Here is a 230,686-nt window from a genome sequence, read left to right as displayed (position 1 = left end):
CGCCACTCGCCGCTGATGTCGGTCGTCAGCCGAAGGGATGCTGAACCGCACTCTTCATAGCCGGATAACTCCGCCGCCTCGAAAAAGAACAAACGTCTGACGGTCGGATAAAGCGCTTTGAACAGGCTTTCCTTGGCCGAAAAGATCAGCCCGGTCATGAAGGGATCGATGTCGTTTCCAAGACTGAGGCGTTCGTTTGCGGTCAGTACCTGCGGGGCAATATCGCAAGCTTCCTCCTCGCTCAGAAGCCTTTCGATATCGATGCCAATGCCGCAGAACCGCTCGGAAGAGCCGGCAAGCGCAATTGCCCGCTCGTGGCTGTGGGAAATCGCGCCGACCACGCCTTCGGGCCAGATAGGGGCGCGATCCTCTCCCACGCCGGGAAAGGCGGCGCGGCCGGTCAGACGGCGTATGGCTTCGGCAGCACATCTGCGCCCGGCTATAAATTCCGCCTTGCGTCTGGGCGCAGCGCGCAAAAGCTGCGGCGGCAAGGGAGGGACCTTGCCGCCGCGCCCTTCTTCGGCGCTGTAATGAAGGGTGACGCAATGACAATCGCATCTGTCGTCCGGCCAAGGCCAGATGGCCTGGGGTGGATCGCCGGAAACAGCTTCGCCGTGAAACGCCGGCGCGTTGGCCATATCTGTCATCCTCATCACGCGGACCGATGCTCAGGCGGCAAGCGTGGCGCCGCCATCGACCACGATCTGCTGCATCGTCACATGGCCTGCCTGATCGGAGGCAAGGAACAGCACCGTGTCGGCGATGTCGTCCGGCCGCGCGATCTTGCCCAGCGGAATGCCGAGCTTGAACTGCTCGGGAAGACCGGCGACCAGTCGCTGTTTGCCGCTGGGATCGTTCAGCATGCCGGCCAGCATCGGCGTATCGGTGGAGCCGGGTGACACCACATTGCAGCGCACGCCATAGGGCGCGAGTTCAAGTGCTGCACAATGGCTGAGGCTGACGAGTGCGGCCTTGGAAGCACAATAGGCGAGCATGCCGATGCGCGGCACAACGGCGGCGTTGGAGGCGATGTTGACGATTGCCCCGCGCCGCTGCCGCTTGAAGACGCCGCTCCATTGCCGCAGCAGGTAGAACGGCCCCGCAGCATTGACATCCATGCAGGCGTTCCAATCCTGCGGCGTCAGGCTTTCGCTGTCGCCGAGCCGGAGGATGCCGGCGGCGTTGACGAGAATGTCCAGCCCGCCCCATTCCTTCTCGATCGCCTTGCTCGCCGCCTCCACTGCCGCCGCGTCCGTGATGTCGAGCGTGATCTGGCGGAAGGTTGCATCGGTTGCATCGGCAATGAGGTCAAGGCCGATGACCTCGGCCCCTTCCTCGGTGAAACGCTCGGCGATGCGGCGGCCGATGCCCTGCGCGGCACCCGTCACCAGCACGCGCCGCCCGTTAAATCTGTTCTGCATCATCTTGTCCGTCCGCTCAGGCCGCGAGCCGCTTTTCTTCGATCAGCGCCCACCAGGCAGAAAGCGTCGGTACGCGGGCAAGCTCTTCGAAGCCCACGATGACGCCGCGTTCCTTCAGTTCGCCGGCAAGCTTCATCACCTGCAGCGAATCCAGCCCATAGAAGATCAGGTTCTCATCCGGGTCGATGTCGCTCTCGTCCTCCACCATTTGCAGGACGCGGGCCTTCAGCCATTCGCTGATATCGGTGGTCTCTCCCGCGCCGGCAAGGCTTTCAGTGTCGATCACCACGCCGCAGCGTGTTGCCACATATTGCAGCGCCATGCGGTGTTCGGCTTCGGAAAAATCGGCGACGGCATCACCCAGCATGAAGGGCTGAATATCCTTCATGAAGGCTTCAACAGCCGTCATCATGCAGCCGATATGGGCGTAGACGCCGCCGATGATGATCTGGTCGCGGCCCCACCCCTTCATGCGCTCGGCAAGGTCTGAACGCTGGAAGGCGCTGTAGCGCCATTTGGTCAGCACCACATCGTCGGGCGTCGGCGCAAGCTTGTCCACGACCTTCTGCAACTCCGGGTCGACCACGGTCAGGCCCGGTCCCCACATGTCGTTCAGAAGCGCGCGGTCGGCGGCAGGCTGGTCGTGCGGCTGGGCGGTGTATATGACCGGCACGCCGTTCTGAACCGCCCATGCCTTTACCTTTGCAAGATTGTCGATGAGGGTTGTCATCAACGTGCCGTCGGCCTCGTAGAACCGCAGGAAATAACGTTGCATGTCGTGGATGAGCAGCACGGCGCGCTTGGCGTCCGGCTGCCATTTGGTCTTGTTGGCCGGAAAGCTTGCTGCGACCGGCATCGGATAATCGGAAATGGTGGGGATCGTCATATTGACCTCGATGGTTTGGCGCATCGGCATGGGCGACACGCAATTTTCAAATGGTTGAGGCGTGCACGCTCAATTACGCCGGGATTGGCGCTGCGAGCATGTCGCGCAGACGTTTCTTGTCGATCTTGCCGACGGCAGTAAGCGGCATGGTGTCGATGAAACGCACCCGGTCCGGCAGCTTGTAATCCGCAACACCCAGAGCAGAGAGATGCTGGCGGATGGCCGGTGCCTTGAGAGCGGGATTGCGGGAAACGACGAAGACGCAGCTTTTTTCACCGAGGAGTTCGTCCTGCATCGCCACCAGTGCGGCATGCGTCACATCCGGATGCTGCAGGATCAGGTTTTCCACCTCTTCCGATGCGACCTTCTCGCCGCCGCGATTGATCTGGTCTTTCACCCGGCCAACCACCCGCAGGTAACCTTCGGGCGTGCGCTGAACGACATCGCCGGAATAATAAAAACCCTGGTTGTCGAAGACGCGCGCGCTGTGCTCGGCGGCGCGGTAATATCCGCGAAACGTATAGGGGCCGCGCGTCGCCAGCATGCCGGCTTCGCCTTCTGGGACGTCGTTGCCGTCCTCGTCAACGATGCGGATCTCGTCATCCGGGCTGATCGGCCGCCCTTGCGTGGTGAAGACAATATGGTCGGGATCACCGGCGCGGGTATAGTTCACCAGACCTTCCGCCATGCCGAAGACCTGCTGGAGGGTGCAACCCAGCACCTGCGGCACCTGACGGGCTAAAGCTTCAGCAAAGCTTGCGCCGCCGACCTGCAGCAGCTTGAGGGATTTCAGCCGTTCGCGATGGGCGGGCGCCACCTGTAACCACAGCGCCACGGCCGGCGGCACCAGAGGCACAATGTCGACGCCATGTTTTTCGATGAGGTCAAAGCAGGCAAGCGGCTCGGGATTGGCCGCCATTACCACGGTGCCGCCAGCGTGGAACACGCCAAGCGCACCCGGCGAACTCATGGGGTAATTATGCGCCACCGGAATGGCGCAGAGGAAACGGGTCTGCGGCGTCAGCTCGCAGATTTCCGCACTGGCCCGGGCGCTGTAGTCATAGTCGTTATGCGTGCGGGGGATCAGTTTCGGTGTTCCGGTGCTGCCGCCGGAAAGCTGGAACAACGCTACCTCATCGGCTGCCGAAGGGCCGTAATGCGGCGCATTTTCGGCGGGTGATGAGAGCCATTGTTCGAGGCTGCGCTGCGGTTCCGCCTCACCAAGCAGCAGCGTCACGGCAAGCTGCGGAGAGGTAAGCTTCAGCGCCTCCAGAAACGTGTCATTGGCAAAAAGCTCGTGGGAACGCGAGCCGATCACCAGATTTGGCGTAATCTGTTCCGCATAGGAGGTCATTTCCAGCCGGCGATGGCTGAAAAGCGCATTGACGGGTGCAGCGCCGATTTTCATCAGAGCGAAAAAGACGAGATAGAACTCCGCGATATTTGGTAATTGCACCAGTGCCGTATCGCCCCTGCCGATCCCGGCGGCAGCCAGATGCCCGGCAAGATTGGAAGATTGCCGGTCGAGATCGGCATAGGTGAAGCGGCGGTCGCCGCAGATCAGCGCGGTCGCGTCCGGCCGAAGTTCCACCTGCTGGGTGAGGATGTCGCTGAGCGGTCTGTCGATCCAGTAGCCGCGGTCGCGGTATCGGCGCGCCAGATCTTCGGGCCAGCGTTCAAATTCGATTGTCATGGTGTGTCCCTGGGAAAATTAGGCAGAAAGACCGCAGGCGTTCAGCATGGTCTTGAGCTTGGTCTGCACCTCGGCCCACTCGGATTCGGGTTCCGAGGCTTCAACGATGCCGGCGCCTGCGAACAGCCGCACGGTTTGCCGTTGCACGGTGCCGCAACGGATTGTCACCACCCATTCGCCGTTACCCTCGGCATCCGTCCAGCCGACCATGCCGGTGAACAGCCCACGCTCGAAAGGCTCGACGAAGCGAATAAGCCTGCGGGCACGCTCGGTGGGGAAACCGCAAACAGCAGGTGTGGGATGCAGCAGGCACGCGAGTTGCAGCGCATTGGTCTCGGGATCAGCAAGGCGACCCTCGATGCGCGTTGAAAGATGCCAGAGAGCGGCCGTGTTGATGAGGGAGGGCTTTTCGGGAACGTCGATTTCAGTGCAGCAAGGCGTAAGCAGCGAGCGTATATCCTCGATCACGAGGCTATGCTCGTAATGGTCTTTTTCCGAAGCCGAAAGCCGGTCTGCATTGGCCTTGTCCGCCACCGGGTCAGCCATGCGTTTTGCCGAGCCCGCGAGCGGGTTCGAGATGACTTTTTCACCCTGCTTGCGGATGAGGAGTTCGGGGCTCACGCCGATCAGATCGCCGCCATCGGGCAGCGGAATGCGAAACTGGTAACCCTCGCGGTTCTGTTTGGCGAGGCTGGCCAGCAATCTTTCGACATTGACCTCGGAGGCGAAGGTCAGTTCACGCATGACGGAAAGCACCGCCTTGCGGACATCGGAATGGCGGAAATTGACGATGGCATGCTCGACGGCGCGCTTGAAACCATTTTCATCGGGCAGGCTGTTCTGGCCGACAAGCGCTGGCATGGCCGAATCAGTCGAGATCGAAGCGGTATCCTTTGGATTCCACTCATGGTTGTTGGGGATGTATAAGCAGGATGGCTCGTTGACGTCGAAGGGGATGGCGCCAATGGCGATGGGATTGTCCTGTCCGGCCCTGCGCGCCCTCTCGAAAGCGGCCTTTATCGCCTTCTGCAAAGGGCTTCCCGCGTCTTCGGCGCCATGGGCAGGAATCGTTATCCTTTCGCGAATGCCTCTGGCACGCAGTTCGCCCGAGCCAGAAGTGAACAGAAATTCTCTATCAAAATCAGTAATTTCGTCGGAATCGACGTCATTCGTCCTGAGTGCTCCCGTTTTCATGGGATGCCTCCTGTGCGAGTGGTTGACGGTGGCTTATACTTGATTATGATAATCATGTTTTGTCAATCGGTGCAAATTCACATGCTAAATTTAACCCCCATGCAGGTTGCCTACTGGGTCGGCCGAGAGGCGGACGGGATACTCGGAAAAGTTACGCCGCATCTCTATCTCGAGTTCGAAGGCAGGGGGCTGGAGGCGGAAAGACTGGCCGTCGCGGTCGAAAGGCTTTGCCGGCGTCACCCCATGCTCAACCTCAGGATTGATGCGGAAGGGCGACAGACGGCGGACCCCGCCGGCCGGCCGCTCCGCCTCGACGTGGAGGACATGGCGGCTCTCAATGATGAGGCGCTTGCGCACCGTCTTGCCGCCAAACGTGAGGCGTGGAGCCATCGCCAGATCGATCTGCGTGTTGCCCCGCCGGCGGCAGTGTCGCTCAGCCTGCTGCCCGCAGGTCGCGCCAGGCTGCATTTGGATACCGACATGCTGGCCATCGATCCCGCCAGTATGCGTATCGTGCTGGAAGATCTCGCCCGCTTTTATGAAGCCGACGCGGACGAACTCGAGCCATTGGGGGATACACCACCATCGTTTTTCAGCTGGGCGGAACGTCTTGCATCCGATCCGGAACTCAAAGCCCAGCGTGAAAGGGACCGGCTGTGGTGGCGGCAACATATTGCCGATATTCCGGAGGCACCGCCATTGCCGTTTTTGCCCGAGGACCCGTCACGCGCCGTTCACACCGATCGCCTTGCAGCAAGACTTTCTCCGGCTGAACGCAGCAGTCTGGAACGGGTGGCGCGGCGCTGCGGCGTGACCACGTCGACCCTGTTGCTTGGTGTCTTTACAGTGGTGCTTTCGCAAGCGACGAATACGGAAAAGTTCCGGCTTTCCGTGCCGGCTTTCTGGCGCGCGCCGCTGGTGGAAGGGGTCGATGCCATCGTCGGCGAATTCTCCAATGTGCTCATGCTTGGCGTTGATATCCGGCCTGAGGAGAGCCTTGAGCGACTGCTTGGACGGCTGTTCGGAGAAATGAACGGGCTTCTGGCGCACCAGTCCTATCCCGGGGTCAGCGTCATGCGCGACCTTTCCCGCCTGCGCGGCGGTTTGCAGACCTCACCGGTTGTCTTTACCGCGGGTGTCGATTTGCCCGGGGGCGAGTTGTTTTCGGAAAATGTGGCGCGCGTGTTCGGCCCGATGATCCACACCGTTTCGCAGGGGCCTGGAGTTGCGCTGGATGCGCAGGTCGCAGCGCTCGATGGCGGGCTTTTGATCAACTGGGATGTGCGGCTCGATGCGCTGCCGGAAAGCTGGCTGCGAGCCCTGTTCGACGCCTATACCGCCCTTCTTCGCCACCTCGCCGCCAGCCCCGATCTCGTTTCCGAGACCGTGGAGCGATTAGGCTTGCAAGCGCCTGAAGCGATAGTGCAGACAAAAGGAAAATCCATGGAACGGCCACTCTCAGCCTTGCAAAAGGCCTATCTGCTCGGTCGCGGCACCCATCTGCCGCTGAGCGGCGTGGCGATGCAGGAGTTCCGCGAATATCGCGGCAATATCGATCCGGCATTGCTTCGCTCGCGCCTCACCGCAATGGTCGAGCGGCATGAAAGCCTGCGCACCCACATCGATGAGCGGCGTCTGGTGCAGGTGGTCTCGGATGAGCCGAAGCTAAACCTTGATATTGTTGATCTTTCGGACCTGTCCGCTGCCGAAGCCGAACAGCGGATCGGCACCGTGCGGCAGGATTTCTCCCATGCCCATTTCGAACTTGCCGCTCCTCCCTGGCAGGTCACGGTGTTTCGTCTGCCGGAGGTTGCGGTGGGGGACAGCGTGGCGGTCTTCCTGCGCTTCGACGCCCTTATTCTCGACGGACGGGGAATAGCCAGCCTTGCGGCGGAACTCTTCGATGATGTCGTGCCGCCCGCATCAGCCGTCGCAGCCACCGCCGCGCAGCAGGATATCGCAGCGGCCCGCGCCGAAGATGCCGCCTATTGGGCGGAGAAACTTGAGGGTGCGGAAGTGCCCTCGCAACTGCCGTGGAAAGCCCCGCTCGAAACCATTGCCGTTTCGCGTTACAGCCGCCGGAGCCTGACCGTGGAAAAACAACGCTTTACCGCCTTTTCACGGATCGGCGCGAAAGAGCGGCTGTTCAAGAATTCGGCGCTGACGGCGGTAATCCTCGATGTGCTGTCGCTTTGGCTGAACGAAGGTGCCCTCGTCGTCGGCATTCCCGTCGCCCCGCAGGTGGAAGGCGCCTTTGCCAATCGCTCGAGCTTCATCGCGGTCAAATGGGATGCGGCCAGGGGCGATTTTGCGGAGCGGGCCGCAGCTTTGCAAACCGATGTGCTTGAGGGCCTCAATCATCTGGCTTTTTCAGGGGTAGATCTCAATCGCATCCTTCTCAACGCCAATCCCGGCGGGCTCGCCCTGCCTGTCGTCATCACCAACGGCCTCTCATGGCCCACGCTTTCGCAAGCTTCCACGCTTCGTTGGACGGACGGGCTTACCCAGACGCCCCAAGTCGCGCTGGATTTCCGTTTTTCGCAAAACCCGGATGGCGATCTCGTCCTTGCTATCGACTATGCGGAGCAGGCGATCGATGCCGCAATGGTGGCGGACATTCTCGGCGCCATAGAGCGTGCGATTGCCGCGATCACCGCCAGCGGGACGTTCTCGATGAATTCCCGTGAGGTCGTCGACCTGTCGCACTACCGGCTGAATGGCGACGAGCGGAACTTCGTCTGCCCGCCATTACTGGAACGGATCGCCTCGCATCTTTTCGAAGGAGACGGATCGCGCACGGCCCTGATCAACGGCAAACGGCGCATCTCCTATCACGAACTTGGCGACGCGGTGGCGCGGGCGATGGCGGGCCTTAAGACGCGCGGCATTGGCCGGGGCGATGTCGTAGCGGTGTGCCTGCCGCGCAGCCCGGAGCACACGGCCGTCACGCTGGCCGCTGCACTTATCGGCGCCATTTGGGTGCCGATCGATGCGAGCTCGCCGGAAGATCGCCTGCACTATTTGCTGACCAATTGCCGCCCGGCCATGATCGTCGCCCGTTCCGTTCCGCAAGGATTCGACGCTGTCGGTCCCGAGGAGCTTCTCGCAGCGCCAGCCGCCTCCGGCGTGCCCGTTAACGCGGCGGAACTGGCGGTACTTTCAGCAAGCGAAGCACCCGCTTATTACCTCTACACTTCCGGCACGACAGGCAAACCGAAATGCGTCGTGCTCTCTAACAGGGCCACGGCCAATGTCATCGACAGTACGCTTTCGGAATGGACGGTGACGGAGAATGACGTCTTTATCTCCATTACGCCCTTGCACCACGACATGTCGGTCTTCGATGTATTCGGCGCGCTTGCCGCCGGTGCGACGCTGGTGCTGCCGGAACCCGGCGAGGAAAAGGATGCGGTCCGCTGGAACGAGTTGGTGGCCGAACACGGCGTTACGCTGTGGTGCTCGGTGCCGGCGATTCTTGAGATGCTATTGTCCTGCCATCGTGGCGACCAGCTCGGCTCGCTCCGGCTCGTCGCGCAGGGCGGTGATTACATCAAGCCCGTGGTCATCGAGGAGTTGCGCCGGCTGAAACCCGAGCTTCGGCTGATATCGCTGGGCGGGCCGACGGAAACGACCATCTGGAGCATCTGGCACGAGATCGTGACAGCCGATACCACGGCGATACCCTACGGGCATCCCTTGCCCGGCAATCGCTATTTCATCCTCAATGATCAGGGCGGCCATTGCCCGACGGGCGTTGTCGGGCGCATCCACACAGTGGGCGTGAATGTGGCGATCGGCTATCTGGAAGATGGCGCCATTACCCAGACGGATTTCGTGACGGTCAGCGATACGGATGGACATGCGGTGCGCGCTTTTCGCACCGGAGACAGGGGCCGTTACCGGCCGGATGGCAAGATCATGTTCGCAAGCCGGGTCAACGGTTACGTCAAGGTGCGCGGGGTGCGGGTCTCGCTGCCGGATGTGGAAAATGAACTCATCCGCCACCCCTCCATCCAGCGTGTACTGGTGGTGGATTACGGTGCCGAGCAAAAGGGGGAGGCCGCTATCGGCGTGCTTTATGTTCCGATGCCCGGCCTTGAGCTTTCCACCGCCGATCTGCGCAATTTCGCCCGCAGGCATCTGCCGGAATCGCATGTGCCCGGCCGCTTTCTCAATGTCGCCGATCTGCCGCTCTCGGCCAATGGCAAGCCGGATCGCCGCCGCGCCCGCGAATTGCTGACGGCAGCGGAACCGGCAAAGGCACCCGCGGCTGTAACAGTCGCCGATCAGGGTGATCGCCGGGTGCTGGATATCTATCTCGGCGTTCTGGGCAAAAACCCGGCAAATGTGGACACGAGCAGCGATCTGCTGGCGCTTGGCCTTTTGCCTTCGCATCTGAAAACCGTCTCGGCCGAAATTCGCAGCGCCTTCGGCGTGGAGCTTTCGCCGCAGCAACTCCTGCGTTGCCGAAACGCCAAACAGGTCAGTTCGCTTTTACCCGCTTCGGCGGCATGAGCCGCGTTATTGCGGCCCAAATCACGGAAATAATTCAAGGAAAAACAGATGGCGCATATCGATCCTGCCGGCGGCTGGCTTCCCCTGACCCAGCCGCAACTCGATTTTTGGGAGGAGTTTTCCTTCCATCCCGACGAGCCGGTCTCCACCGTCGCCCATTACATCGAGCTTTCCGGTGCCGTGAACGAGGGCGCTCTGCTTGAGGCAATCAGGCGCACCGTGCGCGAATCGGAAGTTCTGTCGATCCGTTTTCGCGTCGGTGAGGATGGCGAGACGCCACAGCAATGCTGCGATCCGCTCCACGCTCCGATGGTCGAGCTTGTCGATCTCCGTGCCCATACAGCGCCTTTCGAAGAAGCGCTGGGGCGCATGAACGCGGATGTCGAGGCAAGGCTTGATCTTCGAACCGACAAGCTCTCCGCCCAGGTGCTTTACCGCATCGCCGACGATCGCTACCTCTGGTATATCCGTGCCCATCATATCGTCGTCGACGGTTATGGTTTGACGCTGGTGGAGCAGCGCTGCGGGCAGCTTTACGGGCACTATTGCGGCAAGGGCGAGGCGGGTCCGGATTTCCATCCTTTCCCCAGTTTTCTTGCCGAAGAGGACGCCTACCGGCAAAGCCGCCGTTTCGAAAAGGACCGCGAGTTCTGGACGGCCTATCTCGCGCCGCCGGTGGATCTGCCCGTGCTGGACAAGGATTGCGAGGATTACGGTGGCGGCGGCCTGCATGCCGATGCGGGGTTGCCGGAAGGTTTCAGCACAAGACTGCAACAGATATCCAGCGCACTGGAGATAGGCTGGCCGGACCTGCTGGTGCTGCTTTCAGGCCTTTATCTTCACCGCGTATTGCCGCGCCCGGATCGCGATGTGCTGACGCTATGGCTGCCCTTCATGAGCCGCTGGGGCAGTGTCGGCGCGCATATGCCCGCCATGCTCGTCAATATCCTGCCTTTCCATCTGACGATAGAACCGCAGGAGAGCCTTGGTAGCTTCCTTGCGCGCAATGCCGCCAATCTGCGCCGGCAACGCCTGCATGGCCGCTACCGCATCGAACAGATCGCCGCCGATCGCAACATATCAAAGGGCCGGCGGTTTTTCTTCTCACCGCTTATCAACGTCCTGCCCTTCAGCGCGCCGGTATTTGCAGGGCTTGCCGTTATCAGGCACATTCTCGCCAATGGTCCGGGCGACGGGTTCAACCTGACCTTCCGTGGCGAGGATGACGGCAGTGATCTGAACCTGCATATCGACGCGGATTCCGCACTGACCGAAGCCGACGATTTCGCGCGTTACCGCGAGGAGTTGCCGCTGTTTCTGCATGCCGTGCTGCGCGACGAGGCGCTGGCGGCTCCGGCCGAAGAGGTTTCCGCGGCCTTCCGTCTGGCGGTTTGAGAAGCCGGGTACTCTGCAAGAAGGGGACGGAAATCTCTCTGCCGTCACTCTGCATTTGGTCGGGAGTGACTGGGTGCGGATGTGATAAACCCGGCTCCGTTATGCAAAACCCTGCCTGATGGGGTGACATGCACTCCTCCCACACACGTCATCCTTGGGTTTGTCCAAAGGATCCAATCACGCCCAATTAAATCCAGGCGTCGCAGATGCTCGGGACAGGCCCGAGCATGACGGAAGAGAGCTTTCCGGACATTTGTTAAAAAGCAAAACCCGGCGCCGCCATGCGGAGCCGGGTTTATTGGGAAGCCTGGCCAGCACTCAGGCTAGCGTGGTCAGCACACGGCCCGAAGCGCCTGCTTCGGCGAAACGGCTGAAGACGCCGCTGGTGGTCGTGCGCAGCCGGTCGACATCCTCGGGGCCGTAGCGGTCGGAGCGGTAGCTCATCAACACGCGGATGGAGCGTTCGCCGCCAATCGTTTCTTCCATTACCTCGAATTGCAGCCCCAGCATGGATTCGTGCTTGTCGGGATCGATCTGCCGGAACTCGACGGTTTTGCCGTCCGGCCCTGAAAGCGTGCCGTTCAGCTTGTTCTTGGCGTGGATCTGGATGAATACCTCGAACAGATGGTCGCGGCCGGGCGTCATGCCGAGCGCCTCTTCGACGAGATCGATTGGAATTTCGCTGTGTTCCAGAGAGCCATTGACCGTGTTCTTCACCGAGGAAATCAGTTCGCCGACCGTCATCTCCTCGCGGAAACGCACACGATGGGCAACGACCGTGGTGAAATAGCCGATCGTATCGAAATAGCCGCTGTCGGTGCGCCCGGACGCCGATGTGCCGACCACGAGATCGCTCAGCCCGCCCAGATGGCGCAGCGACGCGGCGATGGCGGCATAAACGACGTTGAACAGGGAGGCGCTGTTCTGCTTGGCGATGGCGTAAAGTCCGTCGCTGACGTGTTTTTCCAGCTTGAACTCGATCCAGCCGCCCGCCGGCGCCTCGTCGTGGGCAGCATCTGTCGGCGTGCTGTTCTGTCCGGTAAGGACCAGGCCCTTCGGTGCGTCCCGCAGCATATCGGTCCAGTAGGCAAGGTGGTCGCCGTTGACGCCGGATGCCACCTGTTTTCTGGCGAACTCATGGAAGGGTGCGGGCTTGTTCGCAAAGACGGGAGCCTTGCCGGTGGCTCTTGCCCTATAGGCCTCGGTCAACTCGTCCATCATCAGGTTTACCGACCATTCGTCCAGTACGATATGGTGGAAGAGGAAAGAGAGCACCTGGCCGCCGGTTTGCGGATTGCGCAGGAAACGCAGCCGCATCGGCAATTCGCGGGCAAGGTCGAACCGCCAGGAAGCCTCCGTATGCCGGTCTACGCCGTCGCTTTCTTCGCTGGTCCAGAACCATTTGTAGCCGGGCAGGTCGTGCATTGGCACGATCTTTTGCAGAACCGTGCCATCCTCGACATAGAAATGGGTTCGCAGGCCGGGATGACGCTCGATAATATCGAGGAATGCGCATTCGAAAGCGCTTTCATCCACCGGATCGAGGAAATCGAGCGCGAAGGGGATGTTGAAAATCTCGCCGAAACCGAAGGCGGCATAGGCTTTCCAGAGCGACATCTGCGCAAGAGAAAGCGGTGCCGTCAGCGAGCCGGTCGCGGTTGCTTCCGCCTGTGCAGGGGCGGCGGTTTCGAGACGCGTCGCCTGTTTTGCGAGCGATGCGGCGGTGGGATAGCTGAACAGGTCGTTGAAACGCAGCTCGATGCCGTGATTGCTCAAAAGGCGTCCGATGATGCGGGTCGCGATCAGCGAATGGCCGCCAAAATCGAAGAAATCGTCATCCGGTCCCATGTCTGGCGACGCAAGCGCTTCGCGGAATTCGGCAAGGATCGTTGCGGCAGTCTCGTCGTCGCTGGAGCGGGAGGCGGCGGGCAGGGATGCTGCAGCCTCCGGCCCTGCGGACGAGGTTTGATGCGTAACGCCGGAAAAATCCGCACCGCCTTCGAGATGGGCGATGAAACGCTCCAGCAGGAATGCCGTCGCATGCGGCGAGGCCTCCTTGCCGCCGGTCAGTTCCAGACGGATGTGGCCATCAACTGTGCTGCCGGCAGCGAGCGTCAGGCCAAGGCCGGACTGGAGAGAGGGGAGTGGCAGGCGCTCGAACCGGAGCCGCTCGACGGATGAGGTTTCAGCCGATGTTGGCAGCGTCTGAAGCGTGAAGGTGGCAACCTCGTCGTTGTGTTCGCCATGTCGGGCCAACCCAGCCAGCACGGCTTTTTCGGCCTCCTGCGGCGACTGGCCACGTGAGATCGAGACGCGGGCGACCGCATCTGCCGGAAGCGGCAGGCCGGCCTCGTTCCCGGGTTGCAGGGGCAGGCGCAGGGTAACAGTGTCGAGATCGCCACTGGCCGCCAGAAAAAGCGCGAAACGGGCACCGGTGCGTGCCAGAAGCGCGTCCGTTGCGGCCGAGCCGTTTGGGTCGAGAAGGGCAGCCGGAAGATCGACGCCGTGGCAGTGGCTCGCCGGCTTGGTCGCGTTATTACGCGGAGAGACGACGGGCGTGCTGGAGGCCGGTCCTTGCAGCCAGGGGAGCGGAACTGGATTGACGATGGCGTTTTCGGTGATGCGTGGCGAAAGCGGCTTTGGTGCCTCGCCAGCATTGGCTGCGGCAATGGCGCCCAGCAAAATCTGCGGCGAGAGGGATTCACCAAGCAGGCCATGCACCAGAAGCGCCAGCAGTACCTCTCCTTCGCTCAAGAGCACGATGGCCTGAAACGGCGGATCGATTTCCGCGTCGAACGGGCTTGCCTGAAGGTCGTGCAGAAGGGCTACCGCTTCGTCTTTCGATGGCGTCTGAAACAGCTGCACGAGAGATGCCGAAGGGGCCTCTACGCTCTTGGCAAGGGTGCCGTCTTCTCCAAAGGTAAACCGCACGCGCAGTTCGGGCCATGCCTCGCAAACCGTCTCCAGTGCCGATGTCAGGCGCAGAAGGTCGCTCTCGCCGCCGATGCGGTAGGTGAGAATATGCCGGAAGACCTGATCGGGGTCCTGAAACTGCTGGAACCAGACCCGCTCCTCATATTGGCTTGGCTGCGATCCGCTCCGTGGGGCTTCGTCCGCATTGTCGAAGGTTTGTTCGATGCGGCGCGCAAGCATGCGCGAATTATCTGCTGCCATGGTCCTCTCCTTGGAAGTATAATGTTGAGGTACGTCGCGCTTGGCGGGGAAAGTCCCCTCTTGCGGGGATCAGCAGCCCGCGCGCGACTGCTCGATCAGCGCCTGCCAGGCGGCAAGCGTGGGCTGACGGGCGAGATCGTCATAGTGAAGTCGCGTGCCGGCGAGCTGCGAAAGCGGCGGGATCAGGCGCATGAGAGCGAGGGAGTGAAGTCCGCAGCCGAACAGGTTGGCGTTCGGGCCGATATGCCCCACCTCATCGTCCAGAACCTTGGCGAGATGGGCTTTGAGTTCCGTCGTCATCATGTCCGCCTCCAGCTTGCCAGCCGCCGCGATTGCCGGTTCATTCATCGAAATGATCGTGAACGCCGCTTGCCCCGCGCCGCCAGTAGCCGGAAGCGCGCGTCCATTTGGGGTTCGCGCCGTACTCGCCGATCAGAATGGCGCGCAGGTCTTTCGCCGCTTTCGATTCGCAGGCGACCCAGTTGAAGAAATCGCCCTCAGGCAGTTCAAGCGTACGCAGCGCCTCCGTCAGGGCGTCGTGATCGGCGCCGCCCGCGGCCTCCTGCGTTACCCAGATGATCGACGCGTCAGCTTTCGTGGCGAGGTCCAGGCGATCAGCCTCCGTCTCAACTTCGATCAGGGCGACGACGCGGGTGCCCTCGGGCATTTCTTCCAGTCGCCGTGCAAGGGCGGGAAGGCCGGTATCGTCGGCAATCAGCAGATGCCAGTCGAAGGTGAAGGGAATGGTGAACGAGCCGCGCGGGCCTGCAATCCATGCCTTGTCGCCCACCCTGGCGGATTTTGCCCAGTTGCTGGCGGGGCCATCATGGTGCGTGGCGAAATCGATGGCGAGTTCGCCCTTCTCGGCATCGAAGCTGCGCGGCGTGTAATCGCGTGCGAGCGGGCGCGGCGCGCCTTCGGGAAATTCGAGGCCGTTCGGGCCGATCACCGGCAGGTTAGGTTCGGTTTCGCCGGGAAGCGGGAAGAACATCTTGACGTGGTCATCAAAACCGAGACTGGCAAAGCCTTCAAGCTCAGGCCCGGTCAATACGATGCGCACCATGGACCGGCTGAGTTTTTCCACGCGGGCCACGTCAAGGCAGCGTAGCTTGACGGCGTAACGATGGCGTTTGGGGGTCCGGTCCGGAACGCCGGTTTCGATGCTTTGTGCAATGCTCATGTTGCTGTCTTCCCTGGGATATCGCCGATGGGGATCGGCAGTTTCGCTGTCCCGGATCGGCATGCCGGACAATCGCGCACCGGAGTTTTCCGGCGGGAGATCCGACGTCGTTGTGTCAAGATGCGCGAACCATAACAGGCGGTTCCGGCGGTCGCAATATAAGTTTCTTCAAAAACTCAAGTTTATGTCCGGCGCATGGTTTGCGCCGGAATTGCGCTTGTCGAAAAGGCGTTTAACGGCGGCCTGCCCAGCTTTCCACCGCGTCCAGCGTGTGCAGCGCGCTTGGGATGGACGGCGTCGTGACCCGGCTGGAATCGAGAAAGATGATCCGGCCGTCACGCGCCGGTTTGACGAAGCGTTCCCAGCCGGGAATGATTTTTTCGAGTGCGGCGCGCGTTCCGGCTTCGCCTCGGGCGGGGCTGTTATAGCTGTTCATCACCACCAGCAGATCAGGGTTGAGCTTGCCAAAAGCCTCGGCACTGAGCGGCATCGTCAGGGTGGAACCCAGCCCACCCGACGAGGTGGCGTTGTCGATTTTCAGCCGTGCGTAACCCAGATCCTCGAGCGCCTGCACCGCACCGGACATATCGCCGACCGCGTTGATCTGGTCGGTCAGCAGAATTGCGAGATAGGTCTTGCCTTTTGCGTCTTCGCCGAGTGCTTTTTTGACGGTGGCGAGTTTCTCGTCATAGGTCTTCCGGCGCTCGGCAAAAGCGTCACTTCTGCCAACGAGACCCGAAAGATTCTCTTCGACGCTGAAGCCATAGGTGTGGCCAGTGCTTACCTTCTGCAGATAGACGGGCGCGACGGTGGAAAGCTGCTCGGCCTTGCCGCTGTCCATTTCCGTGGCGACGATCAGGTCAGGTTGCAGCGCTCTCAGCTTTTCCAGATCGATCTGACCCACCGCGCCGAAACCTTTCGGTTTCGTGCGGCCTTCACCGAGAACGGTGTCGATGAAATCAACGGCAGTGGCGAATTTGCCGTCGCTGTTGCGGCCATAGGCGCCTACCACGTTGGCGCCAAGATCCATCAGCGGCACGCCCAGCAGCGGTTCGTGCATGACGACAATGCGCTGCGGCTGCTCGGGGATGGAGACCGTGCGGCCGGCGGCATCGGTGACGGTTCGCTCTGCGGCAAGGCTGCTTCCGGCGGTCAGAAGTGCTGCTACGAGGATGGCAAATCGCATGGCATACCCTTTGTTCAATTTCTTCAGTGGCGGTTAGTTCTGCGCAGCGCCTGCAGGCGCAGCGTGAGGATGAAAAGCGGCACGCCGATCAGCGTCAGCGCAAGGCCTATCGGCATCGGCGTATCGGCCACCAGCCCACGCGAAAGCGTATCGGCGGTCACCACCAGAATGCCGCCCGTCAGCCCCGACAGGAAAAGCCTGGCGCGACCGACGGCGGGCGACAGGAAGGTGGCGAGATGCGGGGCGATGACGCCGAGAAAGGTCAAGGGGCCGACAGCGGTGACGGAAGCGGAGCTGAGGATGACCGCAAAAACGATGACGAGCGGGCGCGAACGTTTGACCGTTTCGCCGAGCGCCATGGCCATCTCGTTACCGAGATCAAATACTGCAAGCGCCCGGCCGATGAGGAAAATGCCCACAAGGCTGACCGCGAAAAGAGGCGCGAACACGAGGATGATCGGCCAGCTCGCCTGAAACAGCGAACCCGCCATCCAGTCTGCAAGCGACAGCGATGTTTCCGTTGGTGTGTAGAGCAAAAGCACTGATGAGACTGATGAAAGGGCGGATTCGATTGCGATGCCCATCAGCAGGATGGCGAGCCCGCTGGAACGTTCGCGCCCCACGAGCGCGATGAGCAGGAAAGCTACCGCAAGGCCGCCGCCGACGGCCGCAAGCGCCACCATGGTCTTGGGCGCCGCCGGCACCAGCACCAGAAGCAGCATTATGGTGGTCATTGATCCCTGGCTCAGACCGAACAGGCCGGGATCGGCAAGCGGATTGCGGGCGACCGATTGCAGCATGGCCCCGGCCAGCGCAACGCTCCATCCGGCCATGAAACCAAGCAGGATGCGCGGCAGCCGTACCGTCCACAGCGCATAGGCCTGATCGTCGCTCAAATGCCCGCCGGCAACGCCGTGCAGAAGGTCAATGAGACCGGTCTGTGTATTTCCGAGACTAATGGAAATGGCGGCCAGCACCAACGCCAGCAGGATCAGTGCAAGGCCGGCCTTTAGGTTGCCGATGCCGATCTGCATCCCGCTCGGCAGCCGCAGGACCGCTTTGCCATCGGTGGCCAATTGCCTTTTCATGACAGCCCTCTTCATGACAGTTTATTGGCCGAAGGTGAAAGATAGAAGCGCTTGACTATGACGATGAAGACGAGGCCGCCGAGCAGGTCCATGAACAGTCCGGTATTGACCACATACGGCCTGAACAGGGTTTGCGCGCCCAGATCGGCCAGCACGCACAGAATCGCCCCGACAAGGGCTGAAGCGGGCAAAGCGAGCGTGAAATTCACCCCGACCAGCGGCCGGACCATATGCGGAACGATGAGGCCGACGAAGCCGATGGGACCGCAGATGGCCACGGCCGAGCCGGACGCCAGCATTGTGGCGAAAAGTGCGATCCGGGAAACGCGCGTGACGTTGACGCCGGCGGAAGCGGCTTTTTCCGCACCCAGCAGTACCAGCGTCAGCGGGCGGGCAACCGACCAGAGCATCACCATCGCAATGGCGCCAATCCACCAGAAATCGGTGAGGCGCTCGGCATAGACGTGGTTGATATTGCCGCCGACCCAGCTCAGGAATTCGGCGCGACGTGTGGGGTTTGACAAAAGGAGGGCATTGGTGATGCCGATCAGCAGCATGGAGACAAGCGCACCGGACAGGATGAGCGACAGGCCGCGCGGATCGTTTGACCGCCCGGCCAGCCGGGCAACGAGGAAGCAGGCGCCAAAGCCGAAGCTGGCGCCGATAAGCGCGATGAGCCCCTGTATTTCGGGCGAGAAATCGAACACCAGCGCACCGGCGACCACAAAAAGCGTCGCACCGGCATTCAGGCCCAGGGTGGAGGGCGAGGCGAGAGGATTGCGGGCAAGCCCCTGCAGCACGCAGCCACTGACGGCCGTGGTGGCGCCGACATAGATCGCAATCAGTGAGCGCGGGATTTGCTGATAGAGGAGAACCGACTGTTCATAGGTTTCGGCCTCGCCGTGCACGAGCGTCGTCGCGATTTCGGCAAGTGGCAGGTCGCCAGTCATCAGCACGAAGTTGGTGACGAGAACAACGGCCAGCAAGATCGCGGCGGCAAAGATCAGCATTATTTTAGATGTCATGCCGGAATGGCCTGTTCCTGCCGCTCCAGCCGCGGCACGCAGATGAGCCGCCCCTGCCGGGAAAATATGTCGGCCTCGAGATCAAAGACGTCGGCCACATTGGCTGATGTGACGGTATTCGCAACAGGCCCGGAGGCGAGAACCCGTCCGGCTTTCAGCATGATGACGTCATCGGCGAAGGTTGAGGCGAGGTTGAGATCATGCAGCACGACGATAACAGTTTTGCCGTGCCTGTCCGTCAGTTCGCGCACGAGGCTGAGGACGGCATATTGATATTTCATGTCGAGATGGTTGACCGGCTCGTCCATCAGGATCACCTCCGTGTCCTGAGCGAGCACCATGGCGATGAAGGCGCGCTGGCGCTGGCCGCCGGACAGCGTGTTGACCTGCGCCCTGGCCTTGTCTTCCAGCCCGACGGTCTTCAGCGCTTCGGCAAAAAGCGCCCGGTCGCGTTCGGAGGGACCGCCGCCAAGCCCGTAACGTGCATAACCCGCAAGCTCGATCAATTCGCCAAGCGTCATATAGTCAGGGCAATGGCATTCCTGCGGCAGATAGGAGATGCGGCGGGCGAGTTCGCGGCGTCCGATCGCGCCGATCAGGCGGTCACCGAGGCTTATCCTGCCTGATGATAAAGGCACGAAGCCCATGATGGTCTTCAACAGCGTCGACTTGCCACAGCCGTTGGGTCCGACCAGCGCTGTGACGCGGCCGGTTTGAAAGCGGGCAGACAGGCCCTGCAATACGGCGATGTGTCCGTAACTCGCATGAAGGTCCGTGGCATCAAGCACCGGATTACAACTCCTGTTATTCATAGGGCCATGCGTCGACTCGACGCACGTCCTACCTAAGCTGTTGAATTCACATATCGAACTTGCGGAAATCGGGTTCTGTACCGGCAAGCGCGACAGGCTGGTCTTGAAGCGACACTAAACTATAGTAAAATTCTCCACAAATCGAAATTTGCCGATTCACATCGCGGATTTCGTGATGATTTTTTCATTCGAGGTGTTTCATGTCAGTCGCGCTCAAGCTTCACGTCGGCATGTCGCTGGCGCCAACCTGGCTCAGCGGCGAGGCATGGCGGCGTCAAGACAGCGGTATAGACGGGGTTTTCTCCAGCGATTATTTCGTCGATCTTGCAAAGCGCGCCGAGGCTGCGCATGTGGATTTTGTCTTCCGGCCCGACACGCTGTTTCTGCGCACTGAGGGGCTGGAGACCGGCGGCGGATTTGCGAGCATGGACCCGAACATGCTTCTGGCCGCCATCGCACGGGAGACCAGCCATGTCGGCCTGTTATCCACGGTTTCAACGACATTCCTGCCGCCTTATGTGATTGCCCGCCAACTGCAATCGCTGAACTGGCTGAGCAATGGCCGGGCGGGATGGAACATCGTCACGGCGCTGGACGGCCACGAAAATTTCGGCCTGAAAGAAATGCCATCGCCACAGGAGCGTTATGAACGCGCCGCCGAGTTCACGCAGGTAGTACAGCAGCTCTGGGCGAGCTTTCCCAACGAGGCGCTGAAGCTGGACAAAGAGAGCGGGCGTTTTGCAGATCCGTCGCTGGTCCAGCCAATCGCGCATGAAGGAAAGCACTTCAGCGTCAAAGGCCCGCTCAACCTGCCGGCCCATTCCAGCCGTATTCCACTGGTGCAGGCTGGAGCTTCCCCCGAAGGCCGCGATTTCGCAGCCTCCGTTGCGGATGCGGTCTTCGCCTCGACGCCGGATATGCAGGCGGCAATCGAGCTTCGGGCGGATTTACGGCAAAGAGCGGAGCGGCATGGGCGCTCACCGGATGTGGTGAAGCTGATGCCGGGTCTCAGTCTTTATCTGGCGGACACCAAGAAGGAGGCGCTGGAGCTATTTGCGGAGACCCACGCAAGGGCCAACCATGGCCGCATATTTGCATCCATTCAAAATCTGACGGGTCTTGACCTTTCCGACTGGTCGCTCACGCGGATCGTCACCCCTTCTGACTTGCCGCCGCCGCCCGAGACACCGAGAAGCCGCACCCATGCCAATCTGCTCCGCCGGTTGATCGAACGGGAAACGCTGAGCGTTGCCGAATTGTTGCGGCGACCGGAAGTGATGGGGTCGGGCCATTGGCAGATCATCGGCACGGTTGAGGATGCTTTTGAAAGCATCCGCGAATGGGTGGCGGCCGGCGCGATAGACGGCTTTGTCGCGGTGCCCGGCGGTTCGGTCGCGTCGATGCGGCTGGTGCTGGAGCGGCTGCTTCCGAGGCTCGGCGATGCCGGGCTGTTCCGCACCGCCTATTCCGGCAGCACCTTCGCCGACCACCTGGCCGGATAGGTTTACGAGCCGCCGGATTCTGCCGTCGCCTTTCCGGCCGCTTCAAGAAGCTGCGGAAAGTGCCGCTCGGTCTCGGCGGTCGCGAGGAAAGAAACGGTGGTGACGACGCAACAGATTTCGCCCTGTGCGTCGAAAACCGGGGCGGCCTTGCCGGTCAGGGCGGAGAACAGGTGTTCGTTGAGTTCCGCCCCGCCTGTCTCACGAATGGCGTGCAGGACTTTAGCGTCTGGGCGGGACCCGCGAAAGGCGGGCGGCTGCAGCTTGCGCACCGGCGCTGTCCTATCCGGTGGCAGATAAGCCTGAAAAAGCAGCCCGCAGGCGCTGTTATCCAGCGGTAGAACATCCCCCAGCGCCACGGTGCTGATGGAGAAGCTGGCACTCCTGTGCCACTGCACCACGGTCGGGCCGCGATCGGTCCAGATCGCCACGCCGCAACTGGCGCCGATCTGCGAGGCCAGTGCTTTCATCTGTCGACCGGCGGTTTCGACCGGATTGATTCGTCTGAGCGCGCTGACGCCTATCGAGAGCGCGGTTGGGCCGAGGTCGTAGCTGCCGGTTGCAGGGTCCTGTGCCACCAGTCCTTCCCGCACGAGGCTTTGCAGGTAACGATGAGCTGTGGAACGGCCTGTGCCGGCGCGTTTGGCGAGTTCGCCCAGTGCAAGCGCCCCGTCCGATTTTGCCAGAAGGTCGAGAAAACGGGCAGCAATAGAGACCGACTGAATGAGGGCAGAGCGCTTCTCTCCGTCGTTTTCAGGCAGATTGTCCGGCTCGTCATCCATGGCGTCCAAGTCGCTCCCCGATTTATGTCGTGAACATGCCTAGCGCATCCGACCGGAAATCGGAATCGATTTCTGAGTTATTTCAACGCCTTCCCCTTGAGGCGGGGAGTTACATGACAACGGCCAGTCGATAAACTTTGTTGTAAATATGGCACATCCCGTTACGGAACCCTATCCGTCCACAATACGGAACGCATTCTCTATTGCGAAACGGATAACGCTTCCGTTACTTGAATATGACTTTGATACTCATGTTTATTAGGGGTGTGTTATGGGGTTTCGTTCTAGCGGCCGTTTGATGGGCGGGGTCAGCGTTTTGACGCTGGCCGCCCTGTTTGTGACGCCGATTTTCGCCCAGGAGCAACAGGCCGAGGCCTCGGGAACGACCGTTCTCAAGCCGATTGTGGTGACCGGCGAAAAAGTCGCGCGCGACATGAAGAACACGGCGTCTTCCGTCTCGGTCAAATCCAGCGATGAACTGAAAAAGGAAAAGACCGGCGATCCAACCGTCTCAGACGCGATCAAGGACATTCCAAACGTTGTTTATACCGACAATGTCAGCGCCCCGATCATTCGCGGTCTCGACACGCAGGGACCGAACACCGGAGCAACGGCGTTCTTCGCCGGCACCGTGCCGCGCGCCACGATCAATGTCGATGGTCACTATCTCGGTTATAACGAGTTCATCTATGGCGCGACGTCCATCTGGGATGTCGAAAGCATCGAGGTCTTCCGTGGGCCGCAGACCACATCGCAGGGCGCTAACGCCATTGCCGGCGCCATTCTCGTCAATACCAAGGACCCGACGTTTACGCCGGAAGCAAGCTATCAGGCCGAAATCGGGAATTATCACCAGAAGCGGGCGTCCTTTGCGGTCTCAGGCCCGTTGATCGAAGACGAGCTGGCGGCGCGTCTGGCAATCGATTATTCGGGTCGCGATACCTTTATCGATTACATCAATTCCGGTTTTGCCCACGCAGGCACCAACCAGGATTTCAAGGAATTCAACGCGCGTTTCAAGCTTCTGTGGGAACCGCCGGAAATTCCGGGCCTGACGACCAAGCTGACTTATTCCTATAACGCCGCCAACCGGCCGAGTCAGGAAGCGGCGTCGCGTCCTTTCGAGGATCTCAACCACGTCACCACCACCATGCCGAGCTGGAGCCAGAATACCCACACCGGTATTCTCGACATCAATTACGACTTTGAAAACGGCGTAAAACTCTTCAACCAGACGCAATTTTCCGCCTCAGACGCGCGCCGCAGGGTGGGTGTGGTCAATAATGGCGACGCCAATATCGATCAGAAGAATGTGTCCCACGAGACCCGTGTGACCTTCGGTGACCAGGAAGACGTTCTGAGTGGCGTCGCGGGCATCTATTACGCCCATACGCAGGCCGATGAAATTCTCTATCTTCTGAACCCGGCAAACAGAAGAACCCTTTCGACATTTGACGATACCAAGGACAATCTCGGCATTTTCAGCGAGTTGAGCTACCGTCTGACCGACCAGTGGACGCTTACCGGCGGCCTGCGTTACCAGACCGATCGTATTCAGCGCGCGGGCCGCTCCGTCTATTCCAACGTCGCGGTTGATTTTGACGAGACCTTTTCCGAATTGCTTCCCAAGGCCTCGCTTGCCTATGCGATCAACGATGACTGGACCGTTGGCGGCATGATCAGCCGTGGTTACAATCCCGGCGGCATATCGCTGAACATCTCGTCGGGCCAATGGTTGCCCTTCGAGAAGGAAACCATCTGGAACTACGAACTCTACACCCGCGCGAAGTTGCTGGATGACAGGCTGACGCTCAACAGCAACCTGTTCTACATGGATTACAAGAACGCCCAGTACAATATTCCGGTCGTTATCTCGTCAGGCATTACTCAATCCTACACCATCAATGCGCAGAAAGCGCATGCCTATGGTCTGGAAGTCGGCGCCGACTATCAGGTTCTCGACAATGTGACGCTGAAGGCAAGTGCCGGCGTGCTGAAGACCGAAATCGACCAGATTTCCAGCAATGCCAGCTATGCAGGCAATGAATTCGCGAAATCGCCTGGTTACATGTTCAGCATCGGGGCAAGCTGGGATGTGACCGACAAGTTCACCGTCTCGGGTCAGGTGCGTCATATCGATGGTTATGATTCCGATACGGCCAACACGGCTGCCTATGCGATCGACCCCTACACCATCGCCGATGTGCGTGCGAGCTACAAGTTCCAGGAGGAGATGGAGGTCTACGCTTACGTGAAGAACGTCTTCGACGAGCGTGCGCCGACCTATATGCAGCAGAACCGCGGCATTGGCGGCATCGAGGCCAGCATGACCGAACCGCGCATGTTCGGCATTGGTGTCAGAGGCACGTTCTAAGCGATTGCCTGAACCGGAAAAGTAAAAAGGCCTTCGAAGTGATTTTCGATGGCCTTTTTTTCATGAAGGAAATGATGCGGAGAAGGTCTCAGAAAAACGCCTGAATGCCCGTCTGCGCCCGGCCGAGGATCAGCGCGTGAACGTCGTGCGTGCCCTCGTAGGTGTTGACCGTTTCGAGGTTCTGGGCGTGGCGCATCACGTGGTACTCGATCTGGATGCCGTTGCCGCCGTGCATGTCGCGGGCCTGGCGGGCGATATCCAGCGCCTTGCCGCAATTGTTGCGCTTGATGATGGAGATCATTTCCGGCGCCATTTTGTGCTCGTCCATCAGGCGGCCGACGCGCAGCGATGCCTGGAGGCCGAGAGCGATCTCGGTCTGCATGTCGGCGAGCTTTTTCTGGTAAAGCTGCATGCCGGCCAGCGGCTTGCCGAACTGCTTGCGGTCGAGACCATATTGCAGGGCGCGGAACCAGCAATCTTCCGCAGCGCCCATCACTCCCCAGGAAATGCCGTAGCGGGCGCGGTTGAGGCAGCCGAACGGGCCTTTCAGGCCGGAAACATTCGGAAGCAGCGCATCTTCGCCCACTTCCACGCCATCCATGACGATCTCGCCTGTTATGGAGGCGCGCAGCGAAAGCTTGCCGCCGATCTTCGGTGCAGACAGACCCTTCATGCCTTTTTCCAGCACGAAGCCGCGAATCTGGTTGTCGTGGGCTTCGGATTTCGCCCAGACGACGAAGACATCGGCGATGGGCGCATTGGAAATCCACATTTTCGAACCACGCAGGCGATATCCGCCGGCGATCTTTTCGGCGCGGGTCTTCATTCCGCCCGGATCGGAGCCGGCATCCGGTTCGGTCAGGCCGAAACAGCCGATCAGCTCGCCGGAGACGAGGCCGGGCAGGTATTTCTTCTTCTGTTCGTCCGAGCCATAAGCGAAGATCGGATGGATGACGAGTGAGGACTGCACGCTCATCATCGAGCGATAACCGCTGTCGATCCGCTCCACCTCGCGGGCCACGAGACCATAGGCCACGTAGCTGGCATTTGCGGCGCCATATTCTTCCGGCAGGGTGACGCCCAGAAGGCCGGTGCGGCCCATCAGGCGGAACAGTTCCGGTTCGGTGGTCTCAGAAAGATAGGCCTCGGACACACGCGGCATAAGTTCCGATTTGCCGAAGGCTGCGGCGGCGTCGCGGATCATCCGCTCGTCGTCGGTCAGTTGGTCTTCCAGCAGAAAAGGGTCCTGCCAATTGAATGCTGCGCGTTCGCTCACGTTATGCCTCCGGATTTGCTGGCCGGATTATTCGTGTTAGCCCCTGATGGCACAAGCCATGTTTACTCATTTTTGCATTACATATAGTAATGGCTCATGACGTCTCTCAGCCGCAAAATCCTGCCCTCCACCAGTGCGCTTGCCGCCTTTGATTCCGTTGCCCGGCTTGGCAGCTTTTCAGCCGCTGCGGATGAACTTGCCTTGACGCAAGGGGCGATCAGCCGTCAGGTTATGTCACTGGAAGAACAGCTTGGCGTGCGCCTGTTCGAGCGCGGCGCGCGTGGTGTGTCACTGACGACCGAGGGTGGTGCTTACGCGAAATCGATTGCCGCAGCCCTTGGCGAGATACGTGCCGCCTCGTTGCAGATCATGACCAAAACGCATGGCAACACGCTCAATCTAGCGATGCTGCCGACATTCGGCACCCGCTGGCTTCTGCCGCGCATTCCTGATTTCGTCTCCAGTCATCCGGAAATCACCATCAATTTCGCCACCCGCATCGGCCAGTTCGACTTCGAGCGTGAGCAACTGGATATGGCGATCCACATCGGGCAGGCGGATTGGCCGGGGGCGGAAAGCACCTTTCTGATGCATGAGATGGTTGCGCCGGTATGCAGCCCCGAATTCCTGAAGGCGCATCCGGTCGAAAAGGGTGAGGACATTGCCGGCCTGCCTCTGCTGCACATGGCCTCGCGGCCGGGTGCCTGGAGCCACTGGTTCGAGAGCCTCGGCCATTCGCTTGCCTTGCCGCAGGGCATGCGGTTCGAGCAGTTTTCCAGCGTGGCACAGGCCTGTATCGCCGGACTTGGCGTGGCTTTGATGCCGCTTTTCCTGATCGATAACGAACTGAAATCGCGGCAACTGGTGAAAGCCTACGATCATCAGGCCAAAAGCCCGAGTTCCTATTATGCGGTCGCGCCGCTATCCCGAGCCAACCACGTTCCAGTCGTGCTGTTTCGCGACTGGCTGGTACGGCAGGTCGAGGCCTATCGTGCGGCTGGCAATCTGCCACTGGAAAAATAAGCGCACTTTTTTCGGGCACTTAGGTTTCGTGCCTCGATTTTTGCCCGGTTTTGTCTCTGGCCGGACTCGACACGACGGTTTTGGTCGATTATCGTGATTAAACGTTTAATCAGCCCTTTCGGACCATCATGGCGTCTTCACGGCCTGCCACCAATCTGAGCGCGATAGCAGCGGCACTCGGCGTGTCGGTTGCAACCGTGTCCAATGCGCTGTCGGGCAAGGGCCGTGTTTCGCCGGAACTGGTGGAGCGCATCCGCAAGACCGCAAGCGAGCTTGGTTATGTGCCGAGTTCCGCGGGCAGGGCGCTGCGCACCGGCAGGTCAGGAGTTCTCGGGCTGGTGCTGCCGGATATCGCCAATCCACTCTTCCCACAGATCGCGCAGGCCATCGAAAAGGCAGCCGTCAATGCCGGTTATGGTGTTTTGATCGCCGACTCCCGCGGCGAGATCGCCATGCAGACGGACGCCATCAACCGGCTGATCGAGCGTGGAGTGGATGGCATGGTCGTCGTTCCCCGCCGCGGCACGCGTATCGCGGATGTCGATTGCCCGGTGGCGGTGATCGACAGCCCCTCGACGCCCGGAAACACCGTAGCCGCTGACCACTGGGATGGCGGCCGGCAGATCGGCGAATATCTGGCAGCCCTCGGACACGACAAGGTGGTGCTGATCGGCAAGAACCGCGACTCAAATGTGCAGAACGACCGCCTCGGCGGCATTCGCGATGGTCTGGGCAAGGCCTGCGTCACAGAGACGCTGTGGGTAGACGCCATTGAAAAGGTGGATGGTGCGGGTTGCCGTCTCGGCCTTACCGAAAAGGTGAGGGATGGTTTCACTGCCTTTGCTGCCGTATCCGACCTGCATGCGTTGCGCGCGCTCACTGAATTGCAGCGCGAGGGCATCGAGGTGCCGGAAGAGGCGAGTGTCACCGGCTTCGACGATCTGATTTTCTCCGCCGTGGTGACGCCGCCGCTGACGACGATGCGCATGGATATGCGCCGCATCGCCGATCTGGCCGTGGATGCGCTGTTGCGCGCGATCGATGGCGAGGCGGGCATCGAAAACGGCATAGCTGCCGAGGTCACGGCAGAAATCTCGAAAGTACCGATGGCGCTGATCATGCGCGGCTCCACCGGCGAAAAAAAGCATGATGCGATTGAAGCCAAAAACACGACAGCAGGAGAACTCACACCATGAAAAAAATCATTCTTGCATCGGGCACCGCCCTGATGCTGACGATGGGTGCCGCGCAGGCGCAGGACAAGACGCTGACGATCTCGGTCTACGCCTTCGCGCAGGACGAATTCAAGGAACTGGTCTATACACCGTTCGAAAAGCAATGCGGCTGCAAGCTGGTCGTCGAGACCGGCAACAGCGTTGAGCGCCTCGCCAAGATGGAGGCCAACAAGGCCAATCCGGTGGTCGATCTCGCCATTGTTTCCATGGCGGATGCGCTTTCCGCCACCCGCAAGGACCTGATCCAGAAGATCGATGCCGCCAAGGTGCCGAATATCGGCAAGCTCTATGACATCGCCAAGGATCCGAATGGCGACGGCATGAGCGTCGGCGTCAATTTCTACGCCACGTCAATCGTTTACCGCACAGACAAGATGAAGATCGATAGCTGGGCCGATCTTTTGAAGGACGGCATCGTCGACCACGTCGCTTTCCCGAATGTCACTACCAATCAGGGCCCGCCGGCGCTTTACATGCTGGGCAAGGCCATCGGCAAGGATACGCCTGATCTCTCCGGCGCTATCGAAGCCGTGGGCGAAAAGAAGGACGATATCGTCACGTTCTACGTGAAATCGTCGCAGCTGGTGCAGCTCATGCAGCAGGAAGAAATCTGGGCCGCCCCCATCGGCCGCTTCTCCTGGGCGCCCTTTACCAAGCTCGATCTGCCGCTTGCCTGGGCAACGCCCAAGGAAGGCCAGACCGGCGGCATGAACGTGCTCGTGGTGCCGAAGGGCACGAAGAACGAAGATCTGGCACTGCAGTTCATGGATTTCTGGCTCTCGACCGACGTTCAGAAGGCGCTGGCCGAAAAGCTCGTGGACAGCCCCACCAACAAGGAAGTCAAGGTGTCCGACGAGGTGGCGAACAATATCACCTATGGCGACGAAACCGCAAAAAGCCTGCAGCTCATTCCTTCCGCCGTGACGCTCGACAACCGTGACAAGTGGCTGTCGGAGTGGAACGCCAAGGTCGGCCAGTAAGTCCTTATCAAGGTTTGGAATGGGGCATTTAAAACGTCCGAAAGGGCGGCTCCATTCCCGGAAAAGCGGTTTGGTCGTCCCCTGACCGCTTTTCCACCTCTCAATTCCGCAAGCTGGCCATGACCGCTTGCAGTAACAATCGGCCGCAGGCCGTTCAGGGAATAAAGCGATGTTTCAGAACCGGGCCGAAGCGCTGGCGCTTGCATTGCCCGCCGCTATTTTCGCGGCGGCGGTCTTTCTTGTGCCGGTCTTCATGCTTCTGTCGGAGGGCTTTCACACCACTGACGGCTGGACATTGTCCGCTTACGCCGATTTCTTCTCCGATCCGCTGAACAGGGCGGTTTTCCTGCGCACCCTGAAGCTTGGCGCGCTCGTCACCATTGTATCTGCGGTGGTGGGTTATGCGGCGGCTTTCGCCATCGTCAATCTGTCGCAGGGCGCGAAAGGACATGTCGTCAATCTGGTCGTCTTGCCGCTGATGATCTCGCCGGTTGCCCGAACCTATGCCTGGATCGTCATTCTCGGCAGAACCGGCATCGTCAACCAGGCGCTTCAGGCGGTAGGACTGAGCGATGCGCCGATCCGTTTACTGTTTTCCGAAACGGCTGTTTTCATCGGCCTTCTGCAATTGTTCCTGCCATTGATGATCATTTCCCTCATCAGTGCGCTGGAGAATATGCCCAAGGATACGATCGCAGCCGCCCGCGTTCTCGGCGCAAACTGGCTGCAGGTGTTCTGGAAGGTCATCCTGCCGCTCACCAAGGAGGGGCTTGTTGTCGGCGGCACGCTGGTCTTCACCGGTTCGCTCACGGCCTATATCACGCCGGCCATTCTCGGCGGCTCCAAGGTGCTGATGCTGGAAACCCTGCTCTATCAGCAGGTGACGGTCTCCAACAATTTCGTCGCCGCCAGCGTCATCGCCTTCATCCTGATCGTCATGAGCTTTGCCGCCAATATCCTGCTGAAGCGCATCGCCACCGCAAGGAACAAGAAATGACCCGGCAGCTCTTCATTCCGCTCACGCTCCTGCTCGTTGTCGGCTTCCTGATCGGGCCGTTCCTCATCATCGTTGCGGCCTCGTTTTCGGCCGGCGACACGCTCGCCTTTCCGCCGCAGGGCTTTTCACTGAAATGGATCGCGAAGGTCTTCACCGTCGAAAGTTTCCGCGAAAGCTTCGCGATGTCGATGTTCCTTGCCATCGGCGGCACATTCACGGCGCTCGTCCTCGGTATTCCCGCTTCCTACGCCATGTCGCGCTACAAGCTGCCCTTTGCGGAAACCGTGCGCACGATCGTTTCGGCGCCGATCATCGTGCCGGGTATCATCGTCGGTCTGGCGCTGTTGCGCTATTTCGTCGTGCCCTTCGGCATCGGCATCACGCTTGCCCTGTTTCTCGCGCACACGGCGCTCATCCTGCCCTATGCGGTACGGGTGGTTTCGGCCAGCCTCAACAATCTGCGTTCGGATATCGAGGAGGCGGCGGTGCTGCTCGGCTCGTCGCGGTTTGGCGCATTTTTCCGTGTGGTGCTGCCCAATATTCGCGGTGGTATCCTGTCGGCCTTCATCCTCGGTTTCGTGACGAGTTTCAATCAGGTGCCCGTGTCGCTGTTCCTGTCGGGTCCGGGCGTGCGCACGTTGCCCATCGACATGCTGGGCTACATGGAAATCGTCTTCGATCCGTCTGTCGCTGCACTCTCATCGCTGCTCGCCTTCCTTTCCATCGGCATCGTCTTCCTGGCCGAACGTTTTCTGGGGTTCTCCCGTTATGTCTGACGCAAATTACCTTTCGCTTCAAAAAGTCTCGCTCGCCTACGGCAACAGCATCGCCGTCAAGGATCTCGACCTCGATATCCGCAAGGGTGAACTTCTCGCGCTGCTCGGTCCTTCCGGCTGTGGCAAGACCACCACGATGCGCGCCATTGCCGGGCTGATGCCGGTGGCGGGCGGGCGCATCGATCTCGACGGCGCCGATATCACCCGCGTCGCCGCCAACAAGCGCGCTGTCGGGCTGGTGTTTCAGTCCTATGCGCTGTTTCCGCACCTGACGGTTTACGAAAACGTGGCCTTCGGCCTCAAACTCAAGGGCATGAACGGCAAGGCGCTTGATGACAAGGTCGCCTCCGGCCTGAAGTCCGTGGGATTATCGAACTTCGCATCGCGCAAGCCGGCCGAGCTTTCCGGCGGCCAGCAGCAGCGCGTGGCGCTGGCGCGCTCCATGGTCATGGAGCCGAAGGTGCTGCTGCTCGATGAACCGCTCTCCAACCTTGATGCGCGCCTCAGGCTTGAAATGCGCACCGAATTGCAGCGCGTGCAGAAGGAAACCGGTGTGACGATGATCTTCGTCACCCATGACCAGATCGAGGCGCTCGCACTGGCCGACCGTATTGTCGTCATGAAGGGCGGCAAGATTGAGCAGATCGGTACGCCGGAAGAGATCTATAATGCGCCGGTTTCCGCCTTCGTGGCGGATTTCGTCGGCTTTGAAAATATCTTCGCGCTGGAAGGCGGCGCGTTGAAAACCGAAAACGGCACAACACCGCTTACCGGACCAGTCCCTTCAGCATCTGGACTGGCCTGGCGGCCGCGCATGGTCACCCTTGGTTCAGGTCCTTTCCAGGGAACCGTGCGCGGCACATCCTTTGCCGGAAATACCCGTGAGTACCTGCTGGATACGCTGCTTGGTCCCATCAAGGCGGAGACCGACGCTGCGCTGACCGCCCATACGATCGGTGATACGCTCGCCTTCGACCTTCCGGTCGAAAAGGCGGCAAGCCTCAAGGTGTTTGGCTGATCATGGGTGTGTGGATCGATACTGATATGGGCTTTGACGATATCGCCGCCATCATGGTGGTGCAATCGGCAGGCCTTGCCATAGACGGCATTTCGCTGGTCTTCGGCAATGCGACGCTGGATGTTGTCTGCAGCAACGCCGCAGGCGCGGTCGCCGCCTTCGGCTGGTCCATGCCGCTCCATCAGGGCCGTGCCAAACCCGTCCTTGGCGCGCTCGAAACCGCACAATGCATTCTGGGTGACAGCGGCATTCCGACCGTCGGCCGTAGCCTGCCGGATGCCCCCGCTTTGCCGCAAAGCGACGCTTTCACTGCGCTGTGCGGCTGGCTTGAGGGGGCAGGCGAAAAGCGTATCCTCGCGCTCGGCCCGCTTACCAATATCGCCGCCCTTTGCCTTGCCCGGCCCGATCTTGCCGCGAAAATTTCCGATCTGACCTGGATGGGTGGCGGCGTGACGAGCGGCAACCACACCGCATCTGCCGAATTCAACGCCTTTGCCGATCCGGAAGCGCTGGCCATCGTGCTTTCCCATGACCTGCCGCTGCGCATGGTCGATCTGGACGCCTGCCGCAAGGTCACCGCCTCGCCAGCCGATGTGCTGCCGATCCGAAATGCTGGCGGCAAAAACGCCGGCCTGATTGCCGACCTGTTGGAAGGTTTCATCGGCATCGCCACGAGACGCGGCAGACCGGCCATGGCGCTTTACGATCCCGTTGCCGCTGTCGGCTTCACCTCCGAGCTGCTTGGCTGGCGCCATACGCGGATCGATGTCGAGCTTCACGCGGCGCTAACGCGCGGGCGAACGGTGGTTGAGCCGCGTGCCGACAAGGTTGCCGCCTTCAACGCGCATTTCGCCGACACCGTGAATGCCGAAGCGGCAAAGGCTGCGGTTCTCGAGGCGTTGCGCCGCGAGGCTGCCCGATGAGTGCACAATCCCCGATACGCGAGCCGGTCGATCTTAACGACGATGCGCTGCGCGCCCGCGCGGTTGCCGCTGCGCGCGGCGATGCGGCTTTCGATGTTCTCATTACCGGCGGAACGCTGGTGGATGTGGTGACGGGGGAGATTCGCGCCGCTGATATCGGCATTGTCGGTCCGCTAATCGCCAGCGTTCACGAACCGGCAAGCCGCAGCGATGCTGCGCAGCTCGTCGACGCGTCGGGCGCCTTTGTCTCGCCCGGCCTGATCGACACGCATATGCACATCGAAAGCTCGATGATAACGCCCGCTGCCTATGCGGCAGCAGTGGTTGCCCGCGGCGTCACGACTATCGTCTGGGACCCGCATGAATTCGGCAATGTCCATGGTGTCGAAGGGGTGCGCTGGGCGGCGAAATCCATCGAAAACCTGCCGCTGCGCGCCATTCTGCTTGCACCCTCCTCAGTGCCATCAGCACCGGGGCTGGAGCGCGGCGGCGCTGATTTCGATGCCGGAATTCTCGCTGATATCCTGTCATGGCCGCAGATTGGCGGGGTTGCGGAAATCATGAACATGCGCGGCGTCATCGAACGCGATCCGCGCATGAGCGGCATCGTACAGGCCGGTCTTGTCTCGGAAAAGCTGATCTGTGGCCATGCGCGCGGCCTGAAGGACGCCGATCTCAACGCCTTCATGGTGGCAGGCGTTTCTTCCGATCACGAGCTGGTCTCGGCTGAAGACTTGATGGCGAAGCTTCGGGCGGGGTTGACCATCGAGCTGCGCGGCTCGCACGATCATCTGCTGCCGGAATTTGTGGAGGCGCTGAATGCGCTCGGCCACCTGCCGCAGACGCTGACGCTCTGCACTGACGATGTTTTCCCGGACGATCTGTTGCGGGGCGGCGGGCTGGATGATGTGGTGCGCCGCCTTGTCCGTTATGGCCTGAAGCCGGAATGGGCGCTGCGCGCCGCAACACTGAATGCTGCGCAAAGGCTTGGCCGTGCCGATCTCGGCCTCATCGCCGCCGGTCGCCGTGCCGATATCGTCGTTTTCGAGGATTTGAGTGGTTTTTCACCCCGTCATGTCTTGGCCGGTGGCAGGGCGGTTGCGGAAGCCGGGCATATGCTCGTCGACATTCCAGCCTGCGATGCGGCGGCGCTCGAAGGCTCGATGAAGCTGCCGCTGCGCGCAGCCGATGATTTCCGGGTTGCCTGCGAGGGCGCAAGGGTGCGCCTTGCCACCATCGACCGCCCACGCTTCACGCAATGGGGCGAGGTGGAAGCCGAGGTGAAGGATGGTTTCGTCGTTCCCCCCGAAGGCGCCACGATGATTTCCGTCACCCACCGCCACGGCAAAGCCGAGCCAGTTACCAGGACCGGCTTCCTTACCGGCTGGGGACGCTGGAACGGCGCCTTCGCCACCACCGTCTCGCATGACAGCCACAACCTCACTGTCTTCGGCGGTAATCCCGAAGACATGGCGCTGGCCGCCAATGCGGTGATTGCGACAGGCGGCGGCATGGCTGTCGCCTCTGAGGGTAAGGTGACCGCGCTTTTACCCCTGCCGCTCTCAGGCCTCGTTTCCGATGCGCCGCTTGAAGACGTGGCACAGGCTTTAGAGGAATTACGCACCGCTGTCGGCAAGGTGGTGGAGTGGCAGCCGCCCTATCTCGTCTTCAAGGCCTGCTTCGGCGCCACGCTCGCCTGCAATATCGGCCCGCACCAGACGGATATGGGCATTGCCGATGTGTTGACGGGACGGGTGATGGAAAGCCCGGTGATTGCGGTGGTGGGGTAAACCAGGGTCGAGCGTTGCCAAAAAGCCGGCATATTGCTAAATCCAACCCCTGTTTACCTGTCGCTCTATATGGATGTTGAACATGGGTGCCTCGAAGTCATCAGATAAGTAAGCCGCAACGACGATATTTCGTTGTTGCGGCGTTCTGTCGAACGATCCCTGTTTCTTCGGGCAGACGCCGCCAAATGTCCTCATTTGAGCGGATCAATTCTAATGTCTATTCCAACTCCCGTTTGGGGGAGATCGCTGTTGGCAGCAATGCTGCTCATGGCTCCCTTTGATATTCTCGCCTCGCTGGCCATGGATATTTACCTGCCGGTCGTCCCCATCATGCCGGAAGCCCTCGGCACGACACCGGTGGTGGTTCAACTCACGCTCACCGTTTACATGGTGATGCTCGGCCTTGGGCAAATCGTGTTTGGCCCCATCTCCGACCGCATCGGCCGCCGGCCCGTCTTGATCGGCGGTGCCCTGCTGTTCGTCGTGGCCTCGTTCTGCCTCGCAGCTGTGACAACGGCGAGCGCCTTTATCGTTTTCCGGTTCCTTCAGTCGGCTGGAGCGGCGGCGGCATTGGTCGCCACTTTCGCCACCGTTCGCGACGTCTATGCGGATCGTCCAGAAGCAACGACGATATACGGAACGTTCAGCTCCATTCTCGCATTCGTCCCGGCACTCGGTCCGATTGTCGGGGCGGTCATCGCCAATGAATTCGGCTGGCGTGCCATCTTCGTCACCCTGGGCGCGGCAGCTTTCATTGCGACGGTTGCCGCAGGGATGAACTGGAGCGAAACCCGACCGGCGACGGCAACGATGTCACGCCCATCGCCTTTGCGCATGTTGGGCAGTGGTCGCTTCTGGACCTATACGCTTGGGTTCAGCACTGCCATGGGAACGTTTTTCGTATTCTTCTCCACCGCTCCGCTCGTCATGATCGGCAGGGCAGGTCTCTCCGAGGTGGAGTTCAGCCTGGCTTTTGCAACCGTCGCAATCGCAATGATCGTTACCACCCGTTTTGCGAAGTTTTTCGTTGCCAGATGGGGTGTGCAGGGCAGTCTCGTGAGGGGCATGGCCCTGTTGTTGGTGGGGGCGTTTCTGTTCACTGCAGGTGAAGTCGGGGCGGTTCCGTCATTTTTGACGTTTATCGTACCGATGTGGGTCATGGCGGTCGGAATCGTTTTTACGGTTTCAGTCACCGCCAATGGCGCGCTGGAGGAGTTCGGGCACATGGCTGGAACAGCCGTCGCCTTCTATTTCTGCATTCAAAGTCTGTTTGTGGGAATAGCGGGCACCTTGGCTGTCGTCATTCTGCCGGGTGATGCGGCATGGCCGGTGATCGCCTATTCATCGATCATGGCCTGCCTTGTCCTGACGGCGCTATATTTGTTGAACCGCCGGAATATCTGAGCGAGAAAGCCGGGCAGCGCGTCTGCCGCTGCCCGGCTTTTCAGATTTGGGAATGCAAAAAGTGGCTTTCGGCCTTATTCCGCCGCCAGTTCCTGCTCCACCAGTGTTGCCCAGAAAGCGACGCCGGGAACGATTGCCGCGTCGTTGAAGTCGTAGGAGGTGTTGTGGTGCAGCGCGCCATCCACCGCCGGGCCGTTGCCGAGCCAGACGTAGCAGCCGGGGGCTTCGCCCGCGAAAAAGGCGAAGTCGTCGCCGGCGGTCGAGGGCGGGAAGGCGGTGCGGGATTTGTTGCCGAAGACGGTCTTGGCGGCTCGCAGCGCCCGTTTCGTCGCATCGGCATCGTTGATGACGGGCGGAATGCGGCGGATGAATTCATAGCTTGCCTCGATGCCGAACATCGCCGCCGTACCCTTGGCGAGCCTGCCGATTTCCGTTTCAAGCTGGCTGCGCACCTCAGGCGCGTAGGCGCGTGCGGTGCCGCCGATTTCGACGATATCGGGAATGACGTTGAGCGCCTTGGGGTCACCCGCCTGCACCGAGCAGGCGCTGACGACGGCAGGTTGCAGCGGATCGACGACGCGGCCGACGATGCTTTGCAGCGAAGCGAGGAAGGTGCCCGCCGCCGTTACCGGATCGCGGCCGAGATGCGGCTTGGCGCCGTGGGTGCCAATGCCCCTGAAGGTGACGCGCCAGCTATCGGAAGAGGCAAGCTGCGGTCCTTCCACCACGGCCATTTCGTCAATGCCAAGCCCCGGCATGTTGTGCAGGCCATAAACTGCATCGCAGGGAAACAGGTCGAAAAGCCCGTCCTCAACCATTTTCTTGGCGCCGCCACGGCCTTCCTCGGCCGGCTGGAAGATGAAATGGACGGTGCCGGAAAAATCGCGGGTACTGGCGAGATAACGCGCAGCGCCCAGCAGCATGGCGGTGTGGCCGTCATGGCCGCAGGCATGCATCTTGCCGGGGAACTTCGATTTATAGGGCCGGTCGGGAATTTCCGGCATGGCCAGCGCATCCATGTCGGCGCGAAGACCGATGCTGCGGGTGCCGTTGCCCACCTGCAGCGTGCCGACCACGCCGGTGCCGCCCAAGCCGCGATGCACCTTCACTCCCGCCCGTTCGAGAAGATCGGCGACGATGGCGCTGGTTCTCTCCTCTTCAAAGCCCAGTTCCGGATGGGCGTGGAGGTCGTGGCGAAGCTCCGTCAGGAATGGCAGGTCCTCGCCGATGCGGTCCAGCAGTCTCATGGGTAGCTTGTCCTTGAATATGGGGAAAACCCACGCCATAGGTGGGCTTGTCCGAATGCCTGTTGCTTTGTTTCCTTCTAGCTGAAAAACCCAATGAAATGAACCCGCCGCATGCCTGCGGTTGTCGAAATGCCTGATATGCCGAACGGGGATGGCGCGGATGAAAATCACTTCCGCTTTTGCCGTCCCGCTTCTGAAAGGAAAACCGATGCCGCAATCCGCATCGCCCGCCGCATCATCCCCCGCCGCGCCGCATGAGTTCTGGCAGGATGTTCTTCCGCCCCGTTCATTCGATACGACAGGCCCGCATTCGGCTTTCTTTCCGGCGGAGCTGGATGACGGGCGGCAGATCTGCCTGCCGATCCGGCCCTTGGCGGATGGCGAACATGCGCTCGCCTCGCTCATCGTCAATCAGGCCTCTTTTGACGTGCTGGAAGTGCTGGCCGCCGACCTGGCGGAAAAGCTTCGCCCCCTCAAGCCAGATGTCGTGATCGGCCTGCCGACTCTGGGGCTCACGCTTGCCGCAGCCGTTGCCCGTCACCTCGGCCATTCACGATATGTGCCGCTCGGCACTTCGCGCAAATTCTGGTATCTGGAGGAATTGTCGGTGCCGATGTCCTCCATCACCACCAAGCAGGAAAAACGGCTTTACATCGATCCGCGCATGTTGCCACTCATCGAGGGCAGGCGGGTGGCGCTGGTGGACGATGTCATCTCCAGCGGCAGTTCCATCATTTCAGGTCTTTCGCTTCTCGCCTCATCCGGCATCAAGCCGGTGGCAATCGGCGCTGCCATGCTGCAATCGGATCGCTGGGTGCAAAAAATCGCTGCTTTCGGGCCGGAATGGCCGGAGCGGGTGAGGGGTGTTTTCGCGACGCCGCTGCTGAAAAAAGCCGTAGGCGGCTGGCAGGCTTGACGTTGCGCAATTCCCGGCAAAAGGCAAGTGGTGATAATTTCATCGTTGCCTAATTTGCGTCTTGCGGAGCCGTGAGAGATCGTCCTAAGATCGTTTCTGACAGACTATAGCAGTCGGCGAAAAATGCGCCGGTTTGCTCTCGCGCGGTGTTATTCCGGCGTCTGCCCGCCCCCTTTGGTTTTGCCGCTTACTGGAATTTCTTGACATGCATGCAGTGTTCGACGGTCATAATGATGTGCTGCTTCGGTTGTGGCGCAACAGCAAGGCCGGTGGCGATCCGGTGGCTGAATTCAAGAACGGTACCCGCGAAGGCCATATCGACGGTCCGCGTGCACGTGCAGGCGGTCTCGGCGGCGGCATCTGCGCCATCTACATTCCCTCCGGCGATCTGGTCCTGCAGGAGCCGGACGCGCAGGGTCATTACGATACACCGCTTGCGGCGCCGCTCGAACGCCAGCCCTCGCTCGATATTGCGATGGAAAAGGCTGCGATCGCGCTCAGGCTTGACCGTGCCGGCGCCTGGCGCCTTTGCCGCTCGACGGCCGATATCCGCAAGGCCTTTGCCGAGGATATTTTCGCGGCCGTGCTGCACATGGAAGGCTGTGAGGCGATCGGTGCCGATCTCGATGCGCTTGAGGTTTTTTATGCCGCCGGCCTGCGTTCGCTCGGTCCGGTCTGGAGCCGGCACAATATTTTCGGTCACGGCGTTCCCTTCTCCTATCCAATGTCGCCCGATACCGCGCCCGGCCTTACCGATGCCGGTTTTGCGCTGGTCAAGGAGTGCAACCGGCTCGGCATTCTCATCGATCTCGCCCACATCACCGAAAAGGGCTTCTGGGATGTGGCGAAGACCACGAACCAGCCTTTGATCGCCAGCCATTCCAACGCACATGCGCTCACCCCCGTCGCCCGCAATCTTACTGACCGGCAGATGGATGCCATCAAGGAGAGCGGCGGTCTGGTGGGTCTCAACTACGCGGTCACCATGTTGCGGGCGGATGCGCGCGACATTGCCGACACGCCGCTTTCCGACATGGTGCGCCACATCGACTACATGGTTGAGCGTATGGGCGTCGATTGCGTGGCGCTCGGATCGGATTTCGACGGCGCGACGGTACCCGTTGGCGTTGCCGATGCCAGCGGCAACCACAATCTGGTTGCGGCGCTGAAATCGGCGGGCTACGGTGATGGAGAACTTGCTAAAATATGCCGGGAAAACTGGCTGCGCGTCCTATCCCAGGCCTGGCACGAGCCGGCCTGAAGGCAAATAAAAGCGAACTAAATCAATCTCATAACAAAAGGGGAGATCCTATGATCAAATCGCTCAACAAGTCCATGCGTATCCTCAGCACCAGCGCTGCTCTGTCGCTGATGATGCTGTCTGCGCCGCACGCTTTTGCCGCCACGCCGGCCGATACGCTGGTTGAAGGTTTCGCCATCGACGACATCATCACGCTCGATCCGGGTGAGGCATTCGAGCTTTCGGCAGCTGAAGTTACTGGCAACACCTACAGCAAGCTGGTTTCCATCGATCTCAACGACACCTCCAAGGTGATCGGCGATCTGGCCGAGAGCTGGACGACCTCTGAAGACGGTCTCACCTATACCTTCAAGCTGAAGACCGGCCTGAAATTCGCCTCCGGCAATCCGGTGACGGCAGATGATGTTGCCTTTTCCTTTGAACGTGCCATCAAGCTCGACAAGTCGCCAGCATTCCTTCTGACGCAGTTCGGTCTCAAGGGCGACAACGTCACTGAGAAGGCGAAAGCGACGGATGCCAACACCTTCGTACTGACGGTCGACAAGCCCTACGCACCGAGCTTCGTGCTGAACGTTCTGACCGCGACCGTTGCCGCAGTTGTCGACAAGAAGCTGGTGACCGAAAAGGCCAAGCCCGTCACGCCGAGCGCCGATTACAAATACGACACCGATTTCGGCAATGCGTTCCTGAAAACAGGTTATGCCGGTTCCGGCCCCTACAAGATCCTTGGCTGGAAGGCCAACGAAGCCGTCATTCTGGAGGCCAACCCCAACTATTACGGTGAGAAGCCGAAGTTGAAGCGCGTGGTCTATCGTCACATGAAGGAAAGCTCCGGCCAGCGCCTGGCGCTTGAAAACGGTGATATCGACGTTGCCCGCAACCTCGAGCCGGGTGATATGGAAGCCGTTTCCAAGAAGGAAGGCCTTGCCGTCACCTCCGCGCCCAAGGGCACCGTTTATTACTTCAGCCTCAACCAGAAGAACGAGAACCTGAAGAAGCCTGAGGTCGTTGAGGCCTTTAAATATCTCGTCGACTACGACGCGATCGGCGCGACGATCATCAAGGGCATCGGCGAAATCCACCAGACCTTCCTGCCAAAGGGCCAGCTCGGCGCGCTTGACGAGAACCCATACAAGCTCGACGTCGCCAAGGCCAAGGAACTGCTGGCGAAGGCTGGTCTGAAGGACGGCTTCACCGTGACCATGGATGTGCGCAACACGCAGCCGGTGACCGGCATTGCCGAAAGCGTACAGCAGACGCTGGCGCAGGCTGGCATCAAGCTGGAAATCATTCCCGGCGACGGCAAGCAGACGCTTACCAAGTATCGCGCCCGCACGCACGATATCTACATCGGCCAGTGGGGTTCGGACTATTTCGACCCGAACTCGAATGCCGAGACCTTCACGATCAACTACGACAACTCCGAAGAAGGCAAGAACAAGACGCTTGCCTGGCGTAACGCCTGGGACGTTCCGGAGTTGACGAAGGAAACGCAGTCGGCACTTCTGGAAAAGGATAATGCCAAGCGCGCCGCCATCTATCAGAACCTCCAGAAGGAAGTTCTCGAAAAAGGCCCGTTCGTCATCATCTTCCAGCAGACGGAAGTGGCGGGATACTCCGCGAAGCTCAAGGGCCTGAAGCTCGGACCGAGCTTCGACACCAACTATGTCTATACGATCTCCAAGGAATGATCCGGAAGGATCGGTCTCTTGAGCATCGTTGAAGCAAATAGCCGGGCGAGGCAGGGCAAACGCCGTGCCAACGCCCGCGCGAAGGCCATTCTCGGCTTCGCCGTCACCGTCATCACCACCTTTCTGGGGCTGATGGCGGTCACATTTTTCATTGGCCGCGTTGTGCCGATCGATCCCGCACTGGCGATCGTCGGCGACCGCGCGCCTGCGCATGTGGTCGAGCGCGTGCGTGAGCAGCTCGGCCTCAACCTGCCGCTCTGGCAGCAGTTCTTCATCTATCTGAAGCAGGCGCTGTCGGGTGATTTCGGCATCTCAGTCCTCACCACCAACCCGGTGATGGAGGATATCAAGCGGGTTTTCCCGGCAACCATAGAGCTTGCCACGCTCGGCACCATCATCGGCGCCGTTTTTGGCATTCCGCTCGGCGTGCTTGCCGCGGTCAAGCGCGGCAGCTTTGCCGACCAGGTCGTGCGCGTCATCGGCCTTATCGGCTATTCCGTGCCGATTTTCTGGCTTGGCCTCCTGGCGCTGCTGGTGTTTTACGCCCGGTTGCAATGGGTCGCCTATCCCGGCCGGATGGATATCGTCTACGAATTCACCTTTACGCCGGTCACGGGTTTCTTCCTGATCGACGCGATCTGGCAACGGCAATGGGACGTATTGTGGGATCTGTTCCGCCACATCATCCTGCCCGCCTCGCTGCTCGGCTATTTTTCGCTGGCCTATATCAGCCGCATGACGCGTTCGTTCATGCTGAATGAGCTCGCCCAGGAATATATCGTTGCGGCGCGCGCCAAGGGGCTTTCTGAAACGCGCATCATCTGGTTTCACGCTCTGCGCAACGCCGCCGTGCCGCTGGTGACCGTGATTGCGCTATCTTACGCCGGTCTGCTGGAGGGTTCGGTGCTGACCGAAACCATCTTCGCGTGGCCGGGGCTCGGCCTCTACATCACCAATTCCCTGCAGAATGCGGATATGAATGCCGTTCTTGGCGGCACGATCGTGATCGGCGCCATCTTCGTCGGCATCAATCTCTTCTCCGATCTGCTTTACCGGACGCTCGACCCAAGGACGCGCAGCCGATGACGATTTCGACCGATACACTCAAACCCTACAGCCGCGAATGGCTGCTCTCCGACCGGCCTGCCTCGCGCAGGCAGGCACGGCTAGGCCGTGCCTATGTCATCTGGCGGCGCTTTTCGGAAAACCGGCTGGCGCTGCTTGGCCTCGGCATCATCATTGCGCTGCTGCTTGTCGCACTGTTCGCCAATGTGCTTGCACCACACGATCCGGTGCAGGGCGATCTGCGCAATGCCCGGCTTCTGCCTCCGGGGACAGAAGGTTACCTGCTCGGCACTGACGATCAGGGGCGTGATATTCTCTCGCGCCTCATCCACGGTTCGCGGCTGACCCTGTTCGTCGTGCTTCTGGTGGCCATCATCGCCGCACCCATCGGACTCATCGTCGGCACCGTTTCGGGTTATGCCGGCGGCTGGGTGGATGCCGTTCTGATGCGCATCACCGATATCTTTCTGGCCTTTCCGAAGCTGGTTCTGGCGCTTGCGCTGGTGGCCGCACTTGGACCGGGCATTGAAAACGCGGTGCTCGCCATCGCGGTCACCTCATGGCCGCCTTATGCGCGCATCGCGCGCGCCGAAACCATGACCTTCCGCAATTCCGATTTCATCGCGGCGGTCAAGCTCATGGGCGCGTCGCCGTTCCGCATCGTTCTGAAACACGTCATGCCGCTTTGCATGTCGTCGCTCATCGTGCGTGTCACGCTCGATATGGCGGGCATCATCCTCACAGCAGCCGGTCTCGGCTTCCTTGGCCTCGGTGCACAGCCGCCGCTGCCGGAATGGGGCGCGATGATTGCTTCCGGACGCCGCTTCATTCTCGATCAATGGTGGGTTGCCGCCATGCCGGGTATTGCGATCCTGATCGTCAGCCTCGGTTTCAACCTTCTGGGCGATGGCCTGCGCGATGCGCTGGACCCCAAGGAGGCGAACCAATGAGCGCGCCGCTTCTGACCGTCGAGAACCTGCGCGTTTCCTTCCCCACCCGCACCGGGCTGGTGGAGGCGGTGCGTGGCGTCTCGTTCACACTGGGACGCGAACGCCTTGGCATCGTCGGCGAGTCCGGCTCCGGCAAATCGCAGACCGGCCGCGCCATTATGGGGCTGACCCCGAAAAGTGCGCGCATCGAGGCCGATGTGTTGCGCTTCGGAGATGTCGATCTTCTCGGTGCTTCGGCAAAGGAGCGGCGGCTCATGCGCGGCAAGCGCCTGGCCATGATCCTGCAGGACCCGAAATATTCGTTGAACCCGGTCATGCCCATCGGCCGCCAGATCATGGAAACGCTGCGTACCCATGAAAGCATCGGTTCCGGCGAGGCGCGCCAACGCACGCTCGCCATGCTGGAGGCGGTGCAGATCCGCGATCCCGAGCGCGTGTTCGATCTTTACCCGCACGAGGTTTCCGGCGGAATGGGCCAACGCGTCATGATTGCCATGATGCTGGTATGCGGCCCGGAACTTCTGATCGCCGATGAGCCGACTTCCGCGCTCGACGTGACGGTCCAGCTCGAAGTGCTCGATATTCTCGACAAGCTGGTTCGCGACCGCGGCATGGGGCTGATTTTCGTCAGCCACGATCTGAGGCTGGTGTCGTCTTTCTGCGACCGCGTTCTCGTCATGTATGCGGGCAAGGTCGTTGAGGAGCTGTCTTCTGCCAATCTTAAAGAGGCGAAGCATCCCTATACGCAGGGTCTTTTGAACTGCCTGCCGGAAATTGGCGGCCACCGGCATCCGCTGCCGGTTCTGGAACGCAAGGCGGAGTGGCGCGCATGAGCACGGTTCTTTCTATCAAAGACATGGTGGTCGATTTCGACGGATATATCGCGCTCGACAGCGTCAGCATCGATGTGGCCGAGGGTGAGTCCTTCGGTATCGTCGGCGAGTCCGGTTCCGGCAAGTCGACGCTGCTTCGGGCGATTGCCGGCCTCAACCATTTCGACGAAGGCTCGTTGATGGTGGCCGGTCGCTCCTATTCGAGCAAGCACCGCGACAAGAGCTTCTATAGCGATGTGCAGATGGTGTTTCAGGACCCTTACGGTTCCCTGCACCCCCGCCAGACAGTGGATGCGCTGCTGCTGGAACCACTCGTCATCCATGGTCTCGACAATCGCGAGCATCGGATCGCGCGCGCGCTTGATGAGGTGGGTCTCGGCACCGGTTTCCGCTTCCGCTATTCGCACCAGCTTTCCGGCGGTCAGCGGCAGCGTATCGCCATTGCCCGCGCGCTGATCGTCGAGCCGAAGATTCTGCTACTGGATGAGCCGACCTCGGCGCTCGACGCGTCCATCCAGGCGGAAATCCTCAATCTGCTGGAACAGGCCCGCAAGGACCGCAACCTCACCTTCGTTATGGTCAGCCACGATCTCGGCGTCATCAGCCACATGTGCGATCGCCTTGCGGTGATGAAAAGCGGCAAGGTGGTGGAAATGCTGGAGGCGGAAGCGCTGGAAAGCCGCGAGTTTACTGCGGATTATACCAGGCAGCTGCTGGTGGCGAGCGAGGGCTTCAAGCGCGCTTGAGCTGCCGCTATAGTCGGGTCAAGCCCGGCATGACGGACAGTGTCGGCCAAAACAGGGTATCCCGACCATGCAATTGCGCGCATTGATGTATTTCGACGAACTTGTCCGCACCAATTCCATGCGCGCCGCTGCCGAAAACCTGAATGTCGCGCCGACGGCAGTCAGCCGCCAGATCGAGAACCTCGAATATTATTTTGGCTCGCCTTTGGTGGAGCGTTCCAGCCGGGGCGTGAAGCTGACGGCGGCGGGGGAATTGCTGGCTGCCCGCGCCGGCAAGACGCTGCGCGAACTCGATCATGTGCACCAGCTGATCGATGACCTGAAGGGGCTTCAGCGCGGCCGGGTCACCGTTTATGCCAATGGCGCGACGGTTGCGAACCTTCTGGCGCCGGTGCTGGCGCAGTTCAGCCTCAAATATCCGCAGTTGCGCTTCGAGGTGCACATCACCAGCGCGCGCCAGGCGATGGAAGCACTGGGTGCAGCCGAAGCGGATCTGGTCGTCAGCCTTTTTGCGCCCAAGGTCTCCGGCGTGAAAGTGCGCTCGCGCACCCGTATCAGTTACGATGCTATCTTTCCGACCGGCCATGCGCTTGCCGCGCAGGCGGAAGTCTCGCTGAAGGAACTGGCCAGCCTGCCGCTTGCCCTGCCGGACAAGAGTTTCGCGGCGCGTCAGGCCTTCGATACGCTGTTTGCCGATGCCGGTATCGAGCTTGATCCCGTCTTTATCACCAGTTCGCTGGAAATGCTGAAGGAACTTGTTCTGGGCCATGCGGCGGCCACGCTGTTGCCTGCCTTGTCGGTAGCGCGTGAAATCCGCAGCGGCCAGATGGTTGCTGTTCCGCTTTCCGGCAAGAAGGGCATCCACACCCAGATCGATCTCTGCGTGGCGCCCGACCGGCAACTATCCTTCGCCGCCTCCAAGCTTGCCGATTTCATCGAGCGTTTCATGCGCGAGGCGACAGCGGGGTAGGGGAATTCGTCAGCCTGGAGAATTGTCCATCCCGGTTGATTTCCATCCGTATTTCCGTGTAGCCATTTCAGCTACACGGAGCACACAAAAATCACGATTGTGTGTGCGCCTGCAACATGACACTCTTTTTGCAACGGGCGGTCTTCGAAAGGCAAAAATGCCTCGGCCGCCAGACAGGGGACAATGATGCCACGCACTTATTTTTCGCAGCCGCTGAAAGTTACGCGGCGCGCCGCGCTTGCGCTTGCACTGGGGACGGCGCTCTGGATGCCGCTTTCGATGACGGACGCCGCGGCCGCGCCAAAGACCGCCTTGACGCTGGGCATGACAGTGGAGCCGACGGGTCTCGACCCGACAATTGCGGCACCCGTCGCCATCGGTCAGGTCAGCTGGCAGAACATATTCGAAGGTCTCGTCACCATCGACCACGACGGCAAGGTGAAACCGCAGCTTGCCGAAAGCTGGGAAATTTCAGCCGATGGCAAGACCTATACGTTCAAGCTGCGCCAGGGTGTTACTTTCCACGACGGCGAGGCCTTCGATTCCTCTGTTGCGAAATTTTCGCTCGACAGGGCGCGCGGTGAAACGTCGGTAAACCCACAAAAACGCTTCTTCACCGCCATCGAGAGCATAGAAACGCCGGATGCCGCGACGCTGGTACTGAAGCTGAAGCAGCCGGCGGGCAGCCTGATCTACTGGCTCGGCTGGCCGGCCTCCGTCATGGTTGCGCCGAAGAGCGCTGACAATAACCGTACCACGCCCATCGGCACCGGCCCGTTCAAGTTCGCAAACTGGGCCAAGGGCGACAAGGTGGAATTGGAGAAGAACGCGGCGTATTGGGACAAGGCGGTGGCGGTGAAACTTGAAAAGGCCACCTTCCGCTTCGTTTCCGATCCGCAGGCGCAGGCAGCGGCACTGAAATCCGGCGATATCGATGCCTTCCCGGAATTCGGCGCGCCGGAACTGATGACGTCCTTCGACGGCGATGCGCGTCTCGGTACCTTCGTCGGCAATACGGAACTCAAGGTCGTGGCTGGCATGAACAATGCCCGCAAACCCTTCAACGACAAGCGCGTGCGCCAGGCGCTGATGATGGCGGTGGACCGCGGCACGGTGATTGAAGGCGCATGGTCGGGTTACGGCACGGCCATCGGCAGCCACTACACGCCGAACGATCGCGGTTACATCGATACGACCGGTGTTCATTCTTACGATATAGACAAGGCAAAGGCGCTTCTTGCCGAAGCGGGTTACCCCGACGGTTTCAGCTTCACGATCAAGGCCCCGCAAATGGCCTATGCCCAGCGGACCTCGCAAATCCTCCAGGCGATGTTGGCCGAAATCGGTGTCACCATGACCATCGAGACCACGGAATTTCCGGCAAAATGGGTGGCGGATGTTTTGAAGGGCGCGGATTACGACATGACCATCGTCGCCCACGCTGAGCCGATGGATATCGATATCTACTCCCGTGATCCCTATTATTTCAACTATAAGAACCCTGCCTTCAACGAGGTCATCGCCAATGTCGAAAAGACGGCGGATGCGGCCGAGCAGGAAAAGCTTTACGGCGAAGCCCAGAAAATCCTCGCCGAAGATGTGCCGGCGCTGTTCTTGTTCGTGATGCCGAAACTCGGCGTCTGGGACAAGAAGTTGAAGGGGTTGTGGGAAAACGAACCCATTCCGTCCAATGTGCTGACGGATGTGCATTGGGAAGAGTGACGTTTGTTGTGAACGGCGAGGCGCATTCCTACCCACCACCTCATTCCCGTGCCTGTCACAGAAATCCAGCCAGCCCAAGTCGTTGGGCTGAAAGGAAACTTTCCGCCGCGCAGGCACGCTTCGGCTGGATCCCAGTGACAAGCACAGGGGTGAGGGAAGAGTGTGCGGGGATGACAATAAATCCATCCGCCACATCCCGAAACGAAACAACGCAAGGAAAGAATGCCAGATGTTAGCCGTTCTCGTCCGGCGCCTTGCAAGCCTCATCGTCACGCTGTTTGCGGTGTCGCTCATCATCTACATCATCATGGGGCTGTTGCCGGGTGATCCGGCGGCCATCATGCTCGGTACGTCGGCGAGCCCGGATACGCTTCTCGCGCTGCAAAAGCAGATGGGTCTCGATCAGCCCTTGCCATTGCGTTACATCCACTGGCTTGCAGGCGTATTCCGGGGTGATCTCGGACAATCCTACACCTACGGCGTGCCGGTAGCGGGGCTTATTGTCGAGCGGCTTGCCGTCACCCTGCCGCTTGCGCTGCTCGCGGTCTGCCTATCGGTCGCCATCGCCATTCCGCTCGGCGTCGCGGCAGCGAGAAGCCGAAACGGGCCGGTGGATTTCGCAGCCGGGCTGTTTTCCCATGTCGGCATTGCCGTTCCCGGTTTCTGGGTTGGGCTGCTGCTCATCATCGTCTTTTCCACCACGCTCGGCTGGATGCCATCAGGCGGTTTTCCCGGCTGGCGTCCGAGTTTTTCTGCCGGATTTATCGCGCTTGTGCTTCCAGCCATTGCACTTGCGCTGTCGCAGGCAGGCGTCCTCACCCGCGTCTGCCGCTCGGCAGTACTTGAGGTAATGAACGAGGATTTCGTGCGCACCGCCCGCGCCAAGGGGCTGAGCGAGCGGGTAGCGCTGTGGCGACATGCGGTGCCGAACGCCATGATCCCCGTTGTCACCATGATCGGCCTGCAATTCACCTTCCTGATTGCCGGGGCAGTGCTGGTGGAGAATGTCTTCAACCTGCCGGGCCTCGGGCGGCTTGCCTATCAGGCGTTGACCCAGCGGGATATCGTCGTCATGCAGTCCGTCGTGCTGTTCTTCTCGGCGCTTGTCATCGTCATGAATTTTCTGGTCGATATCGCCTATCTCTTTATCGATCCAAGACTGCGGGCAGGTGCACGATGATGCGACTGATCCGCCGCCGCCCCGCTTTCGTCCTTGGCATCGCCGTCACTCTCTTTCTTGTCGCGGTTGCCCTGCTTTCGCTGGTCTGGACGCCGGTTTCTCCGACGAAGATACAGATTGCCCAGAAGCTGAAATCGCCCTTTGCCTATGGCGGGCTTGGCACCGACCATTTTGGCCGCGATGTGCTGTCCATGCTGATGGCGGGGGCATGGAATTCGCTCTCCACCTCCATCGCCGCCGTTGCGATCGGCGCGCTCATTGGCACGGCGCTTGGCGTATCGGTCGCGGCACTGCGCGGTTTCACTGAAACCCTGGTGATGCGCGCCTGCGATATCATCTTCGCCGTACCGCCGATTTTGTCGGCCATGATGCTCGGCGCGTTCATCGGTACGGGGCGGTTCACCGCCATCATCGCCATTGCCACCTTCATGGTGCCGGTCTTTGCGCGGCTGACGCTGGGTGCGGCCTTGCAGATATGGTCGCGGGAATATGTCACCGCCGCCACCAGCATCGGCCAGAACCGCGCCAAGATCACGCTGTTTCATATCGTGCCGAATATTTCCAACCAGATCATCGTGCAGGTGACCATCCAGCTCGGCCTTGCCATCCTCACCGAAGCGGGACTCTCATTCCTCGGTCTCGGCATGCCTCCGCCGGCCGCCACCTGGGGGCGGATGCTGGCCGATGCGCAGACCTATCTAGGTGCTGCACCCTGGCTTGCCATCATGCCCGGCCTTGCCATTGCGCTCGCGGTCTTCGGCCTCAATCTGCTTGGCGATGGCCTGCGCGACCTGCTGGACCCACGCGATACCAGCTGACCGCTTCAAGCCGATATCGCCCATATTATCTGTTTTCTGACGAGACGAAGCTTATGACCGATCTCATACACCTCAACACGCTCGAAATCCTGGCGCTTTACGGGCAAAAGAAGCTGTCGCCATCGGAATATTGGCAGGCGGTAGAGGCCCGTATCGACGCATTCGAGCCCACGGTGAACGCGCTTTACGCCTATGATCCCGAGGATGCCCGCAAGCAGGCGCTGGCCTCGACGATGCGCTGGCAAAAAGGTGAAACGCTCGGGGCCCTCGATGGGATTCCGGTGTCGCTGAAGGAACTGATCGCCACCAAAGGCCAGCCAGTTCCGCTTGGCACCAAAGCGGTGGAACTGGTGCCGGCTCTGGAAGACGCGCCAGTTGCGGCCCGCTGCCGCGAGGACGGCGCCATCATTTACGCCAAAACCACCTGCCCGGATTACGGCATGTTGTCATCGGGTCTTTCCAGTTTCCACAAGCTCAGCCGCAACCCGTGGGACCCGACACAGAACCCCGGCGGCTCCAGTGCCGGTGCGGCTTCTGCCGGTGCTGCGGGTTACGGCACGCTGCATATCGGTACGGATATTGGCGGCTCGGTGCGGCTACCGGCGGGGTGGACGGGGCTGTTCGGCTTCAAGCCCAGCCAGGGCCGCATACCCGTCGATCCCTATTATACAGGCCGCTGCGCCGGGCCGATGACCCGCACCGTCGTTGACGCCGCCTATGCCATGGCCACGCTTTCCCGCCCGGACTGGCGTGACGGCACCGCGCTGCCGCCCAACGATATCAACTGGATGGACCTCGATATCGACGTAAAGGGCCTGAGGATCGGCCTGATGCTGGATGCCGGCTGCGGCTTGGCTCTGGACGATGAGGTGCGGGATGCTGTTTTGGCGTCCGCAAAGCTGTTCGAAGATGCAGGTGCCATCGTGGTCCCGGTCGAGCCGGTGCTGTCTCGGGACATGCTGGATGGGCTGGATGATTTCTGGCGGGCGAAATTCTGGGGCGATATGGCGGCGCTGAGTGACGAACGACGCGCGGCGATCCTTCCCTATATTCACGAATGGGCGCAGAAGGGCGCTGATGTTTCCGGCGCGCGTGCCGTTTTCGGTTTCAACCAGACCATGGAAATGCGCAAAGCCTGCGGGCGGTTGATGCAGTCAGTTGATGTGGTGATTTCACCCGTCAATCCCGTCGTCTCCTATCCGGCCGACTGGGCCTCGCCCACCAACGACCCCGAGCGACCCTTCGAACATATCGCCTTCACCGTCCCTTGGAACATGTCGGAACAGCCGGCATCCTCGATCAATTGCGGCTTCTCGAAATCCGGGATGCCCATCGGCTTGCAGATCGTCGGCCCGCGTTACGCGGATCTGCTCGTTCTCAAGCTTTCCAACGCCTTCGAGGATTGGGGCGGCGGTGTTCGTCGCTGGCCGGAGCCGCCCAAAGCGCGCTGATCCCGTCTTTATCGGCCCTGTAGTATAGCCATAATACCCGCTTCTCCACCCCTCCTGTTACGGTGCCCCGGGCATTCGAAATGGGAGGAGCAAGCATGCCGAAGAAGATTTTGATGATCACCGGCGATTTCGCCGAGGACTACGAGACCATGGTGCCGTTCCAGACGCTGCTTGCGGTTGGTCACACGGTGCATGCCGTCTGCCCCGGCAAGAAGGCTGGCCAGACGATCGCGACCGCGATCCATGATTTCGAGGGCGACCAGACCTATTCAGAAAAACGCGGCCATAATTTCGCGCTCAACGCAACTTTTGCCGATATCATGGTCGCGGATTACGACGCGCTGGTCATTCCGGGTGGTCGCGCGCCGGAATATCTGCGGCTGAATGCGGATGTGCTTGCCGCCGTGAAGCATTTCTTCGAGGCTGACAAGCCGGTCGCGGCTGTCTGCCACGGTGCCCAATTGCTGGCGGCTGCGGGTGTCCTCAAGGGCCGCACCTGCTCGGCCTATCCGGCCTGCCGCCCCGAGGTGGAACTGGCGGGCGGTACCTATGCCGATATCGCCATCGATGCGGCGGTTACCGACGGCAAGCTGGTGACGGCGCCCGCATGGCCGGCGCATCCGGCATGGCTTTCGCAATTCATGGTGGTGCTCGGCAGATAAGGCCGGCGGAATGGGGCTTTTACCGGTCCCGTTTCCCGTCTATCTTCTGCAGCTTGCTGAGGGAGGACACCATGTGCAAGCTTTTCATCAAGGCAGACCCGACGCTTTGGGAAAGCCATACCCGGTCTTTGCGGATCGATGGCATGGTCACCAGCGTCAGACTTGAAAACTTCTTCTGGACGACTCTGGACGAGATTTCACGCCGCGATGGCATGAACAGCGCGCAGCTCATTGCCAAGCTTTATAATGAATCGATCGATGCCGGGCATGATCTCGGCAACTTCACCTCGTTTTTACGAGTCTGCTGCGGGCGTTATCTGGCCTTGCAGCTTTCCGGCGATATTCCGGCGCGCAGCGACATTCCGATTGCTGCGCTGGATACAGACAGCATTCTCGACGCGGAAAAGATGAATTATCACTGAGATAAAGGGAAGGGCGCAGCCACCGCGCCCTTCGCCTCAGCTCTTAAGCGCCCTTGGATCAAGCGCATCACGCACGGCGTCGCCGATGTAGTTGACGCTCAGAACCGTCAGCGAGATTGCCAGTCCAGGCCACAGCACGCGCGAGGGCGTCAGCTGCAGGAAGTTGGCGCCATCGAACAACAGCCGTCCCCAGGTCGGAAAGTCGGACGGAAAACCGAGGCCGAGGAAGGACAGCGCCGATTCCGTGATGATGGCCGAGGCGATGCCGAGCGTGGCTGAGACCATGATCGAACTCAACACATTCGGCAGGATATGGCGCAGGATAATGCGGTATTCGCGCATGCCGCTCGATTTCGCCGCCATGATAAACTCCTGGCTTTTGATCGTCAGCACGTCGCCGCGCACGATGCGTGCGGTATGCATCCAGCTGGTTACCCCGATCACGAAGACGATGAGGATGAAGATACCGGTTTCCGGCCCGAAAGCGGCACGCAGCGTATCGCGGAACAGCATGAGAATGACGAGCAGCAGTGGCAGCAGCGGCAGGGCCAGAAAAAGGTCCGTCAGCCGCATAAGCGGCCCGTCAAGTCTTCGGAAATAGCCTGACAGCACCCCCACCAGCGTGCCGAGAAACAGCGCCAGCAGCATGGCGGTGATGCCGACGGCAAGCGAGATGCGCCCGCCCGCCAGCACCTGCGCCAGCATGTCCTTGCCCAGATTGTCGGTGCCGAAGGGATGCGCCAGCGACGGCCACTGGTTGCGTTCCTTCACATTGATGGCATTGGGCGCGACAGTGTGGATATAGGGGCCGACATAGACCGCAAGCAAAATAAAGATGAAAACGAACAGGCCTGCCACGCCGCCCTTGTGGACCCGGAACTGTTTCCAGATATCGGCAAGTGCCGATTGCACAGGCGTGGCGGCGACGGCTGGTGCTGCGAGGGTGGCGTCAGTCATAGCGGATCCTCGGGTCGAGAATGCCGTAAAGCACGTCGGCAATCAGGTTGAAGAGCACGATAAGCACCGCGAAAATGAAGGTCAGCGTCTGCACCAGCGGAATATCCGCACCCTGAACGGCGGTGATCAGCAATTGGCCAAGCCCGTTCACACGGAAAATCTGTTCGGTAATGATGGCGCCGGAAAAGATCGTCGGCACGCCGAGTGCGATGACGGTGACGACGGGTATAAGGCTGTTGCGCAGGACGTGAACGAGCAGAACGGATTTTTCCTTCACGCCCTTGGCACGCGCGGTGCGTACATAGTCCTGATGGAGATTGTCCAGCATCGAGGCGCGCACGAAACGGCTGATCTGCGAGACGTTGTAAAGGGTCAGCACCAGAACCGGCATGAACATCTGTTTGATCTGTGCCACGAGGCTTCCCCAGTCAGTCACCTGCAGATTGGTGTCGTAGACGGAAGGGAACCATTGCAGATAGGAGCTGAAGATGACGACCAGCAGCACGCCGGTGAAGAAGGTGGGAACCGAATAACCCACCATCGAGACGAAGGTGCCGATCTGATCGAAGATCGAATATTGCTTGTAGGCGGAAATGACGCCGATCGGGATCGCCAGAAGCGCGCCGAAGAGATAGGCAAGGCCGACGACCCAAAGCGTTTGCGGCATGCGCTGGATGACGAGATCGACCACCGGGCTGCGCGTTGCCCAGGACAGCACACGCATGCGGCTGCCGTCGCCGATCTGCCAGCCTGTCAGCTTCTCGAACAGGTTCAGCGGTTCATTGATGAAGAATTGCTGCAGCCACAGCATGTAACGGATGAAGAAGGGCTGGTCGAGACCGAGCGAGGCGCGGATCTGCTCGCGCACTTCGGGCGGAATGGTCAGCGGCAGGTCGCCGGTCGGATCATTCGGCGCCAGATCGAGCAGGGCGAAGATGACGAAGCTGATGACGAGCAACGTCGGTACGGCAAAGGCAAGCCGCCGGAGCGTAAAGGTAAACATCGGAAAGTCTCCAGACCGTCAGGGTCTCGCAAAATGAGCGCGGTCCCCCCGTCAGGGGCGACCGCGCATTTGCGGGTTACTTTTTGCGGGACCAATCCGCGACGTTCCAGAGTTCCGAATCCCAGGCGTTCATGCGAACGCCTTCGAGTGTCAGCGAATGCGAGGAGACGCTGCCGCGATGGATGAGCGGAATATGCGCGCCTTCTTCGGTCAGCATATCGTTCAGCTGCTTGGAAATCTCACCGCGCTTGGCAGGGTCTGCGGTCTTGGAGAGTTCGCCCACCAGCTTGTCGAATTCCGGGTTGCAATAACGCGGAATGTTCTGGCCCTGCCAGCCGTTAGCCGGAGCCGGGATCTTGTCGCATAGCCATTCCGCCAGATATTTTTCCGGGTCTGTACCGTCGAAATTGTTGGTGTACATTTCAACATCGGCGAAAAATTTCTGGAAGGTGTCGGGGCTTGCCGGATCGCCGCCGAAGAAGACGGAGGCGCTGACATTGCGCAGTTCGGAAGCAACGCCAATCTGCGACCACATGTCCTTCACCAGTTCCTGCGTGGCCTGGCGAACGGAGTTTGTGGAGGTCTGGTAGAGGAAGGACAGTTTCACACCGTTCTTGGCGCGGATGCCATCGGCGCCCTTTACCCAGCCCGCATCGTCCAGCAGCTTGTTTGCGCCTTCCAGATCCTGTTTCAGGCACCAGCTGTCATTCTTGGTCGAAGCGACGGCTTCCGGGGCCGGCACGATATTGCAGGTCGGCTTGCCTGCCTCGCCATAACCTGCCTCATCGATAATATCGCGGTCGATTGCAAGCGAGAGCGCGCGGCGCACGGCCGGGTCGGAAAGGGCCGGATGCGGGCCGCCTTCCTTGGTGGAGCGCTTGTCACCCAGCGCAGGATCGGCGTTGTACCAGTTGAGATTGATACGCTCGACCTGCGTGCCGAAGGCAGTTTCCAGCTTGCCCTTGCCGGCAGCTACCATGGTGGCCAGAATTTCCGGCTCCACCTGCATGTTCCAGGCGTAGTCGAATTCGCCGGTTTCAAGAACGGCGCGTGCAGCGGAAGCTGCATCGCCGCCGCCCTTCAGGGTAGCCGTGGCGAAGGCGGGCTTGGCCGGATCGCGATAATTGGGGTTGGCCACGAAGCTGATGACGTCGTTCGGCTTGAAATCCTTGACCACGAAGGGGCCGGTGCCGATGGGGCCGAAATTGGCGGATGTGCAGCCGGGAGCCGCAGCGCCGACGCATTTTTCAAACTGTTTCTTCTGGATGACAGGCGATTGTGCGCCAACAAATGCGGAGTAGGGGTAGGGCTTCGGTTCGTTGAAGCTGATCTTGATGGTGTGGGCGTCGATCGCCTCGACGTTCTTCACGCCTTCATATTGTGCCGCCTGCGCGCAGCCGCCGTCCGGTGCGATGCAATATTTCCAGGTGAAGATGACGTCGTCAGCGGTAAAGGGCGTGCCATCAGACCATTTGACGTCGCTCTTCAGTTTCCACGTCATGCTGAGCAGATCTTTCGCGATGCCGCCATTGTCGACCGTCGGAATTTCGCTCACCAGCATCGGCACCAGCTCGCCTTTTTCGTCGTAGCGCGCCAGCGGCTCGATCACCATGGACGAGCTGTAGACTTCCTTCGTGCCAGCGGAAAGATATGGGTTGAGTGTCGATACAGCCTGCCAGAAAAGGATTTTCAGTTCGCCGTCACTGCCACGCTCGGCATGGGCGGCAGAGCCTGCCATGGCCAAGGCCGCCACCGTGCTGGCAAAGAGAACGCTGCGCTTCTTCATTGTGATTTTCCCCTTTGAAGATTTTATCTGTTTGAATGTTTGACGCTTTTCCTCAACGTCATTTGCAAGTCTTTTGTTTTAAGTGTTTGACTTTGCTAACGAATATTCTTCCGTTCCTAATGATGCTATTGTCAGTTTTTTTGAAATGCAAGCCCCAAACTCTGATTGATGAACAAAATTTGAGCCGATTGGCTTCGGGCCTATTTTTCACTCATCTAGCGAAATTCATACTTGCAAAAGCAGAAATTCCAAACGCAATATGGTTCCCGACAACCCGGCGGGGAACAAAAAAAGGAAAAATGGGAATGCCGATATTGAACCGTGTGGCCGAGATGCAGGAAGAAGTAGCCGGTTGGAGGCGCCACCTGCACGAGACGCCGGAGCTGCTCTACGACGTCTTCGAAACCTCGAAATTCGTGGCGGAGAAACTCAAATCCTTCGGATGCGATATCGTCGAAACCGGCATTGGCAAGACCGGCGTGGTGGGCATCATCAAGGGGCGGCACGGGGACGGCCCGACCATCGGTTTCCGCTCCGACATGGATGCGCTGCCGATCCTCGAAACCAGCGGCAAGCCCTGGGCTTCCAAGGTTCCGGGCAAGGCCCATTCCTGCGGCCATGACGGGCACACAGCCATGCTTTTGGGCGCGGCGCAATATCTGGCCGAGACCCGTAATTTCAAAGGGTCCGTGGCCGTCATCTTCCAGCCGGCTGAAGAGGGTGGCGCAGGGGCACTTGCCATGCTGAACGACGGCATGATGGAGAAATTCGGCATTTCTCAGGTCTATGGCATGCATAACGAGCCGGGCATTCCGGTCGGCAATTTCGCCATCCGCAAGGGTTCGACGATGGCGGCGGCGGATAGTTTCGAGATCGTCATTACCGGTAAGGGCAGCCATGCGGCGGCCCCCCATCTGTCCATCGATCCGGTTCTGACTTCGGCCTATATCATCATCGCCCTGCAATCCATCGTCTCGCGGGAAACGGACCCGTTGAAATCGCTGGTCGTCACCGTCGCCACTACCCACGGCGGCACAGCGGGCAATGTCATTCCCGGTTCGGTAACGCTGACCGGCACGGTGCGCACCCTGCTGCCGGAAACACGCGATTTCGCCGAAAAACGGTTGAAGGAAGTGGCGACAGCCACCGCCATGGCGCATGGCGCGACGGCGGAGGTGAGATACGATCGCGGTTATCCAGTCACCTTCAACCACAATGACGAAACCGAATTCGCAACCAGCGTGGCGGCAGGTGTGGCAGGCGCAAACGCCGTCAACACCAATCCCAACCCGCATATGGGCGCGGAAGATTTTTCCTACATGCTGGAAGCACGCCCCGGCGCCTTCATCTTCATCGGTAACGGCGACACGGCCGGGCTGCACAATGCCGCCTATGACTTCAACGACGAGGCCCTGCCTTACGGCATCAGCTACTGGGTCTCGATGGCCGAAACCGCGCTTGCTGCGTAAGACATCCGGCGGCCTTCATGGCCGCCTTTCGCTTTTCAGGAGATCGGCATGCTTTTGGCGGCAACATCCATGGAACAGACCGGCGGTTCGGTAAGTCCGGTTCTTTCGGTTCAAAATCTGACCACGTCCTTCCGCGTTGATGGCGGCTGGAAATCGGTGGTCCGCAATATGAGTTTCGACATTGCGCCCCGCGAGACGGTGGCGATCGTTGGCGAAAGCGGCTCGGGTAAAAGCGTGACGTCGCTGTCGATCATGCGGCTTCTCGATAAGAAAACGAGCCGCATCGAGGGTAAGGTCATGCTCGGCGGGCGCGATTTGCTGGCACTTCCGGAAGAGGAGATGCGCAAGGTTCGCGGCAAGGACATTTCGATGATCTTCCAGGAGCCGATGACCAGCCTCAATCCGATCTTCCCGATCGGCAAGCAGATCGCCGAAGCGCTGACCGTGCACCAGGATATTTCCTCATCTGCTGCCAAGGCCGAGGTTGTCAGGCTTCTGGAAAAAGTCCGCATTCCCAATGCGAAGAACCGTTTCGACGACTATCCGCACCAGTTTTCCGGCGGCATGCGCCAGCGCGTGATGATTGCCATGGCGCTTGCCTCCAAGCCGAAGCTCCTGATTGCAGACGAGCCGACGACGGCGCTCGACGTGACCATTCAGGGCCAGATTCTCGACCTTATCAAGCAATTGCAGGAAGAGGAGGGCATGTCGGTCCTGTTCATCACCCATGATATGGGCGTGGTGGCGGAAGTGGCTGACCGCACCATCGTCATGTTCCGCGGCGACGTGGTGGAAACCGGCACGACGGACGATATCTTCCATCGCGGGAACCATCCCTATACGCGCGCCCTGCTTTCGGCGGTGCCGAAGCTCGGTTCGATGAAAGAGCGGGTGCTGCCCGCCCGTTTTCCGATCATCGATATCAAGACCGGCGAAAGCCAACCGGTCGAAGAGGTCAGGAACACGGTTTCCGGTGGTCGCACGCCCATTCTTTCGGTCCGGGACCTGACGACCCGCTTCGATATCCGCTCCGGTCTTCTCGGTCGCAAGTCCGGTGCCGTGCATGCGGTGGAGAAGGTCTCCTTCGATCTGGCTGAGGGCGAGACACTATCGCTGGTCGGTGAATCCGGCTGCGGCAAGTCCACCACGGGGCGGTCGATCACCCGGCTGATCGAGCCGACCTCCGGTAACGTGACTCTCGACGGTTACGAGGTGATGAAACTCGACAAGACGACGCTGCGCACCATGCGCCGCAGCGTGCAGATGATCTTTCAGGACCCCTTCGCCAGTCTCGATCCGCGCATGAGCATCGGCACGGCGATCATGGAGCCCTTCATCGAACACCGGCTTGGACCGAAGGCGCAGGCGCGTGAAAAGGCGGCGGACCTGATGGAGAAGGTTGGCCTCAGCCCGGATATGATGCGGCGCTTCCCGCATGAGTTTTCCGGCGGCCAGCGCCAGCGCATCGCCATTGCCCGTTCGCTGATGCTTGACCCCAAGGTCATCGTTGCCGATGAAGCGGTGTCGGCGCTTGATGTCTCCATCAAGGCGCAGGTCTGTAACCTGCTGCTCGATCTGCAACAGAGCCTCAACCTCGCCTTCCTGTTCATTTCCCACGATATGGCTGTTGTGGAGCGTGTCAGCCATCGTGTCGCGGTGATGTATCTCGGCGAGATCGTCGAAATCGGCCCACGCGCCGCCGTCTTCGATAATCCGCAGCACCCCTATACGAAAAAGCTGATGTCCGCCGTTCCGGTGCCGGATCCGGCCCGGCGCCAGATCAGGCGCAACATGGCAACGGACGAGATCAAAAGCCCGATCCGTCCTGTGAACTATGTTCCGCCGCAACGCCATTACCGCGAGGTTTCGGCAGGGCATCTGGTGCAGGAAGCGGCTTGATATAGAGGAAACTGCGCAGGGATTAGGTGCCTCTGTGTTCACGACGTCATCCTCGGTCTTGTGCCGAGGATCTGCCAATGTCTCGTAAATCGGTGCGTTGCAGATGCTCGCGACAGGCCCGAGCATGACGGAGGAAATGTTTTGCATCTTCTTTAGAGGTGCCCGGTGCCGCCAAACGCTTCGCTCAGTCGCTGTGCTGTTTGACAGGCGGCCTGAAAAAATGCCAGCAAATGCTCGAGCATAATTCTTAGAGGGCGGCGGCATGGCCAGACGGAACGACGCACATGGACGGCTGGATGATGCGGCGCGTGCTGGCTGGCTTTATTATGTCGCGGGCCGCACGCAGGACGAGATCGCCGCTGCCATGGGCATATCCCGGCAATCGGCGCAGCGGCTGGTATCGCTGGCCGTCGCCGAGCGGTTGATCAAGGTCCGGCTCGATCATCCCATCGCCGCCTGTCTCGAAAAAGCGGAGCGGCTGAAGCAGAAATTCGACCTTAGATATATCGAGGTGGTGCCGAGCGATCCCGCTGGCGTTTCCTCCACGGTCGGCATTGCCGAGGCCGGCGCGGCGGAAATCGAGCGCTGGCTAAAAAATGCCGATCCCATCGTGCTTGCCATCGGCACCGGCCGTACGCTGAAGGCGGCTGTGGACCAACTGCCGCCGATGGAATGTCCGCAGCACCGCATCGTGTCATTGACAGGCAATATCGGGCCGGATGGATCGGCCGCCTATTACAACGTCATCTTCAGTATGGCCGATGCCATCAAGGCGCGGCATTTCCCGATGCCGCTGCCGGTTCTCTGCTCGTCTGCGGAAGAGCGGGAACTGCTGCACGACCAGTCCATGGTGCGCTCCACGCTGGCGCTGGGTGCAGCCGCCAATGTCACCTTCGTCGGCGTCGGCGAACTGGGAGAAAATGCACCGCTCTGCGTTGATGGTTTTCTCGGTGTCGACGAGATGAAGGCCCTGATGGCAAGCGGTGCGATCGGCGAAATCTGCGGCTGGATGTATGATGCCAACGGCCGCATTCTCGACCATTCCGTCAACGAGCGCGTCGCCTCCGTTCCCATTCCGTCCAGAGAGACCTGCACGGTCATCGGCATGGCGCAGGGCGCGCGCAAGAATGCCTCGATTCTCGCGGCACTGAGGGGTGGTCTTTTGAACGGCCTCATCACCGACGAAGCGACAAGTGAATATTTGCTCACACACTGAGCAAAAATTAATCCATTAAAATCAATGACTTGATTTTTCCATGTGCGCCGCAGCACAGGATGTTGCTTGACTTTTTTTGGCCGCGGGTGAGTAAATGCCCCAGAGCAAAGCGAATGCTCATAAATTTCTTCTGGGAGGAAGATATGACATTGAAGACCATTTTGCTGGGCGCATGCTCGGCACTCGCCTTTTCGACCCTTGCTTCCGCCGAAACGCTGACCATCGCCACCGTCAACAACGGCGACATGATCCGCATGCAGGGTCTGACCTCCGACTTCACCACCAAGAACCCCGACATCAAGGTGGAATGGGTCACGCTTGAAGAAAACGTCCTGCGCGAGCGCGTGACGACCGATATCGCCACCAATGGCGGTCAGTACGACATCATGACCATCGGCAACTATGAAGTGCCGATCTGGGCTAAGCAGGGCTGGCTGCTGCCGCTCGAAAAGCTTGGCGACAAATACGACGTGGATGATATTCTGCCGGCGATCCGTGGTGGTCTTTCCAGCGAAGGCAAGCTTTATGCGGCGCCGTTCTACGGCGAATCCGCCATGATCATGTATCGCAAGGACCTGTTTGAAAAAGCCGGCCTGAAGATGCCTGAAAACCCGACCTGGGAATTCATCGGTGACGCTGCCCGCAAGATTACCGATCGCAAGACGGATATCAACGGCATGTGCCTGCGCGGCAAGGCTGGCTGGGGCGAGAACATGGCCTTCATCAGCGCGCTCACCAACTCCTTTGGCGGCCGCTGGTTCGATGAGAACTGGAAGCCGCAGTTCGATCAGCCGGAATGGAAGAGTGCTCTTCAGTTCTACGTCGATCTGATGAAGGATGCCGGTCCGTCGGGTGCTTCCTCCAACGGCTTCAACGAAAACCTGACGCTGTTCCAGCAGGGCAAATGCGGCATGTGGATCGATGCCACGGTGGCTGCTTCCTTCGTTTCAAACCCGAAGGATTCGACCGTTGCCGACAAGGTCGGTTATGCGCTCTTCCCGACGCATGGCGAACTGAAGAACCACGGCAACTGGTTGTGGTCATGGAACCTTGCTATCCCGAAGAGCTCGCAGAAGGCGGATGCCGCCGAGAAGTTCATCTCCTGGGCAACCAGCAAGGAATATACCCAACTCGTCGCTGCCAAGGAAGGCTGGGCAAACGTGCCTCCGGGCACCCGCACCTCGCTTTACAAGAATGCTGACTATGAAAAAGCAGCCGCCTTCGCCAAGCCGACGCTTGCTGCGATGGATGCCGCCGACATCACCAAACCGACCGTAAAGCCCGTGCCTTACACCGGCGGTCAGTTCGTGGCGATCCCTGAATTCCAGGCGCTCGGCACCACGGTCGGTCAGCTGTTCTCGGCGGTCGTTGCCGGCCAGTCCAGTGTTGACGATGCGCTTGCCAGCGCCCAGTCGACAGCGACGCGTGAAATGACCCGCGCCGGTTACATCAAGTAATCCTCCTGAAGATCGCTGTCCGGCGCCAATGCCGGGCAGCGAACCTTGGGGGCGCAAGCCGCGAGCTGCGCGGCGGCCTTTAAGCCTTTCAAATCAAAACTGGAATGAGCCGGTTCTTCCGGATATGCCGGGGGCATTTCGTGATGCCCGAGCCCATGGGGAGGTTAGTGCAATGGCAACACGAAACACGAGCGGTCTGGCGCGGGTTATGCTTGCGCCTTCGGTGCTGCTTTTGCTGGTGTGGATGATCGTGCCCCTGGCGATGACGCTGTGGTTTTCGTTCCAGAACTACAATCTGCTCAACCCTGTCAATGTCAGCTTCGCGGGCCTGTTCAATTACCAGTATTTCTACACCGATCCGGCCTTCTTCCAGTCGATCTTCAACACGCTTGCCATCGTCGGCGGCGTGCTTCTGATCACCGTCATCGGCGGTATTGCGATTGCGCTTCTGCTTGACCAGGACATCTTCGGTCAGGGCATCGTGCGCATCATGATCATCTCGCCCTTCTTCGTCATGCCGCCTGTCGCGGCGCTGGTGTGGAAGAACATGATCATGCATCCCGGTTACGGCGTGCTTGCCGATCTGTCGCGCTTCTTCGGCCTGCAGCCGGTCGACTGGTTCGCGCAGTTTCCGCTGCTCTCCATCATCATCATCGTCGCCTGGCAATGGCTGCCCTTTGCCACGCTGATCCTGCTCACCGCCCTCCAGTCGCTCGATGGCGAGCAGAAGGAAGCGGCCGAGATGGATGGCGCCAACTTCATCAACCGCTTCATCTACCTGACGCTGCCGCATCTTGCCCGCGCCATCACCGTCGTCATCCTCATCCAGACGATCTTCCTGCTCGGCGTTTACGCGGAAATCCTCGTCACCACCAATGGCGGCCCGGGTTATGCCTCGACCAACCTTGCCTTCCTCATCTATCGCACGGCGCTTCTGGGCTACGACGTCGGCGGCGCATCGGCCGGTGGCATCATCGCCGTCGTGCTCGCCAATATCGTCGCCATCTTCCTGATGCGCGCCGTCGGCAAGAACCTCGACCGTTAAGGAGAAGCGATCATGGCCCGCAAGACAACGACACGCGCAAAGATCGGCTTCACCATCGCGGCATGGGCCGTGGCGTTGCTGCTGTTCTTCCCGATCCTTTACGCCTTCCTCACCTCGATCAAGACCGAGCCGGAGGCGATTGCAGGCTTCAGCCTCATTCCCTCGGGCACGCTCGAAAACTACATCACCGTGCAGACCCAGCGCGATTACTTCAAGCCGTTCATGAACTCGGTCGTGCTGTCGCTCGGCTCGACGATCATCGCGCTCATGATCGCCATTCCCGCCGCCTGGGCCATGGCATTCTCGCCGACCAAACGCACCAAGGACATTTTGATGTGGATGCTCTCCACCAAGATGATGCCGGGGGTGGCGGTGCTGGTGCCGATCTACCTGATCTTCCGCAATGCCGGCCTGCTCGATACCCGCATTGGGCTGACCGTCATGCTCACCTTCATCAACCTGCCGATCGTGGTGTGGATGCTTTATACCTACTTCCGCGAAATTCCCGGCGAGATCCTGGAAGCAGCCCGCATGGATGGTGCCTCGCTCTGGAACGAGATCGTGCATGTACTGACCCCAATGGCGGTTCCGGGCATTGCCTCGACGCTGCTCCTGAACGTCATTCTTGCCTGGAACGAATCCTTCTGGACCATCCGGCTGACGACCACCAATGCGGCACCGCTGACGGCCTTCATCGCCTCCTTCTCCTCACCGCAGGGGCTGTTCTGGGCCAAGCTCTCGGCCGCCTCGATGATGGCGATCGCCCCCATTCTCGTCATCGGCTGGTTCTCGCAGAAACAACTCGTGCGTGGCCTCACCTTTGGCGCCGTGAAATAAGGAACGACAATAATGGGCAGCATTTCCCTTCAGAACGTGTCCAAGCTCTTCGGCGAGGCAAAAGTCATCCCGTCGATCGATCTCGATATCCATGACGGCGAGTTCGTCGTCTTCGTCGGCCCCTCCGGCTGCGGCAAGTCAACGCTGCTGCGCCTGATTGCCGGGCTGGAAGACGTCTCCGGCGGCAGAATAGTCATCGACGGCAACGACGCCACCGAAAAGGCCCCGGCCGAGCGCGGCCTTGCCATGGTGTTCCAGTCCTATGCGCTTTATCCGCATATGAGCGTCAGGAACAACATCGCCTTCCCGCTGAAGATGGCCAAGCTCGACAAGGCCGTCATCGACAAGAAGGTCGACGATGCCGCCCGTATCCTCAACCTCACCGATTATCTCGAACGCCGGCCCTCGCAACTGTCCGGCGGCCAGCGCCAGCGCGTCGCCATCGGCCGCGCCATCGTGCGCGAACCGAAGGCGTTCCTGTTTGACGAACCGCTCTCCAACCTCGATGCGGCGCTGCGCGGTACCATGCGGCTGGAAATCTCCGAGCTGCACAACACGCTGAAGACGACGATGATCTACGTCACCCACGACCAGGTGGAGGCCATGACCATGGCCGACAAGATCGTGGTCCTCAACCGCGGCAATATCGAGCAGGTCGGCTCGCCGATGGAGCTTTACCGCTCGCCCGCCAACCTCTTCGTCGCCGGCTTCATCGGCTCGCCGCGCATGAACCTGGTGACCGGCGACTACGCCCGGCAAAAGGGTGCGACCACCGCCGGCGTGCGGCCCGAGCACCTGACGCTGTCGAAAGAAACCGGCCTGTGGCAGGGCAAGGTCACGGTCGCCGAACATCTCGGCTCCGACACCTTCCTCCACCTCGACGTCCCCGGCATCGGCCCCATCACCGCCAGAACCGACGGTGAATTCGAATGCAAACACGGCGATACCGTCTTCATCACACCCGATGATGCCAAAATCCACAGGTTCGATGACAAGGGCATCGCGATATGACGCGAAGGCCGGAAGGCAAATCCGCGCTGCGTGCCGGGTATCTGTCATCCGGTCCTGGCACAAACAACGTTTCCCCTTCGAGGATCGTGACATGACATGCAAACTCTCCCTCGCCACGCTTGATGAAGCCAAAAAAACCGCGGCGATTCCGGCCTATTCCCGGGCCGATCTTTCCGCCGGAATCGTGCATTTCGGCATCGGCAATTTCCATCGCGCCCATCAGGCGGTCTACCTGGACGACCTGTTCAACACCGGCGCGGACCACGACTTCGCCATCATTGGTGCGGGTGTACTGCCATCGGACGCGGTAATGCGCGAAAAACTTGCCGCGCAGGATTTCCTGACCACGGTGGTGGAGCAGGACAATAATCGCACCGGTGCGCGCGTCACCGGGCCAATGATCGACATTCTGAAGGTTGGCGATACCCAAGGCATTATCGACACGCTCGCAGATCCGAAAATCCGAATTGTTTCGATGACGATTACCGAAGGCGGTTATTTCATCGATGCTTCCGGCTCCTTCAATCCGCAGCATCCCGCGATTGCCGAGGATGGCAGGAACCCGTCTTCCCCGAAAACCGTGTTCGGCCTTATCGTTGCCGGGCTGAAGGCGCGGCGCGACAAGGGGCTTTCACCCTTCACCGTCATGTCCTGCGACAACATTCCCCATAATGGCAAGGTCACTAAAAACGCGGTGGTCGGTCTCGCCGCCTTGTCCGATCCGGCCTTCGCCAACTGGATCGGCGATAACGTCGCTTTCCCCAATTCGATGGTCGACCGCATCACCCCCGCCACGGGAGAGCGCGAACGCAATATCGCCCGTGACGATTTCGGCATCGAGGACAATTGGCCGGTCTTCTGCGAAGAGTTCAAGCAATGGGTGATGGAGGATAATTTCCCGGCGGGCCGACCGGCGCTCGAAAAGGCGGGCGTTCAGTTCGTCAAGGATGTTGCGCCTTACGAGCACATGAAGATCCGCATCCTCAATGGCGGCCATGCGGCGATCGCCTATCCGGCAGCGCTGCTCGACATCCATTTCGTGCATGAGGCGATGGAGCATCCGCTGATCCGGGCGTTTCTGGCAAAGCTCGAAAAGGAAGAGATCATCCCGGTCATTCCGCCCGTGCCCGATACCGATCTTGGCGAATATTTCGGCCTGATCGAACGGCGTTTCCTCAACCCGAAAATCGGCGATACCATTCCGCGCCTCGCGCAGGATGGCTCCAACCGCCAGCCGAAATTCATCCTGCCCTCCACCGCCGACCGTCTGGCGCGCGGTGAAGATATTGTCGGTCTGTCGCTGGTTTCAGCACTGTGGTGCCGTTATTTCTACGGCACCTCCGACAGCGGCAGGCAAATCACCTTCAACGACGCCAGCGCCGAGAGGCTACAGGCGGCAGCCACAAAGGCCAAGGACGACCCGATGGCCTTCCTTTCACTTGACGATATCTTCGGGGAGGTTGCCGAATCGGAGCTTTTCCGTAAACGCTTCTCTCATGCATTGACGACACTGTGGCACGAAGGCACGGCGAAGACCTTGCAGCTTTATCTGGATGACAAGCTGGCTGAAAAGTGACGTGAGATGCGAGACGGAACCGGACCTCTTCTGATTTTCGACTGCGACGGCGTTCTGGTCGACAGCGAGCCGGTCTCCATCTCGGTTCTTCTCGACATGCTCTCCCATCTTGGCGTGGAGATGGGGGAGGAAGAGGCCTACAACCGCTTTCTCGGTCGCAGCGTTGCCAGCATGACGACGACTTTGTTTGAGGAATACGGTATCGAGACCGACATCGATTTTCTCGAGCATATGCGCGCGACGCTGTTTGAGCGTTTCCGCACCGAGTTGCGCCCCATCGACGGCATTGCCGAAACGCTGGACAGGCTGGTGGCCTTCAAACGCTGCGTTGCCTCCTCAAGTCAACCGGAACGCATCCGTTACTCGCTGGGGCTGACCGGCCTCATCGATAAATTTGAGCCGCATGTTTTCAGCGCCACCATGGTGAAGAACGGCAAGCCGGCACCCGACCTTTTCCTGCATGCGGCGAGGCAGATGGGCACTGATCCGCGTCAGTGCATCGTGATCGAGGACAGCCCGGCGGGCATTGCGGCGGCGAAGGCAGCCGGCATGGCGGTTTTTGCCTTCACCGGCGGCTCGCATGCGCGGTTTCCGGCATTTCGCGAAAAGATCGCGGAGCTCGGGGCCAATGCCACGTTTGACGCCATGGAAGATTTGGTTCAACTTGTCGGCGATTATATGGGGAAGGGCGGTTTTGACAGCCAGGTGGAACGTGACGCAGGCTGAAGGAAACCATGCCTGCCACCGCCCGGAGGTCGTTACGCAAGGGATGGAACTGAAGTCTTGATGCGTCAAAATCTCGTCGCTGTCGATGTCGGAACGGCGAGCGCCCGCGCCGGGATTTTCGACCCGACCGGCAGGCTTCTCGCCCGCTCAACCCATCCCATCCTGATGCAAAGGCCGCAGGAAAACCACGCCGAACACGATTCCACCGATATATGGAACGCCGTCTGCCTTGCGGTGAGAGCAGCGCTTGCCGACGCGGGTGTGTTAGCGGACAGCATAGCGGCCATTGGTTTTGATGCTACCTGCTCGCTCGTTATCCGTGATGAGCGTGGGGAACCGGTTTCTGTCTCCGTCACGGGCAAAGACCGGTTCGACACCATCGTCTGGCTGGACCATCGGGCAATCGGCGAGGCCGACCGGCTGACGGCATCCGGCCACCGCGTGCTGGATTTCGCCGGCAAAAGCGTGTCACCGGAAATGCAGATGCCGAAGCTGATGTGGCTGAAGGCGAATTTGCCGGCAAGCTGGGCGCGCATGTCTTTCGCCTTCGATCTGGCGGATTTCCTGACATGGAAGGCAACCGGTTCCACTAAGCGTTCAAATTGCACGCAGACGGCGAAGTGGAATTTTCTGGCGCAGGAAAATCCCGGCTGGCAGGCGGATTATCTCAATCTTGCCGGGCTTGGCGATCTGAAACAGCGGGCAGGCCTGCCCGAAACGACCGTGATGCCGGGCACAGCCATAGGCCCGCTTTCGCCCGAGGCTGCCGCCGAACTCGGCCTTGACACCGGCTGTCAGGTGGCGGCGGGCATGATCGATGCTTACGCCGGCACGCTGGGTGCGCTTGGCGGATGCCTTTCTGATGATGTGGGTAAACATGTGGCGCTGATCGCCGGCACCTCTAGCTGCCTTGTCGCCATGTCCGAGCGGCAGATGCCAGGCCACAGCCTGTGGGGTCCCTATTGGCAGGCGGTGCTGCCCGGCCACTGGCTGGTGGAGGGCGGGCAATCTGCCACCGGCGCGCTGCTCGATCATATCGTGCGCATGCACGCGGCGGGCGGAGAGCCGGATACGGCGCTGCACGCCCGCATCGTTGCGCGGGTTACCGAATTGCGCGCGCTCGAGGGCGCGGCCTTTGCCGAACGGCTACATGTACTGCCGGATTTCCACGGCAACCGCTCACCGCTCGCCGATCCGCATGCGGTGGGCGTCATCAGCGGGCTGACGCTCGATACATCCTTCGACAGTCTCTGCCGGCTCTACTGGCGCACTGCCGTGGCGATTGCGCTTGGCGCGCGCCATGTGCTCGATGCGATGGAGCGTTTCGGTTATGCCGTCGAAAGCCTGCACGTTACCGGCGGCCATGTGAAGAACCCGCTGTTGATGGAGCTTTACGCTGATGTGACCGGCAAGCGCATCGTCGTGCCTGCCACAGCCGACGCCGTTCTTCTCGGCACTGCAATGACGGCGGCAGCCGCCGGCGGTGTGCATGCGGGCCTTGCAGCGGCGGGTGCCGCCATGTATCCGGGCAATACGGAAATCCCAGGCAATCCGGCGCTCACACCGCTTTACGAGCGGGATTATCGCCGTTTTCTCGCCATGCACCGCCATCGCCAGGAGCTGGAAAGCCTCTGATCTTTGCCGACAACGGCAGGTAAGGTCGTGGCGGACGGGCGCGATCCGTTTCCTCCCGCCGAGGGTCAGATGCCAAGCGAGCGTTTCAGGCCGGTTAGGTTTTTCATGCGTGCCGTGCGCTGCTCGTCGGCTCCGGCAATCAGGCTGCAGAGGGTGAATTCCATCAGCGCAACGAGCTGCAGCAGGCCTTGTCCGCCGGTCTGGGTGTGCGGCATGGCAAGACAGATATCGGCGCTTTCCGGTCCCCATTCATAAAACCGGGTGGTGATCAACAGGGTTCTGTAGCCGCTCTTTCGCGCTGTCGCAGAAAGGCTCTGCAAGGGCGTGATGCTGCCGCCGCAATCCATGAGGATGAGAAGCGCTTCTGCGGGATCGAAGTCCCAAAGGGCGATATAGGCGGCGCTGTCGCTGCCGAGGAAGTGCACGCGTCTGCGATACTCCAGCAACCGCCCGTGAAAGTGCCTTCCAGTGCCAAGGCCTTCCGGTGACGTTGCCAGAAAAACATCTGCCGCCGAAGCGATCTCGCTCATGGCGACGCGCCATATCGGCTGGTCCGTCATTTCGAAAGCAGCCTGAATGGCCTGGATCTGTTGGGAAAGGAGTTGCGAAAACGGATTGGACTTCTGATCGCCGCTTTCAACAATAGCGGGCTGGTCCACGCCCGCGGTCTCTTCGGCGTGGCGCAGATCGATGCGAATATCGCTGAATTGCCGGTATCCGAGCGAGCGCAGAAAACGTCCAACCGTCATCGGACTGAGACTGAGCTTGGCAGCCAGCGTCTGCGCCGTCTCAAACGGCAATTCGTCCAGATGCTCGATCAGATATTTGGCGATCTTGCGCTCTGAAGGCGTACCGGCCTTCATGGCACGGGTCAGATTCAACAGTAGCTGTTCCACCAACGCCTCATTCTTTTATATTTATGAACGGTGATGCATCCGCGCGCCCGGGCGAGCGTGCGAACCGCGACTTGTCGGTGGGGGCGAGCTTTTCCGGCCTTGTCCTCCACCGGACCGGAATGCGAATTCTAATAGATAGATTATTATATTTTAGAGACGTCTTTTATTCAAGGGAAATTCCATCAGCGGTTTAATTCCCAACAGCGACGTCTTCATTCCTGTCTTGCGGAGCGGATGGGCGGCGCCTATCTCTCCTGAACGCCAGTTTAAAACGCGAGAGGCGTCACAGGAGTTCCGAATGATTTTTAATGCGGCGAGGCTTGCCTTCAGCAATCTTTTTGCCACCGAGACCCGGTCGGTGTTCTGGAAGGTTCTAGGGCTGACGCTTCTGGTGCTGGCAGCGCTGTGGTTCGCCATCCGCTCTGTCTTCATCTATTTCGCCTTGCCGTGGGTGGATACGCTGATCCCCAGCGTGCCTGACTGGGCGGGATGGCTGACTTTCGTTTTCGCCATTTTCGCCGGAATCGGGCTGGCTTTGGCGTTGGCCTTGCTGATCTCGCCCGTCACTGCCGTTATTGCCGGATTGTTTCTCGACGATGTCGCCGAAGTCGTGGAGAAAAAGACCTATCCCGATGATCCGCCGGGCAAGGCGATGCCCATCGGTGAGGCAGTGGTGTCATCGATCAAGTTCTTTGGCGTCGTCATTGCCGGCAACCTGATTGCGCTTTTGTTGCTGCTGGTGCCGGGCGTCAACCTCATCGCCTTTTTTCTGGTGAACGGTTATCTGCTGGGCCGGGAGTTCTTCGAATTTGCAGCCATGCGTTTCCGCTCGCCCGCTGACGCGCGGCTTTTCCGGCTGAAACACCGCACAACCGTGTTCATGGCCGGGCTGGTGATTGCAGCGTTCCTTGCAATCCCCTTCCTCAACCTTCTGACGCCGCTTTTTGCGGCTTCGATGATGGTGCATCTGCACAAGGCCGTCAGCCGGCGCGATCCGTCATTCGCCGCTGGCCGCACCGAACAATTGCGCGGGTAGTTCCACGAGCGGAGCTGGAATATCGAAGGTCTTTTCCGGTGACTTGCAGATATCGGCAATCACGCAGCGCTCGCATTCCGGTTTGCGCGCCTTGCAGCAATAACGCCCGTGCAGGATCAGCCAGTGATGGGCATGGAACAGATATTCTTCGGGAATGATGCGGACGAGCCGGTCTTCCACTTCATCCGGGGTTTTCCCCGGCGCAAGACAGAGCCGGTTGGCAATACGAAAAACATGGGTGTCCACGGCGAGTGTGGGCACACCGAAGGCCATCGACATCACCACATTGGCCGTCTTGCGGCCCACGCCGGGCAGGGTCACCAGCTCCTCGCGCGTCCTCGGCACCTCGCCGCCGAAATTGTCGATCAGCATCTGTGACAAAGCGATAACGTTCTTGGCCTTGTTGCGGTAAAGCCCGATGGTCTTGATATGGCCGATCAGCTCCTCCTCGCCAAGTGCCAGCATTTTTTCCGGCGTATCGGCCACCTTGAACAGCGCCCGCGTCGCCCGGTTTACGCCCACATCGGTCGCCTGCGCCGAAAGCGCCACGGCCACCAGCAGGGTAAAGGGGTTGGTATGTTCCAGCTCGCCTTTCGGCTCCGGCCGCTGAATGGAGAAACGGCGGAAGATCTCGTTCAACTCGTCCTTCGAATAGATCGTCTTCACACGCGCCGGTCTGCGGGCGGATGTCGCATTTGACTTTTTCAATGTTTGGGTGCTGGATCGTTTTTTGGCGACTGTCATGACCTATCTATAGCCAGCCCGCCCTGAGGAAATCAACGTGGATACGCTCAACGATCAGCCGATTTTTGCGGCGGAACTCGTTCCGCACCGTTCGCTCGGAAGAAGGGGTTTCCGGCTGCTTCTCGCCTTGTCCGGGCTTGCCTGCCTCCTCCATGGCGGCTTTTTCCTCACCACTGGCGCATGGCCCGTCGGCCTGTTCCTCGGGTTGGATTTTCTGCTGCTTTATGTCGCCTTTCGCGCCAATTACCGGGCAGCGAAGGCGCGGGAAGAGGTGAGCGTCTCGCGCACCAGCCTGTCTATCCGCAAATTCTCCCCGACTGGTCGCGTCGTCGAGCATCGTTTCAACCCATTCTGGGCCCGCTTCAGGGTTCAGCGGCACGAGGAAATCGGCATCGTCTCCATGCATGTAACGGGCGAAGGCAAGGCAACGGATATCGGCTCGTTTCTCAATCCGGATGACCGGGAAAGCTTCGCCAAGGCTTTCGGCGGTGCGTTGGCGACGGTGCGGCGGATGTGAGCGGATAATTCCGCTTAAAACCCGTCAATCGGCTCGAGGCCGGTATCTCGGCAGAAACTGAGTACGGCGCAAGAAACGGGTGGAGACCGACGCGCTTTGATGGTTTTCTGTGAGGCGTTAGGAGACATGCGATGAACGCCAATATCATGCTGAATGAAGACATCACCCCCATCGGTTCGGATTACGATACGGTGCGCGGGGTTATCGAGCTTTTGACGCTGGATTATCGCGACCAGCCCTCCCTTGAAGCCATTGCCGCAAGGCTCGGCCAGTCGCCGACGCAATTGCAGAAGACCTTCACCCGCTGGGCCGGTCTTTCCCCCAAGGCGTTTTTGCAGGCTGTAACGCTCGATCATGCCAAAAGGTTGTTGCGCGAAGAGGATCTGCCGCTGCTGGAAACCTCGATCGAGGTCGGTATGTCTGGGCCCGGCCGCCTGCACGATCTGTTCGTCACCCACGAGGCCATGTCTCCAGGCGAATGGAAGGCCAAGGGCGGTGGGTTGACGATCCGGTACGGTTTCCATGTTTCACCCTTCGGTCTTGCATTGGTCATGGTGACCGATCGCGGCCTTGCCGGCTGCGCTTTCGCCGATCCCGGCGAGGAAAGAGCCTGTTTCGAGGACATGGCAGGTCGCTGGCCGAATGCGGATTATGTCGAGGATCGTGAAGCCACCGCGCCCTATGCCGCACGTATTTTCGAACCGACGCTGTGGTCGGCGGACCGGCCATTGCGGGTCGTGCTGCTCGGCACGGATTTTCAGGTGCGGGTATGGGAAAGCCTTCTGAAAATTCCCATGGGCCGCGCCGTTACCTATTCGCACATCGCCTGCGATATCGGCCAGCCAACTGCCTCCCGTGCGGTCGGTGCAGCTGTTGGCGCGAACCCGGTCTCCTTCGTCGTTCCTTGCCATCGCGCTGTGGGAAAAAGCGGAGCGCTCACGGGTTATCACTGGGGCCTCACCCGCAAACGGGCGATGTTGGGATGGGAAACGGGGAAGGTGTGAGGCAGCTCTCCCTCATCCCTGTGACAAGCGCAGAAATGAGGAACAGCCTGGGTCGCCTGTCGAGGCCTAAACCAGTTCCATCAATGCTCTTGCCGCCGCCTCGTCTGTAATCAGCGTATTGCATCCGATGCGCTTGATGGTGGCGCGGATGGCGATGGCGCGGTGGGCGCCGCCGGAGGCGAGCACGATGTGTTTGGCCTTGCGCAGCGTGTCTAGATCGATCGCCATGGCGCGCTCGTTGATCGGGTGATCGACGGAGCGGCCTTCCGCGTCGATGAAGTTGAACATGGTGTCGCAGACGCAGCCGGCATCGATGAGTTCCTGAAGCGTTTCCTTCGAAATGAAACCTTCCGAAAGCGAAGTGGAATGCGGGCCGATATCGCCGCAGGATACGATGGCGAGGTCGAGCGTTTCGGCCAGATCATAAAGTGTGGCAAGTCCGCATTTCTCAATCAGCGCCCGTTTGGTCTCGACGGAGTCTACCAGCAGCGGTGCAAGGAACATGTAACATTCCGCCCCAAGCGCGCTTGCCAGCCGCCAGGTGTAATCAAGCGGGTTTGTCTGGTGCACGGCGACGATACCGCCGAGCAGCGAGACGACCTTGCAGTTTTCCCGGCGCGGCGGGCGAAAGCTGGATAGCGAGGCGGTCATGGTGCGCCCCCAGCCGACGCCGATGGTGGCGTCGTTCGGCACCGCTTCGGAAAGGAATTGCCCGAGCGCCAGGCCAACGGCCTTGGCCGTGCCTTCGGCATTCGCCTTGCCGGGGGATGGGCCGGGGGAGGGAATGATCACCGCCTCATCCAGCCCATAAGCTGCCTCCAGCCTGCCGGCCAGTTCGACGAAATCCTCGATGCCCTCGTTGATCCAGATCTGTACTTCGGAGCGCTTCATCGCCTCGTCCAGAAGGCGTATGACGGTGGAGCGGCTGATGCCGAGCTTCTCGGCGACATCTTTCTGCGTCAAACCCTGATTATAGTAGAGCCATGCGGCACGCAGCCTCAGCGAAGCCGCTTCCGAATAGGCCGTATGGGTTTCTCTTCTCAGTTTCGCCACGGTTTTTGTCACTCTCTTTATGGGGCGGAGTATCGCAGGCATGAAACTTATGTCAATTGCGATGCGCAAATGTCTTGACTTTCGACCTTGCCGCTTGCGATAGTCGGAGCCGGACAAAACCGTGATTTCGGCCTTGGGCGCACCATGGTGCGGGAACGAAAAGACGGCTGTGCAAGTTTACAAGAGATCATGAAGGATCATTCGCCATGACGTCCAAACTCGAACAACTTCGCGCTATCACCACGGTCGTTGCCGATACCGGCGACATCGAGGCGGTTGCGCGCCTGAAGCCGGTGGATTGCACCACCAACCCCACCATCGTTCTGAAGGCGCTCGGCACCCCCGCTTTTGCGGATGCGGTGAAGGAAGCCGTTGCCTGGGGCAAGAAACAGGGCGGCCAGTCTGACGCTGTCGTTGCGGCCGTTGCCGACCGTCTTGCCATTTCCGTTGGTGCAGCCCTTGCAGGTCTGGTTCCCGGCCGCGTATCGACGGAAGTCGATGCCGACCTGTCCTTCGACACACAGGCCTCCATCACCAAGGCACGCCACATCATCGCCTCCTACAAGGAGCGCGGTATCGAGCGTGAACGCATCCTCATCAAGCTGGCTTCCACATGGGAAGGCATCAAGGCTGCAGAAGTCCTGCAGTCCGAGGGTATCGACTGCAACCTGACGCTGCTGTTCTCGCAGGCACAGGCCATCGCCTGCGCGGAAGCCAAAGCTTTCCTCATCTCGCCCTTCGTCGGCCGCATCCTCGACTGGTACAAGAAGTCGACCGGCGAGACCTACACTGCCGAGACCGATCCGGGCGTCGTTTCGGTGCGCAGCATCTACAATTATTACAAGGCCAATGGCATCGGCACCGTCGTCATGGGCGCATCGTTCCGTAATGTCGGCGAGATCGAAGCGCTTGCCGGTTGCGATCGCCTGACGATCAGCCCGGCGCTGCTGGAAGAGCTGGACAAGGACACCGGCACGCTTGAGCGCAAGCTTTCGCCCGACAATGTGAAGGCCGAGCCGCTGCAGTCGCTCGATGAAAAGGCGTTCCGCTGGGCAATGAACGAAGACGCGATGGCAACCGAGAAGCTCTCGGAAGGCATCCGCCTGTTCGCCAAGGATCTGGTAACGCTGCGCGAAATGGTCCGCAAGGAACTGACGCTGGCTGCCGCCTGATAACAAAAAGGGGAACCATCCCGGTCCCCTTTGCGTTTAAGATACAGAAATCTCCAGTCACTCTAAACGCGATCGGTCCCTGCCGGTCGCGTTTTTTTGTGCGTCTCAGATGGTTCCCTGACCCGTCGCCACTTCGGAAATGCGCCTTGCCGCATCGCGGATCAGTACCTCGCAGGCCTCGCGCGTCGGGGCCTTGCCGCCAAGCGGGGTGATATAGGGGCAGGTGATGACGGCAAGTGCGGTACCATCAAGTGTAAGCACCGGGGCGGAAATATTGCGCACGCCTGCGGTCTGCATGCTGTCCATGGATTCGAAGCCATTCCTGCGAACTTCCGCCAGCCGCTCCTCAAGGTCTGAAGGCTCGGTTTCCCCGCCACCGCGCACCTGCTCGGTGATCATGATCTTGCGCTGTACCTCGTTCTGGAAGGCCAGCAGCACATGGCCGGAACCGGTCTGGAAGAGGCTCATCTGCGCGCCCACCCGCATGGACATCGCCCAATAGGTGGAGGACTCCTGTTGGGCGATGACGACAACACTGCCGCGGTCGTAAACGGCCAGATGACAGGCCTGCTCGGCGCTTGCGGAAAAATCGCGCATCACCGGGGCTGCGAAAGAGACCAGCCGGCGCACCGGCGCGTGAAAATGTGCGAGCCCGAACATTTTCAGCGTCAGCGAAAACCGGTCACCCTCCAGCCGCTGTACGTAACCACGGCGCACCAGGCGGTCCAGCATGCGGTAAAGCTCGTTCGGGGTTTTGCCTATGGCCTTGGCAATCTCGATCTGCGTCAGCCCGCCATCCGTGCGGGCGAGAAGCTCCAGAATGTCCAGGCCCTTGTCGAGGGCGGGGGCGCGATATCTTTCGCTGTCGTCTTCGGTCATCTTGCCTCGGTGGCGTTTTGCAGGATTGCCTGGCGGGAAATGCACTTTTTAAATACCGTTGCCGCACGCTGCCCTTTTGCGCAAGCCTGCTTGACGTTACATGAATACCGCGTTTACATATGAATTGTCGATCCATATTTGAGATCAATGAAATTCACTGGCGAAATTCAGCGGCTCGGCCCCAGCGGGCGGGTGCGCCGTAGCGGGAGGCTATTCATGGTGCAGGATTTTAACGGGCGGACAGTGGTGATCACCGCAGCCGGCCAGGGTATCGGCCGTGCGACGGCGGAGCGATTCATATCGCTCGGCGCGCGCGTCATCGCCACTGATATCAACGAGCAGGCGCTCTCGACCCTGAAAGGTGCGGAAACGCGGGTTCTGAACGTGCTGGATGGCGATGGTGTGAAGGCTTTTGCTGCGGATATCGGCCATGCGGATGTTCTGTTCAACTGTGCCGGTTTCGTTCATTCCGGCACCATTCTCGATTGCGAGGAAAAGGACTGGGATTTCTCCTTCGACCTCAATGCCAAGGCCATGTACCGCACCTGCCGCGCCTTTCTGCCAGGCATGCTGGAAAAGGGTAAGGGCGCAATCGTCAACATGTCCTCCGTCGCATCCAGCGTGAAGGGCGTGCCGAACCGTTTCGCCTACACCGCCTCCAAGGCGGCGGTTGTCGGTCTGACCAAGGCAATTGCTGCTGATTTCGTCACCAAGGGTATTCGCTGCAACGCCATTTGCCCAGGCACAGTGGATAGCCCGTCCTTGCACGACCGCCTGCGCGCCACCGGCAATTACGAACAGGCCCTGGCCGACTTCATTGCCCGCCAGCCTATGGGCCGCATTGCCACGCCGGAAGAAATCGCCGCACTCGTCACTTATCTCGCTTCGGATGAGGCAGGTTTCACCACTGGCCAGATCCATGTGATCGACGGTGGCTGGACAGGCTGATAATTCTATACGGGAGAGAGGAGAAGGCGACCGGCCCAAAAGCCGGTCGCCTTTTTTGTTACGCCACCACGCTTCCAGCGATCAGTGCAAGCACGAGGAAGACCAGGAAGATCACGACGGCGATGAAGAACAGGATACGGGCAATGCCCGACGCCGCTGCCGAAATGCCGGTAAAGCCGAATACGCCTGCGATCAACGAAATAACAAAGAAAATAAGAGCCCATTTCAGCATGGAGCTTCCCCTTTCGCTTAATATTCATGAGTTTGCCGCTTGAGGGCAAGCTCATGAAAATGACGCGCAAAAGGGGAAAATGTTCCACGCGCCCGCAAAAATCGTTCTTTTACACCACCGTTTCATTGGCGGCGTCGATCCGGCGGGCCTTGAAGCTGGTGCGAATGAATGTCGCGACGAATGCCAGGCTCATGAACAGTACAATGGTCGGGGCCGGCGCGCTGTCGATCAGGAAGCTTAGCCATATTCCTGCAAGCGAAGAGAGAGCCGCAACCGAGATGGCGACCAGGAGCATGGCGGAAAAGCGCCGCGCCAGCAGGAAGGCGATGGCGCCGGGGGTGACCAGCATTGCGACGGAGAGGATGATACCCACAGCCTTCAGCGCGCCGACCACGGCAAGCGACAAAACCATCAGCAGACCGTAATGCAGGATGCGAACGGGCAGGCCGATTGCCTTGGCATGCTGCGGATCGAAGGCATTGACCAGCAGGTCTTTGCGCAGCACCCCGAGAAACAGGGTGGCAAAAAGCGCGATCAGCCCGGTCTCCAGCATGTCTGAAGGCGCAATGCCCAGCATGTCGCCGAAGAGGATGTGATCCAGATGCATGTCGCTCTGCACCTTCACGTAAAGCACCAGCCCCAGCCCGAACATGCCGGAAAAGACGATGCCGAGCACAGTGTCTTCCTTGATGCGGCTGTTTTCCTTGATGAAACCGGTTCCGAGAGCGCAGATCATACCGGCGGTGAAGGCGCCGATGGAAAGGGGAATTCCGACAATGTAGGCAATCACCACGCCGGGCAGCACGGCGTGCGAAACCGCGTCCCCCATCAGCGACCAGCCCTTAAGCACCAGAAAACACGAGAGCATGGCCATCGGCACGGCAATCATCAGGGTGATGATGAAGGCATATTGCATGAAGGGCAGCTGAAACGGCAGGATGGCGAGTTCGAGATATTCGCTCATTGCGCTTCTCCCAGTGCCTTGCGCGCTTTGGCGCGCGAAGCGAGCAGCCCGTGTTTGGGTGCAAACACGAAAGCGGAAAGGAAGATCGCTGTTTGCAACACAACGATAACGCCGCCGGTGGCGCCGTCGAGGAAGTAGCTGAGATAAGCGCCGACGAAGCTGGTGGTCGCGCCGATCACAAGGCTCATCAGGATCAACCGCTCGAAACGGTCGGTCAGAAGATAGGCAGTCGCGCCTGGGGTCACCACCATGGCAACGACAAGGAAGGCGCCGACGGTTTGAAGGGCTGCAACCGTGGAGGCGGCAAGCAGGGTGAAGAAGATCACTTTCAGCACTTCCGGTTTCAGCCCCACTGTGCGCGCATGGTTCTCATCGAAGAACACCACCATGAAGTCGCGCCATTTCAGCGCCAGTACGATGAGGCTGATGTCGCCGATCAGGGCAAGCTGTATCGTGTCTTCGGTGGTAATTGCCAGAATATTGCCAAGCACGATGGTCTGGATATTGATCGAGGTGGGCGACAGCGACACCATGAACAGCCCCAGCCCGAAGAACGAGGTGAAGATCAGGCCGATGATTGCGTCTTCCTTGAGCCGGGTTTTCTGATTGAGGAACAGCATCGAGCCAGCCGCAAGCCCGCCGGAAAGAAAGGCGCCGAGCGAAAAGGGCAGCCCCAGCATATAAGCGCCCGCAACGCCGGGAACGATGGCGTGCGAGAGCGCGTCGCCGATCAGCGACCAGCCCTTTAGCATAAGATAAGCGGAAAGAAAGCCGCAGACGCCGCCCACAAGTGCGCTGACCCAGATGGCGTTCAGCATGTAGCCATAGGTGAAAGGCTCAAGAAGGCTGTTTATCATCGGCTTTTTCCTTCGGAGCCTGCGGATTTTGTCCGTTCTGGCCGTTCTTTCCGTAGATTACGAAAGGCCGCTCATCGTCGGTAATCACCTTCACCCGGCGCGGATCGGCATCATCATGCAGTTCGGCCCCGCCGAGAACGAAGTGGCGCAAGCTGCCGCCAAAGGCTTTTTGCAGGTTCTCTTCGTTAAACGTGTCCGCTGTTTTGCCCGACGCGAGAACAGTACCCTTGACGAAGACGGCGCGATCGCAGAATTCCGGTACGCTACCGAGATTATGGGTGGAAACCAGCATGACGCGGCCCTCGTCACGCAGTGCCTTCAACAGCGCGACGATCTGTTCTTCCGTCGTCACGTCGACGCCGGTGAAGGGTTCATCCAGCAGGATAACCTGACCTTCCTGCGCCAGCGCGCGGGCCAGAAACACCCGCTTCTTCTGTCCGCCGGAAAGCTCGCCGATCTGCCGCTTGCGATAATCAAGCATATTGACGCGCGTCAGCGCTCTCTCGACCATCTCGTGATCGTGTTTCGACGGAATACGGAAGAAGTTCATGTGGCCGTAACGGCCCATCATCACCACATCCTCAACCAGTACGGGAAAACTCCAGTCCACCTCTTCAGCTTGCGGCACATAGGCGACGAGGTTTTTTCTGAGTGCATCCTTCACGGGTAGGTCGAAAATAGAGACAGAACCGGTGGCCAACGGCACAAAACCCATGATTGCCTTGAAAATCGTGGACTTGCCGGCGCCGTTGACGCCGACAAGTGCAGTGATCGTACCGCGTGGAATGGAAAAGCTGGCATTTCTTAATGCGGTGTGGCCGTTGCGATAGGTCACTGTCGCATTTTGAACCGTCAGGCCGCCGCCGCTTTTTTTGCTGCCCATTCTCATGAAGACAGTCCTTTGGCGATGGTGCTGCTCGTCACGCGCAGCAGGTCGAGATAGGTCGGAACAGGGCCGTCGGCCTCGCTCAGCGAATCCACGTAGAGTATGCCGCCATAGGCCGCTCCGGTTTCCTTGGCCACCTGCCGGGCGGGATCGGCGGAAACCGTGCTTTCGCTGAAGATGACCTGAATATTATGTTCGCGCATGGCGTCGATCACGCCGCGCACCTGTTGCGGCGTACCTTGGCTGTCGGCATTGACCGGCCACAGGAACAGTTCCTTCAGCCCGAAATCCCGGGCGAGATAGGAGAACGCCCCTTCGCTCGTTACCAACCACCGCTTGTTCTCAGGAAGCGCGGAAAGCTCATCGCGGATGGGCTGCACAGTGGCACGGATCTTGTCGGAATAGGCCTTGGCATTGGCGGCGTAAATCTCGGCGTGGGCGGGATCTATTCCAGCGAGTCCCTTGCGGATATTTTCCACATAGATCAAGGCGTTATCGGGTGACATCCAGGCATGCGGGTTGGGTTTCCCCTGATATGCCCCGCCATTAATCGCCATCGGTTCGATGCCGTCGCTGACAGTCACATCAGGCACGCCTGAAAGATTGGCCAGAAACTTCTCGAACCACAATTCCAGATTGAGGCCGTTGCGCAGCACCAGATCGGCCTTGCGGGCCTTGAGAATGTCGCGAGGCGTCGGCTGGTAGTTGTGAATTTCAGCGCCTGGCTTGGTGATGCTCTCCACCTCTGCCGCATCGCCCGCCACATTGCGCGCCATATCGGCAATGATCGTGAAGGTGGTCACCACCTTCGGTTTTTCCTGCGCGACAGCCGCAGCAGGCAGGAAAAGCGAAAAAGCAAAAAGGGCATGGCGGATTTTATGAAGATTCACGTCTGTCACCGATTTTTGTTGCGATCAACTCGCAACACCATCCGTCATGGAAACACACTTGTCAACGCTATTGCAAATCATTCGCAATTTAGCGGATTTCAAAAATGTCTGAAAATGGTGCGCTTTTGCCCGCACGGCGCCGGGGGGATTAAACTTTTTTCAATGAGAAAGCGGCACTATCGCAAGGCTCGGACAACGAGGTCCCGAGCTTATCCCGCGTGTGTTCCTCATCCTTCGAGCCACGTTCCGGGGTGAGGGCGATAGGCGGGGTACTGAATGTCAGGATTTTGCGCGTGAAGGCTGTATTCGGACGAATGCGGTTTTCGCGCAAACTCGTTATGATCGGAGGCGGGATCCTGCTTTTGGCGGGTGCGACCGGTTCTGCTGCCGTGTTTATCGGCAGCGAGCGGCTGCTCGGGTCCACCTATGCCTCCGCGAACGGGCTTTCCTGCGACGCAGTCCAGACAGTCAACATCCGCAAGAACGGTTCCCTGTGGGTCCGCAAATTCATTCGTACTGACGGCGGCAACGGCACTGACCGGTTGAAAACGGCGCTGCGTGTCGCCAGGGCAGTTTACGACAAACAGAAGCCGGATCTGGTCCAGGTTTCCGTGCTGGATAAAAACGGCCCGCAATTGCGCTCGGAAATGCGTGGCCGCGCCATCGCGGCCCAGGTGGTCTTCATTGCCGACCCGGCGAAAATTCCCGAAGGCGCCGATGCCCAGCGTTATTCCGCCTTTTATTACGATGGTGCATCAAACGGCAGCGGCCAGTTTTACGGGCTGCGCATCGATCTGCCCCTGGAAGATGCCGAAGCAATGGCCGCAAGCCTGAGCGATGCCGCCGACTGCGCAACCCCCGCTTCGGACGCCACACCCGAAGGGCATGGCGGAAAAGCCGCAAAAGGCGCGGGCGGACACGGCGAAGGCGACGGCGGCCACGACGCTGCGCCGGCGCAAACGCATGAGGGCGGACCCGGTGCGGAAGCCCACGGCGAGCCCGTAGCCGACGAAGAACTTCTGACCTCGACCCCGGAAGCCGATGGCGGGAGCATCTTCAGCATCAGCTATCTGAAATCACTGATCTTCGGGAAAGGCACAACGACCGCGCAGGCGGCGGAAGAGAAGCTGGCTGAGGGTGAGGTTGCGCCTGCGGAAGAGCCGGGCGCGGCAAAGGCGAAGGCGGGGCATTAGGAGCGTTTGAGCTCTTGCTGACACCTCGGAATTAAAACCATCTGAAAAATTGATACGGCTGTGCCGACGTTTGTAAAATATCGTCGCAGCGCCTTCTTTCGTGATGACGGACCTGATCCGGCATCCAGCCGTTGCGCGTCTGCGCCATGAGACGATCTAGCAGGAAATTTTGCTATAGGGACGCAATGTTCGGTAGAGGCCGAGCGCATGAGGGCAAGGGCGGCCATGCGGCCGCCTTCGCTTGATTATCCTTAGTCCGCCTTGTTGCGGCGGGCCGGGAAGAGGATGACGTCGCGGATCGAGGGGGCGTTGGTCAGGAGCATGATCAGACGATCGACGCCGATGCCGAGGCCGCCGGCGGGTGGCATGCCCTGATCGATGGCGTCGAGGAATTCGTCGTCCAGCTGCTTGTCCTTTTCACCGCGGGCATGGGCCTGCTCAAGCTGCTCCACCATGCGGCGGCGCTGCTCTTCGGGATCGTTGAGTTCGGAGAAGGCATTGCCCACTTCCCAGGCATTGCAATAGCTCTCAAAACGCTCAACGAGGCGCGGTTCGCCCGGCACTTCTTTGGCGAAGGGCGAGATATCCTTCGGGAAATGCGTGACGTGGCTCGGCTGGATAAGCGTACCTTCAACCTTCTCTTCGAAGATGAAGGCAAGGCATTCGCCCCAGGTCCAGTCCTTCTCGACGGCAAAACCGGCAGCCTTGGCGGCGGCGCGGGCTTCCTCGTCAGTCTTGATCGCAAGGAAGTCGATGCCGGTCGCTTCCTTCACCGCATCAGGCATGGGCACGCGCTTGAACGGACCCTTGAAGGAAATTGTCTGGCCCTGGAATTCCACCTCGGTCGTGCCGTGCAGGGCAATCGCCAGCGTCTCGAACAGACGCTCTACGAGACCCATGATGTCTTCGTAGTCGGCATAGGCCCAATAGCACTCCATCATGGTGAATTCAGGATTGTGCCTTGTGGAAACGCCTTCGTTGCGGAAGTTGCGGTTGATTTCAAAGACCTTGTCGGAAAGGCCTGATACCAGCGTGCGCTTCAGGAACAGTTCCGGCGCGATGCGCAGATACATGTCCATCTTCAGCGTATTGTGGAAGGTCTTGAACGGATCAGCCGTCGCACCGCCATAAACTGTCTGCAGCATCGGCGTTTCCACTTCGAGGAAGCCTTCGGCCTCCATGAAGCGACGGATGCCGGACAGGATCTTGGAGCGCTGCAGGAAGCGCAGCTTGGAGTCCTCGTTCGCCAGAATATCGAGATGGCGCTTGCGGTAACGCAGCTCAATATCGGAGACACCGTGCCATTTTTCCGGCATCGGCAGCAGCGACTTGGTGAGCATGGTGATTTCTTCGGCGTTGATCGTCAGCTCGCCGCGCTTGGTGCGGCGCACCTTGCCGGTTACGCCGATGATGTCGCCAATGTCGATCATCGGCAGAAGATTGCGCGCTGTTTCCGGCGTCGTATCTTTGTGAGAGAAGATCTGCACCTTGCCCGAGGCGTCATGGATATCCATGAACATGCCGGAATTGCGCGACGAATAAACGCGGCCCGCCACCGTTACCGTGTCGCCGGTTTCCGTGTCCGGTTCGATATCGGCATATTTTTCCGCCAGCTCCGCATTGGTCAGCGTGCGATGGAAATGCGCCGGATAGACATCGCCGATCTGCTCGCGCAGCAGCGCAAGTTTCTGGCGGCGCACTTCGGTGGCGTCGGAGGAAAGGGCGGTGGTTTCGGTTGTCTTGTCGTTCATTGTTCAATCCTGTTGCGGCGTTGCCGCGGCGACAATTGCCTCCCGTATCCCTCATTCCTGTGCTTGTCACAGGAATCCAGTGCGCCCAAGTCCTTGGCGCGGGAGACCTCAATTCATTCTTTCACGGCGCCGACGCGCCGTGGCTGGATTCCTGTGACAAGCGCAGGAATGAGGGGTGGATTTAAAACCCGCCCCGGCAGGCATCAAGCACCGCTGCCAACCATCGTGGCCACAACGGCAATAGCGACCTTCAGGCGCTGGCGCACCACGGAGCGGCCGAGCAGCGCCATCGAGTCAAACAGCGGCAGCGAGCGCGAGGAACCGGAGACGGCGACGAAGAGCGGCGGCGTGACGACGCGCAGTTTCTTGCCCGTGCGTTCGGCAATGTCGCGCAGCTCGGCCTCGATGGCTTCAACGTTCCAATCAGGCATTTTTTCCAGATCGGTGGCAACCGTGGTGAGGATTTCGTGGATTTCCTCGGGCTTGCTTTTGAGACCGGCAAAGGAGGCGGGCGTCAGGCCAACGTCGCTCGAAAGCAGGAAGCCGGCAAGGTTTGGCAATTCGCCGAGCTTGGAAATGCGGCTCTGGGCAAGCTTCAGGCCTTCGGTCAGGCGGGAATTTTCCATCGCCCATTCCAGCGTGCGGGCAATGAAGTCCTCAGGCGTGAGCTTTTCGCGCAGCCAGCGGCCGTTCAGCCAGTCCAGCTTCTGGATATCGAAGATGGCGCCGGCCTTGGAAAGTGCTTCCGGATCGAACTTCGCGGCCAGCTCTTCCATGGTCAGCAGCTCTTCGCCTTCGGCGATTTGGATGAAGAACAGGCCGAGGAAGTTCATCAGCGCTTCCGGCAGGTAGCCGAGCGCGGAATAATAGGAGATCGACGTCGGGTTCTTGCGCTTGGAAAGCTTCGACTTGTCGGCGTTGCGCATCAGCGAAAGATGCATGAACGTCGGCTGGTCCCAGCCGAAATAACGGTAAAGCAGGATGTGCTTGGGCACTGAAGCCAGCCACTCTTCGCCGCGCGCCACATGGGTGATCTTCATCAGATGGTCGTCGATGACGTTTGCCATGTGATAGGTCGGCATGCCGTCGGCCTTGATCAGCACCTGCATGTCAACCGAATCCCAGGGTATCGAGACATCGCCGTAAACGCCGTCATGGAAATCGCACGAACCTTCGGTCGGGATTTTCATGCGCACGACGTTGGCTTCGCCGGCGGCGACGCGGGTGGTCACTTCTTCAGCCTTCAGGTGGAGGCAGAGACCGTCATATTTTGGCGGCTTGCCAGCGGCGCGCTGCGCTTCGCGCATCTGCTCAAGCCGCTCGGGCGTGCAGAAACAACGGAAGGCATGGCCTTTTTCCAGCAATTCTTCGGCATAGGGCCAGTACATCGGCTTGCGCTCGGACTGGCGGTAGGGACCGTAAGGGCCACCGACGTCAGGGCCTTCCGACCAGGTAAGGCCGGTCCAGCGCAGCGCCTCCAGAACCTTCTGCTCATATTCCAGCGTCGAGCGAGTGGCGTCGGTATCCTCGATGCGCAGGATGAACTCGCCGCCGTGTTTCTTGGCGAAGAGGTAGTTGAACAGCGCGATGTAAGCGGTGCCGACATGCGGCTCGCCGGTGGGGGAAGGTGCGATGCGGACGCGAACGCCGGAAGTGGTCATGAAATTCACTCGTCGTGACGGGGTGGTGACATCGGGGCGGCTTCACCCTTCTATCACGAAGTTTTCGTTTGAATGCGGCGGGAAAGGGTGCGGAAAGGCGTGTTGAACGCACTTTTGCATATTTCCGTTCGGCATCGGCTTAGGCCATATTATGCCGCAGGCGTCAAGGAAATATGGCGCTTGCGCTGTCTTCGCCCGGACGTAAACCGCCCCTAATTCACCGGCCAGACATAAAGCAGCATCGGAATGCTGGCAATGACGATCATGATCGACAGCGGCAGTCCAAGGCGCGGATAATCGCTGAACCGATAACCGCCCGGACCCATGACCAGCGTGTTGCACTGGTGGCCGATAGGCGTGAGGAAATCGCAGCCAGCGCCGATCGCCACCGCCATCAGAAAGGCCTCCGGCCGAAAGCCGAGCGTGGTGGCGAAACCGGCGGCGATGGGTGCCATGACGAGCACGGTTGCAGCATTGTTGAGGAAGGGCGTTACCGCCATGGCAGTCAACAGGATCATGCCGAGTGCTGCGAAGGGCGGCAGTCCTTGCGCGGCATGGCCGAGCCAGGCGGCGATCAGCTCGCTGGCGCCGCTGGTGCGCAGACTGTCGCTGACGGGAATGAGGGCGGCGAGCATGACGAGGATCGGCCCGTCGATCGATTTATAGACTTCGGTGAGCGGTATCGCGCCGACGACGATCATCAGGAAGGCGGCGGCGAAAAAGGCGACGGATACCGGCACCAGCCCGCTGCCGGCGGCAATCATGGCCGCGGCAAGCACGATGACGGGCAAAAGCGCGCGGCGCTGCACCCCAAGCAGGATTTCCCGCTGCGCCAGGGGCAGCAGCGAAAACTCCTGCAAGACCTGTGGCAGGTTCTTGCGGCTGCCCTGCAGGAGAATGACGTCGCCTGCCTGCAAGGTCAGGTCGGAGAGCCGCTGGTTGACGCGCTGGCCGCGACGGCTCACTGCAATCAGATTGACGCCGCGGGTGTAGGATAGCGCCAGTTCGCGCGCGGAAATCCCGTTGAGAACGGATTCGTTGCTGATAACCGCTTCCATGGAAATAAGGTCGGCGGTCTTCTGGCCGTTCTCGGTGAGCGGCTTGCCTGACAGCAGCAGCTTGGCCTGCGAGACGATGCGGTCGAGGCCCTCCGGGTTGCCTTCGAGAAGAATGGTGTCGCCCGGCTTCAGATTGACATCGGGGAAGGGGGAGATACGCCGGGGTCCGCGCAGGATCGTGCTGGCGATTACGTCGCCATCCGCCTGTTTCAACAGCTCCCGCAGCGGCTTGTCGGCGTATGTGCTGTCGGCGGGAAGCGTCGCCTCGGCGGTATAGGCCGACTGGTCCAGAATATCCTCCATCGATGCCTGCTGGCGGTTGCGCACCGGCAGCAACCGGTAACCGAAGGTCAGGAAGATGATGCCGATCACGGTCAGCCCGGCACCGACCGGGGTGAAATCGAACATCGAGAAGCTCTGCCCGGTCATTTCCTCACGCAGCCTGGAAACGACGATGTTGGGCGAGGTGCCGATCTGCGTCATAAGCCCGCCCAGAAGGGCGGCGAAGGCCATGGGCATCAGATAATAGGAAACAGGGCTGCCGGATTTGCGGGCGAACTGGAAAGCAACCGGCATCATGATGGCAAGCGCGCCGATGTTCTTGATGAAGGCCGACATGATGGCGACGACGATCATCAGAAAGGCCAGTTGCAGGGTTTTGGAGTGCATCTCCGGGAAATATTTCTTGATCGTCATATCGACGACCCCTGAACGCGCCACGGCCGAACTGACGATCAGCGCGCTGCCGACGATGATGACGATATCGTCCGAGAAACCGGAGAACGCCTTGTCGAAAGGCACGACCCCAACCGCCACCGCCACCAGCAACGCGCTGCACGCGACCACATCATAGCGGAACCTGTCCCATATGAACGCGACCATCATGCCGGCGATCACGGTAAAGGCGAGGATCTGGTCGGTCGTCATGCTTGCTTATGCTTTCGAAGGAGAGACGGCGGGACGGACTCTTCCGGTAGGGATGTCGAAGAACGCGAGGCGGGGCATGCGGTTCCGACTGGCCGGCGCGTTCCACACGTTCGCGTCATACCGGCCTTGAGCCGGTATCAGCCGCCGCGCGTCGGCGCGGCGGAAAGTGTCCCTTCAGCCCAAGGGCTTGGGCTGAAGGGATGCCGGATCAAGTCCGGCATGACGGGTCGGGGCAATCAGTGCGGTTTGGCCGCCTGTGCTTTCTTGCGCTGTCTGGCGTTACGCGCCAGCATGTTGAGCAGTTCCACCAGCGCCGAAAACGCCATGGCGGCATAGACGTAGCCCTTGGGAACATGGAAGCCCATGCCTTCGGCGATCAGGGTCGTGCCGATCATCATCAGGAAGGCGAGTGCCAGCATGACGATGGTGGGGTTGCGCTCGATGAAGTTGGCGAGCGGCGTTGCGGCGAGCAGCATCACGGCAACGGCAAAGATCACGGCCACGATCATGATCGGCAGATGCGGTGTCATGCCAACGGCGGTGATGATGCTGTCCACGGAGAACACGAGGTCGAGCAGCAGGATCTGGCCGATGGCGGCGCCGAAATTCATCGCAGCCGGGCCGCCCACCATGTCTTCCTTGTGATCTTCAGGATCGACATTGTGGTGGATTTCCTTGGTGGCCTTCCACATCAGGAAGAGACCGCCGGCGATGAGGATCATGTCCTTCCACGAGAAGGCGTGGCCGAAGATTTCGAAGACCGGCGTGGTGAGCTGCACGATCCAGGCCACAGTGCCGAGAAGGCCGAGACGCATGATCAAGGCAAGCCCGATGCCGATCTTGCGGGCTTTTTCGCGCTGTTCAGGCGGAAGCTTGTTGGTGAGGATCGAGATGAAGATCAGGTTGTCGATGCCAAGCACGACCTCCATGACGATCAGGGTGACCAGCGCCACCCAGGCAGCGGGGTCGGACAGAAGAGGGAGAACGGACTCCATCAGGGAATTTTTCCTTTCAGCAACAAGGCCACCCGAAACATTCGGTTCGTGGAATTTATAGCGCAATACGCGAGAAACAAGGAGACCGCGCCTGTGATAGGCAAGATTTCATCGAAATTTCGCGCAAACCGCGTATCAGGCCCCGTGCCGTTGCCGGTCCGGTCGCCCGTTGCTGAATGATTTCAGGCCTTGTCGGTTCCGTAGGCCGCCATGAACACCATGATGGCGCTGTCGATCACCCGGTCCAGCTCCTCTTCGGGAACCGGGCCTTCGAGTTCTCCGAACAGGCGCAGCTTGAAGAAAGTGCCCGTGGAAAGCTCGATATATTGCCGGGCGGCAAGTTCGACGTCATCGACCTTGAGATGGCCGAGCGAGACCTGATGCTCGATGAAATCCTGAAGAACGGTGCGCACGTTGTTGGGTGCTGCGATGAAGAAACGCTGCGCCAGCTTCGGCATGCGGTCGATGACGCCTATCACCGAGCGCATGGCCGGTATCATTTCGGAGCAGATCATCTTGTTGGCGAAGGCCTTGCCGAACTGTTTCAGGCCGTCGCGCACCTCTTCGGTGCCGGCCAGAATGTTGCGCATGGAGGTCGCGAATTCCTGGCGGTGATGATCGACAAGGGCGGCGAACAGGTCTTCCTTGTTGGAGAAATAGACATAGATCGTTCCCTTGGAAACGCCGGCTTCCCGCGTGATGTCGTTCATGCTGGCGGCATCGAAGCCCTTGCGCTTGAACACGCGCCAGGCGCCGGCAACAATCTGCTCACGCTTGGCCGGGTCTTCGCCCGCAGCAAAACGCCCGGCGGGGTTTCCCGGACAGCCCGTTTCGGTTTCCGTCTCCATATCCATGTCTTCACCTGCCATCGTTACCGGTTCCTAGCACTGCAATGGCGTAAAAAAAATTAACCGAACGTCGAACCAATCAGTTCGATTACACTTGATATGTGTCAGGAAAGGGATTATGTCAATCGAACCGAACGGTTCAGTTCGAAAAACTTTCTTCAATTTATCACGGTACAATCTCATGTCGGCCCAGAAGAATAGCGCGGTTCGCGCCGTCAACGATGCGGAAGAGGCGGACGTTTCCGCCAAGGCTGAGACCTCTCCGGCAAAGCCGGTGGAGGCCCCGCCGCAACAGCCGCCACAGACAATTGCCGCACCTAAGAAGAAGAAGCGTTCGCCGCTTCTGCCGATCTTTGCGATCGCCCTTCTCGCCGGCGCCGGCTGGTACGGTTATAACTGGTGGATCGACGGTCGCTTCATGGTTTCGACGGATGACGCCTATATACAGGGTGATATCGCGGTCATCGCGCCCAAGGTTTCGGGTTACATCGCCAAGGTGAACGTTGTCGAAAACCAGGAAGTCAAGGCGGGTGATCCGCTGGTTACTCTGGATGACGGCGACTATCGCATCGCGCTTGAACAGGCCGACGCGCAGATCCGCACCGAGGAACTGTCGCTGAAGCGCATCGATGCGCAGATCATCGGCGGCGAGGCAGCGCAGGAACAGGCCGTTGCCCAGAAGGGCGCTCTGGATGCGGCCCTTCGCGGCGCGGAAATCACCCAGAAGCGCGCCACCGAATTGCAGGCGAAGGATGTCGGCACCGTTGCCGCTTCCGACAGCGCGCAGGTCGCGCTCGATCAGGCCAGGGCGAATGTCGTAGCCGGCGAGGCGGCGATCTCGTCCGCGAAAGCCAATGTCGAGCTTCTTCGCGCCCAGCGCGAAGAAGCCGAAAGCACCATCCGTTCGCTGCAACTTTCCAAGGACAAGGCGGCCCGCGATCTGGCCTTCACCGTGCTGAAAGCGCCTTATGACGGCGTTATCGGCAATCTGGCGGTGCAGACGGGCGATCTCGTTTCGGTCGGCAAGCGCCTTGCTTCGCTGGTGCCGTTGAACGAGCTTTATATCGACGCCAATTTCAAGGAAACGCAGCTGGCCCGCGTGGTGCCCGGTTCGAAGGTCCGCGTCCATGTGGATGCTTTCGACGACGAGACCATTGAGGGCACGGTCCAGTCGATCTCGCCCGGTTCCGGTTCGGTCTTCTCGATGCTGCCGCCGGAAAACGCCACGGGTAACTTCACCAAGGTCATCCAGCGCGTACCGGTGCGTATCGTCTTCTCAAAGGAAGATCTCGCCAAGCACAATCTGCGTGCGGGCCTGAGCGTCGTCGTCGATGTGGATACCCGCACGGCGCCGGAAAACACGAAAACGGCGCACGTTAACCCATAGGCCAACCAGGGCGTCGTTGAGGGCAAGATCATGGCGGCTACGGTTGTCGGCACAGGCGGGGTATCTGTTCCCGTCGATCCACCCATGGACAAGCGCAGGCTCATCGCGTTCTTCGCGATGGTCTTCGGCATGTTCATGTCCATTCTCGATATTCAGATCGTCTCCGCCTCGCTTGCGGAAATCCAGGCAGGTCTCGGGGCGGGCTCCGACGAGATCGCCTGGGTGCAGACATCCTATCTGATCGCAGAAGTCATCATGATCCCTCTGTCGGGCACGCTGGCGCGCATACTGTCCACGCGCGTGCTGTTTGCCACCTGCGCAGCCGGCTTCACCCTGTCGAGCGCGCTCTGCGCCACCGCGACCAATATCGACCAGATGATCGTCTACCGGGCGATCCAGGGCTTTATCGGCGGCGGCATGATCCCGTCGGTCTTTGCGGCCGCCTTCACCATTTTCCCGCCCTCCAAGCGTTCGGTCGTCTCGCCGATCATCGGTCTCGTCGCCACGCTTGCGCCCACCATCGGTCCCACGGTCGGCGGTTATCTTTCCAACGCCTTCTCCTGGCACTGGCTGTTCCTCGTCAACATCATTCCCGGCATCATCGTCACCATCCTGACATGGAGCCTGATCGATTTCGACAAGCCTGAAACCTCGCTCTGGAAGAAGTTCGACTGGTGGGGGCTGATCTCCATGGCCGTCTTCCTCGGCTCTCTGGAATACGTGCTGGAAGAGGGCAACAACAAGGACTGGTTCAACGACGAGCATATCGTCATCGGTTCGGTGGCCATGGTCATCGGTGCGGTGGTGTTCTTCTGGCGTGCCTTCAAGGTGGACTTCCCCGTTGTGGACATCCGCGCCTTTGCGGACCGAAATTTCTCCATCGGCTCGCTGTTTTCCTTCGTGATGGGCATAGGGCTTTACGGGCTAACCTATCTCTACCCGCTCTATCTCGGTCGCGTGCGCGGTTACGATGCGCTGATGATCGGCGAGACCATGTTCGTTTCCGGTCTTGCCATGTTCTTCACCGCGCCGATTGCCGGCAAGGTGTCCACCAAGCTCGATCCGCGCATCATGATGGCCATCGGCTTCATCAGCTTCGGTTGCGGCACGTGGATCATGACGCATGTGACTACCGACTGGGATTTCTACGAGCTGCTGATCCCGCAGGTCCTGCGCGGTTTCGGACTGATGATGTGCATGGTGCCGATCAACAACATCGCGCTCGGCACGCTTCCGCCCGCGCGCATCCGCAATGCCTCGGGCCTGTTCAACCTCACCCGCAACCTCGGCGGCGCGGTTGGCCTTGCCGTCATCAACACCCTGCTGTCGCAGCGCACCGACGATCATTATGTGCGGCTGGCGGAACATGTCAGCTATTCCAATCCACAGGCGCTGGAGTGGCTGAACAATGTCGGCGCGAACTATGATTCCTACGGGCTGGACGGTGCTTCCGTCGCGATCAAGAAGCTGGTCGGCATGGTCTCGCAGCAGGCGTGGATACTCGCCTTTGCGGATGTGTTCTTCGCGCTGACTTTGCTGTTCGGCAGCCTGATCTTCATGACCGTGCTGATCCAGAAACCCAAGGTAGCGCCGCCACCAGACGCGGCGCACTGAACAAAATCCCCTCCCATCCACCGCAGAGCTGGGGCCGTCGGAAATGACGGCCCCTTTTTTGTGTGCTTCGCGATACTTTTCCCTCATGCCGTCCTTCCGCCGATATCCAGTACGCCCAAGTCCTTGGTCCAGGTAAAATGACGGAAGTTGTTGGTCAGCCCCGATATTCTGCAGCCTGTTGATTTTATTGACGTGTCTAAATCCTTGGGAAAAGCCGAGGGATGACGCCGGGCAAAGGCGCGCACCCGTAGTTCAAAGGTAGAAATAAAGTGAAATCATCGTCTTGCTGAAAATGTGAGGTACGTACATCATTTTTCGGTTTACGACGGCGGCAAAGCTGGATATTCAAATGGCACGGGAGGAAACATGAAGCCGACAGTTCACGATATCGCCGAGCGGGCGGGTGTCAGCCTTGCCACCATCGACCGGGTGCTGAACATGCGCCCCGGCGTTCACGCCGCTACTCGAGCGCGGGTAGAGGCGGCGATTGCCGAGCTTGGTTATGTGCGCGATATCGCTGCCGCCAATTTGGCCAAGGGTCGCAATTATTCACTGGTCTTCATCCTTCCCGGCAACGACAATTCCTTCATGGCGACGCTGCGAGCCGAAGTCCGTGCCGCAGCCGCCCGCGCCCATCTGGAGCGCACGGCGATCCGCGTTATCGAGGTGCCGCCTTTCAATGCCGCGGCACTGACGGAGGCGCTGGAAGTCGCGCGGCGGGAAAAGCCGTCGGGCGTCGCCTTCGTCGCCACCGATTCTGAGGATGTTGCCGAAGCCGCGGACCGGCTGGCTGAAGATGGCATCGCCACCGTCACGCTGGTTTCCGATCTCTCCGGTTCGCGCCGCGACCATTATGCCGGCGTCGACAACGTTGCGGCCGGGCGCACGGCGGCTAGCCTCATGGGGCGCTTCCTGTCCGGGCGCGGCGGCGATATTGCGGTCGTTGCCGGCTCCATGCTGGTGCGCGACCATCGCGAACGCCTAGACGGCTTCCGCTCCGTCATCGAAAGCGAATTTCCGGACCTGCGACTATTGCCGGTCCTCGAAGGCCGGGACGATCCCGTCACCGTCGAGGCGCTGGTCACCAAGGCGCTTGCGAGCGACGCGCTGTCCGGCATCTACAGTCTCGGCGCCGGTAATCGCGGCCTCATCCGGGCGCTCAGGGCGTCATCGGGCGAAAGGTCGCCATCCGTCATCGCCCATGAGCTCACCGAAAACACGGCCAATGCGCTGCGGGAAGGCGTGCTCGATGCCGTGCTCAACCAGGATGCAGGGCATGAGGTGCGCAGCGCCATTCGCGTGTTGAAAGCGCGCGCGGATGGTCTCGCTGTCATTGCCGCGCAGGAGCGTATCCGTATCGACATATTCCTCAGGGACAATCTGCCCTGAGGAGAGCATTTCCAGGAAAAGTGGCCGCCGGTTTTCCGTCCGGAAATGCGGTGACCCTTAAAACCGCTGAAGTGGCGCAAGGAGCGCCGGAATGGAGAATTACATGTATCTCGGTCTCGATCTTGGAACATCCGGTGTCAAAGCCCTGCTGATGGACGGCGATCAGAAGATCGTCGGCTCGGCCAACGGCTCGCTGGAGGTCTCGCGTCCGCATCACGGCTGGTCGGAACAGGACCCGGCGGACTGGATCGCCGCCACGAAAACCGCAGTCGAAGGTCTGAAGCAGAAGTTTGCGAAGGAACTCGCTGCCGTGAAAGGTATCGGCCTTTCCGGCCAGATGCATGGCGCGACGCTGATAGACGCGAGCGGCAATGTGCTGCGGCCGTGTATTCTGTGGAACGACACGCGCTCCTATGCCGAGGCTGCCGAACTCGATGCCGATCCGCGCTTCCGCAAGATCACCGGCAACATCGTATTCCCAGGCTTTACCGCACCGAAACTGGCTTGGGTCGCGAAGAACGAACCTGAAATCTTCGCGAAGGTGGCCAAGGTACTGCTGCCGAAGGATTACCTGCGACTGTGGCTGACCGGTGAATATATCTCGGAAATGTCGGATTCCGCCGGCACATCGTGGCTGGATACCGGTGCGCGCAAATGGTCTGCCGATCTTCTGGCGGCGACCGGCCTTGAAGAAAAACACATGCCGTCGCTGGTCGAAGGCACCGAGGAGGCAGGTGTGCTGCGTGCCGAGCTCGCCTCGCAATGGGGCATTGCGGGCAAGGCCGTGGTGGCCGGCGGTGCGGGTGACAATGCCGCTTCCGCCTGCGGCATGGGCACGGTGAAAGAGGGCCACGCGTTCGTTTCGCTCGGCACTTCCGGCGTGTTGTTTGCCGCCAACGCCTCCTATCTGCCGAAGCCGGAAAGCGCCGTACACGCGTTCTGCCACGCGCTTCCCAACACATGGCACCAGATGGGCGTCATCCTGTCCGCTACCGATGCACTCAACTGGTATTCGCGCCTCACCGGCAAGTCCGCAGCCGAACTGACGGGTGAACTGGGCGACGAGCTTCTGGCGCCGAGCGGCGTCACTTTCGCACCCTATCTTTCCGGCGAGCGCACGCCGCATAACGATGCCGCCATTCGCGGCTCTTTCATTGGCCTTTCGCATGAAAGTGACCGCAGGGCGCTGACGCAGGCCGTGCTGGAAGGCGTGACTTTCGCCATCCGTGACAATCTCGAAGCGCTGAAGTCGGCCGGCACCTCCATTTCCCGCGTCACCGCCATCGGCGGCGGTTCGCGCTCGGCCTATTGGCTGGCCTCGATCGCGACTTCGCTCGGTGTGCCCGTGGATATTCCGGCCGAGGGCGATTTCGGCGCCGCTTTCGGCGCCGCCCGCCTCGGTCTCATCGCTGCAACAGGTGCAGATCCGGTTGCAGTCTGCACGCAGCCGGAAACGGCGCGGACGATCGAGCCGGTGGTGGCGCTTGGCGATGCTTATGAGGAGGCTTACCAGCGGTATCACGCGCTTTATCCCGCCATTCGGCCGCTTTCGCATTGAGGTTTTGCGTGCGCCGTTCACCCCTCTCTGCCCTGCCGTGCATCTCCCCCGCAATGGGCGAGATCGACAAGCGGCTAGGTCACGTCCTCCTGTGAGGTCGCGATCGAAGCGGTTGAGCGCAACTTGCTGATCTCCCTCCTTGTGGGGGAGATGTCCGGCAGGACAGAGGGGGTAAGCGGCCCGAGCAGACCTCGAATTTTTGAACACCACCTAAACCCACCCCAGAGGAGGAACCATCCAATGAGCACAGGCTTCTTCGGCGATATCGCCAAGATCAAATATGAAGGCCCCGACAGCACCAACCCGCTCGCCTTCCGCCATTACAACCCCGACGAGATCGTTGCCGGAAAGCGTATGGAAGATCACCTGCGCTTTGCCGTGGCTTACTGGCACACCTTCACCTGGCCGGGCGGCGACCCATTCGGTGGGCAGACGTTCCAGCGTCCGTGGTTTGAAGACACCATGCAGGCCGCCAAGCTGAAGGCCGATGTCGCCTTTGAATTCTTCTCGCTGCTCGGTTCGCCGTTCTATTGCTTCCACGACGCCGATGTGCGCCCGGAAGGCAGGAACTTTGCCGAAAACACCAGGAACCTCAACGAGATCGTCGACTACTTCGCGCAGAAGCAGGCTGATACCGGCGTAAAGCTTCTGTGGGGCACGGCGAACCTGTTCTCCAACCGCCGCTTCATGTCGGGTGCCGCGACCAATCCGGACCCGGATGTCTTCGCATTCTCGGCTGCGACGGTGAAGACCTGCATGGATGCCACCAAGAAGCTCGGCGGCGCCAATTACGTTCTATGGGGCGGTCGTGAAGGTTACGAAACGCTGCTCAACACCGATCTTTCGCGCGAGCTGGACCAGCTCGGCCGCTTCCTCAATCTGGTTGTGGAATACAAATACAAGATCGGTTTCGAAGGCACGATCCTGATCGAGCCAAAGCCGCAGGAGCCGACCAAACACCAATACGACTACGACGTCGCAACCGTTTATGCGTTCCTGCAGAAGAACGGTCTCGAAAAGGAAGTGAAGGTCAATATCGAGCAGGGTCACGCCATCCTCGCCGGCCATTCCTTCGAACACGAACTGGCCATGGCCAATGCCTTCGGCATTTTCGGCTCCATCGACATGAACCGCAACGATTACCAGTCTGGCTGGGATACCGACCAGTTCCCCAACAACGTACCTGAAATGGCGCTGGCCTATTACCACGTGCTGGCGGGCGGCGGCTTCACCAATGGCGGCACCAACTTCGATTCCAAGCTGCGTCGCCAGTCGCTCGATCCGCAGGACCTGCTGATCGGCCATATCGGCGGCATGGATTGCTGCGCCCGCGGCCTTAAGGCGGCGGCGAAGATGATCGAGGACGGCGCGCTGTCGAAGCCGCTTTCGGAGCGTTACGCGAAGTGGGACGCACCTGAAGCCCAGAAGATGTTGCGCGGCGAGCTGAAGCTCGAAGAAATCGCAGCGCTGGTCGAGCGCCAGGATATCAACCCCGAGCCGAAGTCCGGTCGTCAGGAATATCTGGAGAACGTCGTCAATCGTTACGTTTGACGGGCTGGTACGTTCATAAACAAAGGACGGGGGAGCATCCCCCGTCTATAGGCTGGTTAAAGCCGCAAAACCTCTCCTCCGTCATCCTCGCGACACGCCCGAGGATGACGTCGTATCTGCGGTGTACGGCCCCCGTGCGGTCTCAGGGCCCTATGCTGCAGATAACATTCCATAAAATGAGACTAAGAAGGCTGCGATAGCCGGATTAAGGGGGCATGCTCGCCGTCTGCTGCCAAAGGCGAGAACATTTCCGCGCCACCCCTCCTTTCTTTCCAGTCACTTACCGCAAAACCTTTCCCCGCATGTCCCCACCCGTCCATTTTGCTGCATCATTCCCCTGCAACCGGAACGGAAGGGCGATACGCGCGGCGCCTTTCGCGGACCGGCTGCCGGCATCGACAAGCGTGGTTCTGGCAAACCGCGTTCCGGAAAGGCGTCCCGCAATTGCCAGCAGCGGGAAGGGCCGATCCGGTAGGTGTCGTGAAAAGTCTGTCACCGATGGACCGGCATTCCGGTCAAACAAGGCGCGGCCCGGCAGATGCAAGACTTTCCACCACACTCAACTCCCATCCGCATTTGCCGGGCTGTCATTCTCCCGCCGCCGGGCAACCGTTGCGGCGACTTTCGTGTACCTAAAGCGCTTTGGATATCTTAACCGCGCTGCTGAAACGTTGCAGATTTTGCGTGCCTGCGGCTGTACCTCATTGCTGACTTGGTCTAAACCGCTCTCCATCTTTTGACGCTCGATGGATGACGAAAGGGCCTATCCGATGACCGATCACAAAGCGCTTGCAGCCCGTTTCCCCGGCGATTTCCTGTTCGGCGTGGCGACCGCCTCCTTCCAGATCGAGGGTGCCACCAAGGTTGACGGCCGCAAGCCATCCATCTGGGATGCCTTCTGCAACATGCCGGGACATGTCTTCGGGCGCCACAATGGCGACGTTGCCTGCGATCACTATAATCGCTGGGAGGATGATCTCGATCTCATCAAGGAAATGGGTGTCGAGGCCTATCGTTTCTCCATTGCCTGGCCGCGCATCATTCCCGATGGATTCGGCCCGATCAACGAGAAGGGGCTGGATTTCTACGACCGCCTCGTCGATGGCTGCAAGGCGCGCGGCATCAAGACCTATGCGACGCTTTACCATTGGGACCTGCCGCTGACACTGATGGGCGACGGCGGCTGGGCCTCGCGTTCCACCGCCCATGCCTTCCAGCGTTACGCCAAGACCGTCATGGCACGGCTGGGCGACCGGCTGGATGCGGTGGCGACCTTCAATGAGCCCTGGTGTGCGGTCTGGCTCAGCCATCTCTATGGCATCCATGCGCCGGGCGAGCGCAACATGGAAGCAGCCCTTGCGGCCATGCACCACATCAACCTTGCCCATGGTTTCGGCGTCGAGGCGTCCCGCCATGTTGCGCCCAAGGTGCCGGTCGGACTGGTGCTGAACGCCCATTCCGTCATCCCGGCCTCCGATAGCGACGCCGACCTGAAGGCAGCTGAACGGGCATTCCAGTTCCACAACGGTGCCTTCTTCGATCCGGTCTTCAAGGGCGAATATCCGGCCGAAATGATGGAGGCCCTAGGCAGCCGCATGCCGGTGGTGGAGGCGGAAGACCTGTCCATCATCAGCCAGAAGCTCGACTGGTGGGGCCTGAATTATTATACACCGATGCGCGTTGCCGACGACGCCACCGAAGGTGCGGAATTCCCTGCCACCAAACCAGCCCCGGCCGTCAGCGATGTCAAGACCGATATCGGCTGGGAAGTCTATGCGCCGGCGCTGCACTCGCTGGTGGAGACGCTTTACGAGCGCTACGAGCTGCCCGATTGCTACATCACCGAAAATGGCGCCTGCTACAATATGGGCGTCGAAAACGGCGAGGTGGATGATCAACCCCGTCTTGACTATTACGCCGAACATCTTGGTATCGTTGCTGATCTGGTGAAGGACGGTTACCCCATGCGGGGTTACTTCGCCTGGAGCCTGATGGACAATTTCGAATGGGCGGAAGGGTACCGCATGCGCTTTGGCCTCGTTCACGTGGATTACGAAACGCAGGTTCGTACGCTGAAGAACAGCGGCAAATGGTACAGCGCGCTGGCATCGGGTTTTCCGAAGGGGAACCACGGTGTGATGAAGGGGTGAGGCTTTCTCCCTCATTCCTGTGACAAGCACAGGGATGAGGGTGGAAAGGCTGGCTCGTGTGTGAACTTTACCTGCCGTATTCCTCACCAGGAAAGCACACGATCGCTCTCCCCAATAAAGTTCTTCCACCTTACTATCAGTTTTCCAAACTTTTTTGCCAGTTACCCGGCGGTGCCTGCTTGCGCCTGCCATCCTGTCTCCTATGTCAGGCAGGCTACGCAGACGTAGCGCCTGCTGCTGCCTCATCCGGAGCGGTGCGGGCTGGTCCTCCCAGGGAAAACGAACATGCTTATCGAAAAACTCAACTGGCGTTATGCCACCAAGAAAATGGATCCTTCCAAGACTGTTGCGGAAGACAAGGTCGAGCGCATCGTCGAAGCCGCCCGGCTGGCGCCGACTTCCAGCGGGTTGCAGCCGTTCGAAGTCATCGTCGTTACCGATCCGGAAGTGCGCGCAAAGATCCGCGAGATCGCCTGGAACCAGGCGCAGGTGACTGAAGGCTCGCATCTTCTGGTGTTTGCGGCGTGGGATAACTACACGCAAGAGCGGATCAACCATATGTTCGATCTGGTCAACGAAGAGCGTGGCGTCAAGAACGAGGGCTGGGAAGCGTATCGTCAGAAGCTTCTCTCCTCCTATCCGCAGCGTGATGAGCAGGTGAATTTCGAACACGCAGCCCGTCAGGCCTATATTGGTTTCGGCATGGCGGTGGCGCAGGCTGCTTTCGAGGGTGTGGATTCCACACCGATGGAAGGTTTCGATCCGGCCAAGCTGGATGAAATCCTCGGCCTGCGTGAAAAGGGCCTGCGCTCCGTCACCATCCTGCCGCTCGGATACCGCGAGCCGGAAGGCGACTGGCTGGTGAACCTGAAGAAGGTCCGCCGCCCGCTTGAGGAATTCGTCAGCCGCGTCTGATTTTCACGCTCTCGCGAAGTCTTGACTGCCGCAGGGCCGCACAGACGGCTTTGCGGTAGATTTTTTCTCTGATTTCAGATAATTGAAAAATCATCCCTGTTAAAAGATGGCGCCTGCGGGCAAGTATGCGCCATCGAATTGCCGATCCCCGGCATTTCTGAGTGAAAGCCTGACGAAATGACCCGGAAAATCAGCTGTCATCGAATGTGCCGGAAGGCTGCATGAAGAGAGCGGTTCAGCACCGCAACAGGATTTTTTGAGACCCGATCCGTCAAGAGTTTTCGCAGAGTTCCCAATGAGTTTTTCATCCAACGCGACATCGCTCGCGCGCGCACCGCAGACTGCCAAGGACGCGATGGTCACGTTTGAAGGCGTGACCAAGACCTTTGGCGGCAGCGATGGCAAGCCGGGCTTCGCAGCCCTCGCCGGCATTGATTATGTCGTGCCGAAGGGTTCCATCACCGGCATCATCGGCCGCTCTGGTGCCGGCAAATCCACCCTCATCCGCCTCGCCAACGGCCTTGAAAAACCGTCGTCCGGCCGGGTGGTCGTCGACGGCGTCGATGTTGCCGCCCTTGATGAGAAGAGTCTGAGGACCCTTCGCCGTTCCGTCGGCATGATCTTCCAGCACTTCAATCTCCTGTCGTCGCGCACCGCTTTCGACAATGTGGCGCTGCCGCTAGAAATTGCCGGTCTCGGTAAAAAAGAGATCGAAACGCGGGTAACGCCGCTGCTCGAACTCGTCGGCCTTTCCGACAAGGCGAAGCGTTATCCGGCGGAACTGTCGGGTGGGCAGAAGCAGCGTGTCGGCATCGCCCGCGCGCTTGCGACGCAACCCAAGCTGCTGTTGTCGGACGAGGCGACGTCCGCGCTCGATCCGGAGACGACCCAGTCCATCCTTGAACTCCTGAAGCGGATCAATGCCGAACTTGGGCTGACAGTGCTGCTCATCACCCACGAGATGGAGGTGGTGAAGACCATCGCCTCGCAGGTCGCCGTCATCGACAGGGGCCTGATCGTGGAGGAGGGGCGCACCTTCGATATTTTCACCGCGCCGAAACACGAGACGACCCGCAGCCTGCTGTCGTCCTCGGTCGGGGTTAAGCTGCCGCACTGGGTTACATCAGGGTTGAAGCCGGAAGCCGCGGAGGGTGACCGCGTTCTCGTGCGGCTGGTGTTCTTCGGCGAAACGGCATTCCAGCCGCTGACCGCGCGTCTTGTTGCGGAAATCGGTCCTGACGTGAACATCCTTGCCGGCACCATCGAGGAAATTTCCGGCGAACCATTCGGCTCGCTGGTTGTGTCCTATCCGGCCACGGCGGAAATCACCGCCCGCGCCGGCCGCTTTTATACTGAGACCGGTCTTCACACGGAGGTGCTCGGTTATGTCGCCTGATATGCTTTTCAACCTTCTGTCGAAGGGTCTTCTGCAAACGCTGCACATGGTCGCGGTCGCCGGCATCGTCGGCTCCATCATCGGCGTGCCGATGGGCGTTTTCCTTGCCACCAGCGGCAAAGGCGAACTCTTCCCCGCGCCGATGACGAACCGCATCCTCGGCCTTGTCGTCAATGCGGCGCGCTCCACGCCCTTCATCATTCTGGTGGTGGCGATCATTCCCTTCACGCGGCTGGTCGCCGGCACTTCCATCGGCACCAGTGCGGCCATCGTGCCGCTGACGGTTGCCACCGTGCCTTTCATCGCGCGGCTGGTGGAAGCGGCGATCCGCGAAGTTGACAAGGGCCTGATCGAAGCGGCCCGCGCCATGGGCGCAACACCGTTGCAGATCGTCACCAAGGTCCTGCTTGCGGAAGCAAAGCCGGGCATCACGCTGGCGCTTACCCTCACGCTCGTCAGCCTCATCGGTTATTCGGCCATGGTCGGTGCTGTCGGCGGCGGCGGGCTGGGTGATCTCGGCATTCGCTACGGCTACCAGCGCTTCATGCCTGACGTGATGCTGGTCGTGGTGCTGGTGCTGATCGTGCTCGTGCAGCTCGTGCAGAGCGCCGGCGACCGGCTTGCCCGCAGCTTCGACAAGCGCACCCGCAAGAACTGATAAAACCGTTCAAGAACAACAAACCCAAGAACAACAAACCCAAGGAGACATCCATGAAGAAAATCATCCTCGCGGCTTCGCTCGCCGCTCTCTTTACCGCCGGTCAGGCGCTTGCCGAAACCATCAAGATTGGTGTTACACCTGCCGAGCACGCGCAGATCATGGAACAGGTCAAGAAGATCGCCGCCGCCAAGGGACTGGACATCGATATCGTCGAGTTCTCCGACTACGTCGTGCCGAACCAGGCACTGGCAGACGGTGAGCTTCAGGCCAACTCCTTCCAGCACCAGCCTTACCTCGACAACCAGATCGCTGACCGCAAGTTCGATCTCGTCAGCGTCGGCACCACCATCACCACCCCGATGGGCGTTTATTCGAAGAAGGTGAAGAGCCTTGACGAGCTGAAGGACGGCGCGACGGTCGGTATTCCGAACGACCCGACCAATGGCGGCCGTGCGCTTCTCGTTCTCGCTTCCAAGGGTGTGCTCAAGGTCAAGGAAGAAGCCGGTCTGAAGGTAACGCCTGCCGACATCACCGAAAACCCGAAGAACATCCAGATCGTCGAACTTGACGCTGCGCAGTTGCCGCGCTCGCTGGATGACACCGACGCGTCGGTGATCAACACCAACTATGCCACTGCAGCAGGCCTGAACCCCAAGAAGGACGCCATCGCCATCGAAAGCGAAAAGTCCCCTTACGCAAACGTCATCGCCGTTCGTGCGCAGGACAAGGACAAGCCGTGGGTAAAGACGCTGGTGGAATCCTACCACAGCCCGGAAGTGAAGGCCTTCATTCTGGAGAAGTTCAACGGCACGGTCATTCCGTCCTGGTAATCCGGCCTGACACGATTGAAGTTGCAGCCTCTCCCGTTCGCGGGGGAGGTTTTTTGTTTGCGGGGCGAACGCATCCGCGGTTTTTATGAAAATCCCCCACCATTGTGGGGAGAATTTTTCTCTATTTCACCCCTACTGTCGTTTTATACCCGTTGTTTTTTGTGGCGTCGCCACAATCCAACTTAACGGCTTTTGAATGTTTCCTTCGCAAGATGATGCTTTCGAAGGGGATTTTATGCGGATTGCGCCGCGAAACATTGGGGAATATTTGCCGGTCGGGCGTAGAACCGCCGTCGGCGTCGTATTGTCCACATTTGCGCTGGTGCTTCTCATTGTCACCGCGCTGGTCTTGTCTGCTCTTAGCCAGGTCAGGGAAAGGGCGAACTCGCTCGACAATGCCCGCTCGCGCGAGACAACGGCGGGCGCCCTTGTCACCTTCCGCGACCAGCTTGGCGCGACGCTGAACGACTACGCCGCCTGGGACGATGCCGCCGACTATGTCTACGCCCCCGACAGGTTCGACTGGGTGGCGAGCAATTATGGCGAGATGACGGTCAACAGCGATCTTTTCGATACCGCCGTCGTCCTCGACGAAGACGGCAAGGTCCGCATGGCCTACCAGAACGGCAAGCCGGTTGCCTGGAAGCCCCATGACTATTTCGCAGAAGGCCTCAAGGAGATGATCGAACGGGTGCGCTCTATGCGTCCCGGCATCGCGTCGCAGGTCACCGGTTTCGTGAAAACCCGCGACGGCGTCGCGGCTACGGGTGTCGCGCTGGTGCGACTCAAATCCGGGGTCTTGCCGCCGGTTGGATCCGAGCGGCGATATCTGATTTTCGCCCGTCATCTCAAACAGGCGACGGTAGACAAGCTGGCCCGCAACTACGTCATCGATGGTCTACAACTGCAATATGGCGACGGACCGGCGACCAACCATGTGGATGTCGTCAATCCGCTTGGTGATGTGCTGGCGCGGCTCGTCTGGCGCTCCCAGCTGCCGGGGGACGTGAGCTTCCATGAGGCCCGGCCGGTCGTCTTCACGGCACTCGGCATTGCCGGAACGTTCTTTCTCGTACTTCTCATCATCGGTTCGGCGACGCTCGACCGGCTGAAGGCTGACGAAGCGGCGGCGAGGGAAGAGGCGCTGCGCGATCGTCTGAGCGGGCTCAGCAACCGCGCCGGGCTGTTTTCCAAGCTGAACCGCATGGTGGGCAAGGCCCGCCACGACAAGACCGATATCAAGCTGCTTTACCTCGATCTTGATGGTTTCAAGGAGATCAACGATTCCTACGGTCACGCTGCCGGCGATCGACTGATCAAGGGCGTTGCGGCGGCGCTCAGGGTGCTTGTGCCGGAAGATGCCGTGCTTGCGCGGCTCGGCGGCGACGAATTCGCCATCGCCATTCAGGGCAACGACGTGTGGTCGGAAGGCCGCAAGCTCTGCCAGGCGCTGCTCGAACTGTTCACCGAGCCGTTCAGCATCGGCGAGCGTGTGGCGAGCATCGGTTGCAGCATCGGCACTTCCGTCTCCAGAGCCGGTGATATCAACGGTGAGGAACTGCTGCGTCGCGCCGACATGGCCATGTATCAGGCCAAGGAAAACGGGCGTGGGCGTTACGTCGCCTACGAGCTGAAAATGGACGCGCTGCGCGAGGAGAAGCTGCAGCTTGAGGCCGATCTGCGTTATGCCATCCTGAATGACGAGATATCCGTGGTCTACCAGCCGGTCGTCAATGCCGCCACGCGCAGTATAACCGGGGTGGAGGCGCTTGCCCGCTGGCAAAGGCCGGGATACGGCTTCGTGCCGCCGGATATCTTCATCGCCGCTGCCGAAACCAGTGGCCTTATCGAGCGGCTCGGCCTGCTGGTGCTGCGCAAGGCCTGCGAGACGGCGGGTCAATGGCCCTCCATCAAGCTCTCGGTGAATATTTCACCCGTTCAGTTCCGCAATCCGGCCTTTTCCGGCAACGTGGCGGATATTCTCGCCGCCACGCAGACGCCGACCGCAAGGCTGCGGCTGGAAATGACCGAGGGCTATTTCATCCAGAATCCGGAGCGGGCAAGTGCGGCAATCGACAAGCTGAAACAGCTTGGCCTGCATATAGCGCTCGACGATTTCGGAGCCGGTTTCGCCAGCGTCGGATATCTGCGCCGCTTCGGTTTCGACCGCATGAAGATCGACCGGTCGCTGGTCATGGCCCTGGAACAGGGCGGGCGGTCGCTGGAAATGTTGCAGGCAACCGTGGCGCTTGCGAAATCTCTCGATATTCCGGTCACGGCGGAGGGCGTCGAGACCGAAGAACAGGCGGCTATCCTGCATCTGTGTGGCTGTGACGAATTGCAGGGCTACCTGTTCTCAAAACCCGTCGCCGCTGAAGAGATTACCGCCATGCTGGAGGAGCAGACGGCGCCGCTGTTTGCGCTTCGGGCAGGGGCAAAAGGGTGATCCACACTCCGTCACTCATCCGGGGGCAGAGCGATCAAGTCGTTAATCGCGTAAGAGCCTTCTCACCGTGAAGACGTGCCGTGGCTGGCCGCCGATCCGCTTTAGCGCCCCAGATGGCGCTCGCCGCGCTTCTTTGCCAGTTCGATCTGCTGCTGCCGGTCGCGGAACCTCTGGCGGTCCTCTTCTGTCCGGTCGTCGTAACAGCTCGGGCAGGACACACCTTCCTCGAACAACGGGGATTGGCGCACTTGCGATGTGATCGGGTTGCGGCAGGCGTGGCAGAGCTTGTGATCGCCTTCGGCAAGACCGTGGACGACGGAGACGCGCTCGTCAAACACGAAGCAGGCGCCTTCCCACAGGCTCTCTTCTTCCGGCACCTCTTCCAGATATTTCAGGATGCCGCCCTTGAGGTGATAGACCTCATCGAACCCCTGTTCCTTCATGAAGGCGGTCGCCTTTTCGCAGCGGATGCCGCCGGTACAATACATGGCGATCTTCGGCTTGTTGTGCAGGCCGGGATTGTTCTTTACCCAGTCGGGAAACTCGCGGAAGGTCTTGGTCTTCGGGTCCACCGCACCCTTGAAGAGACCGATCGCGGTCTCGTAGTCGTTGCGGGTGTCGATGACGATGGTGTCCGGGTCGGAGATCAGCGAGTTCCAGTCGCGCGGATCGACATAGGTGCCGACGATGCGGTTGGGATCGATGTCCGGCACGCCCATGGTGACGATCTCTTTCTTGAGCTTCACCTTCATGCGCACGAAGGGCATGCTCGATGCCCGGCTTTCCTTATGTTCCAGCGCCGTAAATTCCGGCTGCGCACGCAGGAAGGCAAGTATGGCGCGCACACCCGCATCCGGCCCGGCAATGGTGCCATTGATGCCTTCCGCCGCCAGAAGCAGCGTGCCCTTGACGCCGTTTTCCCGGCAAAGCTGAAACAGCTCGTCGCGCAGGCTTTCAAACCGCGGCAGGCGGGCGAAATGATAAAGCGCAGCCACGAGAAAATCGCCAGCGGGATGAGGGGCGGCTTCCGGGCGGGGGAGAATGGTGGTGTCGGTCATGGCCGCTGAAATACAGCGGCGGCGGCCGCAAATCAATATTTATCCGCCGCTACCGCTATTTTGAAAATCGTCAAATTCTCAGTCTCTTCGGGCCTTCCGGTCTACTTCGCCGCCTGCCGCCATAAAAGGCCGACGATGCGGCTTTCGGTTCTGGCGGATTCGGAGAAGACTTCGTTTGCCAGCTCAAGGCCATCTCCGCGCAGCGCCTGCTGCCTCTGAATGATTGCATCGAGAAGCAGAGCCAGTCGCTCGCCATTGCCGAAACGCTCCGGTTCCCGGTCCGCAAAGGCTGCAAGGACCGAAAGATCGTGCTCGTGGCCGAGGATGTCGACCAGCCGCTTGGTGTCGGCCCGCTTGGCGCGCATGGCCGATGGCCAGAGGCGGCGCAGAAGGCCGAGATGCATCCAGTAGGCCTGGCCCGCCTTGCGCAATTCGTGGAAATGTTCGACGTCGGCCTGCTCATGGCAGTCGGCAAGTGCTTTACGCGCCCTCTTCCTCTGCTTCGCCCACCCGGTCTTCACCAGCCTTGTCACATCCTTAAGCTCGTCCGGAAGCGACACTGCCTTCAGCTTCTTGCGTGCTTCCTCGCAGCCGGCGATGGCGGCCGCAATGGCCTCGTCGAGACCTGCCTCATGTTCGATGGCGTGGTCACGGCGCTTGCGCAGGACTGTCGCGATCGATCGCAGCGCCTTTCCTTGCGTCGTGGAGGCCGCGAAAGTCTCGAGATACTCCACCGTCTCCACCAGCGCCGTCGCTTCCCGCGCAAAAGCGAGCGAGCGGGCGATGTCGCGAAAGCGGGCGTTTTCCTCTTTGCTGAAATCGGGTGCTGCCCTGGCGATGAGGCGGTAGAGGGCGCGCAGCCGTTTGAACCGCTTGCGGGCATCGTGCACTGCCTCATGGCGCCCGGAAGGCTGGTCGCGAAGGCTGGTTATCGCCTCTTCGATGAGTTCCAGTCCCGCGCGGCGGATTTCATCGTCGAACGGTTTGTTCGGGTCAATCCTGAAGGGCATCCGCCAAGTCTCCGTGGGGACAGTCCATGGCGAGCGACTGGTTGGAGAAGCGACGGTCGCCCGTTACCTCCTTGCCAAGCCAGGAGGGCAGATCGGGGTTGGCGTTCTCGTCGTCCATCTCTACCTCCGCCACGATCAGCCCCTTGTATTTACCCTCGAAAACATCGACTTCCCAAGTGAATCCACCGTGATCAACCGTGTGGCGCATCTTCTCGATCACCACGCCGGGGGCGCTGGCCATCAATTCTTCCGCGTCATTCAGTGGAATGGAATATTCATATTCATCGCGGACGAGCGAACTCGCGCCGATCTTGATGGTCAGTGTCGCGTCAAGCCCGTTGACGATCCTGACCCGGACCGAACGATTTTCCAGCGAGGCAACATATGCCTGCCGGAAAGCCATGCTATGCGTCACTTCATTACGCCATTCATCGCCTGCAACCAGAAACTTCCGCTCGATTTCCTTGGCCATGCTGTCTCCGTATACCGGTGCGCCAGATTATCGCATGAAGACGTCATAAAGAAGCGAATAGATTGAAGTATCTGGATAAAAATGGTCTTGCCATGCCTCGACATCAAGGCCGGGGCAGGCTAATCGATAAACCGGATTTCAATCGTTTCAATCGCGCAAGGGAGGCTTATCTTGGCCCAGGACTCCGAAAAACTGCTCTCCATCCTCAAGCTGCAGCCGGTCGTGCCGGTGCTGATCGTGGATGATGCCGCCTCCGCCGTGCCGCTCGCGCGCGCTCTGGTCGCAGGTGGCCTGAAGGCAATCGAGATCACCATGCGCACGCCGGCGGCACTCGATGCCATCCGTGCGGTTGCGGCGGAAGTGGAGGGCGCCCATGTCGGCGCTGGCACCATCCTCAACGCCAAAGATTTCGAGGCGGCCGCCGAAGCCGGTTCCACCTTCATCGTCAGCCCCGGCATCAACAAAAGCGTGCTGGAAGCTGCGCGCGCCTCCAACGTGCCGCTGCTTCCAGGGGCCGCCACGGCAAGCGAAGTCATGGCGCTGCGCGACGAAGGCTACAAGGTGCTGAAGTTCTTCCCGGCGGAACAGGCCGGTGGCGCGCCATACCTCAAGGCACTGTCCTCGCCGCTCGCCGGCACGGTGTTCTGCCCGACCGGCAGCGTCTCGCTGAAGAATGCCAATGACTATCTTTCCCTGCCGAACGTCGTCTGTGTCGGCGGTTCCTGGGTTGCTCCGCGCGAACTGGTGGCAACGGCTGACTGGGCCGGCATCACCAGGCTCGCCGCCGAAGCCGCAGCACTGCGCGGCTGATCTACTACTTCTTCAAGCCCGTTCACGAAGGCGTGAGCGGGTTTGTCATTTGTATTCGTGCCATGGCTCCCTATCTTCCCGTGTAGACTTTACCCTCACAGGAGATTTTGATGTTCGACGCCAAGAAGCTTCTTGAACAATTCCTCGGCTCACAGGTGCCGGGCCTTTCGGGAAGCGTCCGTGACAGAGCCGGGCAGGCCGCCGATATCGCCAAGAACAATCCGATGAAGGCAGGTGCGCTTGCCGCCGCCATTCTGGGCACCAAGACCGGCCGCAAGCTCGCCGGCAATGTCGCCACCATCGGCGGCGTTGCGGCCATCGCCGGTCTCGGTTATCTCGCCTACAAGAATTACAAATCCGGGCAGGCGCCTGAAGTAGCTCCAAAACCCGAGCCGGAGCTTCTCGCCCCGCCCGCCGATTCCGCCTTCCATCCGCAATCTCCCGCCCTTTCCAACGATTTTGCGCTGAAACTCATCCAGGCGATGATTGCCGCTGCCAAGGCAGACGGCCATATCGACGAAAAAGAGCGCGCCAACATCATGGATAAGGTGCAGGTGTCCGGCCTCGACACTGAAGCCGAGCGGTTCCTCGAAAAGGAACTGGCCGATCCTCTGGATATCGACGCACTGGTGGCTGCTGCCCGCACAGAGGAGCAGAAGGTGGAAATCTACACCGCCTCGCGTCTTGCCATAGAGGCCGATACGCGGGCTGAGCGCGGTTATCTCGATCTGCTTGCCGGGCGGTTGGGATTGCCCGATGCGCTGGTCGATCATATCGAGTCGACGGTGGTGGCGGCGAAGGTTTGAGGTTAGAACAGGGGGGTGAACCACGCCCCCCTGCCGTATATGCACTGTTGTCATCCAGCCCCGCTTGGCCTAATCCTTCTCCCAGACAATGGGGAAGAGAATGCGCGATCTGAGTGATTTTAAGGGATGTCCGGCGCCGCAGCCGGTGACGCTGAAGGGCCGTTATGTGACGGCGGAAACGTTTGATCGCGACAGGCATCTTGCAAGGCTCTGGACTGCGCTTGGTGGTGAGGGGGTCAATGCGCTTCTCAAATATTTCCCGCAAAGCGGCTTTGCCGATGCTGCAGCCTTTGGTGACTGGCTTGTCAACGCGGGTGATAAACTCAACTGGGTGACATTGGTTTTCGTTGAAAATGCCACCGGTGACGTCGTCGGAATGGCAAGCTACATGCGGCCCGATCCCGCCAATGGCGTGGTCGAGGTCGGTTCGGTTGCCCATGGCGCCAGGATGAAGCGCTCGCCGCTTTCGACCGAAGCGCATTATCTGATGGCGAAACACGTTTTCGAGGATCTGGGTTACCGCCGCTACGAGTGGAAATGCCACAATCAAAACGAACCCTCCAAGATCACGGCGAAGCGTTACGGCTTCACCTTCGAGGGTGTGTTCCGCCAGCACATGATCTCCAAGGGTGCCAACCGCGATACGGCGTGGTTTTCCATGATCGACGGCGAATGGCCGTTGATTGGCAAGGCGTTTGAAATCTGGCTTTCGCCGGAGAATTTCACGGCCGATGGCGCGCAGAAGCGCAAGCTTGAGGATATCCGCGCGGAGCTCGCCCATGACCACGCCTGAAAAGAAGGCTGGCTCTGGCCGTAAAGACTGGTCGCCGGGCCTTGCAGCCGCTGGCATCATCCTTGGTTTCGGGCTGGTGTTTTACGTGATGCCGAAAATCATGCTGTGGCTGGGGGATTATTCGCCCTTTCTTGCGGCGGCGTTTGGCTCGGTGGTGGTGCTGTGCTTTTTCCTGCTGTTCTGGCTGCGCGCCCGCTACCAGCGCCGCCGCGACAGTCAGAACTGAAGCGACGCGCCAAGCAGCATAAGGCCCATCAAAAGCACGAACAGCGCACCGGCAATCTCGATCGCGTGGCCGATGCCCGCTGCCCTGCGGCTTCCGGGGCCGGCGAAGCGCACGGCAAGCCCCTTGGCCGAGACGGCCATGATGGCAAGCAGCGATACGGTGATGGCGGTACCCAGCGACATGGCAAGCACGGAAAGCACGCCGCCGAGAAAAATCCCGTTCAAGAGCGCAAAGCTCATGACGATGATGGCGCCGGAGCATGGCCGCAGGCCAACTGCGATGATCGCCGACCACGCTTCGTGCATGCTGAAATTCTTGCCTTTGAGAAGCAGCGGATCGGGCGCGTGCGATTTTCCGCAGGAGACGCAAAGATCACCTGTGCCACTATGGGCGTGGTCCGCGAAAACCGGCTTGCCCTGAAACCTGAGGCCCGTGCCCATGCCCGTGGTTCTGACTGCTGTTGCTTCCCCCGCAACGGCGAAGGCTGCAACAGGTACGCGCCGGATGCGCAGCGACCAGAGCTTGCGTAGCAGAAGCCAGGCGCCGAAGAGCGCCACCATGGCAAAGCTGGCGATCTCCATTGCCTGCGTGGCTTTCGTCATGGTGATGGAGGTGCCGCGCAGCACGAGCCAGGCTGCGACAACGAGGCCTATGGCCATTGCGCCCTGAATGAGTGCTGAAATGAAGGAAATGAGAATGCCGCGTTTCAGCTGCGTTTCATTGGCGATCATATAGGAAGAGATGACAGCCTTGCCGTGGCCAGGACCGGCGGCATGAAAGACCCCGTATGCAAAGGAGAGGCCAACCAGCGATGCCATCGCCCAATTGTCTTCGCGCATGGCTTTCAGGGCACCGGTCAGCGCCCGGTAGAACATCTGCTGGTGCACGTTGATCCATTGCATCAGCGGCGCGAACGGCCCGCCAGGGGCGAAGGACGGCTCGGCCGAGCCTATGCCGAGCGGCGATTGCGCATGGGCAGCACCTGCCACAGCCAGCACGCAGATCGCGGCGATGGTCAGGTGTCCGCAAAGGCGCCCGTTTCGGCTCAGCATGTCACCTCCAGCCGGGTGGCGAAGAGTTTGGTCATGTCGGTGCCGGTCGGGTCATTGAAGAAGGCGTCGGTGAGCGAACTCTGGTTTTGCGAGATCACCTCGTCCGGGTCGGGACGCACGACATGGTGTTTGCAGGCGGCGAGATCCTTGCCGACGGTCGCCAGATCGCCGTCTTTCGCAAAATCGATCGCCGTATACATGGTCGGGTCCCACGCGCCGAAGCTAAGCTTGCCCTTGATGGAAAGCGGCGTGTTTGGCTTGACGGAAAAGAACATCAGGATCTGCTTGTCCTTGTAGTCCACATGAATGGTGTCGGGCTTTGCGAAATCCACCTGTTTTCCGTTGGCGGTAATGAAGGTGTAGTAGGAATATTCGCCGAGCGATTCACGCACGGTGTTGCCGATTTCGGCCAGCTCGTTCTTGTCCAGCTTCAGGTCGCCGTTCTTGTCGTAATCCATCACCACGCTTGCCGAGAACATCTCGTCGAAACGCCAGATGTTGCGCACCTCCTGGATGGTACCGTTCGGCCCCTCGACGATTTCCATGCGCGCTTCGGCGAAAATATGCGGATGTGCCGCGGCGGCAACGGGAATGGAGGTCAGGCCAGCCGCAAGGAGCAAAAGTCGTCTGTTCATTATCCGGTCTGTCCTGCCTTCGAATCTCGGAGCTGGATTCTAGCAGAAATTGGGACCGAATTTCGACCTGATATGCGCTTTGGTGATGTGGCTGCCCAATGTTTCAGAAGGTGCCGGTGAAACGCGAGGTGACGCTCGATCCGCTATAGGACAGGTCGGTGTCGCGCTCGCCATGCAGAAGGCGGTTGAATTCCACCTCCAGCTTGCTGTTCTTGCCGGTGTCGAAGGACAGTGTGGCCACCAGCCTGCGTTCGCTGGTGTCGTAATTGTAATAGATCCAGTCCTTGTGGACACGCTGCAGCGCAAGGTCCAGCCCCACCTTGTCGGTGAGCTTGCTTTTAACCACGAACTGCCAGCGGCGGTGGAACTCGGCAATGGGATCATCAGGGTCGAAAAGCGCGTAATCCTGGGAGAAGCCAGCACCGAAGGCGATGCGGTCGGTAGCCTTCACCTCGGCTTCGGCCCTGAGATAGGGCCGGGTGCGCTTCACCTTGTCGCTGATATCGTCGCCGGAAATCGTCGTCAGGCCCCCTTCGGCCAGAACGGCGAAGCGTTCGGAGAACTTGTAACCGTAGGCAAGTGATCCCCGCAATGTGCTGGCCGGAAAACGCTCGTATTTCTCCTGCTGGCTTTCCGGCACGACAATGCGGTCATAAGCAATTGTCAGTCCGGCCTCGCCGCCGGCCAGCGGGCGCACATGTTCGGCCTTGAGCGACAAGAGCGCTTCATTGGCCTCCAGGCGGGTGGGCTCGAAATAGGCCGGACGAAAACGCGCCCTGCCTTTCATCAAACTGGCAAAACCCGCCGTCAGCGTGTTCTTTCCGCCAAGAGCAAGGATGGCGAGCTGTGTCGATGCCTCCAGCTTGTGGTCCAGTCGCCGGTAACCGATGTCTTCTTCCGGCAGATGCAGGAAGATATCGCCGGCATCGCTGCGTGTGCCACGCAGTTCCACGGCCCATTCCAGCCGCTCCGACAGACGCCTGGTCAGCCCCAGGCTGGCAATGGTGTTGTGTTCATTGGCAAAACGGTAACGGGGGAGGCGAACCTCCTCATGCTCGAGCGAATAACGCAGTTCCGTGCCATCAAGCGCGAACTTTCCGTTGAGCCCGAAGCCCGCGCGCAGCGAAATCGCCTTCAGCCGGTTGGTATCGCCGAAGTAATTGGTGTCGTAGCCGATGCCGGTTTTATAGGTGATATTGTGTTCATCGGCGTTTTCCCCCGCCTGCGCACCGCAGGTGCAGGCAAGCCCAAGAACAAGCGCGATGTATCCTCCCAGCCGCATTTGCATCTCCGGTCTCTAATTAAGCAATATCTTATATTTGGATGGTTAATAAAGTTTCAGGGGCGACATATTGTCGAGGCCGGAAGTCATGGTGTATTCCACGGAAATTTCAGGAGAATAGACCGGCGCCAATCGCGTAAAACTTAATTAAAATCACCAGTATTAAAGTTAATTATTTATTGTAATATTAGGCTTTGCTTGAATTAGAATCCTCTAAATATACAGTTCGACTACGCCATGGGGCGTGATCAAACATAAGAGGAGAGAGAAATGATTGCCAAATTTGCTTGCATAGCCGCTGTTCTTACTGTCGCTTCCGTTGGTCAAGCCAATGCCGGTGGTCTGCTGGGCGGTATCCTGTCCGGAAACAGCAACAAGGGCGGCGCACTCGTCGTCGTGTCGCCAAGCATCGATCTGGGTGTCAGCGGTATCCTGTCCAATAACGGGATTCTGAACGGCAACAAGACCGGTATCCTGAATGGCCTTCTCAACGGCAACAAGACTTCCGTCGATGTCATCGACAACAAGAACGATGGCGGCAAAAAGCGTCGCCACTAATGGTGCAGATCGAAAATCGACAGGGATTTTCGGCGTGAACGATGCGCGCAGGATATAAGCCGGAAGCAGTCCTCCAGCTACGTGTGTAGGACACACGGTGCTTCCGGAAATAACAAACGGCGCATCGCATGACTCCAAGGGGGCCTTCGGGCTCCCTTTTTTTGTTTGTGTGGCCGCCAATGACTGCACACACAAAACTGCGGGATGGCCACTACTCATGAGGGTTTTGTGATGCGATCGCTGTCGTCATATGTCGGGACGCACGGTTCGGGATCATCCGCGTGAGTTCTGATTTATATTTGATAAATATTGGCAATGTTAACGGGAATACGTTCTGCAAGCGCCTTTTTGTCCGTACCGTTTACGCGATTTTAACCACGATGTTCTTCAATCTAGGGGTGCGTCAACCCCGTCATTACGCTGCGTTTCTGGTCGCGAAAACTCGCATCACGCAGGTGCCGGGATGGTATTTTCAAGGAGCTATCGCATGTTGAAACAATCTCTTCTCGCTCTCGGCCTGCTCGGCATTCTTTCTGACGCATCCGTTGCCGCCGACGCCGTCGGCGATATTCCAGCGGCACCGGTCGTCAACGATGTTGCACCTGCCTTTTCCTGGGACGGTGTTTATGTCGGTGCCTCCGCCGGTTATGGCTGGAACCGCGTGAAGTCGACCACTTTCGGTGTCACCACGAAGCATGAATTTGACGGCGGCCGTTTTTCCGGTTTCGCTGGTTATAACGCTGAAGTGGCCCCCTCCATCATTCTGGGTGTCGAGGGCGATCTCGGTTATGCCTGGGGCGACAAGACCATCGTCACCAGCGAGGTTTCCGCAGGCCTGAACGGCTCCGCGCGTCTGCGCGCCGGTTATGCAATCGACCGGGCGCTGATCTACACCGCTGCCGGCTACACCGCGACGGACAGCGAAGTGAAGGCGCCCTTCGGTGAGGACAGCAAGGTGCTGCACGGCTGGACGGTCGGCGCGGGTGTAGACTATGCCTTTACCAACAACCTGTTTGGACGCGTCGAATATCGTTACAACGACTTCGGCAAGGCAACCTACCATACCGGTCCGATCACTTCGACCGGCGATGTCAGCGAACATGTCGTCAAGGTTGGCCTTGGCGTGAAGTTCTGACGGTTTTTCCGTCTTCGACAAGGGGCGGCGCAAGCGCTGCGACGCCCCGGTGCTCAGGGAAACAGGGGTGGCGCGCTTCGTAACGAGCGAAAACACACATCGCCTTCCGCTCGGGCTTGAACAGCATACCCTTATGGTGTGATGGTGGCATCAATCCACTTCCCGCTGCCGATCTCCAGTCGATTCTCCCATGCTACAGAAAAACACCTCGCCGGGCGTTTTTGATCGTCAGGCCTATATGATTGCCGTGCTGGTCTTCATCGCCGGCGGCACCAATGCGGCTGTTGTGCCATTTATCGGTTTTTACATCATACAGGTCCTCGGTCACCCGCCCGCCACGCTTGGTCTCTACAGCGTGACGGCAATGGTTGCTTCGATCATCGCCAGCCGCACTTATGGCGAACGTGTCGATGCCGGTGTGCGCGTGCGGCCATTGCTACTGCTCTCTGTGTTTGGTGCTTTTATCGCAGCGGCGGCGGCGACCTCCGGGCATCTGGCATTGCTCGTGGCGGTGACGGCAACGGGAATGGGGCTTTCCAACGCCGCCAGTACCCTGATTTTCAGTTATGGTCGCTATTATGGTCGGGTAAAAGCACTGGATGCACCTGCCTATAACGCCTTTCTGCGGACAATGGTGTCGCTGGCATGGATGCTGCTTCCGGCCGCCGCCTATCTGATCCTCGATCTTGCCGGTGCGCAGGCCGTGTTCATGAATGCCATGCTGATGGCGGCCATCTGGGGCGGGCTTGCCCTTGCCTTCGTGCCGCGCGGCCAGACATGCCCGATGGAACGACGGAAAGAGGGCGACAACGATACGCGGCGCAACCTGCCGCTGTTGATGGCGGCGGCGGCCAGCTTCTGCATGTCTTTCGCCCACGCCCTGTGCGCCTCGGCCCTGCCGGTATTTCTGGTGCGCGAGGTGGGCCTGCCGGATTACGTGCCGGGCCTGTCGCTCAGCGTCAAATGCGCGATGGAGGTTCTGCTGATCCTGCTTGCGCCAAGGATCATGCGCCGGGTCAGCGCTCGCATCCTTCTTTGTATCTCTGCGGTGATGGCAATCGTCGCCTTCAACGTCATAGCCTCGGTCCAGACCCTTCCGGCCATGTTGTTCGGAGCAGCACTTGAAGGGGCCTATTACGGGCTTTGCGCCGGAACGTGCCTCACCTTCGTGCAGGGCTTTGCGCGCGGACGCACCGCGCGGGCGACCGCGCTCTACATGAATTCCATTTTCCTTGCCGGGTTGTTTGCGGTGCCGCTTATGGGGTTTGTGTCGCAATATGCGAGCTTCGGTACGTCGATCAGACTTGCTTCGGTTGGTGCAGGGGCAGCCCTGCTGCTGCTGTTCCTGACGCGGCGTCAGGTCAGCGAATAGCGAGACAACGCCGAGGTTTCTGGCGCTGACACCTATCAGCCCTCATCCCTGTGCTTGTCACAGTAAGCCAGTCGATGCGCGTCTGCGTGGCGAAAAGAGCCCCTTTCAGCCCAAGGAATTGGGCTGTCTAGATTCCCGTGACGAGCAGAGGAATGAGGGCAGATATTGAGCCGTATCGAGCCATCCGTCGAAACCGGACGTGCGCCTGTTGCTGTCCTTACGCCGAAATATCGACAATGCCGCAGTCGCCTGCCTCGGAGGCAAATGCGAGCAGTTTGCCGGTGGCGCTCCAGTCCATGCCGGTAATGGCGCCCTTGCCGGGGCGGCGAAGCAGGGCTTCCTTGCCATCCGCAAGCCGCACGCCGAGGATCATGCCGTCAATGAAGCCAATGGCCAGCACATCTTCCAGCGGGTGAAAGGCGACATTGGTAGCCATGATGTTGGCGCGGCTGCCAAGTTCTTCGGGTGCCTTGCCCATCGGGCCGTCCTTGCCGGAAAACGGCCAGACGATCGCGGCCGGGGCACCTGATGAGGCGAGCCACTTGCCCTTTGCCGACCACGAAACGGATTTCACCTTGGCGGGATAACCCGTCATGCGCATATGGCGGGCTTCCATGCCGCCCTTGGTGGCCTCCATCTTCCAGCCATGCAGGGCGTTTTCCTGCATGGTGGTGACGAGGAACTTACCGTCAGGCGAGAAGGTGACGCCGGTATGGGCACCTTTCCATTCCAGATCGACCGGATCGCCTGCACTCGCCACCCAATGCAGCGTCACGCCGTTATAGCGTGCAACGGCAATGCGCAGGCCCTTGGGCGCGAAGGCTATTGCCTCCACCGTGCGTTCTTCCTTGAATTCCTTGACCGTGCCGTCCGAGAGGCGCACGAAGCTGGACTTGCCGACGCCATAAGCGACCGCCTTCTGCGGTCCGCCGGCAACGACGCCCACCCATTTGCGCGGCACATTGGCGATCTCGCTGAGGCTGCCATCATGGCCAATGCGCAGCACGCGCCCATCTTCGCCGCCGGAAAGCAGCGTGGCGCTATAGGGATCGCGGATGCAGGTCAGCAGACCCTCATGCGCCTCATTGACCTTCTCGCCGCCATCCAGCCGGTGAATGGTGCCGGCGGCGGTGGCAAACAGCGGAATGTCGCCGAGAAAATGGGTCGAGACCACGTGGCCTTCGATATCAAGCGGGGCAACAGTCGGCATGGGGCATCGGTCTTTCGTCTATGTGTTTGTCATTGATGGATTTCGGCCGCAGACCAGGTCGGGAAGACCCGTTGGTGCGGTTTCAACCCGTGGCGTCAAGGTCGGTCCTCGGGTCATACCCGGGGATCACTCGACCATCCATATGCTGGCGGCAATGGCTTCTTGGGTCAAGCCCGAGGATGACGTCGAAAGTGAGGAAGGGCACCGAAAACGCCAAGGGTGGCACGGTGCCCCGTCAAGGATGTCAAGCCGTGGCGAGGCAGGCGTTGAAGCTCTTTTCCAGCTTTTCGCGGTCGAGTTCGCGGCCGATGAAGACAAGGCGGCTTTCGCGCTTTTCGCCTTCCTTCCACGGGCGCTGGTGATCGCCCTCGATGATCATGTGCACGCCCTGCACCACGTAACGTTCCGCATCGCCCTTGAATGCGATGATACCCTTGAGGCGCAGGATGTTCGGGCCGTCCGTCTGGGTGACCTTCTGGATCCACGGGAAGAAGCGCTCAGGGTTCATTTCGCCGCCGCGCAGCGACACCGACTGCACCGTCACGTCATGGATCGGGGAGGCCGCGCCATGGTGGTGGTGATCGTGGCCGTGGTCATGATCGTGGTGCGCGTGATCATGGTCGTGATGATGGTGGTCATGTCCGTGATCGTGCCCATGATCATGGTGGTGGTGGTCACAATCAGGACCGCACGCGTGATCCTCGTGGCCGTGCTCGAGGAAGTGCGGATCGTTTTCGAGCGCACGTTCCAGATTGAAGGCGCCCTGGTCGAGAACGCGGGCGAGATCGACGCCGGAACGGGTGGTCTTGTAGATGCGCGCAGAGGGATTGATGGCGCGCACGATATCCTCGATGCGGGCGACTTCTTCCGGCGAAACGAGATCGGTCTTGTTGACGATAACGACATCGGCAAAAGCGATCTGGTCTTCGGCTTCGCGGCTGTCCTTCAGGCGCAGCGGCAGGTGCTTGGCATCGACAAGTGCGACCACGGCGTCAAGCTCGGTCTTGGCGCGCACGTCGTCATCCATGAAGAAGGTCTGGGCGACCGGAACGGGATCGGCAAGGCCAGTGGTCTCGACAATGATGCCGTCGAATCGGCCGGGCCGGCGCATCAGGCCTTCGACCACGCGGATGAGGTCGCCGCGCACCGTGCAGCAGACGCAGCCATTGTTCATTTCGTAGATTTCTTCGTCGGATTCGACGATCAGATCGTTGTCGATGCCGATCTCGCCGAATTCGTTGACGATGACAGCGTATTTCTTGCCGTGGTTCTCGGACAGGATACGGTTGAGAAGCGTCGTCTTGCCGGCGCCTAGATATCCCGTCAGGACGGTGACTGGAATGGGCTTGGCTGGTGCTGTTTCGGTCATGGAAACCTCGCGTGGAGAAAGGCCGGTTGAGGCCTCAAGGAATAAGTGTCGACGTCCATATAGGCGCGACGTTCGGGCAGTTCAAAGGGATTCTGGCTGGTTTCGGCGCAGTTTTTCAAATTTTGTTATGAAATAACGTTATGTCAAAAGCGTGGACGTCTTCAAGCAGTTCGACAAGGCCCGAAACGGCATGGGAAATGATCCTTTCGCCCTTCTCGGCTGAGGCGGCCGCGGCGTTTCCGGCAACGCCATCAGGGTTCAGGTCGCCCATAAGCCAACCGAAAGCGTGTGGACCATAGGCACGCAGATGCCTGAAACGGCTGGCGAAATCGCTCTGGCGGGAGGGGAAGTTGGCGGCTTTTTCCATCGCCACCCGCTCCGGGCAAAGCGCCAGCATGACCGACGTCTCGATATCTCCACCATGGATATCGATCGCCTTGTCTTCAGGCTTCACGATATCCACCGGCACGCCGAAACGAGTCCAGCTGGTGGCGACCGCCAGCATACCGAAGCGGGCGCGCGCCTCGGTGGCGACGATGGTCATTAATGGCGAATTGCCGCCATGGGCGTTCAACATCACGAATTTGCGCACGCCTTTTTCATATTCGGCCTTAGCAATGCCGAGCCAGCGCTCAACGGCCTCATCGTAACGCAACGACTTCGTGCCCGGCACATTCATGTGCTCGATGGAATATCCAACGGGCTCCACCGGCAGGAAGGAGACCGGCAGACCGGCGGGCAAAACAGCAGCCAAACGGGAGACAATGCCCGTCGCAATCAGCGTGTCTGTCTCAAAGGGCAGGTGCGGCCCGTGCTGTTCGTGCGCACCGAGCGGCAGCACTGAAATTGCACCTGTTGCGCGAAGATGAGGGTCTGTTACGTTTTCGTCGTGATAATGCGTGTATGAGTTTGGCATCTGGCAGTCCGCGCGTGCATTCGGTAAGGATTTCCAGCAACATATATCGGTTCCGCCACAGGGTAAAAGGCACTCGCATATGAGCAAGGACAAAACTGGGCATAAGGACAAGGGCGCCAAAAAGGACAAGGGCACCAAGAAAGTAAAGGACGCCAAGAAGAGGGATGAGAATTTCAACCCTGAGGAACTGGCGCAATCCATCACCCAGGCCGCCCGTTCCATGCGCACGGCGCTGAGCCACAGCCTTGCCGAAAGCGGCCTTTATGCCGGGCAGGACGGCGTTATTCTGGCGTTGGCGCAGGAAGGCAGCCTCACGCCTGGGCAGATCGCCCAGAAACTTGGTGTCAAGGCGCCGACCATGACGCGAACCATCGGCCGCATGGAAGCCCAGGGCTTCGTGGAGCGCAGTGGCGATGACGAGGATGGCCGCGTAACACTGGTGAAACTGACGGAGACAGGCCTGAAAAGCGTCGAACATATCAACGTATCGATCGCAAATTGCGGTGCGCGGGCGATTGAGGGGCTTTCGGCCAAGGACATCAGGACGGTGGTTAAACTTCTCAAGGTGATCGATACCAACCTTCAATAATTTGTTGAGTTTTTAAAAACCACTGTCTTTTTGTTGATATTCCTTAAATCGGTTGCGGATTTTGTTTAAATTGTTTAATTGCGATTTAAACAGAAACGTCTGTCAATGACATGGGTTTGGGGAGAAATGCCGTGGCACAAAAGATCAAACTGTCGACAATCGCCGAAAGCCTCGGTCTATCGACTGCCACCATCTCCCTTGCATTGCGCGACAGTCCGCTGGTCGCCTCTGACACCCGCGACAAGATCAAGGAACAGGCCCGGGCGCTCGGCTACATCTACAACCGCCGGGCCGCCAGCCTGCGCACCTCGCGCTCCGGCATTATCGGCGTGGTGTTCCACGATGTGATGAACCCGTTTTATGGGGAAATTCTCAAGGCCATCGAAACCGAGCTGGATCGCAGCCGCCAGACCTTCATTCTGTCCAACCATTATGATTCGGTTGAAAAACAGCGCACCTTCATCGAAACGCTGCTGCAACTAGGTTCTGATGGTATCATCATGTCGCCCGCCATCGGCACGCCGATCGAGGACATGACGCTGGCTGAGGAAAACGGCATGCCCGCCATTCTGGTGGCCCGCTCGCTCGAGGGCGTCGACATGCCGACCTATCGCGGCGACGACAGCTATGGTATTTCGCTTGCGACCAATCATCTGATCAGTCTTGGCCATCGCACCATCGCCATGGTTGGTGGTACCGACCAGACCTCGACCGGCCGCGATCGTTATCAGGGTTATGTCAACGCGCTGCGCAAGGCGGGAATCGAGGTCGATCCGAACCTGCGTATTCCCGGCCCACGCTCCAAGCAGGGCGGTTTCGAGGCCGCCGTGCATTTCCTGTCGCTGCCGCAGAAGCCCACCGCTGCCGTCTGCTGGAACGATCTGGTTGCCATCGGCCTGATGAACGGCATTTCGCGCGCCGGACTGGTGGCGGGCGTGGATATTTCCGTGACGGGTTACGACGATCTGGAGGAGGCGGCCATCGCCACGCCGGCGCTGACCACGGTGTCCAACGGACAGGCCGAGGTGGGGCGCCTTGCGGCGCGCGCGCTTCTGGACAGGCTGGCGGGCAGCCACGAGCCGGATGGCGTGCACCTCATCAAGCCGGAAATGCGCATCCGCCAGTCGACAGGGCCGGTGCGTCCGAGGGTTTGAGCAGCGTTTCTCTCTCTTTCGTCATTCCGGCCTTCAGCCTAAAGCCAGCCAGCTCAAGCCCTTGAGCTGGAAAGACTCTTTGCGCCCCGCCGACGCGCGCCTGAAGTCCGGCATGACGGAGGCGGGCGCGTAAAAAAAACGGCATGAAACTTCCGTCTGCCCCCATAGCTTCCCCTTATTGCCCTTTTCACGGCCGCCGTTGTTTGAAAAGATCGCGGCCCAGAAGAGCGGGATGGCGAGTGGTTCGCCGATGAATCCGCTCTGACGATATCGGAATGCAATCAGGAGGAATATCCACCCATGTCTGACAGACAAGCCGTCGTTCTCGTTCCCGGCAAGATCAACCCGCGCGTGCTCGAACGCCTCGAAGGCAAGGTCGAGATCGTGACAGTGCCCGCCGGTGCTGAGCCGGTTCTGCCTGATGGTGCGGCTGAGCGCATTAATGCCATCGCCGTTTCAGGCGTCGTCAATGCCAAATGGATCGATGCGCTGCCGAAACTCGAGATCATTGCCAATTTCGGCGTCGGTTACGATGGCGTTGATGCCAAACATGCCGCCACGCGCGGTATCGTGGTGACCAATACGCCCGATGTGCTGAACGACGAAGTTGCGGACACGACGATTGCGCTGCTGATCAACACGGTTCGTCGTCTCTATCAGGCCGAAACCTGGCTGCGTGAGGGTAAATGGGTTGGCGAAGGGCCCTTCGCGCTTTCGCCGTTTTCCCTGCGCGGCCGCAAGGTCGGCCTGTTCGGCATGGGCCGCATTGGCCAGGAAATTGCCAAGCGGCTGGAGCCATTCAAGGTGGAGATCGGCTATCATACCCGCAGCAAGCGCGATGGCCTGCCCTATACCTATTACGGTTCGCTAAAGGAGATGGCGCAGGCTGTCGACACGCTGATCTGCATCGTGCCCGGCACCCCTGAAACGCACAAGGCGATCAACGCGGAAATCCTCTCGGCACTTGGTCCGCAGGGCGTGTTCATCAATGTCGGACGCGGCTCCAGCGTCGATGAGGATGCGCTTTTGCAGGCCCTCAAGAGCGGTGCGGTGGGTGCTGCCGGTCTCGATGTGTTCTACGCCGAACCGAAGGTGCCGGAAGCATTCCTGTCACTGCCGAACGTTTCCCTGCTGCCGCACGTCGCCTCTGCGTCCATCCCGACGCGCAATGCGATGGCCGATCTGGTGGCCGACAATATTCTCGGCTGGTTTAGGGATGGCAAGGTGCTGACGCCGGTGCCGGAAACGCCGGTTAAGGGATAACACCTCTCCGCCGTCATCCTCGGGCTTGTCCCGAGGATTCAACCACGTAGCGTTAAATCAATCGGTTGCAGATGCTCGGGACAGGCCCGAGCATGACGAAAGAGGCAACGTTCCGCGCTAACCCCGCCTCCGCCTATTCCGCAATCTCACTCGTCGCGACCCATCGTCCCTCGGCGAAGGACCGGGCCATGGCATGAATGCTGCGCTCGATCTTCAGGCCTTCCTCGAAGTCGATGATATGCGCCGTCTTGCCCTCGATGGCCGCGATCAGTTCCCGGCACTCGATCACCTTCAGATCGTTGAAGCCGAGCCCGTGGCCGGGGGCGGGGATGAAGCGGTCATACGGCTTGTGGTGAGGGGCGGCGAGAACGGTTCTGAAACCCTGCTCCTCCGGGCGCCCGTCCGTGGTGTAGAGCTGGAATTCGTTCATCCGCTCCTGGTCGAAAAGGATCGAGCCGGTGGAGCCGTAAATCTGGATGGCGATACGGCCCTTGCGGCCCCAGGCCGAGCGGTTGGCGATCAGCACCGCCGAAATGCCGCCTTCGAGCTTCAGAAGCACGCTGGCAAGATCATGCGTTTCCACAGCGCGCTCGCCGCCGCCACTTAGCGGCCGCGTCTCGTAAGGCTTCACCATATCGGTGATCGCGCTTTCGGCATGGCCGAAAAGGGAAAACAGAAGTGACAGCGGATGAACAGCGAAATCATCCAGCGCGCCATAGCCGGAGGAGGCTTCGCTCTTCCAGTAGAAGGGCTGGGTGGCATCCGCCATGAAGTCCTCATCCATTTCCGCACGGACATGGTAGACATTGCCGATCGCGCCTTCGTCGATAAGGCGGCGCATATGGCGGATGACAGGGTTCTGGATGTAGTTGTAGCCCATGGCCGCCGCCTTGCCCGAACGGCGGGCCGCATCGCGCATCTTCATGGCATCCGTGAAGGCAGGCGCCATCGGCTTTTCGCACCAGACGTGTTTGCCGGCATCAAGGGCGGCAATCGCCATTTCGGGGTGAAAGGCATTGGGTGTGGTGACCGAGATCACATCGATTTCAGGATCGGCAAGCAGATCGCGCCAGTCGCCGGTCGAGCGGGCGAAACCGAACTCGGCGGCTTTCTTCGCCGCAAGCTCGGGATTGACCTCTGCCAGTGTGACCAGTCGTGGACGCTCCACATCGCCGAAAACGCTGGTTACGTTGTTCCACGCCAAAGCGTGGCACTTGCCCATGTAACCCGTGCCAATAAGGCCAACGCCAAGAGCGGCCATGGTCTCTTCTCCCGAAGTTATTAGAATGAAATCAGTGGTTTAATAATTTATGCTGTTCTTGAAGCACTGTGTATAGCGGCAGAGTCGATATGGTCCCACGGCCCTCATCCCTGTGCTTGTCACAGGGATCCAGCCAGCCCAAGTCATTGGGCTGAAAGGACTCTTCCCGTCGCGCAGACGCGCGCCGGCTGGATTCCTGTGACAAGCACAGGAATGAGGGTGTTGCGGCGTGCCTCAGGGATTGTCGCGCTTGAAAATCCAGTCGTGATCGGGGTGGTTCTTGAAGCGCCATTTGCGCATCGGCCCGGCCATCACGTTCAGATAATACATCTCGTAGCCATAAGGCGCGCCGCAGGGGTGGTGTCCCTTGGGAACCAGCACGACATCGCCGTCCGCTACAGCCATGGTCTCGTCCAGCGACCCATCCTCGGTGAAAACGCGCTGGAAACCGAAACCCTGCGCCGGGTTGAGCCGGTGATAATAGGTCTCTTCCAGATAGGTCATATCGGGGTAATTGTCTTCGTCATGCCGGTGCGGCGGATAGGACGACCAGTTGCCCGACGGGGTGAACACTTCCGTCACCAGGAGACTATCGGCGACATCGCGTTCTTCCATGGCGATGGGGAAAATGTAGCGCGTATTGGCGCCTTTGCCGCGCTCGGTCAGTTGCACGCCATCGGGACCGATCTGTTGCGCTTCGCGGCTACCTTTTTCACCCGGTGCGGTGCAGACACCGACGGTGCAATCCGTCGTGGCCGTCAGCGACCATTCGGAGCCGGCGGGGACATAAACGCAGTGCGGCGGCTTGCGCTCGAACACGTTCATGCGGTCGCCGAGTTCACCGAACTCCTTGCCCCCGGCGGAAATCTTCGCCTTGCCTTCGACAAGCACCAGAATGACTTCCTTATCGCCGGTGTTTTCTGCCGCCGTCTCGCCCGGCTTCAGACGATAAAGGCCGAAACCGACATAACCCCAATCCGCGCTTTGGGGCGTGATGTCGTGCACCTTGCCGCTTGTCGCGACCGGCTTGCGCAGAAGTGAGGTCATGGTGGTGTTCCTTTTTGGTCAGTCGTTCAATTTTTCGGGCGGCTATTCCCGCGTTTCCCTCATCCCTGTGCTTGTCACAGGAATGAGGGAGTATAGGGCCTCAAGCCGCCTGAGCCTTGTCCAGCCCGGCCTCGCGGGCAAACGCCTTCAGCGATTTCAGGCCGAGGCTCTGATATTCGAAGGGGTTGCGCACATCGGGGTCTTGTTCGGCCTCGATGACCAGCCAGCCGCTGTAATTGTGCTCGGCGGCAATTTTCAGAACCGGCGGGAAGTTTACGCCGCCCTCGCTGTCACCCGGCACGGTGAACACACCGCGGCGAACGCCTTCGAGGAAGGAAAGCCGCTCGTTCCGAACCTGATCGGCAATCACCGGCCGCACGTTCTTGGCGTGGATATGGCCGACGCGGTGCATGTATTTCTGCGCGACGCGCACGGGATCTCCGCCGCCGAACAGGCAATGGCCGGTATCGAGCAGCAGATGGGTCTTCGGCCCGGTATGCTTCATCAGAAGGTCGATCTCGTCTTCGCTCTCGACCACGGTTCCCATGTGGTGATGGTAGACTAGGGTGATGCCCTGTTCGGCAGCATAGGCCGCCAGCGCCTCCACACCCGCGCCGAACTTCGCCCAATCTTCAGCCGCAAGGCGCGGACGGTCGACCAGCGCCGTGTCGTCGGCACCGTGAATGGCGTTCGAGGTCTCGCAGACGATGATGACTTTCGAGCCCATGGCTTTCAGCAGATCGAGCGCCGGCTGCATGGCCTTCTTTTCGGATTCGATGCTGTCGGTCAAAAGGTTCAGCGAATGCCAGCCGGAGACGAAGGAAAGGCCACGCGGCGCAAGCACACCCTTCAGGCCTTCCGGGTCAGTCGGGAACTTGTGGCCCTTCTCGATGCCGTCGAAGCCGATCTTGGCGGTTTCGTCGAGGCATTGTTCAAGGCTGATATGGGCGCCCAGCGTGCGGTCGTCGTCGTTGGACCAGGCAATCGGGTTGGTTCCGTAACGGATCATCTTATTGTCTTTCCTTGATATGGTTTTCGTAGCGCGCGCGCGCCGGTCCGATTTCGGCCCGGTCGGAAACTTCGGGTACCGCCACATCCCACCAGTGGCCACCGGCCTGCGGGGTCGGATAAGGGTCGGTATCGATGACGATGACAGTCGTGCGGCTGGATTCGCGAGCGGACGCAAGCGCCGCTTCCAGCTCGGCGATGGTGGAAACCTTGCGCGCATCCGCGCCCATAGAGCCGGCATGGGCGACGAAGTCGATGGCGATGGGGTTGACGTTGGTGTGGGCGTAGAGGTTGTTGAACTCCGCGCCGCCGGTTTCCATTTGCAGCCGGTTGATGCAGCCGTAACCGCGGTTATCGGTGATGACGAGCGTGATCTTGACGCCCATGGCAACCGATGTCGCAAGCTCGGAATTCATCATCATATAGGAGCCGTCGCCGACCATGACGATCACGTCCCTGTCCGGTTCCGCCATCTTGATGCCGAGGCCGCCGGCAACCTCATAGCCCATGCAGGAGAAGCCGTATTCCATGTGATAGGAAAGCGGCAGCTTGGATTTCCACAACTGATGCAGTTCACCCGGCATGGTGCCCGCTGCACACATGACGACGGTATTGTCGCGCGACTGGCGCTGCACGGCGCCGATCACCTGCATGTCGGTGGGCAGGCTGTTGGCGTTTTCCTCACCCGGTGCCGCCGTATCGGCATCGGCCTTCTCGAACCATGCCGCCTTGAGCTTGGCATCCGGTGCCGTGAAGCGGTGGCTGCCAAGCGCGGCTGACAGTTTTTCGAGACCGATCTTCGCATCCGCCGTCAGGCTGATCGCATCATGCTTGGCGCTGTCATAGGGCTGCACGTTGAGGGCGAGGATCTTGCGGTCCGGGTTCTTGAACAGCGCCCAGGAACCGGTGGTAAAGTCCTGAAAGCGGGTGCCGACGCCGAACACCAGATCGGCTTTCTCGCTTATGATATTGGCGCTTTCGGCACCCGTGACGCCGACCGGGCCGAAATTGAGATCGTGATCCCACGCCAGTGCCGATTTGCCGGCCTGGGTTTCGACGACCGGGATGGAATGGGTTTCCGCAAAACGCTTCAGCGTTTCGGTGGCGCCGGAAAAATGCACACCGCCGCCGGCAACGATGACGGGGTTCTTCGCAGCCTTCAGCGCGGCAACGGCCTCTTCGAATTCCACCACATCCGGTTCCGGGCGGCGTTGACGCCAGACGCGCTTTTCAAAGAAGCTGACGGGATAATCATAAGCTTCCGCCTGCACGTCCTGGCAGAAGGCAAGCGTTACCGGGCCGCAATCGGCCGGGTCCGTCATGGTGCGCATGGCGCGGGGAAGGGCGGTCAGCAATTGTTCCGGGCGCATGATGCGATCGAAATAACGGCTAACCGGGCGGAAGCAGTCATTCACCGTCATCGTGCCGTCGCCGAAATCCTCCAGTTGCTGGAGCACGGGGTCGGGACCGCGATTGGCGAAGACATCGCCGGGGATGAGAAGAACCGGCAGGCGGTTGACATGGGCGAGCGCTGCCGCTGTTACCATGTTGGCAGCACCGGGGCCGATGGAGGAGGTGACCGCCATTGCCCGCCGGCGACGCAGCTGCTTGGAATAGGCAATCGCCGCATGCGCCATGGATTGCTCGTTCTGGCCGCGATAGGTCGGCAGTTCCTCGCGAATGCCATAAAGCGCCTCGCCGATTCCGGCGACATTGCCATGGCCGAAGATGGCCCAGACACCGGCAATATAGGTCTCGCCATGCTCATTCATCTGCGCGGCGAGGTAACGAACCATAGCCTGCGCAGCCGTCAATCTGATTGTCTTCACGCTGCCTCTCCCTTTTTGGCGCGCGCCTCATCCCATATGCGGCACAGGCTGGTATAGCGCTGCGCCACGTCCTTCACCGCTTCCTCATCGGTGATCTTGCCACCGAGCCAACCCCGCGCGGCGTCGGCGAAAATCGTGCGGCCAACCGCGAAACCTTTGACCAGATCGAAACCGGCGGCAAGGCGGAAGCTCTCCTCCAGCTCGCTTTGCGGTGCGTCGAGACCAAGAACGACGATGCCGCGCACGTAAGGATCGTTGCGATGCACGGCGTCGCAGGCATTTTTCCAGGCGGCTCTGGTTTTCATCGGCTCCAGTTTCCACCAGTCGGGATAAACGCCGATCTCGTAGAAGCGTTCGATGATGCGCGCGGCGGTCAGATCGTCGGTCGGGCCGACCTTGGAGGGAATGACCTCGAGCAGCATTTCCAACCGGTTGCGGCGTGTCGCCTGGAACAGACGCATCACCGTCTCCTCCTGCGCGGCGCGCATTTCGTCGGTATCATCCGGGTGATAGAAGCACAGAACCTTGACGACATTTTCCAGCGGCCATTCGGAAAGCCCGCCGAAATCCTTGCCGAGTTCCGGTTCCAGCGTCAGCGGGCGCGAACCCGGCCATTCCACCGGCCGGCCTATCCACAGACCGGAGCCGCTGGCTGCGAAAAGCGCATCGCGTCCGAGGCGGCCATCGCAGAGAATGCCGTAACCCGCCTTGCCACCGGCGACCGTTTGCGCGGCCTCTAGGCAGAGCTTCTTGAAGGCGCCGATGCGCTCATGTTTAATGCCGAGTTCGTCGGCGATCGCTTCCAGTTGCATGCGATGGTCGAAGGCGAAGACGCGCATTGTGTCCCATTCGCCCTTGCGATTGGTTGACCAATGCACCTGTTCCAGCGCCTCATCCTTGCGCAGCGCCTTGTTGCGGATGCCGGCCTTGAAGAAATATTGCAGCTCTTCCCAGCTCGGATAGGCGGGAGTGCAGCCGTGGCGGGAAACGGCAAAGGCGCCACAGGCATTGGCGTATTTCAGCGTTGTCGGCCAGTCCTCGCCGCGCAGCCAGCCACGGAAAAGCCCGGCCATGAAACCATCGCCCGCGCCGAGAACATTGAAGACCTCGATCGGGAAACCTTCGCCCGTCTCGCCATCGTCCAGGCTTGCCGGAATTTCGCCGGCGAAAACCGAAGCACCCATCGGGCCACGCTTGCACACCAGCGTCGCGTTCGACACCTTGCGTACGGCATTCAGTGCGGCCAGCGTATCGGTCGAGCCGCCGGCAATGTGGAATTCTTCTTCCGTGCCTACAATCAGATCGAAGAGATGCAGGGTGGATTGCAACTTGGCGGTGACCTTCTGCGATTCCACGAAGCGGCTTTCGCCATCGCCATGGCCGGCAACACCCCAGAGATTGGGTCGATAGTCGATGTCGAGCGCTGTTTTCGCACCGTTTTCGCGGGCAAGTTTCAGCGCCTTCAGCACGGCCGCTTCCGTCTTCGGATGCGACAGATGCGTGCCGGTGGCGCAGACACAGCCTGCTTCGGCAATAAAGGCGGGATCGATGTCGTCTTCGCTGAGCGCCATGTCGGCACAGTTCTCGCGATAGAAAATCAGCGGAAACTGGTTCTGGTCGCGAATGCCGAGAAGCACCAGCGCCGTCAACCGCTCCGGGTCGGTTTTCACGCCGCGTACGTCCACGCCTTCGCGCACCAGCTGTTCACGGATGAAGCGGCCCATATGCTCGTCACCAACGCGGGTGATGACGGCACTGGCAAGGCCGAGCCGCGCAGCGCCGGCCGCAATATTGGTGGGGGAGCCGCCAATATATTTGGCAAAGGAGGCCATGTCCTCCAGCCGGCCGCCGACCTGCGAACCATAAAGGTCGACCGACGAGCGCCCGATCGTGATAAGGTCAAGTTTTTTCAAAAGCTTCCTCCTTCGGACCCCGCATTGAGGGAGCCTGATGCCAGTGGGCCTCCTCCGCCCACTTTCTGTCTCACCACCTTCGGGTGCATTCACGAGACGGACAATTATGGAATGCCCGTTTCATGAATTTGGATCATAAATTCTATTTTTTATGTTTTCAATAAAAATATTCAGGCTGTTTTGCGTGTTCCCACAGCGACAGCGAGTGTGATGGCGAGACAGAGCGTGGCGGAAAGCGAGCGGAATGCACCAAAATCGATTTCCGTTACCGTGAGCAGCGTCGCGCCGGACTTGCGTAGCGGATTGACGGCCGAATCGGACATGGCGACGACCGGAATACCATTGGCGCGGGCCATTTCCGCCAGTTCCAGCGTTTCAGCCGAATAGGGGGAGAAGGTGATCGCAATCAGCGCATCGTCGCGGGAGATGGCGCTGAGGTTGCCGAGGCCACCGACGGCGCTGTGCAAAACCGCAGGTACCTTCATTTTCTCGAAGGCGTAAGCGAGGTAACTGGCAATGGGGAAGGAGCGCCGCAAACCGATGATATGCACGGTGCGCGCCTGTGCCAGCGCCGAGACCGCCTCGTCAAGCTGCCGTGTATCGACCGATTTCAGCAGCATTTCCAATGAGGACCGGCCAGCCTCCACGAATTCCGCCAACAGGCCCGACGCGCTCTCGTCGCCCTTTTCGCGCAGGTGGTCCAGCCGGGTCGCATAATCCGGCCAGCCGCCGACATAGGAATCGCGAAACAGGCGCTGCATCTCCGAAAAGCCGGAAAAACCCATGATCTGGCAAAAGCGCATGAATGCAGACGGCTGCACGCCGGCACCTTCTGCCATTTCGGCGACGGTGGAAACGGCAATGCGATCCTGATTGGACGCGACATAATCTGCACATTGACGTAATCGTTTCGGCAGGCCTTCCGCGACCTGAAGCAACCGCTCCTCAAAAGCCTTCACGGAGTCTGGCGCATCGATTGCCGTCATTGTCGTTCCTTTGTGCAGATTGAAATCGTGTGCACTTTAACTGCAATGGAATTTTTATTCCATTGTGTTTTTTACGAACGGATCAATGAAGCGGGATCGGGGTTTGTTGCGGTGTGTGATCGGGTTAACTTTCGTCATTCCGGCTCGAGGCCGGAACGACGAAGAGGGGGTGATTGACGCTTTTGGATCAGTGCAATCCACCCACGCCAAGATGCGTATCAACAATATCCGGGTTCGCCGCAAGATCGTCGGACGGTCCTGACCAGACGATGCGGCCGCGTTCCATGATGATGGCGTGGTCGGCGAAGTCGATGGCCATCTGGATGCGCTGTTCGATGAGAAGAATGGTCATTTCGCCCGATTGCGCGAGTTTCGAGAAGGCCGCCATCAGTTCCTCGCAGATAACAGGGGCGAGACCTTCGAGGGGTTCATCGAGAAGCAGCACCTGCGGCTGGCCGAGGATGGTGCGGGCGGTGGAAAGCATCTGCTGCTCGCCACCGGAGAGTTGCGAGCCGAGATTGCGGCGTCTTTCCTTCAGGCGCGGAAACAGCGTGTAAGCTTCCTCGATGGCCGATTTCGGCCGGCCCTTGAGGCCGACGAAGAGGTTTTCTTCGACTGTGAGTGTCGGAAAGACATCGCGGGTCTGCGGCACGTAACCGAGACCGGCAAGGGCGCGGGCAGCACTTGGCAGGGCGGTGATGTCCTGCCCGCCGAGATGGATATCACCGGCAAATCGTTTCGTCTGCCCGGCAAGCGTGGCAAACAGGCTTGTCTTGCCAACGCCGTTACGTCCGAGCACCGCGAAACGCGAACCGGCGGGAACGGAGAGCGACAGACCCTCGATGACACGGGTGGGGCCGTAACCGGCGGTCAGGTTGGCGATTTCAAGCGGCGCTGCGGGCATTGGCGTAACTTCCGAGATAGGCTTGGCGGACTTCTGCGTTGCTGGTGACTTCGCCAGGCGAACCGTCGAATATGACGGCGCCTGCGGCGAGCACGACCACACGTCTGGCGAAACGGAAGACCAGATCCATGTCGTGTTCGATCATCAATATGGCGAGGTCGGCGGGCAGGCGATCGAGCGCCTGTTCGATACGCGCCGTTTCCGTCGAGGGAACGCCGGCGGCAGGTTCATCAAGCAGCAGGATTTTGGGCCTGAGCGCCATGGCAAGTGCGATCTCGATGAGCCGCTGCTGGCCATAGGCGATTTCACGGACGCGGGTTTCGGCGATGGCAAGCAGGCCAAGCGTTCCGAGAATGTCGCGCGCCTCGCTCATCACCGTTGGCATGGAGCGGTAACGGCCGAAAATCCGGCCCGTTCTGCCTTCCCTTTGCAGAATGGCGAGTGCGACATGTTCCTCCGGCGTCATGTCCTGGAACAGCCGCGTCACCTGAAACGAGCGGACAAGTCCGCGCTTCACGCGCTGACTGGCGCTGAGCCCCGTCACGTCTTCTCCGGCAATCCGCACGGTTCCGGCGGATGGCTTGATGTTTCCGGTAACGAGGTTGACGAAGGTGGTCTTGCCGGCGCCGTTGGGCCCGATCAGCACGGTGCGATCGCCGGGCGAAAGCGACAGCGAGACATTGTTGGTAACGACGAGACCGCCGAAATTTTTCTGCAGGCCGGAAACTTCGAAAATGGCGCTCATTTGCGATCTCCCCGCAGGCGCGCGATGATCTGTTCGCCCGCGCCATAAAGGCCGCGCGGCGCAAACAGCACGACGGCGATCAGAAGCAGGCCTACGATTGTGAGCCAGTGGAACGGATTGGCGGCGGAAACGACGTCTTCGAACCACATGAAGGTGACGGTGCCGATCAGCGCGCCATAAAGCGAGCCCGCGCCACCGAGAACCAGCATGACCAGCGCTTCGGCAGACAGCGTGAAGCTGAGGCTGTCGAGGCCGACCACCTGCGTGGAGATGGCGTTCAGCGCGCCGCCGATTCCGGCGACGATGCCTGATATCACGAACATCTTCAAAATCGTGCCATTGACCGAACCGCCCATGGCCTGAATGCGGATGCTGTCCTGCTTGACGCCGCGACACAGCATGCCGAAGGGCGAATTGACGACGACGCGAAGTGCCAGAAAAACCAGAAGCAGCAGGCAGACGCCGTAGATATAGGCGGTGCGGCCGTAAAGATCGAATTCGAAGGTGCCGAACAGCGCATCGGGCGAGACGCCGGCAAGCCCGTCGCTGCCGCCCGTCCAGTCCGACGCCTTGTTGGCCGCCTCATGGAAAAGATGGACGACGGCGATGGACAGCACCAGCTGCGGCAGGCCGTGCGCGCGCAACAGAATGGTGCCGGACAGCAATCCCGCGATGCCGCCCACTGCTGCGCCGATGAGGGTCATGAGAAGCGGGTCGGTGATACCGTAGTGGGCAGCGGCAATGCCGGCGGCATAGGCGCCGGCACCGAACAGGGCCGCATGGCCAAGTGTCGCCACGCCGCAATAGCCGGTAACGAGATCGATGGAGAGCACGAGAAGCGCTATCGCGATGATACGCGTCAACAGCGCCAGATTATCCGGGAACAGGAAGTAACCGGCGATGGCGGCGATGATGATGAGCAGCGGACCGCCAATCGCGCGCAGGGGCGAGCGGGCCTTCGGCGGTTTTGCCGTTTCAGTGAGGTCGTTCATGAGCACCGCCATCTCATTTCGCCCTTCCGAGAAGGCCGCGCGGAAACAGCGTGATGATCACGATGACCGCCAGATAGAAGAAGAATTCGCCGTATTCGGGGGCAAGATACCGCCCGGTCGTATCGATGGCGCCGAGCAGCAGACAGGCAATCAGCGCGCCGGGGATCGAGCCTGCGCCGCCGACGGATACGACCACCAGGAAGGTGACCATGTAGCGCAGCGCGTAATAGGGTTCGACCGGCAGCAATTCTGCGCCGATGACGCCGCCCATGGCGGCAAGGCCGACGGCGATGGCGAAGCTTACGGCATAGATGATTTCGGTGCGCACGCCGAGGGCTGCTGCCATGGCCGCATTGTCCACCGCTGCCCGCAACTTGATGCCGAAGGCGGTCTTTTCGAACGTGAACCAAAGTGCCGCCGCCACCACGAGGCCAGCGACGATGGCGAAGATGCGGTGGGTGGCGATGGTGCGAAACCCGAGATCGGTGGGACCGGCCAGTTCCTGCGGCAGCGGAATGGTTTTGAGTGTTGGCCCGAACACGAAATTGGCGATGCCGATGATGCAGAAGGTGATGCCGATGGTCATCAGCACCTGCGTCAGTTCCGGTGCGCCGTAGATGCGCCGGTAGAGAAACCGTTCAAGCGGTATGGCGATCACGATGGTGCCGACAATCGCAACGAGGATTGCCGCCGCGTAACCAAGGCCGAGGCCATGGGCGGCATAGGAGGCGAGATACCCGCCGATCATGGCGAAGGCGCCGTGGGCGAGATTGACCACACGCATCAGCCCCATTGTCACGGATAGGCCGATGGAGATGATGAAAAGCACCATGCCATAGGCAAGCGCATCGACAAGGATGCTGAAGACCGTCTGCATGTTCGAAAGCTCCTCCCGATGCGATTGCGCGCTTGCCGGAGCCGCCCACAAAAGGCGGCGCCGGTCATTTCCGTCTCAATGCTTACTTGGCGGCGGCAAGGCCCGGATCGCCCTGTTTTTCGAAAGTCTGGACTTCCTTGTTGTAATAATTGCCGTCATCGCCCTTGGAGACTTCGCGCAGATAGATGTTCTGCGTGATGTGGCGGCTCTGCGGATCGATGCTGACAGGGCCGCGCGGGCTTGTCCAGGAAAGACCCTTCACCGCCTCGACAGCCTTTTCCGCATCCTGTTTGCCGCCGGTCGCCTCGATCATCTTGGTGATGACATACATGCCGTCAAACGCGCCGACTGCGGGGAAGGACAGTTCCTTCTGATTGCCAATGGCCTTGGTTGCGGCCTCCACGAAGGTCTTGTTTTCGGGTGAATCGTGGGAGACGGCATAGTGGAAGGTAGTCTGCATGCCGAGTGCTGCTTCGCCAAGGGCCGGCAGATCCGATTCCTGTGTAAGATCGCCCGGCGCGAAAAGCTTGATGCCTGATGATTTCAGGCCGTTGTCGTTGAAGGCCTTCACGAAGCCGAGCGTCGTCGGGCCGGAGGGCAGGAAGGCGAAGACGCCTTGTGCGCCGGAATCCTTCACGCGCTGCATGATGGGGCTGAAATCATTGGTGGAAAGCGGCATGCGAATGCTTTCCACAACTTCGCCGCCAGCGGCGGTGAAGGCTGCCTTGAAGGCGTTCTCCGCGTCAACGCCCGGGCCGTAATCGCTGACCAGCGAAATGACCTTCTTGACGCCGCCATCGAAAGCCACCTTGGCGATGGGCGTAGATGTCTGCCATGTCGTGAACGAGGTGCGCACCACATAGGGGCTTTTGGTAACGATGGCCGATGTGGCCGCATTCATGATGACCATGGGCACATTGCCCTGTTTCAGAAGCGGCGTAACCGCCATGGCGTCGGGCGTAAAATAGAAGCCGGCGAGATATTGCACGCCTTCCTTTACAACCAGCTCCTGCGCCAACGCCTTGGATTGCGCCGGATCGGCCTGCGGCACATCGCGGTAGACGACTTCGACAGTGTCATTGCCCACCTTGTTGCCGTGAAGCGAAAACCAGGCGTCTATGCCAGCCTTGAAGTTCTTGCCCTGCAGCGCGAAGGGGCCGGAGAACGGGCCGACCACGCCGACCTTGATCGTCTCGGCATAGGCAACGGAACTGAAGCAGATGGCCGCGATTGCGGCGGTGATCCGTAATTTCATGATTTCCTCCCAATTGATCCGTGGCTCCCTCCACCGATCCAGCCAGTCAAACTGGTAAGTGCGATGGCCAAAGTAAAATGAAAAAAAGGGGGCAATAAATAACCTGATGGTTATGGATCGCCGCCTTATCCGGTTCTGCCCGATATTGGATCATACAATAGGGATAGTCTGGCGATTCTCAATTGCCGCAGCCGCTGCAGCCATCACGAATGGTCCCGTTTCAGCATGCTGCTTCCAAATGCCGCCGTTATGAAAAATGCCCTGCGCCACGCGGCCGGAAAATGACGATAATATGCACGTAATCCCGGTGCCTTAACCAGTTCTAAGGGGATTGTCCGTAGTCTCCCGAAGCATATTTTGAATTTCATTTGGTGTCTTGATGGGCGAATATCAGAATAAAGCCGTTGATCTTATGCGGAATCGCGTTGGCGACAGTATACTCAACAACAAGATCGAGCGCCGCGAAGCTTTTCTCCGCAAGGCGCTGGCGCTGTATCACGTCATGGGCGGCGCGGCGGATGGCATGCGCGCCGCGGTGGAAGATGTTGTGCACCTGCCGAAGCCGAGCGTCGATGTCGCCGTTGGCGACGTGATGCATGAACTGGCAGCAATCGGTCACGTCGCCGATCTCGATATTATCCAGGCCGGATATAACAAACTTGATGCCGCCAATCTGCATATTTTGAGCAAGGGCAAGCGGCTTTTGCAGAAGCAGCAGGAAAAGAAGCTTGCCGCCACGGCTGAGAAGTAAGCCGTACAAGGGCAACTGAGGGTGATGACAAAGCTCCCTCACACCCGGCGTCATCGCTGGATTGCCCCAAGGATCCAATCACGTCCAACTAGATCAAGACGTTGCAGCTGCTCCGGACAAGCCCAAGCATGACGGACGAGGGATTCGGGACTTCGTCATCATTCCGAGGCCCCCAATCGGGGGCGCTTCTAAATCAGGCAACGTCCGCGACGAAAATATCCTGCCAGGCGTCGTAAGCTGAAAGAACCGTTTCCATCTGCGCGGTGTGGCCGGTGATGAAGTCATCGCCGTAGATCGTCTCATCAGGATATTCGGTAATCAGCGTCATCGGCACTGTGTGGCGGTCGTCGATGGACGACAGGCACGGGAAACCGTTGATGATGCGGAAACCGGTTTCACCGGCGTGAATCTCATAAAGCGCGATCTGGCGGTTGTTGTAATCCAGCAGGCCCGGAATGGCGCCGAGATGGCGGGTAACCCGGTCGAGCAGGGCTTCCGCCTGCTTTTCCCAATCCGCATGGTGGCGGATGATGAGGAAGAAACCCTTCGGCAGCGTCCACATGGCGAAATTGCGGGGCACATAACCGGAAAGCGGACGGGTCCATTCGTGCGAGGGATAACCGTGCAGGTTCACATGCAGGCTCGCGCCGCTCATCTCTTGCGCGCTGAAACGGATTGCCTTCTCGTTGAGATGGACGCCCGAATTTTCCCGCGTGCGATATTCGAGATCGTCACCGAGCGCCGTATACCGCGCCGCATGGTGCATATGGCGTGGATTGTCGGCGCGCAGCCGCTGGTGCAGGGCATAACCATCGGGGTTTTCCAGCGGCGAAATGGTGAAATGCGCGCCCTGTCTTTCCGCAAGTTTGCGGGCGGCGCGGACGGCGCCAACGATGCCGGTGGTTTCATTGGGATGCTGGCCGCCGCTGATCATCACGGCAGCATCGCTGCCCGCGACATAACGGGCGGCAAGAACGCGGCCCGACCGCGAGCGGGCCTCGAACGCCTCGCCGCCGATCTCGGCAAGCATCCGCGCGATCTGACCCGCCGCCACCGGTTCGCGGGCCTCGTCGATCCGCTGTTCGCCGCCATCCAGGAAAGTGGTGGTGAGTGCACGGGTCTCGATACGGACCGAAACGTCGCCGTTGCTTTTGACGACTTCCGGAACGATCTGGCCGGGTTTCAGGCCCCGGTCGCCCAGCGGCCGGCCGGACTTCTTCTGGAAGAATTCCAGGAGGGAGAAATAGAAATCCTCATGCAGCGCTTCACGCAGGCTGACCACCTCTTCCCCGACCGGCAGCGCCATGTCTTCGGACGGGTGCGTGACGTGGATGTTCAATTCCTCGAAATAGGGTTCTTCATCGCCCCAGCCGTGATTGGCAACGGCATTGATTGCCGCTTCGAAAAGCTGCTCGTAATCCGTCTCCAGCCGCTCGCCCGTAGCGTCACCGGCCGGACGGAACCAGCCGGTTGGCGAGACATTGGTTTCGCCGACGATATCGGTATGAACCCGGTTGGGAGCGAGAACCTTCAGGGTTTCCATCTTGCCGTTGCGGCTCAGCGTAACGTCATAATGAAGGGCGTCGTCGTCGCGGGCGATAAAATCGATCTTCGCGTCGCCGGCTAGTGCCGCCAGCGGATAGGCCTCCAGCCGGAAACGATTGGCGGGTGCATTGGAGTGCACCGGGTAATGCACCTCGATGGCATCGACGCCACCAAGATTGATCTCTTCCAGAAAGGTGAAGAGAAGTGGCTTGTAGGCGCTGCGGATGCGGGCACTGACGCCTTTTTTCTTCAGCCTTTCTTCGGCCTCGCGGCGGCTTTTGGCGTCATCGAACGTCCATGCCTCGAAGGACTGGCCGGGCGCGGCATTGGCGAGAAGCACATCCAGAGTACGCTTGAAGGTCTGGTCGAAAATCTGGCTCATCACGATCACCTTGAGGTTCTGCCGGTGGGGTCGAGGCTGTCGCGCAGCCAGTCACCGAGAAGGTTGAGGCCAAGCACGGTCAGAAGGATGGCAAGACCGGGGAAGACGCTGACCCACCATGCCGTTTGCAGATAGGTGCGGCCATCCGCCAGCATGCCGCCCCAGCTCGGAATGGTCGGATCTACGCCGAGGCCGAGGAAGGTGAGGCTGCTTTCCAGCAGGATGTTGTTGGCGACGTTGAGCGTCATCAGCACGATGACCGGGCCGATCAGGTTCGGCAAAAGGTGCTGGAGAATGATGCGCCAGTCCTTCACGCCAATGGCGCGGGCGGACAGGATGAATTCCCGTTCGCGCAGCGTCAGCACCGAGCCGCGCACCAGACGGGCATATTGTACCCATTGCGAGACGATCAGGAGGATGATGGTGTTGGTGAGGCTGCCGCCAACAATTGCGATGAAGGTGATGGCCAAGAGAATGAAGGGCATGGCGAGCTGGATATCGGCAAAGCGCATGACCAGCATGTCCCAGAAGCCGCGATAATAACCGGCGACCAGGCCGACGATCACGCCGAAGACCACGGCCCCGATGACCGAGGTGAAACCGACGAGCAGCGAAATCTTGCCGCCGGCCACGACACGGGCCAGTACGTCACGGCCGAGCGGATCGGTGCCGAGCGGATGGGCGGCGCTAGTGAAGGGCTTGGCAAGGCGCGCCATCAGGTCGATCTTTTCGGCACCGCCCGGAAACAGCACGTCGGAAAGAAGAACGGCAAGGCAGATGACGACGGTAAGCAGGGCGCCGAGGATGAATTCGAGATTGTTGAAGCGCGACAGGCGCGAGGTTTTGGCAGCCATCGTCAATTACTCCGTGCGGATGCGCGGATCGACCAGCCCGTAGGCGATATCGACCAGAAGGTTGATGCCGACGATCATCAGCGACAGCACGGTGATGACGGCCTGAAGCACGGGATAGTCGCGCGCGCCCACCGCATCGAAGGCGAGCGTGCCGAGACCCGGCCAGTTGAAGACGCGCTCGATGACGACGATGCCGCCGAGAAGTCCGCCGAATTGCAGGCCGAAATAGGTAATCAGCGGAATGGCGCAGTTACGCAGCGCATGCTTGTAAAGCACCTTGTTTTCGCTGAGGCCCTTGGCGCGCGCCACCATGACATATTGCGAGCGCAGCGTATCGAGCATGGCCGTGCGCACCAGGCGCACATTGGTAGCCGTCAGGATAACGCCCATGGTGACCGATGGCATGATGTAGCTTGCAAAGCCGCCCATGCCGCTTGGCGGCAGCCAGCCGAGCGTGATGGAGAAAAGCAGCACCAGCATGGTGGCCAGCCAGAAGTTGGGGAATGACAGGCCGACGAGCGAGAAGATACGGATCACCTGATCGGCCGTCTTGCCGCGCGAGGTCGCGGCCTTGATGCCGAGCGGAATGGAAAGCGCAATCGACACCGCCATGGATATGAAGGCGAGAAGCAGCGTGGCGGGCAGGGCATCGGCGATGAGCCGCGATACCGGCGTGCTGCCGGTGAAGCTGCGGCCGAAATCGAGCGTAACCAGGCCTTTCAGGAAGCTGAAATATTGCACGAAGAACGGCCGGTCGGTTCCAAGCGCCGCACGAATGCGCGCCAGATCGTCTTCCGTCATGCTGCCGCCGCCCTGGAACATGGTGACAGCCGGATCGCCTGTCAGGCGGATGGCGAAGGAAACGAGAAGGGTGATGGCGATGACGACGAAAATCGCCTGCAGCAATCGCTTGATGAGGAAACCGGCCACGTTTTTTACCTTGAAGAGAGACCCGACCTTGCCCGCGGGATGGCGGGCAAGGCGCTTTTTGGGAGGATAAGCCTGATTATTCGACGGTGACGTCGGTCAGCTTCAGGCGGTTATCCGGCGGTGCCACGAAACCCTTGACCCGCTTGTTAATGCCGTAAATGGCATTGGTGTTGTAAAGCGGAATTTCCAGCGCGCGCTCGGCGGCATAGGCGCCGACTTGCTTGAGGATCTTTTCGCGCTCGGCTCGGTCAGTCAGTGGGCGCTGGGATTCCAGCAGCTTGTCCAGCTTCTCGTCCTTGTCGTAAGGATTCCACTTTTCACCCGAGTGGTACATGGAATAGGCCGTGTTGTCGTAATCGAAGGTCCAGCCGCCCCATTTCTGCTGGAACATCGCGCCGGTCTTGCCCTGCGGGATGATGTCGTTCAGGAGAACGTTGGTCTCATAGGGCTTGATGGTGGCGGTGATGCCGACCATGGACAGATAGCTCGAGATGACCTGCGCGACTTCGTTCATCGTCGCATCGTTGCCTCTGATATCGATCTGCAGCGCCGCACCCGGCTTGACGCCGGCTTCCGCGAGCAGCTTCTTTGCGCCTTCCGGATCATAAGGCAGCGGCTTCAGATCGGCGTCGTAGCCGAAGGACAGCGCGCTCTGGAAGCTGGCGATTTCCGAGGCCTGACCGGCAAGGATCGACTTGACGATCGTGCCGCGATCAACGGCCATGATGATGGCCTTGCGCACCTTGGGATCAGCGGTGATGCCGTCACGAGTGTTGAAACGCAGCGCATCCACCGTCGGGCCTGGAACGCTGACGATCTCCAGCTTGGAATCGCCTTCGATGACCGGGATCATGCCGATCGGGATGGTGGGCGGAATGACGAGATCGACGCGGCCGGCCTGCAATTCGGCAACTGCGGTCGCCGGCTCGGCGATGAAGCGGAATTCCAGTTCGGAGAGCTTTGGTGCGCCGCCCCAGTAATCCGGGTTGGCTTCCAGCTTGATGTTGGTCTTCGGCGCATAGGAGACGAATTTGAACGCGCCGGTGCCGACCGGGTTGAGGTTAAAGTTGTCCTCACCCTTTTCCTGAATGTATTTCGGCGGAACGATCATGCCGCCATAACCGGCAAGCTTGGTCAGAAGCACCGGATCGGGCGCCTTGAGCTTCATGTCGACGGTGTAGTCGTCGATGACGTCGACGCTTTCGATGGCGACATAGTTGGAGCGCTGCGGGCCCTTGGCACCCTGTTCGCCGAGAAGGCGCTCGAAGGTGAACTTGACGGCGGCGGCGTTGAAGGGCTCGCCATTATGGAACTTGACGTTCTGGCGCAGCTTGAAGCGGATGCGCTTGCCTTCATCCAGCTCTTCCCAGGATTCGGCAAGGCCGGGCACAAGTTTCAGGTCCGGACCGCGATAGGTCAGGCCATCGAAGATGTTGGTGGCGACAGCTGCCCATTGCACCAGGAAGGTGTCGATCGGATCCCAGCTGCCGGGGTCCTGCGGGCTGGAAATGGTCATCTTGCCAGCGGCGAAAGCCGGCGCTGCGGTGAAGGCCGTGCCGGCCAGCGCAAGCGCGACGAACGTTGCCGTCATCCCCTTTTTGATTTTTGTCATCTACCTGTTCCTCTTCAGATGGTTACGGTTTTGGTTATTGTTCAGGCACTCTTCGCGATGAAGTGGCCTGGATTGATTTCCTCATGGGCGAGAATGGCGGGCTCATCGCCGACGCGGCGCACGGGATTGGGAATTTCGCCCTCGATCATGGCGATGCGGCGCTCGATCAGGGGATCGGCAACCGGCACTGCGGAAAGCAGCCGGCGCGTATAATCATGCGTGGGCGTTTCGAAGACCTGCTGGCGGCTGCCCATTTCCATGATCTGGCCGAGATAAAGCACCGCGACGCGGTGGCTCATCTTTTCCACCACCGCCATGTCATGGCTTATGAACAGGTAAGCAAGACCACGTTCCGCTTGCAAATCCATGAACAGATTGATGATCTGCGCCTGGATGGAGACATCGAGCGCCGACAGCGCTTCGTCGGCGATAATGAGCTTAGGATCGGAGGCGAGCGCGCGGGCAATGCAGACACGCTGCCGCTGGCCGCCCGAAAACTCGTGCGGATACCGCGATGCATGTTCCGAACTCAGACCCACCCGTTCCAGCAGCTCATCCACCCGGCGGCGCACCGCCTTGGCATCGTTGATCAGGCCGTGGGTATTGATCGGTTCGGCGATCGAGAAACCTACCGTCTTGCGCGGATCGAGCGAGGCGAATGGGTCCTGGAAGATATATTGCACTTCCTGCCGCATGCGGAAACGTTCCGCCGGCGACATCTCAGAATAGCTGCGGCCGTTGAAGGATATTTCGCCTGATACCGCCGATTGCAGCTGCTGGATTGTGCGGCCGATGGTGGATTTGCCCGAACCGGATTCACCGACCAGCGCCAGTGTCTCTCCGGCATGGATGTCGAAGCTGACCTTCTGTACGGCGCTGCAACGGTGCGTCGCCTTGCCGAACAGGTTCTTGCGAATATCGAAGCGAACGAACAGGTCGCGAACCGAAAGCAGCGGCTTCTCGTCGTATTTTGCGGTGTTCTGCACCCGTTCCTCGCCCACCACGACCGGCTGGCCATCCTGCAGGACGGTGAGCGGAAGGCGCTTGGGAAACTCTTCGCCGGTCATGCTGCCGAGGCGCGGAACGGCGGAAAGCAGCGCCCGCGTATAGGGATGCTGCGGATTGGCGAAGATGTCCTTGACCGGGCCTTCCTCAACCTTCCTGCCCTTCCACATGACGACGACGTCATCGGCCATTTCCGCCACCACGCCCATGTCATGGGTGATGAAGACCATGCCCATGCCGAGCTTCTTTTGCAGGTCGCGCATGATGTTGAGGATCTGCGCCTGAATGGTGACATCAAGTGCCGTCGTCGGTTCGTCGGCGATCAGCAGCTTCGGCCGACAGGCAAGCGCCATGGCGATCATCACGCGCTGGCGCATGCCGCCGGAAAGCTGATGCGGATAACGGTGCAGAAGCTCGGCCGCATCCGGCAATCGCACCATGTCGAGCAACTTTTTTGCCTCGGCCATGGCCGCCGCCTTGCCCATTTTCTCGTGCAGGACAAGCACTTCGCAGATCTGGTCACCGATGGTGAAGACCGGGTTCAGCGACGTCATCGGCTCCTGGAAGATCATGGCGATCTCCTTGCCGCGGATCGACCGCATTTCCTTCTGCGATGCCTTCAGCAGATCCTTGCCTTCGAACATGATGCGACCAGCGGGGTAAGTCGCGCCCATCATATCCGCAAGACGCATGGTCGAGAGCGACGTGACCGATTTGCCCGATCCGGATTCGCCGACGATCGCCACTGTCCTGCCGGCTTCCACGGCAAAGGAAATATCGTCCACGACGCGGCTGTCGCCGAACTCAACGCTCAGGTTTTCAACCGAGAGGAGGGCGTTGCGGTTTGCGGCAGTCATATCAGCGTCTCCGGCTTGGCATGCGCGGCAATGCCGGCGCGGCCATCTGAAATAGTGAGGGGGCAAGGGCGTCGGGCAGGCGCGCGGGATGAAACGCTGTGCCGGAGGATGGGAGTGTCAAAAAGAAAGCGCATGGCGTTTCAGGCGCGATGTAGATTGGCTGCTGCCGGTCGATACGGAAATTGCGACCTGGTCGAAGTGCTACGGGCGACCTCACCGGTGCCGGTAAAATGCCTGTTGCCAGTCTCAGAATCGATGATGCGCATGAACTTGTATTCCCCACCCCTTGTTTTACAAAAAAGCTAACAAAACAGGACAATCATGTCCAGAGTGTTGAACAATTTTTGTATACTGCTCTACAAATACGCAAGTGCATTTATTTTGGGCGCGGGTGTGCCGAAGGGCCGGACCCCGATTAAGGGATGTTTTTAGTCTGTATTGAGGATGTATCGATTTCAGTGGTTGCGGGTGCCGCTGCCCGTGATACAGGCCGGACGAAGACCATTGAAAAAGGATACCGGGTATGACGAATAGAACGGGTGCGGTCAGGCTATCCGGCTTCCTGCGTTGCGCATCGGTGCAGGATGTCCAACTTGTAGAAAGCCATCTACCCGATCACATTCGCCTGACCAGAGCGGAGCCGGGCTGTATTTCCTTTGAGGTATCGCAGACCGAAGACCCCCTGATCTGGAGGGTGGAAGAGCTTTTTGTGGACCGCGCTGCTTTCGATTTTCATCAGCAGCGCACGCGCGCATCTAAGTGGTTTGTTGCCACCTCCGCCATTCCACGGGACTATGAGATAGTGACGCTGGCGTAAATAAAGACAGGGGCCGCAGCGGCATTCCTGCTGGCTGCGGCCTGTTTGCATTTTTGAAGCACCAGTGGACTGGTGTCTGCGCCTATTCCTTCGGCATGCCGATCGGTGGCGCAAGACGCCGCTGCGCAGCGATGCGGAAGGGGGCGTTCATCGCGCCATATCCGCCGTAGGCACCGCGCCTTTCGACGATTTCGAAGAAGAACCCTTCGCCGAAGGTGCGGCTGTAGATCTGGAAATATTCGCCGTTGTCGTCCCGGTCGTAGAGGATGCTTGCTTCCCGGAGTGCGTCGGAGAATTCCGGTTCCAGCCCGAAGCGGGCCTCCAGATCGTCATAATAATTGCGCGAGATCGGCAGGGCGTGAAAGCCGCGCGCATGCAGAGCCTTGGCGGTGGCGAAGATATCGTCCGTGGCGAAGGCGATGTGCTGGATGCTGGTGCCGAAACCTTCCGCCAGAAATTTGCCGGCGAAGGTCTTTCGGTTGTCGGCGCCGTTCATGGTCAGGCGGAAACGCGGGGAGGGCACGCTTTCTATGGCCTGGCTGCGCACCAGACCGCCGGGATCGACCACATCCACCATCGGCGTGCGGCGCGTTGAAAACAGCGATGTGTAAAACAGAAGCCAGGTCAGCATTTCATCGTAATGCGTGGTTTGCGCAAGATGGTCGATGCGGGTCAGTCCGGTATTGCCTGCCGGTGCCGTCGCATCTACCGGTGCGAATTCATTGTCCCAGATGGAGGCGAGCGCCGTGGACCCGTCGAGGAAATAGATCACGCCATTGCCCACGCCCTGAATGGCTGGAACCGCGACTTCGCCGGATTTGCGCGGTTCGGCGAATGTCGGCGCGCCCAGCGCTGCCGCACGCGCAAGCGCTGCCTGCGCATCATCGACCTTCAGGCCGAATGCATAGGCATTGGTGCCGTGGATGGAGTAGGATGCACCGGCGAAACTCTCACCGGTACCGCCGGTATTGATGACGATGCGAATGTCGCCCTGCGTATAGAGATCGACATCGCGATTGCGGTGCCTCGCGGTTTTATCAAAACCGAGTGTGGCGAGCAGCGCTTCCAGATTGGCCTTTTCCTCCGGTGCCGTTGTGAACTCGACAAACTCCACGCCTTCCGTCTGCACCCGCTCAGGCATGGCGGGCGCCTCGATGCGGATGTCGGGCTCCAGACGGCGCACCTGATCCATGAGGTTGATGAGCGAACGATGGCCGTCCTCAGCCAGCAGGCGCGCCGAGCCACCGCGGAACTGGTCGTTGAAGATTTCGAGCGACAGCGGGCCGCTATAACCGGTTGCCGCGACAGCGCGCATGAAATCCACCACCGGCAGATCGCCTTCGCCGGGCATGTTGCGGAAATGCCGGCTCCAGTACAACAGGTCCATGTCGATCAGCGGTGCGTCGGCCAATTGCACGATGAAGATCTTGTCGCCGGGAATGGAGCGGATGGAGTTGGGATCGATCTTGCGCGACAGCGTGTGGAAGCTGTCGAGGATGATACCGACATTGGGGTGATCGGCGCGGCGCACCACTTCCCACGCATCGCGATGATCGCTGATGTGCCGGCCCCAGGCCAGCGCCTCGTAACCCACGCGAACACCATGCCTGGCCGCAAGCTCGCCAAGCTCATGGAAATCGGCGGCGGCGCGGTCTATGCCACCCAGCGACACCGGCGAGACATTCGAGCAGATCAGCATCAGATCGGTCCCGAGTTCGCCCATGATGTCGAATTTACGCCCTGCGCGCTCGAAGGCGCGGGCGCGGTGCGGTTCCGGCATGCCTTCGAAATCGCGGAACGGCTGGAAAAGCGTGATATCCAGCCCATGATCCGCCGCAAGGGCCTTCACCTCGCGCGGCGAGGCGTCGTAGGTCAGGAAATCGTTCTCGAAAATCTCCACACCCGTGAAGCCGGCTTTCGCAATGGCCGCCAGTTTCTCCGGGAATTCGCCGCTGATGGAGACGGTGGCGATGGAAGTACGCATTGGCACGCCCTGTTTGCCTGTGTCATAGCTCGCCATATTGCGTTCCTTTTCAGCGTTATGTACTAATTGGTTAATAATAGGGGTGCGGCGGCAAGCCGTATACCCTGCTGATGGATGGATCATGACAAAAAGCGCAACTTCGAACGGCACCAGCGAAACCCGGCAGGCGAAGCGCGATCCGGAAGGCGTGCGCCGAGACATTCTTTCCGTTGCGATGGAGGAGTTTTCGCAAAACGGCCTGTCGGGAGCGCGCATCGACGAGATCGCCGCCCGCACGCGTACGTCCAAGCGGATGATCTATTATTATTTTACCGACAAGGAAGGGCTTTACCAGCGCGTTCTTGAAGAAGCCTATGCCAAGGTGCGTGGCGGCGAGAGCGATCTGGAGCTGGACGGTCTGGAGCCGGTTGCGGCGCTCGAAAAGCTCTGTCGGTTCACCTTCGATCACCATCGCCGCAACCCGGCTTTCATCCGCATGGTGATGATCGAGAACATTCATCACGGCCGGCACATGCAATCGTCCGGAACGATCCGCCAGCTCAACCGGCCGGCCATCGATGCCCTGGAAAGCGTGCTGCTGCGCGGTCAGAAGAGCGGCATTTTCCGCAACGGCATCAACGCGCTGGAACTTCACTGGCAGATCAGCGCGCTGTCGTTTTTCAACGTCTCTAACGTCGCAACCTTCTCGTTCATCTTCGGCGACGGGCTGTTTACCGAGAAGGGTCAGCAAACATTGTCGCATCACGTCAGCGACATGGTGTTGCGATATGTGCTGAGCCCGGACCATATCACGAAGATCGGGAAAGACGGCCGATGAGGTGGCTGAGCGCCACCCCGTAACCTTCGATGCCGAGACCGGCGATCACGCCTTCGGCGCGCGTCGAGATATAGGAATGGTGGCGGAAGATCTCCCGTTTGTGGATGTTGGAAATGTGAACCTCGATCACCGGTGCCTCGAAGGTATTGAGTGCATCGAGGATCGCCACCGAGGTATGGGTAAAGGCACCGGGATTGATGACGATGCCTGCCGATGTGCCGCGCGCCGCATGGATCCAGTCTATCAGCTCGTATTCCCGGTTGCTCTGGGCAAAGAATATCTCGTGGCCCGCCGCCTCGGCAATCGCGCGGCAATTGGCCTCCACATCGGCCATCGTTTCGTAGCCGTAGATTTCCGGCTGGCGTTGGCCGAGCAGGTTGAGGTTCGGTCCGTTAAGTATGGTGAAAAGGCTCACGCCACACCCTCTTTCGTGCAAATTTCGGTAAAATGTGCCGTCATGCGCTCGGCATCAGGTTCACGGCCGCAGAACAGCCGAAACGCGCCAACAGCCTGAAACACCGTCATGCCGCCGCCGGGCAGGGTGCGACAGCCTTTTTGGGCCGCCGTCGCAAGAAGCTCGGTCACCAGCGGCATATAAACGATATCGGCCACCCAGTGCCGTTGTTCAAGGAGGTCGGCCTTGACCGGCATGCCGGGATGGGCGGGCATGCCCATCGGTGTGGCGTGGATCAACCCATCCGCGAAGGGCAGGGAATCTGCCGGGTCTTTCACGGCAAAGGCGTGGCCTTCGCCAAAACGGGCGTTGAGTTCGGCAGCCAGATGCTCGGCGCGGCTGAAATCGCGGTCGCAGATATCGAGATGGGTAATGCCGAGTTTCAGCGCCGCATGGGCCACCGCAACGCCTGCACCACCAGCACCGACCAGCAGCGCTCGGTCGCGTTTCGCATCCGGCAGGCCGCGCATGAAGCTTTCGTAAAATCCGTACCAGTCCGTATTGTGCCCAATGCGACGTCCGTCCTTGAAGACGACGGTGTTGACCGCGCCGAGCATGCGGGCATCATCAGACAATTCATGCAGGTGCGGAAGGACCGCCTGCTTGAATGGATGGGTAATGTTGGTGCCAGCAAAGCCGCGCGATTCCAGCTCATTGAGCAAATCGGGAAGTGCGCTTTCCGGCAGCTTGCGCGCCACGACATCGACAAGCTCATAGGAATAATCGAGGCCGTGGGCAGCCCCTTCGCGCATGTGCAGCGCGGGAGATTTGGAAAGCTGGATGTCGGCGCCAATCAGGCCGACCTTGAAGGATTTGGTGTCTGTCATGATCAGGTCATCGCTCATCGAACGTGGTGGGAGAGGCGGGGGTCATCCCCGCCTGCCTGTCGGCTCCGGGTGAGCCTTAGTGATGGGCGAGAATTTCGCCGAGGAATGTGCGGGTACGCTGGTGCTTGGGATCGCGGAAGAACTCGTCCGGCGGGCCTTCCTCGATGATTTCGCCTTCCGACATGAAGACCACACGGTCGGCAACCTGCCGGGCAAAGCCCATTTCATGGGTCACGCAGATCATCGTCATGCCGTCGCGGGCAAGACCGATCATCGTGTCGAGCACTTCCTTGACCATTTCCGGATCAAGCGCCGAAGTCGGCTCATCGAACAGCATGGCTTTCGGCTCCATGCAGAGCGCACGGGCAATCGCTGCGCGTTGCTGCTGGCCGCCGGAAAGCTGCGCCGGATATTTATCGGCCTGATTGAGAATGCGCACGCGCTCCAGATATTTGCGCGCGGTCGCTTCCGCATCGGCTTTCGACAGGCCCTTCACCCGCATGGGCGCCAGGGTGCAGTTTTCCATGATGGTCTTGTGCGGGAAGAGATTGAAGCTCTGGAACACCATGCCCACTTCACGGCGAACCGCATCGATGGCGCGGGTCGAATCCGAAAGCGTGGTTCCCTCGACCGTGATCTTGCCCTCCTGGATTTCTTCCAGATGGTTGATGCAGCGGATAAGGGTGGATTTTCCTGAACCGGACGGGCCGCAAAGAACGATTTTTTCGCCTTTGCGAACCGTCATGTTGACGCCTTTCAGCGCATGGAAGGCTCCATACCACTTTCCAACCCCTTCAAGGGCGATCAGCGGAGCCTGTGCGGCGGAGGATTGCGACATGGAACTTTCCTTCATGCTGGGAAGCAGCGTTAGTTAACGGTGTAGGGAATGTCAGGAAGCGAGGCCGGGAAGTCCGGAACCGGGCGCTTCATCCATTTGGCATAGACTTTTGCGAGCTCGCCATTGGCCTTGGCTTTGTCGAGCCAAGCGTTGAGTGCCTCGTTCCAGTCCTTTTCACCGGGGCGCGTGGCGGCGCTGTTGTAGAGGGTCACGAGGTCGAACTTCACCTCGTAATCCTTGCCGCCAGCGGCTGCGAGACGGTCACCATAAAACTGGTTGCCGCCGATTGCCTCGATCTGGCCCGACAGGATCGCCTGAATGGTGGCGGCGTCATCGTCGAAACGCAGAATTTTTGCCTTGGTACCGGCACCTGCGGTCAACGCCGTGTCCATCGGACTGGATTTCGGCGCGCCGACGGTCATTCCCGTGAGATCGTCGAAGTTGGCGATCTTCTTGTCCTTGGTGGCATAGACCGACATGACGTTATGCGCGTAAGGCTGCGCATATTGTACGTTTTTCGCGCGTTCCGGCGTCATCCCCATCGACGCGAACAGGGCATCGACCTTTCCGGTGCGAAGCGACGGGATGCGGTTGGCGACTGCAAGCGGTACGAACTCCACTTTCAGTCCAAGATAGTCCGCAAACCCGCGGGCCAAATCCGCATCATAACCTTCCTGAACACCAGAGGAATTTATGAAGCCCCAGGGCGCGTTGTCGCCCTGAATGCCGATGATGATCTTGCCGCTGGACTTTGCTTCTTCAAGTGTTCTGGCTTCTGCGCCTGCGGGTGTCAGGATTGGCAGCAAAGCTGCTGCCAATCCGACGGCGATGGCTGTTCGCCAACGCGTCTGTCTGTTAAAGATTCCCATTGGTTACTCCTCCCAATCCAGCCTCTTCCGGTCTTCACTTCACGGTGAAAGGAATATCCGGCAGGCTTTCCGGGAAAGCGGGAACTTCGCGCTTCATCCACTTGTCGTAGATCTTGGCAAGCTGGCCATCCGACTTGATCTTGTCGAGGAAGGCGTTGACGGTCTCGTTCCAGTCCTTTTCACCCGGACGGGTGCCGGCGCCGTTGTAAAGCGTCGTCAGGTCGAACTTCGGCTCGTATTTGCCGTTGGCAGCCTGATTGAGGCGGTCGCCATAAAACTGGTTGCCACCGACAACCTCGACCTGGCCGGAAATCAGCGCCTGAATGTTGGCGGCATCATCGTCAAAGCGCAGGATCTTGGCCTTGGAGCCTGCACCTGCCGTGATCGCCGTGTCCATGGCGCTGGACTTCGGAACGCCGACGGAAACGCCGGTCAGATCGTCATAGTTGCCGATCTTCTTGTCCTTGGGGCCGTAGACGGAAAGCACGTTACCGGCATAGGGCTTGGAATACTGGATGGTCTTGGCGCGCTCGGCGGTCATGCCCATGGTTGCGAACAGCAGGTCGACCTTGCCCGTCAGAAGGGCCGGAATGCGGTTTGCCACGGCAAGCGGTACGAATTCCACCTTGACGCCGAGATATTCGGCAAACGCCTTGCCGATATCGGCATCGAGGCCGTCCTGAACGCCGCTCGAATTGACGAAGCCCCAAGGCGAATTGTCGCCCTGAATGCCGATTACGACCTTGCCCTTGGCCTTGGCCTCATCCACCGTGCCGGCGAAGGCGTCGACCGGTGCGATAAAGGGCAGGGCGACCGTTGCTGCGGCGAGCGCGAGCAGGGTGCGACGTGAGAGTTTACCGTTGGATTTCATCTTTTGCTCCTCCTTACAAAGCTTGATGACATGTTGATGGGTATTAGCGGGAAGCGGCTTGCATCCGCTTTTCTACACTGGCGCCCCACAGGGAAAGCGGCCAGCAGATCAGGAAATACATGATGCCGACGATGGCAAAGACCGTCAGCGGGCGGAACGTCTGGTTGGAGACGATCTGGCCGGCGCGGGACAGTTCGACGAAGCCGACAATGGCGGCAAGCGACGTGCCCTTTATGAGCTGCACCAGAAAACCGATGGTGGCGGGCAGCGAAATCTTGAAGGCCTGTGGCAGAACCACGTCCTTCATACGCGACACGTAGTGCAGGCCAAGCGCGTTGGCGGCTTCGGTCTGACCCTTCGGCACAGCCTGGATGCCACCGCGCCAGATTTCACCCAGAAAGGCGCTGGCATGCAGGGTGAATGCGATGGCGACCGCAATCCAGGCATCGACATTCAGGCCCGCAAGCGCCACGCCGTAATAGACGACGAAAAGCTGCATCAGGAGCGGTGTGCCCTGGAAAATCGCGATGAAGCCTGTGCTGGCGCGCTGGATCGCCGGGGTTTCGGCGACGCGGCCAAGCGCGACGCAAAGACCGAAAATGCCGCCGCCGATGAAGCCGATCAGGGTCAGCGCAAGGGTCCATTTCAGGCCCTGCAGCAGGAAGAACAATTCGTTGGAACCGATGGATGCCATTGTCTTTTCCTCACTTGACCGGATAGCTGAACGATGTGCGGGAGATGAGGGAAAATACCCCCATCATCAGCGAGGAAATGACCAGATAAAGCAGCGTGATCGAGAAATAGACCTCAAAGGAGCGGAAGGTGTCCGCTTCGATCTGCTGGGCCACCGAGGTCAGCTCGTAAGCCGCAATCGAGGTACAGACCGAAGTGGTCAGCGTCAGCATGATGAACTGGCTGGTGAGTGACGGATAGACCGCCCGAAGCGCCGGCTTCAGAATGATGTGCCGGAAGATCTGCGCCCGGTGCAGGCCAAGCGCCAATCCCGCCTCAACCTGACCCTTGGGAATGGAATCGACGCCGCCGCGAATGATTTCAATGGCATAGGCGCCGCCGTTCAACGCAAGCGCAATGATGGCCGTGACCGTGGGGTTAAGCTTGATGCCGATTTGCGGCAGGGCGAAGAAGATGAAGAATATCTGCACCAGAAACGGCGTGTTGCGAATGGCTTCCACGAACCCGATGACCAGACCGCGCAGCAGCTTGAAGCGCGAGCGGCGGGCCACGACGCCGAGAACCCCGATGACGGTGGCAAGCGACATGCCGGCGATTGCAAGGCCGATCGTTGCAAGACAGGCCAGAAGCAGCTCGGGCAGACGGTCTATGACCGCCGAAAAATCGAGACTGTAAGACATATTTCCTCCCAACCCGTTCGGGTCCGAACAGACGTTTCGCCTTGTTCGCATCGCTTTGGAAACCCTGTGGCTCCAAAGCCCTCCGTTTGTTTTTACCGTGCCGGGGAAGCTCCACACTTCTGTGCCAGCATAGCGTTAACCTGAATGTTTGTACCAGTTAGTTCAATTTTGTGTCAAGCGCCAACTCCGGTTAGAAACAGCTTAAAGATCACTTTTTCTTCATTCATCTTGTTCAAGAAAGTCGTTTTTTATCAACGACTAATGTGATTGGTCGCAAGCGTTTTCATCGCGCGCCCGCGCCATTCCCATCTCGCTGGCAAAAGCGCCCGAAGGCCGCTCAGTCCTCGCGAAAATCTGTCATTCCCTCTTTATTCTTCGCTTGCTCCCAGCCGGTCGATCTGCCCCGCGAGGCGCTCGGCGATCAGGAGTGAGGACCCCGTTGCCGTCACCATTTGCGGCAGCGACAGCCATTCGAGCATCCAGCCCGCGCCCGAACGTTCCTGTTCGTGTACGAGAGACTGGTGCAACGCCGAAATCTGCACGGCGTTGAAGCGTGCCAGCGTCACCAGCGTTTCCGCATTGACCGGGTTCTGCTTGTGCGGCATCGCCGAGGAACCACCCCCGCCGCTCATGCGAATTTCGGCGCCGACTTCGGCCAGAAGCGCGATGTCCTGCCCGAACTTGCCAAGCGTGCCGGTGACGAGCGACAGCAGATTGGCAAGCTCGGCGATACCGTCGCGCTGGCTGTGCCACTGCGGCCTGTCAGAAAGGCCGAGACGCTTTGCGAGATCGGCGCGGACAGTGCCGGCATTGTCGCCGAGCTTTTCCAGCGTGCCGGCCGCGCCGCCGAACTGGACGGCAAAACCGTGCTGCAAAAACGTGTCGATCCGAACCAGATGCCGTTCCAGCGGATCGATCCAGCTTTCCACCCTGTCGCCGACCGTGATGGCGATGGCGGCCTGCATGCGGGTATATCCCGTCAGCGGGTTGCTGCCATCGCGGACCGCAATATCACCCAGCGTATCGATGAGGCGGCCGAGCCGTGCCGCGATGATTTCCGCTGCCGCCTTCAGCCGCAGCATCAGGCTGGTATCGATGACATCCTGGCTGGTGGCGCCGAAATGCAGCTTTTCCGCCGCAGTACCGGCAACCGCCGCCCGCATCTGCCGGACAAGTTCCGGCACCACAACGCCGTCCTTGGCGACGCCATGGCGAAGCGCGGTGGTATCGGCGGCAAAATCGGAAAGGCGGGAGACGATCGCATCCGCCGCATCCGCTTCAATGACGCCCGCCCCGGCTTGCGCCTGCGCCAGCGCCGTCTCGAAACGGATCATGGCATCGATATCCGCTCTGGCCGAAAACAGCTCAACGATTTCGCTGTCGCCAAAAAGGCCGGAGAGAAACGGATGTTCGAAGGGGGAAAGGCTCATCTCAGGTTACGGCTCCGCTCAGATATCGAAAAACACGGTTTCGCCCTCGCCCTGAAGGCGGATATCGAAACGATAGATGTTTCCTTCCTCCTTTTTGGCGACAAGGGTGGCGATGCGGCTTTTCTGCTCGACGCGGGCAAGGACCGGATCGGCCGCATTGGCCTCCTGCTCCTCGGGAAAATACATGCGGGTTTGCAGGCCGATATTGATACCGCGCGCCACGATCCAGAAAGTGATGTGCGGCGCCATCCACCGGCCGTCGCGGAAGGGCACCTTGCCGGGCTTGATGGTGTCGAAGATGAATTCGCCGGTATCCATGTCGCCGGGCGAGCGGCCCCAGCCGGTGAAATTCGGATCCGCCTTGCCGCGTGTTTCGCTGGGGCTGTTGTAATAACCGTCCGTATCCGCCTGCCAGATTTCGATCAGGGCGTCCTTCAGCGGCATGCCAGCGCCGTCGTAGACCGTGCCACGCACGCTTATGCGTTCGCCGCGAGCCTTGTCGTTATAGAGCGCGCCGGAGCCCAGGTCCTTTTCGAACACGCCCTCGATGCCAACGAAATTGGGGGTGCAGCCGATATGGACATATGGACCTGCCGTCTGCGACGCTGATTCCTTGAGATAACCGAGCGGCTGGACCATGATCAGTTGCCTTCCTTGCGATTTTCGAAAAACGTGGAGCGGCGGCCGCGAAGCACGATGTCGAACTTGTATGCCAGCATGTCCATGGGAATGTTTGAATTCATATCCAGCGGCGCGATCAGCCGCTTGATCGCATCCTCGTCCGGGATGGTTTTGACGATCGGACATTTCCAGATCAGCGGATCGCCTTCGAAATACATCTGGGTTATCAGCCGCTGGGCAAAGCCGTGGCCGAAGACCGAGAAGTGGATATGGGCAGGCCGCCAGTCGTTGACGCCGTTCGGCCAGGGGTAAGCGCCAGGCTGGATGGTCTTGAACCAGTAATAACCGTTCTCATCCGTGATCGTGCGGCCGACGCCGCCAAAATTCGGATCGATGGCGGCGAGATAGGTTTCCTTCTTGTGGCGATACCGCCCGCCGGCATTGGCCTGCCAGAATTCCACGAGCGCACCGTCCACGCCGCGGCCGCGCTCGTCCAGCACCCGGCCGTGGACCAGAATACGCGGGCCAATCGGCATTTCGCCAGGGCGGGCATAATTGAGGATCAGGTCGTTATCCAGCTCGTTCAGCAGGCTGTGGCCGAAAACCGGCCCGGTGATCTCGCTTTTGGTGCCTTCCAGCGAAATCAGGGCGCGCTGCGGAGAACGCAGGACAGAGGTCTTGTACCAGGGAGCATAGGCCAGCGGATGAATGTCGCGGTCGCGTGCGAAGAACGGCCCGGTTTCGGGCTTTGTATTACTCATTTCGTCTCCTCCTCGTCGCGGGAACTATCGGCTTTCATGCCGGCCAGAGCAAGCTTGGCGGTCTTGAAAGCGTGGTTGGCGGCGGGCACGCCGGCATAGATTGCGACGTGCAGCAGCGCTTCGCGAATATCCGCTTCGGTGGCGCCGGTATTGGCGGTGGCGCGCACATGCATGGCAAGTTCCTCGTCCTGCCCGAGTGCGGCAAGCAAGGCGATGGTGACCATCGAGCGCTCGCGCTTCGTCCAGTGGTTACCGGACCACACCGTGCCCCAGGCCGCTTCGGTGATGAGCTGCTGAAACGGCTGGTCGAACCCCGTCGTCACCGTCTGCGCGCGGTCGACATGCGCGTCACCGAGCACGGCGCGGCGTGTTTTCATGCCCTGCTCAAATCTCTCGTTCTTGTCGATATTGTCCGCCATCTGTCAGTGCTCCGGCAAGGTCTTCAGAAAATCACCGACCGCCTGCGCATAGGCGAGCGGTTGTTCAAGGCATGGAATGTGGCCGCAGCGTGCAATGGTGGCGAGACGGCTTGCGGGAATGAGGTCCGCCAGTGATTGCACCAGTGCTGGCGGTGTCGACCCGTCTTCATCGCCCGCCACGCAGAACGTCGGAACAGCGATGCGGCCCGCTTCGTGCGTGAAATCGGCATCGCGTATGGCGGCGCAGGTACCGCTGTAACCGGCCTCCGGCTGTTGGGAAAGCATGTTGCGTGCACCCGCATAAAACACGTTGTCCGGCTGGCGAAAGGCTGGTGTGAACCAGCGCTCCATCACCGGATCGATCAGCGAGGCAAGGCCATCAGCGGCGATCTTGTCGATGCGCGCGTTCCACATCTCGGCGGTGCCGATCCTGTGGGCGGTATTGCTGAGCACAAGGGCACGCACGAGATCGGGACGCCGGGCATAAATTCCCTGTGCAACCAGTCCACCGACCGACAGACCCCAGATGACCGCATTGTTGACGGAAAGATGATCGAGGATGGCAATCAGGTCGTCCGCGTGATCGTCTATCGAATAGGCAGGGCGGCCGATATCGGACAGGCCATGGCCACGTTTGTCGTGCAGGACGAAAGCATATTTGTCGCCAAGTTCCGCAATCACCGCGTCCCAGATACGGAAATCGGTACCAAGTGAATTGATAAAGGCGATGACCGGCTTGCCGCTTTCCAGTTCGTGCGCACGATAATGGATCGCGTTTTCGCCACAGCGCAGAAAATGCATGATGTACGTCCTCCTGTTGACGATATTGCAAGCACGTTCCGGTTAAGTAAAATGACATTATCGGTGAAAAATATAACCAATGGATTATATGTTCGATGGTCGAGCAGCGTATAAAGTTCCGGCATCTTCAGACCTTCGTGGAGGTGGCGCGCCAGAAAAGCGTCATTCGTGCGGCGGAAATCCTGCATGTCAGCCAGCCGGCGGTAACGAAAACCATCCGCGAACTCGAGGAGATTCTCGGCGTCTCGCTGTTCGACCGCGAGGGGCGCGGCATCCGCATCAGCCGCTATGGCGAGGTGTTCCTGCGCCATGCCGGGGCAACGATGACGGCACTTCGCCATGCGGTCGATTCCGTCTCGCAGGAGGCGGCGCGTGCCGGCCCGCCGGTTCGCGTCGGTGCCTTGCCGACCGTATCGGTGAAGATCATGCCGAAAGCCATGGCGGGATTTCTTTCGGAAAAAACCGGCAGCCCGGTCAAGATCGTCACCGGTGACAATGCCGTTCTTCTGGAGCAGTTGCGCGTCGGCGATCTGGATCTCGTCGTCGGGCGCCTGGCTGCGCCGGAAAAGATGGCGGGCTTTTCCTTCGAGCATCTCTATTCCGAAAAGGTGCGGTTCGTCGTGCGCGCCGGCCATCCGCTGCTGTCACCGGGCATTTCGGTTTTCGATCACCTGCACGAGTTCCCGGTATTGATCCCCACCCGCCAGTCGGTAATCGGTCCCATCGTCGAGCAGTTCCTGATCGCCAATGGGGTACCGGCCTTGCCAATCCGCATCGAAACGGTATCGGATGCGTTTGGTCGCGCGTTCCTGCGCACCAGTGATGCCGTCTGGATCATTTCGGAAGGGGTGGTCGCAGGCGATGTGGCGGATGGAACTCTGGCGATCCTGCCGGTCGATACCGGCGATACCAGCGGCCCGGTCGGATTGACGGTGCGGGCCGATACGCAGCCCTCACTGCCGCTGTCGCTACTGATACAGGCCATTCGCGAAGCTGCGCGCGAACTGCTCGACCCGAAGCCCGAAACTGTTTCCTAATAGGGAAGCCCGACATAGTTTTCCGCAAGCGCCGTGGAGGCCGCGCGGGAATGCACGAGGTAATCCAGCTCCGCTTCCTGAATGCGCTGGCCAAATTCGCCGGTATCGGGAAAGCGGTGCATCATTGTCGTCATCCACCAGGAAAAGCGCACGGCCTTCCAGACGCGGGATAGCGCTTTCTGCGAATAGGAATCGATGCCCGCTTCCGACCCTTCACGATAAAATTCGATGAGCGCCTCGCTGAGATAATGCACGTCGCTGGCAGCAAGGTTGAGGCCCTTGGCGCCGGTCGGCGGCACGATGTGGGCGGCGTCGCCCGCCAGAAACAACCGCCCGAAGCGCATCGGTTCGCACACGAAGGACCGAAGCGGTGCAATGGATTTTTCAAACGACGGTCCGGTCACCAGGGCATCGGCGTGGTTTTCCGGCAGGCGGCGGCGGATTTCATCCCAGAAGCGCTCATCGCTCCAGTCCTCCGGCCGGTCTTCCAGCGAACATTGCAGGTAATAGCGGCTGCGCGTGTGCGAGCGCATGGAACAGAGCGCAAAACCACTGGGATGGTTGGCATAGATGAGTTCGTGGCTGACAGGCGGCACTTCGGCCAGAATACCGAGCCAGCCGAAGGGGTATATCTTCTCGAATTCCTTGATCGAGCGCTCAGGAACGGATTTGCGGCTGACGCCGTGAAACCCATCGCATCCGGCAATAAAATCACAATCTATCCGATGGCTTACGCCGTCTTTTTCATAGGTGACATAGGGGCTGGCACCATCGAAATCATGAGGCTCCACATTCGAGGCTTCATAGATTGTGGTGAGCCCCGCTTTTTCGCGGGCATCCATCAGGTCGTGCGTCACCTCCGTCTGACCGTAGACCGTTACCCGTTTGCCGCCGGTAAGATCGAAGAGGTCGATACGGTGATCGCGCCCGTCAAAGGCCAGCGAGAAACCGTCGTGCGGCAGACCTTCCTTGTGCAGGCGTTTGTCGGCGCCAACCTTTTCCAGAAGGTGCACTGTGCCTTCTTCCAGCACCCCGGCGCGGACCCGACCAAGGATGTAGTCCTTGCCGGCCCGGTCGAGAATGACGGTATCGATGCCTTCATTGGCAAGCAGCTGACCAAGCAGCAGACCCGAAGGGCCGGAGCCGATGATGACGACCTTGGTGCGCATTAGTTTCCTCCCGGAATTGTCTCCTGTCAGGAAATTGACCAAAGCGCGCGACAAGCTCAATGGACTTTCTGATCCGTAAATTGCACAATTCGACCATGATGCGGGGAGCCGGGGGTGACATGCGGGTTGCAGCGAATGAAGGCCTATATGGCGAGGAGACAGCGCAAGGAACCGCTTTCCGCTTTCATTGCGAGACGCTTTTTTCCAGAAGCAGCCTGCATCGCTTTGAAATCGGCCTGCACCGGCATGCCGCGTTCCTGCAAATCTTGTACATTTGGGGCGGCGAGGGCGATGCATTGCTGGATGGCCGCACCGAGGCTATCCGCCCACCGGTCGCCATTGTCGTGCCGCCGGGTTTCGAACACGGCTTTCGTTTTTCGCGCGATATTGGCGGGGTGATCGTCACCGTGCTGCCCGGCGCGCTTGCCGCATCCGTACAGGCGCTGCTGCTGCGGAATTTCCAGCAGCCCGTGTTGTTGCCGTTGCAGGATTTCTCCGAGGGCGAGCGATTGCGCAGGGATTTCGAACATATCTCCGCGGAGTATGAAAGCCACGATATAGGCCGGGAGGCCATGATCGAAGGGCAGCTTGCCTCCGTGGCTGCACTTCTTGCACGAGCGGCGCGGCCTCTACTGGAAAGAACCGGGGAAGGTCCTGCGGAACAGCGCTTCGAACTCCTGCTGTCACTGATCGCCCGACATATTCGCGAGCCGCGCAAGGCGGCGTTTTATGCGCAGAAGCTCGGCCTTTCCGAGACCCATCTCAACCGTCTCGTCCGTTCCGTTTCCGGCCTCAGCCTGCAACGGCTTGTTGCCAGGCGCCAGATCGAGATCGCCCAGCAGGAACTGATCTTCACCGTATCGACCGTGCAGATGATTGCGGAAGATCTCGGTTTTGCCGACCCGGCCTATTTCAACCGCTTCTTCAAGCGGGAAACAGGCATGACACCCCGGGCATGGCGATTGGCTGAACGGCGGAAAATGGGAGATGACGGCGCGGCTTCGGCCTCACCTCAGGCAAGCATTCTTCCCAGTTCACGCTGGACGGAAAGCAGTGCCGGCAAATAACGTTCCACCAGATCGTCCATCGACGCTACCGAGGCGGCAAGCCCGACATTGAGTGCTGCGACCGTCTGCCCGCGCACGGTTTTCACCGGCACGGCAATGGAGCGAAGGCCGATCTCCACCTCCTGATCGATCAGGGCATAACCACGATTGCGGGTCGCCTCGAGTTCGTCGAGCAGGGCGTCGATACCGGTCATCGTCTTTTCCGTCCGTGCCACCAGCCGCGAGTGTTCCAGGACCTCGCGCTGCCGTTCCGGTGTAAGGGCTGAGAGGAGAACGCGGCCCATGGACGTGCAATAGGCGGGCAGGCGCGAGCCAGGCATGAGGGCGATGGACATGACCCGCTGCTGGGCGGCGCGCGCCACATAGACGATTTCGGTATCGTCCAGAATGGAGACTGATGTGCTGTGGCCGATCTCTTCCGAAAGACGGTCGAGAAGGGGCTGGACGATGCGCGGTAGCGGCATGGTGGCAAGACAGCCGGTTCCAAGCCGCAGAACCTTGGGCGTCACAGTGAAGAACTTGCCGTCATAGGCGGCGTAACCCATTTCCGACAGTGTCAGCAGACAGCGCCGCGTGGTGGCGCGGTCAAGGCCTGCGATGTCAGCGGCATCTGATATGGACAGGCGCGGGCGCTCGGCGCTGAACGCCTCGATCACCTTCAGCCCCTTGGCGAGACCGCCCATCATGTCTCTTTCATTGACGGCCATGTCACGCTCCATTTGTGCGATATACGAACAAAAATCATATAACGCACAAAATTGTTGCCGTCGAGGCGGATTCGGATTTAGCTCTGAGCCAAGCGGCCTTGCGAGTTCCCATTGCTGGGCTGGATGGAGGATTGATATGGACAAGACAATCAAGAGCGCGACTGATGCCATTTCCGGTATCGGCGACGGCGCGACGGTTATGATCGGCGGTTTTGGCGGCTCCGGCGCGCCCATCGAGCTGATCCACGCCCTGATCGACAAGGGACCGAAAAACCTGACGGTCATCAACAACAACGCCGGCAATGGCCGTATCGGCATTGCCGCAATGATCGATGCGGGCATGGTCAAGAAGATGATCTGCTCGTTTCCGCGCTCTTCCGATCCGCGCGCTTTCACCGACAGATATCTGGCCGGCGAAATCGAGCTGGAACTTGTGCCGCAGGGCACGCTTGCCGAGCGTATCCGTGCCGGTGGCGCCGGCATTCCGGCATTCTACACCCCGACTGCCTTTGGTACGGAGCTTGCCAATGGCAAGCCGATCGCCGAATTCGACGGCCGGTCGTATGTTCAGGAACGCTGGCTGAAGGCGGATTTCGCCATCGTCAAGGCTGAGCTTGGCGATACCTACGGCAATCTCACCTACAACAAGGCGGGGCGCAATTTTAACCCGCTGATGTGCATGGCGGCAGCCACCACCATCGCCCAGGTTTCCAAGATCGTCGCTGCCGGCGAGATCGACCCCGAGCATGTCGTCACGCCAGGCATTTTCGTCAACGGCGTCGTGGAGATCGCCGATCCGCAACAGGAAGAAGTCCTCATTCGCGCGGGAGTAGCCTACGCATGACTCAGCCAATCAACACTCGCGACGATATCAAGCTTTCCAACGCCCAGATCGCCTGGCGCGCGGCGCAGGACATCGAGGATGGCGCTTACGTCAATCTCGGTATCGGTTTTCCCGAAATGGTCGCCCGTTACCAGCCGCCCGGCCGTCAGGCTATCTTCCACACCGAAAACGGCATCCTGAATTTCGGCGAAGCGCCGCCGGAAGGTGAAGAGGACTGGAACCTCATCAATGCCGGCAAGAAGGCGGTGACGCTGAAGCCGGGTGCCTCCTTCTTCCACCATGCCGACAGCTTCGCCATGGTGCGCGGCGGGCATCTGGATGTGGCGATCCTCGGCGCCTATCAGGTGGCGCAGAATGGTGATCTCGCCAATTGGCGCGTTGGCTCCAAGGGCGTGCCCGCCGTTGGCGGCGCCATGGATCTGGTGCATGGCGCCAAGCAGGTTTTCGTCATCACCGAACATGTGACGAAGAACGGCGAGCCGAAGCTTGTCGAAAAATGCGCCTTTCCGCTGACCGGCGTCGGCTGCATCACCCGCATCTACACCAGCCATGCGGTGATTGACGTCGTGGATGGCCGTTTCGTTTTGCGCGAAAAGCTGGCGGCGATGAGCTTCGATGAATTGCAGGCCATGACCGGCGCGCCTCTCCATGTCGATGGCGAAGTCGCCGATCTTGTCGCCCCGGAACTTTGAGGAACAACCGATGACCAATGCATTCATCTGCGACTATATCCGCACGCCGATCGGCCGTTTCGGCGGTGCATTGTCTTCAGTGCGGGCTGACGATCTCGGTGCTGTGCCCTTGCGGGCGCTTGTCGAGCGTAATCCGTCCGTGGATTGGGAAGCCGTCGAGGACGTGATCTTCGGCTGCGCCAACCAGGCGGGCGAAGATAACCGCAATGTTGCCCGCATGTCGCTGCTGCTGGCCGGCCTGCCAGTTTCGGTGACCGGAACCACGATCAACCGGTTGTGCGGTTCGGGCATGGACGCTGTCATCGCCGCTGCCCGCGCCGTCAAATCCGGCGAGGCGGAATTGATGATTGCAGGCGGCGTGGAAAGCATGAGCCGCGCGCCCTTCGTGCTGCCCAAGGCCGAAAGTGCCTTTTCCCGCAATGCCGAAATCTACGACACGACCATAGGCTGGCGTTTCGTCAACCCGCTGATGAAGGCGCAATATGGCGTCGATTCCATGCCGGAGACCGGTGATAACGTCGCCGTCGATTATCAGGTCTCCCGCGAAGATCAGGACGCCTTTGCCGTTCGCAGCCAGCAAAAGGCAGCCGACGCGCAGGCCAATGGCCGCCTCGACAAGGAAATCGTCTCGGTCACGATCCCGCAGCGCAAGGGCGATCCGCTGGTAGTGTCTAAAGACGAACATCCGCGTGCTACGAGCCTTGAGGCCCTTGCAAAGCTGAAGCCGGTCAACAAGCGCGACGGTGCGACAGTGACGGCGGGCAATGCATCCGGCGTCAATGACGGTGCGGCGGCCCTCATCATCGCTTCGGCTGAAGCCGCAAAGAAATACGGCCTGACGCCGATTGCCCGCATTCTCGGCGGAGCAACTGCCGGCGTTCCGCCGCGCGTCATGGGCATCGGCCCTGCGCCTGCCTCAGCCAAGCTTCTGGCGCGTCTAGGCCTGAAACAGGAAGAGCTTGACGTGATCGAGCTGAACGAAGCCTTCGCCAGCCAGGGTCTCGCAACGCTTCGCCAGCTCGGCATTGCCGATGAAGATGCGCGGGTGAATGCAAATGGCGGGGCGATTGCGCTTGGGCATCCGCTTGGCATGTCCGGTGCGCGCATTGCCGGCACCGCAGCACTCGAGCTTTCTCTGACCGGCAAGCGTTATGCGCTCTCGACCATGTGCATCGGCGTCGGGCAGGGAATTGCCGTGGCGCTCGAGCGGGTCTGACGGGATCGCGGCATTCGGTTCTGTTGAACGGTCCGGATGCCGCTGCCGCCGTGTCTTCACCTATGTCGGCAGGTGCTCAGGAACTCCACGCATGATTTTCTCGCGTTGGTGCATTCCAACTCCCCTCATTCCTGTGCTTGTCGCAGGAATCCAGCCGACGCGCGCCTGCGCGGCGGAGGGAGTCTTTTCAGCCCAAGGACTTGGGCTGGCTGGATCTCTGTGACAAGCGCAGAGATGAGGGAAGTGGAAAAGCAGGCCTCGCACCGGACACCCCAGCCAACAATATTTATGCCGCGTGCCATGGCACCCCTCGCCGAAATCTCGGTATGCGTTGGATTCTATCATGATCCGTGACATGTTTTGCGGGATATGACAGGATTCTTTCCGCGCAGGGGTGTCTTCATGAAGCGTCCGACAATCACAGATGTTGCAAACGCCGCCGGCGTCAGCGTTGCGACTGTCGACAGGGTATTGAATGGTCGCCTGCCGGTGCGGGAGGAAACCTCGCGGCGGGTGTTCGAGGCGGCGGAAAAGATCGGTTTCCATGCCACCAACATCATCCGCCAGCGCATGCTGGCCGATCTGCCGTCCTATAATCTCGGAATCATTCTGCGGAAAGAACGGCACTCCTTTTACCAGGCATTTGCCGATGAGCTGGAGCTTGCGGCGCGCAACGTGAGGGATCGCCATCTGAACCTGCGCATCGAATTTGCGCAGTCGGGCGAGCCGAGCGAGCTTGCGGCCCTTCTGTCCGGCATGAAAGGTCGGGTGCAGGCCGTTGCGGCCACCGGTCCTGACCATCATGACGTTACGGCGGCCGTTGAGGCTCTGAAGGCGAAGGGTATTCCCACCTTTTCCCTGCTTTCCGATTTCGCGCAGGGTGTGCGGGAGGCCTATCTTGGCGCGAATAACATGAAGGTTGGGCGCACGGCGGCGTGGATGATCTCGCGGCTGGCGCGCAGCAAGGGCAAGGTGCTGCTATTGCTCGGTGGCCACCGTTTTCACGGCCATTCGCTGCGGGAAACCGGCTTTCGCAGCTATATCAGGGAATATGCGCCGGAATTCGAGGTGATGGATGCGCTGATCACGTTGGAAACGCGGCGGCTGACCTACGAGCTTGTCATGGACACCATCGCCAAACACCAAGATCTCGTCGGCATCTATTGCATCGGCGGCGGCATGGAAGGTGTGATCGAGGCCTTGCAGCAGGAGAACCGCCAGGAAACCATCGTCTGCCTCGTCAACGAGTTGACGCCGGAATCGCGTCAGGCGCTGCTTGAGCGGCGTATTACCGGCGTGTTCCAGACACCGCTTCGCGAACTATGCACGGACCTCGTTGCCACCATGGTTCACACCATCGAACACGGCATGGCGGAAACGCCGGGACAGAGATTTGTGCCCGCTCATCTATGGGTTCCTGAGAGCCTTTGATGGTTTGATAGATTCTATCATAAATGCCGCGTCTATTTCTATCAGCCATGATGGTTTTGCCCGCCGAAGACGCGTTGACGCCGGCCCCGGACTAGGATCATGTTGCCGGCATGTGGAGCGGGCAGGAGGCTGATCCACGACAATAACGATGTTTCAAGGTTGCCAAACGCCGCAGATTTCCATCTTCGGCGACGGGTATCCTTTTGCCGGCGATCGGCTGTGGCGCGATGCACTTGCGGCTGTGCGACCGGTTTCTTTTCAAGAGTTTCGGAGGAGGATGACATGAAAAGACATTTTGCGATTGCGGCTCTGGCCACCATGCTGGCGACCACGGCTTCGGCTCAGACCATTGGCGTTTCGATGGCCCTGTTCGACGACAATTTCCTGACCGTGCTGCGTAACGGCATGATCGACTATTCGAAGGGCATGAACGGTGTCTCGCTGCAGATCGAGGACGCCCAGAACGATGTCGGCAAACAATTGAGCCAGGTGCAGAACTTTGTCGCCGCCGGCGTCGACGCCATCATCGTCAATCCCGTCGATACGGATGCGACGGTGGCGCTTTCGCAGGCGGCTGCCGCAGCCGGCATTCCGCTTGTCTACGTCAACCGCCAGCCGGTCAATCTCGACAACCTGCCGGACAAACAGGCCTTCGTTGCTTCCGACGAAAAACAGTCGGGAACGTTGCAGACGCAGGAAGTCTGCCGGCTTCTGAAAGCTGCCGGCAAGACGGAAGCCAAGGCAGTGGTGATGATGGGCGAACTCTCCAACCAGGCGGCTCGCATGCGGACCGAGGACATCAAGGAGGTCGTCGCCACACCGGATTGCAGCTTCATCAAGCTCGTTGAGGAGCAATCAGCCAACTGGTCGCGCACGCAGGGGTCGGACCTGATGACCAACTGGCTCTCGGCTGGCGTTGAGTTCGATGCGGTGATTTCCAACAATGACGAGATGGCGATCGGCGCGATCCAGTCGCTGAAGGCGACCGGCCGGCCGATGGACGGCGTCATCATCGCGGGTATCGACGCGACCCAGGATGCACTTGCCGCGATGGCGGCGGGCGAACTGGATGTCAGTGTTTTCCAGAATGCCGCCGGCCAGGGCAAGGGCGCGGTGGATGCCGCGCTGAAACTCGCCAAGGGCGAGACGATCGACAAGAAGGTCTTCGTGCCCTTCGAACTCGTCACGCCCGCCAACCTCAAGGATTATCAGGCGAAGAACTGAGGCCGGCATTCACTTGGAATGCCAGGAATAAACCAGGGGCCGCTCATGGAAAAGCAGGCCCAAGGCCGCGGTCTCTTCTCCCGGACCGCGGCCTAACCTGTCCGCAACGACCTCAACAGATACCGACGACAAGGAAGCGTAAATGCGCATCGCCATCGACCCGTTCATGCACCGCCATCTCAGCCTCGAAGCCCTTCCCGCCAAAGTTAGGGAGCTTGGCTACGACTGGATTGAGCTCAGCCCGCGCGCCGATTTCCTCGAATGGTTCAAGGCGCCACGCGTGTTTCCCGAAAGAATCCGCTCGTTCAAGAAGGCGCTGGCGGCCGAAAACGTCAAGATTGCCTCGCTGCTGCCGATGTATCGCTGGGCCTCCAATGACGAGACCGAGCGGCAGGCGGCAGTGAAGCACTGGAAACGCGCCATCGAGATCGCCGTCGAACTGGAGGTCGACACGATGAACTCCGAATTTGGCCGTGGACCGCATCCCGACAAGGGTTCCTGCTATTGCTGCCATACTGGCTCGATGATCGAGGCCTGCGAGGATGCCTGGTGGCGTTCAATGGAAGAACTTGTGCCGATCTTCGAGCGCGAAGGCATCAATCTGCATGTCGAGCCGCATCCGGAAGACTGGTGCGAGACGCTTCAGCCGGCGCTCGACATCATCCGCACCGTCAATTCGAAGAATGTGAAGTTTCTCTATTGCGCACCTCACACCTTCTATTTCGGCGACGACACCAAGGCGATGCTGCGCGAAGCGAAGGATGTACTCGCCCATGTGCATGTCGGTGACACCTTCAATCACAAGGCCAGTTCAGGGCTGCGCTACATTCTCAACCCGCCCGGCACGCAGGCGCGCGTGCACCAGCACTTGAACATCGGCCAGGGTGAGGTGCCGTGGGACGACTTCTTCGGCACGCTTTCCGAAATCGGCTTCGACGGCATCATGACCTCCTGTGTTTTTGCCTGGGAGGACAGGGCCGATGAATCGGGCAGGTTCATGTGCGCCGAGATCAACAACTATATCGAAAAATACCGCAAGTGAGGTTTTTCCTATGACTGTGAGAATTGGTGTCATCGGCACCGGCGCGATTGGCCGTGACCATGCCCGCCGCATCAACAAGGTCCTCGGAGGCGCAAAGGTCGTGGCGCTGAGTGACGTCAACCCTGCATCCGCCGAGGCGGTGAAGAACGACATTGCTGCGGACGCCGTCATTTTCGCCACCGGCGAGGAACTGATTGCATCGCCGGATGTGGACGCCGTTCTGGTGACATCCTGGGGTGCAACGCATGAGCAATATGTGCTGGCGGCCATTGCCGCCGGCAAGCCCTGCTTTTGCGAAAAGCCGCTGGCGACAACGGCGGAAGGGGCAAAGCGCATCGTTGACGCCGAGGTGGCGCAGGGCAAGCGGCTGGTTCAGGTGGGCTTCATGCGCCGTTATGACGCCGGTTATGTGGCGTTGAAACAGGCCGTCGACACCAAGATCGGCGCGCCGATCATGGTGCACGCCGCCCATCGCAATCCGGCGGTTCCGGATCAATATGTGACTGCTATGGCTATCCACGACACGATGATCCACGAGATCGACGTGCTGCGCTGGCTGCTCGACGATGACTATGTTTCGGCGCGGGTCCTCTTTCCCCGCTCGGCGGCCAGAAGCCATGCGCAGCTGAAGGATCCGCAGATCGTCATTCTGGAGACCACCAGGGGCACGCTCATCGACGTCGAAATTTTCGTCAATTGCCATTATGGCTATGATATTCAGTGCCAGGTGGTGGGAGAGGATGGCATCGCCAGCCTGCCGGAACCGATGTCCGTCCAGACCCGCCTTGGCGCCAAGCTACAGAACGATATCCTGACAGACTGGAAGGATCGCTTTATCGCGAGCTATGATGTGGAGCTGCAGGATTTCATCCATGCGGCGGCGAAGGGGACCGCGGCCGGACCGAATTCCTGGGACGGTTACGTGGCCGCCATCACATCCGATGCCTGCGTCGCCGCGCAGGAAGCCGGTGGCGCTGCGGTCGCCATCGACCTTCCCGCGCGTCCTGCCCTTTATAAGTGAGGATATCTCATGCGTTTTGCCATCAACCACATCACCGCACCAAAACTCTCCCTCGAGGACTTCTTCGCGACAGCGCGCAATCTTGGCCTTAGCGAAGTTGAAATCCGCAACGACCTGCCTGACATCGTCGGCACGGTGGACCCGGCTGCCGTGAAGGCCGCGGCCGAAAAGGCCGGCGTGACCATCATCTCCATCAACGCGCTTTATCCATTCAACGTCTGGTCGGGCGATCTGCCAAAAAGGGCAGTCGTGATGGCTGATTACGCCGCCGCAAGTGGTGCGAAGGCGCTTGTCATGTGCCCGCTCAACGAGGGCCGACAGGTACCGTTCGACGATCTCGTGGCCGCGCTCAAGGCCATGAAGCCCATCCTCGAGGAACGTGGGCTGACCGGCCTTGTCGAACCACTCGGTTTCCCCGTCTCGTCGCTGCGCACCAAGGCTGAGGCCGTCAAGGCCATCGACGCGGCAGGCGGGGGCGATGTCTACAGGCTGGTGCACGACACTTTCCATCATCATCTGGCAGGAGAGACGGTGTTTTTCCCCGAACGCACCGGCCTCGTCCACATATCAGGCGTGACAGACCCCGCTGTCTCCGTCGCCGACATGCTGGACGCCCACCGCGTTCTGGTGGATAGCGACGACCGGCTGGAGAATCTTGCCCAGATCAGGACGCTGGAGGCAGCTGGCTACAAGGGGCCTTACAGCTTCGAGCCTTTCGCGGCTGAGGTGCATGAGTTGAAAGACCCGGCTGCTGCCGTCAGAGACAGTATCGACCATATCTCCCAGGCGCTATGACCGCCTCACCGCCTGCGGTTTGCTGCAGGCGGTGCTTGCGTTCGAATACAGGCTGATTGGTAGAAAACACAGAGAAATCAATTCCGCTTTTACGGATGATGCTGTAATCTTTGCGTGACAAAACAGAGCAGCAATCGGGCTCGGGTATTCTTGAAATCAACTGCTTTGTGCCGGTTTCTTGCCCGCCCCATCCTTAAAAGAGCGGGTGAATTTCCCTTTTATGAAAATAGACAGGAAAACGACGCTTAAGGATGTGGCGCAGCAGGCGAATGTTTCGCTTAGCACCGCTTCGCACGCCCTTAACGGCACGGCCCCCTTGACCACGCTGGTGCGCGAGCGGGTGCTGGAAGCGGCCCGTTCGCTCGGTTATCTCGAAAACCGCCGACAGAAGGCGACGATTGCGACCCTGCGCGTGGTGTTGCTGGCAATGACCAACGATGCGGCTCCGCAAAGTGATCTCAACATGGTCAGCTGGACGATGCTGAACGGCTTCCGGCGCGAATGCGAACGGCGCGGCATTCGCATCGTTCCCTTCGTCAGCGCCACAAGCCGGCTTGACCCTGTCGCGGTGGCGCAGGCGGCGGATGCCGACAATGTGGATGGCATCGTGGTGTTGAACGATGACCGATCGCAACTGGTTCAGGCGCTTTCGGCGCTCGGCAAACCGGTGGTGCTGATCAATGGCGAGGACCCGGCCATGATCGTAGATACGGTGACGGCCGAGAACCGTTTCGGCGCCCGCCTCGGCATCGAGCACCTGCTTTCCCTTGGGCATCGCAATATTCTGCACATTACCTGGAAGGGGCGCACGACGATCCGCCGCCGTTACGACGGTTATAGCGACGCATTTCTTGCGGCGGGGTTTCCCGTGCCTGCGGATATGGTCATTGAGGTGGAGAGTTATGAACCCCAATGGGGCGAAACCGCCATTCGTCGCCTGCTGGCCGAGGAGCGCCCGCTCAGAAATGCAACGGCGATTTTCTGCGCTGCCGACAATCTGGCGCTCGGCTGTCTGAAAGCACTGACGGAAGCCGGTGTCCGGGTTCCCGATGACGTTTCGGTATTGGGTTTTGACGATATCATGCCGGCGGCCTTCAGTGCGCCGCCGCTCAGCACCATTCAATTGCCCGCCGACAGGCTGGGTGGTGCGGCACTTTCCCTGCTGGAGCAGCGGCTTGTCGCCGCCGACCCGACCCGGCCTGCGCACCGGCTGGAACTTGGCTGTCGACTTGTGCTGAGGGGCAGCATCGCACCGCCCCCCAAGTGATACCGAGCTTTTACTTCATGCCCGTCCCAGCAATGCCTGTCGTGATATAGCGTTGCAGGAACAGGAACACGACGGTAACCGGCGCCAGGCTGAGGAAGGTCATGGCGAGAATATAGTGCCATTGCACCGAGAACTCGCCCTGGAAGGCGTTCAGGCCCACCTGCAGTGTGAAGTTCTCGCGGCTGCTGAGGACGATCAACGGCCAGAGGAAGTCGTTCCAGCGCCAAAGCACCGAGAAGATTGCGAGAACCGCTAGTGCAGGTGCCGTCAGCGGCAGGATGATGCGCCAGAAGATGCGGAACTCGCTGGCCGCATCGACGCGCGCTGCTTCGATCAGTTCGTCCGGGATCGTCAGCATATATTGCCTGAGCAGGAACACGCCGGTTGGCGTCGCGACGGTGGGAATGATGACACCCCAGAGATTGTCGACGAGGCCGACACCGACGATAACAAGATAGGCTGGCACCATGACGACGGTAAGTGGGATCATCAGCGTAGAGATGATCAGCACGAAAATCGCCTTCTCGCCGCGGAAGCGGTATTTCGAGAGAGCAAACGCCGCCATGGCGTTGACGATCAAGGTTAAAACGGTCGCGACAACAGTGACGAAGACCGAGTTTTTCAGGAAAGTCAGGAAGTTGAACTGGGTCAAGGGATCGGTGAAATTCTGCGTCGCGATCGTCAGTTTCTGGACGGGCGACATTTCGCGCGTGTCGACGCTGACCGGCGGGCCGGGATTGGCCGGATCCACCATCTGCGCCTTGATGCCAACGCGCCGAACCATGGCCATCTCCCGCTCCATTCCGTCGATGGTGACGGTCCAGAGGCTGAGCGGCCTGTCATAACCTGGAACTTCCACCTGCACGGCGGCGCGCGGCAGAAGGCTCGGCGGAAACCGTGTGATCTCGGCTTCCGGCTTCAGCGAGGACATGGCGGCCCAGACGACGGGTATCAACACCGCGAGCGTGCCGCCGATGAGCCACACCCAGGAGAGAATATCGGTGAGACCGATCCTGCCGGGGCGGCGGGTTCGCGTCAGGAAAGTGACTGCGTTTATATTGCCGGACATGATCAGGACTCCATCTTTTTGCCGAGGCGCAGTTGCACGAGCGTCAGCGCGAGAAGAACAAGGCCCATCAGAACCGATGCGGCGGATGCGAGGCCGAAGAGCCTGAGATCGCTGCCAAAGGCCATCTGGTAGATATATTGCACCACGAACGTGTTGGCCGTGCCCGGCCCGCCGCCATTGGTCAAAACCCAGGCTTCATCAAATATTTGCACTGAGCGGATCATCAAAAGGATCAGTACGACGAGAAGGTTGGGAGCCAGCAGCGGCAGGGTGATGCGCAGCAATGTGCGTCGGGGCGAAGCGGCGTCGATTGCGGCTGCTTCATAAAGGTCTTTGGGAATGGCCTGCAGCCCGGCCAGCAGGATGAGCGTGTAAAAGCCCATGTGGAACCAGACGGATACGACCACGACGAAGAAGCGCGACCAGCCGACATCCAGCAGGAAGATTTCCGGCGGCACGCCGAGCATCTGGAAGAAGGCGTTCAGCAGTCCGTTGCGGTCAAGAAACCATTTCCAGATGAGGCCGATGACGACAGGTGACAGCAGCACGGGATAAAAGAACATGGCGCGGAAGAAGCCGCGCGCGGCAATCGCCCTGTTAAGAATGAGGGCCGTGACCAGCGCGACGAACAGCGTGGCGACAACGTTGAAGCCGACAAACCAGAGCGTGTTCCAGATCGCTGTCCAGAACAGCGATTCCCGGCAGCTTCCGGGGTCCATATAGCTCTGGCAATCGAGTAGCTTGCCGAAATTCTCCAGACCGACAAAGGGACGGTCGGTGATCAGCAGCTCGGTGCCGCCGGTAAAGGCGTAACCGACGGCAATGGCAATCGGCAGGAAGGTGAAGATGCCGAAGAGAACGAGGTTCGGCATCAGGAAAATATAGGGCATGCGTCTTTTGCCGATCAGCCGCTCTATGAGGTTGAGCGGCACTTCGGCGATTGCCATCACGGCGTCGAGCACGCGGTCGGACAGTCTCGCAAGCGTCGGATTGGCCATGCTAGTCTCTCCCGTGGCTGTCAAGGCGCGGCAGCGCCAGTTCGGTTTCGGGGTCGAAGACATGCACCCTTTCGCGCGCCGGCATGATGTTCAGAACCGAGCCTGAAGCGGGTGCGAAGTGGCCAGCCTGGTGCACGATGATCTGCTCTTTCTGGCCCTGAAGATTGCCGTAGAGATAGGTCTCGGTGCCGAGGCTCTCGTGATACTGCACTTCGAAGGGCAGGCCCTTTTCCTGCGTGATGACAAAATGCGAGGGGCGGATGCCCGCCAGAACTGCCTTTCCGGGGGTAGCCACGGCGGGATCGACGAGGCAGGGCAGGGACACGCCGTATCCGGAGTCGATTGCGAAACCGCCGTCGCTGCCGGCGACGAATGTGCCCTTCAGTATGTTCATGCGCGGTGAACCGAGGAAGCCGGCGACGAAGAGGTTGCGCGGATTGTCGAAAAGCTCGAGCGGGCTGCCAACCTGTTCGATGCGGCCTGCACGCAGCACCACGATCTTGTCGGCCATGGTCATGGCTTCCACCTGATCGTGGGTCACATAGATCATCGTCGTCTTGATATCGCGATGCAGCCTTGTGATTTCGGCGCGGGTCTGCACGCGCAGCGCCGCATCGAGGTTCGACAGCGGCTCGTCAAACAGGAAAATGTCAGGCTCGCGCACGATGGCGCGGCCGATGGCGACGCGCTGGCGCTGGCCGCCGGAAAGCTGTTTCGGCTTGCGGTCGAGATAAGGTTCGATAGCCAGCATGCGCGCCGCCTCGTTGATGCGGCTTTCGATTTCCGCCCGCTTGAAACGCAGGTTTTCAAGTCCGAAGGCGAGGTTTTTGCGCACACTCATATGCGGATAGAGCGCATAGGACTGGAAGACCATGGCGATCTTGCGCTCGGCCGGCGAGAGCGCGCTGACATCGCGTCCGCCAATGCCGATGGTGCCTGACGTCACATCCTCAAGGCCGGCGATGATGCGCAGCAGCGTGGATTTTCCGCAGCCGGAAGGACCGACGAAAACGACGAATTCCCCGTTCTCGATCTGAAGATCGATATCATGCAGGACATGAACGGCACCGAATGCCTTGTTGAGGTTTTCCAGCTTTAGACTTCCCATTACCTGCTCCCTTCGGGCAAGGTCGTCTCTGCGACGATCTCTTTTGCATTCCAGCCCTCGGGTAAGGGCATCGTTCTTCCAATGGCAACGTCGCGCGCAGAAAATCCGTGAACGCCGGACAGATACACCGCAGGCATGCCGCCGGGGTAATCTTCAAGTCCGACGATCCTGCCGTCGGCGCTGCGTGTCCAGGCATTGGCGCGGCCGGCAGCCTCCGGACTTGGCGCAATGTCCGCATTGGTCGGGCGAAGATCATATTGCAGGCCGGTGCCGAGTTTGCCGGGCTGCTGCGACAGTGAAATGCGCGCGAGCGTGACATTGTGGATGCCGGCGCTCGAGGTGGCGACGAGGTTTATCGCGCCTTCCATCGAGCCGCTCAGGTCTTCCACCACAAGGTTTTCAACCTTGCCAGCCTGACGTTCCGGCCGGCGGTCTACCACGGTGACAGTCACGGCTTCGCCCGATCCCCAGAACCCGCCCGGCGTTTCGTGGCACTCCGCCTCGATCCGCGAAAAGCGGATATTGCGCATGGCGCCGCCATCGCGGGAGAAAAGGCCGATGCCGCGATTGGATGCGATGACTTTGCAGTCCTCGAACGCCACATCGGTGAAATCGCCGAAGGATTCCGTGCCGAGCTTCAAGGCGCAGCTCATGCTTGAGACAGTGCAGCGGCGAACCGTGATATCGGCGCAGGCGCCAACAGCCTTGCCATCCGGTCCGGCGCTGGTCTTCAGGCAAATACCGTCATCGGCGGTGGAGATGGAGCAATCCTCGATCAGTGCGCGCCGGCAGGCATCCAGCACGATGCCGTCGGTGTTGGGCAGGCGGCGATCGTTTTCGACACGGATGTTGCGGAAACTCAGATCTTCGCAATCGACCATGTGCAGGGTCCACATTGGTGAACCGCTGACGACGAGGTTTTCAAGGCGAACGTCGCGGCAGGATTCCAGAACCATGACACGCGGCCTCTTTTTCGCGGGCACATAGGTTCCCATGGCTTCGTCGTCACCGATGATGAAGTTCTCACCGCCAGCCTCGATACGGCCGGGGCCGGTGACGGCGATGTTGCTCGCGCCCTTTGCGACGATCATGCCGCGATCGGAATCCTCGGCGATGACAGAAACGGACGTATGGGCAAAGGCGTCGTAGTCGGAAATCGGCGCTAGCACAGCGTCTTGTGCAAGGTGAAGTTCCACGTCGCTTCTAAGATGAAGGCCGCCGCTGACATGCCGTCCGGCCAAGAGCGACACGACGCCGCCGCCTGCGGCCGATGCTGTATCGATTGCCTGCTGGATATCGGTAGTGGCGTCACGTCCCTCAGCGGCAATGGTGATATTGGTGTGAGCACTCATGATGCCTGCGGCCTTTTCAGAAAGACGTCGATCAGCAGCAGCATCGTCAGCGCCTGCCCATAGGGTGTCGGCAAATTGGGAATGCGGCGGTAGAAATCGAGGTCGTGGCCCATGGGCGTCCCGTCCGACACACCGTGCACGACGCCTTCGTCATCGATATTGCCCAGCACCGCCTTCAGCGCCCGCTCGGCATGGGCGCGGTTTTCTTCGCCGAGAATACCTGCCTCGATGCCGCGCAGAATGCCATAGGCGATGCCAGCGGTTGCCGACGTCTCGACCGGCGAAGTCGGATCGTCGAGGAGCGTGTGGAACATGCCATCCTCGCGCTGATACTGGCGCAGCGAACGCACCTGGCTTGCAAGCACATTGGCGAGGAAACGTTTGTCCTTTTCGGCAAGCGTCGGCACCAGTTCGAAGAGTTCGGGGATTGCAACGGTGATCCAGGAATTGCCGCGTGCCCAGAAGGCATGCGCAAAATTGTGGCGTCCGATGAAGGTCCAGCCGTGATACCACAGCCCGGTCACGGGGTCTGACAGGTAACGCGCATGGATCATGAACTGGTAGACTGCCTCATCGATCCAGTCCTGACGTTTGCAGACCACACCGGCGCGGGCAAGGAACAGACAAGCCATGAACAGCGTGTCGTCCCAGAGTTCACCCTCGTTAAGCCGCTCCTTTACCACGTGCTGGAAGCCGCCATCTTCGGTTTTCGGCAATTTGTGCACAAGCCAGTCGGCCCAGTCTTCTACCAGCGCCCGGAAATCCGGCCGGTCGACATGTTCGGTGAGGATGACGAGCGGCAGCATTGGCGCGGAACTGTTGATCTGGCGTGGCGGCAGGCCACGATCGATCTGCCAGCCGTACCAGGTCACGAGATCGTCCAGAGCTTTCTGGTCGTTTGCGGCAAGCGCCCGGCGCAGGAAGCCGTAAAGGCCAACGCCCACTTCCCAATCCCATTCATCGAACTGGATCTTGCCGTCGGAACTACCGCTTGCCAGGCCTTCCTGTATGCCCTTGAGGCGGCTGAAGGCGGCGGCGACGCTGTCGATCGTCGTTCTGAGAGTGTCTTTCTCGATGCTTTGCTGGTTCATCTGGTCATTCCGCTTAGGAGTAAAATGGCTGTGCCACGCCGTTGCCTGCGGCGGTTTTGGCACTGTCGAAGGTGATCTGTGGCTGTGGCTGCTCGTGGTCGAAGGCCATGGCTTGCCCGCCGATGGTGAAGTTGCCGTCCCAGTTGAGGGAGAGTTCGGGGCCACCGGGCGGTGTGACAGACAGCAGGCGCCTGTCGGCGTCGAACATGACCTGCGTGGCGAGAATTCTTTCGCGGAAGTGCGCGAATGCGTTCGTATCTCCGCAGCCGATAATGCCGAGCCAGCCAGCGCGGCGGCCATGTGATCTGATCTCGCGGTCGGCGGTGGCACCCGCTGTTACAGGTTCAAGCCCATTGGTCGCGTAAAGTGCTGCGAAGCCGCGGCCCGCGCGGGTGATGAGCCAGTTACCCTTCGTCACCACCTCGTCCAGCCCGTCGCGACCGAGATAGGCATGGGTCCAATCATTGCGGTGATCATCCGTATCGAAGATCATCATGGCGATATCCCGGTGCTGCGCCACGCGCGGCAGGATGCCGCTGCCGGCCCAATAAGAGGGGCGCTGTGTGCCCCACGGATCATCTTCGCCGGGATGGTTGACCCACAGCCGCGCCATCGGATGGCCGGCAAGCTTGATGTCCATGACGTGCTGCTGGTGGCCCTTGCGACCTGTCTTGTGGTCCACCACAGTGGAAAGCTGGGCTGCTTCGTTCTTGAAAAGCACGAGTTTGCCCGGCTCCAGTCCCTGCGCATAACGCGCCTCGACCATGCGGCCGCCTGCCAGTTGCGACAGGGCGGCAAGATGCGGAGGCGGCAGGTAATCTCCACAGCAGAACATCGGCAGCGAGGCGACGCCATTGTTGAGCCAGCCCTGACCGAAGGCAACTTGCGCAAAAGGTGCAAGTTCCGTCAGCGGCCCGGCGCGCAGCTCCTTGTCATAGGCTCTGCCCTGGGAACCGGAGGGAACGCCACCAAGCGTGTGCAAAGCGATCATTTCGAAAATGAGATCGAGCTGGTGGCGGGCGCGGGCGGCAAGTCCCGGTTCGGCCCAATGTTCGATGGCGAGAAGGCCGATGAAATCCACCGGGTAATAGGCGGCCGAATTCCATTCGGCGAGACCGTGCGCCTCGACGCTGTCGAACCAGCGCTGCAGCCGGTCTGCGGCCAGCACCGCCTGCTCCCTGCCGGTGCGCCCGGAGGCGCTGAAGATGGCGTCCGGCAGATAGTCTCCCGCGAGCAGCTGGCTGGTATGGAAGCACAGAACGTGGTTTTCGCTCCAGAACCACATGACGTCGTTGCCGGGTTCGTCCACCCAGTATCGATAGGAGAGAATAGAAGAGTGGATCCGCTCAAGCATCTGAGGGGGAAGCCGGTCACCATAGGCGCGCACCAGCCAGAGAAGTGGCACCAGCACGAAATCGGAGCAATCCTCGCGCCGGTCGATGGACCGCAGCGTTGCGTCGACGATGCCGGAAATCGTCTTCATGTCACCGCTGCCGGTAGCGACCATGGCCAGCGCACGGCCGATGCGCCATGCACCAAAGCGGGCGCTGAAGGACAATGCCGCTTTCTTTCGCTCGGCAATATCGGTGGCGGCCGGTTGTGGCGCCATATCGCCCATGAAGGCTGCGTCGATGACGCGCGTTACCGTTCCGGCACCTGAACCGATGGTGATCCTGACGCCATGATATCCGTCCGAAATGCCTGCCGTCTCGGGGATCGTCAGGGTCGATTGCCCGGCTTTCAGCACGGTATCGACCTCGGCAAGGGCGGCGCGCTCGTGGCCGTGGCTTTTCACCGCGATGTGGACGGGAAGGTCGCTGGCAGGTGCTGCCCCGAAAACCAGCTCGAGGGCCGCGCTGGAAAAAACGTCGCGTGCGGGGCGAACATCGCGCACCAGTGCGGCAAGACGTTTCGTTTCTTCCCGGTCGAGCGGCACCGGCAGCACGACGGTGAGCGGCGTGGCGTCCGTAACCTCAAGCTCGAAGAACCAGATGATGTCACGTTCCGCCAGATCTTCGCAAAGCAGCAGCACTTCGTTATCGCCGGCCGCAAGTTCGAGCGTGATATCGCGGCTGCTTTCGACATTGCGGATAAAGGGCTCAAAGCGGACCTGTTCCACGCCGCCCACCCAGATGCGCACGCCGCCGCAGGTGCGCAGCCGGAAATGCGCCTGTCTTGTGGTGTCGCTGCGGAACGAGCCCTTCAGCCAGCGCTGCACATGGGTCGGAACGTGCCAGAAACCGGTGAATTCAACGCGTCGGTTGGAACCCGGCAGGTTGAGGTGCGAAACCGTAAAGCTGGAGTCGGGCGCGATGTCGCGGCCGATCATCGTCTGTTGAAAGGCCTTGCGGCAGGGCAGGTCGCCAACATCCACAAAGCCGTTGATGAAGCGATAATCGACCCGGTCTTCCGCCGGTGCCGCAATTCCCGGAAATGAGGTTTCCACCAGATCCGAGACGATCCAGGCGGTAACCGTTTCGCCTGGCGGTACGGTATATGTGGGCTGCGACAAGCCCGTCGCCAATGGTCCATCCGTCATAATGGATCGCCTCCCGTCGATCTTTATGAAATTATTTTCACAAATCTATTTTCGCTTTGTTGCGTCGATTTGTGCGATTTAGCCGAAACAAACAGCTTGACGTTTAGTCTGTCAAGTCGCAAAACAAGCGAAATCGAATTAAGACGAGGAGCTTCAATTCGATTTGTGAAAAGTTTTTCATTGGGAGGATGAGCATGCTGAAACTGTTTTCGGGCGTCAGCGCCCTCGTATTGGCCTCTATCGCCGGCCTTTCGGTCGCAGAGGCCGAGACAAGAACGATCACGTTCCTTTTTACGGATGACGACCAGGGTTATGTGCAGCGCATGTCTGAACTCAGCAAGGAGTTCGAGGCGGCCAATCCGGGCGTGAAGATCAACTTCGTGTCTTCCGGTTATGATGCCGTTTCCAAGCAGCTGCCGGTACAGCTTGCGGTGGGCGAGGGGCCGGATGTTGCCAAGATCACCGACTGGCAGCTCGCTTCCTACTATCTCGACATGCGCCCCTACATGAAGGATGCGGACGGCTTTGCCAAACTGCACGGTTCGAGCCTTGCCCAGCTTCGTCTGCCTGGTGTCAACGATCCGCAGTCGATCAACGGTTACATGGCCTCGCAGACGCTGAACCTGCCCTTCGTCAACAAGACGCTGTTCGAGCAGGCGGGTGAACCCTTGCCCGGGCCGACAGCGAAATTGAGCGAGATCGTCGAGGCGTCCGCGCGCGTTGCCAAGTCGACCGGCGTGCAGATTCCCTTCACCATGGACCGCTCCGGCCACCGCTTCTCTGGCGGCGCCTTCGCTTATGGTGCGACCTATGTGAAGGACGGCAAGTTCAGCTTCCCCGACGACGCGGCGAAAAAATACATCTCCGACATCTATTCATGGACGCAGAACGGCAGCTTCCCAAAGGAAATGTGGGGTGCTGCGGGTGGCTCGCAATACAAGAACATGGGCGATGAATTCGTCAACGGCAATGTCGTGACCTATCTGGCTGGCAACTGGATGGTCAATCCATTCCAGAACAAGATCGGTGACAGCTTCGAATGGACCGCGATTAACGCCCCCTGCGGCGATGCCGGTTGCTATGCCATGCCCGGCGGCACGGCGATTGTCGGCTTCAAGCGCACCAAATATCCCGAAGATGTCGCCCATTTCGTCGAATTTCTCGGCTCTGAAAAGGTGCAGCGGGAAATCGCCGAAAATTACGTGATCCTGACGGGCGCCGAAATCGTCGATCCGCAATACAAGCTGAAGAGCGAAAACGCCAAGGCGGCGATGAAGGTCTTCCTGGACAACAAGAAGAATGTGCCGCAGGCCGCCCGCGAATTCGAGCACGCCAAGGGTGGCACTGCCATGTATCAGCAGATCGTCCAGCGCATGAGCCAGCTCATCGTCGGCGAACTGACGCTCGACCAGACCTACAAGGTTCTGGAAGACGATGTCGCCAAGATCAATGAGGCCGTTGCGGTCAAGAAATGATGAGCGCCCGTTCTTTCATCACGAAATAACGATGCTCTCGATCTGCCCGGAGTTATGCTCCGGGCATACTTCGCCGCTTGTTCGCCGGCTGTTGTGGCATATGCGATCTGACTTAATCAGCAAGTCGAAAAAAAACTGCAATACGCCCGGCATAAAAGCTGACGGCGAGGCGCGCCGGAAGCTGCGTGCGCGCTTCGTCACGCGTCATCCGCTGAAATCATAGGATTCGTCATGGCTAAACTGAAGATGTCGTCTTTTCCGTTCGTGCGGTCGGCCTTGCTTGCCTCCGTCGCATTGCTGGTTCTTGTCCCGAACGCACAGGCATTCGAGCGCACTCAACCCGCAGGTCAGGGTTATGCCATTACGGTACCCGAACCCGCAGCAAGATATCCGCTGCCGCTTTCCGACACCTATCGCAACCAGACTGGCAAGAATGCCAAGGGCGAAGACGTCCGTGCCTATGACGACCGCGACAATCCCGTCATCGAAATCCTCTCGGGTTTTAATCGCATCTGGACGCTGGGCGATGAAAAATGGGCGGATGGCGGCGCCAATGGCGACGGTCCGAGTGATTTCAGCCATGTGAAGGCCGTCAATCCCGCTGTGTGGCAGGAAAACATGCGTTACGTGCTTTCCGTAACCGGTGAGAACCGCACCCCCGCCGCGGCCTTGAACGCCTATATGAAAGACCGCCGCTCGCAGGGTTACAGCATGATCGACGGGATGGGGCCGCTTGCTCCGTGGTATCGCGAAGGCGCGGGCGCGACGACGACCATCAACCACACCCTGGCGGATTTCGATCCGAACGAGGTCATCACGCGCAAGGAAGAGGACAAGGGCACCGAGGCTGGAGCGGCCGATTCCGAGCTGAAGGATGTCGTGGCCCTCATGAAGGTAATGCGTGGCCCGGAAGGCACGACGTCGCCAGCGAAATATTTCTATTCCACGCCGCGCCCATGGCGCATGAATGCCAAGGGCGAGGTGATAGAGACAGGCACCGAGACCATCGGCGACCGCAAGTTTGAAACTTACGAAACCGATCCCGGCGTCATTGTGCCCGCGCTCAAATATGCGCGCGAGAACCGTGGACGCGGCAAGGATGGCGGCTTTCCGAGCGGTCACACCAATGCCGCCTATCTCGCTGCCATCACTTATGCTTACGTTGTGCCGGAGCGGTTTTCCGAATTGCTGACTGCCGCTTCCGAGCTTGGCGAAAGCCGTATCGTTGCAGGGATGCATTCGCCAGTCGACGTGATCGGCGGCCGCATTACGGCCACCGCCATAGCCGCCGCTATTCTGCAGGATCCGAAAAACGCCGATCTCAAGAAGACCGCGCATGATGAATTGCAGGCCTATTTTGCCAAACGCTTACCAGCGGGACAGTCCCTGATCGACTTTGCCCATAGCGCGAAACCGGATGTAGACCCTTTTGCCGATGCGGCGATCAACGAGGCTGATTATCGCCGGCGTATGACCATGTCCTTCAGCCGCGACAAAACCGTTGGCGATGCGCCCATGGTGGTGCCGAAGGGTGCCGAGGTTCTGCTGGAGACACGCCTGCCTTATCTCGATGCCGCGCAACGCCGCGCAGTCCTGTTCTCCACTGGTATCGAGGCCGGTTATCCGCTGCTTGACGACAGCAATGGCTGGGGCCGGATCAATCTGGTGGCCGCCGCTGCCGGTTATGGTGCCTTTAACGGCGATGTCGACGTGACGATGGATGCCGCAGCCGGCGGGTTCAATGCGGCTGACCGCTGGACGAACGATATTGCCGGGGCAGGGCGTCTCGTCAAATCCGGCAGTGGCGCGCTCACGCTCACCGGCGCCAACAGCTATAGCGGCGGCACCGTCTTGCAGGACGGAACGCTTGTGGCATCCTCCGCCAACGCGCTTGGTACAGGTGGCGTGCTGGTCTCCGGCGGAATGCTTTTGCTGAACGGTGAAAGTGACATCGTCATTGGCGGCGATTATGCCCAGACGGGCGGCACGCTGGCGCTTGATCCGCAAAAGGCTCCGCTGCTGGTCAAGGGCAACGCGACGCTTGATGGCGCAACCCTGCGGCTCGCCTTCGAAGGCGCCGCACCCGCCGCCGGCACGCGCTTCAACGTCATCGCCGCAGACGGCCTGACTGGCACCTTCGCTGCGATCGACGCGGGCAATGTGAAGGTGCGGCCGGTTTATACCGGCTCGTCGCTGTCCGTGGTGGTCGAATAGGCTGCGAGGCCAAGGTTTTGCGGGCGCGGTCTAATCGCCGCGCCCGGCCGGCCCGGTTACAGGAAATAACGGACCCTGAGCGGCAGCAGGGTGGCGCCGAGTGCCGAGGAATCGCCTTCTGTCTCGCTGAGCACCAGTTTTGCTTCCTGCGGCCCGATGCCGTAGCGGTGTTCGCGTTGCGAGGGCATGTGTACACGTTCGATCATCATCCGGCCGAGTGCGCGCGGCAATTGTCCACCAAAGACGATCGCCTGTGGATCGAGAACCGCAATCAGGCTCGCCACCAGCCGGTCCACCTGCGGCATGGTCCGCTCAAGCCATTCCTCGACGCCCGGCCAGGCAGGGTCAAAATGCTGATAGAGCGCTTCGATCGAATCTATCTCGCTCCCGTGTTTCTGCAGCGTCGCGATCAGATATTGCAGCGCCGGCCGCCTGTCGGCTTCATCCGGGTTGAAGATGCCGCTGAATTCACCGGCATTGCCGTGAAAACCGTAGAAAGGCTGACCTCCCAGAATGAGGCCGCCGCCGAAGCCATAGTTGAAGGATAGATAGGCGAAGGTCTGGCACCACAGTCCCACGCCGCGAAGGCTTTCGCCGATCGCGCCGGTGGTTGCGTTGTTTTCCAGCCAGACTGGCAGACGGAATTTCTCTTCAAGGATCGGTTTCAGGTCCATCAGCGACCAGTCGCGCAATGGTTCCGGCGCGTTGAACGCCCGATCTTCCGACACGAAAAATCCCGACATGGAAAAGCCGAGGCCGAGCAGGCGGTCGCGCGGGATGCCGTGGTCCGCCAGCAACCGTTCCAGAGCGCGCGATAATGCGGCAAGCGTCATTTCGCGATCGCTGGGAAGCATCCGCAATTTTTCTTCGACAACCACCATGCAGCGGAAATCGGCAATGCAGATCACCACGGAGTCAGTGTTGATGGAAATTCCGAGCGAATAGGCCGCCTCAGGCACCAGTTCAATGGTCGGGCTCGGCTGGCCACGCGTTCCTTTAAGCGGTGCGCCGGTACGCAAAAGGCCGCGTTCCAGCAGGCCTTCGATCAACCGATGCACGGATTGCTGCGTCAGGTTCGTGTGACCGGTGATTGTTGCACGGGCAATGGGGCCGTGGCGGCGCACTATATCGAGAATGAGGCGCTCATTCTCGCTGGCAAGCGGCTGGCGGTCGAAGGTCTGGCGCGGTGTCTTATCTGTTGTCATGGCCTTGGATAGCGGCTGCACAAGGCCTTCGCAACTCGGGCCGCGCACCGGGGACGGCATTTTTCACTGGACTGTCACAAATAATACACTTAGAGTGTAGTAATAAGAAGCCGGTTAATAACGGATCCCCAGGAGGAACCATTCAATGAGCATGAAATTTATTGCGATCGCCGCGCTTGCGCTGGCGACGACGGTAGCGCCTTGCCTTGCGGCGGACACCAACATGAAGAACCTCGACTTCGATCTGTCGAAGGTCACGCGCGAAAATTTCTATGACATCGTCGTTCCCGCTGCCAAAGCGGAAGGCACGGTGACGATGTACAATTTCGCCGGCAGTTTCGCGGATACGTGGAAAGAACTGATCACCCGGTTCGAGGCCAAATATGGCATCAAGGTCACCTATAGCGACGTAAAGGGTGATCAGGCGAACCAGCAGCTCATCGCCGTGCAGGCGGCTGGGCAGGATTCACCCGTCGACGCCTATTTCGCTGGCGGTGGCGGTTATCCGCTTTTGTCTTCCAAGGGCGTCGTCGGCAATATTCCGCTGACGAAGATCTTGCCCAACATGGCCAATTACAATCCGGAACTGGCCGAGACCGTCTTCGGCAAGGCGCATGGTGGCAGTTTCCCTCTGGTGCATCTCAACCAGACCGCACTCGGCTACGATTCCGCCTTCGTGAAAGCCGAAGACGTGCCGAAGAGCTTCGACGATCTCCTCGTCTGGGCTGAAAAGAACCCGAAGCGCCTTGGCGTCACCCTGCCAGCCAAGGGCGGCTCCGGCGGCGGCTTCATCTATTCCGTGGCGCTCAATTATCTCACCGGCGACTGCCGCAAGCAGCTTACCGACTATAATCAGACGCTGCAGCAGGCCGAAGACTGGGCAATGACGTCCGAGTGCCTTACGCCGGTCTGGGATTATTACCGTCGTCTTCTTGCCGTGGCTGAACTGACAAACGGCAACGCCGACACGCTCAACCTGATCAATAACCAGCAGCTCTACATGGGCACCGTCTGGGAAGATCAGGTCATGAGCTTCCTCGGCACCAAGCAGCTGCCGGAAAGCTTCCGCGTCACGTTGCTGGAAAAAGGCCAGGTCGGCTCGGGCGATGCCATTTTCGTGCCGGCAAATGCCAAGAACGTCGCATCCGCACTCCTTCTCATTGATATGGCGATGAGCAAGGAGTTCCAGCTCTGGAAGCTGGAGAACAAGGCTTCGCGGTCTCCGCGGGCGGATGTCACCAACGACCTGATGCCCAGAGCCGTACAGGAGCATGTTCTGCCGCAAAGCGTTTATCCGCGCCTGTCGGTTCCGGCGTTCTGGGACATGTCGACGGCCCTTGCCGAAGCGCTCGATGAAAAAGTGCTCAACCAGTAACACCTGCCCGGATCGACCGGACCGTGGGGCTGGAAACCGCCAAACGGTCCGAGAGCCTTGGTCGAAACCATGAGGGAGCCTCGCCATGAGTGAACTCGAGATCAGCAATATCAGCAAGGATTACGGTTTGAGCCGGGCGCTTCATCCCGTGTCGATCACTGTCGAGCGGGGCGAATTCGTCACCATTCTCGGCCCCTCGGGCTGCGGCAAGTCCACGCTTTTGCGCATCATCACCGGCATCAGCCAGCCTTCGGGAGGCGAAATCCGGCTGGGCGGCAAGCGTATCGATCAGGCGCCGCCGGAAGCGCGCGACATCGCCATGGTTTTTCAGTCCTATGCGCTTTTCCCGCATATGTCGGTTGCCAAAAACCTTGGCTTCGGCCTGAAGATGAAGAAGGTCCCGAAGGACGAGCGCGCGCGCCGCATCGCCCATGCGCTTGAAATCTGTAATCTTGCCGGTCTGGTGGATCGCATGCCGCGGCAACTGTCCGGCGGACAGCAGCAGCGCGTGGCGCTGGCGCGCGCCATTGTCATGCAGCCAAGCCTCTTGCTGTTCGACGAGCCGCTCTCGAACCTCGACGCCAAGCTCCGCGACACGCTGCGCCATGAACTGACTGAACTTCACCGCCGGATCGGCGCGACCAGCCTTTATGTGACACATGATCAGGCCGAGGCCATGGCGATGTCGGACCGGATCGTGGTGATGGATGCCGGCCGCGTCGTTGAAGTGGGAACACCGCTCGAACTTTACCGTGCGCCCAAACACGCCTTTACCGCCGGTTTTCTGGGCCAGACCAACCTTCTGCCGGTTTTGGCTGAGGGTAGGCAGGCGCAATTGCCCTGGGAGCAGTCCGTAACGCTGGATGCGACTGCGGCCGGTTCCGCACAGATTTCGGTTCGTCCGGAAAACATCCACATCAGCGCCGACGAGGCGGGTGCCGGCACGGTCTCTGCCGTTTCCTTCATGGGCGCCAATGCGCTCTATACGGTCGAAATCGGCGGCCACCAGATCAAGATCAGCCAGTCCGGTGTGGAAAATCTTATCGATGCGGGACGCAGGGTCGCCTTGCGTTTTCCCGGATCGGTGCATCTGCTCGATGACGGGCAGGCAGGGGAGGCGGCGTGATGCGCGGGGTACTGCGCGACAGGCGCGCCCAGCTGCTGGTCCTGCTTGCGCCGGGGGTGGGTTATTTGCTGATCTTCTTCGGCGGTCCGCTGCTTTCGGCACTGATCGGCAGCTTCAGGCAGGACGATGGCAGCTTCACGCTGATGTTCTACGAGCGGATCTTCACACGTCCGTCGATGATCCGTGGCCTGACGACTTCCATCTATTACGGTGTCATGCCGGTGATGGTGTCGCTTGCGGCTTCGGTGCCGCTGGCGCTTCTGATCCGCAAGAGCTTTCTCGGCCGCAAGCTGTTCAGCGGCCTTTACAAGCTGCCGATGGCGGTGCCGGGCATCATCGTCGGCCTGATGGTGATCGTCGTTTTCGAAAGGGGCGGTTTTCTCGACCGGCTGGTCGCGCCGCTCGGGCTTGAATTGCCCAAACTCGTGCGTGACGACTGGGGCATTGGCGTCATTCTCGCCAGTGTCTGGAAGCAGATACCCTTCATGACGCTGATCATCACCAGTGCCTTTGCCGCCATTCCGGAGGACATCCGTTACGCGTCGCGCACGCTCGGCGCCTCGCGGCTGAAGACCTTTCTGTTCGTCGAAGTTCCGCTTGCCATGCCCGGCATCACCGCCGCCATCCTTCTTACCTTCATCGGCTCCATGGGCTCCTACGCCATTCCCGATATTGTCGGTCCGCCCACTGCCCGGCCGCTTTCGGTTCTCATGGTCACGGAGTTCAATCAGGGGCGGTTCAATCAGGTCTATGCCATGGGCATGGTGCTGAGCCTCTTCGCGGTCTCCGTCCTGCTTCTGTATTACTCCCTGACATCCCGCATCGGCCCCGGCCAAACCCGAGGAGACGCATAATGAGCGCCATTGCCCTCGATCCCGTCACCATGACACGCCGCCGCACCTTCACGCCGGACGACCGGATTTTTGTCTCCATCGGGCTCTTTACCGCGCTGGCGCTCGCTATCGCCGTGCCTCTGGTGCTGATGTTCCTGTGGAGCATTGCCGATGGATGGACGCCGCCTCTGGTGGTGCCGAAGGATTACACCACCACGCGCTGGGCGAGCATTCTTGGCGATACAAGCCTCATCCAGGCCGCCGTCAACAGCATCCTCATCGCCATCGTCGTGACTTTCTCGACGGCCGCTATCGCCCTGCCAACCGCTTGGGCCATGGCCCGTTTTCCTTTCCGGCTGAAACGGCTGGTGGAGATCTTCATTCTGGCCCCCATCATCATTCCGGGGCTGGTCGTCGCTGTCGGCATCGGCCAGGTGTTTCTTCTTTTCGGTCTCGCTTATTCGGTGACCGGGGTCATCCTTGTGCAGATCGTCGGCACGCTGCCGCTGATGATACGGCTGATGACGGCGACGCTAGAAACCATTCCCGACGACCTGATTCATGCCGCCCGTTCGCTCGGCGCGGGAACGGCCGGCATTGTCATCCACATCATCCTGCCGCTTGCGGTGCCCGGCCTTCTGGCCGGTGGCCTGATGTCCTTCATCGGCAGCTTCGAGGAATTCGACAAGTCCTTCATCGTCGGTGCGCCTGTCGTGCAGACGCTGCCGATCAAGCTCTACATGTATCTCGACCCCTATTCGATGCAGATCCCGCTCGCCTCCATCGTCTCCTTCATCCTGCTTCTTCCCGCACTCGTCGTTTTCATCATCGCCGGCCGCATTCTGCGTGACGACCTGATGGCGGCGGGCATGGGGAAAATCTGATCCGGGCAACCCAACTCCGGTAAACGCAACATCCGAAAGTGAAAAAAATGCCTCAAACCCTTGCAGCCCAACGAAAAGTCTCCAATCCGTGTAATGTTCTCGCCCTCTGCTCGCGCGACAATCCCGCGATCCTCACCATCGCCCATCGTGGGTTCTGGACCGCGACCGCTGAAAATTCGCTGGCTTCGGTTCGCGCAGCGGTCGCTGCCGGTGTGGAGATGATCGAGATCGACACGCAGGCGACAGCCGATGGCCGGCTGGTCGTCATTCACGACGAGACGCTCGACCGCACGACGACGGGGCGGGGGACAGTGAGCGAACTGGCCTTTGATGTCGTCCGTTCCGCTCGGCTCAAGGCAGGTGCTGGCGGCGATGCAGCCGATGTGACGGAGGAATGCGTACCGACGCTGGAAGAATTGCTGGAAGAGGCGCGTGGCAAAATCACCGTCAATATCGATACCAAGTTCACCCGTGACCTGCCGCAGGTCATGGAAACCGTACTGCGCCTCGGCGTCGCAGATCAGGTTCTGGTGAAAACCGATATCGATCCTGAAGCCGAGCATTTCGGTGTGCTGGATACCGACTGGTTCGGCAAAATCCCGCATATGCCGATGTTTCCGGTGAGAAAGGGCAAGTTTGCCGAGGATCTGCGCCGCATCGAAGCGTTGCGCGCGCCGATGATCGAGGTAAAATTTACCGATATCGCTGATCTGGTTGAAGGCCGCGCCGAAATGGAGCGTCAGAATATCCGCCTCTGGATCAACACGCTCGACGTTTCCCATTGCCTCGATCTCAACGACACGCGCGCACTTTCCGATGCAGAAGGTGTGTGGGGCGCACTGGCGCAGGTCGGCGTCGGTGCAATCCAGACGGATGAAGTCGAGGCCTTCACGGGCTGGTTGAAGGCTGATGCAGGCGAGACGGGCAGGTCATGGACACGATGAACCAGCGCCTCGAGCGCGCAGCCGGCATCATAGAGGAGGCGATGGGTCTTGCCCTTCGCTTTTTCGAAGCGCGCGGCAGCATCGCCACCCGCACCAAGGGTTTTCAGGACTTCGTCTCGGAAGCGGATACCGCGGTTGAAAGGCTGGTGCGCGACCGGCTGGCGGCGGCATTTCCGGGTGAAACCGTTCTCGGCGAGGAGATGGGCGGGATCGCAGATGACGCCTATTGGATCATCGATCCCATCGACGGCACCGCAAACTTCCTGCGCGGCTCACCACTCTGGGGCATCTCGCTGGGCTTCGTGCGCAACGGCGTCCCGGAAATCGGGGTCGTCGCCATGCCAGTCTTCCAGGAGATCTATTCGGCTGCCGAAGGAACAGGGTTGCTGCTGAACGGCAAGCCGCTTGCGCGCGATGTTCCATTTAAGGAAGTGCAGGTGATGTCGCTCGGTGACAGCGCGTCTGCCGATGCCGCGGAGGTGGCGGCGCTCAATGTCGGCTTGAGGCATGCGGGCTGGGTGGTGGAATCCATCCGTTCGACCTCGATTTCACTGGTTTTTGCAGCGCGCGGTATCTTCGATGGCCATCTGCAAAAACTGACGACCATGTGGGATATTGCCGGTGGCGTTGTCCTGGCAAGGGAGGCGGGTCTTGACGTGCGGATTGGAACGCGCGGCGAAACCGGCATTCCCTGGGTTGCCGCCGCAACGCCTGAATTGATGGCCGTGACGGAAACGCTCTGGCCGGAGATCGCGGAATTGGTCCCGGCCGAACTTGCCTGAAATTCCCATAAAAACCGGTACCGGGTGAGAGATCCAGACACCCGGCGCCTTCCACCGGCAACTGGACCGAAAAGCCTCTGACGACTGGCGGTTATGCCCAACCCTTCAGCGCCCGGCCGGAATAATAGCTGGGCGTTGTGGCGCGGTAGATCGGTATGCTGGCGGCACCGAGATGGGGCAGGTCGCTCATCATCGATTTGCGTATTTCAGGCGGCTCGACGAAAAAGTCTTCGCCGAGCATTTCAAGCGAGCCGATGCGCTGGACGATGTGTTCAAGAACCCAGTCGGGTAGCGATCCGCCAAAAATGATGGCGCCGGGATCCATCGTCCGGGCAACCGTCAGCGCCAGCAGACGAAGCTGGTCGGTCGCCCTTTCCAGCCAGGCAACCACGGCGGGGTGGTCGCAATAGCTTTCATCAATATCTTTCAAACGTCGGATGCCCACTCCGTGGGCGGCCAGCGTGTCGCAAAGGTCCTGTCCAGAGGGACGTGGATGGGATTTGGGAAACAGGCCGCCAAACTCGCCGGCATTACCGTTGGTGCCGCGATAGAGATGGCGCTGAACCACAACGGCGCCGCCTATGCCGTATGTCAGCCAGATCATCGCAAAATTGCGGATGCTTCGACCCGCTCCGTAGTACAGCTCCGAGAGGATGACGGTATTGCCGTCATTTTCGTGAAAGACCGGGAAATCGAAATAGGGCTGGAAGTCCTTGTCCACGTCGATGTCGCGCCAGCTCTCGAATTGCTTGATGCGAAAGACATGGCCTCGGTCACGCTTGAAGTGGCCTGGAAAGCTGATGCCGCAGCCAAGCACATCCTTCTTTTTGATCTTTGCCTTTTCAACCACCTGTCGGGCGGCCGTCTCGGCCATCTCCATGATATGCTCGAAACTGTGTCCCTCAAGCTCGGACCTGATTTCCTGCCTGATCGTGCCGTTGAGATCGGCCAGGCAGACACGTAGATCGTCCGGGTTGAAATAGACCCCGAGCGTAAAAAGTCCGTTCGGATTGATCTCGATGGCAGTGGATGGCTTTCCCCGTTTGCCGTCGCTGCGCGCTTCCTCGGCTTCCAGGATCAGGCCGGATTCCAGAAGATTGGCCGTCAGGCGGGTGAGGGTCGGTGCGGAAACATCCATCTCGCGCGCCAGTTCGATGCGCGACATGCCTCCCTTGCCGCGCAGGATTTCGAGCAGACGCCGTTCATTGTAGCCGAGGTCGATCAACCAGGTCTCCCACGAGAAGTTAAGTCGGATGATTAGCGCAATTTCAGTGGCTGTGCACCTTGTTTTCCGGAACGTCCTGACTTTTCAGGTTCGAAGATCAAGCGCGGCTGTCTTCAAATGTTGAGTTTTTTCAGACGGATATTGGATTTTTGTATTCAAGATAAATTGCAGCTTGACTAATTAATTTACGTAAAGAAAATAAATACCAGACGGCGGGTAGCGACACGCAAAATCAATAAGAAATTATGTCGTACTGCCTTGTCAGTCAGGGAACAAAAAAACGGAGCACCCTTTATGCGTCAATCATGCACTATTTTCGCGCGCCTTGTTGCTGGCGCAACTTTCCTTGCCAGTGCGGCTTTCGCCCATGCGGAAGGTACCGTCGTGGTCTATTCGGCAGCGCCGCAGCAGCTCATGGATGAGTTGCTGCCCATGTTTGAAAAGAAGACCGGCACCAAGGTCGAGCTTGTCAAAGCCGGGTCCGGCGAGCTGATGAACCGCATCAAGGCGGAAAGCGGCAAGGCGGCTGGCGACGTGATCTGGAGTGTTGATGGCACCGTCATCGACTTTTCCGCCGACCTCTTCGAACCTTACAAGCCTGTCGAGGCAGCATCGATCAACCCTGCCTTTTCGCCGAGCACCAACTGGGTTCCTTTTACCGCAGTCGTTACGGCCTTCATCGTCAACAAGGAAGCGCTGAAAGGCGCGCCGGTTCCGACATCCTGGGCCGATCTTGCCAAGCCTGAATATAAGGGTCTGATTTCCTCGGCCCGTGCCGATCAGTCCGGCTCCGCCTATATCCAGATGGCGACGGTTTTGCAGGATTTCGATAGTGAAGAGAAGGGCTGGGAGGTCTATACCGGCATTCTCGGCAACTCCGTTCTTTCCACCTCTTCAGGCGCTGTTCCGCGTTTCGTCAATGATGGCGAGCAGGCGGTTGGTATCACGCTCGAAGACGCCGCCCTGCGCTACAAGCTTGGCAGCGCCCCGGTAGAGATCGTTTATCCGAAAGAAGGCACGGCAATCGCGCCTGACGGCATGGCGCTCGTCAAGGGTGCGCCGAACGCCGAAAACGGCAAGGCCTTCATCGATTTCATCGTCTCCAAGGAAGCGCAGGAAGTCGTGGTGAAAGCCGGTCGTCGCTCGGTCAGAACCGATGTTCCTGCCAATTCGGCGCTCGTTCCGCTGTCCGATGTTCCGGATGCGAAATACGACTTCAAGTGGGCTGCGGACAACCGCTCGCGTCTGATGGAAAAGTGGAACGAGATCCTGCTCGACGTTCAGTAAGAACTTTGCCGGGGGCGGTGCGTCAGGCAACCGTCCCCTGCTTACCTCTTTCACAACAGCATTTTCGTTCCGTCCACCGTGGTCGTGTGCCGCGCAGGATATGTCATGGAGCAGCACATGGCCGCCGTAGAAATTACCAGCATCAAGAAAAGTTACCGGGATGTCGTTGCCCTCTCCGACATCAACATCTCCATTCCCTCCGGATCGTTTTTTACGCTTCTTGGACCCAGCGGTTGTGGCAAGACGACCCTTTTGCGCACGATTGCAGGTTTTCACCAGCAGGATAGCGGCAGCATCAGCATCGAAAGACAGGCGATCGAACATGTGCCCGCCCACAAGCGCGATGTCGGCATGGTCTTTCAGGATTATGCGGTGTTTCCGCATATTTCGGTGTTTGACAACATTGCCTTCGGTCTGAAACAGCGCAAGGCGTCTTCAGCCGAGATCCGCGAACGGGTCGGCAAGATTCTCGACGTCGTGCAGCTCGCTCCCTATGCCAAGCGTATGCCTCACGAACTCTCCGGCGGCCAGCAGCAGCGTGTGGGTCTTGCACGCGCACTCGTCATCAACCCGAAAGTGCTGTTGATGGACGAACCGCTGTCCAACCTCGATGCCAAACTTCGCGTGGACCTACGCCGGGAACTCCGTGAAATCCAGCAGGCCATGAACATCACCACCGTCTATGTCACGCATGATCAGGAAGAGGCGCTTGCCATGTCCGATCTGGTTTGCGTCATGTATGGCGGCGTCATTCAGCAGGCTGCACCACCCTGGGAAGTCTATAACAATCCCGCCAACCGCTTCGTCGCGTCGTTCGTGGGCGCAAACAACTTCCTGACGCTTGACCGTGCAGGCGGGCAGACATCCATTTCCGGCCACAAGGTCGCATTGCCGCAGGCGGATGCGATTTCCCCGCAGCGGAAGATCGTCGCCGCCATCCGCCCGGAGGCGATTTCTGTCGGTCCTGCCGCGATCGATGGTGACGAGCGCATCGAACTGCCCGTGACCATAAGACTGGTCAGCTTCACGGGGCGTGAGATGAACGTTGCAGCCGTTCTCTCGTCGGGCGAGGAAATCGAGGCGATCACCAAGCCATCGCCTGAGATCATTGCACTGCAGCCCAACCAGAAGACCACTTTCTCCTGGCGCGCGGCCGATGCGAAGCTGTTCGGCGAGGGCGTAACCGGGGAGCGCCTGTCATGACGGATATGACTGCGACTGCAACTCCCGGTGGTTTCCGCCTGCGACTGCCAGGTTTTTGGACAAGCGTGACGGTATTTGCCGTCATCCTGCTGGCGATATTCCTGATCCTGCCAATTTTCAGCGTCTTCTTCATCAGTTTCTTTGATGCCAAAACCGGTGCGTTCGGTCTCAGCAACTATGCGGAAGTGTTCACGCGACGTTTTTACACCGTCGCACTCTGGAATACGCTTCTGATCGGCGTGCTGGGCATGCTGGGCGCCTGCCTTCTCGGTATTCCGCTTGCCTTTTGCACCTCCCGTTATCGCATAAAGGGGCGCACTTTCATTGCCACCTTCGCGGTTCTGGTTCTGTGCGCACCGCCGTTCATTGGTGCTTATGCCTGGATCATGCTGTTCGGTGCCAATGGTGCTGTCACCAATCTCTTGTCCTTCGCCGGCATTTCATTGCCGACGATCTACGGGATCCCGGGCATCGTGATGGTCTTCAGCCTGAAGTTCTTTCCTTACATCTTCCTGATGACGGAGAACGCGCTGAACACCATCAACAAGTCCTATGAGGACGCGGCGGAAAATCTCGGCTGCACGGCGTTCGAGCGTTTCCGCAAGATCACCTTGCCGCTGGTCTTTCCGGCAGTCAGCACCGGCGCGATCATCTGCTTCGTGCTGTCCATCGCCGACTTCGGAACGCCTGCAATCCTCGGCAAGGGCATCAGAACGCTTTCGACAATCGCCTATGCGCAATACACCTCCGAAATGGCCGGTACGCCAACCATGGCGGTGACGATTTCCATGGTGATGATTGCAATTTCGATGGCGGCACTTCTGTTGCAGCGGCACATTCTTGCCAAGCGCCGCTACGCCAGTTCACTGACCAACAGGCCGGTAAAGCAGTCCATGCGCCCGTTGAAGTCGTTCATCGTGCACGGCTTCTGCTATCTGGTCGTCTTCATCGCCATGCTGCCGTCGCTCACGGTCATCTACACCTCGTTCCTCGCAACCAGCGGTCCCGTCTTTACCGGCGGCTTCGGGTTCGACAGCTATGCCCGTATCCTTCGTGATTCACCGCAGGCGATTGCCAACAGTTTCACGTTTGCACTGGCTGCCGTGGTACTGATTGCGATCGTTTCCGGCCTGCTGTCCTTCATCGTGGTGCGACGCGACAATGCGGTCTCCGGCTCGCTCGATCTCCTGCTGATGGTGCCTTACCTCATTCCCGGCGTTGTCATGGCGATCGGCTACGTCACCACGTTCCGCTATCCACCCTTTGACATCACGGGGACGGCGCTCATCATCATCGTCCTGGTGTTTATCCGCCGGCTGCCCTACGGCGTCCGCTCCACGACATCGATCCTCAGGCAGATCAAACCGTCCATCGAGGAGGCTGCGGTCAATCTCGGGGCTTCGCCGGCAAAGACCTTCGTGTCGGTGACGGTGCCGCTGATGCTGCCAGGTCTCATCATCGGTTCGCTGATGAGCTTCATAACGGCTATCAACGAGCTGTCCTCGACGCTGATCCTCTACACGGCACGAACGATCACCATGCCGGTTCTCATCTATGTTCAGGTGATTGACGGCGAGTTTGGCACGGCTGCGGCGCTTTCAACCGTCCTTCTGGTCAGCACCGGACTTTGCGTCTTCATCGTGTTCCGCCTCTCGGAAGACAAAGAAGCCTCTTTCGTCTGAAACCATACCAGCCCTCACCAAAAGCCAGCAGGAGCGGCGACATACGTGTCGCCGCCAGCCTCCCTCTGCCCAGCCTCCCTCTGCAAGGAATACACGACGATGAATATCGCGAGCTTTTCGCAATCGAAATATAAGAACGCCGCGACGCCCGGGGACGATGTGGCGCTGATCATACCGGGAAGGGTTCTGGCCGTTTTTGACGGTGCGACCGACCCGACCGGTGCAAGTTACGGCGGCTTGAGCTCGGGCCGTATCGCAGCACTTGCTGCCGCAAATGCCGTGGCGAAAATGGGCCTCGATGGCACGCTGGAAACAATAGCCGCGCCCAAGCTCTTTCAGAACATCAGCGATATCTTGAAGCAGGAGGCCGAGCGCATCAATGCCAGCCATCCACCGTCGACAACCCTGGCAATCGTTGCCGACCTGGGAGACAGTTTCCGCCTGCTTCTGGCCGGCGATTCCGGTGTGCGTATCAACGGCTCCCGGTTGCTGCAGCATGCCAAGCTTATAGACAAGGTAAGTACATCGGCACGCATCCTTGTCTTCAAGCAGCTTTTTGCCTTTATGGGGGATGGTGATGCAGCCGAGGCACGCACGCGCGCGACCATCTTTTCCGGCCTGCGTTCCGCTGTCGAAAACGGCATCATGACTGCGCAGGAGGCGGAGAATGTTGTCATTGCCGCAGCCCGCATGAGCGGTCTTGAGAGCGATATCGACGCAGTCGAGGAATTTCTGATGGGAGGAATTCGCGTCCAGCCGCAATTCGCAAACAGGCAGGGACACGTACTGGGATACGCCTCGGTCAATGGCGGAACGGTCATAGAAGAGGGGACGGTCGATCTTAGCATCGCCAAGGACACGCTTGTGAGCCTTGAAATCTTTTCCGACGGTTATCTGTCTCTGCCGGCTGGAACCGATGTCGCTGACTGGGAAGCGGAATTTGCCCGCGTCGAGACGGCAGATTTTCACAAGATCAACGAGTACCCGTCGGTGAAGGGGTCAACATCGAGCGAATTCAGCGACGACAGGACCGTGGTGTGCATGAAGGCGCGGTGAAGAGATATCCGCGCCGAAAAGTATTTCGAAGCTGTCCGTCTTTCGAAGTGACAACCGCGAAAATTCCACTGCGCGTAGGCAGTGTTTGTCGTCCGCTATCGCCCCCAATTCGAAAGGCCTTGCCCTTGAAGGCGAAGAAAGACGCTGCGCACATGAGATCATGGGAAGGTAAGTCTATGGTTTAGCTAACGGCTTACCTCCGTACCTAAATAGTTGCGTTCACTCCAGAGCAAGGGTTTGCGCAGCGGATCGAAGCTCGCTTCGATGATCGATCCAACAAACAGGATGTGGTCGGCGGCATCAATGGAGCCAACGAGTTCGCAATCCATCGAGAGCAGCGCCTCAGCAAGCCTTGAGCTTCCCGACGGCCAGACATCCCAGTGGCCGACGGAAAACCGGTCCGGCAGGTTTCCTTTTCCGGCGAACACATCGGCGATCTCCTCCTGCCCTCTGGACAGCGTCGTGACTGAAAAGCGCCGGCTTGCTGCGACAAGATCGACCATACGGCTGCTGGCATCGATGGAGATCATTAGAAGCGGCGGTTCGGCGCTGAGCGGCATGAAGGACGTGATCGTACGTCCGATCCGCTCGCCCGCATGGGAGGCCGTGGCCACGGCCACGGTGAAGACGAGGCTCGCCATAGCGTCCTTGAATTCACGCGGCGAGATTGTCGGAGAGGAGGGTGCTTTCAGCGGGACATGCGCGTGATTGACCACACCACCATCGATCAGCATGAAATTATGAGACATGCAGTGCCGGGCTAACCGCCCGCTCCGGGGTTCTTCGAAAAAATGGAAAACTTGGCCGCAGCACCATTCATGATGTCGGCATCATCAGGCGGCGTTCTTTTCTGGTGCACGCGCGGCCAGATGCCGGAATAGTGGCGGTTGAGGTCAAGCCAGACATGCAGACCCGCCTCGGTATCCGGCCGGATTGCCGCGGCCGGACATTCGCGCTCGCAGATGCCGCAATCAATACATTGATCCGGGTGAATGACGAGCATATTCTCGCCTGCATAAAAACATTCGACCGGGCAGACTTCCACGCAGTCCATGTATTTGCAGGCGATACAGTTTTCGGTGACGACATAGGACATGGGGATGCTCGCATGGAGTTGCAGCCGGGCGGCGGCTGTCCGGCTGCGCCTGGCCCGGTCGCCCCCAGGGCAGCGGGACCGGTCGGCTCGGTGGGGCTCAAATCAGAGGCGGGCGGCCACTGCCTGCCAGTTCACCAGATTGTCGAGGAAGTTCTCAATATAGGCCGGACGCTTGTTGCGGAAATCGATGTAATAGCTGTGTTCCCACACGTCGCAGCCGAGAATCGCCTTCTGGCCGAAGCACAGCGGGTTAACGCCGTTTTCCGTGCGGGTGATCTTCAGTGTGTCATCGGTATCCGCCACCAGCCACGCCCAGCCCGAGCCGAATTGCGAAGCGCCAGCGAGGGCAAAATTCTGCTTGAACAGCGCCACCGAGCCGAAAGACTGCGTCAGCGCATCTTCCAGCACCTTGGGAATCGCATGTTTTTGTGGCCCCATGATTTCCCAGAAGAGACTGTGGTTCCAGTGCTGGGAGGCATTGTTGAAGATGCCGGACTGCGCGACCGCACCTTTTTCATAGGTGGCGCGCACGATCTCCTCGAGGCTGCTGTTTTCCCATTCGGTGCCTGATATCGCCTTGTTGAGATTATCGACATAGGCCTTGTGATGAAGATCATGATGGAACTTCAGCGTCTCCTCGGACATGCCAGAAGGGGCGAGCGCATCATGGGCATAGGGGAGGTCGGGAAGCTGGAAAGCCATGGGGTATTCCTTTGTCACTGTTTGCTCAAGAGCATGGAAAAAGCCTTGCGACAACAAGGTGACAATACGTCTAGGACCTCAATCACAGTTGAGGTCAAGCGGTTTTTCGGGGGATAAATCCACGAACTGGCGGGCTTATGAAACATGCGCCACGATGGCGCGGATTATCGCTCGTCGACGTTCACCGCGGCGACCCATTCTTCGAGTGCCCTGCGAATTGCCGAGTTCGCATCTTCCCCGCGGACGAATGCCCACCATGTATGTGCGCCTTGCCACAAGGCGGCCATCTGCCAGCCAAGCCGTTCCTCTCTAGCCTTGTCGTGGGTAAGGCGGCAGCCAAGCGCCTGGGCGAGGGTGTGTCCCCAGAGTGCTCCTCTCGCGCGCAGCTGTGGATTGCGAATGTCTTCTCTTAGCAGCAGCAACCCGTCACTGGCGTTTTGTTCTGCGGCTTCGGGGGGCATGAGGCGCATGAGAAGGGATATGGCGCCCTGCGGCGTCAATGGTTCCTCCTCATCGGCTGTTTCCGTTTCCGCCTGCAGCTTGTCCCAGGCGCGCAGAAGCACGGTTTCGACAAGGTCTTCGCGCTTGCCGTAACGCTGCACCAGGGTTGCCGCAGATAGGCCGCAGGCCTTTGCGGCTGAGGCAAAAGTCAGCCCGTCGGGGCCTGTCTGCAACATGAGGGGCAGCAGGACATCCAGCACCTGACCATCTGAAATCGACTTGTGTCTTGGCATGACATATATATAAACGTATATTCATTTATAAATCAAGGAGGATAATATGGCGGTCATTCGCGGATATATCGCGGCGAGTCTGGACGGGCGGATCGTTTCTGGAGACGGCTCCTTGGACTGGCTCTACAAATATGATGATATGGACCTCGGCGAACACGATTATCGCCTTTTCCTGAAAGGAATTCGAACGGTAGTCATGGGGCGGGCGACCTATGATTTCATCGCCGGTGAACAGGCGCCCTGGGCTTACGGAGATCAACGCGTTATCGTCGTCACCTCAAGGCCGATCGAGGGCCCCAAGGGACCTCTGGAGGCGCGCAGCGATGTGGGCTCGTTGATCGAGGAATTGCGCGCACTCGATGATGGCGATGTCTGGATGCTGGGCGGCGGAAAGCTGCAGATGGCCTTTCTGGAGCGTGATGCACTGGATGAGATCGAGATTTATGTCATCCCGGAAATCCTTGGCTCAGGTGAGCCCCTTTTTCCGCTCACCGGGCATCGGGCCAGTCCCACTCTCGTGAGCGCAACGGCAATCGAAAAGGGCTGCGTTCGATTGCACTACCGCTTCTCGTGATGCTCTCGGGTTCGTGATGTTAGTGAGGTGGCGAGGAATGGTCGATACAGACCGTGCCAGCTGCTCCCGGCCTAACTGGGCGGTTTCCGCCCTCAAAGCCCGAGAAACTTAAAAGGCTTGGTTTCCTTCAAGCTCTCATTCGCCATCCCCGAATAAATCTGCATCTGATTGGGGCCCAGGTCGAGTTTCTTGACCTTACCCGTCTCTTTCGAAAGGTCGAGTTTTGTCATGTCGATCCAGAAGATGTTCGGCGTCAATGCGGATTCGAAGAAATAGAGCTTGCGCTTGTGGTCTATCACCGTGCGCCAGCGGGTAGAGGAAATATTCGGCTGGTCCGGCGTGGTGATACCGTAGGGAACGGAAACATTGCGGATGACGCTAAAGACGCTGGCTATCGCCTCGACCGGATTTTCGCTCTTGGGGATGGCATTGGCGTAGAATGAAGCCCGGGCGAACCGGTCCGCGGCGCGATTGGTGCCCGGCAGCATGACGGTGCCGCCGATCTGCTTCCAATATTCGTTGAGCGCCAGCTGGTGATCGAAGGTCGGCGAATTGGTCATGACCTGATATTGACGACCGTGGTGGATGACCTGCTTGCCGTCAATATATTCGATGATCGCACTGTCACCGGTCGCATCCGAAAGGGAAAGGTGTAAGGTCGCCAGACGTTCTTCGCCGGGAACATTGTCGGTGACAATGGTGAAAGGGTTCTTCTCGAGCGCGCTGACGGCCTCGTCCACCGTTGCGAAATTATCGAGCGCATATTGCGCCCAGGCGGCGATGGAGAGGCCCGGCGATTTCCCGTCATAAGCGGGATAGCTCGACTCGACCAGCCAGAGAACATTTGCAGCAAGGCCTGCCTCATTCATGCCGTCTGTCGTCGAAATATCGTAACCTGAAGCAATGACGCTGCCGTATTTCGAGGTCCATTTGACCGAATTCGGCCCGGCCTCGCCGGAGCGTTCCATGCCGCGCGGGAATACCCAGATGTTGGTTCCGACATCCGTCTTCCAATCCATCGACCGGGCCGTCATCACCTGATCATTTTCGCCCAGATAGACGAAGCGCGTGCAGGCTTCGGCCACAGATGTCGTCAGTGTGGCGACAGACAACATCGCGGCGGTGCAGGCGGAAAAAATCGGCAAGGTCTTCAGGTGCATGGAAAAGCCTCCGGTGTTCGCGGCACAAGATACAGCGTATGATAGAAAATCGGACTTGTTGCCGGAAGTCAAATAGGCTTAGCTGCGGACGATTGTCGGGGGGGAAGGCATTGCTAAAATTACCAATTTTTTCGGTCCTTATGGCTTTTTCCGCAACCGCGGCCACAGCTGCGGACGACGTTGTTGCCACACCCGCGCCGGTTGATGTGGCACCAGACTGGGCATTTCAGGCGACGGGTTATCTCTGGGCGACCGGCTTGAATGGCAACGTGTCGCCGTTCCAACGTGCCCCGACCCTCCATGTGGAGAAATCCTTTTCAGATGTCATGGATGATCTCAATTTCGGTGGGTTTCTCAACATCTGGGGACGTTACGACCGTTTCGTTCTTTCCGGCGATTTAATGTATGTCGATACCACCGACAGCAAGGCAGCCGGTCCGCTGCCTGCGCTGCAAATTCCAGGTTTGCCAACCTTGCCGGCCGGTGCCGCCATTGATGCGACTGTCGACACACAGGAATTCATGGCAACACTGCAGGCGGGTTATCGTCTTATCGACGCGGACGGATTTTCTCTCGACGCGCTTGCCGGCGGGCGCTTCTGGCGTATTTCCAATGACGTTGCGGTTACTGCCAGCCACCCACTGATCGGCAGCGTTTCCGCCAGTCATAGGGAGAGTTTCGGCTGGGTGGATCCCGTCATCGGCGCGCGCGCATTTTTCAGCCTCACGGACAAGCTGTCCGTTCAGGGGCAGGTGGATATCGGCGGTTTCGGCGCGGGTTCCGATCTCACCTGGTCAGCACTCGCGACGGTGAACTACATCTTTACCGACACATTGTCGGTCTCGGCAGGTTATAAGGTGCTCGACGTTGATTACTCGCGCGACGGTTATGTCTTCGATTCACGGCTGAGTGGACCGGTTGTCGGGTTGACGTACCGGTTCTAGTCACTGTTGTCGCGAGTCTCATCGCCTTTTCACACCCATCCCAGAAACAATTTTAGTTTCTCCTTAACTTTGGTCTTCATCTCGGTCTTGCAGAGAGATGCGCATTGCAGTAACTTCTGGTTGTTATTTGACTCGAAGAACCGAAGGGCATGAAATTGGCGGGTCGCGCTTAAAATTCACGGATGAAAAATAATATCCATGCCATGATGTTGGCAAGATTGATTATTTCGTGAATTTCTAATGTTTACGGTTCTTTCAGAAAATGACTAAAGACTATCGTCTCGTAAAGAAACTTACTACTTTAACGCTTCTTGGATCAGATGAACTGATCTATGTACCCGGTAGGGGATCGACAGCAAGGACAGCTGCAGAGTGAAGCATGGGCGGCATTGCCGCGAAAAACTTCATTTCAAATGCAGGCCTCCGAAATATGCCACTTGCTGCTTTCATTCCTGGTTTCCGACGGCTAGTCCCTCCTGACTTTTGTCTCGCAATTGTGCCGGCCGCTCAAATCTTAGCCAACTCCCCGAAGAGCGCGCGAAACAGTTTCAAGCGGACCTTTGTCATTGCGCTTTTTGCAGGCCTGATCGCGTCAGGGCAGGCAACTGCACAGTCGCCCGCCGATGATTTTTCCCGGCGGCAAGAACAACAAGAACAGTTGCAGCGGCTGGAAAACCTGAAACAGGTTACGCCTGATGGCGTCGCTGGTCGTGAGAGCCGGGCGCCGGGAGGCGACGCGAAATCCGCTGGTCCTTGCTTCGATATTTCACGTGTAGAGATCGAAGGTGCGACAAGGCTGTCTGGCGCTGCGGTCGGAAAAGTCACGAAGCGCTACGACAATCGCTGCGTCGGCGTTGCGGATATTACCGCCTTGCTTAAGGCCATCACCGACCTTTATCTGGACAAGGGATTTGTGACTTCGCGCGCCTACGTTCCCCCACAGGATATTGCCGGAACAAGATTGCTGCGGCTGGTCGTCGTCGAGGGTAGGATCTCGGATATCTACCTTAACGGCCAACCAGCCGAGCGAAACGGTTCATTCGCGACGGCTTTTCCCGGCGTGAAGGGTGAGGTGGCCAATATTCGCGATATTGAACAGGGGCTGGACCAGATCAACCGGCTGTCATCGAACGACGCGAAAACCTCCATGTTGCCGGGCAAAGAGGACGGCACGTCCATCCTCAACGTCGAGAACAAGCCCGCCAAGCGCTGGTACGCGAGCATTTCCAACAACAACCTCGGTCAAGAGAGTACCGGTTACTCCCAGACCAATGTTTCCGTCGGCTTCGACGACCTGTTGGGCATCAATGATCAGTTGGGGTTCTCCTACGGTCGGAGCGGCCCGGATTATCCTTGGGACGACGATGGCCGCGGGCACAGCAACAGCTATTCGGTCAATACAAGCGTACCTTATGGATACTGGACGTTTTCAACAAATGGCTCCTGGTACGAGTATAACAGCACCATTCCCGGCAATTTTGGGCCGATCGAAACCTCGGGCAATTCCGGTCAGGTTGGATTTGGCATAGATCGCGTCATTCTGCGCGACAAGGATTCTATCACGACCCTTAGAGGCGGTCTCACCTACAAGCAGACCGACAACTTTCTTCTCGGCAATCGAATTGAGGTGGGAAGCCGTCGATACACGATTGGCAGTCTGGGCTTGTCGCGTTCACAGAGAATTCTGGGTGGCGTCATCGCTCTCGATTTTGCCCTTGATAAGGGTCTTGATCTCTTCGACGCCGTGGAGGCCGGAGAGCCGGGGGCGGGCACGGCGGATCCCCGGTTTTTGAAATTCAACACGACCGTCAGCGCGACGCGGCCGTTCGAGGCGGCTGGCCAGCGGTTCGAGTTAACGACGCTCCTCAATGCCCAATATTCGCCCGATAACATGTTTGGCGCAGAACAGATCGGGCTTGGTGGCTCCAGCAACGTACGGGGCTCAAGGGAAAGCGTCATATTCGGTAACAACGGATTTTTCAGCCGCAACGAACTGGTTTGGCGGACAATGCCATGGGAGGGCACAAGTCTGGCGCCCGTTCTGGGCGAATTACGCCCCTACCTGGCCCTCGATTATGGCCGCGTGTTCTCGCAGCATCGCTTCGATATTCCAGACGGCTATCTCGCGAGTTGGACCGTTGGTGCGAAACTCGTTGGCGGAAACATCAGTGCCGATTTTGGCTACTCCCAGGCATTTTCCAGCAGCGTCAGTCACGGACGCGGCAATCTCATTTTCGCCAGCGTGACGGCACGCTGGTAGGCTTCAAAAGAGAATATTATGGTCAAATCTTCTTTTCACGCCCCCAAATTGTCTGTCGTATTCGCGCTTGTCGCGACTGCCAGTGTCGTTTCCGGTTGCGGTGGCCGGGCAGCGCATCCGGTTGCCTCGACAAACCCTGCCGACAGCGCTTTCGATTGCGCCGGCATCAAGCGCGAATTCGAGGCTAACGAACGGCAGGTCCTGGCAACGGTGAAAGAACGATCCGATGCGCAGGGTAAAAACGTCGTCCTCGGTGCGACAGGTGTTCTTCTGTTTTGGCCGGCTCTTTTCTTTATGGATCCGAAATCGCCAGAGAAACTGGAGATCGACGCATTGCGTAACCGCAATCAGGTCCTTGGCGAGATTGCCAAAAGCAAAAAATGCCCGGCCCCGCAGTCGAAGCTGGCGGATGTCTACAAAAAACTCGAAAGCAAACCCTCTTCGTCGCCATCCAGCAAAAACGATAACTGATCCCGCTCACTCCCATAGTACAGCGTAAAAAGGTGAACCAGCGATGACACGAGCAGTGAAGCGCCCATTGAGCGATACGAGCGGCCAAACGGCAGCGCCCATTGAAACGGGAAAACTCGTTCGCAAACTTGTCGCCGCTGGTTTGAGCTTCGTCATGGCGTTTCAGCCGGTCTTGCTGCGGGCGCAGGAGATCGCGCCGGATGTGGGGGCGGCTGCAATCAATCGTCCGGGTGTTGGCGCGGCTCCGAACGGCGTGCCGCTGATCGATATCGTCACTCCAAATGGTCAGGGTCTGTCGCATAACAAATACAACAATTTCAACGTCGGCACGCCGGGTGTCATCCTCAACAACTTCAATGGTGAGATCGGTACGTCGAAACTGGGTGGCGTAACACCTGGCAATCCAAACCTGCAAGGCAAAGGTCCTGCCACTGTCATCCTCAATGAGGTGACGTCGCAGAACCGCAGTTCGCTTCTCGGTCCAACCGAAGTGTTCGGCGGCCGCGCCGACGTCATTATCGCCAATCCGAACGGGATCACCTGCAACGGCTGCGGTTTCATCAACACGCCACGCGCCACGCTGACGACGGGTGTGCCTGACATCGGCGCTGATGGACGTCTCAATGGCTTCACGGTCAATAGTGGCGACGTTACATTCGGTCCGAACGGTGCAAATTTCGCGCTCGGTGATGGTGCAGTCAGTCTGTTTGATGTCGTATCCCGTACCATCCAGATCGACGGCACGATCTATGGCGAGGACCTGCGCCTGACGGCCGGTAAGAGCAAGTTCGATTATGCCACTGGTGAAGCGACACCGCTCGATGCGACCTCCGGAACACCTGAATATGCAATTGATGGTTCCGCACTCGGGGCGATGCAGGCCGGCCGCATCAAGATGGTGGTCACGGAAAAGGGCGCTGGCGTTCGCATGCGCGGCGACATGGCCGCCAATGCCGGGGAGCTCTCGCTGTCGGCCGACGGCAAAATCTCGATCGGCAATGCCTCTGGCAATAACGGCGTGAACATTTCCTCGAAGGGAAGTGTTTCAACTGGTCGTCTGACCTCGAAAAAGTCGGTGTCGGTCAAGGCGGGCAAGGACACCAAGGTCGCTTCGATCGGTGCTGAAGAGGATATTCTGATCAATGGTGGGGCCGGCTTCATCGATGTTGCCGGTACTCTCGGGGCCAGTGGTGCAGTCAACCTTCTGGCAGATGGGCGTATTGCCTTGGCCGACGCGTCGGCTACCGGACCCGTTTCGCTGTGGTCCGGGGCTGGCTCCATTGCCATCAGCGGCACGGCCCAGTCTGGCGCGGCCATCTCGCTAACGGCGGCCTCAGGCGCGATCACAGCGGGCTCGCTGCTTTCGAAAGGCGATTTGGCGCTGCTTTCCGGCCTTCATCTCGGGATTTCCGGGCTCGTGCTTGCAGAAGGGAATTTGCAGGCTTCGGCTGGCAGCGACATCCGCTATGACAGTCTCGAGGCAAACGGAGACGTTTTGCTGTCTTCGACACATGGTGTCATCAGCTTCGACAAACGCACGGCCGCCGGGGGCGACATCAGGATCAGGCAGCAAAATGCCGACCTTTCCAATAACAGGAGCAGACTTGCCACATCCGGCACGCTCTACATCGATGCCAATAATATTAATCTCACCAACAGCACGCTAACGTCAGGTGGCATTGATCTCACCTCATCTGGAACGACAGATCTGACGGGTGCGCGGCTCAATGCTGTCACCGCGAGCAGCACAGCTCGTTCCGTGGAGGGGTCAGGTGACATCGCGATCCAAGCGGGTAGCCTCACTGCGAATGAAGCGACCAATATTCTTGCGGCCCATGATCTGACGCTGTCGCTTTCGCAACTTGCCAACGCCGGTCAGCTGGCTGCTGGCAATGATCTTACCCTCAATATCGCCGGCAACCTGACCAACACCGCCACGGGGCTCATCTATGCCGGTAACGACGCGGCACTTTTCGTGGGCGGCGTGCTGGCTAATGATCAGGGGGCGATTGTCGCAGGTCGTGACCTCACAATTGCTGGAAGCGCTTCTGGCGCGCGCAATGCTGCTACGGTCAACAGTTCAGGTCTAATTTCGGCTAGTCGCAATATTTCGATCCTGACGGCAAATCTGCGTAACGAGAAAAGCGTGGCTCCGACCTATACGAGCCAGCAAATCTCAAACGCACTCGTGTCGGCTTATGACACCTATTATGCACGCGAATGTGGAGATTGTTCATCTCCCGTCTCTTTCGCTGGCAAGCAGTTCGTCATTGGTGCGCCCATCCGCCATGTCTATCGTGATGTGACTGAAGACCGTCTCACATCGGCTGGTAGCCCCGCAGCGACAATCAAGGCGGGCAATACGCTTTTTGTCGATACCGTCGATCTCACCAATGCCTATAGCAACATCGAAGCCGGCTCCGGCATGACACTTGTTGGCTCCGGCACTCTTAACAATCTCGGTTTGCAATTGCAGCGTACCACTTCGCTCAATTGTAACCAACAAGGTGGCTGCCAGTATTATCCTGATGTCATCTATGAGTGGCAGGAAACGAGAACGACCGGCGACACGGGTGGTTGGGAAGGTTCATGGCAGGTCGCCATGCCTGGTCCCAGTCCCTTTGGAACGCGCGATGCGTCAAAGGATATCGGGCCAGGACGGAGTGTAGAAAGCGTCGAGGCGATCGGCGGTGTTCCCGCGGCGATCCGCTCTGGCGGAGCGCTGGGTATTACCGGTTTTGGTGCCGTTAACAATACCGTCGCAGCAGGTACGATCACCGACCATGTCGCTATGGCAGCGCCTACGCCTTCGAGCGATCCCACCGGATTGCTCGCTGGCATGACCGCAAGCGGTGCGCTGTTCACACTCGGCTCCGTTGCAACCCCGCAGTCCGGTGGCTTTGGCGGCACTATTCCCGGTCAGACGTTCCTCTATGAAACGCGTGCCGCCTTCCTCGATGTCTCGAAATTCTACGGATCGAGCTATTTCCTTGGCCGCATCGGCTACCAGCCGGACCGGCAGATCCAGTTCCTTGGGGACGCCTATTTCGAGAACCAATATATTGAGCAGCAGCTCAGACTGGCGACGGGTTCCGGCTTTACCGGGCAGGATTCGATCGCTCAGATAAAGCAGCTCCTTGATAACGGCGCTGCCTATCTCGGAGCGAACCAGCGCCCGCTCGGCCAACCGCTTACGGCTGAGGAGATCGCCAGCCTCACCGAATCCGTCGTCGTATATGAGTGGCAGACGGTGAACGGTACGACCGTTCTTGCGCCGGTACTACATCTCGCCGCCAATGACAGGGAAAGATTGAATTCTGCGGGCGCGCTGATCGCCGGCAATCAGGTGACAATCGATACTGGCCTGCTTGCAACATCAGGCATGATTGCATCGGCTGGTGATCTGACTGTTTCCGGTTCGTCGATCGCGGCGATCGGCGGCACCTTCACGGCGGGTGGCAATGCCTCGCTGACGGGGAACGAGAGCATTCTGCTGGCCAATGCAAAGGTGAAAGCAGGCGGCAATCTGGGCCTGACATCGAATGGAGACATCAACATCTCCGTGACCGAACGGTCGACAACCAGCACCTTGCGCGACAAGCGGAGTTCGACAACCGTTGTTAGAACCACAAGTCAGGGCTCCGAGATCACTGCGGGCGGATCGGTCTCAGCCAATGCAGGCGGCAGCCTCAACGTCATCGGCAGCATGATTGCCGCCGATGGGACGGTCGGGCTGAAAGCGACCGGCGACGTGACAATTGCCGAGGCTGTCGACACCACCACGATCGATTACACCTACAAGAAAAAGGGCGGCCTGTTCGGCGGCAAGAAACAGACGACGAGTCACACGGAAACGCAGGCCGTCGTCGGATCATCGGTCAGCGGCGGGAATGGTGTGTCCATCGTCTCAGGTGGAGACACCGTCGTCTCCGCCTCCAACGTAACGGCCGGCGATGAGACCAACAAAGCTGATATCAACGTCAGCGCAGGCGGGAATTTGCTGATTGCGTCGGGCAAGAATACCGCGGAGTTCGAGCAGAGTTCCTCATCCAAGGGCTTTCTCTCGAAAAAGAGCTCAACACAGTACAACTATGATGAAGCTACAGTCGCCTCCGAGCTTTCCGCCTCCGGCAACATCAAACTGGATGCTGGCGGCAACACCGTCATCGCTGGCTCGAATGTCACGGCAGGCGATGCGATCAGCGTCGCGGGTGATAGTGTCGCCATCATCGGGGCCGAGGAGCAGCATGCGCTAGAAAGCAGCAGCAAGAAGTCCGGCCTGTTTGCGGGGTCTGGAGGTGGCTTCCTCTCGCTCTGGGGCAAAGAACAGAAAGAAAAGAGCCAATCGTCTACTATTAACGTTGGCTCCTTGCTGACTGCCGGGACCGATGTAACGCTCACGGCACGCGAGAACGACGTGACTGTCATCGGCTCGTCCATCGCAGCCGGTCAGGATATTACGCTTGATGCAGCCCGCGACGTCAATATCACTCCCGGGGCAGAAAGCGCCTCATCGCAGGAGAAAGAAAAGCGCTCAGGCTTCGGCATTCAGGTGAAATCAGGCAATGGCAGCGCATCCATCGGTATCGGTTACGGTAAGTCGGTCGATCAGACGAGCCAGTCATCAGAGACTAACGCCAGATCCATCCTGTTTGCCGGTCGTGACCTCACGATATCAGCAGGTCGTGATGCTAACCTGCAGGCGGCTGAGGTGTCCGCACAGCGTGATGTTGTCATCCTCGCAGACCGTAACGTCAACCTTCTCTCGGCGCAGGACAAGTCCAACTACGAACACATGCATGAGGAGATGTTTGCCGGCGTGACGCTATCGGTCTCGACCTCGCTGGTCAGCGCTGCCGACAGCGTCGGCAACGCGGCGCAGAAGCTTACGACCATCAACGACGGCTATTCTGCCGCCAATGCTGCCTTTGCATCGCTCAAGGCCTATGATGCGCTCGACACTGTCGTCAACGGCAATGTCGCTTCGGCCTCGCTTACCGCCGGTTTCACCTATACAAAGGACAAGGCGGCGGGGGCGGGCTCTGTTCCTGTCACCACCGAAATCAATGCCGGCCGCTCGGTGATGATCGAAGCCGCATCCGGGGATATCACCGGCCATGGCGTGCAGATCTCGACCGGCTACGACGCCGATGGCCTGCCGGTCGATAGTGCCGACGACAAGGTCGGCGACATTACGCTGAAGGCTGGCAAGGACGTCACCCTTAAAAGCGCCGTGGCGACGCAGAGCTCGTCGTCCAGCAGCACGTCCGCCGGCGCCAGTATCGGTATTGGCGGCGGCGTCAGCCTGTCGGGTGGCGTCGGCGTCGGGCTGACAGGCGGCGCCAGCGCTTCCACGGCCAGGGCGAACGTCAACGGAACTACTCAGGTCAACAGCCACGTCACCGGTACCGGCGACATCGTCATCCAGTCCGGCAACAACACGACACTCGCCGGGGCGCTTGTTGCCGGTGAGACGGTGACGGTCGACATCGGCGGCGATCTTACCATCGTCTCCGTTCCCGATACCGGCGAGATCACGAACAAATCCACCTCTGGCGGCTTTAGCCTCGGCGGGGGGAAGAGCCTCATCTCCGGTATCCAGATCGGTGGCGGTGCGGGCTCCGGGTCGACGAACTGGGTTTCCGAACAGTCGGGTCTCGTTTCCGCGGACACGATGGATGTCACCGTCGGTGGCAATACCCATCTCGGAGCGGGCAAGATCGTGTCCGGTTCGGGTGATCTCACTCTCGACACAGGCACGCTTACCCATGAGAACTTTGAGGGCCAGAAGCAGTATGAGGGCTTCAGCGCCAATCTCGGCCTCGATCTCACCGGCGGCAAAGGAACCGATGTCAATCCGGTCGGCAACAGCACGCTCGAAGGCAGCTATCAGCTCGACGATACCCGCCAGAGCGTCCGCGCCACCGTCGGTCCCGGAGACATTGTCATTCGCGACAAGGAACAGCAGGCGGCGCTGGAAACCGGCGGCGCCTCCACCCTGCCGCTCGACGAACTCAACCGCGATCCCGACAAGGCCTACGAAATCACCAAGGACAAGCATGTCGGTCTTGAGGTCTATCTGTCGACCAACAGTCTGAAGGCCGCCGTTGAGGCGGGCAAGACGATCACTGATGCGTTTGGCGAAGCCCTGGATCGCATGGTTCAGGACGGCAAAAGAACGCCCGAGCAAGCCGCGCTTTCAAAAGAAATATTCCCGTTTCTCGATGATCCAAAGGTTCAGGCACAACTTGAGGAGTGCGGTCGGCAAGGGGCTGCTGATTTCAGCATATTCGACTGGCTAGTGACACCCGCACACGCTCAGTCTGCATGTGCAGTAATGCTGCCGAATGGTCAGATGAAATATTTCACGGCCACACAAGCCGTGGACTGCCTCACGGACTATCGGCAAATGACCAACATCGTTCGCGGCATTATTGGCGCCACTGGAGCCACGGTTGCAGGGCTGGCGGGTGCCTTCCTGCTGGCCTCGACAACCAGCACTGGTAAAGAGATCAATCAGAAGTTCACAGGGAGCGACGGCAGTACGGTTCTTGTTACCGGTAATGGAGATCAGCCAAAACGACAGATATTGGTCACATATCCGGATGGCGTGAGGGCCAGCCTAACAATTGAAGTCTACGATGACGGCGGCGCCATTTTCCTTACCGGTGGCACGATTGGCAATCAGACTATGACGCCGGGAATGCTGACAGATATGCAGCAGACTCTCGCAAATGCGGGTATGTCGAATGTTGTCCTCAGTGAGAATACAGGAGGGAAGAATGGCGATCATCAGTATTACCCAAAACCTAAGACTGAAGAAATTACAGGTTTCCCGGGTTTGAAGGAAGTGCGTGGCGTTGGGGGCAGACCCCGTTGGGTTGATAGCAAGGGGAAGATTTACGAATGGGATAAGCAGCACGGTGCAGTAGAAGTCTATGACAAGACTGGTAAAAAGCACCTTGGAGAATTTGATCCTAAAACGGGAAAGCAGACAAAGCCGGGAGATCCCGGGCGGTCGACGCCAAAGTAGGAGAGCCTGTTATGCACAAGGTTGAACGGTATATTGCTGCCTTTGAAAAGAAGGGAAGTAGATTCCTTGTCAAGAAGATGCGTATTCCAAGTGAAGATTTCGAATATCTGAAAACAATATTCGAGGTCAAAGCTGACGATCCATGTATGTATGATTATTACGATTTAAGTGAAGAACTGGCAGAGAAACTGGTCGAAAGGTATGGGTTCGAATTTTCTTTCAGCGAATTCGATTACGCGCTCGGGGCAGAAGCAGCTTAGAATGCGGGTGGCGATTACGGAAATTACTGTTAGCTAGAGAACTCCTTTCTCCACCAAGTGCGATGTGGACCCTCTTTGCCCGTAACAATATCAACCTCCTGACGGTCAACGACCGAACCAATTATCATGAGATGCATGAGAAAATTTTTCTGGAATGACGACTCCGGTGACCAGTCAGGCCGGCAAGGCAGCAAAAAGCATCATGCGCTCGGCCGAGCGCCTTTCGGATAGCGGCGGCGTCAACGCCGTCACAGAGACGGCCATAGCCGGGCTTGGTTTCTAGCAGGCTATGAGGATCGGCAGCCGTCTGCGAGGGACTGTCCTCCAGGATTGGCGTCTGTGCCTGTATTGGCCATCAGCAGCACCACGCCTCTTCTTCGTTTTCCACATGATAAAAATGGGAAGAACATTTAGGTGAATACGATCCTAAAACTGGGAAGCAAACAAAGCGCGGAAACCTGGTCGAAGTACAAGAATGTGAGGTGCGGCGATGGGAATTTATTTAATCATCAGCATGTTCCAAAGCGAGAGTGCTGCACTCGTGAACATGTTACAGCTCGAAAAAAGTGATCTTCAATTTTTTAGGGAAGTGCTAAACGTACCCGACGAAGATCCACTTCTATATGGAGAGTATCAAATTAACGCAGAAGCGAACGAAAAGCTTTTTCAGCGGTATGGGTTCAGATTTGACTTGGAGAAATATGACTGTTTCGCAGGTTATAAGTCAGTTTAGCGAATTGTAACCTAAACGGTGCGCAAACAAGCTGCTACAGTGACAGCACTGACCAGCGTGTTCCTACCAAGCAGGTGCGGAAGATGCCAGCAGGCATAAAGGGTTCATCGCTGACGGCCGGTGGCAACGTCTCCGTCTCTGCGGGCACGGCTGGATCAGGCGACCTGAACATCATCGGCAGCCGGATCGCGGCGCCTGACAGGGTCGCGGCTGATCTCAATATCGATGTGGGCGGCGGCCTGATCGTCAGTGCGGGCAGAAACTTCATGGAGACGGACACATCGAATTCCAGATCCGGTTCCCTGTCGAAGGCAAGTGAGCGGCATCACACCTATGACGAGGAGACGGTCGGGTCCGAACTCGCTGCATCCGGCAATGTGAACCTCAATGCCAGCAAAAATCTCGCAATTGCCGGCTCGAGTGTCACCGCGGGCCAAAACATCGCCGTCGAAGGCGAAAGCGTCTCAGTTATCGCCGCCCAAGAACACCATGACAGCGCCTCGTCGTCCAAAAAGTCAGGCGTTGGTGCCGGTTCCGGCGATGGCTTTGTCTCGTTAAGGGGACGCGCCTCGGAACTTACGACACAAATCTGAAACGTATAGGGGATTTATAATGAGCGTCAAAAACACAGATCATAAGGATTGGGTTAATAATGGGAAAACCATTGAAGAGTTGATAAAGGAACTTCAGTCTTTTGAAAATCAAGGCTTGCCGGTAGAGATATCTATCGATGGAGGTGATGATGTTCGACCGATCAGTCTTGTGGGGGAAAAGGACGGGAAATGCTTGCTTATCTATTTGAAATAATAGTTTTTATCAACTTCCGCTAGCCCGCTACATGCCGTACGATTACCAATAAAAGCCGTCTAGTATCTGCGTAACCCTGCCAAACTTGTGGGCACATATCGATGGTTCCGGGCAGATATCCCGACATGGAAATGCGATCGGTCAATGGAGGCTTCGGTGGCCTCTCAAACCAGCGGCTGAACGCGGCCGCTTATGCCGAACGTCTTTAGACAATCGAATTGGTAGCGCGATATCCGGATTCCGTCCAAGCCGAGCAAACGATTTCTAGGAGATGTATCTGGTGACTGAACATATTGACGCGATTATTAGTGAAGTGAATCGACTAGATGATCCGCGAAAACGTAAAATTCCGCTTCCAGATGATGCTCTAATAGCGAGATACGAAGCCGCCACGGGTTTCGAATTCTCGGAAGACTATAAAAAATTCCTCAAGAACATATCTAATGCTTTCATGGGTTACCTGTCGCCACTTACTCTAAATGAAGAGATGGGTGGCGTTTATGGGGAATTGAGATCGGCTATTGAACAAGGCCGCAGCGCTGGCCTACCCCACGATTGGCTTCCAATATGTGAAGACAACGGTGACTACTACTGCATCGCGCCCGACGGCAAAATACATTTCTGGGACCACAACGGTCCAACGACCGAGACTTGGCCCAACCTCGCAACGTGGGCAAACGATGTCTGGTTGGGTGGAGCGTAAGAATTTCGGCTATGCAATACGAGCCACCGTTGAGACAATTTGAGCCGCCCCGGCATTGCTGAAAAGCTCGGGCAGACCAGGCCCGGAAGCGCTGGGTCGAACGGCACTGCTGGACAAACTACTGAAGGCGCGGCAAATACTATAGCAACCGAAACCACGCCCAAGATTGAGCGGCAAATCGGCCGGCGAGGCTTGGATAATTGTCGTCTCTCTTCTCTTGGGCGGATGCACCGTGTTGAATACAAAATCTTCGGCGATCCAGGGAGTGAATGACAGTTTCGTTACCACCATGTTGTCACTCTATGGGACGCGCTGTTGGAGGCGCTTGTCGAACTTAGGCTGGCCGATGACTGGCAGCATATGATCGACGGGTTCGCGGCCATTCTCAGGCTGCGGCGGCAAAAGGGGGACTTATAAGGAAGCTCTTGGTCAATCCCGCGGCGGCTTTTCGACGAAAATCCACGCCCGTGCAGGCGGTCAGGGACGTTCTCTTCGCTTCATCCTGACAGGTAGCTTCGGATTACAATGCCGTTCCCGATCTTCTGGCAATGCCGGTTGGCAAGCTGAGACTGTTTCTTGCAAGGGCTATGACAGCGACGCTCTGCGCGAAGAGTTGTTGGTCCACGGGATCAAACTCGTCATCCCTCCGAGGGCCAACCGCAAAGACCCGCCCGCCTGTGACTTCAGAGCCTAGAGGGACCGAAACCGCATTGAGCGGCTGTTCAACAGGCTCAAGCAATTTCGTCGCGTCGCTACCCGATACGCCAAAACCCAAAAATCCTTCGCTACCTTTCTCGTGTTGGCCGCCGCAAAAATATGGTTGCCACACTTGCGCCGGCTCGTGAGTTGTGCAGCTTAGCTGAAGCTGCCACACGCTGTAAAAACAGGAGATAAATCTTGTATAACTTCAATTATTTAGAGCGCCAAGCAAAAGACCTGATCGCAAGTGGGAAGGCAGCGGACGCGATTAAGATTTATCTTTTCATGGCAGATGGCGACCAGTCGTTGGATGATATCTCGGTGAGCGTTTGGGAGAGTGTTATGAGAAGATCGGCGACCTTCATGCCGCAAAATATTGGTATGGAAGGGCGGTGGAGGAAAATCCCGACGTCAGGCTGACGTCCGCGGCAGCGCGTCAAAGGCTTCACGGAGTTAGCATCGAAGCCTTTTTGGGAGACGCAGACAAGTAGTTTTCAACGCGCGGCTGAAGCTACTTTGTCAACAGGGCCTAGCACCGATCGCTGAGGAAGGCGTGAAGCGCCTCGGCAAGTCCTGGGCGGTTGGATATAGCAATTCATAAGAAATTAAGTGCACGAACTTGGTCTCAGTGAGCGATTGGTGCGAGGTCTTTTCTTTAATTAGGACATGGAACGATTAATGGCGCTTATTGGTATCGATCTTGGAACCTCAAACTCTTTAGTAGCACACTGGACTGATCAGGGCGTGAAACTGATCGAGAATGCGCTGGGCGACTTTCTGACACCATCGGTGGTCAGTATTGCGGATAACGGCGACGCAATTGTCGGACGTCCAGCTCTCGACAGGCTGGTTACTTACCCGGACAAAACGGTGGCATCCTTCAAACGGTGGATGGGGACAAATCACGAGGTGAAACTTGCGAAGAAGGCATGGCGCGCCGAGGAGTTGTCTGCGCTTGTCCTGAGAAGCCTGAAAAGAGACGCAGAGGCTGCGCTCGATATCGAAGTATCTGATGTGGTTATTTCTATCCCGGCCTATTTCAGCGATCCGCAGCGTAAGGCCACCATCAATGCCGCGCATCTGGCAGGGCTGAATGTAACGAGACTTATTAACGAACCGACTGCCGCTGCACTGGCCCATGGAATCGCAAGCTCCGAGGATGGGCAATTTCTGATTCTTGATCTCGGAGGAGGCACGTTTGACGTTTCCCTATTACACAAGTTCGACGGGGTTATGGAGATACGGGCGTCCGCCGGGGACTCTATGCTAGGTGGCAATGATTTCAGGGACAGCTTGGCTTCACACCTCATGAACCTCCACGATATCGATTTCGAAAGCCAGCGGCCTCTGGATCGGGCCAGGTTTTTGAACGAGGCCGAGCGGATTAAGGCAGCTCTGAGCGAGACCCAGGACGCGGCTTATCATATCAACATCTTTGGAAAAGACGTTGAGGGCAAAATTACGCGACTGGAGGCAGAGGAGCTGTGGAAGCCGCTGATCACTCGGTTGCGGAGACCGATCGAAAGGGTCATTCGCGATTCCGAAACAGATCCGTCGTCGCTTAGTCAGATTGTTCTGGTGGGTGGCGCATCGCGAATGCCGCTGCTCAAGACCATGACGACCCGTTTGTTCGGGCGGTTTCCCCTGTTGCATCCTAATCCCGATCACGCCATTGCCATCGGAACGGCGCTTCAATCTGCGCTCCATGCACGGCACGAAGCGCTTGACGAGATCATCATGACTGATGTGTGCCCCTATACATTGGGTATTGCGTCGGTTGAGCAAGCCTACGGCCTAAACGAGTTGCTGATGTCGCCCATTATCGAACGCAACGCGATCATTCCGCAAAGTCGCGAGCAGTTTTACTCCACCACCGTCGATGGGCAGACCAAGATTGATGTACAGGTCTATCAAGGCGAGAACATGCGGCCTTCACAGAACATTCTGATCGGAAATCTGGAGGTGCCGGTACCGCTTGGCAAGGCCGGATCTCAATGCATTGGGGTCCGCTTTACTTATGATGTCAGCGGCGCGCTCGAGGTCGAGGTCAAGATTCTCTCGACAGGAGAACTTAAGCGTAAAGTGTTCCAAAACCAATCCAGCCTGACCGAATCCGAAATCGCTCTGCGCTTCAAGGAACTATCGAAAATCAAGTTGGCCCCGCGCGAGCAGCAAGAAAACCTCGCCTTGGTCGCAAGGGCGGAGCGCCTCTACGCCGAGGCAATCGGCGAGCAGCGCCAACAGATATCAGCATTAATGGCGCAGTTTATCGCGGCTCTGGATAATCAGAGACTGCGGGATGCGAGGCCACTGCGGGAAAAGTTTGCCAAACAGCTGGACGCGCTTGATCAAATGTGGGGCCAGCCGCAATGAGTGGCGATTGTTGGGCGTTGCTCGGCATCAAGCCCCTGAGCAACGAGGAGGCGATCCGCAAAGCCTATTCGCGACGTCTCAGGGATTTTCGCCCGGATGAGGACCCAACAGGGTTCCAGCTTCTGGTCGAAGCTCGCAAGCAGGCGCTTGCGACGGTAAAGTGCCGGATGGTAGACGTGCTAATCGCCAACCCATCTTCGCCTGACGGCATAAGCACAGACGGAGTTGCAGAGGGTTCCGGCAGCTTCGGCAATTCTGAAAATCCCGACAATCCGGCTGAGCTTGAAAATGACTCACAACGCGCCGTAGCGCCGTTTTTTTTGGAGCCCACGCAGAAGGAGAAAGCCGGAAAAGAAAATCTACCTCGGCTGCTAGATGAATTGGGTGAACTTATCAGCTTTGGAAGAGAACGGACACGCGGAGTTGCGCAGAAAGGCAACTGGCGCGTCGACAAGTGGACAGAACTATTAAACCGCGCATCTATTGAGCTAAGTTTTGCCGAACATGCAAACTTCATCCAAGCGCTCGCAAGAGGTATCGAGGGACTGTTGCCGCCCAAGGGTGATACAATCCCGTTGTCAGACTATACGGAGGGAAAAGGCGTCGCTGCAATGGTCAACGCCATTGAGGAGGGAGCTAATTTTTCGGAAAATCCGGGCCTTCTCACCACGGTCTGCGGCTGGCAATCGGCAAAACATTATTTCGACTGGCTCGCCGAAGCGCAGCGCGGCAATGCTATTTTGCGCAGAAGTAGTCAGGGCAAACCGGCTTACTTCAATGGAAAAATCCCGCTCTTCCCCTTGGAAGATCAACCACCACGCCTAGAGACAATTGATCTCAACTCATATTATCACGAGGCTTTGGAGAAGGGGCGCTGGCCTTTCTCGTTCGATTGCACCAAGACGCTGATGCCGTCGTATTACATCATGCGGTCGATAAATCTCTGGTTTGGTCTTACCATTTTCGGACTCACTCTTGTTACCGCCTATCTGGCATGGGGAATTGGTAATGGCACAGACATTCGTTTAGCCGCTGTCTCGCTTTTGTCCTTGCTATCATTACGTCTGACTTTTGGGATCCTTTTCCGGAGGCTCACACTCCGATCCTGGATCAAACGTATTATCAAGACGGATAAAAAACACATTTGGGACTTGGTCCGGCGGCGCAACCACCTGCAGCCTTACTCGCCTGCCAGCCAAGACTGGCCATTAATTTTTGTCACCGGTATAGAAATAATTCCTATTGTTGTCGGACTTATAATCTTGGCGGCGAGTAGCAGCAACATATGGAGCAACAGGCACCTTTACCCCTTGCCCGCCGAAAAGCTCGTGACGGACATGGTTTTACCAGCGTTTGATGCGGCAATCAGAGCCGAGGCGTTTAGCTACGATTCATTTTTCGATTTCTTTCAAAGCATTAGATCGAGCAAACCGGACGGCTTTTCGACCCGCCTGATCACGCCCGATATTCCTGCTGGAAAGTTGTCCAACTTGCTATGGCTCCCCACCCTGACCCGGAACCAAGAGCGTTTTCTTAGCGCGAGCAGCGGTCCAACGCAAACCGCCTTATTTGCGTCCCTCACTATTGATCCGTCCGCCAACAGGTTGCACGAGGTCCGAAACGCCAAACTGCGCGTTTGGTCGTTTCTCTATCGTATCGGTACACCACGGATGCGTGTGGATATTGAGAAGGCTCTGAACGAGTGGGGTCCTCTTATTAGGGATGCGAAATTCCGCAATGGTTGGCCGACCGAGCAGGCAATCTGGAGTTTCATGGCTCCAGAGCTTCAAGGACTCGTTTCCGCCGATGACAAAAAGTTTCTTAGAAAGGCCGTTTTATCTGAGTTTGCGCGTCAGGCGAGGCGCTATGAGTCAAAATCGAAACCGGACATTCTCTATTCACAGTTCCATTGGCTGCTGTTTGCGCCTGATACCGCATTGTTTCAGCCGCAATCTCTTCTTGCCGACACACCGCTCCCAGAAATCAAGCTTGATAATGAGTCCATCAGACGTGAGGCTTTGCCCCGCAACCCTATCCTGAGTAACTTCCTGCGGGGATGGGCAAAAGGGACGCAGCCCGACCGCCCGTCCACGATTTCATCAACTGATAAGCTCCAAGTGCAGCCTGGAATGTTCTATATTGCACACGTGCCTGACATATCGGCATTGGCTGGGAGGCGTGCATTTTTCTTCCTTCTCGGCACTATCCTGGAGACCGACAATACGCTGCTCAGCTTGAAGATTTCGCGCCGCGGTCTAGCAAAACTTCCGGAGTCGCTTCCGGAGGACACTCCCGGTTTCTGGACCACTGCGACAGCGTATCTGCTACGGGCCCAACGACAGGAAACCGGTAAAAATCTGTCCCGGTTTTATATCGAGCACAACGGTGATGACGACGTCAGGACAATCTTGAGCAGGCTTTTGGACGAGTTACATGGCACTCCCGAAGGACAGAAGGTATGCAATTCTCGTGTTCATTTGCCAGGAGGTTCTTGTTTTGACCTGTGAAAAAAATGCCAATAGCGCGTAAGCTGATAGCAATTTTCCTGAAACTACTTTTTTCGGCAGTGTGGACATCGTTGTGATGGCAAGCTGGAAGGTAACCGGTGGTGTGCCCCCACGTTACTCGCTGCCGCCTAATCTGAGATCGGCGTTCCATGGATGAAGAACTGGCCTGCTGCCGGTTTCGTGGACACCGAGCTATATCAGCCCTTTGGAATTTGAAAACAAGCTGGGATTAGCTTAACCCCGTGTCCCATAAACCGGCAGCAGGCCATGTCGATATTTCCTTATTTAGTCGACATGTGGGATTTAATATGTCGATGCAATCGACATATATCTTCTACTGCAAGGTGTTGTGCTTCCTGGGTTTATGCGTAGGTTGTGGCCCTATCGGCCCCGGGTATTTTGTTCCCTAAACTATGAACCGATCCATCAGGAAATTGGGACGAATATCATATCCAGCGGCAATTCCATCCGGTTCAGCATGGGGTGCGCTGGGAGGATGCCGGTCCTGACAAGGCATGAGGCAAGACCCGCGCCGGAAGCGCCCGCAATATCACGTTCCACGAGGCATTTCTACTACTAAAAGTAGTAGTCGCCAAGTGGCAATTGCTCGTGTTTGAATAGGGACACAAGCGCGTCAATCAGGGGAGGGCGATATGCGTAAACCGATCGCACGATTGATCAGTGGCGGGGGACAAGGGGTGGACGATACGAGGATTGGGTTTGCTGGCGCGACTGGACAAACGGGTGAGGGCGCAGACAACGCGCCGGAAGATTGCGCTAGCGGGAGACAAGCATCCGATTGGCGGCGACCAAAAATCGGAGTTTCAAAGAAGTTTACAATGGCCCATAGAGGATACCGTCCAGAAACGGAGCAGACATGAAGACCAGCGTTGAACATTTGCCGGAACGAAAGCAGCGCGAGCTCGCGCGCGTCGTCGGAATTATTCAGGAAGAGTTTGCTGATCTGGTGGAGCGCTCGAAGTCGGACGCCAAGAAGGATGGACGGATTTTCAAAATCATTCTGTTCGGTTCTTACGCGCGTGGCACCTGGGTGGATGAACCGCATACGTCGAAAGGCTATCGCTCGGATTTCGACATCCTTGTCATCGTCAGCAACAAGGAACTTGTCGATCCCAAATACTGGGACAAGACAACAGACCGGCTGATGTGGGACAAGGAGATCGAGACGCCCGTGGGCCTCATCGTGCACGGCGCTCGCGAAATCAGTAATTTCCTAAATGATGGCCAATACTTCTTCGTTGATCTCGCCCGCGAAGGTGTTGTTCTTTACGAATTCGACGATCGGCCGCTCGCAGAGGCGAAACAACTCAGCCCTGCCGATGCACTCAGGGTGGCAGAAGATCATTTTTTGCGGCACTTCCCGGATGCGCGAGATTTCGCTGATGTGGCAAAATATCTCGTTGCGAAAGGTAACCTGCACCTAGCGGCCTTCAATCTCCATCAGGCAGTGGAGAGCGCCTACAACTGCTACCTCCTGACACTGACAAACTATTCCCCTGCGTCGCACAATCTCAAATTCCTGCGTGGACTTTCCGAAGGTCGTGATCACCGTTTGATCGACATCTGGCCGCGCGACCGTCAGCGATTTACCACGTGGTACAACATTCTGAATGAGGCCTACGTCAAGGCACGCTATTCGAAGCGTTTCGAGGTTTCCGAAGAGGCGCTCACCTGGCTTCTGGAGCGGACCGCGGAACTTCACAAGCTGGTTGAGACGCTCTGCCGCGAGCACATCGAAAAGCTCGAACAGGCCGCGAACGCCAGCGACTGAGCTTCACCCGTAGCACAAACTCGTTTGAGCTCAGGTCGCAGCCACCGCAGCGTGATGAACCACAGGGTACAACCTATTCTTTCAATCCTGTTCATCGTCTCGTTTTGGTCGGCATGGGTGGCCGTCATTTCCTCGAGCAAACGGGATTCGGTCGCGGCTCGCTTGTCTACATCACCCAGGTTTCTTAACGCTGCTGGCGCTTGCCGCGATAAGCGTCCGCAGACGCGCTGTAGACTGGTAACCCAGTGGTGCCGACGCCACTCGTATAGTGAAGATGAACCGAAATGAAGTCCACGGGATGCGGCTTATGGACCTGCCTCGGTTCGAAACAAGACCGTTGGCGTCGATGACATAGGCCGTCATGATCCTTATGCGCCCAGGCGCGCTTTTTCGGGGAGGCGGATCGAAGTCGCTGATAAGATTAGCATTCCCGTAAGCAAGGCCAAATGAAAATTCGAGTCGCGCTAGATATGGTTGCGTCCCGATGAGTTTTGCAGCCAATCTGGCTTCATATTTGGTGGGGCAGATGTTGCGGTGAATGTTGGCTAGATTTGGCCAACTGAGCTTGTTGACCTAGAGGTATTCGATCTTCCGGGATTTGCGACGTATCGTTTTTGATCGCGAGGTTGTAGCAACGGCGTAATGACCTTGACAGAGCATCCTAGGAGTCTAGAGGGGGTTTCATGTTCATTTTGGGAGTGTAGACATGAAATCGCTGGCAGCCGTTTCGGCTTTTGTGGGCAAAACCTTTGCGGTCTGGGTCATCTTGTTTGCCGTGCTCGGCTTTTATTTTCCAGATACGTTCAAGCAGATTGGACCGTGGATCGTCACGCTTCTGTCGATCATCATGTTCGGCATGGGGCTCACACTTTCGGTCGATGATTTTCGTGAAGTCGTAAAGCGCCCTGTCGATGTCACCATCGGTGTGCTCGGGCAGTTCCTCATCATGCCGTTACTTGCGGTGCTGCTGACTCTGCTAATCCCGATGCCACCGGAAGTGGCAGCGGGTGTCATCCTAGTTGGCTGCTGCCCGGGCGGCACATCGTCCAATGTCATGACATATCTTTCGAAGGGCGATGTCGCCCTTTCCGTCGCCTGCACGTCAGTGACGACGCTTGCTGCTCCCTTGGTGACGCCATTCCTCGTGTGGTTGTTCGCCAGCCAGTTCCTGCCGGTTGATGGCTGGGCAATGTTCCTGAGCATCGTCAAGGTCGTTCTGGTGCCGCTGGCCCTTGGTGCCGCCTTGCAGAAACTTTTGCCGGGTGTCGTCAAGGCGGCCGTGCCGGCTTTGCCGCTCGTGAGCGTCATCGGTATCGTTTTGATCGTCTCGGCGGTTGTCGGCGCATCGAAGGGCGCGATCGTGCAGTCAGGCCTGATGATCTTTGCGGTCGTGGTTCTTCACAATGGGCTCGGTTATCTGCTGGGCTATTTCGCGGCAAAGGCGACCGGCCTCTCACTCGCCAAACGCAAGGCAATCGCCATCGAGGTGGGAATGCAGAACTCCGGTCTCGGTGCCGCTCTTGCGACAGCCTATTTCTCGCCGCTCGCAGCCGTTCCCAGCGCCATCTTCAGTGTCTGGCACAACATCTCCGGCGCGTTGCTGGCCAACTGGTTTTCGGGCCGCGTGGACACGACGGCGACGACGAAAGCCGGATAGGATCGCCGGACGAAGATTGGCCGACGGGATATGAAGCAGCCCGAAAGGGGTTCTTCGAAACATGACGCCTTAGATCCGTAACGTCTTGACCAAAATCGCCATAGACGCGGAAGCACTATCCGCGTCTATGGCGGCAGGCGACGATCAAGAGCATGAAAGTGTGAAAGCCCCGACCGGTTTCATATCGATATAGGTGTCGGCTGCAAGGTTGCTTGTTATTGCACCACAAAGACTGCCGGTGGTGACAATCTGTCCGCGCTTCAGCGTTCCATTCCTGTTGAGGGGGGAATTGGCGAAAGCGATAAGCGGGGCGAGCGGATCGATATTGGGGTGTTTCACCACCGCATCGAAACGAAGCTCTGTACCTTCGGTCACCGTCAGATGCGGCAGATCCCCGGTATTGTCGGCAAAGGTATTAACGATTGCCGCGTCGATTTCCGGCCCGAGAACAAATCCGCGATTGGCAAGGCGATCCGCCAGAAAAAGCGGGAAGGGAACCTGGTTCTTTTCCACCAGCCGGTAGCCGAGAAGCTCGACGCCGAGGTGAACGGCGTCGATATGCGTCAGTATATCGGCTCTGCTGAACGGGGCCGTCGTTGCGGCAGGAATATCGGAGGCGAGGGTGAAGCAGATTTCTACTTCGATGCCTTCAATGTCTCTTCCCGTAAAAGACGCGACGTTATCCTCATCGACGCCGTAACAATCGACCATCGGCGCAGCAACCGCGTTCCCGTCCGGCCGGATCGCCAGCTTCCAGCCCCCCACCGTTTTGCCTGAAGCTTCAACGAAAGCGCGTTGAACGGCCATGGCATCTTCAAGGCTGTCTGGAGCGAGGCCATCCACCTCGATTGACGCCAGCGGAATTTTGCTGCTGTTCAGGCCTGCTTTCACAAGGTCCTGGGCCAGTTTCTCGATCGCCGTCATTCCAATCATCATCCCTCATTCTGTCTATTGGCCGAATGCTGTCACGATTTGGCGCTGCTTGCCAAGGCCATCAATGCCAAGTTCGACGACATCTCCGGCTTTCAGGAAGACCGGCGGCTTCATTCCAAGGCCGACGCCCGGTGGTGTACCGGTCGTAACCACGTCACCTGGCAAGAGGCGCATGAAGCGGCTGATATAGGAGACGAGAGTGGCGATAGGAAAGATCATCTTCGCGGTCGATCCGGTCTGCATGCGCTGGCCGTTGACATCGAGCCAGAGTCCGAGGTCTTGCACATCGTCGACCTCGTCCGGGGTGACGAGCCATGGGCCGAGCGGGCCGAAGCCAGGCCCGCTTTTTCCCTTTGTCCATTGGCCGCCGCGCTCGATCTGGAAGGCGCGCTCCGAAACGTCGTGACAGACGCAATAACCGGCGACAACGGAAAGCGCGTCCTCTTCGCTGACATTGTAGGCGGGCTCGCCGATGACGAAAGCGATTTCCACTTCCCAGTCGGTTTTTTCCGAATCCTTCAGCAGCACGATCGGATCATTCGGCCCGGAAATGCAGGAGGTGTGTTTGTTGAACAGCACCGGCTCCTCCGGGATCGGCGTGTTGGTTTCGAGTGCGTGGTCGCTGTAATTCAGGCCGACTGCCACGAAATTTCCGACTGCGCCGACACAGGCGCCGATCCTGACATCTGGTGACACGATGGGAAGTGACGAGAGGTCGATTTTGCCAAGGTCAGCCAGGGAACGGCGCGAAAGCGTCTGACCGGTGATGTCGGTGATAACGGAAGAGAGATCGCGGATATTTCCATCGGCATCGATTGCTGCCGGCCTTTCATGACCGGATGGGCCACAACGGAGAAGTTTCATGCTGTTTTCCTTATGCTGCCGATTGCTGAAGGGCGTTTTCGCCCAGCGAAAATTCGAGCCGGTAAAGCCCGCTTTCCACCGACCCCGTCAACTCCTGTTTCGACAGTTTAGGTGCCAACGCGTCGCTGGCGTTCGTTACGGAAAGGGCGGAGCCGCCTTCGATGAGGATGATCCAGTTGGGCACGCCCACCTGCCGACCCTTTCGCTCTGCTGTCGCAAGGCTGCTTGCGCCATTGTCCGCAATGCACAGGTGCACGCCGCTGACGCCGTTCAGTTTGCCGATCTCGGTCAGCGCTTCTAATAGCGCATATTGCAACGCTGCCTTCCGCTCATCGGCGGCATCAAACCGGAAGGTGGCGATAAAGCCGCCGTCACCACATGCATGGGAGTATTCGGTGTTGCACACGCCGCGCGTCGTGTTGCGAAAGTCGGCGGTCGATTTTTTAGTCCAGGGCGTGGGGCTGTTCAGCCGCTCCAGGTAGGGCTGGCCAACCAGCACCTGTGCGTCCGCCGCTTCGTAGAGCGTGAAATATTCCGGCGTGCCCTGTTCGGCGACATAGCGGCGTCCGCGCAGGAAGCCGGGGATCGCCACGCGTTCCGGAATATGCTCGCGATTATGCCATTCGATGAAGTTTTCGCGGCCTTCCGGCAAGATGTCGTTCCAGATGGCGACGACGGCTTTTCCCAAAAGAGACATAGGTTACCTCAATATGTTGCACGACCGCCGGACAGGTCAAAAACCGCGCCGGTCGAAAAACTGCATTCGGAAGAAGAGAGCCAGGCCACCATATTGGCGACCTCGGCGGGTTCGAGAAAACGGCGCATCGGGATGCGCGAGAGAATATCGTCCAGCCGTTCCTTCGGCGCGTCGATGCTCATCGCCGTCAAGGAAGCGGCGGGTGTGATGGCGTTGACGAGGATGTCCGATGTCGCCAGTTCCTTGCCGAGGCTTTTCGTCAGCGCCACCAACCCCGCCTTGGCGGCGCTGTAGGCGGCGGCCTGATGCATGCCCTCTTTTGCCTGGATCGAAGCGACATTGACGATGCGGCCGGCGCGGCTCCTCTTCGCCGTCTCGATCATCAGCGGTACGAGGGCACGGCAGACAAGAAACGAACCGATGAGATTGACGTCGATGATCCGACGGAATTCCTCCACCGGGATTTTCCAAAGCGGCGCGACATTGCCGACAATGCCGGCATTGTTGACAAGAATATCGAGCCTGCCGAATTGGCTGCGCAACTCGGCGGCAGCCACGTCGATGCTTTTAGGTTCGGTAATGTCGACACCGGATGACGGAAGGCCGGCAAACTGGTGTTGTTTTACGCAGGCTGGCAGGTCCCAATGGACGACCGTCGCTCCGCAGTCGCGAAGGCGCTGGCTGATGGCGGTGCCAAAGCCGCCCGCAGCGCCGGTAACAACCGCCACCTTGCCCTCTAAATCATAATATGTGGACATGTTTCAAACCATTGTTCCGCGTGCCAGCCCGGCGGCATCCGCCGGACTGGGAGCATCCGTGCTTATTTGGCGATCAGGCCGTTGGTGAAGAAGGCGTTTGCCGGCATATCGGTCTTGATGTCCTGATATTCCTTCATCAGGTCGAGTGTCTGCTGCCAGTCGGCAACAGCCATTTCTCCGAGCGGTGCGGAGGGTGCCGTGGGCGACGGCAGAAGCTTGAGCGAGATTTCAAGCTGCTCTTTGAGGAGTTTCGGATCGCCGGTAGGCTTTTCCTTGACCGCTGCCGCAACCGCCGCATCAGGATCGGCCTTGGCCGCTTCGATGGATTTCAGCGATGCCGCGACGAAACGTTTGACGAGGTCCCCATTGTTGTCGATGAGCTTCGTGTTGGTGACGATGGTCAGGCCCTGCGTGTTCACACCGAGTTCCGCAAAGGAAAACACCTTCTGTTGCAGGCCTTTGGAATTCAGAACCACCACCTGGTTTTCAAGCCCGCCGAGGATGCCTGCTGCGCGATCCTGCATGATGGCGATGATCTTGCCGGGGCCATCCACATTCAGAATGTTGACCTTGGAGGAGTCGACGCCGTTTTTCTTCCAGATGGCTGGCAAGAGGGCGAGAGATGCTTCGCCGGCACTGGCGGCGACCGTCTTTCCTTCCACGTCCTTTATGGAGTTCACGCCGGAATCCGCCCGGAACGTCATCGCATAAGGCGAGGTATTGAGCAGGCCAAGCACGGATTTGACAGGCGCGCCTTTCGAAGCGCCGGCAATCACGCTGCCGCCATCGGCAATGCCGAACATATCGCCGCCGGTTGCGACGGATTGAACGGTGCGTGCCGAACCCTGACCTTCGCCGATTTGCAGATCAATGCCGGCATCCTTGTAGAAGCCCTTTTCGGCGCCGTAATAAAAGATGGTGTGGACGCCACTCAAAAGGAAATTGAGGCGGAGTGTCACCTTGTCTTCGGCTGCGGCCGATTGCACACCCGCCAGGCCGACGGTAAGGGCAAGCACGCCGCCCGCCAGTGTTTTCTTCATTGTATTAAACATTTTATCCTCCCTTTTTAATTAAAGTCCTGGTTCAGGTCGTGCTCTTGCCCACGGTGAAATCATCTCGGCGCTGGGAAACATGCCAGGGGATGGCAAAGCGCTCGATCAATTCCACAATCCCGTAGAGAAGCAGGCCAAGCAGGCTCAGCACGATGATGACGGCGAAGGTCATGCTGGTGTTCATGTTGCCGTTGTAATTCAGAAGCAGATATCCGAGCCCGTTATCGGAGGCGACGAACTCCGCCACCACGGCTGCAGTGGCCGAAAGTGCGGCAGCGACCTTAAATCCCGCAAAAAGGGAGGGCAGGGCGCCCGGCAGTTCCACTTTCCAGAAAATCTTCAGGCGTCCGGCTCGATAGCTTTTGGCGAGATCGTAGACCTCCGGCTCAATGGATTTGAAGGCCACGATGGAGTTGACGACGATCGGGAAAAAGGAAAGCAGGAAGACCAGCAGGATTTTGGACGGCAGGCCGAAGCCGACCCAGATGATGAAAAGCGGTGCGATGGCGATCTTCGGGATGATTTGCAGGATCACCAGCAGCGGGTAAAATATCGCCTCGAAGGGACGCGAATAGACCACCAGAAGCGCAAGAAGCGTTCCCATGACCACCGCCACCAGAAAGCCCAGCACCATCGGTTGTAGCGTATAAAGCGATGCCGTGAACACGAGCGGTATATTGTTAAAAAGGTCCGCAAACACTCTGCTCGGGGCCGGCAGAATATATTCCGGCACCTTGAGCGCTCTCACCGCAATCTCCCACACGACCCCTGCGCCCACGAGACTGGCCATCGTGTGGACTTGGCCTTTGACGGCCCCCATGACTTTCGAAAACATGTTTCCTCCCGAAATTGCCCGGCCGTTCACCGCGCAATTTTAATATTGGAACAATGTTCCATATGGACTGATGTTTCGTCAAGTGGTAATTCAGGCAGGACAAGAGGATTGGAATGCAGCGGGAGGAGTGCATGTTGCAGAAGAAAACCGAAAGGAAGACCTATGAGCAGGGCGTCTTGCTGGAGGGTGTCAGTAAATATTTCGGGCACCCGGATGCGCCGGTCGTGGCGCTGGAAAAGCTCGACCTGACGATCGGCGACGGGGAGTTCGTGGCAATTGTCGGCCCTTCCGGCTGCGGCAAATCAACGATGATGCGGCTGATCTCACGGCTTTCGCGCGCCAGCACCGGCCAGATTTCCGTTTTTGGCGATGTTTCAAATAACCCGCCGCCCGGCATGAGCATCGTTTTCCAGAATCACGTGCTTCTGGCCTGGAGAACGATTATCGACAATGTTCTGTTCCCGGCCGAAATGACCGGCAGAAACCGTGAGGAACTGGGACCCCACGCATTGGCGCTTCTTCAATCCGTTGGCCTGAAAGACTTTGCCAATCGATATCCGCACGAACTATCCGGCGGCATGAAACAGCGCGCATCCATTGCGCGTGCGCTTCTGCTTCAGCCCAGGCTTTTGCTGATGGATGAGCCTTTCGGTGCGTTGGATGCGCTGACGCGCGAACAGATGCGTATCGACCTTGAAGCTCTCTGGCTGAAAAATCGTATGACGGTGGTGTTCATCACCCATTCCATCGACGAGGCGGTTCTTCTGGCGGACCGCGTCATAGTCATGACGCCGCGGCCGGGCCGAATTGAAAAAGTGCTGGAGATCGACATGCCGCGTCCGCGTGGACTGGCGGCACGGCGCGAGCCGGAATTTATCGAAAAATCCGAGGAGATCACCGAGATATTCCTATCGCGCGGCATTCTGCAGCGCCATGCCTGAACCGGCGGCGTCTCCTGGTTTTCGTTGAAGCCAAAGACGCCGCAACAGCCTATTTTCGCATCGCCTTGGGGTTCCCTCCCGATAGTGGCCGTGCACGTCGACCGGAGAGTGAGATGGAAAAGACGATCAATGTACCAAGCGGCGGTGTCGAGCGGACGATCGCCATGCTGGAGCTCCTTGCCTTGGCCGAGGAGCCGCTGAAGCTTTCCGATGTCGCACACCAACTCGATATTCCCAAAAGCGCTTGCCACCGTATCCTGACATCGCTCATCGACAACGGCTGGGCGTGGCAGAGCCAGGAAAGCGATTGTTATGCGTTGACCATGCGCATGGCGCTGGTGGGTCAGAAACAGCTGGCGCGTCTGCAGGTATCGGATCTGCGCCAGCCGATCCTCGACGATCTTGCGGAGCGCACCCGTGAACTCGTTCGCCTGACCGCCGTGCAGAACAACACTCTCGTGTGGGTCGGCTCGGCGCGCGGCCGCCGTTCCGGTCTGGTATTCGAGCCCGATATGAGCGCCGGCATCGTTCCCTACGCTACGGCGAACGGCAAGATATGGCTGGCCAGCCTCGAAAGGGAGCGGGCGCTCAGGATTGCGCTCGAGGCCGGACTTGGCCAACCCGGCCAGCAGGCTGCCAACGCCATCGACACGATTGAAGCGCTCAACAAGGAACTGGACGCTGTTTCTCGCCTCGGTTACGGCCGTGCGGTTGGCGAAGCCGAGGAAGGGGTAGGGGCAATCGCAGTTGCCATCCGTCAGGATAAGGGAGTTGTCGGCACCATGAGCGTTGCCGCGCCGCTCACGCGGTTGACCGATGAGCGTGTGGCGGAAATTCTGCCGCTTCTGGTGAGGGCAGCGAGCGATATGGAAATCGCCTGGTAATCGGCGTCAACCGGCCGAAAGCACGTGATATCACGGAGATGTTCAATAAGGATCGGGCGGCAATGCCGCCCGATAAATGTTTGACTTAGGCTACGTCCGCATCGAACTGGATGCTGTGCAGGCGCTTGTAGAGACCATCTGTTGCGAGCAACTCGCGACGGCTTCCCTGCTCCACAACCTGACCATTATCCATGACGACGATCTTGTCGGCGCGGTTGATCGTGGAGAGCCGGTGAGCAATGACAATCGACGTCTTGTTAAACGTCAACCGCTCAAGCGCGTCCCGGACAAGCGCTTCGGATTCCGAATCGAGCGCGCTCGTTGCTTCGTCGAGGATCAATATGTCCGCATCTCTCAGCATGGCGCGGGCGATCGCAACACGCTGCCTTTGGCCGCCAGACAGACCGGAGCCGTTTTCGCCGAGCTTTGAGTCGTAACCCTCCGGCATCTTCATGATGAAATCGTGCGCATTGGCCGCCTTTGCCGCAGCAATGATTTCCTCATCGGTAGCGTTGTCGCGACCAACAGAAATGTTGTGCTTCACCGTTCCCGAGAAGAGGAAGGTTTCCTGGCCCACGTAAGAAACATGCTCGCGCAGGCTGGCAAAGGACACATCGCGCAAATCCATTCCGTTGATCTCGACGGAACCGCTTTGCGGATCATAAAGACGCATTATAAGGTTGATGATCGTCGACTTGCCGCTGCCGGAGGGGCCGACCAGCGCCGTCATCTTGCCACCCTCGAAGAGGACGCTGACATCCTTCAGAACCGGCTGGCCTGAAACATATTCGAAGCTGACGTTCTTGAGTTCAACATCGCCGCTGGCCTTGGGAAGAGGCAGGGCGTCCTTTTTCTCCGTGAGCGTCAGCGGAGCGTCCAGCACCTCAAACATCATCCGCACACCTATCATACCGCCTTCGATCTGAACTCGCATACGTGCAAGACGCTTGGCCGGCTCATAGGCGAGAAGGAGGGCAGTAATGAAGGCCATCAGGTCGCCCGGTGAACCACCTTTTTCAAGAACGGTGTAACCGGACACGGCAATGACGACCGCAATGGCGAGGCCGGACAATGTCTCCATGATCGGGCTGGTAGCCGCTTCGAGCTTCGCAATCCCATTGGCGCGCTGCTCGACGTCAGATACCGCCTTGTTCATGCGCTGACGCATCAGCTTCTCAAGCGAAAACGCCTTGATGACGCGAACGCCGATGCTGGTTTCCTGCACGACGTTGACGATTTCCCCGAGCGAAGCAAGTTCGGCCTCCATGATCTTGCGCACGCGCCGCAACACCAGCCGAACGCTGAAAATCGCAATAGGTCCGATAATCATGGAAATCGCACTCAGAAGAAAATTCTGGGCGAACATCACGATGATCAATCCAAGGAGAGAAAACAGATCGCGTACAAAGGAAGTGACAATGGTATCTATGACGCTGCGGGCAGCCTGCGCGTTATAGGTGACACGGACGAGCAATTCGGACGACGGCAAGTTCTGAAAGAAGGAAACCCCCTGCTTCAAAAGCCGATCGTAAATCTTGCGTTGCTGCTCGGCAACGATGCTGTTCCCGGCTTTGCTGAGATAGTAGCTCTGTACAAAGGTGGCGAGGCCCTTGACGATAAAGATGGCCGCTACCGCAAAGGCTATCTCCAGAACGACATCGAAGCCCTGCTTCAGGTAAACACTGTTGACGATATCGCGCATGATCCAGGCGCTGAGGGAGGTCGTGCCGGCGACAACAAGCATCGCTACGATTGCCGCGGAATACCATCCAACGTGTTTTTTGAAGTTTTCCTTAAAGAGCCGCGTTAGCAGCTTTTTGTCGTCTGGCGACAAAAATGATCCGATCACTGCGATATCCTTGCGAATTCAAGATAAATAAAGTTCCGAAACAAGGCCTACTCACTGCCCCTTGGCAAAGGTAATTGTAGTGTCACCTAGTCGGCATGTCACTTGTATTCACCTTGTTGCACTGGTCAATCGGCGTTGCGGGCGCTTTCTTAAGCCGACATAGATTTCGCAATATCCGACGCGCAGGTCTAAATATTCCGGCGCCGCCCTGCTCGTCGTGTCGGGACGAAACGCTTCTGCGGGAAGCTTTATGGGACCCGTATGCGTGGCTAGCAAATAGTCTCCCGCTTTATGTCTGTCAATATCGGCGTGGGGGTATGGGCCAAAAGCGAAACAGGATTGGCATTTCAATATCAATTTTTGATCGAGTTTGAGTATTTTATTTCTAATTATCGCGGGTGAATTGAAAATAATTATTCATTTATCTTGATTATTACATTTATTTCGTAATTAATTTT

At 59.2% G+C, this 230,686-nt stretch carries 200 protein-coding genes and 1 pseudogene (1 of these 201 only partly in view); 109 read left to right on the top strand and 92 right to left on the bottom strand.

Translation table 11 applies throughout. The annotated features are described in order from the left end of the window. The 5 genes from ACQZ63_RS13615 to ACQZ63_RS13595 all read right to left on the bottom strand — a co-directional run. Nucleotides 1-638, bottom strand: partial view of a 4'-phosphopantetheinyl transferase family protein gene (locus ACQZ63_RS13615; protein ID WP_448799272.1) — the 5' portion only. 76 nt of this gene lie to the left of the window's left edge; 638 of the gene's 714 nt are visible here — the first part of the coding sequence; it begins with the start codon at nt 636-638; its stop codon lies off the left edge, out of view. A gap of 30 nt (nt 639-668) precedes the next feature. Further along, nucleotides 669-1,424: a 2,3-dihydro-2,3-dihydroxybenzoate dehydrogenase gene (dhbA, locus tag ACQZ63_RS13610; RefSeq protein WP_013762274.1), complete on the bottom strand. Its 756-nt coding sequence runs from the start codon at nt 1,422-1,424 to the stop codon at nt 669-671. Nucleotides 1,425-1,437: 13 nt separating this feature from the next. Further along, nucleotides 1,438-2,307 carry an isochorismatase gene (locus tag ACQZ63_RS13605; RefSeq protein ID WP_025595093.1) on the bottom strand — a complete coding sequence of 290 codons (870 nt, stop codon included), beginning with the start codon at nt 2,305-2,307 and terminating at the stop codon, nt 1,438-1,440. Between the two features lie 73 nt (nt 2,308-2,380). Then, on the bottom strand, nt 2,381-4,000 hold the full coding sequence (locus tag ACQZ63_RS13600; protein ID WP_065705796.1) for a (2,3-dihydroxybenzoyl)adenylate synthase: 1,620 nt from the start codon (nt 3,998-4,000) through the stop codon (nt 2,381-2,383). 18 nt (nt 4,001-4,018) lie between these two features. Beyond that, entirely contained in the window at nt 4,019-5,194 is a 1,176-nt protein-coding gene (locus tag ACQZ63_RS13595) for an isochorismate synthase (RefSeq protein ID WP_065705798.1), read from the bottom strand. Between the two features lie 81 nt (nt 5,195-5,275). On the opposite strand from ACQZ63_RS13595, the gene ACQZ63_RS13590 reads away from it, so the two are divergent. Next, nucleotides 5,276-9,709, top strand: coding sequence for an amino acid adenylation domain-containing protein (locus ACQZ63_RS13590; protein ID WP_448799271.1), 4,434 nt, complete (start codon nt 5,276-5,278; stop codon nt 9,707-9,709). A 48-nt stretch (nt 9,710-9,757) separates the two neighbouring features. Continuing rightward, on the top strand, nt 9,758-11,104 hold the full coding sequence (locus ACQZ63_RS13585; protein WP_448799270.1) for a condensation domain-containing protein: 1,347 nt from the start codon (nt 9,758-9,760) through the stop codon (nt 11,102-11,104). Between the two features lie 318 nt (nt 11,105-11,422). On the opposite strand, the gene ACQZ63_RS13580 is transcribed toward ACQZ63_RS13585, so the two are convergent. From ACQZ63_RS13580 to ACQZ63_RS13550, 7 genes are all read right to left on the bottom strand, one after another. Further along, on the bottom strand, nt 11,423-14,278 hold the full coding sequence (locus tag ACQZ63_RS13580; RefSeq protein ID WP_448799269.1) for a condensation domain-containing protein: 2,856 nt from the start codon (nt 14,276-14,278) through the stop codon (nt 11,423-11,425). Between the two features lie 69 nt (nt 14,279-14,347). Next, nucleotides 14,348-14,626 (bottom strand): phosphopantetheine-binding protein, encoded by a 279-nt coding sequence (locus tag ACQZ63_RS13575; protein ID WP_080849789.1) that lies wholly within the window; start codon nt 14,624-14,626, stop codon nt 14,348-14,350. Further along, nucleotides 14,619-15,458 (bottom strand): siderophore-interacting protein, encoded by an 840-nt coding sequence (locus ACQZ63_RS13570; protein ID WP_448799268.1) that lies wholly within the window; start codon nt 15,456-15,458, stop codon nt 14,619-14,621. The genes ACQZ63_RS13575 and ACQZ63_RS13570 overlap by 8 nt, the downstream gene beginning before the upstream one ends. Nucleotides 15,459-15,690: 232 nt before the next feature. Next, entirely contained in the window at nt 15,691-16,644 is a 954-nt protein-coding gene (locus ACQZ63_RS13565; RefSeq protein ID WP_019566926.1) for an ABC transporter substrate-binding protein, read from the bottom strand. A gap of 23 nt (nt 16,645-16,667) precedes the next feature. Then, on the bottom strand, nt 16,668-17,732 hold the full coding sequence (locus ACQZ63_RS13560) for a FecCD family ABC transporter permease (protein WP_019566927.1): 1,065 nt from the start codon (nt 17,730-17,732) through the stop codon (nt 16,668-16,670). 11 nt (nt 17,733-17,743) lie between these two features. After that, nucleotides 17,744-18,757 (bottom strand): FecCD family ABC transporter permease, encoded by a 1,014-nt coding sequence (locus ACQZ63_RS13555; protein ID WP_448799267.1) that lies wholly within the window; start codon nt 18,755-18,757, stop codon nt 17,744-17,746. Beyond that, nucleotides 18,754-19,569 (bottom strand): ABC transporter ATP-binding protein, encoded by an 816-nt coding sequence (locus ACQZ63_RS13550; RefSeq protein ID WP_065658486.1) that lies wholly within the window; start codon nt 19,567-19,569, stop codon nt 18,754-18,756. Before ACQZ63_RS13550 ends, ACQZ63_RS13555 begins: the two co-directional genes overlap by 4 nt. A 200-nt stretch (nt 19,570-19,769) precedes the next feature. Between ACQZ63_RS13550 and ACQZ63_RS13545 the strand changes: the two genes are divergently transcribed. Continuing rightward, complete coding sequence (locus ACQZ63_RS13545; RefSeq protein ID WP_065658487.1) at nt 19,770-21,071, top strand: NtaA/DmoA family FMN-dependent monooxygenase; 1,302 nt, start codon at nt 19,770-19,772, stop codon at nt 21,069-21,071. A gap of 2 nt (nt 21,072-21,073) precedes the next feature. Here ACQZ63_RS13545 and ACQZ63_RS13540 read toward each other — a convergent pair whose 3' ends face one another. Beyond that, the gene (locus ACQZ63_RS13540; RefSeq protein ID WP_065705812.1) at nt 21,074-21,850 is read right to left on the bottom strand and encodes an IclR family transcriptional regulator; all 777 of its coding nucleotides are present in this window, start codon (nt 21,848-21,850) and stop codon (nt 21,074-21,076) included. A gap of 271 nt (nt 21,851-22,121) precedes the next feature. Here ACQZ63_RS13540 and ACQZ63_RS13535 point away from each other — a divergent pair, with 271 nt between their 5' ends. Beyond that, nucleotides 22,122-24,224 (top strand): TonB-dependent receptor, encoded by a 2,103-nt coding sequence (locus ACQZ63_RS13535; protein WP_448799266.1) that lies wholly within the window; start codon nt 22,122-22,124, stop codon nt 24,222-24,224. Between the two features lie 88 nt (nt 24,225-24,312). Here the strand turns inward: ACQZ63_RS13535 and ACQZ63_RS13530 are convergent, their stop codons facing one another. Next, complete coding sequence (locus ACQZ63_RS13530; RefSeq protein WP_003518112.1) at nt 24,313-25,500, bottom strand: acyl-CoA dehydrogenase; 1,188 nt, start codon at nt 25,498-25,500, stop codon at nt 24,313-24,315. Nucleotides 25,501-25,596: 96 nt separating this feature from the next. On the opposite strand from ACQZ63_RS13530, the gene ACQZ63_RS13525 reads away from it, so the two are divergent. The 9 genes from ACQZ63_RS13525 to cml all read left to right on the top strand — a co-directional run bounded on the left by ACQZ63_RS13525 (nt 25,597) and on the right by cml (nt 35,646). Continuing rightward, complete coding sequence (locus tag ACQZ63_RS13525) at nt 25,597-26,523, top strand: LysR family transcriptional regulator (protein WP_448799265.1); 927 nt, start codon at nt 25,597-25,599, stop codon at nt 26,521-26,523. A gap of 128 nt (nt 26,524-26,651) precedes the next feature. Next, on the top strand, nt 26,652-27,719 hold the full coding sequence (locus ACQZ63_RS13520; RefSeq protein ID WP_065705819.1) for a LacI family DNA-binding transcriptional regulator: 1,068 nt from the start codon (nt 26,652-26,654) through the stop codon (nt 27,717-27,719). Then, the gene (locus ACQZ63_RS13515; protein WP_003518109.1) at nt 27,716-28,738 is read left to right on the top strand and encodes an ABC transporter substrate-binding protein; all 1,023 of its coding nucleotides are present in this window, start codon (nt 27,716-27,718) and stop codon (nt 28,736-28,738) included. Before ACQZ63_RS13520 ends, ACQZ63_RS13515 begins: the two co-directional genes overlap by 4 nt. Nucleotides 28,739-28,907: 169 nt before the next feature. Beyond that, nucleotides 28,908-29,735, top strand: coding sequence for an ABC transporter permease (locus tag ACQZ63_RS13510; protein WP_448799264.1), 828 nt, complete (start codon nt 28,908-28,910; stop codon nt 29,733-29,735). Continuing rightward, complete coding sequence (locus ACQZ63_RS13505) at nt 29,732-30,511, top strand: ABC transporter permease (protein WP_003504740.1); 780 nt, start codon at nt 29,732-29,734, stop codon at nt 30,509-30,511. The genes ACQZ63_RS13510 and ACQZ63_RS13505 overlap by 4 nt, the downstream gene beginning before the upstream one ends. Further along, entirely contained in the window at nt 30,504-31,529 is a 1,026-nt protein-coding gene (locus ACQZ63_RS13500) for an ABC transporter ATP-binding protein (RefSeq protein WP_003504741.1), read from the top strand. Before ACQZ63_RS13505 ends, ACQZ63_RS13500 begins: the two co-directional genes overlap by 8 nt. A 2-nt stretch (nt 31,530-31,531) precedes the next feature. Beyond that, nucleotides 31,532-32,452 carry a nucleoside hydrolase gene (locus ACQZ63_RS13495; protein ID WP_003518107.1) on the top strand — a complete coding sequence of 307 codons (921 nt, stop codon included), beginning with the start codon at nt 31,532-31,534 and terminating at the stop codon, nt 32,450-32,452. Further along, complete coding sequence (locus tag ACQZ63_RS13490) at nt 32,449-34,242, top strand: adenine deaminase (protein WP_065705821.1); 1,794 nt, start codon at nt 32,449-32,451, stop codon at nt 34,240-34,242. The genes ACQZ63_RS13495 and ACQZ63_RS13490 overlap by 4 nt, the downstream gene beginning before the upstream one ends. A gap of 213 nt (nt 34,243-34,455) precedes the next feature. Beyond that, a complete protein-coding gene (gene cml / locus ACQZ63_RS13485) occupies nt 34,456-35,646 on the top strand; it encodes a CmlA/FloR family chloramphenicol efflux MFS transporter (RefSeq protein WP_025595074.1) in 1,191 nt (396 codons plus the stop codon). Nucleotides 35,647-35,720: 74 nt separating this feature from the next. Here cml and ACQZ63_RS13480 read toward each other — a convergent pair whose 3' ends face one another. Continuing rightward, complete coding sequence (locus tag ACQZ63_RS13480) at nt 35,721-36,893, bottom strand: M20 aminoacylase family protein (protein ID WP_065705843.1); 1,173 nt, start codon at nt 36,891-36,893, stop codon at nt 35,721-35,723. Nucleotides 36,894-37,101: 208 nt separating this feature from the next. On the opposite strand from ACQZ63_RS13480, the gene ACQZ63_RS13475 reads away from it, so the two are divergent. From ACQZ63_RS13475 to ACQZ63_RS13410, 14 genes are all read left to right on the top strand, one after another. After that, nucleotides 37,102-37,809 carry a phosphoribosyltransferase gene (locus ACQZ63_RS13475; RefSeq protein WP_035252713.1) on the top strand — a complete coding sequence of 236 codons (708 nt, stop codon included), beginning with the start codon at nt 37,102-37,104 and terminating at the stop codon, nt 37,807-37,809. Nucleotides 37,810-38,014: 205 nt separating this feature from the next. Then, a complete protein-coding gene (locus ACQZ63_RS13470) occupies nt 38,015-39,070 on the top strand; it encodes a dipeptidase (RefSeq protein ID WP_003518101.1) in 1,056 nt (351 codons plus the stop codon). A 50-nt stretch (nt 39,071-39,120) separates the two neighbouring features. Beyond that, nucleotides 39,121-40,761 (top strand): ABC transporter substrate-binding protein, encoded by a 1,641-nt coding sequence (locus tag ACQZ63_RS13465; RefSeq protein WP_003518100.1) that lies wholly within the window; start codon nt 39,121-39,123, stop codon nt 40,759-40,761. A gap of 18 nt (nt 40,762-40,779) precedes the next feature. Beyond that, a complete protein-coding gene (locus ACQZ63_RS13460; RefSeq protein ID WP_003518099.1) occupies nt 40,780-41,847 on the top strand; it encodes an ABC transporter permease in 1,068 nt (355 codons plus the stop codon). Continuing rightward, nucleotides 41,844-42,776, top strand: a complete 933-nt coding sequence (gene nikC, locus ACQZ63_RS13455) for a nickel transporter permease (protein ID WP_003518097.1) — start codon at nt 41,844-41,846, stop codon at nt 42,774-42,776. The genes ACQZ63_RS13460 and nikC overlap by 4 nt, the downstream gene beginning before the upstream one ends. Beyond that, on the top strand, nt 42,773-43,609 hold the full coding sequence (locus ACQZ63_RS13450) for an ABC transporter ATP-binding protein (protein WP_003518096.1): 837 nt from the start codon (nt 42,773-42,775) through the stop codon (nt 43,607-43,609). Before nikC ends, ACQZ63_RS13450 begins: the two co-directional genes overlap by 4 nt. Beyond that, nucleotides 43,606-44,355, top strand: coding sequence for an ABC transporter ATP-binding protein (locus tag ACQZ63_RS13445; RefSeq protein WP_003518095.1), 750 nt, complete (start codon nt 43,606-43,608; stop codon nt 44,353-44,355). The genes ACQZ63_RS13450 and ACQZ63_RS13445 overlap by 4 nt, the downstream gene beginning before the upstream one ends. A gap of 67 nt (nt 44,356-44,422) precedes the next feature. Continuing rightward, nucleotides 44,423-45,325: a LysR family transcriptional regulator gene (locus ACQZ63_RS13440; RefSeq protein ID WP_013762298.1), complete on the top strand. Its 903-nt coding sequence runs from the start codon at nt 44,423-44,425 to the stop codon at nt 45,323-45,325. Nucleotides 45,326-45,511: 186 nt separating this feature from the next. After that, nucleotides 45,512-47,047: an ABC transporter substrate-binding protein gene (locus ACQZ63_RS13435; RefSeq protein WP_003518093.1), complete on the top strand. Its 1,536-nt coding sequence runs from the start codon at nt 45,512-45,514 to the stop codon at nt 47,045-47,047. A gap of 229 nt (nt 47,048-47,276) precedes the next feature. Continuing rightward, nucleotides 47,277-48,227, top strand: a complete 951-nt coding sequence (locus ACQZ63_RS13430; protein ID WP_003518092.1) for an ABC transporter permease — start codon at nt 47,277-47,279, stop codon at nt 48,225-48,227. After that, the gene (locus ACQZ63_RS13425) at nt 48,224-49,045 is read left to right on the top strand and encodes an ABC transporter permease (protein WP_013762300.1); all 822 of its coding nucleotides are present in this window, start codon (nt 48,224-48,226) and stop codon (nt 49,043-49,045) included. Before ACQZ63_RS13430 ends, ACQZ63_RS13425 begins: the two co-directional genes overlap by 4 nt. Before the next feature lie 53 nt (nt 49,046-49,098). Continuing rightward, a complete protein-coding gene (locus tag ACQZ63_RS13420) occupies nt 49,099-50,496 on the top strand; it encodes an amidase (protein WP_065658495.1) in 1,398 nt (465 codons plus the stop codon). A gap of 95 nt (nt 50,497-50,591) precedes the next feature. Beyond that, nucleotides 50,592-51,158: a DJ-1/PfpI family protein gene (locus ACQZ63_RS13415; RefSeq protein WP_019566944.1), complete on the top strand. Its 567-nt coding sequence runs from the start codon at nt 50,592-50,594 to the stop codon at nt 51,156-51,158. 71 nt (nt 51,159-51,229) lie between these two features. Then, nucleotides 51,230-51,580 carry a ribbon-helix-helix domain-containing protein gene (locus ACQZ63_RS13410; protein WP_448799263.1) on the top strand — a complete coding sequence of 117 codons (351 nt, stop codon included), beginning with the start codon at nt 51,230-51,232 and terminating at the stop codon, nt 51,578-51,580. Nucleotides 51,581-51,616: 36 nt separating this feature from the next. Here ACQZ63_RS13410 and ACQZ63_RS13405 read toward each other — a convergent pair whose 3' ends face one another. The 3 genes from ACQZ63_RS13405 to ACQZ63_RS13395 form a co-directional block, all read right to left on the bottom strand. Further along, nucleotides 51,617-52,537 carry an ABC transporter permease gene (locus tag ACQZ63_RS13405; protein ID WP_013762302.1) on the bottom strand — a complete coding sequence of 307 codons (921 nt, stop codon included), beginning with the start codon at nt 52,535-52,537 and terminating at the stop codon, nt 51,617-51,619. Further along, the gene (locus tag ACQZ63_RS13400; protein WP_003518086.1) at nt 52,530-53,540 is read right to left on the bottom strand and encodes an ABC transporter permease; all 1,011 of its coding nucleotides are present in this window, start codon (nt 53,538-53,540) and stop codon (nt 52,530-52,532) included. The genes ACQZ63_RS13405 and ACQZ63_RS13400 overlap by 8 nt, the downstream gene beginning before the upstream one ends. A 76-nt stretch (nt 53,541-53,616) precedes the next feature. After that, nucleotides 53,617-55,326, bottom strand: a complete 1,710-nt coding sequence (locus ACQZ63_RS13395) for a peptide ABC transporter substrate-binding protein (RefSeq protein ID WP_003518085.1) — start codon at nt 55,324-55,326, stop codon at nt 53,617-53,619. Nucleotides 55,327-55,631: 305 nt separating this feature from the next. On the opposite strand from ACQZ63_RS13395, the gene ACQZ63_RS13390 reads away from it, so the two are divergent. From ACQZ63_RS13390 to ACQZ63_RS13345, 10 genes are all read left to right on the top strand, one after another. After that, complete coding sequence (locus ACQZ63_RS13390) at nt 55,632-56,795, top strand: M20 aminoacylase family protein (RefSeq protein ID WP_065687413.1); 1,164 nt, start codon at nt 55,632-55,634, stop codon at nt 56,793-56,795. Between the two features lie 48 nt (nt 56,796-56,843). Continuing rightward, complete coding sequence (locus tag ACQZ63_RS13385) at nt 56,844-58,694, top strand: ABC transporter ATP-binding protein (RefSeq protein ID WP_013762304.1); 1,851 nt, start codon at nt 56,844-56,846, stop codon at nt 58,692-58,694. 262 nt (nt 58,695-58,956) lie between these two features. Then, a complete protein-coding gene (locus ACQZ63_RS13380) occupies nt 58,957-59,910 on the top strand; it encodes a sugar-binding transcriptional regulator (protein WP_003518080.1) in 954 nt (317 codons plus the stop codon). Between the two features lie 143 nt (nt 59,911-60,053). Next, on the top strand, nt 60,054-61,367 hold the full coding sequence (locus ACQZ63_RS13375) for an ABC transporter substrate-binding protein (RefSeq protein WP_013762306.1): 1,314 nt from the start codon (nt 60,054-60,056) through the stop codon (nt 61,365-61,367). A 172-nt stretch (nt 61,368-61,539) separates the two neighbouring features. Continuing rightward, on the top strand, nt 61,540-62,412 hold the full coding sequence (locus tag ACQZ63_RS13370; RefSeq protein WP_111789185.1) for a carbohydrate ABC transporter permease: 873 nt from the start codon (nt 61,540-61,542) through the stop codon (nt 62,410-62,412). Nucleotides 62,413-62,424: 12 nt separating this feature from the next. After that, nucleotides 62,425-63,249 carry a carbohydrate ABC transporter permease gene (locus ACQZ63_RS13365; protein ID WP_003510506.1) on the top strand — a complete coding sequence of 275 codons (825 nt, stop codon included), beginning with the start codon at nt 62,425-62,427 and terminating at the stop codon, nt 63,247-63,249. Nucleotides 63,250-63,261: 12 nt separating this feature from the next. Continuing rightward, nucleotides 63,262-64,260 (top strand): ABC transporter ATP-binding protein, encoded by a 999-nt coding sequence (locus tag ACQZ63_RS13360; RefSeq protein WP_013761442.1) that lies wholly within the window; start codon nt 63,262-63,264, stop codon nt 64,258-64,260. A gap of 91 nt (nt 64,261-64,351) precedes the next feature. Then, complete coding sequence (locus tag ACQZ63_RS13355; RefSeq protein WP_448799262.1) at nt 64,352-65,836, top strand: mannitol dehydrogenase family protein; 1,485 nt, start codon at nt 64,352-64,354, stop codon at nt 65,834-65,836. A 6-nt stretch (nt 65,837-65,842) separates the two neighbouring features. Further along, entirely contained in the window at nt 65,843-66,562 is a 720-nt protein-coding gene (locus tag ACQZ63_RS13350) for an HAD family hydrolase (RefSeq protein ID WP_003516170.1), read from the top strand. A 60-nt stretch (nt 66,563-66,622) separates the two neighbouring features. Further along, on the top strand, nt 66,623-68,197 hold the full coding sequence (locus ACQZ63_RS13345; protein WP_003516172.1) for an FGGY-family carbohydrate kinase: 1,575 nt from the start codon (nt 66,623-66,625) through the stop codon (nt 68,195-68,197). 65 nt (nt 68,198-68,262) lie between these two features. On the opposite strand, the gene ACQZ63_RS13340 is transcribed toward ACQZ63_RS13345, so the two are convergent. Further along, nucleotides 68,263-69,096: a MurR/RpiR family transcriptional regulator gene (locus ACQZ63_RS13340; RefSeq protein WP_025595058.1), complete on the bottom strand. Its 834-nt coding sequence runs from the start codon at nt 69,094-69,096 to the stop codon at nt 68,263-68,265. A gap of 295 nt (nt 69,097-69,391) precedes the next feature. Here ACQZ63_RS13340 and ACQZ63_RS13335 point away from each other — a divergent pair, with 295 nt between their 5' ends. After that, a complete protein-coding gene (locus ACQZ63_RS13335; RefSeq protein ID WP_003516176.1) occupies nt 69,392-70,129 on the top strand; it encodes a sulfate transporter family protein in 738 nt (245 codons plus the stop codon). Here the strand turns inward: ACQZ63_RS13335 and nth are convergent. Beyond that, complete coding sequence (gene nth, locus ACQZ63_RS13330; RefSeq protein ID WP_003516179.1) at nt 70,091-70,873, bottom strand: endonuclease III; 783 nt, start codon at nt 70,871-70,873, stop codon at nt 70,091-70,093. The genes ACQZ63_RS13335 and nth overlap by 39 nt on opposite strands. A gap of 37 nt (nt 70,874-70,910) precedes the next feature. On the opposite strand from nth, the gene ACQZ63_RS13325 reads away from it, so the two are divergent. Together ACQZ63_RS13325 and ACQZ63_RS13320 are read left to right on the top strand one after the other, a co-directional pair. After that, nucleotides 70,911-71,390 (top strand): DUF2244 domain-containing protein, encoded by a 480-nt coding sequence (locus ACQZ63_RS13325; RefSeq protein ID WP_003516181.1) that lies wholly within the window; start codon nt 70,911-70,913, stop codon nt 71,388-71,390. A gap of 131 nt (nt 71,391-71,521) precedes the next feature. Beyond that, the gene (locus tag ACQZ63_RS13320) at nt 71,522-72,394 is read left to right on the top strand and encodes a methylated-DNA--[protein]-cysteine S-methyltransferase (protein ID WP_003516183.1); all 873 of its coding nucleotides are present in this window, start codon (nt 71,522-71,524) and stop codon (nt 72,392-72,394) included. Nucleotides 72,395-72,460: 66 nt separating this feature from the next. Here ACQZ63_RS13320 and ACQZ63_RS13315 read toward each other — a convergent pair whose 3' ends face one another. Next, complete coding sequence (locus tag ACQZ63_RS13315) at nt 72,461-73,447, bottom strand: sugar-binding transcriptional regulator (protein WP_003516185.1); 987 nt, start codon at nt 73,445-73,447, stop codon at nt 72,461-72,463. A 206-nt stretch (nt 73,448-73,653) separates the two neighbouring features. On the opposite strand from ACQZ63_RS13315, the gene tal reads away from it, so the two are divergent. Next, nucleotides 73,654-74,619 carry a transaldolase gene (gene tal, locus ACQZ63_RS13310; RefSeq protein ID WP_013762313.1) on the top strand — a complete coding sequence of 322 codons (966 nt, stop codon included), beginning with the start codon at nt 73,654-73,656 and terminating at the stop codon, nt 74,617-74,619. Between the two features lie 105 nt (nt 74,620-74,724). Here the strand turns inward: tal and ACQZ63_RS13305 are convergent, their stop codons facing one another. After that, nucleotides 74,725-75,498, bottom strand: coding sequence for an IclR family transcriptional regulator (locus tag ACQZ63_RS13305; RefSeq protein WP_003516189.1), 774 nt, complete (start codon nt 75,496-75,498; stop codon nt 74,725-74,727). Between the two features lie 216 nt (nt 75,499-75,714). Here ACQZ63_RS13305 and ACQZ63_RS13300 point away from each other — a divergent pair, with 216 nt between their 5' ends. Then, complete coding sequence (locus tag ACQZ63_RS13300) at nt 75,715-76,446, top strand: SDR family oxidoreductase (RefSeq protein ID WP_013762314.1); 732 nt, start codon at nt 75,715-75,717, stop codon at nt 76,444-76,446. 58 nt (nt 76,447-76,504) lie between these two features. Here ACQZ63_RS13300 and ACQZ63_RS13295 read toward each other — a convergent pair whose 3' ends face one another. The 5 genes from ACQZ63_RS13295 to ACQZ63_RS13275 all read right to left on the bottom strand — a co-directional run bounded on the left by ACQZ63_RS13295 (nt 76,505) and on the right by ACQZ63_RS13275 (nt 80,275). Beyond that, on the bottom strand, nt 76,505-76,678 hold the full coding sequence (locus tag ACQZ63_RS13295) for a DUF1328 domain-containing protein (RefSeq protein WP_003516193.1): 174 nt from the start codon (nt 76,676-76,678) through the stop codon (nt 76,505-76,507). 109 nt (nt 76,679-76,787) lie between these two features. After that, the gene (locus tag ACQZ63_RS13290; protein ID WP_448799261.1) at nt 76,788-77,642 is read right to left on the bottom strand and encodes a metal ABC transporter permease; all 855 of its coding nucleotides are present in this window, start codon (nt 77,640-77,642) and stop codon (nt 76,788-76,790) included. Then, on the bottom strand, nt 77,639-78,499 hold the full coding sequence (locus ACQZ63_RS13285) for a metal ABC transporter permease (RefSeq protein ID WP_448799260.1): 861 nt from the start codon (nt 78,497-78,499) through the stop codon (nt 77,639-77,641). Before ACQZ63_RS13285 ends, ACQZ63_RS13290 begins: the two co-directional genes overlap by 4 nt. Beyond that, complete coding sequence (locus ACQZ63_RS13280) at nt 78,480-79,388, bottom strand: manganese/iron ABC transporter ATP-binding protein (protein WP_186447943.1); 909 nt, start codon at nt 79,386-79,388, stop codon at nt 78,480-78,482. The genes ACQZ63_RS13285 and ACQZ63_RS13280 overlap by 20 nt, the downstream gene beginning before the upstream one ends. Then, nucleotides 79,385-80,275 (bottom strand): metal ABC transporter substrate-binding protein, encoded by an 891-nt coding sequence (locus ACQZ63_RS13275; RefSeq protein WP_013762318.1) that lies wholly within the window; start codon nt 80,273-80,275, stop codon nt 79,385-79,387. Before ACQZ63_RS13275 ends, ACQZ63_RS13280 begins: the two co-directional genes overlap by 4 nt. Nucleotides 80,276-80,589: 314 nt before the next feature. Here ACQZ63_RS13275 and ACQZ63_RS13270 point away from each other — a divergent pair, with 314 nt between their 5' ends. Continuing rightward, complete coding sequence (locus ACQZ63_RS13270; protein ID WP_448799301.1) at nt 80,590-81,468, top strand: hypothetical protein; 879 nt, start codon at nt 80,590-80,592, stop codon at nt 81,466-81,468. A gap of 251 nt (nt 81,469-81,719) precedes the next feature. On the opposite strand, the gene lysS is transcribed toward ACQZ63_RS13270, so the two are convergent. From lysS to ACQZ63_RS13245, 5 genes are all read right to left on the bottom strand, one after another. Continuing rightward, the gene (lysS, locus tag ACQZ63_RS13265; RefSeq protein WP_013762320.1) at nt 81,720-83,219 is read right to left on the bottom strand and encodes a lysine--tRNA ligase; all 1,500 of its coding nucleotides are present in this window, start codon (nt 83,217-83,219) and stop codon (nt 81,720-81,722) included. A 203-nt stretch (nt 83,220-83,422) separates the two neighbouring features. Further along, nucleotides 83,423-84,880 (bottom strand): glutamate--tRNA ligase, encoded by a 1,458-nt coding sequence (gene gltX / locus ACQZ63_RS13260; protein ID WP_013762321.1) that lies wholly within the window; start codon nt 84,878-84,880, stop codon nt 83,423-83,425. 212 nt (nt 84,881-85,092) lie between these two features. Beyond that, nucleotides 85,093-86,865, bottom strand: a complete 1,773-nt coding sequence (locus ACQZ63_RS13255) for an SLC13 family permease (RefSeq protein ID WP_025595053.1) — start codon at nt 86,863-86,865, stop codon at nt 85,093-85,095. Nucleotides 86,866-87,101: 236 nt separating this feature from the next. Beyond that, complete coding sequence (locus ACQZ63_RS13250; RefSeq protein ID WP_060642669.1) at nt 87,102-87,860, bottom strand: TerC family protein; 759 nt, start codon at nt 87,858-87,860, stop codon at nt 87,102-87,104. Nucleotides 87,861-88,042: 182 nt separating this feature from the next. Further along, the gene (locus ACQZ63_RS13245) at nt 88,043-88,729 is read right to left on the bottom strand and encodes a TetR/AcrR family transcriptional regulator (protein WP_003516212.1); all 687 of its coding nucleotides are present in this window, start codon (nt 88,727-88,729) and stop codon (nt 88,043-88,045) included. Between the two features lie 160 nt (nt 88,730-88,889). On the opposite strand from ACQZ63_RS13245, the gene ACQZ63_RS13240 reads away from it, so the two are divergent. The 11 genes from ACQZ63_RS13240 to ACQZ63_RS13190 all read left to right on the top strand — a co-directional run bounded on the left by ACQZ63_RS13240 (nt 88,890) and on the right by ACQZ63_RS13190 (nt 104,605). After that, nucleotides 88,890-90,095, top strand: coding sequence for an HlyD family secretion protein (locus tag ACQZ63_RS13240; protein ID WP_019566960.1), 1,206 nt, complete (start codon nt 88,890-88,892; stop codon nt 90,093-90,095). 30 nt (nt 90,096-90,125) lie between these two features. Then, nucleotides 90,126-91,709, top strand: a complete 1,584-nt coding sequence (locus ACQZ63_RS13235; RefSeq protein WP_448799259.1) for a DHA2 family efflux MFS transporter permease subunit — start codon at nt 90,126-90,128, stop codon at nt 91,707-91,709. Nucleotides 91,710-92,075: 366 nt separating this feature from the next. After that, complete coding sequence (locus tag ACQZ63_RS13230) at nt 92,076-93,098, top strand: LacI family DNA-binding transcriptional regulator (protein ID WP_013762325.1); 1,023 nt, start codon at nt 92,076-92,078, stop codon at nt 93,096-93,098. Nucleotides 93,099-93,201: 103 nt separating this feature from the next. Beyond that, nucleotides 93,202-94,656 (top strand): xylulokinase, encoded by a 1,455-nt coding sequence (gene xylB / locus ACQZ63_RS13225; protein ID WP_111842248.1) that lies wholly within the window; start codon nt 93,202-93,204, stop codon nt 94,654-94,656. Nucleotides 94,657-94,896: 240 nt separating this feature from the next. Further along, a complete protein-coding gene (gene xylA / locus ACQZ63_RS13220; RefSeq protein ID WP_003516221.1) occupies nt 94,897-96,207 on the top strand; it encodes a xylose isomerase in 1,311 nt (436 codons plus the stop codon). Between the two features lie 770 nt (nt 96,208-96,977). Beyond that, nucleotides 96,978-98,357 (top strand): GH1 family beta-glucosidase, encoded by a 1,380-nt coding sequence (locus ACQZ63_RS13215; RefSeq protein ID WP_065663377.1) that lies wholly within the window; start codon nt 96,978-96,980, stop codon nt 98,355-98,357. Nucleotides 98,358-98,642: 285 nt separating this feature from the next. Further along, on the top strand, nt 98,643-99,272 hold the full coding sequence (locus ACQZ63_RS13210; RefSeq protein ID WP_003516226.1) for an NAD(P)H-dependent oxidoreductase: 630 nt from the start codon (nt 98,643-98,645) through the stop codon (nt 99,270-99,272). Nucleotides 99,273-99,567: 295 nt separating this feature from the next. Further along, a complete protein-coding gene (locus ACQZ63_RS13205; protein ID WP_013762329.1) occupies nt 99,568-100,668 on the top strand; it encodes a methionine ABC transporter ATP-binding protein in 1,101 nt (366 codons plus the stop codon). Continuing rightward, nucleotides 100,658-101,326, top strand: coding sequence for a methionine ABC transporter permease (locus tag ACQZ63_RS13200; RefSeq protein ID WP_003516230.1), 669 nt, complete (start codon nt 100,658-100,660; stop codon nt 101,324-101,326). The genes ACQZ63_RS13205 and ACQZ63_RS13200 overlap by 11 nt, the downstream gene beginning before the upstream one ends. Nucleotides 101,327-101,379: 53 nt before the next feature. Next, the gene (locus ACQZ63_RS13195; RefSeq protein ID WP_003516232.1) at nt 101,380-102,159 is read left to right on the top strand and encodes a MetQ/NlpA family ABC transporter substrate-binding protein; all 780 of its coding nucleotides are present in this window, start codon (nt 101,380-101,382) and stop codon (nt 102,157-102,159) included. A 196-nt stretch (nt 102,160-102,355) separates the two neighbouring features. Next, nucleotides 102,356-104,605 (top strand): bifunctional diguanylate cyclase/phosphodiesterase, encoded by a 2,250-nt coding sequence (locus tag ACQZ63_RS13190; RefSeq protein ID WP_003516234.1) that lies wholly within the window; start codon nt 102,356-102,358, stop codon nt 104,603-104,605. A gap of 101 nt (nt 104,606-104,706) precedes the next feature. Here ACQZ63_RS13190 and trhO read toward each other — a convergent pair whose 3' ends face one another. From trhO to ACQZ63_RS13175, 3 genes are all read right to left on the bottom strand, one after another. Then, nucleotides 104,707-105,663, bottom strand: a complete 957-nt coding sequence (gene trhO, locus ACQZ63_RS13185) for an oxygen-dependent tRNA uridine(34) hydroxylase TrhO (protein ID WP_448799258.1) — start codon at nt 105,661-105,663, stop codon at nt 104,707-104,709. A 101-nt stretch (nt 105,664-105,764) separates the two neighbouring features. Continuing rightward, the gene (locus tag ACQZ63_RS13180; protein ID WP_112154119.1) at nt 105,765-106,673 is read right to left on the bottom strand and encodes a CHAD domain-containing protein; all 909 of its coding nucleotides are present in this window, start codon (nt 106,671-106,673) and stop codon (nt 105,765-105,767) included. Further along, nucleotides 106,657-107,145: a CYTH domain-containing protein gene (locus tag ACQZ63_RS13175; RefSeq protein ID WP_025595043.1), complete on the bottom strand. Its 489-nt coding sequence runs from the start codon at nt 107,143-107,145 to the stop codon at nt 106,657-106,659. Before ACQZ63_RS13175 ends, ACQZ63_RS13180 begins: the two co-directional genes overlap by 17 nt. A 171-nt stretch (nt 107,146-107,316) precedes the next feature. Here ACQZ63_RS13175 and ACQZ63_RS13170 point away from each other — a divergent pair, with 171 nt between their 5' ends. The 4 genes from ACQZ63_RS13170 (at nt 107,317) to ACQZ63_RS13155 (ending at nt 109,780) form a co-directional block, all read left to right on the top strand. Then, nucleotides 107,317-107,955, top strand: a complete 639-nt coding sequence (locus ACQZ63_RS13170; protein ID WP_003516242.1) for a 2-dehydro-3-deoxy-phosphogluconate aldolase — start codon at nt 107,317-107,319, stop codon at nt 107,953-107,955. Between the two features lie 110 nt (nt 107,956-108,065). Beyond that, nucleotides 108,066-108,761: a tellurite resistance TerB family protein gene (locus ACQZ63_RS13165; RefSeq protein ID WP_003516244.1), complete on the top strand. Its 696-nt coding sequence runs from the start codon at nt 108,066-108,068 to the stop codon at nt 108,759-108,761. A gap of 100 nt (nt 108,762-108,861) precedes the next feature. After that, on the top strand, nt 108,862-109,554 hold the full coding sequence (locus tag ACQZ63_RS13160; protein WP_019566970.1) for a GNAT family N-acetyltransferase: 693 nt from the start codon (nt 108,862-108,864) through the stop codon (nt 109,552-109,554). Further along, complete coding sequence (locus tag ACQZ63_RS13155) at nt 109,541-109,780, top strand: hypothetical protein (protein ID WP_003516247.1); 240 nt, start codon at nt 109,541-109,543, stop codon at nt 109,778-109,780. The genes ACQZ63_RS13160 and ACQZ63_RS13155 overlap by 14 nt, the downstream gene beginning before the upstream one ends. Here ACQZ63_RS13155 and ACQZ63_RS13150 read toward each other — a convergent pair. The 3 genes from ACQZ63_RS13150 to ACQZ63_RS13140 form a co-directional block, all read right to left on the bottom strand. After that, nucleotides 109,771-110,832, bottom strand: a complete 1,062-nt coding sequence (locus ACQZ63_RS13150) for a nickel/cobalt transporter (RefSeq protein WP_173994369.1) — start codon at nt 110,830-110,832, stop codon at nt 109,771-109,773. The two genes, ACQZ63_RS13155 and ACQZ63_RS13150, sit on opposite strands and share 10 nt — an antisense overlap. After that, nucleotides 110,826-111,467 carry a DUF1007 family protein gene (locus ACQZ63_RS13145; protein ID WP_004430943.1) on the bottom strand — a complete coding sequence of 214 codons (642 nt, stop codon included), beginning with the start codon at nt 111,465-111,467 and terminating at the stop codon, nt 110,826-110,828. Before ACQZ63_RS13145 ends, ACQZ63_RS13150 begins: the two co-directional genes overlap by 7 nt. Before the next feature lie 103 nt (nt 111,468-111,570). After that, entirely contained in the window at nt 111,571-112,749 is a 1,179-nt protein-coding gene (locus ACQZ63_RS13140) for a hypothetical protein (RefSeq protein WP_448799257.1), read from the bottom strand. A gap of 270 nt (nt 112,750-113,019) precedes the next feature. Between ACQZ63_RS13140 and ACQZ63_RS13135 the strand changes: the two genes are divergently transcribed. The 3 genes from ACQZ63_RS13135 to ACQZ63_RS13125 all read left to right on the top strand — a co-directional run bounded on the left by ACQZ63_RS13135 (nt 113,020) and on the right by ACQZ63_RS13125 (nt 115,814). Beyond that, nucleotides 113,020-113,307: a hypothetical protein gene (locus ACQZ63_RS13135; RefSeq protein WP_004430950.1), complete on the top strand. Its 288-nt coding sequence runs from the start codon at nt 113,020-113,022 to the stop codon at nt 113,305-113,307. Between the two features lie 487 nt (nt 113,308-113,794). Beyond that, nucleotides 113,795-114,442, top strand: a complete 648-nt coding sequence (locus ACQZ63_RS13130; protein WP_004430952.1) for an outer membrane protein — start codon at nt 113,795-113,797, stop codon at nt 114,440-114,442. A gap of 190 nt (nt 114,443-114,632) precedes the next feature. Next, nucleotides 114,633-115,814: an MFS transporter gene (locus ACQZ63_RS13125; RefSeq protein ID WP_013762339.1), complete on the top strand. Its 1,182-nt coding sequence runs from the start codon at nt 114,633-114,635 to the stop codon at nt 115,812-115,814. Nucleotides 115,815-116,031: 217 nt separating this feature from the next. Here ACQZ63_RS13125 and ACQZ63_RS13120 read toward each other — a convergent pair whose 3' ends face one another. The 3 genes from ACQZ63_RS13120 to ACQZ63_RS13110 form a co-directional block, all read right to left on the bottom strand. After that, nucleotides 116,032-117,024, bottom strand: coding sequence for a WD40 repeat domain-containing protein (locus ACQZ63_RS13120; RefSeq protein ID WP_448799256.1), 993 nt, complete (start codon nt 117,022-117,024; stop codon nt 116,032-116,034). Nucleotides 117,025-117,268: 244 nt separating this feature from the next. After that, a complete protein-coding gene (locus tag ACQZ63_RS13115; protein WP_004430957.1) occupies nt 117,269-118,393 on the bottom strand; it encodes a CobW family GTP-binding protein in 1,125 nt (374 codons plus the stop codon). 115 nt (nt 118,394-118,508) lie between these two features. After that, nucleotides 118,509-119,309 carry a creatininase family protein gene (locus ACQZ63_RS13110; RefSeq protein WP_112291464.1) on the bottom strand — a complete coding sequence of 267 codons (801 nt, stop codon included), beginning with the start codon at nt 119,307-119,309 and terminating at the stop codon, nt 118,509-118,511. Between the two features lie 79 nt (nt 119,310-119,388). On the opposite strand from ACQZ63_RS13110, the gene ACQZ63_RS13105 reads away from it, so the two are divergent. The 3 genes from ACQZ63_RS13105 (at nt 119,389) to ACQZ63_RS13095 (ending at nt 122,315) form a co-directional block, all read left to right on the top strand. After that, entirely contained in the window at nt 119,389-119,898 is a 510-nt protein-coding gene (locus ACQZ63_RS13105; protein WP_004430960.1) for a MarR family winged helix-turn-helix transcriptional regulator, read from the top strand. Between the two features lie 131 nt (nt 119,899-120,029). Next, nucleotides 120,030-121,052 carry a LacI family DNA-binding transcriptional regulator gene (locus tag ACQZ63_RS13100; RefSeq protein WP_004430963.1) on the top strand — a complete coding sequence of 341 codons (1,023 nt, stop codon included), beginning with the start codon at nt 120,030-120,032 and terminating at the stop codon, nt 121,050-121,052. A 300-nt stretch (nt 121,053-121,352) separates the two neighbouring features. Continuing rightward, nucleotides 121,353-122,315 (top strand): 2-hydroxyacid dehydrogenase, encoded by a 963-nt coding sequence (locus tag ACQZ63_RS13095; RefSeq protein ID WP_013762344.1) that lies wholly within the window; start codon nt 121,353-121,355, stop codon nt 122,313-122,315. A gap of 133 nt (nt 122,316-122,448) precedes the next feature. Here ACQZ63_RS13095 and ACQZ63_RS13090 read toward each other — a convergent pair whose 3' ends face one another. The 11 genes from ACQZ63_RS13090 to ACQZ63_RS13040 all read right to left on the bottom strand — a co-directional run bounded on the left by ACQZ63_RS13090 (nt 122,449) and on the right by ACQZ63_RS13040 (nt 135,132). After that, a complete protein-coding gene (locus tag ACQZ63_RS13090; RefSeq protein WP_112493271.1) occupies nt 122,449-123,576 on the bottom strand; it encodes a Gfo/Idh/MocA family protein in 1,128 nt (375 codons plus the stop codon). Between the two features lie 234 nt (nt 123,577-123,810). Beyond that, nucleotides 123,811-124,623, bottom strand: a complete 813-nt coding sequence (gene iolB / locus ACQZ63_RS13085; protein WP_333717962.1) for a 5-deoxy-glucuronate isomerase — start codon at nt 124,621-124,623, stop codon at nt 123,811-123,813. Between the two features lie 100 nt (nt 124,624-124,723). Continuing rightward, nucleotides 124,724-125,632, bottom strand: a complete 909-nt coding sequence (iolE, locus tag ACQZ63_RS13080; protein ID WP_065663301.1) for a myo-inosose-2 dehydratase — start codon at nt 125,630-125,632, stop codon at nt 124,724-124,726. Nucleotide 125,633: 1 nt separating this feature from the next. Next, the gene (iolD, locus tag ACQZ63_RS13075; RefSeq protein WP_038495047.1) at nt 125,634-127,460 is read right to left on the bottom strand and encodes a 3D-(3,5/4)-trihydroxycyclohexane-1,2-dione acylhydrolase (decyclizing); all 1,827 of its coding nucleotides are present in this window, start codon (nt 127,458-127,460) and stop codon (nt 125,634-125,636) included. Continuing rightward, complete coding sequence (locus tag ACQZ63_RS13070) at nt 127,457-129,373, bottom strand: bifunctional 5-dehydro-2-deoxygluconokinase/5-dehydro-2-deoxyphosphogluconate aldolase (RefSeq protein WP_448799254.1); 1,917 nt, start codon at nt 129,371-129,373, stop codon at nt 127,457-127,459. Before ACQZ63_RS13070 ends, iolD begins: the two co-directional genes overlap by 4 nt. Nucleotides 129,374-129,543: 170 nt before the next feature. Beyond that, nucleotides 129,544-130,359: a MurR/RpiR family transcriptional regulator gene (locus ACQZ63_RS13065; RefSeq protein ID WP_004430982.1), complete on the bottom strand. Its 816-nt coding sequence runs from the start codon at nt 130,357-130,359 to the stop codon at nt 129,544-129,546. 187 nt (nt 130,360-130,546) lie between these two features. Then, entirely contained in the window at nt 130,547-131,263 is a 717-nt protein-coding gene (locus ACQZ63_RS13060) for an ABC transporter ATP-binding protein (RefSeq protein WP_004430985.1), read from the bottom strand. Beyond that, the gene (locus ACQZ63_RS13055; protein ID WP_112154169.1) at nt 131,244-132,008 is read right to left on the bottom strand and encodes an ABC transporter ATP-binding protein; all 765 of its coding nucleotides are present in this window, start codon (nt 132,006-132,008) and stop codon (nt 131,244-131,246) included. The genes ACQZ63_RS13060 and ACQZ63_RS13055 overlap by 20 nt, the downstream gene beginning before the upstream one ends. Beyond that, on the bottom strand, nt 132,005-133,012 hold the full coding sequence (locus ACQZ63_RS13050; protein WP_025595027.1) for a branched-chain amino acid ABC transporter permease: 1,008 nt from the start codon (nt 133,010-133,012) through the stop codon (nt 132,005-132,007). Before ACQZ63_RS13050 ends, ACQZ63_RS13055 begins: the two co-directional genes overlap by 4 nt. Nucleotide 133,013: 1 nt before the next feature. After that, nucleotides 133,014-133,877, bottom strand: coding sequence for a branched-chain amino acid ABC transporter permease (locus ACQZ63_RS13045; RefSeq protein ID WP_013762353.1), 864 nt, complete (start codon nt 133,875-133,877; stop codon nt 133,014-133,016). Nucleotides 133,878-133,959: 82 nt separating this feature from the next. Then, the gene (locus ACQZ63_RS13040) at nt 133,960-135,132 is read right to left on the bottom strand and encodes an ABC transporter substrate-binding protein (protein WP_019566988.1); all 1,173 of its coding nucleotides are present in this window, start codon (nt 135,130-135,132) and stop codon (nt 133,960-133,962) included. A gap of 379 nt (nt 135,133-135,511) precedes the next feature. On the opposite strand from ACQZ63_RS13040, the gene ACQZ63_RS13035 reads away from it, so the two are divergent. Then, on the top strand, nt 135,512-135,883 hold the full coding sequence (locus ACQZ63_RS13035; RefSeq protein WP_013762356.1) for a hypothetical protein: 372 nt from the start codon (nt 135,512-135,514) through the stop codon (nt 135,881-135,883). 193 nt (nt 135,884-136,076) lie between these two features. Here ACQZ63_RS13035 and ACQZ63_RS13030 read toward each other — a convergent pair whose 3' ends face one another. The 5 genes from ACQZ63_RS13030 to ACQZ63_RS13010 form a co-directional block, all read right to left on the bottom strand. After that, entirely contained in the window at nt 136,077-137,810 is a 1,734-nt protein-coding gene (locus ACQZ63_RS13030) for a M14 family metallopeptidase (RefSeq protein ID WP_448799253.1), read from the bottom strand. Nucleotides 137,811-137,815: 5 nt separating this feature from the next. Then, complete coding sequence (locus ACQZ63_RS13025) at nt 137,816-138,664, bottom strand: ABC transporter permease (RefSeq protein WP_004430999.1); 849 nt, start codon at nt 138,662-138,664, stop codon at nt 137,816-137,818. A gap of 6 nt (nt 138,665-138,670) precedes the next feature. Further along, on the bottom strand, nt 138,671-139,594 hold the full coding sequence (locus tag ACQZ63_RS13020; protein ID WP_003499197.1) for an ABC transporter permease: 924 nt from the start codon (nt 139,592-139,594) through the stop codon (nt 138,671-138,673). A gap of 76 nt (nt 139,595-139,670) precedes the next feature. Continuing rightward, nucleotides 139,671-141,206, bottom strand: a complete 1,536-nt coding sequence (locus ACQZ63_RS13015; RefSeq protein WP_004431003.1) for an ABC transporter substrate-binding protein — start codon at nt 141,204-141,206, stop codon at nt 139,671-139,673. 41 nt (nt 141,207-141,247) lie between these two features. Next, a complete protein-coding gene (locus ACQZ63_RS13010; RefSeq protein WP_448799252.1) occupies nt 141,248-143,068 on the bottom strand; it encodes an ABC transporter ATP-binding protein in 1,821 nt (606 codons plus the stop codon). 523 nt (nt 143,069-143,591) lie between these two features. On the opposite strand from ACQZ63_RS13010, the gene ACQZ63_RS13005 reads away from it, so the two are divergent. Further along, the gene (locus ACQZ63_RS13005; protein WP_013762362.1) at nt 143,592-143,885 is read left to right on the top strand and encodes a putative quinol monooxygenase; all 294 of its coding nucleotides are present in this window, start codon (nt 143,592-143,594) and stop codon (nt 143,883-143,885) included. Nucleotides 143,886-143,967: 82 nt separating this feature from the next. Here the strand turns inward: ACQZ63_RS13005 and ACQZ63_RS13000 are convergent, their stop codons facing one another. Next, a complete protein-coding gene (locus ACQZ63_RS13000) occupies nt 143,968-145,869 on the bottom strand; it encodes a bifunctional sugar phosphate isomerase/epimerase/4-hydroxyphenylpyruvate dioxygenase family protein (RefSeq protein WP_026331045.1) in 1,902 nt (633 codons plus the stop codon). A 121-nt stretch (nt 145,870-145,990) separates the two neighbouring features. Between ACQZ63_RS13000 and ACQZ63_RS12995 the strand changes: the two genes are divergently transcribed. Next, the gene (locus tag ACQZ63_RS12995) at nt 145,991-146,686 is read left to right on the top strand and encodes a TetR/AcrR family transcriptional regulator (RefSeq protein WP_004431011.1); all 696 of its coding nucleotides are present in this window, start codon (nt 145,991-145,993) and stop codon (nt 146,684-146,686) included. Here ACQZ63_RS12995 and aroQ read toward each other — a convergent pair. From aroQ to pcaD, 12 genes are all read right to left on the bottom strand, one after another. Continuing rightward, nucleotides 146,658-147,101, bottom strand: coding sequence for a type II 3-dehydroquinate dehydratase (gene aroQ, locus ACQZ63_RS12990; protein WP_004431014.1), 444 nt, complete (start codon nt 147,099-147,101; stop codon nt 146,658-146,660). The two genes, ACQZ63_RS12995 and aroQ, sit on opposite strands and share 29 nt — an antisense overlap. Beyond that, complete coding sequence (locus tag ACQZ63_RS12985) at nt 147,098-147,985, bottom strand: shikimate dehydrogenase (RefSeq protein ID WP_013762364.1); 888 nt, start codon at nt 147,983-147,985, stop codon at nt 147,098-147,100. Before ACQZ63_RS12985 ends, aroQ begins: the two co-directional genes overlap by 4 nt. A gap of 58 nt (nt 147,986-148,043) precedes the next feature. Continuing rightward, nucleotides 148,044-148,805, bottom strand: a complete 762-nt coding sequence (locus ACQZ63_RS12980) for an amino acid ABC transporter ATP-binding protein (RefSeq protein WP_004431018.1) — start codon at nt 148,803-148,805, stop codon at nt 148,044-148,046. A gap of 29 nt (nt 148,806-148,834) precedes the next feature. Then, entirely contained in the window at nt 148,835-149,674 is an 840-nt protein-coding gene (locus ACQZ63_RS12975; protein WP_004431020.1) for a transporter substrate-binding domain-containing protein, read from the bottom strand. Between the two features lie 34 nt (nt 149,675-149,708). Next, nucleotides 149,709-150,545, bottom strand: coding sequence for a transporter substrate-binding domain-containing protein (locus ACQZ63_RS12970; RefSeq protein ID WP_065703286.1), 837 nt, complete (start codon nt 150,543-150,545; stop codon nt 149,709-149,711). A gap of 43 nt (nt 150,546-150,588) precedes the next feature. Beyond that, on the bottom strand, nt 150,589-151,239 hold the full coding sequence (locus ACQZ63_RS12965; protein WP_004431025.1) for an amino acid ABC transporter permease: 651 nt from the start codon (nt 151,237-151,239) through the stop codon (nt 150,589-150,591). A gap of 10 nt (nt 151,240-151,249) precedes the next feature. Continuing rightward, nucleotides 151,250-151,918 (bottom strand): amino acid ABC transporter permease, encoded by a 669-nt coding sequence (locus ACQZ63_RS12960; protein WP_004431026.1) that lies wholly within the window; start codon nt 151,916-151,918, stop codon nt 151,250-151,252. Between the two features lie 368 nt (nt 151,919-152,286). Further along, complete coding sequence (locus tag ACQZ63_RS12955) at nt 152,287-153,348, bottom strand: 3-carboxy-cis,cis-muconate cycloisomerase (RefSeq protein WP_035200216.1); 1,062 nt, start codon at nt 153,346-153,348, stop codon at nt 152,287-152,289. An 18-nt stretch (nt 153,349-153,366) separates the two neighbouring features. Beyond that, a complete protein-coding gene (gene pcaG, locus ACQZ63_RS12950; protein WP_025595017.1) occupies nt 153,367-153,987 on the bottom strand; it encodes a protocatechuate 3,4-dioxygenase subunit alpha in 621 nt (206 codons plus the stop codon). Between the two features lie 2 nt (nt 153,988-153,989). Next, on the bottom strand, nt 153,990-154,730 hold the full coding sequence (gene pcaH / locus ACQZ63_RS12945) for a protocatechuate 3,4-dioxygenase subunit beta (protein ID WP_060642656.1): 741 nt from the start codon (nt 154,728-154,730) through the stop codon (nt 153,990-153,992). After that, nucleotides 154,727-155,149 (bottom strand): 4-carboxymuconolactone decarboxylase, encoded by a 423-nt coding sequence (gene pcaC / locus ACQZ63_RS12940; RefSeq protein ID WP_004431033.1) that lies wholly within the window; start codon nt 155,147-155,149, stop codon nt 154,727-154,729. Before pcaC ends, pcaH begins: the two co-directional genes overlap by 4 nt. A gap of 3 nt (nt 155,150-155,152) precedes the next feature. After that, nucleotides 155,153-155,950 carry a 3-oxoadipate enol-lactonase gene (pcaD, locus tag ACQZ63_RS12935; protein WP_153793330.1) on the bottom strand — a complete coding sequence of 266 codons (798 nt, stop codon included), beginning with the start codon at nt 155,948-155,950 and terminating at the stop codon, nt 155,153-155,155. A 95-nt stretch (nt 155,951-156,045) separates the two neighbouring features. Between pcaD and pcaQ the strand changes: the two genes are divergently transcribed. Beyond that, entirely contained in the window at nt 156,046-156,987 is a 942-nt protein-coding gene (gene pcaQ / locus ACQZ63_RS12930) for a pca operon transcription factor PcaQ (protein ID WP_153793331.1), read from the top strand. On the opposite strand, the gene pobA is transcribed toward pcaQ, so the two are convergent. Continuing rightward, nucleotides 156,984-158,156 (bottom strand): 4-hydroxybenzoate 3-monooxygenase, encoded by a 1,173-nt coding sequence (pobA, locus tag ACQZ63_RS12925; protein ID WP_111804033.1) that lies wholly within the window; start codon nt 158,154-158,156, stop codon nt 156,984-156,986. The two genes, pcaQ and pobA, sit on opposite strands and share 4 nt — an antisense overlap. Before the next feature lie 119 nt (nt 158,157-158,275). On the opposite strand from pobA, the gene ACQZ63_RS12920 reads away from it, so the two are divergent. Further along, nucleotides 158,276-159,223: a helix-turn-helix domain-containing protein gene (locus tag ACQZ63_RS12920; protein ID WP_153793382.1), complete on the top strand. Its 948-nt coding sequence runs from the start codon at nt 158,276-158,278 to the stop codon at nt 159,221-159,223. Here ACQZ63_RS12920 and ACQZ63_RS12915 read toward each other — a convergent pair. Continuing rightward, nucleotides 159,169-159,930, bottom strand: coding sequence for an IclR family transcriptional regulator (locus tag ACQZ63_RS12915; protein WP_004431042.1), 762 nt, complete (start codon nt 159,928-159,930; stop codon nt 159,169-159,171). The genes ACQZ63_RS12920 and ACQZ63_RS12915 overlap by 55 nt on opposite strands. A 136-nt stretch (nt 159,931-160,066) precedes the next feature. On the opposite strand from ACQZ63_RS12915, the gene ACQZ63_RS12910 reads away from it, so the two are divergent. From ACQZ63_RS12910 to ACQZ63_RS12870, 9 genes are all read left to right on the top strand, one after another. Continuing rightward, nucleotides 160,067-160,774, top strand: coding sequence for a 3-oxoacid CoA-transferase subunit A (locus ACQZ63_RS12910; protein WP_112154176.1), 708 nt, complete (start codon nt 160,067-160,069; stop codon nt 160,772-160,774). Beyond that, a complete protein-coding gene (locus ACQZ63_RS12905; protein ID WP_004431045.1) occupies nt 160,771-161,466 on the top strand; it encodes a CoA transferase subunit B in 696 nt (231 codons plus the stop codon). The genes ACQZ63_RS12910 and ACQZ63_RS12905 overlap by 4 nt, the downstream gene beginning before the upstream one ends. A 10-nt stretch (nt 161,467-161,476) precedes the next feature. Further along, the gene (gene pcaF / locus ACQZ63_RS12900; RefSeq protein ID WP_153793332.1) at nt 161,477-162,682 is read left to right on the top strand and encodes a 3-oxoadipyl-CoA thiolase; all 1,206 of its coding nucleotides are present in this window, start codon (nt 161,477-161,479) and stop codon (nt 162,680-162,682) included. Between the two features lie 402 nt (nt 162,683-163,084). Continuing rightward, a complete protein-coding gene (locus ACQZ63_RS12895; RefSeq protein ID WP_038495107.1) occupies nt 163,085-164,113 on the top strand; it encodes a LacI family DNA-binding transcriptional regulator in 1,029 nt (342 codons plus the stop codon). A 282-nt stretch (nt 164,114-164,395) separates the two neighbouring features. Continuing rightward, nucleotides 164,396-165,337 carry a sugar ABC transporter substrate-binding protein gene (locus tag ACQZ63_RS12890; RefSeq protein ID WP_013762379.1) on the top strand — a complete coding sequence of 314 codons (942 nt, stop codon included), beginning with the start codon at nt 164,396-164,398 and terminating at the stop codon, nt 165,335-165,337. A gap of 142 nt (nt 165,338-165,479) precedes the next feature. Next, nucleotides 165,480-166,379 (top strand): sugar phosphate isomerase/epimerase family protein, encoded by a 900-nt coding sequence (locus ACQZ63_RS12885; protein WP_004431052.1) that lies wholly within the window; start codon nt 165,480-165,482, stop codon nt 166,377-166,379. A gap of 10 nt (nt 166,380-166,389) precedes the next feature. Continuing rightward, nucleotides 166,390-167,400 carry a Gfo/Idh/MocA family protein gene (locus tag ACQZ63_RS12880; protein WP_111801961.1) on the top strand — a complete coding sequence of 337 codons (1,011 nt, stop codon included), beginning with the start codon at nt 166,390-166,392 and terminating at the stop codon, nt 167,398-167,400. A 9-nt stretch (nt 167,401-167,409) separates the two neighbouring features. Beyond that, nucleotides 167,410-168,195 (top strand): TIM barrel protein, encoded by a 786-nt coding sequence (locus tag ACQZ63_RS12875; protein ID WP_076844714.1) that lies wholly within the window; start codon nt 167,410-167,412, stop codon nt 168,193-168,195. A 220-nt stretch (nt 168,196-168,415) separates the two neighbouring features. Next, on the top strand, nt 168,416-169,462 hold the full coding sequence (locus tag ACQZ63_RS12870) for a LacI family DNA-binding transcriptional regulator (RefSeq protein WP_013762382.1): 1,047 nt from the start codon (nt 168,416-168,418) through the stop codon (nt 169,460-169,462). Between the two features lie 10 nt (nt 169,463-169,472). Here ACQZ63_RS12870 and ACQZ63_RS12865 read toward each other — a convergent pair whose 3' ends face one another. The 6 genes from ACQZ63_RS12865 to ACQZ63_RS12840 are packed head-to-tail and all read right to left on the bottom strand — an operon-like array spanning nt 169,473 to nt 177,619. Continuing rightward, nucleotides 169,473-170,531, bottom strand: a complete 1,059-nt coding sequence (locus ACQZ63_RS12865; RefSeq protein WP_013762383.1) for a carbohydrate ABC transporter permease — start codon at nt 170,529-170,531, stop codon at nt 169,473-169,475. Between the two features lie 2 nt (nt 170,532-170,533). Beyond that, a complete protein-coding gene (locus ACQZ63_RS12860) occupies nt 170,534-171,529 on the bottom strand; it encodes a carbohydrate ABC transporter permease (protein ID WP_004431062.1) in 996 nt (331 codons plus the stop codon). 1 nt (nt 171,530) lies between these two features. Next, nucleotides 171,531-172,637, bottom strand: a complete 1,107-nt coding sequence (locus ACQZ63_RS12855) for an ABC transporter ATP-binding protein (protein ID WP_004431063.1) — start codon at nt 172,635-172,637, stop codon at nt 171,531-171,533. Further along, nucleotides 172,637-173,989 (bottom strand): polygalacturonase PglB, encoded by a 1,353-nt coding sequence (gene pglB, locus ACQZ63_RS12850; protein ID WP_111801960.1) that lies wholly within the window; start codon nt 173,987-173,989, stop codon nt 172,637-172,639. Before pglB ends, ACQZ63_RS12855 begins: the two co-directional genes overlap by 1 nt. Further along, complete coding sequence (gene bglB, locus ACQZ63_RS12845) at nt 173,986-175,080, bottom strand: beta-galactosidase BglB (protein WP_013762386.1); 1,095 nt, start codon at nt 175,078-175,080, stop codon at nt 173,986-173,988. The genes pglB and bglB overlap by 4 nt, the downstream gene beginning before the upstream one ends. 13 nt (nt 175,081-175,093) lie before the next feature. Then, on the bottom strand, nt 175,094-177,619 hold the full coding sequence (locus ACQZ63_RS12840; protein WP_448799251.1) for a hypothetical protein: 2,526 nt from the start codon (nt 177,617-177,619) through the stop codon (nt 175,094-175,096). 194 nt (nt 177,620-177,813) lie between these two features. Here ACQZ63_RS12840 and ACQZ63_RS12835 point away from each other — a divergent pair, with 194 nt between their 5' ends. Both ACQZ63_RS12835 and ACQZ63_RS12830 read left to right on the top strand, forming a co-directional pair. After that, nucleotides 177,814-179,094 (top strand): ABC transporter substrate-binding protein, encoded by a 1,281-nt coding sequence (locus tag ACQZ63_RS12835; protein ID WP_004431072.1) that lies wholly within the window; start codon nt 177,814-177,816, stop codon nt 179,092-179,094. 231 nt (nt 179,095-179,325) lie between these two features. Beyond that, nucleotides 179,326-181,308 carry a phosphatase PAP2 family protein gene (locus tag ACQZ63_RS12830; protein ID WP_448799250.1) on the top strand — a complete coding sequence of 661 codons (1,983 nt, stop codon included), beginning with the start codon at nt 179,326-179,328 and terminating at the stop codon, nt 181,306-181,308. 56 nt (nt 181,309-181,364) lie between these two features. Here ACQZ63_RS12830 and ACQZ63_RS12825 read toward each other — a convergent pair whose 3' ends face one another. Next, nucleotides 181,365-182,513 carry an ROK family protein gene (locus tag ACQZ63_RS12825; RefSeq protein WP_111795327.1) on the bottom strand — a complete coding sequence of 383 codons (1,149 nt, stop codon included), beginning with the start codon at nt 182,511-182,513 and terminating at the stop codon, nt 181,365-181,367. A 145-nt stretch (nt 182,514-182,658) separates the two neighbouring features. On the opposite strand from ACQZ63_RS12825, the gene ACQZ63_RS12820 reads away from it, so the two are divergent. The 6 genes from ACQZ63_RS12820 (at nt 182,659) to ACQZ63_RS12795 (ending at nt 188,457) form a co-directional block, all read left to right on the top strand. Then, nucleotides 182,659-183,888 carry an ABC transporter substrate-binding protein gene (locus ACQZ63_RS12820; protein ID WP_025594998.1) on the top strand — a complete coding sequence of 410 codons (1,230 nt, stop codon included), beginning with the start codon at nt 182,659-182,661 and terminating at the stop codon, nt 183,886-183,888. Between the two features lie 85 nt (nt 183,889-183,973). Next, nucleotides 183,974-185,014 carry an ABC transporter ATP-binding protein gene (locus ACQZ63_RS12815; RefSeq protein ID WP_448799249.1) on the top strand — a complete coding sequence of 347 codons (1,041 nt, stop codon included), beginning with the start codon at nt 183,974-183,976 and terminating at the stop codon, nt 185,012-185,014. Further along, nucleotides 185,014-185,868 carry an ABC transporter permease gene (locus ACQZ63_RS12810; RefSeq protein ID WP_060642645.1) on the top strand — a complete coding sequence of 285 codons (855 nt, stop codon included), beginning with the start codon at nt 185,014-185,016 and terminating at the stop codon, nt 185,866-185,868. Before ACQZ63_RS12815 ends, ACQZ63_RS12810 begins: the two co-directional genes overlap by 1 nt. Further along, nucleotides 185,868-186,731 (top strand): ABC transporter permease, encoded by an 864-nt coding sequence (locus ACQZ63_RS12805; protein WP_448799248.1) that lies wholly within the window; start codon nt 185,868-185,870, stop codon nt 186,729-186,731. Before ACQZ63_RS12810 ends, ACQZ63_RS12805 begins: the two co-directional genes overlap by 1 nt. Nucleotides 186,732-186,778: 47 nt before the next feature. Beyond that, nucleotides 186,779-187,675 (top strand): glycerophosphodiester phosphodiesterase family protein, encoded by an 897-nt coding sequence (locus ACQZ63_RS12800; protein WP_111788527.1) that lies wholly within the window; start codon nt 186,779-186,781, stop codon nt 187,673-187,675. After that, complete coding sequence (locus ACQZ63_RS12795; RefSeq protein WP_019567023.1) at nt 187,663-188,457, top strand: inositol monophosphatase family protein; 795 nt, start codon at nt 187,663-187,665, stop codon at nt 188,455-188,457. The genes ACQZ63_RS12800 and ACQZ63_RS12795 overlap by 13 nt, the downstream gene beginning before the upstream one ends. A 91-nt stretch (nt 188,458-188,548) precedes the next feature. Here ACQZ63_RS12795 and ACQZ63_RS12790 read toward each other — a convergent pair whose 3' ends face one another. Continuing rightward, nucleotides 188,549-189,682 carry an ROK family transcriptional regulator gene (locus tag ACQZ63_RS12790; RefSeq protein ID WP_004431088.1) on the bottom strand — a complete coding sequence of 378 codons (1,134 nt, stop codon included), beginning with the start codon at nt 189,680-189,682 and terminating at the stop codon, nt 188,549-188,551. Nucleotides 189,683-189,976: 294 nt separating this feature from the next. On the opposite strand from ACQZ63_RS12790, the gene ACQZ63_RS12785 reads away from it, so the two are divergent. The 4 genes from ACQZ63_RS12785 (at nt 189,977) to ACQZ63_RS12770 (ending at nt 194,910) form a co-directional block, all read left to right on the top strand. Then, complete coding sequence (locus tag ACQZ63_RS12785; protein WP_013762397.1) at nt 189,977-190,969, top strand: ABC transporter substrate-binding protein; 993 nt, start codon at nt 189,977-189,979, stop codon at nt 190,967-190,969. A 117-nt stretch (nt 190,970-191,086) separates the two neighbouring features. Further along, nucleotides 191,087-192,172 (top strand): ABC transporter ATP-binding protein, encoded by a 1,086-nt coding sequence (locus ACQZ63_RS12780; RefSeq protein ID WP_004431090.1) that lies wholly within the window; start codon nt 191,087-191,089, stop codon nt 192,170-192,172. Next, nucleotides 192,169-193,854 (top strand): ABC transporter permease, encoded by a 1,686-nt coding sequence (locus ACQZ63_RS12775; protein ID WP_025594992.1) that lies wholly within the window; start codon nt 192,169-192,171, stop codon nt 193,852-193,854. The genes ACQZ63_RS12780 and ACQZ63_RS12775 overlap by 4 nt, the downstream gene beginning before the upstream one ends. A gap of 99 nt (nt 193,855-193,953) precedes the next feature. After that, the gene (locus tag ACQZ63_RS12770; protein WP_448799247.1) at nt 193,954-194,910 is read left to right on the top strand and encodes a hypothetical protein; all 957 of its coding nucleotides are present in this window, start codon (nt 193,954-193,956) and stop codon (nt 194,908-194,910) included. 185 nt (nt 194,911-195,095) lie between these two features. On the opposite strand, the gene ACQZ63_RS12765 is transcribed toward ACQZ63_RS12770, so the two are convergent. The 4 genes from ACQZ63_RS12765 to ACQZ63_RS12750 form a co-directional block, all read right to left on the bottom strand. Then, nucleotides 195,096-195,659, bottom strand: a complete 564-nt coding sequence (locus ACQZ63_RS12765; RefSeq protein WP_019567026.1) for a flavin reductase family protein — start codon at nt 195,657-195,659, stop codon at nt 195,096-195,098. Between the two features lie 11 nt (nt 195,660-195,670). Then, nucleotides 195,671-196,006, bottom strand: coding sequence for a ferredoxin FdxA (fdxA, locus tag ACQZ63_RS12760; RefSeq protein WP_019567027.1), 336 nt, complete (start codon nt 196,004-196,006; stop codon nt 195,671-195,673). Nucleotides 196,007-196,108: 102 nt separating this feature from the next. Continuing rightward, the gene (locus ACQZ63_RS12755) at nt 196,109-196,708 is read right to left on the bottom strand and encodes a superoxide dismutase (RefSeq protein WP_019567028.1); all 600 of its coding nucleotides are present in this window, start codon (nt 196,706-196,708) and stop codon (nt 196,109-196,111) included. A gap of 164 nt (nt 196,709-196,872) precedes the next feature. Continuing rightward, on the bottom strand, nt 196,873-197,442 hold the full coding sequence (locus tag ACQZ63_RS12750) for a TetR/AcrR family transcriptional regulator (RefSeq protein WP_019567029.1): 570 nt from the start codon (nt 197,440-197,442) through the stop codon (nt 196,873-196,875). Between the two features lie 46 nt (nt 197,443-197,488). Here ACQZ63_RS12750 and ACQZ63_RS12745 point away from each other — a divergent pair, with 46 nt between their 5' ends. Then, on the top strand, nt 197,489-198,016 hold the full coding sequence (locus ACQZ63_RS12745) for a dihydrofolate reductase family protein (RefSeq protein WP_019567030.1): 528 nt from the start codon (nt 197,489-197,491) through the stop codon (nt 198,014-198,016). 92 nt (nt 198,017-198,108) lie between these two features. Here ACQZ63_RS12745 and ACQZ63_RS12740 read toward each other — a convergent pair whose 3' ends face one another. Then, a complete protein-coding gene (locus tag ACQZ63_RS12740) occupies nt 198,109-199,176 on the bottom strand; it encodes a linear amide C-N hydrolase (RefSeq protein WP_019567031.1) in 1,068 nt (355 codons plus the stop codon). Nucleotides 199,177-199,316: 140 nt separating this feature from the next. On the opposite strand from ACQZ63_RS12740, the gene ACQZ63_RS12735 reads away from it, so the two are divergent. From ACQZ63_RS12735 to ACQZ63_RS12660, 16 genes and pseudogenes are all read left to right on the top strand, one after another. After that, on the top strand, nt 199,317-200,120 hold the full coding sequence (locus ACQZ63_RS12735) for a hypothetical protein (protein WP_448799246.1): 804 nt from the start codon (nt 199,317-199,319) through the stop codon (nt 200,118-200,120). Nucleotides 200,121-200,499: 379 nt separating this feature from the next. Beyond that, nucleotides 200,500-202,380 carry a ShlB/FhaC/HecB family hemolysin secretion/activation protein gene (locus ACQZ63_RS12730; protein WP_448799245.1) on the top strand — a complete coding sequence of 627 codons (1,881 nt, stop codon included), beginning with the start codon at nt 200,500-200,502 and terminating at the stop codon, nt 202,378-202,380. 18 nt (nt 202,381-202,398) lie between these two features. Beyond that, nucleotides 202,399-202,851 carry a hypothetical protein gene (locus tag ACQZ63_RS12725; protein WP_112154190.1) on the top strand — a complete coding sequence of 151 codons (453 nt, stop codon included), beginning with the start codon at nt 202,399-202,401 and terminating at the stop codon, nt 202,849-202,851. 43 nt (nt 202,852-202,894) lie between these two features. Next, on the top strand, nt 202,895-209,884 hold the full coding sequence (locus tag ACQZ63_RS12720) for a hemagglutinin repeat-containing protein (RefSeq protein ID WP_448799244.1): 6,990 nt from the start codon (nt 202,895-202,897) through the stop codon (nt 209,882-209,884). Nucleotides 209,885-209,895: 11 nt separating this feature from the next. After that, nucleotides 209,896-210,144, top strand: coding sequence for a DUF7683 domain-containing protein (locus ACQZ63_RS12715; protein WP_019567036.1), 249 nt, complete (start codon nt 209,896-209,898; stop codon nt 210,142-210,144). Nucleotides 210,145-210,298: 154 nt separating this feature from the next. Further along, nucleotides 210,299-210,427 carry a hypothetical protein gene (locus ACQZ63_RS12710; RefSeq protein ID WP_019567038.1) on the top strand — a complete coding sequence of 43 codons (129 nt, stop codon included), beginning with the start codon at nt 210,299-210,301 and terminating at the stop codon, nt 210,425-210,427. 207 nt (nt 210,428-210,634) lie between these two features. Then, on the top strand, nt 210,635-210,877 hold the full coding sequence (locus ACQZ63_RS12705; protein ID WP_019567039.1) for a DUF7683 domain-containing protein: 243 nt from the start codon (nt 210,635-210,637) through the stop codon (nt 210,875-210,877). Between the two features lie 83 nt (nt 210,878-210,960). Further along, nucleotides 210,961-211,470 carry a hemagglutinin repeat-containing protein gene (locus tag ACQZ63_RS12700; protein ID WP_019567040.1) on the top strand — a complete coding sequence of 170 codons (510 nt, stop codon included), beginning with the start codon at nt 210,961-210,963 and terminating at the stop codon, nt 211,468-211,470. A 19-nt stretch (nt 211,471-211,489) separates the two neighbouring features. After that, nucleotides 211,490-211,684, top strand: coding sequence for a hypothetical protein (locus ACQZ63_RS12695; RefSeq protein ID WP_019567041.1), 195 nt, complete (start codon nt 211,490-211,492; stop codon nt 211,682-211,684). Between the two features lie 271 nt (nt 211,685-211,955). Continuing rightward, a complete protein-coding gene (locus tag ACQZ63_RS12690) occupies nt 211,956-212,387 on the top strand; it encodes an SMI1/KNR4 family protein (RefSeq protein WP_019567043.1) in 432 nt (143 codons plus the stop codon). A 300-nt stretch (nt 212,388-212,687) separates the two neighbouring features. Next, nucleotides 212,688-213,246: pseudogene (locus ACQZ63_RS12685) on the top strand (IS5 family transposase); the annotation flags it as partial. A 38-nt stretch (nt 213,247-213,284) separates the two neighbouring features. Further along, nucleotides 213,285-213,506, top strand: a complete 222-nt coding sequence (locus tag ACQZ63_RS12680; protein ID WP_019567044.1) for a hypothetical protein — start codon at nt 213,285-213,287, stop codon at nt 213,504-213,506. Nucleotides 213,507-213,764: 258 nt separating this feature from the next. After that, entirely contained in the window at nt 213,765-215,459 is a 1,695-nt protein-coding gene (locus tag ACQZ63_RS12675; RefSeq protein ID WP_448799243.1) for an Hsp70 family protein, read from the top strand. After that, nucleotides 215,456-217,966, top strand: a complete 2,511-nt coding sequence (locus ACQZ63_RS12670) for a hypothetical protein (protein ID WP_448799242.1) — start codon at nt 215,456-215,458, stop codon at nt 217,964-217,966. Before ACQZ63_RS12675 ends, ACQZ63_RS12670 begins: the two co-directional genes overlap by 4 nt. Before the next feature lie 877 nt (nt 217,967-218,843). Then, the gene (locus tag ACQZ63_RS12665; RefSeq protein WP_448799241.1) at nt 218,844-219,758 is read left to right on the top strand and encodes a nucleotidyltransferase and HEPN domain-containing protein; all 915 of its coding nucleotides are present in this window, start codon (nt 218,844-218,846) and stop codon (nt 219,756-219,758) included. Nucleotides 219,759-220,464: 706 nt separating this feature from the next. Next, a complete protein-coding gene (locus tag ACQZ63_RS12660) occupies nt 220,465-221,415 on the top strand; it encodes a bile acid:sodium symporter family protein (protein ID WP_421461064.1) in 951 nt (316 codons plus the stop codon). Between the two features lie 144 nt (nt 221,416-221,559). Here ACQZ63_RS12660 and ACQZ63_RS12655 read toward each other — a convergent pair whose 3' ends face one another. The 6 genes from ACQZ63_RS12655 to ACQZ63_RS12630 all read right to left on the bottom strand — a co-directional run bounded on the left by ACQZ63_RS12655 (nt 221,560) and on the right by ACQZ63_RS12630 (nt 226,554). Beyond that, nucleotides 221,560-222,339, bottom strand: coding sequence for a 2-keto-4-pentenoate hydratase (locus tag ACQZ63_RS12655; protein ID WP_448799240.1), 780 nt, complete (start codon nt 222,337-222,339; stop codon nt 221,560-221,562). Nucleotides 222,340-222,363: 24 nt separating this feature from the next. Beyond that, on the bottom strand, nt 222,364-223,212 hold the full coding sequence (locus ACQZ63_RS12650) for a fumarylacetoacetate hydrolase family protein (RefSeq protein ID WP_019566627.1): 849 nt from the start codon (nt 223,210-223,212) through the stop codon (nt 222,364-222,366). A 10-nt stretch (nt 223,213-223,222) separates the two neighbouring features. Further along, nucleotides 223,223-223,909, bottom strand: coding sequence for a hypothetical protein (locus ACQZ63_RS12645; protein WP_448799239.1), 687 nt, complete (start codon nt 223,907-223,909; stop codon nt 223,223-223,225). Between the two features lie 8 nt (nt 223,910-223,917). Next, nucleotides 223,918-224,667, bottom strand: a complete 750-nt coding sequence (locus tag ACQZ63_RS12640) for an SDR family NAD(P)-dependent oxidoreductase (RefSeq protein ID WP_112154196.1) — start codon at nt 224,665-224,667, stop codon at nt 223,918-223,920. Nucleotides 224,668-224,729: 62 nt separating this feature from the next. Further along, nucleotides 224,730-225,719 (bottom strand): ABC transporter substrate-binding protein, encoded by a 990-nt coding sequence (locus ACQZ63_RS12635; RefSeq protein ID WP_112161273.1) that lies wholly within the window; start codon nt 225,717-225,719, stop codon nt 224,730-224,732. Between the two features lie 31 nt (nt 225,720-225,750). Continuing rightward, complete coding sequence (locus tag ACQZ63_RS12630; protein ID WP_448799238.1) at nt 225,751-226,554, bottom strand: ABC transporter permease; 804 nt, start codon at nt 226,552-226,554, stop codon at nt 225,751-225,753. 131 nt (nt 226,555-226,685) lie between these two features. Here ACQZ63_RS12630 and ACQZ63_RS12625 point away from each other — a divergent pair, with 131 nt between their 5' ends. Together ACQZ63_RS12625 and ACQZ63_RS12620 are read left to right on the top strand one after the other, a co-directional pair. Further along, nucleotides 226,686-227,495 carry an ABC transporter ATP-binding protein gene (locus ACQZ63_RS12625; protein WP_448799237.1) on the top strand — a complete coding sequence of 270 codons (810 nt, stop codon included), beginning with the start codon at nt 226,686-226,688 and terminating at the stop codon, nt 227,493-227,495. A 113-nt stretch (nt 227,496-227,608) separates the two neighbouring features. Beyond that, nucleotides 227,609-228,379 (top strand): IclR family transcriptional regulator, encoded by a 771-nt coding sequence (locus ACQZ63_RS12620; protein ID WP_448799236.1) that lies wholly within the window; start codon nt 227,609-227,611, stop codon nt 228,377-228,379. A gap of 85 nt (nt 228,380-228,464) precedes the next feature. On the opposite strand, the gene ACQZ63_RS12615 is transcribed toward ACQZ63_RS12620, so the two are convergent. Further along, nucleotides 228,465-230,228: an ABC transporter ATP-binding protein gene (locus ACQZ63_RS12615; RefSeq protein WP_112291377.1), complete on the bottom strand. Its 1,764-nt coding sequence runs from the start codon at nt 230,226-230,228 to the stop codon at nt 228,465-228,467. Between the last annotated feature and the right edge of the window lie 458 nt (nt 230,229-230,686).

It is taken from the genome of Agrobacterium sp. CG160-95 (genome assembly GCF_053521725.1).
The sequence above is the reverse complement of the archived record's forward strand: the minus strand, read 5'-3'. Positions and strand labels throughout refer to the sequence as shown.

Excerpts from the sequence above, each read along its gene's own strand:
- dhbA (WP_013762274.1), bottom strand. The coding sequence starts at position 1,424 with ATGATGCAGAACAGATTTAACGGGCGGCGCGTGCTGGTGACGGGTGCC.
- ACQZ63_RS13605 (WP_025595093.1), bottom strand. The coding sequence starts at position 2,307 with ATGACGATCCCCACCATTTCCGATTATCCGATGCCGGTCGCAGCAAGC.
- ACQZ63_RS13600 (WP_065705796.1), bottom strand. The coding sequence starts at position 4,000 with ATGACAATCGAATTTGAACGCTGGCCCGAAGATCTGGCGCGCCGATAC.
- ACQZ63_RS13595 (WP_065705798.1), bottom strand. The coding sequence starts at position 5,194 with ATGAAAACGGGAGCACTCAGGACGAATGACGTCGATTCCGACGAAATT.
- ACQZ63_RS13590 (WP_448799271.1), top strand. The coding sequence starts at position 5,276 with ATGCTAAATTTAACCCCCATGCAGGTTGCCTACTGGGTCGGCCGAGAG.
- ACQZ63_RS13585 (WP_448799270.1), top strand. The coding sequence starts at position 9,758 with ATGGCGCATATCGATCCTGCCGGCGGCTGGCTTCCCCTGACCCAGCCG.
- ACQZ63_RS13580 (WP_448799269.1), bottom strand. The coding sequence starts at position 14,278 with ATGGCAGCAGATAATTCGCGCATGCTTGCGCGCCGCATCGAACAAACC.
- ACQZ63_RS13575 (WP_080849789.1), bottom strand. The coding sequence starts at position 14,626 with ATGAATGAACCGGCAATCGCGGCGGCTGGCAAGCTGGAGGCGGACATG.
- ACQZ63_RS13570 (WP_448799268.1), bottom strand. The coding sequence starts at position 15,458 with ATGAGCATTGCACAAAGCATCGAAACCGGCGTTCCGGACCGGACCCCC.
- ACQZ63_RS13565 (WP_019566926.1), bottom strand. The coding sequence starts at position 16,644 with ATGCGATTTGCCATCCTCGTAGCAGCACTTCTGACCGCCGGAAGCAGC.
- ACQZ63_RS13560 (WP_019566927.1), bottom strand. The coding sequence starts at position 17,732 with ATGAAAAGGCAATTGGCCACCGATGGCAAAGCGGTCCTGCGGCTGCCG.
- ACQZ63_RS13555 (WP_448799267.1), bottom strand. The coding sequence starts at position 18,757 with ATGACATCTAAAATAATGCTGATCTTTGCCGCCGCGATCTTGCTGGCC.
- ACQZ63_RS13550 (WP_065658486.1), bottom strand. The coding sequence starts at position 19,569 with ATGAATAACAGGAGTTGTAATCCGGTGCTTGATGCCACGGACCTTCAT.
- ACQZ63_RS13545 (WP_065658487.1), top strand. The coding sequence starts at position 19,770 with ATGTCAGTCGCGCTCAAGCTTCACGTCGGCATGTCGCTGGCGCCAACC.
- ACQZ63_RS13540 (WP_065705812.1), bottom strand. The coding sequence starts at position 21,850 with ATGGATGACGAGCCGGACAATCTGCCTGAAAACGACGGAGAGAAGCGC.
- ACQZ63_RS13535 (WP_448799266.1), top strand. The coding sequence starts at position 22,122 with ATGGGGTTTCGTTCTAGCGGCCGTTTGATGGGCGGGGTCAGCGTTTTG.
- ACQZ63_RS13525 (WP_448799265.1), top strand. The coding sequence starts at position 25,597 with ATGACGTCTCTCAGCCGCAAAATCCTGCCCTCCACCAGTGCGCTTGCC.
- ACQZ63_RS13520 (WP_065705819.1), top strand. The coding sequence starts at position 26,652 with ATGGCGTCTTCACGGCCTGCCACCAATCTGAGCGCGATAGCAGCGGCA.
- ACQZ63_RS13515 (WP_003518109.1), top strand. The coding sequence starts at position 27,716 with ATGAAAAAAATCATTCTTGCATCGGGCACCGCCCTGATGCTGACGATG.
- ACQZ63_RS13510 (WP_448799264.1), top strand. The coding sequence starts at position 28,908 with ATGTTTCAGAACCGGGCCGAAGCGCTGGCGCTTGCATTGCCCGCCGCT.
- ACQZ63_RS13505 (WP_003504740.1), top strand. The coding sequence starts at position 29,732 with ATGACCCGGCAGCTCTTCATTCCGCTCACGCTCCTGCTCGTTGTCGGC.
- ACQZ63_RS13500 (WP_003504741.1), top strand. The coding sequence starts at position 30,504 with ATGTCTGACGCAAATTACCTTTCGCTTCAAAAAGTCTCGCTCGCCTAC.
- ACQZ63_RS13495 (WP_003518107.1), top strand. The coding sequence starts at position 31,532 with ATGGGTGTGTGGATCGATACTGATATGGGCTTTGACGATATCGCCGCC.
- ACQZ63_RS13490 (WP_065705821.1), top strand. The coding sequence starts at position 32,449 with ATGAGTGCACAATCCCCGATACGCGAGCCGGTCGATCTTAACGACGAT.
- cml (WP_025595074.1), top strand. The coding sequence starts at position 34,456 with ATGTCTATTCCAACTCCCGTTTGGGGGAGATCGCTGTTGGCAGCAATG.
- ACQZ63_RS13480 (WP_065705843.1), bottom strand. The coding sequence starts at position 36,893 with ATGAGACTGCTGGACCGCATCGGCGAGGACCTGCCATTCCTGACGGAG.
- ACQZ63_RS13475 (WP_035252713.1), top strand. The coding sequence starts at position 37,102 with ATGCCGCAATCCGCATCGCCCGCCGCATCATCCCCCGCCGCGCCGCAT.
- ACQZ63_RS13470 (WP_003518101.1), top strand. The coding sequence starts at position 38,015 with ATGCATGCAGTGTTCGACGGTCATAATGATGTGCTGCTTCGGTTGTGG.
- ACQZ63_RS13465 (WP_003518100.1), top strand. The coding sequence starts at position 39,121 with ATGATCAAATCGCTCAACAAGTCCATGCGTATCCTCAGCACCAGCGCT.
- nikC (WP_003518097.1), top strand. The coding sequence starts at position 41,844 with ATGACGATTTCGACCGATACACTCAAACCCTACAGCCGCGAATGGCTG.
- ACQZ63_RS13450 (WP_003518096.1), top strand. The coding sequence starts at position 42,773 with ATGAGCGCGCCGCTTCTGACCGTCGAGAACCTGCGCGTTTCCTTCCCC.
- ACQZ63_RS13445 (WP_003518095.1), top strand. The coding sequence starts at position 43,606 with ATGAGCACGGTTCTTTCTATCAAAGACATGGTGGTCGATTTCGACGGA.
- ACQZ63_RS13440 (WP_013762298.1), top strand. The coding sequence starts at position 44,423 with ATGCAATTGCGCGCATTGATGTATTTCGACGAACTTGTCCGCACCAAT.
- ACQZ63_RS13435 (WP_003518093.1), top strand. The coding sequence starts at position 45,512 with ATGCCACGCACTTATTTTTCGCAGCCGCTGAAAGTTACGCGGCGCGCC.
- ACQZ63_RS13430 (WP_003518092.1), top strand. The coding sequence starts at position 47,277 with ATGTTAGCCGTTCTCGTCCGGCGCCTTGCAAGCCTCATCGTCACGCTG.
- ACQZ63_RS13425 (WP_013762300.1), top strand. The coding sequence starts at position 48,224 with ATGATGCGACTGATCCGCCGCCGCCCCGCTTTCGTCCTTGGCATCGCC.
- ACQZ63_RS13420 (WP_065658495.1), top strand. The coding sequence starts at position 49,099 with ATGACCGATCTCATACACCTCAACACGCTCGAAATCCTGGCGCTTTAC.
- ACQZ63_RS13415 (WP_019566944.1), top strand. The coding sequence starts at position 50,592 with ATGCCGAAGAAGATTTTGATGATCACCGGCGATTTCGCCGAGGACTAC.
- ACQZ63_RS13410 (WP_448799263.1), top strand. The coding sequence starts at position 51,230 with ATGTGCAAGCTTTTCATCAAGGCAGACCCGACGCTTTGGGAAAGCCAT.
- ACQZ63_RS13405 (WP_013762302.1), bottom strand. The coding sequence starts at position 52,537 with ATGACTGACGCCACCCTCGCAGCACCAGCCGTCGCCGCCACGCCTGTG.
- ACQZ63_RS13400 (WP_003518086.1), bottom strand. The coding sequence starts at position 53,540 with ATGTTTACCTTTACGCTCCGGCGGCTTGCCTTTGCCGTACCGACGTTG.
- ACQZ63_RS13395 (WP_003518085.1), bottom strand. The coding sequence starts at position 55,326 with ATGAAGAAGCGCAGCGTTCTCTTTGCCAGCACGGTGGCGGCCTTGGCC.
- ACQZ63_RS13390 (WP_065687413.1), top strand. The coding sequence starts at position 55,632 with ATGCCGATATTGAACCGTGTGGCCGAGATGCAGGAAGAAGTAGCCGGT.
- ACQZ63_RS13385 (WP_013762304.1), top strand. The coding sequence starts at position 56,844 with ATGCTTTTGGCGGCAACATCCATGGAACAGACCGGCGGTTCGGTAAGT.
- ACQZ63_RS13380 (WP_003518080.1), top strand. The coding sequence starts at position 58,957 with ATGGCCAGACGGAACGACGCACATGGACGGCTGGATGATGCGGCGCGT.
- ACQZ63_RS13375 (WP_013762306.1), top strand. The coding sequence starts at position 60,054 with ATGACATTGAAGACCATTTTGCTGGGCGCATGCTCGGCACTCGCCTTT.
- ACQZ63_RS13370 (WP_111789185.1), top strand. The coding sequence starts at position 61,540 with ATGGCAACACGAAACACGAGCGGTCTGGCGCGGGTTATGCTTGCGCCT.
- ACQZ63_RS13365 (WP_003510506.1), top strand. The coding sequence starts at position 62,425 with ATGGCCCGCAAGACAACGACACGCGCAAAGATCGGCTTCACCATCGCG.
- ACQZ63_RS13360 (WP_013761442.1), top strand. The coding sequence starts at position 63,262 with ATGGGCAGCATTTCCCTTCAGAACGTGTCCAAGCTCTTCGGCGAGGCA.
- ACQZ63_RS13355 (WP_448799262.1), top strand. The coding sequence starts at position 64,352 with ATGACATGCAAACTCTCCCTCGCCACGCTTGATGAAGCCAAAAAAACC.
- ACQZ63_RS13350 (WP_003516170.1), top strand. The coding sequence starts at position 65,843 with ATGCGAGACGGAACCGGACCTCTTCTGATTTTCGACTGCGACGGCGTT.
- ACQZ63_RS13345 (WP_003516172.1), top strand. The coding sequence starts at position 66,623 with ATGCGTCAAAATCTCGTCGCTGTCGATGTCGGAACGGCGAGCGCCCGC.
- ACQZ63_RS13335 (WP_003516176.1), top strand. The coding sequence starts at position 69,392 with ATGATTTTTAATGCGGCGAGGCTTGCCTTCAGCAATCTTTTTGCCACC.
- nth (WP_003516179.1), bottom strand. The coding sequence starts at position 70,873 with ATGACAGTCGCCAAAAAACGATCCAGCACCCAAACATTGAAAAAGTCA.
- ACQZ63_RS13320 (WP_003516183.1), top strand. The coding sequence starts at position 71,522 with ATGAACGCCAATATCATGCTGAATGAAGACATCACCCCCATCGGTTCG.
- tal (WP_013762313.1), top strand. The coding sequence starts at position 73,654 with ATGACGTCCAAACTCGAACAACTTCGCGCTATCACCACGGTCGTTGCC.
- ACQZ63_RS13305 (WP_003516189.1), bottom strand. The coding sequence starts at position 75,498 with ATGACCGAAGACGACAGCGAAAGATATCGCGCCCCCGCCCTCGACAAG.
- ACQZ63_RS13300 (WP_013762314.1), top strand. The coding sequence starts at position 75,715 with ATGGTGCAGGATTTTAACGGGCGGACAGTGGTGATCACCGCAGCCGGC.
- ACQZ63_RS13295 (WP_003516193.1), bottom strand. The coding sequence starts at position 76,678 with ATGCTGAAATGGGCTCTTATTTTCTTTGTTATTTCGTTGATCGCAGGC.
- ACQZ63_RS13290 (WP_448799261.1), bottom strand. The coding sequence starts at position 77,642 with ATGAGCGAATATCTCGAACTCGCCATCCTGCCGTTTCAGCTGCCCTTC.
- ACQZ63_RS13285 (WP_448799260.1), bottom strand. The coding sequence starts at position 78,499 with ATGATAAACAGCCTTCTTGAGCCTTTCACCTATGGCTACATGCTGAAC.
- ACQZ63_RS13280 (WP_186447943.1), bottom strand. The coding sequence starts at position 79,388 with ATGAGAATGGGCAGCAAAAAAAGCGGCGGCGGCCTGACGGTTCAAAAT.
- ACQZ63_RS13270 (WP_448799301.1), top strand. The coding sequence starts at position 80,590 with ATGCGGTTTTCGCGCAAACTCGTTATGATCGGAGGCGGGATCCTGCTT.
- lysS (WP_013762320.1), bottom strand. The coding sequence starts at position 83,219 with ATGAACGACAAGACAACCGAAACCACCGCCCTTTCCTCCGACGCCACC.
- gltX (WP_013762321.1), bottom strand. The coding sequence starts at position 84,880 with ATGACCACTTCCGGCGTTCGCGTCCGCATCGCACCTTCCCCCACCGGC.
- ACQZ63_RS13255 (WP_025595053.1), bottom strand. The coding sequence starts at position 86,865 with ATGACGACCGACCAGATCCTCGCCTTTACCGTGATCGCCGGCATGATG.
- ACQZ63_RS13250 (WP_060642669.1), bottom strand. The coding sequence starts at position 87,860 with ATGGAGTCCGTTCTCCCTCTTCTGTCCGACCCCGCTGCCTGGGTGGCG.
- ACQZ63_RS13245 (WP_003516212.1), bottom strand. The coding sequence starts at position 88,729 with ATGGCAGGTGAAGACATGGATATGGAGACGGAAACCGAAACGGGCTGT.
- ACQZ63_RS13240 (WP_019566960.1), top strand. The coding sequence starts at position 88,890 with ATGTCGGCCCAGAAGAATAGCGCGGTTCGCGCCGTCAACGATGCGGAA.
- ACQZ63_RS13235 (WP_448799259.1), top strand. The coding sequence starts at position 90,126 with ATGGCGGCTACGGTTGTCGGCACAGGCGGGGTATCTGTTCCCGTCGAT.
- ACQZ63_RS13230 (WP_013762325.1), top strand. The coding sequence starts at position 92,076 with ATGAAGCCGACAGTTCACGATATCGCCGAGCGGGCGGGTGTCAGCCTT.
- xylB (WP_111842248.1), top strand. The coding sequence starts at position 93,202 with ATGTATCTCGGTCTCGATCTTGGAACATCCGGTGTCAAAGCCCTGCTG.
- xylA (WP_003516221.1), top strand. The coding sequence starts at position 94,897 with ATGAGCACAGGCTTCTTCGGCGATATCGCCAAGATCAAATATGAAGGC.
- ACQZ63_RS13215 (WP_065663377.1), top strand. The coding sequence starts at position 96,978 with ATGACCGATCACAAAGCGCTTGCAGCCCGTTTCCCCGGCGATTTCCTG.
- ACQZ63_RS13210 (WP_003516226.1), top strand. The coding sequence starts at position 98,643 with ATGCTTATCGAAAAACTCAACTGGCGTTATGCCACCAAGAAAATGGAT.
- ACQZ63_RS13205 (WP_013762329.1), top strand. The coding sequence starts at position 99,568 with ATGAGTTTTTCATCCAACGCGACATCGCTCGCGCGCGCACCGCAGACT.
- ACQZ63_RS13200 (WP_003516230.1), top strand. The coding sequence starts at position 100,658 with ATGTCGCCTGATATGCTTTTCAACCTTCTGTCGAAGGGTCTTCTGCAA.
- ACQZ63_RS13195 (WP_003516232.1), top strand. The coding sequence starts at position 101,380 with ATGAAGAAAATCATCCTCGCGGCTTCGCTCGCCGCTCTCTTTACCGCC.
- ACQZ63_RS13190 (WP_003516234.1), top strand. The coding sequence starts at position 102,356 with ATGTTTCCTTCGCAAGATGATGCTTTCGAAGGGGATTTTATGCGGATT.
- trhO (WP_448799258.1), bottom strand. The coding sequence starts at position 105,663 with ATGACCGACACCACCATTCTCCCCCGCCCGGAAGCCGCCCCTCATCCC.
- ACQZ63_RS13180 (WP_112154119.1), bottom strand. The coding sequence starts at position 106,673 with ATGCCCTTCAGGATTGACCCGAACAAACCGTTCGACGATGAAATCCGC.
- ACQZ63_RS13175 (WP_025595043.1), bottom strand. The coding sequence starts at position 107,145 with ATGGCCAAGGAAATCGAGCGGAAGTTTCTGGTTGCAGGCGATGAATGG.
- ACQZ63_RS13165 (WP_003516244.1), top strand. The coding sequence starts at position 108,066 with ATGTTCGACGCCAAGAAGCTTCTTGAACAATTCCTCGGCTCACAGGTG.
- ACQZ63_RS13160 (WP_019566970.1), top strand. The coding sequence starts at position 108,862 with ATGCGCGATCTGAGTGATTTTAAGGGATGTCCGGCGCCGCAGCCGGTG.
- ACQZ63_RS13155 (WP_003516247.1), top strand. The coding sequence starts at position 109,541 with ATGACCACGCCTGAAAAGAAGGCTGGCTCTGGCCGTAAAGACTGGTCG.
- ACQZ63_RS13150 (WP_173994369.1), bottom strand. The coding sequence starts at position 110,832 with ATGCTGAGCCGAAACGGGCGCCTTTGCGGACACCTGACCATCGCCGCG.
- ACQZ63_RS13145 (WP_004430943.1), bottom strand. The coding sequence starts at position 111,467 with ATGAACAGACGACTTTTGCTCCTTGCGGCTGGCCTGACCTCCATTCCC.
- ACQZ63_RS13140 (WP_448799257.1), bottom strand. The coding sequence starts at position 112,749 with ATGCGGCTGGGAGGATACATCGCGCTTGTTCTTGGGCTTGCCTGCACC.
- ACQZ63_RS13135 (WP_004430950.1), top strand. The coding sequence starts at position 113,020 with ATGATTGCCAAATTTGCTTGCATAGCCGCTGTTCTTACTGTCGCTTCC.
- ACQZ63_RS13130 (WP_004430952.1), top strand. The coding sequence starts at position 113,795 with ATGTTGAAACAATCTCTTCTCGCTCTCGGCCTGCTCGGCATTCTTTCT.
- ACQZ63_RS13125 (WP_013762339.1), top strand. The coding sequence starts at position 114,633 with ATGCTACAGAAAAACACCTCGCCGGGCGTTTTTGATCGTCAGGCCTAT.
- ACQZ63_RS13120 (WP_448799256.1), bottom strand. The coding sequence starts at position 117,024 with ATGCCGACTGTTGCCCCGCTTGATATCGAAGGCCACGTGGTCTCGACC.
- ACQZ63_RS13115 (WP_004430957.1), bottom strand. The coding sequence starts at position 118,393 with ATGACCGAAACAGCACCAGCCAAGCCCATTCCAGTCACCGTCCTGACG.
- ACQZ63_RS13110 (WP_112291464.1), bottom strand. The coding sequence starts at position 119,309 with ATGCCAAACTCATACACGCATTATCACGACGAAAACGTAACAGACCCT.
- ACQZ63_RS13105 (WP_004430960.1), top strand. The coding sequence starts at position 119,389 with ATGAGCAAGGACAAAACTGGGCATAAGGACAAGGGCGCCAAAAAGGAC.
- ACQZ63_RS13095 (WP_013762344.1), top strand. The coding sequence starts at position 121,353 with ATGTCTGACAGACAAGCCGTCGTTCTCGTTCCCGGCAAGATCAACCCG.
- ACQZ63_RS13090 (WP_112493271.1), bottom strand. The coding sequence starts at position 123,576 with ATGGCCGCTCTTGGCGTTGGCCTTATTGGCACGGGTTACATGGGCAAG.
- iolB (WP_333717962.1), bottom strand. The coding sequence starts at position 124,623 with ATGACCTCACTTCTGCGCAAGCCGGTCGCGACAAGCGGCAAGGTGCAC.
- iolE (WP_065663301.1), bottom strand. The coding sequence starts at position 125,632 with ATGATCCGTTACGGAACCAACCCGATTGCCTGGTCCAACGACGACGAC.
- ACQZ63_RS13065 (WP_004430982.1), bottom strand. The coding sequence starts at position 130,359 with ATGACGGCAATCGATGCGCCAGACTCCGTGAAGGCTTTTGAGGAGCGG.
- ACQZ63_RS13060 (WP_004430985.1), bottom strand. The coding sequence starts at position 131,263 with ATGCCCGCAGCGCCGCTTGAAATCGCCAACCTGACCGCCGGTTACGGC.
- ACQZ63_RS13055 (WP_112154169.1), bottom strand. The coding sequence starts at position 132,008 with ATGAGCGCCATTTTCGAAGTTTCCGGCCTGCAGAAAAATTTCGGCGGT.
- ACQZ63_RS13050 (WP_025595027.1), bottom strand. The coding sequence starts at position 133,012 with ATGGCGGTGCTCATGAACGACCTCACTGAAACGGCAAAACCGCCGAAG.
- ACQZ63_RS13045 (WP_013762353.1), bottom strand. The coding sequence starts at position 133,877 with ATGCAGACGGTCTTCAGCATCCTTGTCGATGCGCTTGCCTATGGCATG.
- ACQZ63_RS13040 (WP_019566988.1), bottom strand. The coding sequence starts at position 135,132 with ATGAAATTACGGATCACCGCCGCAATCGCGGCCATCTGCTTCAGTTCC.
- ACQZ63_RS13035 (WP_013762356.1), top strand. The coding sequence starts at position 135,512 with ATGGGCGAATATCAGAATAAAGCCGTTGATCTTATGCGGAATCGCGTT.
- ACQZ63_RS13030 (WP_448799253.1), bottom strand. The coding sequence starts at position 137,810 with ATGAGCCAGATTTTCGACCAGACCTTCAAGCGTACTCTGGATGTGCTT.
- ACQZ63_RS13025 (WP_004430999.1), bottom strand. The coding sequence starts at position 138,664 with ATGGCTGCCAAAACCTCGCGCCTGTCGCGCTTCAACAATCTCGAATTC.
- ACQZ63_RS13015 (WP_004431003.1), bottom strand. The coding sequence starts at position 141,206 with ATGACAAAAATCAAAAAGGGGATGACGGCAACGTTCGTCGCGCTTGCG.
- ACQZ63_RS13010 (WP_448799252.1), bottom strand. The coding sequence starts at position 143,068 with ATGACTGCCGCAAACCGCAACGCCCTCCTCTCGGTTGAAAACCTGAGC.
- ACQZ63_RS13005 (WP_013762362.1), top strand. The coding sequence starts at position 143,592 with ATGACGAATAGAACGGGTGCGGTCAGGCTATCCGGCTTCCTGCGTTGC.
- ACQZ63_RS13000 (WP_026331045.1), bottom strand. The coding sequence starts at position 145,869 with ATGCGTACTTCCATCGCCACCGTCTCCATCAGCGGCGAATTCCCGGAG.
- ACQZ63_RS12995 (WP_004431011.1), top strand. The coding sequence starts at position 145,991 with ATGACAAAAAGCGCAACTTCGAACGGCACCAGCGAAACCCGGCAGGCG.
- ACQZ63_RS12985 (WP_013762364.1), bottom strand. The coding sequence starts at position 147,985 with ATGAGCGATGACCTGATCATGACAGACACCAAATCCTTCAAGGTCGGC.
- ACQZ63_RS12980 (WP_004431018.1), bottom strand. The coding sequence starts at position 148,805 with ATGTCGCAATCCTCCGCCGCACAGGCTCCGCTGATCGCCCTTGAAGGG.
- ACQZ63_RS12975 (WP_004431020.1), bottom strand. The coding sequence starts at position 149,674 with ATGGGAATCTTTAACAGACAGACGCGTTGGCGAACAGCCATCGCCGTC.
- ACQZ63_RS12970 (WP_065703286.1), bottom strand. The coding sequence starts at position 150,545 with ATGAAATCCAACGGTAAACTCTCACGTCGCACCCTGCTCGCGCTCGCC.
- ACQZ63_RS12965 (WP_004431025.1), bottom strand. The coding sequence starts at position 151,239 with ATGGCATCCATCGGTTCCAACGAATTGTTCTTCCTGCTGCAGGGCCTG.
- ACQZ63_RS12960 (WP_004431026.1), bottom strand. The coding sequence starts at position 151,918 with ATGTCTTACAGTCTCGATTTTTCGGCGGTCATAGACCGTCTGCCCGAG.
- ACQZ63_RS12955 (WP_035200216.1), bottom strand. The coding sequence starts at position 153,348 with ATGAGCCTTTCCCCCTTCGAACATCCGTTTCTCTCCGGCCTTTTTGGC.
- pcaG (WP_025595017.1), bottom strand. The coding sequence starts at position 153,987 with ATGGTCCAGCCGCTCGGTTATCTCAAGGAATCAGCGTCGCAGACGGCA.
- pcaH (WP_060642656.1), bottom strand. The coding sequence starts at position 154,730 with ATGAGTAATACAAAGCCCGAAACCGGGCCGTTCTTCGCACGCGACCGC.
- pcaC (WP_004431033.1), bottom strand. The coding sequence starts at position 155,149 with ATGGCGGACAATATCGACAAGAACGAGAGATTTGAGCAGGGCATGAAA.
- pcaD (WP_153793330.1), bottom strand. The coding sequence starts at position 155,950 with ATGCATTTTCTGCGCTGTGGCGAAAACGCGATCCATTATCGTGCGCAC.
- pcaQ (WP_153793331.1), top strand. The coding sequence starts at position 156,046 with ATGGTCGAGCAGCGTATAAAGTTCCGGCATCTTCAGACCTTCGTGGAG.
- pobA (WP_111804033.1), bottom strand. The coding sequence starts at position 158,156 with ATGCGCACCAAGGTCGTCATCATCGGCTCCGGCCCTTCGGGTCTGCTG.
- ACQZ63_RS12920 (WP_153793382.1), top strand. The coding sequence starts at position 158,276 with ATGCGGGTTGCAGCGAATGAAGGCCTATATGGCGAGGAGACAGCGCAA.
- ACQZ63_RS12915 (WP_004431042.1), bottom strand. The coding sequence starts at position 159,930 with ATGGCCGTCAATGAAAGAGACATGATGGGCGGTCTCGCCAAGGGGCTG.
- ACQZ63_RS12910 (WP_112154176.1), top strand. The coding sequence starts at position 160,067 with ATGGACAAGACAATCAAGAGCGCGACTGATGCCATTTCCGGTATCGGC.
- ACQZ63_RS12905 (WP_004431045.1), top strand. The coding sequence starts at position 160,771 with ATGACTCAGCCAATCAACACTCGCGACGATATCAAGCTTTCCAACGCC.
- pcaF (WP_153793332.1), top strand. The coding sequence starts at position 161,477 with ATGACCAATGCATTCATCTGCGACTATATCCGCACGCCGATCGGCCGT.
- ACQZ63_RS12895 (WP_038495107.1), top strand. The coding sequence starts at position 163,085 with ATGAAGCGTCCGACAATCACAGATGTTGCAAACGCCGCCGGCGTCAGC.
- ACQZ63_RS12890 (WP_013762379.1), top strand. The coding sequence starts at position 164,396 with ATGAAAAGACATTTTGCGATTGCGGCTCTGGCCACCATGCTGGCGACC.
- ACQZ63_RS12885 (WP_004431052.1), top strand. The coding sequence starts at position 165,480 with ATGCGCATCGCCATCGACCCGTTCATGCACCGCCATCTCAGCCTCGAA.
- ACQZ63_RS12880 (WP_111801961.1), top strand. The coding sequence starts at position 166,390 with ATGACTGTGAGAATTGGTGTCATCGGCACCGGCGCGATTGGCCGTGAC.
- ACQZ63_RS12875 (WP_076844714.1), top strand. The coding sequence starts at position 167,410 with ATGCGTTTTGCCATCAACCACATCACCGCACCAAAACTCTCCCTCGAG.
- ACQZ63_RS12870 (WP_013762382.1), top strand. The coding sequence starts at position 168,416 with ATGAAAATAGACAGGAAAACGACGCTTAAGGATGTGGCGCAGCAGGCG.
- ACQZ63_RS12865 (WP_013762383.1), bottom strand. The coding sequence starts at position 170,531 with ATGTCCGGCAATATAAACGCAGTCACTTTCCTGACGCGAACCCGCCGC.
- ACQZ63_RS12860 (WP_004431062.1), bottom strand. The coding sequence starts at position 171,529 with ATGGCCAATCCGACGCTTGCGAGACTGTCCGACCGCGTGCTCGACGCC.
- ACQZ63_RS12855 (WP_004431063.1), bottom strand. The coding sequence starts at position 172,637 with ATGGGAAGTCTAAAGCTGGAAAACCTCAACAAGGCATTCGGTGCCGTT.
- pglB (WP_111801960.1), bottom strand. The coding sequence starts at position 173,989 with ATGAGTGCTCACACCAATATCACCATTGCCGCTGAGGGACGTGACGCC.
- bglB (WP_013762386.1), bottom strand. The coding sequence starts at position 175,080 with ATGAACCAGCAAAGCATCGAGAAAGACACTCTCAGAACGACGATCGAC.
- ACQZ63_RS12840 (WP_448799251.1), bottom strand. The coding sequence starts at position 177,619 with ATGACGGATGGACCATTGGCGACGGGCTTGTCGCAGCCCACATATACC.
- ACQZ63_RS12835 (WP_004431072.1), top strand. The coding sequence starts at position 177,814 with ATGCTGAAACTGTTTTCGGGCGTCAGCGCCCTCGTATTGGCCTCTATC.
- ACQZ63_RS12830 (WP_448799250.1), top strand. The coding sequence starts at position 179,326 with ATGGCTAAACTGAAGATGTCGTCTTTTCCGTTCGTGCGGTCGGCCTTG.
- ACQZ63_RS12825 (WP_111795327.1), bottom strand. The coding sequence starts at position 182,513 with ATGACAACAGATAAGACACCGCGCCAGACCTTCGACCGCCAGCCGCTT.
- ACQZ63_RS12820 (WP_025594998.1), top strand. The coding sequence starts at position 182,659 with ATGAGCATGAAATTTATTGCGATCGCCGCGCTTGCGCTGGCGACGACG.
- ACQZ63_RS12815 (WP_448799249.1), top strand. The coding sequence starts at position 183,974 with ATGAGTGAACTCGAGATCAGCAATATCAGCAAGGATTACGGTTTGAGC.
- ACQZ63_RS12810 (WP_060642645.1), top strand. The coding sequence starts at position 185,014 with ATGCGCGGGGTACTGCGCGACAGGCGCGCCCAGCTGCTGGTCCTGCTT.
- ACQZ63_RS12805 (WP_448799248.1), top strand. The coding sequence starts at position 185,868 with ATGAGCGCCATTGCCCTCGATCCCGTCACCATGACACGCCGCCGCACC.
- ACQZ63_RS12800 (WP_111788527.1), top strand. The coding sequence starts at position 186,779 with ATGCCTCAAACCCTTGCAGCCCAACGAAAAGTCTCCAATCCGTGTAAT.
- ACQZ63_RS12795 (WP_019567023.1), top strand. The coding sequence starts at position 187,663 with ATGGACACGATGAACCAGCGCCTCGAGCGCGCAGCCGGCATCATAGAG.
- ACQZ63_RS12785 (WP_013762397.1), top strand. The coding sequence starts at position 189,977 with ATGCGTCAATCATGCACTATTTTCGCGCGCCTTGTTGCTGGCGCAACT.
- ACQZ63_RS12780 (WP_004431090.1), top strand. The coding sequence starts at position 191,087 with ATGGCCGCCGTAGAAATTACCAGCATCAAGAAAAGTTACCGGGATGTC.
- ACQZ63_RS12775 (WP_025594992.1), top strand. The coding sequence starts at position 192,169 with ATGACGGATATGACTGCGACTGCAACTCCCGGTGGTTTCCGCCTGCGA.
- ACQZ63_RS12770 (WP_448799247.1), top strand. The coding sequence starts at position 193,954 with ATGAATATCGCGAGCTTTTCGCAATCGAAATATAAGAACGCCGCGACG.
- ACQZ63_RS12765 (WP_019567026.1), bottom strand. The coding sequence starts at position 195,659 with ATGTCTCATAATTTCATGCTGATCGATGGTGGTGTGGTCAATCACGCG.
- fdxA (WP_019567027.1), bottom strand. The coding sequence starts at position 196,006 with ATGTCCTATGTCGTCACCGAAAACTGTATCGCCTGCAAATACATGGAC.
- ACQZ63_RS12755 (WP_019567028.1), bottom strand. The coding sequence starts at position 196,708 with ATGGCTTTCCAGCTTCCCGACCTCCCCTATGCCCATGATGCGCTCGCC.
- ACQZ63_RS12750 (WP_019567029.1), bottom strand. The coding sequence starts at position 197,442 with ATGCCAAGACACAAGTCGATTTCAGATGGTCAGGTGCTGGATGTCCTG.
- ACQZ63_RS12745 (WP_019567030.1), top strand. The coding sequence starts at position 197,489 with ATGGCGGTCATTCGCGGATATATCGCGGCGAGTCTGGACGGGCGGATC.
- ACQZ63_RS12740 (WP_019567031.1), bottom strand. The coding sequence starts at position 199,176 with ATGCACCTGAAGACCTTGCCGATTTTTTCCGCCTGCACCGCCGCGATG.
- ACQZ63_RS12735 (WP_448799246.1), top strand. The coding sequence starts at position 199,317 with ATGGCTTTTTCCGCAACCGCGGCCACAGCTGCGGACGACGTTGTTGCC.
- ACQZ63_RS12730 (WP_448799245.1), top strand. The coding sequence starts at position 200,500 with ATGGGCGGCATTGCCGCGAAAAACTTCATTTCAAATGCAGGCCTCCGA.
- ACQZ63_RS12725 (WP_112154190.1), top strand. The coding sequence starts at position 202,399 with ATGGTCAAATCTTCTTTTCACGCCCCCAAATTGTCTGTCGTATTCGCG.
- ACQZ63_RS12720 (WP_448799244.1), top strand. The coding sequence starts at position 202,895 with ATGACACGAGCAGTGAAGCGCCCATTGAGCGATACGAGCGGCCAAACG.
- ACQZ63_RS12715 (WP_019567036.1), top strand. The coding sequence starts at position 209,896 with ATGCACAAGGTTGAACGGTATATTGCTGCCTTTGAAAAGAAGGGAAGT.
- ACQZ63_RS12710 (WP_019567038.1), top strand. The coding sequence starts at position 210,299 with ATGACGACTCCGGTGACCAGTCAGGCCGGCAAGGCAGCAAAAAGCATC.
- ACQZ63_RS12705 (WP_019567039.1), top strand. The coding sequence starts at position 210,635 with ATGGGAATTTATTTAATCATCAGCATGTTCCAAAGCGAGAGTGCTGCA.
- ACQZ63_RS12700 (WP_019567040.1), top strand. The coding sequence starts at position 210,961 with ATGCCAGCAGGCATAAAGGGTTCATCGCTGACGGCCGGTGGCAACGTC.
- ACQZ63_RS12695 (WP_019567041.1), top strand. The coding sequence starts at position 211,490 with ATGAGCGTCAAAAACACAGATCATAAGGATTGGGTTAATAATGGGAAA.
- ACQZ63_RS12690 (WP_019567043.1), top strand. The coding sequence starts at position 211,956 with ATGTATCTGGTGACTGAACATATTGACGCGATTATTAGTGAAGTGAAT.
- ACQZ63_RS12675 (WP_448799243.1), top strand. The coding sequence starts at position 213,765 with ATGGCGCTTATTGGTATCGATCTTGGAACCTCAAACTCTTTAGTAGCA.
- ACQZ63_RS12670 (WP_448799242.1), top strand. The coding sequence starts at position 215,456 with ATGAGTGGCGATTGTTGGGCGTTGCTCGGCATCAAGCCCCTGAGCAAC.
- ACQZ63_RS12665 (WP_448799241.1), top strand. The coding sequence starts at position 218,844 with ATGAAGACCAGCGTTGAACATTTGCCGGAACGAAAGCAGCGCGAGCTC.
- ACQZ63_RS12660 (WP_421461064.1), top strand. The coding sequence starts at position 220,465 with ATGAAATCGCTGGCAGCCGTTTCGGCTTTTGTGGGCAAAACCTTTGCG.
- ACQZ63_RS12655 (WP_448799240.1), bottom strand. The coding sequence starts at position 222,339 with ATGACGGCGATCGAGAAACTGGCCCAGGACCTTGTGAAAGCAGGCCTG.
- ACQZ63_RS12650 (WP_019566627.1), bottom strand. The coding sequence starts at position 223,212 with ATGAAACTTCTCCGTTGTGGCCCATCCGGTCATGAAAGGCCGGCAGCA.
- ACQZ63_RS12645 (WP_448799239.1), bottom strand. The coding sequence starts at position 223,909 with ATGTCTCTTTTGGGAAAAGCCGTCGTCGCCATCTGGAACGACATCTTG.
- ACQZ63_RS12640 (WP_112154196.1), bottom strand. The coding sequence starts at position 224,667 with ATGTCCACATATTATGATTTAGAGGGCAAGGTGGCGGTTGTTACCGGC.
- ACQZ63_RS12635 (WP_112161273.1), bottom strand. The coding sequence starts at position 225,719 with ATGTTTAATACAATGAAGAAAACACTGGCGGGCGGCGTGCTTGCCCTT.
- ACQZ63_RS12630 (WP_448799238.1), bottom strand. The coding sequence starts at position 226,554 with ATGTTTTCGAAAGTCATGGGGGCCGTCAAAGGCCAAGTCCACACGATG.
- ACQZ63_RS12625 (WP_448799237.1), top strand. The coding sequence starts at position 226,686 with ATGTTGCAGAAGAAAACCGAAAGGAAGACCTATGAGCAGGGCGTCTTG.
- ACQZ63_RS12620 (WP_448799236.1), top strand. The coding sequence starts at position 227,609 with ATGGAAAAGACGATCAATGTACCAAGCGGCGGTGTCGAGCGGACGATC.